The sequence below is a fragment of the Streptomyces sp. AHA2 genome, assembly GCF_036857595.1.
GTDB lineage: Bacteria > Actinomycetota > Actinomycetes > Streptomycetales > Streptomycetaceae > Streptomyces.
Genome location: NZ_JAUQWJ010000003.1, coordinates 112,335 through 339,633 on the forward strand (window position 1 = coordinate 112,335; position 227,299 = coordinate 339,633).

Annotated in this window: 204 protein-coding genes, 8 tRNA genes and 4 pseudogenes (2 of these 216 only partly in view); 110 read left to right on the forward strand and 106 right to left on the reverse strand. The window is 70.9% G+C overall.

The features are described from left to right. Positions 1 to 228: the 5' portion of an HGxxPAAW family protein gene (locus Q5694_RS07830; RefSeq protein ID WP_333931653.1), read on the reverse strand. It extends 183 nt beyond the left edge of the window; 228 of the gene's 411 nt are visible here — the first part of the coding sequence; it begins with the start codon at positions 226 to 228; its stop codon lies off the left edge, out of view. Between the two features lie 97 nt (positions 229 to 325). Here Q5694_RS07830 and Q5694_RS07835 point away from each other — a divergent pair, with 97 nt between their 5' ends. Further along, positions 326 to 802: a MarR family winged helix-turn-helix transcriptional regulator gene (locus Q5694_RS07835; protein ID WP_333931654.1), complete on the forward strand. Its 477-nt coding sequence runs from the start codon at positions 326 to 328 to the stop codon at positions 800 to 802. Between the two features lie 46 nt (positions 803 to 848). Here the strand turns inward: Q5694_RS07835 and Q5694_RS07840 are convergent, their stop codons facing one another. From Q5694_RS07840 to Q5694_RS07855, 4 genes are all read right to left on the reverse strand, one after another. Beyond that, positions 849 to 1,889 (reverse strand): hypothetical protein, encoded by a 1,041-nt coding sequence (locus tag Q5694_RS07840; protein ID WP_333931655.1) that lies wholly within the window; start codon positions 1,887 to 1,889, stop codon positions 849 to 851. Next, on the reverse strand, positions 1,886 to 2,227 hold the full coding sequence (locus Q5694_RS07845; protein ID WP_333931656.1) for a PadR family transcriptional regulator: 342 nt from the start codon (positions 2,225 to 2,227) through the stop codon (positions 1,886 to 1,888). Before Q5694_RS07845 ends, Q5694_RS07840 begins: the two co-directional genes overlap by 4 nt. A gap of 172 nt (positions 2,228 to 2,399) precedes the next feature. Further along, positions 2,400 to 2,472: transfer RNA gene (locus tag Q5694_RS07850), tRNA-Arg, on the reverse strand. Between the two features lie 185 nt (positions 2,473 to 2,657). Next, positions 2,658 to 2,748: transfer RNA gene (locus Q5694_RS07855), tRNA-Ser, on the reverse strand. A 208-nt stretch (positions 2,749 to 2,956) separates the two neighbouring features. On the opposite strand from Q5694_RS07855, the gene Q5694_RS07860 reads away from it, so the two are divergent. Together Q5694_RS07860 and Q5694_RS07865 are read left to right on the forward strand one after the other, a co-directional pair. Next, positions 2,957 to 3,478, forward strand: coding sequence for an SSI family serine proteinase inhibitor (locus Q5694_RS07860; RefSeq protein ID WP_333931657.1), 522 nt, complete (start codon positions 2,957 to 2,959; stop codon positions 3,476 to 3,478). A 360-nt stretch (positions 3,479 to 3,838) separates the two neighbouring features. Further along, entirely contained in the window at positions 3,839 to 8,785 is a 4,947-nt protein-coding gene (locus Q5694_RS07865) for a hybrid sensor histidine kinase/response regulator (RefSeq protein WP_333931658.1), read from the forward strand. Positions 8,786 to 8,927: 142 nt separating this feature from the next. On the opposite strand, the gene Q5694_RS07870 is transcribed toward Q5694_RS07865, so the two are convergent. Then, a complete protein-coding gene (locus Q5694_RS07870; RefSeq protein ID WP_333931659.1) occupies positions 8,928 to 9,506 on the reverse strand; it encodes a TetR family transcriptional regulator in 579 nt (192 codons plus the stop codon). A 131-nt stretch (positions 9,507 to 9,637) separates the two neighbouring features. On the opposite strand from Q5694_RS07870, the gene Q5694_RS07875 reads away from it, so the two are divergent. Then, positions 9,638 to 10,843, forward strand: coding sequence for an MFS transporter (locus Q5694_RS07875; RefSeq protein ID WP_333931660.1), 1,206 nt, complete (start codon positions 9,638 to 9,640; stop codon positions 10,841 to 10,843). 30 nt (positions 10,844 to 10,873) lie between these two features. Here the strand turns inward: Q5694_RS07875 and Q5694_RS07880 are convergent, their stop codons facing one another. The 3 genes from Q5694_RS07880 to Q5694_RS07890 all read right to left on the reverse strand — a co-directional run bounded on the left by Q5694_RS07880 (position 10,874) and on the right by Q5694_RS07890 (position 13,902). Further along, a complete protein-coding gene (locus tag Q5694_RS07880; RefSeq protein ID WP_333931661.1) occupies positions 10,874 to 12,550 on the reverse strand; it encodes a long-chain fatty acid--CoA ligase in 1,677 nt (558 codons plus the stop codon). Positions 12,551 to 12,745: 195 nt separating this feature from the next. Beyond that, positions 12,746 to 13,303, reverse strand: coding sequence for a SigE family RNA polymerase sigma factor (locus Q5694_RS07885; protein ID WP_333931662.1), 558 nt, complete (start codon positions 13,301 to 13,303; stop codon positions 12,746 to 12,748). 272 nt (positions 13,304 to 13,575) lie between these two features. After that, positions 13,576 to 13,902 carry a hypothetical protein gene (locus Q5694_RS07890; protein ID WP_333931663.1) on the reverse strand — a complete coding sequence of 109 codons (327 nt, stop codon included), beginning with the start codon at positions 13,900 to 13,902 and terminating at the stop codon, positions 13,576 to 13,578. A 369-nt stretch (positions 13,903 to 14,271) separates the two neighbouring features. Here Q5694_RS07890 and Q5694_RS07895 point away from each other — a divergent pair, with 369 nt between their 5' ends. The 4 genes from Q5694_RS07895 (at position 14,272) to Q5694_RS07910 (ending at position 16,865) form a co-directional block, all read left to right on the forward strand. Further along, positions 14,272 to 15,138 (forward strand): bifunctional DNA primase/polymerase, encoded by an 867-nt coding sequence (locus tag Q5694_RS07895; protein ID WP_333931664.1) that lies wholly within the window; start codon positions 14,272 to 14,274, stop codon positions 15,136 to 15,138. Between the two features lie 55 nt (positions 15,139 to 15,193). Beyond that, complete coding sequence (locus tag Q5694_RS07900) at positions 15,194 to 15,655, forward strand: hypothetical protein (RefSeq protein WP_333931665.1); 462 nt, start codon at positions 15,194 to 15,196, stop codon at positions 15,653 to 15,655. A gap of 9 nt (positions 15,656 to 15,664) precedes the next feature. After that, entirely contained in the window at positions 15,665 to 16,225 is a 561-nt protein-coding gene (locus Q5694_RS07905; RefSeq protein WP_333931666.1) for a DinB family protein, read from the forward strand. 67 nt (positions 16,226 to 16,292) lie between these two features. Further along, a complete protein-coding gene (locus Q5694_RS07910; RefSeq protein WP_333931667.1) occupies positions 16,293 to 16,865 on the forward strand; it encodes a GNAT family N-acetyltransferase in 573 nt (190 codons plus the stop codon). Between the two features lie 186 nt (positions 16,866 to 17,051). On the opposite strand, the gene Q5694_RS07915 is transcribed toward Q5694_RS07910, so the two are convergent. Beyond that, the gene (locus tag Q5694_RS07915) at positions 17,052 to 21,554 is read right to left on the reverse strand and encodes an nSTAND1 domain-containing NTPase (RefSeq protein WP_333931669.1); all 4,503 of its coding nucleotides are present in this window, start codon (positions 21,552 to 21,554) and stop codon (positions 17,052 to 17,054) included. A gap of 421 nt (positions 21,555 to 21,975) precedes the next feature. Here Q5694_RS07915 and Q5694_RS07920 point away from each other — a divergent pair, with 421 nt between their 5' ends. Both Q5694_RS07920 and Q5694_RS07925 read left to right on the forward strand, forming a co-directional pair. Further along, positions 21,976 to 22,197: a ferredoxin gene (locus Q5694_RS07920; protein WP_333931670.1), complete on the forward strand. Its 222-nt coding sequence runs from the start codon at positions 21,976 to 21,978 to the stop codon at positions 22,195 to 22,197. Further along, a complete protein-coding gene (locus tag Q5694_RS07925) occupies positions 22,194 to 22,955 on the forward strand; it encodes a PIG-L deacetylase family protein (RefSeq protein WP_333931671.1) in 762 nt (253 codons plus the stop codon). The genes Q5694_RS07920 and Q5694_RS07925 overlap by 4 nt, the downstream gene beginning before the upstream one ends. Positions 22,956 to 23,055: 100 nt before the next feature. Here Q5694_RS07925 and Q5694_RS07930 read toward each other — a convergent pair whose 3' ends face one another. The 3 genes from Q5694_RS07930 to Q5694_RS07940 all read right to left on the reverse strand — a co-directional run bounded on the left by Q5694_RS07930 (position 23,056) and on the right by Q5694_RS07940 (position 25,639). After that, the gene (locus Q5694_RS07930) at positions 23,056 to 23,796 is read right to left on the reverse strand and encodes a glycosyltransferase family 2 protein (protein ID WP_333931672.1); all 741 of its coding nucleotides are present in this window, start codon (positions 23,794 to 23,796) and stop codon (positions 23,056 to 23,058) included. 273 nt (positions 23,797 to 24,069) lie between these two features. Next, positions 24,070 to 24,156 (reverse strand) — tRNA-Ser (locus tag Q5694_RS07935). Positions 24,157 to 24,217: 61 nt separating this feature from the next. Continuing rightward, positions 24,218 to 25,639 (reverse strand): S1C family serine protease, encoded by a 1,422-nt coding sequence (locus Q5694_RS07940; RefSeq protein ID WP_333931673.1) that lies wholly within the window; start codon positions 25,637 to 25,639, stop codon positions 24,218 to 24,220. Between the two features lie 289 nt (positions 25,640 to 25,928). Between Q5694_RS07940 and Q5694_RS07945 the strand changes: the two genes are divergently transcribed. The 3 genes from Q5694_RS07945 (at position 25,929) to Q5694_RS07955 (ending at position 28,931) form a co-directional block, all read left to right on the forward strand. After that, on the forward strand, positions 25,929 to 26,756 hold the full coding sequence (locus tag Q5694_RS07945) for a glycerophosphodiester phosphodiesterase (RefSeq protein ID WP_333931674.1): 828 nt from the start codon (positions 25,929 to 25,931) through the stop codon (positions 26,754 to 26,756). Positions 26,757 to 26,908: 152 nt separating this feature from the next. After that, positions 26,909 to 27,547 carry an ATP-binding protein gene (locus Q5694_RS07950; RefSeq protein WP_333932304.1) on the forward strand — a complete coding sequence of 213 codons (639 nt, stop codon included), beginning with the start codon at positions 26,909 to 26,911 and terminating at the stop codon, positions 27,545 to 27,547. Positions 27,548 to 27,965: 418 nt separating this feature from the next. Next, positions 27,966 to 28,931 carry a DUF5926 family protein gene (locus tag Q5694_RS07955; protein WP_333931675.1) on the forward strand — a complete coding sequence of 322 codons (966 nt, stop codon included), beginning with the start codon at positions 27,966 to 27,968 and terminating at the stop codon, positions 28,929 to 28,931. Positions 28,932 to 29,165: 234 nt separating this feature from the next. Here the strand turns inward: Q5694_RS07955 and Q5694_RS07960 are convergent, their stop codons facing one another. Together Q5694_RS07960 and Q5694_RS07965 are read right to left on the reverse strand one after the other, a co-directional pair. Then, positions 29,166 to 29,756, reverse strand: coding sequence for a hypothetical protein (locus tag Q5694_RS07960; RefSeq protein ID WP_333931676.1), 591 nt, complete (start codon positions 29,754 to 29,756; stop codon positions 29,166 to 29,168). Between the two features lie 55 nt (positions 29,757 to 29,811). Further along, positions 29,812 to 30,477: a bifunctional DNA primase/polymerase gene (locus Q5694_RS07965; protein WP_333931677.1), complete on the reverse strand. Its 666-nt coding sequence runs from the start codon at positions 30,475 to 30,477 to the stop codon at positions 29,812 to 29,814. A gap of 501 nt (positions 30,478 to 30,978) precedes the next feature. Here Q5694_RS07965 and Q5694_RS07970 point away from each other — a divergent pair. The 3 genes from Q5694_RS07970 (at position 30,979) to Q5694_RS07980 (ending at position 37,189) form a co-directional block, all read left to right on the forward strand. Beyond that, positions 30,979 to 32,490, forward strand: coding sequence for a PP2C family protein-serine/threonine phosphatase (locus Q5694_RS07970; RefSeq protein WP_333931678.1), 1,512 nt, complete (start codon positions 30,979 to 30,981; stop codon positions 32,488 to 32,490). A gap of 82 nt (positions 32,491 to 32,572) precedes the next feature. Next, on the forward strand, positions 32,573 to 34,030 hold the full coding sequence (locus Q5694_RS07975) for an aminopeptidase P family protein (protein WP_333931679.1): 1,458 nt from the start codon (positions 32,573 to 32,575) through the stop codon (positions 34,028 to 34,030). Between the two features lie 165 nt (positions 34,031 to 34,195). Then, positions 34,196 to 37,189, forward strand: a complete 2,994-nt coding sequence (locus tag Q5694_RS07980; protein WP_333931681.1) for a glycine--tRNA ligase — start codon at positions 34,196 to 34,198, stop codon at positions 37,187 to 37,189. A 71-nt stretch (positions 37,190 to 37,260) separates the two neighbouring features. Here Q5694_RS07980 and Q5694_RS07985 read toward each other — a convergent pair whose 3' ends face one another. Continuing rightward, on the reverse strand, positions 37,261 to 37,725 hold the full coding sequence (locus Q5694_RS07985) for an ATP-binding protein (protein WP_333931682.1): 465 nt from the start codon (positions 37,723 to 37,725) through the stop codon (positions 37,261 to 37,263). A gap of 222 nt (positions 37,726 to 37,947) precedes the next feature. On the opposite strand from Q5694_RS07985, the gene Q5694_RS07990 reads away from it, so the two are divergent. The 9 genes from Q5694_RS07990 (at position 37,948) to Q5694_RS08030 (ending at position 47,890) form a co-directional block, all read left to right on the forward strand. Beyond that, positions 37,948 to 38,769: a hypothetical protein gene (locus Q5694_RS07990; protein ID WP_333931683.1), complete on the forward strand. Its 822-nt coding sequence runs from the start codon at positions 37,948 to 37,950 to the stop codon at positions 38,767 to 38,769. 146 nt (positions 38,770 to 38,915) lie between these two features. Continuing rightward, complete coding sequence (locus tag Q5694_RS07995) at positions 38,916 to 39,644, forward strand: YcnI family copper-binding membrane protein (RefSeq protein ID WP_333931684.1); 729 nt, start codon at positions 38,916 to 38,918, stop codon at positions 39,642 to 39,644. 95 nt (positions 39,645 to 39,739) lie between these two features. Continuing rightward, positions 39,740 to 40,393, forward strand: a complete 654-nt coding sequence (locus tag Q5694_RS08000) for an SCO family protein (RefSeq protein WP_333931685.1) — start codon at positions 39,740 to 39,742, stop codon at positions 40,391 to 40,393. After that, on the forward strand, positions 40,390 to 40,851 hold the full coding sequence (locus tag Q5694_RS08005; protein WP_333931686.1) for a copper chaperone PCu(A)C: 462 nt from the start codon (positions 40,390 to 40,392) through the stop codon (positions 40,849 to 40,851). Before Q5694_RS08000 ends, Q5694_RS08005 begins: the two co-directional genes overlap by 4 nt. 13 nt (positions 40,852 to 40,864) lie before the next feature. Continuing rightward, positions 40,865 to 43,003, forward strand: a complete 2,139-nt coding sequence (locus Q5694_RS08010; RefSeq protein WP_333931687.1) for a copper resistance CopC/CopD family protein — start codon at positions 40,865 to 40,867, stop codon at positions 43,001 to 43,003. Positions 43,004 to 43,009: 6 nt separating this feature from the next. Beyond that, complete coding sequence (efeB, locus tag Q5694_RS08015; protein ID WP_333931688.1) at positions 43,010 to 44,299, forward strand: iron uptake transporter deferrochelatase/peroxidase subunit; 1,290 nt, start codon at positions 43,010 to 43,012, stop codon at positions 44,297 to 44,299. 61 nt (positions 44,300 to 44,360) lie between these two features. Continuing rightward, positions 44,361 to 45,293: a prephenate dehydratase gene (gene pheA / locus Q5694_RS08020; protein ID WP_333931689.1), complete on the forward strand. Its 933-nt coding sequence runs from the start codon at positions 44,361 to 44,363 to the stop codon at positions 45,291 to 45,293. Positions 45,294 to 45,812: 519 nt separating this feature from the next. Further along, on the forward strand, positions 45,813 to 47,090 hold the full coding sequence (gene serS, locus Q5694_RS08025) for a serine--tRNA ligase (protein WP_333931690.1): 1,278 nt from the start codon (positions 45,813 to 45,815) through the stop codon (positions 47,088 to 47,090). After that, a complete protein-coding gene (locus tag Q5694_RS08030) occupies positions 47,087 to 47,890 on the forward strand; it encodes an HAD family hydrolase (protein ID WP_333931691.1) in 804 nt (267 codons plus the stop codon). The genes serS and Q5694_RS08030 overlap by 4 nt, the downstream gene beginning before the upstream one ends. A gap of 112 nt (positions 47,891 to 48,002) precedes the next feature. On the opposite strand, the gene Q5694_RS08035 is transcribed toward Q5694_RS08030, so the two are convergent. The 6 genes from Q5694_RS08035 to Q5694_RS08060 form a co-directional block, all read right to left on the reverse strand. Beyond that, a tRNA-Ser gene (locus Q5694_RS08035) sits at positions 48,003 to 48,089 on the reverse strand. 269 nt (positions 48,090 to 48,358) lie between these two features. Then, positions 48,359 to 48,589, reverse strand: coding sequence for an SGM_3592 family protein (locus Q5694_RS08040; RefSeq protein WP_333931692.1), 231 nt, complete (start codon positions 48,587 to 48,589; stop codon positions 48,359 to 48,361). Between the two features lie 100 nt (positions 48,590 to 48,689). Beyond that, on the reverse strand, positions 48,690 to 49,409 hold the full coding sequence (locus Q5694_RS08045; protein ID WP_333931693.1) for an ABC transporter permease: 720 nt from the start codon (positions 49,407 to 49,409) through the stop codon (positions 48,690 to 48,692). A 9-nt stretch (positions 49,410 to 49,418) separates the two neighbouring features. Then, entirely contained in the window at positions 49,419 to 50,330 is a 912-nt protein-coding gene (locus Q5694_RS08050; protein ID WP_333931695.1) for an ABC transporter ATP-binding protein, read from the reverse strand. Further along, on the reverse strand, positions 50,327 to 51,244 hold the full coding sequence (locus Q5694_RS08055) for an ABC transporter permease (RefSeq protein WP_333931696.1): 918 nt from the start codon (positions 51,242 to 51,244) through the stop codon (positions 50,327 to 50,329). Before Q5694_RS08055 ends, Q5694_RS08050 begins: the two co-directional genes overlap by 4 nt. Beyond that, positions 51,234 to 52,202 (reverse strand): ABC transporter ATP-binding protein, encoded by a 969-nt coding sequence (locus Q5694_RS08060; protein WP_333932306.1) that lies wholly within the window; start codon positions 52,200 to 52,202, stop codon positions 51,234 to 51,236. The genes Q5694_RS08055 and Q5694_RS08060 overlap by 11 nt, the downstream gene beginning before the upstream one ends. A gap of 168 nt (positions 52,203 to 52,370) precedes the next feature. On the opposite strand from Q5694_RS08060, the gene Q5694_RS08065 reads away from it, so the two are divergent. The 4 genes from Q5694_RS08065 (at position 52,371) to Q5694_RS08080 (ending at position 56,764) form a co-directional block, all read left to right on the forward strand. Beyond that, positions 52,371 to 54,128 carry an SDR family oxidoreductase gene (locus Q5694_RS08065; RefSeq protein WP_333931697.1) on the forward strand — a complete coding sequence of 586 codons (1,758 nt, stop codon included), beginning with the start codon at positions 52,371 to 52,373 and terminating at the stop codon, positions 54,126 to 54,128. 143 nt (positions 54,129 to 54,271) lie between these two features. Then, positions 54,272 to 54,820 carry an RNA 2'-phosphotransferase gene (locus Q5694_RS08070; protein ID WP_333931698.1) on the forward strand — a complete coding sequence of 183 codons (549 nt, stop codon included), beginning with the start codon at positions 54,272 to 54,274 and terminating at the stop codon, positions 54,818 to 54,820. Positions 54,821 to 54,902: 82 nt separating this feature from the next. After that, on the forward strand, positions 54,903 to 55,805 hold the full coding sequence (locus tag Q5694_RS08075) for an LLM class flavin-dependent oxidoreductase (protein WP_333931699.1): 903 nt from the start codon (positions 54,903 to 54,905) through the stop codon (positions 55,803 to 55,805). Positions 55,806 to 55,876: 71 nt separating this feature from the next. After that, positions 55,877 to 56,764 carry a Cof-type HAD-IIB family hydrolase gene (locus Q5694_RS08080; RefSeq protein ID WP_333931700.1) on the forward strand — a complete coding sequence of 296 codons (888 nt, stop codon included), beginning with the start codon at positions 55,877 to 55,879 and terminating at the stop codon, positions 56,762 to 56,764. Between the two features lie 43 nt (positions 56,765 to 56,807). On the opposite strand, the gene Q5694_RS08085 is transcribed toward Q5694_RS08080, so the two are convergent. The 4 genes from Q5694_RS08085 to Q5694_RS08100 all read right to left on the reverse strand — a co-directional run bounded on the left by Q5694_RS08085 (position 56,808) and on the right by Q5694_RS08100 (position 64,050). Then, positions 56,808 to 57,884 carry a M23 family metallopeptidase gene (locus tag Q5694_RS08085; protein ID WP_333931701.1) on the reverse strand — a complete coding sequence of 359 codons (1,077 nt, stop codon included), beginning with the start codon at positions 57,882 to 57,884 and terminating at the stop codon, positions 56,808 to 56,810. A 131-nt stretch (positions 57,885 to 58,015) separates the two neighbouring features. Next, positions 58,016 to 61,507, reverse strand: coding sequence for a thiol reductant ABC exporter subunit CydD (gene cydD, locus Q5694_RS08090; protein ID WP_333931702.1), 3,492 nt, complete (start codon positions 61,505 to 61,507; stop codon positions 58,016 to 58,018). 12 nt (positions 61,508 to 61,519) lie between these two features. Beyond that, the gene (gene cydB, locus Q5694_RS08095; RefSeq protein WP_333931703.1) at positions 61,520 to 62,524 is read right to left on the reverse strand and encodes a cytochrome d ubiquinol oxidase subunit II; all 1,005 of its coding nucleotides are present in this window, start codon (positions 62,522 to 62,524) and stop codon (positions 61,520 to 61,522) included. A gap of 20 nt (positions 62,525 to 62,544) precedes the next feature. After that, on the reverse strand, positions 62,545 to 64,050 hold the full coding sequence (locus tag Q5694_RS08100; RefSeq protein ID WP_333931704.1) for a cytochrome ubiquinol oxidase subunit I: 1,506 nt from the start codon (positions 64,048 to 64,050) through the stop codon (positions 62,545 to 62,547). A gap of 141 nt (positions 64,051 to 64,191) precedes the next feature. Between Q5694_RS08100 and Q5694_RS08105 the strand changes: the two genes are divergently transcribed. Then, positions 64,192 to 64,578, forward strand: a complete 387-nt coding sequence (locus tag Q5694_RS08105; RefSeq protein WP_333931705.1) for a cyclophilin-like fold protein — start codon at positions 64,192 to 64,194, stop codon at positions 64,576 to 64,578. 182 nt (positions 64,579 to 64,760) lie between these two features. Here Q5694_RS08105 and hisC read toward each other — a convergent pair whose 3' ends face one another. Continuing rightward, a complete protein-coding gene (hisC, locus tag Q5694_RS08110) occupies positions 64,761 to 65,840 on the reverse strand; it encodes a histidinol-phosphate transaminase (RefSeq protein ID WP_333931706.1) in 1,080 nt (359 codons plus the stop codon). 431 nt (positions 65,841 to 66,271) lie between these two features. On the opposite strand from hisC, the gene Q5694_RS08115 reads away from it, so the two are divergent. The 3 genes from Q5694_RS08115 to Q5694_RS08125 all read left to right on the forward strand — a co-directional run bounded on the left by Q5694_RS08115 (position 66,272) and on the right by Q5694_RS08125 (position 69,809). Then, positions 66,272 to 67,384: a LacI family DNA-binding transcriptional regulator gene (locus Q5694_RS08115; RefSeq protein WP_333931707.1), complete on the forward strand. Its 1,113-nt coding sequence runs from the start codon at positions 66,272 to 66,274 to the stop codon at positions 67,382 to 67,384. Positions 67,385 to 67,663: 279 nt separating this feature from the next. After that, entirely contained in the window at positions 67,664 to 68,755 is a 1,092-nt protein-coding gene (locus tag Q5694_RS08120) for a metallophosphoesterase family protein (RefSeq protein ID WP_333931708.1), read from the forward strand. A gap of 184 nt (positions 68,756 to 68,939) precedes the next feature. After that, positions 68,940 to 69,809 (forward strand): hypothetical protein, encoded by an 870-nt coding sequence (locus Q5694_RS08125; RefSeq protein WP_333931709.1) that lies wholly within the window; start codon positions 68,940 to 68,942, stop codon positions 69,807 to 69,809. 133 nt (positions 69,810 to 69,942) lie between these two features. Here Q5694_RS08125 and Q5694_RS34795 read toward each other — a convergent pair. Beyond that, positions 69,943 to 70,023, reverse strand: a pseudogene (locus Q5694_RS34795) (thiamine biosynthesis protein ThiC); the annotation flags it as partial. 582 nt (positions 70,024 to 70,605) lie between these two features. On the opposite strand from Q5694_RS34795, the gene Q5694_RS08130 reads away from it, so the two are divergent. Next, the gene (locus Q5694_RS08130; RefSeq protein ID WP_333931710.1) at positions 70,606 to 71,034 is read left to right on the forward strand and encodes a hypothetical protein; all 429 of its coding nucleotides are present in this window, start codon (positions 70,606 to 70,608) and stop codon (positions 71,032 to 71,034) included. After that, entirely contained in the window at positions 71,010 to 71,225 is a 216-nt protein-coding gene (locus tag Q5694_RS08135) for a hypothetical protein (protein WP_333931712.1), read from the forward strand. Before Q5694_RS08130 ends, Q5694_RS08135 begins: the two co-directional genes overlap by 25 nt. Before the next feature lie 3 nt (positions 71,226 to 71,228). Here Q5694_RS08135 and Q5694_RS08140 read toward each other — a convergent pair whose 3' ends face one another. From Q5694_RS08140 to thiC, 3 genes are all read right to left on the reverse strand, one after another. Next, complete coding sequence (locus Q5694_RS08140) at positions 71,229 to 71,552, reverse strand: hypothetical protein (RefSeq protein ID WP_333931714.1); 324 nt, start codon at positions 71,550 to 71,552, stop codon at positions 71,229 to 71,231. Then, positions 71,491 to 71,772 carry a phosphotransferase gene (locus Q5694_RS08145; RefSeq protein ID WP_333931716.1) on the reverse strand — a complete coding sequence of 94 codons (282 nt, stop codon included), beginning with the start codon at positions 71,770 to 71,772 and terminating at the stop codon, positions 71,491 to 71,493. Before Q5694_RS08145 ends, Q5694_RS08140 begins: the two co-directional genes overlap by 62 nt. 1,672 nt (positions 71,773 to 73,444) lie before the next feature. Beyond that, complete coding sequence (gene thiC / locus Q5694_RS08150) at positions 73,445 to 75,247, reverse strand: phosphomethylpyrimidine synthase ThiC (protein WP_333931717.1); 1,803 nt, start codon at positions 75,245 to 75,247, stop codon at positions 73,445 to 73,447. Between the two features lie 254 nt (positions 75,248 to 75,501). Here thiC and Q5694_RS08155 point away from each other — a divergent pair, with 254 nt between their 5' ends. Then, on the forward strand, positions 75,502 to 77,358 hold the full coding sequence (locus Q5694_RS08155; RefSeq protein ID WP_333931719.1) for a YibE/F family protein: 1,857 nt from the start codon (positions 75,502 to 75,504) through the stop codon (positions 77,356 to 77,358). A 165-nt stretch (positions 77,359 to 77,523) separates the two neighbouring features. On the opposite strand, the gene Q5694_RS08160 is transcribed toward Q5694_RS08155, so the two are convergent. The 4 genes from Q5694_RS08160 to Q5694_RS08175 form a co-directional block, all read right to left on the reverse strand. Next, positions 77,524 to 77,958 carry an SsgA family sporulation/cell division regulator gene (locus Q5694_RS08160; protein ID WP_031115219.1) on the reverse strand — a complete coding sequence of 145 codons (435 nt, stop codon included), beginning with the start codon at positions 77,956 to 77,958 and terminating at the stop codon, positions 77,524 to 77,526. 99 nt (positions 77,959 to 78,057) lie between these two features. Further along, on the reverse strand, positions 78,058 to 78,771 hold the full coding sequence (locus Q5694_RS08165) for an IclR family transcriptional regulator (protein WP_443040843.1): 714 nt from the start codon (positions 78,769 to 78,771) through the stop codon (positions 78,058 to 78,060). Positions 78,772 to 79,099: 328 nt separating this feature from the next. Further along, positions 79,100 to 79,312 (reverse strand): DUF5326 family protein, encoded by a 213-nt coding sequence (locus Q5694_RS08170; RefSeq protein WP_333931721.1) that lies wholly within the window; start codon positions 79,310 to 79,312, stop codon positions 79,100 to 79,102. Between the two features lie 163 nt (positions 79,313 to 79,475). Then, positions 79,476 to 79,793 (reverse strand): cupin domain-containing protein, encoded by a 318-nt coding sequence (locus tag Q5694_RS08175; protein WP_333931723.1) that lies wholly within the window; start codon positions 79,791 to 79,793, stop codon positions 79,476 to 79,478. Between the two features lie 60 nt (positions 79,794 to 79,853). Here Q5694_RS08175 and Q5694_RS08180 point away from each other — a divergent pair, with 60 nt between their 5' ends. The 6 genes and pseudogenes from Q5694_RS08180 to Q5694_RS08205 all read left to right on the forward strand — a co-directional run bounded on the left by Q5694_RS08180 (position 79,854) and on the right by Q5694_RS08205 (position 84,195). After that, complete coding sequence (locus Q5694_RS08180; protein ID WP_333931724.1) at positions 79,854 to 80,231, forward strand: phage holin family protein; 378 nt, start codon at positions 79,854 to 79,856, stop codon at positions 80,229 to 80,231. Between the two features lie 5 nt (positions 80,232 to 80,236). Next, entirely contained in the window at positions 80,237 to 80,728 is a 492-nt protein-coding gene (locus Q5694_RS08185; protein ID WP_333931726.1) for a low molecular weight protein-tyrosine-phosphatase, read from the forward strand. Further along, positions 80,725 to 81,873, forward strand: a complete 1,149-nt coding sequence (locus Q5694_RS08190) for a cystathionine gamma-lyase (RefSeq protein ID WP_333931728.1) — start codon at positions 80,725 to 80,727, stop codon at positions 81,871 to 81,873. The genes Q5694_RS08185 and Q5694_RS08190 overlap by 4 nt, the downstream gene beginning before the upstream one ends. 60 nt (positions 81,874 to 81,933) lie before the next feature. After that, positions 81,934 to 82,559: pseudogene (locus Q5694_RS08195) on the forward strand (substrate-binding domain-containing protein); the annotation flags it as partial. A gap of 88 nt (positions 82,560 to 82,647) precedes the next feature. Further along, positions 82,648 to 83,130 (forward strand): NUDIX hydrolase, encoded by a 483-nt coding sequence (locus Q5694_RS08200; protein ID WP_333931729.1) that lies wholly within the window; start codon positions 82,648 to 82,650, stop codon positions 83,128 to 83,130. Positions 83,131 to 83,328: 198 nt separating this feature from the next. Beyond that, complete coding sequence (locus Q5694_RS08205) at positions 83,329 to 84,195, forward strand: GNAT family N-acetyltransferase (RefSeq protein WP_333932308.1); 867 nt, start codon at positions 83,329 to 83,331, stop codon at positions 84,193 to 84,195. Between the two features lie 68 nt (positions 84,196 to 84,263). Here the strand turns inward: Q5694_RS08205 and Q5694_RS08210 are convergent, their stop codons facing one another. Further along, positions 84,264 to 84,686 carry a GlcG/HbpS family heme-binding protein gene (locus Q5694_RS08210; protein WP_333931730.1) on the reverse strand — a complete coding sequence of 141 codons (423 nt, stop codon included), beginning with the start codon at positions 84,684 to 84,686 and terminating at the stop codon, positions 84,264 to 84,266. A 67-nt stretch (positions 84,687 to 84,753) separates the two neighbouring features. Beyond that, complete coding sequence (locus Q5694_RS08215; RefSeq protein WP_333931732.1) at positions 84,754 to 85,962, reverse strand: MFS transporter; 1,209 nt, start codon at positions 85,960 to 85,962, stop codon at positions 84,754 to 84,756. Positions 85,963 to 86,103: 141 nt separating this feature from the next. Here Q5694_RS08215 and Q5694_RS08220 point away from each other — a divergent pair, with 141 nt between their 5' ends. Next, on the forward strand, positions 86,104 to 86,568 hold the full coding sequence (locus Q5694_RS08220; protein WP_333931733.1) for a MarR family winged helix-turn-helix transcriptional regulator: 465 nt from the start codon (positions 86,104 to 86,106) through the stop codon (positions 86,566 to 86,568). A 42-nt stretch (positions 86,569 to 86,610) separates the two neighbouring features. Next, positions 86,611 to 87,063, forward strand: a complete 453-nt coding sequence (locus Q5694_RS08225; RefSeq protein WP_333931734.1) for a GNAT family N-acetyltransferase — start codon at positions 86,611 to 86,613, stop codon at positions 87,061 to 87,063. A 60-nt stretch (positions 87,064 to 87,123) separates the two neighbouring features. Here Q5694_RS08225 and Q5694_RS08230 read toward each other — a convergent pair whose 3' ends face one another. Together Q5694_RS08230 and dnaB are read right to left on the reverse strand one after the other, a co-directional pair. Next, a complete protein-coding gene (locus Q5694_RS08230; protein WP_333931736.1) occupies positions 87,124 to 88,512 on the reverse strand; it encodes a serine hydrolase domain-containing protein in 1,389 nt (462 codons plus the stop codon). Between the two features lie 104 nt (positions 88,513 to 88,616). Then, on the reverse strand, positions 88,617 to 90,095 hold the full coding sequence (gene dnaB / locus Q5694_RS08235; RefSeq protein ID WP_333931737.1) for a replicative DNA helicase: 1,479 nt from the start codon (positions 90,093 to 90,095) through the stop codon (positions 88,617 to 88,619). A 460-nt stretch (positions 90,096 to 90,555) separates the two neighbouring features. On the opposite strand from dnaB, the gene Q5694_RS08240 reads away from it, so the two are divergent. Continuing rightward, positions 90,556 to 91,893 carry an MATE family efflux transporter gene (locus Q5694_RS08240; RefSeq protein ID WP_333931738.1) on the forward strand — a complete coding sequence of 446 codons (1,338 nt, stop codon included), beginning with the start codon at positions 90,556 to 90,558 and terminating at the stop codon, positions 91,891 to 91,893. Between the two features lie 153 nt (positions 91,894 to 92,046). Here the strand turns inward: Q5694_RS08240 and rplI are convergent, their stop codons facing one another. The 4 genes from rplI to rpsF form a co-directional block, all read right to left on the reverse strand. Next, positions 92,047 to 92,493 (reverse strand): 50S ribosomal protein L9, encoded by a 447-nt coding sequence (rplI, locus tag Q5694_RS08245; protein WP_030237457.1) that lies wholly within the window; start codon positions 92,491 to 92,493, stop codon positions 92,047 to 92,049. Positions 92,494 to 92,511: 18 nt separating this feature from the next. After that, positions 92,512 to 92,748 carry a 30S ribosomal protein S18 gene (rpsR, locus tag Q5694_RS08250; protein ID WP_003949403.1) on the reverse strand — a complete coding sequence of 79 codons (237 nt, stop codon included), beginning with the start codon at positions 92,746 to 92,748 and terminating at the stop codon, positions 92,512 to 92,514. Between the two features lie 45 nt (positions 92,749 to 92,793). Continuing rightward, positions 92,794 to 93,384: a single-stranded DNA-binding protein gene (locus tag Q5694_RS08255; RefSeq protein ID WP_333931783.1), complete on the reverse strand. Its 591-nt coding sequence runs from the start codon at positions 93,382 to 93,384 to the stop codon at positions 92,794 to 92,796. 71 nt (positions 93,385 to 93,455) lie between these two features. After that, entirely contained in the window at positions 93,456 to 93,746 is a 291-nt protein-coding gene (rpsF, locus tag Q5694_RS08260) for a 30S ribosomal protein S6 (protein WP_003991486.1), read from the reverse strand. 264 nt (positions 93,747 to 94,010) lie between these two features. On the opposite strand from rpsF, the gene Q5694_RS08265 reads away from it, so the two are divergent. The 3 genes from Q5694_RS08265 (at position 94,011) to Q5694_RS08275 (ending at position 96,746) form a co-directional block, all read left to right on the forward strand. Continuing rightward, positions 94,011 to 94,316, forward strand: coding sequence for a hypothetical protein (locus Q5694_RS08265; protein ID WP_333931784.1), 306 nt, complete (start codon positions 94,011 to 94,013; stop codon positions 94,314 to 94,316). 163 nt (positions 94,317 to 94,479) lie between these two features. Then, complete coding sequence (gene femX / locus Q5694_RS08270; RefSeq protein ID WP_333931786.1) at positions 94,480 to 95,601, forward strand: peptidoglycan bridge formation glycyltransferase FemX; 1,122 nt, start codon at positions 94,480 to 94,482, stop codon at positions 95,599 to 95,601. Positions 95,602 to 95,714: 113 nt separating this feature from the next. Then, positions 95,715 to 96,746 (forward strand): alanine racemase, encoded by a 1,032-nt coding sequence (locus tag Q5694_RS08275; RefSeq protein ID WP_333931787.1) that lies wholly within the window; start codon positions 95,715 to 95,717, stop codon positions 96,744 to 96,746. Positions 96,747 to 96,830: 84 nt separating this feature from the next. Here Q5694_RS08275 and Q5694_RS08280 read toward each other — a convergent pair whose 3' ends face one another. Together Q5694_RS08280 and Q5694_RS08285 are read right to left on the reverse strand one after the other, a co-directional pair. Next, positions 96,831 to 98,345 carry a glycosyltransferase family 87 protein gene (locus Q5694_RS08280; protein WP_333932309.1) on the reverse strand — a complete coding sequence of 505 codons (1,515 nt, stop codon included), beginning with the start codon at positions 98,343 to 98,345 and terminating at the stop codon, positions 96,831 to 96,833. 121 nt (positions 98,346 to 98,466) lie between these two features. Further along, the gene (locus tag Q5694_RS08285) at positions 98,467 to 100,746 is read right to left on the reverse strand and encodes a transglycosylase domain-containing protein (RefSeq protein WP_333931788.1); all 2,280 of its coding nucleotides are present in this window, start codon (positions 100,744 to 100,746) and stop codon (positions 98,467 to 98,469) included. A 763-nt stretch (positions 100,747 to 101,509) separates the two neighbouring features. On the opposite strand from Q5694_RS08285, the gene Q5694_RS08290 reads away from it, so the two are divergent. From Q5694_RS08290 to Q5694_RS08305, 4 genes are all read left to right on the forward strand, one after another. Continuing rightward, positions 101,510 to 102,193 (forward strand): PadR family transcriptional regulator, encoded by a 684-nt coding sequence (locus Q5694_RS08290; protein WP_333931789.1) that lies wholly within the window; start codon positions 101,510 to 101,512, stop codon positions 102,191 to 102,193. 45 nt (positions 102,194 to 102,238) lie between these two features. Beyond that, a complete protein-coding gene (locus Q5694_RS08295; protein WP_333931790.1) occupies positions 102,239 to 103,321 on the forward strand; it encodes an inositol-3-phosphate synthase in 1,083 nt (360 codons plus the stop codon). An 89-nt stretch (positions 103,322 to 103,410) separates the two neighbouring features. Next, on the forward strand, positions 103,411 to 104,673 hold the full coding sequence (locus tag Q5694_RS08300) for an MFS transporter (protein WP_333931791.1): 1,263 nt from the start codon (positions 103,411 to 103,413) through the stop codon (positions 104,671 to 104,673). Positions 104,674 to 104,796: 123 nt separating this feature from the next. Further along, positions 104,797 to 105,288: an LppU/SCO3897 family protein gene (locus Q5694_RS08305; protein WP_333931792.1), complete on the forward strand. Its 492-nt coding sequence runs from the start codon at positions 104,797 to 104,799 to the stop codon at positions 105,286 to 105,288. Positions 105,289 to 105,402: 114 nt separating this feature from the next. Here the strand turns inward: Q5694_RS08305 and Q5694_RS08310 are convergent, their stop codons facing one another. Then, positions 105,403 to 106,848 carry a CCA tRNA nucleotidyltransferase gene (locus Q5694_RS08310; protein WP_333931794.1) on the reverse strand — a complete coding sequence of 482 codons (1,446 nt, stop codon included), beginning with the start codon at positions 106,846 to 106,848 and terminating at the stop codon, positions 105,403 to 105,405. A gap of 256 nt (positions 106,849 to 107,104) precedes the next feature. Between Q5694_RS08310 and Q5694_RS08315 the strand changes: the two genes are divergently transcribed. The 7 genes from Q5694_RS08315 (at position 107,105) to trxA (ending at position 116,813) form a co-directional block, all read left to right on the forward strand. Continuing rightward, positions 107,105 to 109,483: a DUF6049 family protein gene (locus Q5694_RS08315; RefSeq protein WP_333931796.1), complete on the forward strand. Its 2,379-nt coding sequence runs from the start codon at positions 107,105 to 107,107 to the stop codon at positions 109,481 to 109,483. A 43-nt stretch (positions 109,484 to 109,526) separates the two neighbouring features. Beyond that, the gene (gene murJ / locus Q5694_RS08320) at positions 109,527 to 111,797 is read left to right on the forward strand and encodes a murein biosynthesis integral membrane protein MurJ (protein WP_333931797.1); all 2,271 of its coding nucleotides are present in this window, start codon (positions 109,527 to 109,529) and stop codon (positions 111,795 to 111,797) included. A gap of 141 nt (positions 111,798 to 111,938) precedes the next feature. After that, positions 111,939 to 113,630 carry a protein kinase family protein gene (locus tag Q5694_RS08325; RefSeq protein WP_333931799.1) on the forward strand — a complete coding sequence of 564 codons (1,692 nt, stop codon included), beginning with the start codon at positions 111,939 to 111,941 and terminating at the stop codon, positions 113,628 to 113,630. A gap of 27 nt (positions 113,631 to 113,657) precedes the next feature. Next, positions 113,658 to 114,383 carry an RNA polymerase sigma factor SigM gene (gene sigM, locus Q5694_RS08330; RefSeq protein WP_333931800.1) on the forward strand — a complete coding sequence of 242 codons (726 nt, stop codon included), beginning with the start codon at positions 113,658 to 113,660 and terminating at the stop codon, positions 114,381 to 114,383. Then, positions 114,380 to 115,297, forward strand: coding sequence for an anti-sigma factor family protein (locus Q5694_RS08335; RefSeq protein ID WP_333931801.1), 918 nt, complete (start codon positions 114,380 to 114,382; stop codon positions 115,295 to 115,297). Before sigM ends, Q5694_RS08335 begins: the two co-directional genes overlap by 4 nt. 169 nt (positions 115,298 to 115,466) lie before the next feature. Further along, the gene (trxB, locus tag Q5694_RS08340) at positions 115,467 to 116,435 is read left to right on the forward strand and encodes a thioredoxin-disulfide reductase (RefSeq protein WP_333931803.1); all 969 of its coding nucleotides are present in this window, start codon (positions 115,467 to 115,469) and stop codon (positions 116,433 to 116,435) included. 45 nt (positions 116,436 to 116,480) lie between these two features. Next, entirely contained in the window at positions 116,481 to 116,813 is a 333-nt protein-coding gene (gene trxA, locus Q5694_RS08345) for a thioredoxin (RefSeq protein ID WP_010032728.1), read from the forward strand. Between the two features lie 92 nt (positions 116,814 to 116,905). Here trxA and Q5694_RS08350 read toward each other — a convergent pair whose 3' ends face one another. The 9 genes from Q5694_RS08350 to rpmH form a co-directional block, all read right to left on the reverse strand. Beyond that, positions 116,906 to 117,523 (reverse strand): GNAT family N-acetyltransferase, encoded by a 618-nt coding sequence (locus Q5694_RS08350; protein WP_333931805.1) that lies wholly within the window; start codon positions 117,521 to 117,523, stop codon positions 116,906 to 116,908. 320 nt (positions 117,524 to 117,843) lie between these two features. After that, positions 117,844 to 118,941: a ParB/RepB/Spo0J family partition protein gene (locus tag Q5694_RS08355; RefSeq protein WP_333931806.1), complete on the reverse strand. Its 1,098-nt coding sequence runs from the start codon at positions 118,939 to 118,941 to the stop codon at positions 117,844 to 117,846. Then, the gene (locus Q5694_RS08360; RefSeq protein ID WP_333932310.1) at positions 118,938 to 120,014 is read right to left on the reverse strand and encodes a ParA family protein; all 1,077 of its coding nucleotides are present in this window, start codon (positions 120,012 to 120,014) and stop codon (positions 118,938 to 118,940) included. The genes Q5694_RS08355 and Q5694_RS08360 overlap by 4 nt, the downstream gene beginning before the upstream one ends. Before the next feature lie 327 nt (positions 120,015 to 120,341). Continuing rightward, the gene (gene rsmG / locus Q5694_RS08365; protein ID WP_333931807.1) at positions 120,342 to 121,058 is read right to left on the reverse strand and encodes a 16S rRNA (guanine(527)-N(7))-methyltransferase RsmG; all 717 of its coding nucleotides are present in this window, start codon (positions 121,056 to 121,058) and stop codon (positions 120,342 to 120,344) included. Positions 121,059 to 121,185: 127 nt separating this feature from the next. Next, entirely contained in the window at positions 121,186 to 121,698 is a 513-nt protein-coding gene (locus Q5694_RS08370) for a Jag family protein (protein WP_333931808.1), read from the reverse strand. Positions 121,699 to 121,713: 15 nt separating this feature from the next. Continuing rightward, complete coding sequence (yidC, locus tag Q5694_RS08375) at positions 121,714 to 122,994, reverse strand: membrane protein insertase YidC (RefSeq protein ID WP_333931809.1); 1,281 nt, start codon at positions 122,992 to 122,994, stop codon at positions 121,714 to 121,716. 3 nt (positions 122,995 to 122,997) lie between these two features. Further along, entirely contained in the window at positions 122,998 to 123,372 is a 375-nt protein-coding gene (gene yidD, locus Q5694_RS08380; protein WP_333931810.1) for a membrane protein insertion efficiency factor YidD, read from the reverse strand. After that, positions 123,369 to 123,740: a ribonuclease P protein component gene (gene rnpA, locus Q5694_RS08385; protein ID WP_333931811.1), complete on the reverse strand. Its 372-nt coding sequence runs from the start codon at positions 123,738 to 123,740 to the stop codon at positions 123,369 to 123,371. Before rnpA ends, yidD begins: the two co-directional genes overlap by 4 nt. Before the next feature lie 21 nt (positions 123,741 to 123,761). Beyond that, complete coding sequence (rpmH, locus tag Q5694_RS08390) at positions 123,762 to 123,899, reverse strand: 50S ribosomal protein L34 (RefSeq protein ID WP_003956500.1); 138 nt, start codon at positions 123,897 to 123,899, stop codon at positions 123,762 to 123,764. Positions 123,900 to 124,297: 398 nt separating this feature from the next. Here rpmH and dnaA point away from each other — a divergent pair, with 398 nt between their 5' ends. From dnaA to Q5694_RS08435, 9 genes are all read left to right on the forward strand, one after another. Then, the gene (gene dnaA / locus Q5694_RS08395; RefSeq protein ID WP_333931827.1) at positions 124,298 to 126,430 is read left to right on the forward strand and encodes a chromosomal replication initiator protein DnaA; all 2,133 of its coding nucleotides are present in this window, start codon (positions 124,298 to 124,300) and stop codon (positions 126,428 to 126,430) included. A gap of 1,002 nt (positions 126,431 to 127,432) precedes the next feature. Continuing rightward, positions 127,433 to 128,563, forward strand: coding sequence for a DNA polymerase III subunit beta (gene dnaN, locus Q5694_RS08400; RefSeq protein WP_333931829.1), 1,131 nt, complete (start codon positions 127,433 to 127,435; stop codon positions 128,561 to 128,563). Positions 128,564 to 128,737: 174 nt separating this feature from the next. Then, positions 128,738 to 129,613 (forward strand): phosphogluconate dehydrogenase (NAD(+)-dependent, decarboxylating), encoded by an 876-nt coding sequence (gene gnd, locus Q5694_RS08405; protein WP_333931830.1) that lies wholly within the window; start codon positions 128,738 to 128,740, stop codon positions 129,611 to 129,613. Positions 129,614 to 129,644: 31 nt separating this feature from the next. Beyond that, positions 129,645 to 130,766: a DNA replication/repair protein RecF gene (gene recF / locus Q5694_RS08410; RefSeq protein WP_333931832.1), complete on the forward strand. Its 1,122-nt coding sequence runs from the start codon at positions 129,645 to 129,647 to the stop codon at positions 130,764 to 130,766. Beyond that, entirely contained in the window at positions 130,763 to 131,308 is a 546-nt protein-coding gene (locus tag Q5694_RS08415) for a DUF721 domain-containing protein (protein ID WP_333931834.1), read from the forward strand. The genes recF and Q5694_RS08415 overlap by 4 nt, the downstream gene beginning before the upstream one ends. Positions 131,309 to 131,717: 409 nt before the next feature. Beyond that, positions 131,718 to 133,778, forward strand: coding sequence for a DNA topoisomerase (ATP-hydrolyzing) subunit B (gyrB, locus tag Q5694_RS08420; RefSeq protein WP_333932311.1), 2,061 nt, complete (start codon positions 131,718 to 131,720; stop codon positions 133,776 to 133,778). A 42-nt stretch (positions 133,779 to 133,820) separates the two neighbouring features. Continuing rightward, positions 133,821 to 136,415 carry a DNA gyrase subunit A gene (gene gyrA, locus Q5694_RS08425; RefSeq protein WP_333931835.1) on the forward strand — a complete coding sequence of 865 codons (2,595 nt, stop codon included), beginning with the start codon at positions 133,821 to 133,823 and terminating at the stop codon, positions 136,413 to 136,415. A gap of 19 nt (positions 136,416 to 136,434) precedes the next feature. After that, positions 136,435 to 137,205, forward strand: coding sequence for a DUF3566 domain-containing protein (locus Q5694_RS08430; protein ID WP_333931836.1), 771 nt, complete (start codon positions 136,435 to 136,437; stop codon positions 137,203 to 137,205). Between the two features lie 144 nt (positions 137,206 to 137,349). Continuing rightward, a tRNA-Ile gene (locus Q5694_RS08435) sits at positions 137,350 to 137,423 on the forward strand. 347 nt (positions 137,424 to 137,770) lie between these two features. On the opposite strand, the gene Q5694_RS08440 is transcribed toward Q5694_RS08435, so the two are convergent. Continuing rightward, positions 137,771 to 138,136: a DUF6344 domain-containing protein gene (locus Q5694_RS08440; protein WP_333931838.1), complete on the reverse strand. Its 366-nt coding sequence runs from the start codon at positions 138,134 to 138,136 to the stop codon at positions 137,771 to 137,773. 338 nt (positions 138,137 to 138,474) lie between these two features. Between Q5694_RS08440 and Q5694_RS08445 the strand changes: the two genes are divergently transcribed. Both Q5694_RS08445 and Q5694_RS08450 read left to right on the forward strand, forming a co-directional pair. Then, on the forward strand, positions 138,475 to 138,603 hold the full coding sequence (locus Q5694_RS08445; protein WP_003999697.1) for a DLW-39 family protein: 129 nt from the start codon (positions 138,475 to 138,477) through the stop codon (positions 138,601 to 138,603). A gap of 230 nt (positions 138,604 to 138,833) precedes the next feature. Further along, a complete protein-coding gene (locus tag Q5694_RS08450; RefSeq protein WP_333931857.1) occupies positions 138,834 to 140,102 on the forward strand; it encodes a hypothetical protein in 1,269 nt (422 codons plus the stop codon). 21 nt (positions 140,103 to 140,123) lie between these two features. On the opposite strand, the gene Q5694_RS08455 is transcribed toward Q5694_RS08450, so the two are convergent. Both Q5694_RS08455 and Q5694_RS08460 read right to left on the reverse strand, forming a co-directional pair. Beyond that, positions 140,124 to 141,983 carry a serine/threonine-protein kinase gene (locus Q5694_RS08455; protein ID WP_333931858.1) on the reverse strand — a complete coding sequence of 620 codons (1,860 nt, stop codon included), beginning with the start codon at positions 141,981 to 141,983 and terminating at the stop codon, positions 140,124 to 140,126. Positions 141,984 to 142,142: 159 nt separating this feature from the next. After that, entirely contained in the window at positions 142,143 to 142,691 is a 549-nt protein-coding gene (locus Q5694_RS08460; RefSeq protein WP_243380052.1) for a helix-turn-helix domain-containing protein, read from the reverse strand. Positions 142,692 to 142,871: 180 nt separating this feature from the next. Here Q5694_RS08460 and Q5694_RS08465 point away from each other — a divergent pair. Then, positions 142,872 to 142,944: transfer RNA gene (locus Q5694_RS08465), tRNA-Ala, on the forward strand. A 155-nt stretch (positions 142,945 to 143,099) separates the two neighbouring features. On the opposite strand, the gene Q5694_RS08470 is transcribed toward Q5694_RS08465, so the two are convergent. Then, positions 143,100 to 143,801, reverse strand: coding sequence for a DUF5324 family protein (locus Q5694_RS08470; RefSeq protein ID WP_333931859.1), 702 nt, complete (start codon positions 143,799 to 143,801; stop codon positions 143,100 to 143,102). A 339-nt stretch (positions 143,802 to 144,140) separates the two neighbouring features. Between Q5694_RS08470 and Q5694_RS08475 the strand changes: the two genes are divergently transcribed. Then, entirely contained in the window at positions 144,141 to 144,668 is a 528-nt protein-coding gene (locus tag Q5694_RS08475; protein WP_333931860.1) for a peptidylprolyl isomerase, read from the forward strand. A gap of 93 nt (positions 144,669 to 144,761) precedes the next feature. After that, on the forward strand, positions 144,762 to 145,652 hold the full coding sequence (locus Q5694_RS08480) for a rhomboid family intramembrane serine protease (RefSeq protein WP_333931861.1): 891 nt from the start codon (positions 144,762 to 144,764) through the stop codon (positions 145,650 to 145,652). 255 nt (positions 145,653 to 145,907) lie between these two features. Here the strand turns inward: Q5694_RS08480 and crgA are convergent, their stop codons facing one another. Next, positions 145,908 to 146,162 carry a cell division protein CrgA gene (gene crgA / locus Q5694_RS08485; RefSeq protein WP_333931863.1) on the reverse strand — a complete coding sequence of 85 codons (255 nt, stop codon included), beginning with the start codon at positions 146,160 to 146,162 and terminating at the stop codon, positions 145,908 to 145,910. A gap of 140 nt (positions 146,163 to 146,302) precedes the next feature. On the opposite strand from crgA, the gene Q5694_RS08490 reads away from it, so the two are divergent. From Q5694_RS08490 to Q5694_RS08515, 6 genes and pseudogenes are all read left to right on the forward strand, one after another. Further along, positions 146,303 to 147,085 (forward strand): DUF881 domain-containing protein, encoded by a 783-nt coding sequence (locus tag Q5694_RS08490; RefSeq protein WP_333931865.1) that lies wholly within the window; start codon positions 146,303 to 146,305, stop codon positions 147,083 to 147,085. A 69-nt stretch (positions 147,086 to 147,154) separates the two neighbouring features. Continuing rightward, positions 147,155 to 147,396, forward strand: a pseudogene (locus Q5694_RS08495) (class E sortase); the annotation flags it as partial. 17 nt (positions 147,397 to 147,413) lie between these two features. Continuing rightward, a complete protein-coding gene (locus tag Q5694_RS08500; RefSeq protein WP_333931867.1) occupies positions 147,414 to 147,611 on the forward strand; it encodes a hypothetical protein in 198 nt (65 codons plus the stop codon). Then, complete coding sequence (locus Q5694_RS08505; RefSeq protein ID WP_333931869.1) at positions 147,608 to 148,246, forward strand: aminodeoxychorismate/anthranilate synthase component II; 639 nt, start codon at positions 147,608 to 147,610, stop codon at positions 148,244 to 148,246. Before Q5694_RS08500 ends, Q5694_RS08505 begins: the two co-directional genes overlap by 4 nt. Then, positions 148,243 to 149,433, forward strand: a complete 1,191-nt coding sequence (locus Q5694_RS08510; RefSeq protein ID WP_333931871.1) for a class E sortase — start codon at positions 148,243 to 148,245, stop codon at positions 149,431 to 149,433. The genes Q5694_RS08505 and Q5694_RS08510 overlap by 4 nt, the downstream gene beginning before the upstream one ends. A gap of 13 nt (positions 149,434 to 149,446) precedes the next feature. Further along, positions 149,447 to 150,196 (forward strand): class E sortase, encoded by a 750-nt coding sequence (locus tag Q5694_RS08515; protein ID WP_333931873.1) that lies wholly within the window; start codon positions 149,447 to 149,449, stop codon positions 150,194 to 150,196. 155 nt (positions 150,197 to 150,351) lie between these two features. On the opposite strand, the gene pknB is transcribed toward Q5694_RS08515, so the two are convergent. From pknB to Q5694_RS08545, 6 genes are all read right to left on the reverse strand, one after another. Further along, positions 150,352 to 152,382, reverse strand: a complete 2,031-nt coding sequence (pknB, locus tag Q5694_RS08520; protein WP_333931875.1) for a Stk1 family PASTA domain-containing Ser/Thr kinase — start codon at positions 152,380 to 152,382, stop codon at positions 150,352 to 150,354. A 168-nt stretch (positions 152,383 to 152,550) separates the two neighbouring features. Next, the gene (locus Q5694_RS08525; protein ID WP_333931876.1) at positions 152,551 to 154,029 is read right to left on the reverse strand and encodes a peptidoglycan D,D-transpeptidase FtsI family protein; all 1,479 of its coding nucleotides are present in this window, start codon (positions 154,027 to 154,029) and stop codon (positions 152,551 to 152,553) included. Beyond that, positions 154,026 to 155,483 carry an FtsW/RodA/SpoVE family cell cycle protein gene (locus Q5694_RS08530; protein WP_333931877.1) on the reverse strand — a complete coding sequence of 486 codons (1,458 nt, stop codon included), beginning with the start codon at positions 155,481 to 155,483 and terminating at the stop codon, positions 154,026 to 154,028. Before Q5694_RS08530 ends, Q5694_RS08525 begins: the two co-directional genes overlap by 4 nt. Positions 155,484 to 155,510: 27 nt before the next feature. After that, positions 155,511 to 157,073, reverse strand: coding sequence for a Stp1/IreP family PP2C-type Ser/Thr phosphatase (locus tag Q5694_RS08535; RefSeq protein ID WP_333932313.1), 1,563 nt, complete (start codon positions 157,071 to 157,073; stop codon positions 155,511 to 155,513). Positions 157,074 to 157,213: 140 nt separating this feature from the next. Further along, positions 157,214 to 157,723, reverse strand: coding sequence for an FHA domain-containing protein FhaB/FipA (locus tag Q5694_RS08540; RefSeq protein ID WP_333931879.1), 510 nt, complete (start codon positions 157,721 to 157,723; stop codon positions 157,214 to 157,216). Between the two features lie 10 nt (positions 157,724 to 157,733). Further along, entirely contained in the window at positions 157,734 to 158,600 is an 867-nt protein-coding gene (locus Q5694_RS08545) for a DUF3662 and FHA domain-containing protein (protein WP_333931881.1), read from the reverse strand. A 471-nt stretch (positions 158,601 to 159,071) separates the two neighbouring features. On the opposite strand from Q5694_RS08545, the gene Q5694_RS08550 reads away from it, so the two are divergent. Next, positions 159,072 to 159,155, forward strand: a tRNA-Leu gene (locus tag Q5694_RS08550). Positions 159,156 to 159,283: 128 nt separating this feature from the next. Here the strand turns inward: Q5694_RS08550 and Q5694_RS08555 are convergent. The 3 genes from Q5694_RS08555 to Q5694_RS08565 form a co-directional block, all read right to left on the reverse strand. Further along, on the reverse strand, positions 159,284 to 159,817 hold the full coding sequence (locus tag Q5694_RS08555; RefSeq protein WP_333931883.1) for a winged helix-turn-helix transcriptional regulator: 534 nt from the start codon (positions 159,815 to 159,817) through the stop codon (positions 159,284 to 159,286). Between the two features lie 73 nt (positions 159,818 to 159,890). After that, entirely contained in the window at positions 159,891 to 162,068 is a 2,178-nt protein-coding gene (locus Q5694_RS08560; protein WP_333931885.1) for an ABC transporter permease, read from the reverse strand. Positions 162,069 to 162,123: 55 nt separating this feature from the next. Then, positions 162,124 to 162,849, reverse strand: coding sequence for an ABC transporter ATP-binding protein (locus Q5694_RS08565; protein WP_333931887.1), 726 nt, complete (start codon positions 162,847 to 162,849; stop codon positions 162,124 to 162,126). A gap of 156 nt (positions 162,850 to 163,005) precedes the next feature. Between Q5694_RS08565 and Q5694_RS08570 the strand changes: the two genes are divergently transcribed. From Q5694_RS08570 to Q5694_RS08580, 3 genes are all read left to right on the forward strand, one after another. Beyond that, positions 163,006 to 164,277, forward strand: coding sequence for a sensor histidine kinase (locus Q5694_RS08570; protein WP_333931889.1), 1,272 nt, complete (start codon positions 163,006 to 163,008; stop codon positions 164,275 to 164,277). Then, the gene (locus Q5694_RS08575; protein ID WP_333931891.1) at positions 164,246 to 164,926 is read left to right on the forward strand and encodes a response regulator transcription factor; all 681 of its coding nucleotides are present in this window, start codon (positions 164,246 to 164,248) and stop codon (positions 164,924 to 164,926) included. Before Q5694_RS08570 ends, Q5694_RS08575 begins: the two co-directional genes overlap by 32 nt. Before the next feature lie 150 nt (positions 164,927 to 165,076). Further along, positions 165,077 to 166,399, forward strand: coding sequence for a cytochrome P450 family protein (locus Q5694_RS08580; protein ID WP_333931893.1), 1,323 nt, complete (start codon positions 165,077 to 165,079; stop codon positions 166,397 to 166,399). Here the strand turns inward: Q5694_RS08580 and Q5694_RS08585 are convergent. After that, complete coding sequence (locus tag Q5694_RS08585; RefSeq protein ID WP_333931895.1) at positions 166,377 to 167,300, reverse strand: NAD-dependent epimerase/dehydratase family protein; 924 nt, start codon at positions 167,298 to 167,300, stop codon at positions 166,377 to 166,379. The two genes, Q5694_RS08580 and Q5694_RS08585, sit on opposite strands and share 23 nt — an antisense overlap. Continuing rightward, positions 167,297 to 168,241: a ScbA/BarX family gamma-butyrolactone biosynthesis protein gene (locus Q5694_RS08590; RefSeq protein WP_333931897.1), complete on the reverse strand. Its 945-nt coding sequence runs from the start codon at positions 168,239 to 168,241 to the stop codon at positions 167,297 to 167,299. Before Q5694_RS08590 ends, Q5694_RS08585 begins: the two co-directional genes overlap by 4 nt. A gap of 269 nt (positions 168,242 to 168,510) precedes the next feature. Between Q5694_RS08590 and Q5694_RS08595 the strand changes: the two genes are divergently transcribed. From Q5694_RS08595 to Q5694_RS08625, 7 genes are all read left to right on the forward strand, one after another. Then, positions 168,511 to 169,179, forward strand: a complete 669-nt coding sequence (locus Q5694_RS08595; RefSeq protein ID WP_333931899.1) for a ScbR family autoregulator-binding transcription factor — start codon at positions 168,511 to 168,513, stop codon at positions 169,177 to 169,179. A 133-nt stretch (positions 169,180 to 169,312) separates the two neighbouring features. After that, the gene (locus tag Q5694_RS08600) at positions 169,313 to 170,746 is read left to right on the forward strand and encodes a DUF2252 domain-containing protein (protein WP_333931901.1); all 1,434 of its coding nucleotides are present in this window, start codon (positions 169,313 to 169,315) and stop codon (positions 170,744 to 170,746) included. Between the two features lie 99 nt (positions 170,747 to 170,845). After that, positions 170,846 to 171,667 carry a hypothetical protein gene (locus tag Q5694_RS08605; RefSeq protein ID WP_333931903.1) on the forward strand — a complete coding sequence of 274 codons (822 nt, stop codon included), beginning with the start codon at positions 170,846 to 170,848 and terminating at the stop codon, positions 171,665 to 171,667. Between the two features lie 66 nt (positions 171,668 to 171,733). Further along, entirely contained in the window at positions 171,734 to 172,063 is a 330-nt protein-coding gene (locus tag Q5694_RS08610) for a rhodanese-like domain-containing protein (RefSeq protein WP_333932315.1), read from the forward strand. A 365-nt stretch (positions 172,064 to 172,428) separates the two neighbouring features. Next, complete coding sequence (locus Q5694_RS08615) at positions 172,429 to 173,208, forward strand: DUF5819 family protein (RefSeq protein ID WP_333931905.1); 780 nt, start codon at positions 172,429 to 172,431, stop codon at positions 173,206 to 173,208. Further along, positions 173,205 to 174,416 carry an HTTM domain-containing protein gene (locus Q5694_RS08620; protein ID WP_333931906.1) on the forward strand — a complete coding sequence of 404 codons (1,212 nt, stop codon included), beginning with the start codon at positions 173,205 to 173,207 and terminating at the stop codon, positions 174,414 to 174,416. Before Q5694_RS08615 ends, Q5694_RS08620 begins: the two co-directional genes overlap by 4 nt. Beyond that, positions 174,413 to 175,156 carry a TrmH family RNA methyltransferase gene (locus tag Q5694_RS08625; protein ID WP_333931908.1) on the forward strand — a complete coding sequence of 248 codons (744 nt, stop codon included), beginning with the start codon at positions 174,413 to 174,415 and terminating at the stop codon, positions 175,154 to 175,156. Before Q5694_RS08620 ends, Q5694_RS08625 begins: the two co-directional genes overlap by 4 nt. A gap of 68 nt (positions 175,157 to 175,224) precedes the next feature. On the opposite strand, the gene paaN is transcribed toward Q5694_RS08625, so the two are convergent. Then, positions 175,225 to 176,916 (reverse strand): phenylacetic acid degradation protein PaaN, encoded by a 1,692-nt coding sequence (paaN, locus tag Q5694_RS08630; RefSeq protein ID WP_333931909.1) that lies wholly within the window; start codon positions 176,914 to 176,916, stop codon positions 175,225 to 175,227. Positions 176,917 to 177,076: 160 nt separating this feature from the next. Between paaN and Q5694_RS08635 the strand changes: the two genes are divergently transcribed. Both Q5694_RS08635 and Q5694_RS08640 read left to right on the forward strand, forming a co-directional pair. Further along, complete coding sequence (locus tag Q5694_RS08635; protein WP_333931910.1) at positions 177,077 to 178,594, forward strand: 3-hydroxyacyl-CoA dehydrogenase; 1,518 nt, start codon at positions 177,077 to 177,079, stop codon at positions 178,592 to 178,594. Then, positions 178,591 to 179,181 (forward strand): TetR/AcrR family transcriptional regulator, encoded by a 591-nt coding sequence (locus Q5694_RS08640; protein WP_333931911.1) that lies wholly within the window; start codon positions 178,591 to 178,593, stop codon positions 179,179 to 179,181. Before Q5694_RS08635 ends, Q5694_RS08640 begins: the two co-directional genes overlap by 4 nt. 39 nt (positions 179,182 to 179,220) lie before the next feature. Here Q5694_RS08640 and Q5694_RS08645 read toward each other — a convergent pair whose 3' ends face one another. Further along, positions 179,221 to 179,703, reverse strand: a complete 483-nt coding sequence (locus Q5694_RS08645; protein ID WP_333932316.1) for an Lrp/AsnC family transcriptional regulator — start codon at positions 179,701 to 179,703, stop codon at positions 179,221 to 179,223. Positions 179,704 to 179,891: 188 nt separating this feature from the next. Between Q5694_RS08645 and pdhA (Q5694_RS08650) the strand changes: the two genes are divergently transcribed. From pdhA (Q5694_RS08650) to Q5694_RS08675, 6 genes are all read left to right on the forward strand, one after another. After that, the gene (pdhA, locus tag Q5694_RS08650; RefSeq protein ID WP_333931912.1) at positions 179,892 to 181,037 is read left to right on the forward strand and encodes a pyruvate dehydrogenase (acetyl-transferring) E1 component subunit alpha; all 1,146 of its coding nucleotides are present in this window, start codon (positions 179,892 to 179,894) and stop codon (positions 181,035 to 181,037) included. Continuing rightward, positions 181,034 to 182,038 carry an alpha-ketoacid dehydrogenase subunit beta gene (locus Q5694_RS08655; RefSeq protein ID WP_333931913.1) on the forward strand — a complete coding sequence of 335 codons (1,005 nt, stop codon included), beginning with the start codon at positions 181,034 to 181,036 and terminating at the stop codon, positions 182,036 to 182,038. The genes pdhA (Q5694_RS08650) and Q5694_RS08655 overlap by 4 nt, the downstream gene beginning before the upstream one ends. After that, the gene (locus tag Q5694_RS08660) at positions 182,038 to 183,540 is read left to right on the forward strand and encodes a dihydrolipoamide acetyltransferase family protein (RefSeq protein WP_333931914.1); all 1,503 of its coding nucleotides are present in this window, start codon (positions 182,038 to 182,040) and stop codon (positions 183,538 to 183,540) included. The genes Q5694_RS08655 and Q5694_RS08660 overlap by 1 nt, the downstream gene beginning before the upstream one ends. Positions 183,541 to 183,625: 85 nt before the next feature. Further along, the gene (locus Q5694_RS08665) at positions 183,626 to 184,663 is read left to right on the forward strand and encodes an NTP transferase domain-containing protein (RefSeq protein WP_443040830.1); all 1,038 of its coding nucleotides are present in this window, start codon (positions 183,626 to 183,628) and stop codon (positions 184,661 to 184,663) included. Further along, complete coding sequence (locus Q5694_RS08670) at positions 184,660 to 186,081, forward strand: molybdopterin molybdotransferase MoeA (protein ID WP_333931915.1); 1,422 nt, start codon at positions 184,660 to 184,662, stop codon at positions 186,079 to 186,081. The genes Q5694_RS08665 and Q5694_RS08670 overlap by 4 nt, the downstream gene beginning before the upstream one ends. Next, positions 186,078 to 187,187 carry a potassium channel family protein gene (locus Q5694_RS08675; protein ID WP_333931916.1) on the forward strand — a complete coding sequence of 370 codons (1,110 nt, stop codon included), beginning with the start codon at positions 186,078 to 186,080 and terminating at the stop codon, positions 187,185 to 187,187. Before Q5694_RS08670 ends, Q5694_RS08675 begins: the two co-directional genes overlap by 4 nt. Before the next feature lie 91 nt (positions 187,188 to 187,278). On the opposite strand, the gene Q5694_RS08680 is transcribed toward Q5694_RS08675, so the two are convergent. Next, complete coding sequence (locus tag Q5694_RS08680; RefSeq protein WP_333931917.1) at positions 187,279 to 188,127, reverse strand: ABC transporter permease; 849 nt, start codon at positions 188,125 to 188,127, stop codon at positions 187,279 to 187,281. Beyond that, entirely contained in the window at positions 188,124 to 189,140 is a 1,017-nt protein-coding gene (locus Q5694_RS08685; protein ID WP_333931920.1) for an ATP-binding cassette domain-containing protein, read from the reverse strand. The genes Q5694_RS08680 and Q5694_RS08685 overlap by 4 nt, the downstream gene beginning before the upstream one ends. 194 nt (positions 189,141 to 189,334) lie before the next feature. Here Q5694_RS08685 and Q5694_RS08690 point away from each other — a divergent pair, with 194 nt between their 5' ends. Beyond that, positions 189,335 to 190,315: an NAD(P)H-quinone oxidoreductase gene (locus tag Q5694_RS08690; protein WP_333931921.1), complete on the forward strand. Its 981-nt coding sequence runs from the start codon at positions 189,335 to 189,337 to the stop codon at positions 190,313 to 190,315. A 50-nt stretch (positions 190,316 to 190,365) separates the two neighbouring features. On the opposite strand, the gene Q5694_RS08695 is transcribed toward Q5694_RS08690, so the two are convergent. Further along, on the reverse strand, positions 190,366 to 190,839 hold the full coding sequence (locus Q5694_RS08695; protein ID WP_333931922.1) for a hypothetical protein: 474 nt from the start codon (positions 190,837 to 190,839) through the stop codon (positions 190,366 to 190,368). Positions 190,840 to 191,044: 205 nt separating this feature from the next. Here Q5694_RS08695 and Q5694_RS08700 point away from each other — a divergent pair, with 205 nt between their 5' ends. Next, positions 191,045 to 191,587, forward strand: coding sequence for a bacterial proteasome activator family protein (locus tag Q5694_RS08700; RefSeq protein WP_333931925.1), 543 nt, complete (start codon positions 191,045 to 191,047; stop codon positions 191,585 to 191,587). 70 nt (positions 191,588 to 191,657) lie between these two features. Here Q5694_RS08700 and Q5694_RS08705 read toward each other — a convergent pair whose 3' ends face one another. Next, positions 191,658 to 193,286, reverse strand: a complete 1,629-nt coding sequence (locus Q5694_RS08705; protein ID WP_333931926.1) for a protein kinase domain-containing protein — start codon at positions 193,284 to 193,286, stop codon at positions 191,658 to 191,660. A gap of 346 nt (positions 193,287 to 193,632) precedes the next feature. On the opposite strand from Q5694_RS08705, the gene Q5694_RS08710 reads away from it, so the two are divergent. The 4 genes from Q5694_RS08710 (at position 193,633) to Q5694_RS08725 (ending at position 199,299) form a co-directional block, all read left to right on the forward strand. Then, complete coding sequence (locus Q5694_RS08710) at positions 193,633 to 195,231, forward strand: protein kinase domain-containing protein (RefSeq protein ID WP_333931927.1); 1,599 nt, start codon at positions 193,633 to 193,635, stop codon at positions 195,229 to 195,231. Between the two features lie 448 nt (positions 195,232 to 195,679). Further along, positions 195,680 to 196,876, forward strand: a complete 1,197-nt coding sequence (gene pdhA, locus Q5694_RS08715; protein ID WP_333931928.1) for a pyruvate dehydrogenase (acetyl-transferring) E1 component subunit alpha — start codon at positions 195,680 to 195,682, stop codon at positions 196,874 to 196,876. Between the two features lies 1 nt (position 196,877). Beyond that, positions 196,878 to 197,855: an alpha-ketoacid dehydrogenase subunit beta gene (locus Q5694_RS08720; RefSeq protein ID WP_333931929.1), complete on the forward strand. Its 978-nt coding sequence runs from the start codon at positions 196,878 to 196,880 to the stop codon at positions 197,853 to 197,855. Between the two features lie 10 nt (positions 197,856 to 197,865). Beyond that, on the forward strand, positions 197,866 to 199,299 hold the full coding sequence (locus Q5694_RS08725) for a dihydrolipoamide acetyltransferase family protein (RefSeq protein WP_333931931.1): 1,434 nt from the start codon (positions 197,866 to 197,868) through the stop codon (positions 199,297 to 199,299). A gap of 69 nt (positions 199,300 to 199,368) precedes the next feature. Here the strand turns inward: Q5694_RS08725 and Q5694_RS08730 are convergent, their stop codons facing one another. Further along, on the reverse strand, positions 199,369 to 200,271 hold the full coding sequence (locus tag Q5694_RS08730) for a D-alanyl-D-alanine carboxypeptidase family protein (RefSeq protein ID WP_333931932.1): 903 nt from the start codon (positions 200,269 to 200,271) through the stop codon (positions 199,369 to 199,371). A 208-nt stretch (positions 200,272 to 200,479) separates the two neighbouring features. Here Q5694_RS08730 and Q5694_RS08735 point away from each other — a divergent pair, with 208 nt between their 5' ends. Together Q5694_RS08735 and Q5694_RS08740 are read left to right on the forward strand one after the other, a co-directional pair. Next, entirely contained in the window at positions 200,480 to 201,130 is a 651-nt protein-coding gene (locus Q5694_RS08735) for a GntR family transcriptional regulator (protein WP_333931933.1), read from the forward strand. Beyond that, a complete protein-coding gene (locus Q5694_RS08740; RefSeq protein ID WP_333931934.1) occupies positions 201,127 to 202,422 on the forward strand; it encodes an MFS transporter in 1,296 nt (431 codons plus the stop codon). The genes Q5694_RS08735 and Q5694_RS08740 overlap by 4 nt, the downstream gene beginning before the upstream one ends. Positions 202,423 to 202,645: 223 nt before the next feature. On the opposite strand, the gene Q5694_RS08745 is transcribed toward Q5694_RS08740, so the two are convergent. Beyond that, positions 202,646 to 203,470: a maleylpyruvate isomerase family mycothiol-dependent enzyme gene (locus tag Q5694_RS08745; protein WP_333931935.1), complete on the reverse strand. Its 825-nt coding sequence runs from the start codon at positions 203,468 to 203,470 to the stop codon at positions 202,646 to 202,648. Between the two features lie 181 nt (positions 203,471 to 203,651). On the opposite strand from Q5694_RS08745, the gene Q5694_RS08750 reads away from it, so the two are divergent. Next, entirely contained in the window at positions 203,652 to 204,449 is a 798-nt protein-coding gene (locus tag Q5694_RS08750; protein ID WP_333931936.1) for a carbon-nitrogen family hydrolase, read from the forward strand. Positions 204,450 to 204,482: 33 nt separating this feature from the next. Here the strand turns inward: Q5694_RS08750 and Q5694_RS08755 are convergent, their stop codons facing one another. After that, positions 204,483 to 204,974 carry an LURP-one-related/scramblase family protein gene (locus tag Q5694_RS08755; protein WP_333931937.1) on the reverse strand — a complete coding sequence of 164 codons (492 nt, stop codon included), beginning with the start codon at positions 204,972 to 204,974 and terminating at the stop codon, positions 204,483 to 204,485. Between the two features lie 319 nt (positions 204,975 to 205,293). On the opposite strand from Q5694_RS08755, the gene Q5694_RS34800 reads away from it, so the two are divergent. Then, positions 205,294 to 205,497: a hypothetical protein gene (locus Q5694_RS34800; RefSeq protein WP_443040831.1), complete on the forward strand. Its 204-nt coding sequence runs from the start codon at positions 205,294 to 205,296 to the stop codon at positions 205,495 to 205,497. Positions 205,498 to 205,506: 9 nt separating this feature from the next. Here Q5694_RS34800 and Q5694_RS08765 read toward each other — a convergent pair whose 3' ends face one another. From Q5694_RS08765 to Q5694_RS08775, 3 genes are all read right to left on the reverse strand, one after another. After that, positions 205,507 to 205,752, reverse strand: a complete 246-nt coding sequence (locus Q5694_RS08765; protein WP_333931938.1) for a DUF6458 family protein — start codon at positions 205,750 to 205,752, stop codon at positions 205,507 to 205,509. Between the two features lie 88 nt (positions 205,753 to 205,840). Further along, positions 205,841 to 207,178 (reverse strand): M18 family aminopeptidase, encoded by a 1,338-nt coding sequence (locus Q5694_RS08770; RefSeq protein WP_333931939.1) that lies wholly within the window; start codon positions 207,176 to 207,178, stop codon positions 205,841 to 205,843. Positions 207,179 to 207,256: 78 nt separating this feature from the next. Next, entirely contained in the window at positions 207,257 to 209,083 is a 1,827-nt protein-coding gene (locus Q5694_RS08775; protein ID WP_333931940.1) for an acyl-CoA dehydrogenase, read from the reverse strand. A 271-nt stretch (positions 209,084 to 209,354) separates the two neighbouring features. Between Q5694_RS08775 and Q5694_RS08780 the strand changes: the two genes are divergently transcribed. Both Q5694_RS08780 and Q5694_RS08785 read left to right on the forward strand, forming a co-directional pair. Next, entirely contained in the window at positions 209,355 to 209,819 is a 465-nt protein-coding gene (locus Q5694_RS08780) for an SseB family protein (RefSeq protein WP_030245078.1), read from the forward strand. Positions 209,820 to 210,039: 220 nt separating this feature from the next. Continuing rightward, positions 210,040 to 210,273: pseudogene (locus tag Q5694_RS08785) on the forward strand (pirin family protein); the annotation flags it as partial. Positions 210,274 to 210,871: 598 nt separating this feature from the next. Here Q5694_RS08785 and Q5694_RS08790 read toward each other — a convergent pair. The 23 genes from Q5694_RS08790 to Q5694_RS08895 all read right to left on the reverse strand — a co-directional run. Continuing rightward, positions 210,872 to 211,192, reverse strand: coding sequence for a hypothetical protein (locus Q5694_RS08790; RefSeq protein ID WP_333931942.1), 321 nt, complete (start codon positions 211,190 to 211,192; stop codon positions 210,872 to 210,874). Beyond that, positions 211,189 to 211,470 (reverse strand): hypothetical protein, encoded by a 282-nt coding sequence (locus tag Q5694_RS08795; RefSeq protein ID WP_333931943.1) that lies wholly within the window; start codon positions 211,468 to 211,470, stop codon positions 211,189 to 211,191. The genes Q5694_RS08790 and Q5694_RS08795 overlap by 4 nt, the downstream gene beginning before the upstream one ends. 24 nt (positions 211,471 to 211,494) lie before the next feature. Further along, entirely contained in the window at positions 211,495 to 211,965 is a 471-nt protein-coding gene (locus Q5694_RS34805; protein ID WP_443040832.1) for a winged helix-turn-helix domain-containing protein, read from the reverse strand. 202 nt (positions 211,966 to 212,167) lie between these two features. Then, the gene (locus Q5694_RS08805; RefSeq protein WP_333931945.1) at positions 212,168 to 212,872 is read right to left on the reverse strand and encodes a hypothetical protein; all 705 of its coding nucleotides are present in this window, start codon (positions 212,870 to 212,872) and stop codon (positions 212,168 to 212,170) included. A 63-nt stretch (positions 212,873 to 212,935) separates the two neighbouring features. Continuing rightward, positions 212,936 to 213,556 carry a hypothetical protein gene (locus tag Q5694_RS08810; RefSeq protein ID WP_333931946.1) on the reverse strand — a complete coding sequence of 207 codons (621 nt, stop codon included), beginning with the start codon at positions 213,554 to 213,556 and terminating at the stop codon, positions 212,936 to 212,938. An 887-nt stretch (positions 213,557 to 214,443) separates the two neighbouring features. Beyond that, positions 214,444 to 214,794 carry a hypothetical protein gene (locus Q5694_RS08815; RefSeq protein WP_333931949.1) on the reverse strand — a complete coding sequence of 117 codons (351 nt, stop codon included), beginning with the start codon at positions 214,792 to 214,794 and terminating at the stop codon, positions 214,444 to 214,446. Beyond that, positions 214,791 to 215,054, reverse strand: coding sequence for a hypothetical protein (locus Q5694_RS08820; RefSeq protein ID WP_333931950.1), 264 nt, complete (start codon positions 215,052 to 215,054; stop codon positions 214,791 to 214,793). Before Q5694_RS08820 ends, Q5694_RS08815 begins: the two co-directional genes overlap by 4 nt. Before the next feature lie 254 nt (positions 215,055 to 215,308). Beyond that, positions 215,309 to 215,716, reverse strand: a complete 408-nt coding sequence (locus Q5694_RS08825) for a hypothetical protein (RefSeq protein WP_333931951.1) — start codon at positions 215,714 to 215,716, stop codon at positions 215,309 to 215,311. Then, positions 215,713 to 216,120: a hypothetical protein gene (locus tag Q5694_RS08830; protein ID WP_333931952.1), complete on the reverse strand. Its 408-nt coding sequence runs from the start codon at positions 216,118 to 216,120 to the stop codon at positions 215,713 to 215,715. Before Q5694_RS08830 ends, Q5694_RS08825 begins: the two co-directional genes overlap by 4 nt. A gap of 33 nt (positions 216,121 to 216,153) precedes the next feature. Further along, a tRNA-OTHER gene (locus Q5694_RS08835) sits at positions 216,154 to 216,287 on the reverse strand. A gap of 80 nt (positions 216,288 to 216,367) precedes the next feature. Beyond that, positions 216,368 to 216,538, reverse strand: coding sequence for a hypothetical protein (locus Q5694_RS08840; protein ID WP_333931953.1), 171 nt, complete (start codon positions 216,536 to 216,538; stop codon positions 216,368 to 216,370). A 40-nt stretch (positions 216,539 to 216,578) separates the two neighbouring features. Next, the gene (locus Q5694_RS08845) at positions 216,579 to 217,763 is read right to left on the reverse strand and encodes a sigma-70 family RNA polymerase sigma factor (protein ID WP_333931954.1); all 1,185 of its coding nucleotides are present in this window, start codon (positions 217,761 to 217,763) and stop codon (positions 216,579 to 216,581) included. A gap of 450 nt (positions 217,764 to 218,213) precedes the next feature. After that, entirely contained in the window at positions 218,214 to 220,067 is a 1,854-nt protein-coding gene (locus Q5694_RS08850; protein WP_333931955.1) for a DNA polymerase, read from the reverse strand. Positions 220,068 to 220,254: 187 nt separating this feature from the next. Further along, positions 220,255 to 222,669, reverse strand: a complete 2,415-nt coding sequence (locus Q5694_RS08855) for a phage/plasmid primase, P4 family (RefSeq protein ID WP_333931956.1) — start codon at positions 222,667 to 222,669, stop codon at positions 220,255 to 220,257. Then, positions 222,648 to 223,091, reverse strand: a complete 444-nt coding sequence (locus Q5694_RS34810) for an HNH endonuclease (protein ID WP_443040833.1) — start codon at positions 223,089 to 223,091, stop codon at positions 222,648 to 222,650. Before Q5694_RS34810 ends, Q5694_RS08855 begins: the two co-directional genes overlap by 22 nt. A 251-nt stretch (positions 223,092 to 223,342) precedes the next feature. Next, positions 223,343 to 223,633 (reverse strand): hypothetical protein, encoded by a 291-nt coding sequence (locus Q5694_RS08860; protein ID WP_333931957.1) that lies wholly within the window; start codon positions 223,631 to 223,633, stop codon positions 223,343 to 223,345. A 179-nt stretch (positions 223,634 to 223,812) separates the two neighbouring features. Beyond that, positions 223,813 to 224,532, reverse strand: coding sequence for a recombination directionality factor (locus Q5694_RS08865; protein WP_333931958.1), 720 nt, complete (start codon positions 224,530 to 224,532; stop codon positions 223,813 to 223,815). 204 nt (positions 224,533 to 224,736) lie between these two features. Further along, complete coding sequence (locus tag Q5694_RS08870; protein WP_333931959.1) at positions 224,737 to 224,949, reverse strand: hypothetical protein; 213 nt, start codon at positions 224,947 to 224,949, stop codon at positions 224,737 to 224,739. Positions 224,950 to 225,060: 111 nt separating this feature from the next. Then, on the reverse strand, positions 225,061 to 225,219 hold the full coding sequence (locus Q5694_RS08875) for a hypothetical protein (RefSeq protein ID WP_333931960.1): 159 nt from the start codon (positions 225,217 to 225,219) through the stop codon (positions 225,061 to 225,063). Beyond that, positions 225,216 to 225,482, reverse strand: coding sequence for a hypothetical protein (locus Q5694_RS08880; RefSeq protein ID WP_333931961.1), 267 nt, complete (start codon positions 225,480 to 225,482; stop codon positions 225,216 to 225,218). The genes Q5694_RS08875 and Q5694_RS08880 overlap by 4 nt, the downstream gene beginning before the upstream one ends. Positions 225,483 to 225,532: 50 nt before the next feature. Then, positions 225,533 to 226,378, reverse strand: a complete 846-nt coding sequence (locus tag Q5694_RS08885; protein ID WP_333931962.1) for a hypothetical protein — start codon at positions 226,376 to 226,378, stop codon at positions 225,533 to 225,535. Between the two features lie 248 nt (positions 226,379 to 226,626). After that, complete coding sequence (locus Q5694_RS08890; RefSeq protein WP_333931963.1) at positions 226,627 to 226,881, reverse strand: hypothetical protein; 255 nt, start codon at positions 226,879 to 226,881, stop codon at positions 226,627 to 226,629. A 71-nt stretch (positions 226,882 to 226,952) separates the two neighbouring features. Then, positions 226,953 to 227,299, reverse strand: the 3' portion of a protein-coding gene (locus Q5694_RS08895) for a hypothetical protein (RefSeq protein WP_333931964.1). It continues 1,600 nt past the right edge of the window; only the last 347 of its 1,947 coding nucleotides appear in the window; its start codon lies off the right edge, out of view; its stop codon occupies positions 226,953 to 226,955.

A 227,299-nucleotide genomic window follows, 5' to 3' on the forward strand; every position in this document is an offset into this window, starting at 1 on the left:
CCACCCCCACTCCTCGCGGGGCCGCGCGCCCGGGCCCTTGCCCCAGCCGGCGAGGTGCAGGGCCCAGGTGACCAGGAGGCCGGCCACGCCGATGCCGAGCCCGGCGGCGATCAGCGGGCCCGAGACGGTGCAGACACCCACCCCGGCCACGGCGGCCCCGACGGTGGCGATTCCGCATCCGACCCATCCGGCGGCCGTGTGCCCGTGGTCATACTGATGTGCGCTCACGTGCATCCTCCGATCGAGGGCTCGGCCTGTCGGGCAGAACCCCTCACGAGCTAAGAGTTTAACAACCCAAACATCTCACGAACTAAGGGATCTGGGAATGCAAGCCAAGCCGCGTCCGGCCGCCACGCCGGAGCAGGCACTGTCGGCGATGGACCAGCTCATCGCGACGCACCTGGTCGGACAGCACGAGATCGCCCAGCAGGTGGGCCTGAGCGTGACCGACCTCACCTGCTTCGGCTATGTCATCGAGGCCGGTGAGAACCACCCCACGGCGGGAGACCTGGCAGCGCGCGTCCACGTCACCACCGGCGCGGTCACGGGCATCCTGAACCGGCTCGAACGCGCCGGCTACATCACCCGCCTCCCCGACCCGGCCGACCGCCGCCGGGTGCGCGTGGCCGCCCGGCCCGACGCGGTCGCCCGGGTGCGCGAGGTCTACGAGCCGTACTACGCCCGTCTCGGGGCGCTCTTCGCGGACTACACCCCGGACGAGATCGCCGTGCTCACGGACTGGTTCACCCGGGCCTCCTCCCTGGCCGCGAACTACCTGGAGGAGTACTGCCGCCCCGACTGACCGGGGCGCTGCCCTGCCCGGCGGGCCACCCGGTACGGTGCGCCGTTCATCGGGCCGGGGACCGGCCGCCGGAGGCGGACTGCCTGATCCACAGCCGGGCCGTGCGCCCGATCCAGTAGACCGCGGCGACCGCGTAGATCCACAGCCGCGGGGACGACAGGTCCGCGTCGCGCAGTTCGTCGGCGACGAGCGCGACCACGAGGACGGCCAGCGCGGTGGCGCCGTACAACTTGCGCCGCGCCAGCCGGCGCTCGCGCCGGGGGCCGTCGGCCAGGCGCAGCGCGTAGACCTCGGCGCTGCCGAAGGCCTCCTCCGCGCTGTCGCCGGAGGCGGCCAGATGCTGACGGGCCTCCTGCACGTGCGCCCGCGCCTCGGCGGCGGACAGGGCGTGCCGCCCGCGCAGCAGACCCTCGACACGGGACAGCCAGCGCTCGTCGCCACCCCGGAGCACCGGGGTGAACCAGCGGTCCACGGTGGCGTCGGGGAAGGCGACGGCCGCCGCGGTCAGCGCCGCACCCGCCACCGCGAGCGCGGGGACCGGGAAGGTGAACAGCGGCTCGCCGGGCAGGAACCCGGCGACGGCGCCTCCGCCGCCCACCGCCACGAGCGCCGCCGCCGCGAAGGCCCACGACCCGGCGATCCGCCCGGCGGCCCGGGCGGTGAAGGCGAGGGAGACCAGGACGGCGGTCAGGACGACGGCGGTGAACGCCGCGATCGAGGACCAGCCGACGTCCGCCCACAGGCCGTCGTCGATCCACCGCAGCACGCCGACGACGACTCCCGCCGCGCCGAGTGTCGCCAGCGAGGCGGTGAGGCGTCCCCCCGGAGTGAGACCGCGTGCGTCGACGCGGGCCCGGTCCTCCTCGCCGATCCGCTCCGCCGCCACGGCGCGCGCGTACGCCACCGGGTCGCCGAAGAGGTCCTGCGGCGTCCGGCCCGTCTCGGTCACGGCGTCGTGCGCCTCCGCCAGGACCTGCCGGATCAGGCCGGCGGGCGCCTGCTGGTCGAGCGTGAGGCGCAGTTCGACCACCGCCGCCCACGCCTCGTCCTCCTCGCGCGCCCAGCCGGGCTTCTGCGTCGTGGTCACAACGATCCCCCTTCACGGTCCCCGACGAGCGTCGCGACGGCACGGCCGAGGTCCTGCCACGCGGCGGTCTCGCGCCGCAGCCGTTCCCGTCCGGCCTCGGTGATGCGGTAGTACTTCCGGCCGGGCCCGCCTTCCCCGGCACCCCACTCGATCTCGACCGCGCCCTCTTCCTCCAGACGCGTCAGAGCGGGGTACAGGGTCGCGGCCTTCACGCCCTCCAGCCCCGCCTCGGCGAGGCGGCTCAGCAGCGCGTACCCGTAGTTCCTCTCCTCGGAGTCCAGCACCCCGAGCAGGCAGAGGGGCAACACCGCCCGCGTCCACGCCGTGTTCACCGCCACCGGTGCCCCTCCCGGGGTTCTGATCGACGAACTATTCGAATAATCAGAATAGTCGGCCATGGAGAGGTAATGCGCAAGGGCTGTCCATCGCGGCGCCACGGACGGCGAGTTGGCCCGGTCCGCACGGAGAAACGCCAGAGGCCCCGGATCTCTCCGGGGCCTCTGGTCTGTGTGCACTCGGCAGGATTCGAACCTGCAACCTTCTGATCCGTAGTCAGATGCTCTATCCGTTAAGCTACGAGTGCTTGTTCTGTTGTTTCGCCGCTCTCGGGCCTTTCGGCTCGCTCGCGGCGACAGGAAGAACATTACATGACTGCCGCCGCCATGTGAAATCCATTGGGCGCACCCCTTGTGACCTGCGAAAACAGCCCTGCACGGGGACAACGACAGCGAAGCCCCGGTCAGGTGACCGGGGCTTCGTGATCGGGTGCGGAGGCGGAGGGATTTGAACCCTCGATGGGCTTTAAGACCCAAACCGCATTAGCAGTGCGGCGCCATAGACCGGACTAGGCGACGCCTCCAGCGCATCCACCCGCGCGAGCGCGAGTCGGTGCGTGCCGATGATGACACAGTCGAGCGGGGTGTCACCAATCGACCCCCACGGTACTAGGCGGGAAGGGCGCAGGGCAAAGCCCTTGCCGGGCGCGCGCGGGTCGCCCGGAGGGGGCCGGGCGGGCGGGAGAGGCGGGGCGGGCGCAACGTCCCGGGCCGCGCGGCGTTAGGCAGGGCATGTTGCGTGCCACCCCCCTCCGGGCCACCGCCCGCCCCGTACTGCGGCGCCTCCTCCTCTGCGCCGCCGCCTCCGTCGCCGGCGTCGGTTCGCTGGCCGCCGCGTCCCCGGCCGCTTACGCCGACCCCGCCGGGACCGACCCGCTCCCCAGGAGGTGGGCCGAGGACCTCCGGGACCGCGATCACCTCACCGTCACCGTGCGGAACGCCGGGAAGGAAGTGGACGGAACCTTCGATCTCCACTGCGGACCCGACGGCGGCAGCCACCCCGACCCGCGCGGCGCCTGCGCGATGCTGGAGCGGGACACGCGGTGGGGCCGGGACGTCTTCGCGCCGGCCCCGCAGGGCGGCATGTGCACCATGCAGTACGGCGGGCCGGCCACCGCGCACGTCACCGGCACCTGGGCCGGACGCCCCGTCGACGCGACGTACGACCGCCTCGACGGCTGCGGGATCGCCCGCTGGGACCGGCTCGTGCCCCTGCTTCCCGGCATGGGGGAGAAGGCGGACGCCGCCCGCTGAGCCACGGCCCGGCCCGGCCGTGCCCCGTCCACCGGGAACCCGGCCGGGCCTGCCCCGCACCTCCACCCGACACCCCCGTTCGCGCCACACTCCGCCCACATCAGGCCAGCTCGGCCGAAACATACAGAAACGTCTTCGTCGTAAAGGTCCCGCGAAGGTCCTGCGACGTCGTCGCAGGAGGGCGGGCTTTCACGGCCGCCCGGCCGCCGGTCCGGGGTCACTTCCCCGTGCGACGTCCCTCTCATCCGGCGTCGCGAGCGCAACCCCAGCCCTTAGACTCCCTCGCGTGACACGCCGCGGGACGGTTGGCAAGATGGCCCGAGCGGTCGGCAAGGTGCGGTAACAGGGAGGAAGCGTCTCGTGAGCAGCAGGCCATCCCGAGGCGCTGCTCGCCTCGCAGCCATACTGGACGCCCTTCCCGACGCGTTGGTGCTGGTCAACGCCAACGGGACGGTGGTCAACGCCAACACCATCGCCCTGGAGGCCTTCGAGACCCCGGGCACCGCCCTGGTGGGGCGCGGGCTGCTGGACCTGCTGCCGCAGTTCGACTCCAAACTCATCCCGGGCTCCATGCGCAGGCCCGAGCACATCGACCCGCGGGCCCGCACCAAGCCGACCCGGATGGTCGCGCGCCGGACCGACGGGACGGAGTTCCCCGTCGAGGTCACCAGTGCGAATCTGGAGAACGGGCAGCAGGCGTACGACGGTTACGGCTACACCGGCGACGAGCTGCTGATGCTCGTCGTGCGGGACCTGTCCGGGACCGTCGACACCGAGGCCGAGCTGGCCCGGTCGCAGCGGCAGACCGAGATGATCCTGCGGGCCGCCGCCGAGGGCGTCGTCGGCACCGACACCGACGGACGCATCGTGCTCGTCAACCCGTCGGCCGCGCAGATACTGGGCTACCGGGCCAGCGACCTCGGCGGACGCGAGCTGCACACCCTCGTCCTGCACTCGCGGGCCGACGGCTCGCCCTTCCCCTACGAGGACTCGCCGCTCGCCGACACGCTGCGCTCCGGGCGCAAGCACCGGGTGCGCGGGCAGGTGCTGTACGCCAAGAACGGCGCCAAGGTGCCGGTCGACCTGACGACCGCGCCCGTGCGCGACGGCGACCAGCTCGTCGGCGCCGTCATGACCTTCACCGACCGGCGGCCCTACGACGCCGTCGTGGAGGAGAAGGAGGCGGCCGACAAGGCCCACGCCGAGGAGCTGGAGCGGCTCTCCGAGGAGCACGCCTCCGAGTTGACCGCCCTGCGCCAGCAGCACGTCACCGAGCTGGAGGAGCTGCGCGAGCGGCACGCCGAGGAACTCGCCGCCAACGAGGAGCGGTACGCGGCCCTCGGGGAGCGGGAGAAGGACCGGTTCGACGCGTTGTCCGCGCGGCACGAGCAACTGCTGACCCTGCTGGGCCGGTCCCTGCGCGGCCCCCTGGAGGAGCTGCGCCGCGAACTGGCCGCGCTCGCCGCCGACGACGCCGGGCAGCTGTGGCCCGAGGCCAACCAGGTGCTGCACCACCTGTCGGCCGGTTACTCGCGCATCACGACCCTGATCGACAACGTCCTCGGCTACCAGCGGCTCGACGCCGGCAGCGAACACATCGCCCGGACGAAGGTGATGCTCGACGCCGTCGTCGCCGCCGGCGTCGACGGGGCCGTCGAACTCATCGGGCCCGGGCGGGTGCAGTTCGCCGTGCACGCCCCGCCCATCGAGGCCGAGGTCGACCCCCGGCTGCTCGCCACCGCCCTCGCCCACCTCGTCGCCGACGTGGCCGGGGTCGACGCGACCGGCAACACGCCCGTGTCGGCGGGCGGTTACATGGACAACACCGTCGTCGTGGCGGCCGCGCAGCGCGGCGAGGTCGTGCGGATCGAGGTCCGCGGGCCGTACGCCGGCGGCGACAGCGTGCACGAGCCGATCGTGCGCGGGATCGTCCGGGCCCACGGCGGTGTCCTGCAGACGCACGAGGTGCCGGGGATGAGCGGCAGCGCGTACGTCCTGGAAGTCCCGCTCGGCGGCGGGGCCGGGGCCGTCACCGCGCAGCCGGCCGACGAGGCGCCCGCCGCGCCCGGGACCGCGCCCGGCGAACAGCCCTCCGGGGGACGCCGACGTGCCCGGCGGGGCACGACCGACGCCTTCCTCGACGTCGACGTACCGGCCGGTGAGGGCGAGGGCGAGGCGGGCTCCGGTGCCGAGGGCGGCGTGCCGACCGGGCGGCGCAGGAGGCGGGCCGCCGGGGAACCGGCCGCCCTGCCCGCGCAGCCCTCCGGTGAGGACGCCGCCTCCGGCGGTACCGGGCGGCGACGCGGCCGGGCCGCCGAGGACGCCGGTGCGGCGGCCGTCGGCAGTGCCGTGCAGGGCGTCGCCGAAGGGGCCGTCGTGATGGCCGGGGAGCACGCGGCGGGGGCCGCCGCCTCCAACACCGGGCTGGGCGGCACCGTTCCGCCGCAGGGTGTGCCCGGGCCGTCCGGGCGGCGGGCCCGGCGCGAGGCCGGTGAGCAGCACGCGCTGCCTCCGGCGCTTCCGGCGGCGCCGTCCGGGGCGGTGCAGGATCAGGAGCGGAGTCAGGACCAGGGCCGGGGCTCACCGGGGCAGGGGCGGGGTGAGCCGGAGGCTCCGCAGCCGACGGGGCGCCGGCGCAGGGCGCTGGCCGCCGCGAACGAGCGGGCCGCGGCCGCGCAGGAAGCCGCGGCGGCCGGACCGCGTCCGGTGTTCGCACTGCCGCCCGCCGAGGCCGACCAGACGGCTTCGGGCACGGGTGCGCAGGCGCAGGCCGGTGGCGGTGGGGCCTCGGCGGCGGGCCTCGTGGCCGGTCCCGGTTCCGTGGCCGGTCCCGGTTCCGTGGGTGCTCCCGGTTCCGCGGGTGGTGAAGGGGGCGTCGAGGAGGGGCGGCACGATGCCGTTCCGCACGACCAGTCCGCCGATCACACGCCTCCGCAGCCGCACCCGACCAGCCAGCCGACCGGGCGCCGACGGCGTGCCGTGGCCGCACCGCAGCCGGCCGGGGCGGAAGGAGCGCCCGGGGCGCAGACTCCTGGCGTGCCCGTACCGGTCACGGCAGCCCAGGGCGCCGCGCGGCAGGCCGCCGGACCCGAGGGTGCCGTGCAGCCGGGAGCCGTGCCGGGGCATCCCGGCCAGGTGGCTGCCGCGCCGGGGGGAGCCGCACCGGTGGCCGGCGGGCCTGCGGGCTCCGTGGCTCCGCACGCCGTGGCTCCGGATGCCGTCGCTCCAGGTGCCGCGCCTGCGGGTGCCGTGCCTGCGGGTTCCGTGCCTCTCCCTTCCGCTCCCGTGCCTCCGGGGGCCGTGCCGCCCGGTGCTGTGCCTTCGCACACAGGGCCGGGGCTTCCGCCGCAGGGCGTGCCCGGACAGGCCGGGGCCCCCGCCGCCCGGGTCGCGCCGGGCACGGGCGTGCCGCCGCAGGGCAACGGCATGCCGCAGGGCACCCCCGTTCCGCCCCAGGGCAACGGCCCCCGGCCACCGGCGACTGCCGTACCGCCGCAGGGCGTCGCCCAGCCGCGTCCGGACGCCGTGCCACCGCAGGGTGCACCCGTGCCTGCCCAGGGCCTTCCCGTGCAGGCCGGGCTCGGGCACAGTGTGCAGGCGGTGCTTCCGGGACAGGCGGTGCAGTTGCAGCCGCAGCCGCTGCCCCCGCACGCCGCCCCCGCGCCGGACCGGCACGCCTCGGCCTCTCAGCCGCTGCCCGCCGAAGCCGCCGCCGGGCAGAACCCCGGCGTCCCGGTCCAGGGGAGCCCCGCCCGGGCGACCGACCCTCAGGTGACGCCCGCTCAGGGCACCCCGGTGCAAGGGCCCTCCGCTCAGGGCACCCCCGTTCCGGGCCCGTCCGTCCCCGGCGGGTGGCCCGCCGGCGGCGGCACCTCGGGCGCCGGCGTCCCCGTGCCCGCGCACGGTGCCGGGCAGAACGTCCACCCCCAGGCCGCCCCGCCCGGGACGGCCCGGCGGAACAGCCCCGCCCCCGGCACGCCGCTGCCGCCGCAGCAGGCCGCTCCGCGGGCCGCGGCCCAGCCGCTGCCCGCCGAGGCCGCGGCACCCGTGGACCCCGACTCGACGCAGGGACGGGCGATCAGCGTCCGGACGCTGGGCCAGGGCGTGCCGTTCACCCGGCAGGCGGCCCAGGTCCAGCAGCCGCCGGCCGCCCACGGCACCACCACGCCTCCCCCGCACGCGCCGGGCGGCTCGGGCCGCCGCCGCAAGCTCGGTACGCCGCCCGACCCGGCCGCGCGCATGGAGCAGCAGGCCGGTGCGGACCAGGCGGCGCGGCCGGCGGACCGGACGGGCCGCCCGGAGCACGCCGCCGCCCGGCCGCATCCGGTGACCGAGCCGGCGCCCCCGGGCGGTACCCCCGCCGGGACGCCGGTCCCGCCGGGAGCACCGGCTCCCGCGCCCGCACCCGCGCAGCCCTCGCCGGCCGGGCAGACCCGGCTCGCGCCGATGACCGAGGGCGGCGGGCGCTCGTACGCCATAGGCGCGCCGGACGAGAACGCCGCCGAGGGGCCCGAGCCGCTGGACGGTCCCGGCGGGGCCGTCGAGGTCGCCGATCCGCCCCGGCCGCAGCCGATGGACGACGAACTGCCGCCCGAGCCGCTGGACAACCCGCGGCGGCTGCTGGTGTGGCCCGCGCCGGACGTCAGCACCCAGCAGGCGCTGAGCGACCGCGGCTACCGGCCGGTGATCGTGAACTCGCGCGAGGAGGTCGACGCGCAGATCGCGGCGTTCCCGGCCGCGCTGTTCGTCGACCCGCTGACCGGTCCGATCACGCGGACGGCGCTGCAGTCGCTGCGGCAGGCCGCGGTGGCGGCCGAGGTGCCCGTACTGGTCACCGCCGGGCTCGGGCAAGCCTCGCGGGACGCGGCGTACGGGGCCGACCCGGCCGTGCTGCTGAAGGCGCTGGCGCCGCGCGACAGCGAGCAGCACCCGCCGCGGGTGCTGCTGATCGAGGAGCACGCGGAGATCGCGCTGGCGCTGACGGCGACGCTGGAGCGGCGCGGGATGCAGGTCGCGCGGGCCGCGAGCGACGCGGACGCGGTGACGCTGGCGGGGCAGTTCCGGCCGAACCTCGTCGTGATGGACCTGCTGCAGGTGCACCGGCGGCAGGCCGGGATCGTGGACTGGCTGCGGGCGAACGGGCAGCTCAACCGCACTCCGCTCGTCGTCTACACCGCCGCCGTCGACCAGGCGGACCTGCCGCGGCTGGCGTCCGGGGAGACGGTGCTGTTCCTGGCGGAGCGCTCGACCAGCAACGAGGTGCAGTCCCGGATCGTCGAGCTGCTCAGCCGGATCGGCACCAACTAGCACCGGCCGGCGGCACGCCGGGCGGCGTTCCCTCGTGGAGCCGCTCACCCCCGTGCTTCGCGGCGATCCGGGAGCACGACACCGGCACCTCCGTGCCGACGGCGCCGCATCCCCACCGGAAGACGACGGGCCCGAGGACCGGCTAGCGGGCCGTCAGGCGGCGGGCCGCCTCCTTGACCGAGGCGCGCAGCCGGTCCCGGTCGGGGTCGCCGCCACCGACCAGGATGCGGCGCATCTGCGGGACGACGGCCGTCCAGTTGGCCAGGGCGGTGAGCAGGAACAGCAGGTCGGCGGCCGGGATCGCGTCGGTGACGGCACCCCGCTCCTGACCGTCGCGCAGGGCGGCCACCTTGCGGGCGTAGTGCTCCTGGCGGTCGGACTCGTGGGGCAGTTCGGCGCTGCCGTACTCCAGACCCTCCCGGAAGAGCAGGCGCAGCAGTTCGGGGTGGGCGGCGTGGTAGTCCATCAGCCGGTCGATCCAGCCCTCGATGTCGTCGGGGTCGACGGGGACGGCCTCGGCGAGGTGGAGCATCTTGCGTTCGAGGACGATCGCGAAGAGCTCGGCCTTGTTGCCGAAGTAGGCGTAGATGAGCTGCTTGTTGGCCTTCGCCTCGGCGGCGATGCGGTCGATGCGGGCACCGGCGATCCCGTGCCGGGCGAACTCGGCGACCGCCGCCTCGAAGATCCGGGCCTTGGTGGCCTCGGGGTCCCTTGCTGCCATGGGGAGAGGGTAGCGCGATCAGGTAACCAACTGTTTGGTTGACAGGGAATGAGGAGGCGCCCCAGACTGTTCCCCCCATCAGCCAACCAACCAGTTAGTTGTTAGAGCCGACTCCAAGGAGTCCTCCCCTCATGCCGTCAGCGACCACCATCACCTCCCCCCGGGCGGGCCGCACCGCGACACGGGCGCCGCGCACGCCCTCCCCCGGCCTCTTCCTCACCCTGCTCGCGGTGTGCAGCGCGGTCACCGCCGCCAACATCTACCTCGCCGCCCCGCTGCTGTCCCTGATGGCCCGCGACTTCGGCTCGACCCCCTCGGCCCTGGCCTGGATCGCCTCCGTCGCGCAGCTCGGCTACGCGGTCGGCCTGCTGTTCTTCGCCCCGCTCGGCGACAGCGTCAACCGCCGCCGGCTGGTCGCCGGGCTGACGCTGGTGACCGCACTGGCACTGGCGGCCAGTGCCCTCGCCCCGGGCGCCGGGATCCTCGCGGCCGCCGTGTTCGTCGCCTCGGCGGCGACCGTCGTCCCGCAGCTGCTCGTGCCGCTGGTCGCCGAACGGGCCCCGGCCGAGCGGCGCGCCCGGCACGTCGCCGCCGTGATCGCGGGCCTGTTCACCGGCATCGTCGGCGCCCGGGTGCTGGGCGGGCTGGCCGGGCAGGCCTTCGGCTGGCGCTGGGTGTTCGCGGGTGCCGCCGTGCTCACGCTGGTCCTGGGGCTGGCGACCGCGTTCGTGCTGCCGTCGCGGCGCAGCAGGCGGGGCTCGCTGTTCTCCGGGCTCGCCGCCCTGCCGTCGGTGCTGCGGAGCTCGCCGGACCTGTGGCGGGCGTGTGTGCGCCAGGCCGGGATGTTCGGTGCCTGGAGCGCGCTGTGGACGTCGCTCGCGGTGCTGCTGACCGGGCCCGAGTACGGGCTGTCCACCGCGACCGCCGGGCTGTTCGGGCTGTTCGGGCTGACCGCGAGCGCGGTGGCGCCGCTGGCCGGCGGGCTGGTGGACCGGTTCGGCGCTGCCCGGGTGGTGCGCTCCGCGTATCTGGTGGCGGCCGTGTCCGTGCCGCTGTTCTGGCTGGGCGGGCAGGCACTGGGCGCCCTGTTCGCCGCGGCGGTCGCGATCCACGCCGCGCTGGTGGCCTCGCACGTCGCCAACCAGACGCTGGCCCTGACCGCCACCTCCACCCCGGCCACCGCCAACACGGCCTACGTGGTCGCCGGCTTCGCGGGCGGCGCCGCCGCCTCGGCCCTCGCGGGGGCCGCCTACGGCCACTTCGGCTGGGACGGGGTGTGCGCGGTGGCGGGGCTGTGGCTGCTGCTGGGCTGGGGGGTGACCGCCGTACGACGGTGAGACGTCGCCGTACGGCGGTCCGCGGGCGCGTCAGAGGCGGGTGACGTCCAGCTCGCCCTGCGCGTACCGCTTGCGCAGCACCTTCTTGTCGAACTTGCCGACGCTCGTCTTCGGGACCGCCTCGATGATCGTCCAGCGCTCCGGGAGCTGCCACTTGGCGATCTTGCCCTCGTCGGCGAGGAAGCCGCGCAGGGCCTCGAAGCCGACGGAGGCGCCCTCCTTGAGGACCACCGTGGCCAGGGGGCGCTCGCCCCACTTGTCGTCGGGCACGGCGACGACGGCGGCCTCGGCGACGTCCGGGTGGGACATCAGCGCGTTCTCCAGCTCCACCGAGGAGATCCACTCGCCGCCGGACTTGATGACGTCCTTGGCGCGGTCGGTGAGCGTGAGGTAGCCGTCGGGCGAGATGGTGCCGACGTCGCCCGTCTTGAGCCAGCCGTCCTCGCTGAACTTGTCGGCGGGGCGCAGGGGTTCGGCGTCGGGGCCGTTGTAGTAGGCGCCCGCGATCCAGGCGCCGCGCACCTCGAGTTCACCGGCCGACTCCCCGTCCCACGGGAGGCGTTCGCCGCCGGGGCCGGTCAGCCGGGCCTCGACACCGGCCGGGAAGCGGCCCTGGGTGAGGCGGTAGGCGAACTCCTCGTCCGTGCCGACCGCGGAGGCGGGCGGACGGGCGACCGTGCCCAGCGGGGACGTCTCCGTCATGCCCCAGGCGTGGCAGACCCGCATGCCCAGCTTGTCGAAGGCCTCCATCAGCGACGGCGGACACGCCGAGCCGCCGATGGTGACCTGGGTGAGGGAGGAGACGTCCCGGGGGTGGGCGGTCAGCTCGGCGAGCAGGCCCTGCCAGATGGTCGGGACGGCGGCGGCGTGGGTCGGCTTCTCGCGCTCGATCATCGCGGCGAGCGGGGCCGGCTGGAGGAAGCGGTCCGGCATCAACATGTTCACGCCGGTCATGAACGTGGCGTGCGGCAGGCCCCAGGCGTTCACGTGGAACTGGGGAACCACGACCAGGGAGGTGTCCTGGTCGGTCAGGCCCATCGACTGGGCCATGTTGACCTGCATGGAGTGCAGGTAGATGGAGCGGTGGCTGTAGACCACGCCCTTGGGGTCGCCGGTGGTGCCGGAGGTGTAGCACATGGCGGCGGCCTGGCGTTCGTCCAGCTCGGGCCAGTCGTAGGAGACCGGCTTGCCGGCGATGAGGTCCTCGTACTCGTGGACCCGCACGGTGGCCTCGGCGAGCGGGGAGCGGTCGCCGGGGCCGGTGACGACGACGTGCTCGACGGTCTTCAGGTGCGGCAGCAGCGGGGCGAGCAGGGGGAGCAGCGAGCCGTTGGCGATGATCACGCGGTCGGCGGCGTGGTGGACGATCCAGGCCAGCTGCTCGGGCGGGAGGCGGAGGTTCAGGGTGTGCAGGACCGCGCCCATGGAGGGGATCGCGAAGTAGGCCTCGACGTGCTCCGCGTTGTTCCAGGCGAGGGTCGCCACGCGCTCGTCGCCGGTGACGCCCAGGTCCTCGCGCAGGGCGTGGGCGAGCTGGGCCGCGCGGGCGCCGATCTCCGCGAAGGAGCGGCGGTGCGGTTCGCCCTCACCGGTCCAGGTGGTCACCTGTGACGTCCCGTGGATCGTCGACCCGTGGGTCAGGATCCTCGAGATCAGCAGCGGTACGTCCTGCATGGTGCTCAGCACGGCGTCCTCCCGGGGCGGCATTGCCTGCGCGGTGGTAAGGGATGCGCTGATTCTGCGCACATACCGCGCGGTATGTCACTAGGACCGGGCGATCGATCACATCACGCCGTACGGCGGATTCGGCTCACAGTCGCGTACGGCGGGCCGTGCGGGGTGCTGCGGGCGGCCGGTGCGCAGTGCTGCGGGCGGCCGGTGCGGTCCGCGGCGGGCCGGTCTCTAGTGGCGGACGAGCCCGAGTTCGGTGTCCTCGCGGAGCTTGCCCAGCGCGCGGGAGACGGCCGACTTGACCGTGCCCACCGAGACACCGAGGACCTCGGCCGTCTGCACCTCGCTGAGGTCCTCGTAGTACCGCAGGACGACCATGGCGCGCTGCCGGGCGGGCAGGCGCATGATCGCCCGCCACATCGCGTCGCGCAGGGCCTGCTGCTCGGCCGGGTCGCCGCCGGGGCGCGGTTCCGGCTCGGGCAGCTCGTCGCAGGCGAACTCGTCGACCTTGCGTTTGCGCCACTGCGAGGTCCGCGTGTTCAGCAGGGCCCGGCGCACGTAACCGTCGAGGGCGCGGTGGTCCTCGATCCGCTCCCAGGCGACGTACGTCTTGGTGAGCGCGGTCTGCAGCAGGTCCTCCGCGTCGCTCGGGTTGCCGGTGAGCGAGCGGGCGGTCCGCAGCAGCACCGGCCGGCGGGCCCTGACGTACGACGAGAACGACGGGTAGGGAAGGGTCTGCGCCGCTGGCGCGGCCGCCTTCGAAGCGGTGGTGCAGACGAGTGTGGTCATGGCTCCACGCTAGGAGCGGGGCGTGCCCGGCGGATCGGCCGCAGGTCCCGAAGCGGGGTCCCCCTCAGGTTGTAGGGGCGGGGGTGGCTGCACCTCCTGTAGGTGGAGCGCCGGCCGGAGAGTACTGCGGGTTCGCCCCTGGGGGGACGGACGCCCCTGCACCGCGGGAACGCCTGGGCGGCGGTACCGAAGTACCGCCGCCCAGGCGTTCGTCACCCCACGAAGGACCCCCCGCCCCCCGGGCCGCTGCCGCCGCACCGGCCCCGCTCAGCTCACCACCACAGCGGGGTGAAGCTGATGGCCGTGTTGGCGTTGCCCTGGTTGACGGCCGTGAACGCCGAGCCGTTGACCTGGGCGGTGTTGCTCTGGTTCGAGGCGCCGTCGCCGACGGCCTGCTGCTGTGTGGTGGCCGCGTTGCCGAAGTTGTCGCCGCCGACGCCGCTGCCGAGGATGCCCTGCTCGGCCTCGCTGACGGCCGCGATCGATCCGCCGTCCGCGAAGGCGCCGTTGTCCGCCGTCGCGACACCGGCGAAGAGGGCGGCCGCGAGCGGAAGGGCGGAGACGGCTGCGATGACGCGGGCGGTGCGGATGCTTGCCATGGTGCTGTCCCTCCAGGACTTCGGAAAACCGTGGTCGTGCCGGCTCAGGCCGGCGGTGCGTGAACTGCTGGTGTCACCGGGGAAGTCGGCCGGCCGCCCCGGTGCGGTGCTCGACGTCGCGAGTCCAGAGTTGCCCGCCGGATCCCCGGCGAACCACCCCGGAACCCCCTGTTCGCACGCAAGCGTGAGAACAAGTCGATAAACCCCTTTGCGTCACTTCCGCCCCGAACAAGGGCGAAAAGGAGCGCCGGACCCTGGGCGCCGCAAGAGGTGAAGCGTTCCGGCACATTTCCCCCGGCGTCGCCCGCCCCCGGCGCGTCCTCCTCGCTCCCCCTTTCCTTTTTCGAACGTACGTACGAAACTAGAGCCATGGCCACCACCGACCGGCAGGCCACGACGCTGGCCCTCGCCCACGCCCTGTCAGCCGCCGAGCGCGGGCTGGCCGTCATCCCCCTGTCGCGCACCAAGCTGCCCGCGCTGCGTTCCCCCCACCGCGACGACCCCCTCCCCTCCCCCTGCCACGGCGAGTGCGGCCGCCTCGGACACGGGGTTCACGACGCCTCCAGCGACCCGGCCCGCATCCGCGAACTGTTCGCCGCCGCCCCCTGGGCGACCGGCTACGGCATCGCCTGCGGACTGCCCCCGCACCACCTCGTCGGCGTCGACCTGGACGTGAAGACCGGCGCCGACTCCTCGGCCGCCCTGCGCGAGCTGGCCTTACGGCACCTGTTCACCATCCCGCCCACCGTGGTCGTCGTGACCCCGTCGGGCGGGCGGCACCTGTGGCTGAGCGGCCCGCCGGACGTGGTCGTCCCCAACTCGGCGGGCCGCCTCGCGCCGGGCATCGACATCCGCGGCGCGGGCGGCTACCTCGTCGGCCCCGGCTCGCGCACCGCGCACGGGGTCTACTCCGCCGCCCCGGGCACCGCCCACCTGCCGCCCGCGCCCGTCCCGCGTTCCCTGCTGCGGCTGCTGCTGCCGCCGCCGCGCGCCCACGACCGCCTGCCGGGCCCGTCCGGCGGTCACGGCCAGGGCCTGGTCCAGTTCGTCCTCGCCGCGCACGAGGGCCAGCGCAACACCCGGCTGTTCTGGGCCGCCTGCCGGGCCTACGAGGACGGCATCGGCCCCGCGCTCGTGGAACTGCTGGTCGAGGCCGCCGTCGAGACCGGCCTGTCCGAGCGGGAGGCCCGGGCGACCCTCGCGTCGGCGGCGCGGCTCACGGGGCACCGGCCGTGACCACCGCCCCGCCCGTGCCGAGCGCAGCCCCGACCAGGAACAGCGAAAGACCCCCATGCCACAGCACGTCAAAGCGCCGGCCCTGGCGCTCGCCCGCCTCGTCCTGGCCTCCGGCCGCCCGGTCGACCTCGCCGAGCTGCGGTTCACCTCGACGTACGGCGATCTGGAGGGCTACCCCTGCAGGCCGGTGAACGACCTGCGGATCGAGGGCCTGCTGCGGGCCGCCCGGCGGGCCCGGCCCGGCACGCCCGTCCACCTGGTCGCGCCGCCGCGCGAGTACCCCGACCAGTACGCGGGCGGCCTCGGGCCGGTCGAGGTGCTCCCCCCGGTGGCCTGCCTCGGCACGTTCCACTCCACGGCCCTCGACCCGGCGCACGACCCCGTCGCCTACCGCTCCCGCCTCACCGTCCTGTGGTTCCAGACCGCCCCGCGCCTGCCCTCGGACTGCCGGGCGGAGCCGGGACTGCGGGACCTGGACTGGTCCCGGCTGGCCCGGGACGCCCGGACGTCCGCGTAGGGTCGGGCGATGAGCGACGTGAGGGCGTCCCGCACGCAACTGCTGCGCCGGCAGTTCGAGGTGACCTGGTCCCTGTTCGAGTACCACCTGGAGCGGCTGGAGCCACAGGACTTCCTGTGGGAGCCCGCCGCCCACTGCTGGACCGTGCGCAGGTCCGCCGACGGCACCTGGACGCCGGACTGGGCGGACACGGAACCCGACCCCGTGCCCGTGCCGACCATCGCCTGGGTGAGCTGGCACATCGGCTGGTGGTGGAGCGTGGCCGTCGAGCACGCGAGCGGGCGCACTCCCCCCGGGCGGGCGGACGTCGTCTGGCCCGGTGAGGGGCTGCCCACGATCGAGTGGCTGCGGGGGCTGCGCACGCGGTGGCTGGATGTCCTGGACACCCTCACCGACGCCCGCCTGGACGCCACGGCCCCCTTCCCCTGGCCGTCCGACCCGCGGTACACCGTCGCCGACATGGCGGCCTGGGTGAACACCGAACTGACCAAGAACGTCAGCGAGATCGGGCAGCTGCGCCTGCTGCGGGCCGCGTCCGCCGGGACACCGGGAGCACGGCCGCCCGCCTGAACCGCCCGCGCCGGTCCGGCCGCCGTCGCCCCGGGCGCCGTGCCACGGGACGTGACATCGTGGGGGCATGACCATCGTCGTGCGGCCGGCGTCGGAGTTCGAGGACGTCCGCGCCGTCCTGGGCCCGAAGTCACCCACCGCGAACGTCTGCTGGTGCCTGAGCTACCGCATCCCGTCCCGGCTCAACAACGAACTGCGCGGCCCGGCGCGGGGCGAGTACGTCGCCGGACTGTGCCGCGCCGACATCGCCCCGGGCGTGCTCGCCTACGACGGCGACGAACCGGTCGGCTGGGCCGCGATCGCCCCCCGCACGCAGACCACGTTCGCCCGCAACCGCAAGATCCCGCACGTCGACGACCTGCCCGTGTGGTCCCTGTGGTGCGTCCGGGTCCGCCCCGGCCACCGCAAGCAGGGCGTCTCGCACGCCCTGATCGCCGGCGCCGTCGACTTCGCCCGGTCCCACGGGGCCCCGGCCGTCGAGGCGTACCCCCTCGACAACGGCGACGCCAGGGTCGACCTGACCATGGCCTACGCCGGTCTGCGGAAGAACTTCGAGCGGGCGGGCTTCACCCTCGCGGCCCCGACGACCTCGGTCCTGGCCGGTCATCCGCGGGTGCTGATGCGCCTCGACCTGCGCTGACGGCGCTCCGGGGCCCGCGCACGGAAAGACCCGACCGCTGGCGACGGGGGATGCACCAGCGGTCGGGCCATGGCCAAGGGTAACAAGCGCTTGCGCACCGCGAGCCGACTCCCGGCGACTGAACGCCGGTTGTGACTGGTATCACTCAACTCCCTTGCATCACACGGTTGTTGGCGTCTGTGCCGTTCAGCCGCCGCAGGGCGGGTCGTAGGAGAGCCGGGGCAGGTACTCGTGCCAGGTGTCCGGGGTCAGCACGCCCCGGGTCATGGCGCACACGCGCCGCGCGGCCCGCTCGACGTCCAGATCCCACAGGCGGATGGAGTCCGCCCCGCTCGACACCGCCAGCATGCCGCTGCCCGGGTTGAACGCCAGGTAGTTGCCGGCCTTCGCGCTGGTCATGGACTGGCCGATGGCGTCGGCTGCGGCGGGGTCGGAGACGTTCCACAGCCGGACGGTGCTGTCGTTGCCGCCGCTCGCCAGGGTGCGGCCGTCCCGGCTGAAGGTCAGCGCCACGACCGCCTCCGAGTGACCGGTCAGACGCGTCCGCTGCACGGCCCGGGCCGGGTCGGACACGTCCCAGAGCCGGACGGAGGTGTCGTCGCCCGCGCTGGCCAGCGTCCGGCCGTCCCGGCTGTACGCGAGGACGTTGACCGCTCCGAGATGACCGCGGAGCGGGGCGCCGGCCGGCAGGATCCGGCCCGGGTCCGCCGCGTTCCACAGCCGGATCGTGCCGTCCGCGCTGCCACTGGCCAGCGTCCGGCCGTCCGGACTGAAGACCAGGTGGTTGACGTAGCCCTTGTGCCCGGTCAGCGGCGCGCCGAGCGGCCGCGGGCGGGAGCGGTCGGAGATGTCCCACAGCCGGATCGTGCGGTCGTCGTCGGCGGTGGCCAGGGTGCGGCCGTCCGGGCTGAAGGCGAGCGGATCGGCGTACCGGATCCGCAGCGGGACGGGCGGTCCGTGGGCGACGGGGTGCGCCGGATCGCCGACGTTCCACAGCTGCACGGCCCGGTCGCCGGTCACCACCGCCAGGGTGCGGCCGTCCGGAGAGAACTCCAGTGAGCGCACGTCCCCCTCCCCGGGCCGGAACGGCTCGCCCAGCCGCACCGGCCTGCCCGGCGACCGCACGTCCCACAACCGCAGCCGCCCGTCGCGCCCCGCCGTGGCCAGCACCTGCCCGTCCGGGCGGAACGTCCCGGTCCGGCCGGTCATGTCCGAGCGCGGCAGCGCCCACAGCCGCACCTTGTTGTCACCCGCGCCGGTGGCCAGGGTGCGCCCGTCGGGACTGAAGCCCAGCGCGAACATCTCCCCGCTGCTGCCCGCCAGCGGCCCGCCCACCTGCGCGGGGTGGGCCGGATCGGCCACCTTCCACAGGCTCGCCGTGGTGTCCGAGCTGGCGGCGGCGAGCATGCCCCCGTCGGGACTGAACGCCACCGACCAGACCGGCCCGGTGTGGCCGATCAACGGTGTTCCGACGGCCTCGGGGCGACCGGATCCGGCCATGTTCCACAACCGGATCGTGCCGTCCTCGCCCCCGCTGGCGAGCGTCCGGCCGTCCGGGCTGTACGCCACCGAGTGCACAGTGGAGGTGTGGCCGGTCAGCGGCCTGCCGGCCGGCTCGGGACGCCCCGGTTCGGACGTGTCCCACAGCCGGATCGTGCCGTCGTCGCCGCCCGCCGCCAGGGTCCGCCCGTCCGGGCTGAACGTCACCGAGCGCACGGCGGCCGTGTGCCCGGTCAGCGGTGTCCCCAGGGGTCGCGGCCGGCGCGGATCGGTCATGTCCCACAGCCGCACCGTCCGGTCGTGGCTCGCGGAGGCGAGCGTGCGGCCGTCCGGACTGAACGCGATCAGGTAGATGGTGCCGCCGTGGCCGGTCAGCGGTCGGCCGAGCGACTTCGGGCGGCCGGGGCCGGTCACGTCCCACAGCCGGATCGTGCCGTCGTCGGAGGCGCTGGCCAGGGTCCGGCCGTCCGGGCTGAAGATCGCGCTGCTCACCCAGCTCGTGTGACCGGTGAGGGGCGCGCCCAGCGCCTCGGGCCGCTGCGGGTCGGCGACGTCCCACAGCCGCACGGTCCGGTCGTAGCTGGCGGTGGCCAGGGTCTGGCCGTCGGGACTGAAGGTCGTGAGGTAGACGGCGCCGGTGTGGCCGGACAGGGGAGTGGCCAGCGGGGCGTTCACGACGGAGATCAGCCGGCTGCTCGCGCCCTCGTCGTCGGGGCGCAGCCGGTGGGCGACCAGGTCGAGCTGCGCCGACAGCGACGGGTCGGTGTCCCGGACGCGGTCGGCCTGCGCGAGCACCTGCTCGAACACCGCCTCGTCCCGCTGCTTCCAGGCGATCACGGCCGCCCCGACCGCCAGCAGGGCCAGTGCCATCAGCGACGCCACCGCGGCCCTGCTGATCCAGATCACGCGGCGGCGCAGCCGCACCGAGGCGGCCAGGAACTCCACCGCGCTGCGGGTCAGGAAGGTGTCCCCGGCCGACTCGGCCCAGGTGTGGGCCTGCTCGAGCCGGGAGCCCCGGTACAGCAGCGACGCGTCGCGGTGCGACTCCTCCCAGGCCCGGCCGTCCTCCTCCAATCGCTGGCGCAGCAGGTTGCCCTGCCGGTCCTCGTCGATCCAGTCGCGCAGCCGCGGCCAGGCGTGCAGCAGCGCCTCGTGCGTGATCTCCACCGTCTCCGCGTCGAGCGTCACCAGCCGCGCGCGGACCAGCGCCTCCAGGGACTCCTCGGTCTTGTCCGGGTCGGCCGACTCCTCCGCCAGCTGGCGCCGGGTGCCGCGCCGCCGCGTGGCCTGGGTGTCCTCGCCCAGCCGGACCAGCCGGAGCAGGAGCAGCCGGGCCGCCGTGCGCGCGGCCGGGTCGAGGCGGGACCAGGCCCGTTCGGCCGTCGCCGCGACGGCGCCCTGGATGCCGCCGGCCGCGCGGTAACCGGCCAGGGTCAGCCGGCCCGCCTTGCGGCGCTGCCAGGTGGCCAGCAGGGCGTGCGACAGCAGCGGCAGCGCGCCCGCGTCGTGCGCCCCGCGCGGGCCGTCCGCGCCGACCTCCCGGACGATCAGCTCCGCGAGGCCGGGTTCCAGTTCCAGTCCGACCGCCTTGGCCGGGCCGGTCACCGCCTCGCGCAGCTCCGCTGCGGTCAGCGGCCCGAGCACCATGTGCCGGTGCTGGAGGGCGTCGGCCAGCTCGGGGTACCTCAGGCACTGCTCGTAGAAGTCCGCGCGGATGCCCAGGACGACGATCGCCGGGGCCGGTTCGCCCGGGGCGGCGGGAGAGCAGGCGGCATGCAGGGTCTCGACGAAGGTCCGGCGCTCGGTCTCGTCGGTGCAGAGCGTGAACGTTTCCTCGAACTGGTCCACGATGACGACGGGTCGGGCACCGGAGGGATCCTCACGCCGCGCCCAGGCGGTCACGGCGGCGCGGACGGCGGCGGAGAAGGAGGGAGTACCGGGCTCCGGGGCGGGGGCCGGGGCCGTGGGGCCGGGCGCCGGGGCGTCCGGTGGTGGTGGGGGTGGGGGTGGGGGTGGGGGTGGGGGTGGGGCCGACGCGGGGCTGGTGGGCCGGGAGGGCCGGGACCAGGGCCGGGGTGTGCCGGGCGGATCGGGCGAGCCGGTCGGCTCGGGATGCCCGGTCGGACCGGCCGGGCCGCTCGGACCGCTGTCGACGCTCGGACCGCTGTCGACGCTCGGACCGCTGAAACCGGTCGGGCCGCTCGAACCACCGGGGCCGTTCGGCTCGGTCGGCCCGCCCGCGCCGGTCGTGTCGATCCGGTCGTCGTGCGGGCCGGTCCGGTCGGTCTCACGCGCGGGACCGGGGAGGGCGTCCCCGTCGGGACCGCTGGCGCGGGCGTTCGCGTCCGGCGTGCCGGGAACGGTGTGCGCCTCGGCCGTGTCACCGCCCGGGGCGGTCCCCTCCGGGGAGGTCCCCGGCGGTCCCCCTGGATCCCGCACAGCCGGGAGTACCGAGGCCAGTTCGGGAACGCACCGGCTGAGTTCCGCCAGCGGGTCACTGCCCGGCAGGAGTTGGACGACCAGCCGCCCCCGCCCGGCCCGGCCGTCGGCGTCCACGTCGGCGACGGTGTCACCGTCGGCCAGCGCCCCCTGCCTGAGGGCCGGCACGAGACCCGCGTTGAGCAGCGAGGACTTGCCCGCTCCCGAGGCACCGACCAGCATCACCAGACCACCGGCCGGCGGCACGGCCGCGAGCTGCTCGACGAGCGCGTCCGTGCTCCGCTCCCGGCCGAAGAACCAGCGGGCGTCCTCCAGCCGGTAGGAGGCCAGTCCTCGGTACGGGCACACCCCGCCGGGCGCGGGCGCGGGGTCGGCCGGGACCTGCTCCTCGGCCGGGGACGCCGCCGGACGTTCGCCGGCCGGCCCGGCCACCGCGCTCTCCCACAGCCGCTGCCACTGCCCGACGTCGTACAGACCGGGGGACACCGGGGTCGGCCGGGCCCGGCGCGCCTCGGGGATCAGCACCTGCAGCACGGCCGCGAGGGCGGCGAACTGAGCCGGTACGTTCCGGGCCCGCCGCCAGTCGCTGATGCGCTGGGCGGACACCCGCACGGGGCGTCCTCGTTCGTCGACCCGCTGCAACCGCACGACCGCTTCGGACACCCGTTTGAGCGGGGGATTGCCGGCTTCCTTGTACAGCAGGGCGAGGCGTTCCGCGAAGGCGGTGCGCGCCCCCGAGTCGGAACCCAAGGTCTCCCCTCCTCACATCCGATCGCCTGTACGTCCGGTCCGGAAAACTCACTCTATATAGCTGACCTGCGGTAACGCCGTCCGTCGAGCCCCGGAACCTCCTCCTCCGTGGCCTGAAATGGCAGGATCCGGACGCAGCAGCGCACCCATCCGGACAGCTTCCGTCCAGGTCGACGACGGCAGGCTCCACCGTTCGGTACCGGTCCCCACGAGGGGAGGGACCGGTACCGGACGACGTGGTGAGCCTCCCCGGCCCGGTGCACTCCCCAACCCCCGGGCACCCGGCGTCCTCCCGCCCCACCCGCCCGTCCAGGCACGAGGCCGGAACGGCCGGCGAGGCCGGTTCAGCCGGTGGTGCGCTGGGCAGGGAACCCCTGAAACGCACGGCAGGCGACTGCGTCCGGAGGGGGACGAGGGGTTCATGAAGGTCTCGGTCGACCGCGATCTCTGCTACGGCTCCGCCGAGTGTGCCTACCGGGCCCCGGACGTCTTCGAGTTCGTGGACGGCTACGGCGTCGTCCGCCCCGGGGGCGCGGAGTCGGGCGACGACCCGCGGGTGCAGGAAGCGGCGGAGAAGTGCCCGAGTCAGGCGATCCTCCTCACCGGGACACCGGCACGGCCGGGCGGACCGGGCGCCGGATGACGGCACCGGGCCTGCTCGCGGTCTTCGCCCACCCCGACGACGAGTCCCTGTTCGCCGGAGGCGTCCTCGCCCGGCACGCGTCAGCGGGCGGCCGTACAACGGTGGTCACGGCGACCTGGGCGCCGGACAGCACGCGTGCGGCGGAACTGGCCGACGCGCTGCGGGTCCTGGGCGCCGGCGAGCCCCGGATGCTCGGCTGGGCCGACTCACGCGTCCCGCACTCGGCCCCCGGCAGACCACGTCTGTGCGACGCCCCACTGGAGGAGGCGGTGGGCGCCCTGGTGGCGCAGATCCGCGCCGTCCGCCCGGAGATCGTGGTCACCCATGACGCCTACGGCGGCCTCACCGGCCACGAGGACCACGTCCACACGCACCGGATCACCCTGCTCGCCGTCCACGCCGCCGGACTCGAGCGCCTCCACCCCGACGCCGGCGCCCCCTGGCAGCCGAGCGTCCTGTACCTGGCCACGCATCCCCACTCGGCGGTCAGGGCCTGGGGCGAGCACCTGGCCCCGGTGGGCAGGAACCCGCGCACGGTCCCGGACGACCACGTCACCGCCACGGTCGACGTCACGCCCTGGCTGGACCGGAAGGTGGCGGCGGTACTGGCCCACCGCACGGAGGTCCAACGGGGAGCGGCCCCGGCCCTGATCGCCGGCCTCGCCGAGCCCGAGCGCGAACGGCTGCTGGGCACGGAGTACTACAGCCGCCATGCCCTGCTCCCCACGCCGCCACCGCGGGCGGACCACTTGACGTAACGGGACCCGGGGAACGTCTGGAGCGGGAAGGCCGGTGACACGACCGCCCGTCAGCGGCATCAGCGGCATCACCCGGCGGACGACGCACGGCACCGGCGGCTCACTGCTCGGCCGAAGCGCTCCACCGCAGCCGGGACAAGGCGCGCGCCCGTGCCTCCACCACGGCCATCCGGGCCTCCCGCTCACCCCGCTCCACATGGGCCGGCTGCCCCGTCACCTGTCCCTCCCACTTGCGGTACAGCAGCCCGGTCTCCGCCGAGAACCAGCCCCGGCTCACCGCGTCGAGCGCGAGCAGCAACCCGGTGTCCTCGGAGGCGGGCAGGGCCATCCAGCCGCCGAGCGCGAGCAGCAACTCCCGCCGTACGCACAGCGAGGCCGGGTGCACCGGGGCGAGGAAGTCGTTGGCCTTCCACTGCTCCAGCACGGTCCCGCGCTCGATCGGCCCCTCGCCGGGATCGCCGGGGAAGCCGACGGTCGTTCCGTCGGGCAGCAGGTCGAGCACCCGGGAGGTCACCCAGCCGATGCGCGGATCGCCCTCCAGCACGGCGAGGTCCCGCGCGAGCACGCCGGGCGCCAACTGGTCGTCGGCGTCCAGGACCTTCACGTACGCCCCGTCCGCACGGGCCAGCGCGATGGTCCGGGCCACACCGGGCCCGCCGGCCCGTCCCTGCCGGAACGTCACGCGCGGATCGCTCGGCACGTACGGCCGCACGTCCCCGCTCTCCCCGTCCTCCTGGACGACCCACTGCCACCGCCAGCCCTGCGGCAGCCGCTGCTCGCACAGGGAGGCGTAGGCCTGCGGCAGGAAACGGGCGTGGGGCCCGTGCACAGCGGTGACCACGACGACACACCGACCGCCGACGACGACCACCCCTCGACCTCGCCCCGCCGGCGCCCGGGAACCACGACGCCGGCCCACCACCTTGAAAGCCTACGGCCTCCCGATCACCGCCACCGGGGACCCCCGCCGGCAGCACCCCTGTCAACAGGACGGCTGCACGCGCCCCTTGGGCCTCCGCGGCACAGCCGCCGGACGACTTCCCGCACCCACGGCGGAAGGGGTGCCACTCCGGAGAGCTGCACCCCTTCCGACCTGCTAGGTCTGCGACCTCTGCGGAGGTGGTGGGATTTGAACCCACGGTGACATCGCTGCCACGACGGTTTTCAAGACCGTTCCCTTCGGCCGCTCGGGCACACCTCCCCGCGCCGGCCGTGATCGGCGGCGCGGGGACAAGGGTAACGGGTCGGTGCGGGCAGGTGGGTCAGTCGCCGACGCGGGAACCCAGCGTCACGTCGACCGTGCGCTCCTTGCCGTCACGCTCGTACGTGATGGTGACCTTGTCACCGGGCTTGTGCGTCCAGATCTCGCCGATCAGGGTGGGTCCGGAGTCGATCACGCGGTCGTCCAGCTTGGTGATGACGTCACCCGGCTTGAGCCCCGCCTTGGCGGCCGGACCGCCCGGCTCGACCGGTGCCGAGCTGCCCGCGCCCTCGTCCGTGATCTGCGCGCCCCCGGCGCTGTCGTCCAGGGAGACGGACGCGCCGATCTTCGCGTACACCGGCTTGCCGTTCTTGATCAGCTCCTGGGCCACGTACTTGGCCTGGTTGATCGGGATGGCGAAGCCCAGGCCGATCGAACCGGACTGGCCCGTGCCGAAGCCGCCGTTGCCGGTGGACTGGATCGCCGAGTTGATGCCGATGACGTTGCCCCGCCCGTCCAGCAGCGGCCCGCCGGAGTTGCCCGGGTTGATCGAGGCGTCGGTCTGCAGGGCGCTCATGTAGGAGGCCTGGCTGCCGCTGCCGTCGCTGGAGGCCACCGGGCGGTTCTTGGCGCTGATGATGCCCGTCGTCACCGTGTCCGACAGGCCGAAGGGCGCGCCGATCGCGATGGTCGCGTCGCCGACGGCCACCTTGTCCGAGTCGCCGAGGGTGAGCGGCTTCAGGTCGGAGGGCGCGTTCTTGAGCTTGATGACCGCCACGTCGTAGCCCTGGGCGTTGCCGATCACCTCGGCGTCGTACTTCTTGCCGTCCGGGAACGTCGCGCTGAGCTTGCCGCCGTCCACCGCGTCGGCCACCACGTGGTTGTTGGTGACGATGTGGCCCTGCTTGTCGAAGACGAAGCCGGTGCCCGTGCCGCCCTCGCCGCTGGTGCCCTCGGCCTGGATCGTGACCGTGCTGGGCAGCGCCCTGGCGGCCACGCCCGCGACGGTGCCCGGGTCGCGCTTGACGTCCCCGCCGTTGGTGGAGGCGGAGACCGTCGTCGAACCGGTGTTCTCGTCGTTGTCCTTGGCCAGGGTGTAGCCGAGGCCGCCGCCGACGCCGCCGGCGACCAGCGCGGCCACCAGGATCCCGGCGATCAGACCACCGCGCCCGCGACCGGACTTCGGCGCCGGCTGCTGGTACGACGATCCCCAGCCGCCCGATCCGGAACCGGAACCGCCGTCGCCGTACGGGCCGGCCGGCGGCGGGGGCGGCGGCCAGGACGGGTCCGGGGCGGAGGAGGAGACCCCGGGGCCGCCGGGCTGACCGGCGGCGCCCTGCCCGTACGGTCCCTGCGGAGCCTGGCCCTGCGGCCCCTGACCAGCTTGTCCCTGCGGCGCCGGAGCAGCAGCAGGAGCGTCCACCGGCACGGGGGGTGCGGACGGGGCGGGGGGTACCGCGTTGCCCTCGTTCTCGGTGCTCACAGCTTCTCTCCTCGATCCACGGCTGTTTCCTGGGTCGCACGCGGGTGTGCTGCGTGCACGCCGGCGCGACCGGCCCGGCGCGCCTGCGGCGTGCTTGTCCCTTTGTATGCCGTCAGCTTTTCCCACGGGCCGTCAGAGCACCATAAGCGGCGGCTGTGCGTCCGGGGTCGTTCTTTATATAGGTCATCACCGGCGAAAAGGATGCAATCCCAGTGCCGCCGTCCGGAGCGCACCTGCGCGGACTCCGTCCGACCGGACGCGTACCCGCCCACGGTGGCACCATGACGCGGTGACCCACGCACGACAGCACGTGATTCAAGTCGTCGCCCACCGCGGAGCCTCCGAGGACGCCCCGGAACACACCCTGGCCGCGTACACGAAGGCCATCGAGGACGGTGCGGACGCCCTCGAATGCGATGTGCGCCTCACCGCCGACGGCCACCTGGTGTGCGTGCACGACCGCCGCGTCAACCGTACGTCCAACGGCCGCGGTGCCGTCTCCGCCCTGGAGCTCGCCGATCTCGCCGCCCTCGACTTCGGCTCCTGGAAGACGCGCGACGCCTGGAAGGGACGCGACGAGGAGCCGGACTGGGAGCACCGCCCGGAAGACCGCGAGGCGACCTCCGTACTGACCCTGGAACGACTGCTGGAACTCGTCGCCGACGCCGGGCGCCGGGTGGAGCTGGCCATCGAGACCAAGCACCCCACCCGCTGGGCCGGACAGGTCGAGGAGCGGCTGCTGGCCCTGCTGAAGCGGTTCGGCCTCGACTCCCCGGCCACCGCCGACGAGTCACAGGTGCGGGTCATGAGCTTCTCGGCGCGTTCCCTGCACCGCGTGCGTGCCGCCGCGCCGGTCCTGCCGACGGTCTACCTGACCCAGTTCGTCTCACCGCGGCTGCGCGACGGCCGGCTGCCCCCGGGTGTGCGGATCGCCGGCCCCTCGCTGCGGATCGTGCGCAGCCACCCCGCGCACATCGAGCGCCTCAAGCGGGCCGGTCACCAGGTGCACGTGTGGACGGTGAACGAACCGGAGGACGTGGACCTGTGCGCCGGCCTGGGCGTCGACGCGATCATCACCAACCGCCCGCGCGCGGTGCTCGACCGGCTCGGCCGCTGACACTCGGCCCCAGAAGTCCCACGAGCCTCGTGCACACCTCTTGACCCGGCGCCCTCGGCACAGGATCCTCACAACTCGGCCACACCGATGATTTCCAGCCATACGGTCACGGGGGAGTGCACCGGCGCGTTCGCCGTGTGCCGGCCGTCGAAGTGCGTCACCGGAGGTGGATTGGCCGGTTTCCGGTACAGGCCAATGGGGCATCCACACCGTGGCGTGGGGCTGAGGAGGTCTCGGGGGTGGCGTTGGTGGTGGCACAGGAGGTGCCCACGTCGTCGAGCATGGCCGTTCCCCATGGCCCTGCGGGCGTGGGGGAGGCGAGGCACCGGATGCGCGCGCAGCTGCGCAGCGGTGGAGTGGCGGAAGCGGTCATCGACGACGCAGTGCTGATCCTTTCCGAGCTGTTGAGCAACGCGTGCAAGCACGGCAGGCCCCTGGGCGACGCGCTGACCGGTGACGGCGACGTCCGCGCCGCGTGGCGGGTGGACCCGGCCGGCCGGCTCGTCGTGGAGGTCACGGACGGCGGCGGCCCGACCCGCCCCGCCCCCGCGACCCCGTCGGTCACGGCGCACGGCGGCCGCGGGCTGAACATCATCACGGCCCTCGCCGACGACTGGGGCGTGCGCGACGACGTCTGCGGTGAGGTCACCGTGTGGGTCGTCGTCCACGAGGACGTGCGCGACCCGGACGCCGGCCACCGCCGCGACGACTTCGCGACGCGCGTGACGGCCCCGCCGGTCTCCCGGACGGCCGCACGGGACTTCGCGGACGCCCTCGACGAACTGGGCTGAGGACCCGCCGCCGATCGGCGCGGACGTCTCCCGCCGACCGTGGTGGAGCCCCTCCGCCGACCGGAGCGAAGACCCTCCGGGTCGGAGCGAAAGCCCTCCCCGGCCGGGACGAAGGCCCTCTTCCGGCCTGAGCGAAAGCCCTCCCCGAGCCGGGACGAGAACCCTCCTCCGACCGGCACGAGAACCCTCCTGCGAAGGGGGTGAAGGCGCCTCGGCCGCCCGGTGCGGTCAACCTCCGCCGCCCGGGCCGAAGGCGCCTCGCCGTTCCCGGCCGAAGGAGCGCGCGTCGCCGCGGACCGGCGCGTGCGGGGGAGCGCATCGCGACGGGGGCGGTGTTGTCCACAGGAACCCGTCGCCCCGGGCACGAACGGCTAGGCTCGCGACCGTACGAGACGAGCCGTAACCGGGAGACCCATCGATGGCCAAGAAGCGACCCCAGACGAAGGCCAAGCGCCCGCAGATCACGGACGGCGAGGTCCCGGTCGTCGGCGCCCGCGAGCCCTGCCCCTGCGGCAGCGGGCGGCGGTACAAGGCCTGTCACGGCCGGGCCGCCTCGCACGCCGCGACCGAGCTGGTCCACCGTCCCTTCGAGGGCCTGCCTGGCGAGTGCGACTGGGTCGCCCTGCGCGAGCTGGTCCCGGCGGCCACGGTGGCGCTGACCCTCAAGGACGGACTGCCCGAGGGCGTCCCGTCGGTCACGCTGGCCACCGTGCTGCCGATGGCCTGGCCCGCCCTGCGCCGCGACGACGGTTCGGTCCTGCTCGGCCTGCAGAACGACACCTCCTCGGGCGACATCAGCCGCGACCTCGCCGGCACCCTGCAGCGCGCGCTGGAGGCCGCGCCGGGCACGCCCGTCCAGGGCCGCCGCGCCCCGGCCGACAGCCCGCGGCTGCAGGACCTGCTCGACCCGGACGGCGCCTTCGAGCCAGAAGTGCACAGCGGTTTCGAGTTCTGGGTGCCGGACGCGGAGAACGCCACGCCGGAGGTGGCCGCCTCCCTGGAGCGGGCCAACGCCGCGGCGATCCCGACCGTCAAGCTCCAGGGCGTGGACGCCGCCTACTGGTGCGAGACGCCCGAGAAGAACCACCTGCGGTGGGTCATGCCGCATCCCGAGGAGCAGCTTCTGGACGCCCTCGCGCGGCTGCACGCGGCGGGCCGCTCCAGCCTCGGCGAAGGCACCCGCCTGGTCGGCTCCTTCCGCGCCCACGGGCTCACGGTGCCGGTGTGGGACCTGCCGAGCGGCGTCGGCGCCGAGGACGTGGAGAAGCCCGCGGCGGAGTTCGCCGAGCGCCTGGCCAACGCCCTGGCGATGGACACACCGCTCACACCGGAGGAGCGCCGCGCGCGGGGCGGCCTGACCAACCGGCAGGTCACGCTCAGCTGACCGGCACCGTGCGCCCCCCGGCCGGCCGGGTCACCGGCAGGCCGGACCGGCGCGCCCGGGAGGGTTCACAACTCCCGTCGCGGACAAGCCAGTCGGTGACCGGAAAGGCGAGTTCGAATTTGCGAACCGCCGATCTCTTGTTACCGTTCCTGTAGCCCGGTTGCTGGTGCATCCCCCGTCGCCAGCAACCGGGTCTTTTCATGTGCACGCACCCTCACCGTCCGCAGCCGTTCGTCAACCGGCCGTCCAAGCGGGCGAGTTGCTCCCCGAGCGCAGCAGCAGTGGCCCCTGTCCGCCCCGCCTGGCGAATTCGGTGACGGCGGTGTACGCCGCCAGGTCCCCGCGCGCGGGTTCCCCGGGAGTCTCGCAGGTCCCCGGTTCGTCGCCGGCAGCCACCGCGCAGGTGATGCGCACGGTCCGGTCCCCCGGTCCCATCAGACTCAGCACGGCGTCCAGCGCCGCCCCCGTCGCGTTGCGGTAGTAGGTGCGCGCCCAGGTGTCCGCGCCCCGGGCGACCACGCAGGTCTGCGCCTCGATGCCGTCGGGGGAGGCGAGTTCGGGTCCGCAGCGCACGGCGGACGTCTCGTCCCGGCCGGGCGCGGCCGTCCGGGTCGGCCCGCCCCCGGCGCCCGGGTCCGGCCTGCGGGCACCGGCCGCGGCGGAGGAATCGGTACCGGCGGGGCGCGCCGGGGGCCCGGACCGTACGGCCCCCGAGGCCGCCACGGCCAGGGGCAGCGCGACCGCGCACGCCACGAACGTGCCCGCGAGGGCGATCAGTCTGACCTTCCGGGGATCCCGGGCGAGGCCCCGGGCATGACGCCGCATGGCCCCGGCATACAACGCACCGGGGCGCGAGCGGCACTCGGCGCGCCCTGCGGGCCTAGAACTCGGGCGCGCTCACACCCGTACGAGTGAGGACGTCCACCACGGCGTCCACCACGGCCTCGACGTCCGGCACCCACGGGGAGGCGGAGCCGGGCAGCGGCGCGCGCTCCCAGCGGATCTCGCCCTGGCCCGTCTCCGACGGCGGCAGCGCGAGGTAACCGCCCTCGCCGTGGAAGCGGAGCGAGCCCGGCACGAAGTCCTTGGCGTAGAGCAGTTCGCCGAGCTGCTCCAGGGAGTAGGGCTTCACGAGGATCGCCCAGCGGGAGGGGGAGGCGACGACCGGGCCGAGCCGCATGCCCGTCCGGTCCAGGGCCCGCAGGGCGCGGGCGGCCGGGACGGCCGGCAGGGAGACCGCGCAGGGCGCCTTGCCCCCGGTGGCCAGGACGATCGGCGCCGTCGGCCGGTTGCCCCACCACCAGCGGACCATGCGCGCGTCGGTGGTGGCCGCGAGCAGGCCGGGGTCGAAGGGGTGCGCGCCGGGCACCGTGCACTCCGGGTCGGGGCAGGCGCAGCGGTCCGGCCGCTGCGGATCCGCCGTCACACCCGGGAGTACGGGCCACTGCCATTCCGTCGCGTAGGTCAGGGCCGCGCCGATGAGCTCAGGCCTCCCGTCACCGCGCTGGAACAAGAGCCTGCGTCGCCTTCCGGGGATCTCGCGCATGAGCGCTCGTCCTTTCCGTTGCACGCCTGGCAACACCGTGGTCCACATCACAACATGTGTCGATCGCTTCACTGTGCGTACCTGTTGGCGCATCACACCCCTGCCGCGAGCAGGGGGAACCCCTATGGGTCGAGCGTGGGCTGCCTCCGCGGCCGTCCCGCCCATACTGCGTCCATCGAAAGCACGGGCGTGGCGTAGGGGTGGCGAAGTATGGCGTTTGCCGTCGCGCGTATTTCTCTCCGCCTCCGCCACGGGAGGATGGGGCACGGTCGTCGATGGATAGGACGCCCGGTTCCGTCACCAGGTTCCGGGTGATTCCCGACCACCCCTGGCCTTCTCCGAGTACGTACCCATCACGACCGCTGTGACGCTCCGTCGAGCAAGGCCAGTCGACCGCAATAACCCGTCCACTGCGGCAGTTTTAAGCCAAGTTTGCATTTACGCAAGAGGAAGCGAGGACTTCTCTTAAGCCTCACTGACACCAGGAATCCCGGCAGGACAATGCTGGACATCTCCTTACGAGTCCGTGTACATGTGGAGACACTGCTGGCGGCGCAGAATGACATGGGGGTTTGCGATGCTTTTGAGCAGTACGCGCCGGTCCAAAGGCCGGACGTCATGAACGCCCCGCACCCTCCGAAAGTGGCTGGAATCGATTCAACGGTTCCGGCCCCCGCACACACTGTCGCGCCCGCCGCGAGTACCTCCCCGGCCGCCCCCGCAAACCCACCGGCCCCGCCCGGCGCGGTACTTCAGGACCGTCTCGCCGGCTGGGTCTCCGACCTCACCACCCTCCACGAGCTCACCGAACGGCTGGCCCGCACCGCCCGCCTCGACGACGCCCTGCACGAACTACTGCGCGCCGGAGCCGCCCTGGTCGGCGCCAGACGCGGCCTCGTCGTCCTGGAACCCGGCGACGGACTCGGCCCGGACAGCACCATCGGCCTGGGCCTGGGCCGCGCCGACCTCGGTCACATCGAGACCGTGCCGCGCAGCGCCCTGTCCTACGGCCGGATCCTCGACGGACTGCCCGGCGGTGAGGGCGGCATCGCCGACCCCGACCTGTTCGCCGAGGAAGGGCTCGACCCCCGCCACCGCGAGGTCGCGGCCCGCCTCGGCTACGCCGCCAGCTACGCCCTGCCTCTGTCCACCGAGTCCGCCGGGCGCCTCGGCGCCGCCGTCTGGCTCTACGACGAGCCCGCCGAACCGGGCGAGCGGCGGCGCCACCTCGCCGGCCTGTACGCGCGCTACGCCGCCGAGCACCTCACCCGCCTCCTCGAACTGGAGCGCACGCGCGCGTCCATGGCCACCATGTCCGACGAGCTGCTGCCCGCCCGGCTGCCCCGGGTGGCCGGTGTGCAGCTCGCCGCCCGGCACCGCACGGGCCCGCGCGGCGGTGGCGACTGGTACGACGCGCTGCCCCTGCCCGACGCCGCCCTCGGCCTCGCCGTGGGCTCCGTCACCGGCTCCGGGCCCAGTGCGGTCGCGGCCATGGGACGGTTGCGGGCGTCCCTGCGCGCTTACGCCGTGATGGAGGGGGAGGACCCGGTCGCGGTGCTGTCCGACCTGGAGTTGCTGCTGCGCCTGACCGAGCCGGCCCGCTCCGCCACCGCCCTGTTCGGCTACTGCGAACCGGCCGCCCGCAAGATCACGCTGGCCGGTGCCGGGCACAGCCCGCCGCTGCTGATCGGTCCGCGCCGCACCGAGTTCGTCGAGACGTCGGTCTCCGCACCGCTGGGCATGCTCGCCTGCTGGGAGGCGCCGAGCGTCGAGATCCTCGCCGAGCCGGGCGAGACCGTGCTGCTCTACACCGACGGACTGCTGCACCGCACCGGCGAGGCCACCGACCGTGCTTTCGCGCGGCTGCACGCGGCGGCGGCCGGAGTGCCCCGGGCGTTGCGCGGTGACCCCGGGGCGGTCGCCGACCACGTCCTGCGCGGCGTCCTGCCGGACGGGCTCGACGCGCAGGAGGGCGCCGAGGACGTCGTGCTGCTGGCCGCGTACTTCGAGTAACGCTCCTCGTCACCGGCCCCGGGCCCCCTTCCGCACCGCCGTACAGTGGAGGAGGTCCAGTGCCGTACCGAGGAGGATGACCGTGGCCGAGGAGCTCACACCGGAGACCCCGGAAGAGAGCGAAGAGCCGATCAAGCAGCGGAAGAACGGGCTGTACCCGGGCGTGTCCGACGAGCTGGCCGAGAACATGAAGAGCGGCTGGGCCGACACCGAGCTGCGCGACCTCGAGCCCATCCCCCAGGCCGCCCGGACCGCCGCCCGCCGGGCCGCGCTGTCCGCGCGCTTCCCGGGCGAGCGTCTGGTGATCCCCGCCGGCAACCTCAAGACCCGCTCGAACGACACGGAGTACGCCTTCCGCGCCTCCGTCGAGTACGCCTACCTCACCGGCAACCAGACCGAGGACGGCGTCCTGGTCCTGGAGCCCGAGGGCGACGGCCACAAGGCGACGATCTACCTCCTGCCGCGCTCGAACCGCGAGAACGGCGAGTTCTGGCTGGACGGCCAGGGCGAGCTGTGGGTCGGCCGCCGCCACTCCCTCACCGAGGCAGAGAAGCTGTACGGCATCCCGGCCTCCGACGTGCGCGAGCTGCCCGCCGCGCTGCGCGAGGCCACCGGCCCGGTCCGGGTCGTGCGCGGGCACGACGCCGGCATCGAGGCCGCGCTGACCGACAAGGTCACCGCCGAGCGGGACGAGGAACTGCGGGTCTTCCTGTCCGAGGCGCGGCTGGTCAAGGACGAGTTCGAGGTCGGCGAGCTGCAGAAGGCGGTCGACTCGACCGTGCGCGGCTTCGAGGACGTCGTGAAGGTCCTCGACAAGGCCCGGGCGACCTCCGAGCGCTACATCGAGGGCACCTTCTTCCTCCGCGCGCGCGTGGAGGGCAACGACGTCGGCTACGGCACCATCGCCGCGGCCGGACCGCACGCCTGCACGCTGCACTGGGTGCGCAACGACGGTCCCGTGCGCGCGGGCGACCTGCTGCTGCTCGACGCGGGCGTCGAGACGCACACGTACTACACGGCCGACGTGACGCGCACGCTGCCGATCGACGGCCGCTTCACCGAGATCCAGCGCAAGATCTACGACGCCGTGTACGAGGCCCAGGAGGCCGGTATCGCGGCCGTCAAGCCGGGCGCCAAGTACCGGGACTTCCACGACGCCGCGCAGCGGGTGCTGGCCGAGAAGCTCGTCGAGTGGGGTCTGGTCGAGGGACCGGTGGAGCGGGTGCTGGAGCTCGGGCTCCAGCGGCGCTGGACGCTGCACGGCACCGGGCACATGCTCGGCATGGACGTGCACGACTGCGCGGCGGCCCGGGTCGAGACGTACGTCGACGGCACGCTGGAGCCGGGGATGTGCCTCACCGTCGAGCCCGGCCTGTACTTCCAGGCCGACGACCTGACCGTGCCGGAGGAGTACCGCGGCATCGGCGTCCGGATCGAGGACGACATCCTCGTGACCGAGGACGGCAACCGGAACCTCAGTGCCGCGCTGCCCCGGCGCTCCGACGAGGTCGAGGCGTGGATGGCCGCCGTCCAGGGCTGACGACGACACCCCGGGGTGCGGGGGAGCCGGCCGCGCGGCTCCCCCGCACCCCGCCGTGCCTTCGCGCCCGTTCTGCCTGGTCGAGAAAGAGCAGGTCAGCGCAGGTTGACGTGTGAGATCATGGCCGACCTTGCCGGGCCGACTCGGGGAACGGGCGCGATCACCATGAAGAACGTTCAGACGGCACTGACCATGCAGGACGCCATCCTCACCCTGCAGAAGTACTGGAGCGACAACGGCTGCATGATCACGCAGCCGCTGAACACCGAGGTCGGAGCCGGTACGGCCAACCCCTCCACCGCCCTGCGCGTGCTCGGCCCCGAGCCGTGGAGCGTGGCCTACGTCGAGCCCAGCGTGCGGCCGGACGACTCGCGCTACGGCGAGAACCCCAACCGGCTGCAGACGCACACCCAGTTCCAGGTGATCCTCAAGCCCGACCCGGGCAACCCGCAGGAGCTGTACCTCGGCAGCCTGCGCGCCCTCGGTGTCGACCTCAACGCCCACGACGTGCGGTTCGTCGAGGACAACTGGGCCTCACCCGCGCTCGGCGCCTGGGGACTGGGCTGGGAGGTCTGGCTCGACGGCATGGAGATCACCCAGTTCACCTACTTCCAGCAGGTCGGCGGAGTCGCCCTGGACCCGGTGTCGGTGGAGATCACCTACGGCCTCGAACGCATCCTGATGAACCTCCAGGGCGTGGCGCACTTCAAGGACATCGCGTACGCGCCGGGCATCACCTACGGCGAGGTGTTCGGGCAGAACGAGTACGAGATGAGCCGCTACTACCTCGACGACGCGGACATCGACACCAACCACCGGCTGTTCGAGTCCTACGCCGCCGAGGCCCGGCGCCTGCTCGACCTGGAACTGCCGGTCCCGGCCTATCTGTACGTCCTCAAGTGCAGCCACACCTTCAACGTGCTCGACGCGCGCGGCGCCATCAGCACCACCGAGCGGGCCAAGGCGTTCTCGCTGATGCGCGGCCTGACCCACGAGACCGCGAAGCTGTGGGAGCAGCGCCGGGCGGCGCTGGAGCACCCGCTGGGCGTGGCGGCCGTGCCGCCCCCGGCCGAGCGGGCGCCACTGCCCAAGGTGCCCGGCGTCGAGACCCTGCTGTTCGAGATCGGCGTGGAGGAACTGCCGTACGCGGACGTGCCGGCCACCACCGAGGCGGTGCGTGAGTCGGTCGCCGCGAAGCTGGCCGAGACGCGGCTGGGGCACGGGGCGATCACCGTGATGGCGACGCCCCGCCGCATCGTGATCACGGTCGACGGTGTGCAGCCCCGCGAGCGCGACACCATGCGCACCGTACGCGGGCCCAAGGTCGCCGCCGCCTACAAGGACGGCTCACCCACCCCCGCGCTGCTCGGCTTCGCCCGCAGCCAGGGCGCCGAACCCTCCGACGTGCGCACGGTCGAGGTCAACGGCACCGAGTACGTGGCGGTCACCCGGCACGAGGAGGGCCGCCCGGCCGTCGAGGTGCTCAGCGACCTGCTGGCCGAGGTGGTGTCCGGACTGCGGGCCGGGCGGAACATGCGCTGGAGCGACCCGGGCCTGTCGTTCTCCCGCCCGGTGCGCTGGCTGCTGGCGCTGCTGGGCCGCACTCCCCTGCCCGTGGTGGTCTCCTCGCTGTCCGCGGGCGACACCACCCGGGTGCAGCGTCAGGCCCCCTACCCGGAGGTCCGGGTGACCTCCGCCGAGGGCTACCCGCACTTCCTGCACATGCACGGCATCCTGCTCGACCGGGACGCCCGGCGCGGTGCCGTCGTACGCGGTGCCGTGGAGGCGGCCGCCGAGGTGGGCGGGCGGATCGACGTGGAGGGCCAGTCCGGGCTGATCGACGAGATCACGGACATCCTGGAGTTCCCCTACGCCGTGCGCGGGTCGTTCGACGAGCGCTACCTCGAACTGCCGGCGAGCGTCCTGACCACGGTGATGCGCAAGCACCAGCGCTACCTGCCCGTGCTGGACGGCGACCGCCTGATGCCGCACTTCGTCACCTTCGCCAACGCCCTGTGCGACGACGACGTGGTGCGGGCGGGGAACGAGGCGGTGTTGCGGGCCCGCTACGAGGACGCCGCGTTCTTCTGGCGGGCGGACCTGAAGGTGGCGCCCGAGGAGTTCCGGCGGCGCCTGGACAAGCTGACCTTCGAGGACCGGCTCGGCACGGTCGCCGACCGCGCCGACCGGCTCGCCAAACTCGCCCTGGACCTGGCCGGACGCGCCGGGCTCCCGGAGGAGACGGTCGCGGTGGTCCGGCGGGCCGGTGCGCTGGCCAAGTTCGACCTGGCCTCGCAGATGGTGATCGAGTTCTCCGGGCTGGCCGGGGTGATGGCCGAGGAGTACGCCCGCCACGCCGGGGAGTCCGCCGAGGTCGCCCGGGCCCTCGCCGAGATGGAGCTCCCGCGCTCGGCGGGCGGGGAGTTGCCCGCCTCGGACGCGGGTGCCGTGCTGTCGCTGGCCGACCGGTTCGACCTGGTGACGGGCATGTTCATCATCGGCGCGGCACCGACCGGGAGTTCCGACCCGTACGGGGTGCGCCGGGCTGCGATCGGGCTGCTCAACGTGTTGCGCAGTCTGCCTCCCGTGGCCGCCGTCCGGGTGCGCGAGGGGCTGCGTGCGGCGGCCGTGCGTTACGCCGCGCAGGGCGTGGAGGTGCCCGCCGAGCGGGTCGCCGAGGCCGCCGAGCTGATCACTCGGCGCTATGAGCAGCAGCTCACCGACGCCGGGCACGAGCACCGGCTGGTCCAGGCCGTGCTGGTGTGGGCCGACCGGCCCGCCCATGGGGACCGCACGCTGGCGACGCTGGAGCGCCATGTCGGCAGCGAGGCGTTCGAGGCGCTGGTGGCCGCGTTCCAGCGGGTCGTGCGGATCCTTCCCGAGAACGGTGTCGAGGCAGCCGACCTCTCCCTGCTGACCGCCCCCGCCGAGCTGCACCTCGCCGAGAGCGCCCGGGCCGTACGGGAGGCCCTGCAGGGCCGCGAGGACGACCTCGGTGCGCTGATCGAGGTCTCCGCCCCGCTGGTCGAGGCGATCAGCACCTTCTTCGACGAGGTGCTGGTGATGGATCCGGATCCGGCGGTCCGGGCGGCGCGGCTCGCATTGCTCACGGAGGTGGCGGGGCTGGCGCGGACGACCTTGGACTGGGGAGCCCTGTAGAGCGCCCGGAGGCCGGAAGGGGACGGTGTTTCACGTGAAACACCGTCCCGCTGCTCGGTCGGGCGCGCCGGTCAGACCGCCATCAGCGGTGCGTTCTCGCGCCACTTCAGGACCTTGTCGAAGCTCACCACGGCTCCGCCCCGGCCCGGTTTGTTGCCGATGTGGACGTGGTCGGCGAGCTCCTCGATCAGGTACAGGCCCCGGCCGTGTTCCGCGTCGGAGCGGGCCGGCCTGATCTGGGGGCGGGGCCGCTCGGCGGAGGCTCCCGGAAAGCCCGGGCCCGCGTCCGCGACCTCGATCCGGCAGGTTTCGCCGTCGAGGTAGGCGGTGACGCGGTAGGCCTCGGACCCCGGACCGCACCCCTGTTCACCGCCGTGCTCGACGGCGTTGGCGCAGGCTTCGGTGAGAGCCACGGAGAGGTCGTAGGAGATGTCGGGGTCCACGCCGGCGGTTTCCATCGTGCCGATCAGCAGGCGCCGGGCGAGGGGCACGCTTGCGGCGTCGCGCCGCAGATGGAGTGACCACCAGATGCTCATGCTCCAGCCTCCTGGCTGTGCCTCGACATACCGTTACGTATTGCCCTCAGTCCCCGGGTGTAAGCGTGAAGTTGTTGTGAGGCCGCCCATATGGCGGATGTGGGCTGGTCCTGATCGGTGTATGTGGGGGCGGGCGGGGCCAGAGGGTGACGTTCCGGTCGTACGGCATCTTGTGGACCTGCCGTACGGGGCGCAGGGGGCCAGTGCGATGATGAGCCCGCCATGACTGCCCCCCACGCACGCGTGAAGCGCTCCGGAGATCCGCTCCGGATCCTGCGGGCCGCGGTGTTCGCCGCGGTCTGTGTCGTGCTGGCCGGGGCAGGTCACACGCTCGCCTCCTGCGACGGCGTTCCGCTGTGGACGCTGGGCGCCGGCTTCCTCGGAGTGGCCCTGGTGGCGGTCCCGCTCGCCGGACGGGTGCGCTCGCTGGCCGGGGTGGCGGCCCTGCTCGCGGCCGGGCAGACGGTGCTGCACACCCTGTTCGGTCTCGGCCAGCACGGTACGGCGGCCGTCACCGCCTCCGCCCCGGCGGGTGGGAGCGATGTCGCGCTCGTCCAGCAGGCGGCACGTCTCGTCTGCGGCACGACGGCCGCGGCGATCAGTCCCGCCCAGGCGCAGAAGATCCTCACCGACGCCCGGATCGACCCGGCCGCGGGTGCGCACACGCACCTGACCGCAGAGGTCACGTCCGGGGCGCCGGCCTCACTGTGGCCGTCCCTGCCGATGCTGCTCGGCCATGTCCTCGCGGCTCTCGCGGCCGGCTGGCTGCTGCGCCGCGGTGACCTGGCGCTGCTGCGGCTGACCGAACTGTCGGCGCAGGGCGTCGCCGAAGGGGCGCTGATGCGCTCGCTGCGGGGTGCGCTCGCACTGGTGCGCGCTCTGCGTGCGGGGCTTCCGGGCGCGCCCGAGGCCGGCCCCCGTCCGGTGCACGCCGATCGGCCCGTCGTGCCGATGCCGTGCGCCCTCGTTCTTCAGCACTCGGTGATCCGGCGCGGTCCGCCGGCCGCTGCGGCTTCCGTGTCCGCACTCGCCCTGGCCGCCTGACGACGCGACCACCCCTCCACCGCTCCGCTCCCGTGCACCCCTGTACACCGGACGGCTCGGAGAGGCTGCCGCCGTCGTGCGGCACGCGCGTGCGCGTATCCCTCTTCCACAGTCGTACCGACTCACACAGCGGAGTGCTTCCTTCCATGAAGGTTTCCCGTATCGCCGCGGCCGGTGCCGCCGCCGGTGTCGCCGTCCTCGCCCTGTCCGCCCCGGCCTTCGCGCACGTCACCGTGCAGCCCGAGGGCACGGCCGCCAAGGGCGGTTACGCGGTCGTGGACTTCAAGGTCCCCAACGAGCGCGACGACGCCTCGACCACCAAGCTCGAGGTGAACTTCCCGACCGACCACCCGCTGGCCTCCGTCATGCCTCAGCCGGTCCCGGGCTGGAAGGTCCAGGTCACGAAGTCCAAGCTCGACAAGCCGCTGGACGAGAAGATCTCCGAGGCCGTCTCCAAGGTCACCTGGACCGCCGAGGGCAAGGGCATCGAGCCCGGCTACTTCCAGAAGTTCCCCGTCTCCCTGGGCCAGCTGCCCGAGGACACCGACACGCTCGCCTTCAAGGCCCTGCAGACGTACTCCAACAAGGAGGTCGTCCGCTGGATCGAGGTGCCGCAGGAGGGCAAGGAGGAGCCCGACAACCCCGCTCCGGTGCTGGAGCTGTCCGCCGCCGAGGACGGGCACCACGGCTCGTCGGCCGGGTCGGACTCCGACGAGGGGAAGGCCGAGAAGACCTCCGCGCACGCCGCCGCCGACTCCGGTTCCTCGGACGGCACCGACACCACCGCCCGCGTCCTGGGCATCGTGGGCATCGTGGTCGGCGCCGCCGGCGTCGCCTACGGCGTGCTCGCCGGGCGCCGGCGCACCACCGCCTGAGGCTGCTTCCGTACGGCGCGCACCGGGGCGCGGCCCCCGCACCTGCGGGGGCACCCCGGTGCGTGCCGGGACACCGACATCTGGGACATTCTTCTATGCGCACCACATCTTTCGCCGCGGCCGCCCTGCTCGCCGCCGCTTCCCTGACCCTGACCGCCTGCGGCAGCGGCGACGACAACGACAAGCCCGTGTCCGTGGTCTCCGAGGAGGCCGGCAGCAAGAAGGCCGCCACCGTCCTCGACAAGCCCTTCGAGAAGCCGGACCTGGTCCTGACCGACACGCAGGGCAAGAAGTACGACCTCCGCAAGGAGACCGCGGGCAAGCCCACGCTGATCTACTTCGGCTACACCCACTGCCCCGACGTGTGCCCGCTGACGATGAACAACATCGCCGTCGCCAAGAAGCAGCTGCCCGAGGCCGAACAGGACGAGCTGCGCGTGGTGTTCGTCACCACCGACCCGAAGCGCGACACCCCGGCCGAACTCGGCACCTGGCTGAAGGGCATCGACCCCTCCTTCGTCGGCCTCACCGGTGACTTCGCCACCATCCAGGCCGGCGCCCGCACCCTCGGCATCAGCATCGAGCCGACGCGCAAGGACAAGAACGGCAAGCTCGTCTCGGAACACGGCACCCAGGTCATCGCGTTCTCACCGAAGACCGACGGCGGTTACGTGCTCTACGGCGAGGACGCCACCGTCGACGACTACACCAAGGACCTCCCCGCGATCGCCGAGGGGGAGAACCCGTGAGGCGTACCGGTCCGGCGGCCCTCGTCATAGCCGGGGCGCTCGCCCTGGCAGGCTGCGGCGGCTCCGGCGGCGAGTCCGGCTCCGGCCGCGCGGAACTGTCCGTCGGCTCGGCCTACATCCCGCAGCCGATGTCCGGCGACATGGCGGCCGGCTTCCTCACCGTCACCAACAAGGGCGGCGCCGACGACGAACTGACCGAGGTCACCAGCGACATCGGCCGGGTCACCGTGCACGAGACCGTCGACGGGGCGATGCAGGAGGTCGAGAGCCTGAAGATCCCCGCGGGCGGCCGGCTGGAGCTGCGCAGCGGAGGCGACCACCTGATGTTCGAGCAGTTGAAGCGCAGGCCGAAGGAAGGTCAGACGGTCTCCGTCGAACTGCACTTCGCCCACTCCGCGCCCGTCACGGTGCGGATGCCGGTGAAACCCGCGACCTACACCCCGAAGACCGGACACTGAGGGAGGGAACCCTGTGACGCAGACCATCGCCCCCCGCCGCGTCCGGATCCTGGTGCTGCTGCTCCTGGCCGCCGTCTGCGCCCTGTTCGCCGGGGCCGGACCGGCCTCCGCGCACGCCGCGGTGACCGGCAGCGATCCCGGACAGGGGGCGGTGGTCGACCAGGCCCCCGCCCGCATCTCGCTCACCTTCTCCGAGCAGGTGGCGGTGTCCGCCGACTCGCTGCGCGTCCTCGACCCCCAGGGCGAGCGCGTCGACACCGGTGAGCCGTCCCACGTCGGCGGCACGACGTACGCCGTGCGGCTGCACTCGGGGCTGCCCGACGGCACCTACACCGTCGCGTACCAGGTCGTGTCGGCCGACAGCCATCCCGTCGCGGGCGCCTACACGTTCTCCATCGGCGCCCCCTCCAAGACGTCCGTGTCGGTCTCCGGGCAGACCACCGACGACGGGGTGGTGGGCTGGCTCTACGGTTTCGGCCGGTACGTGTCCTACGCCGGGTTCCTCGTGATGGCCGGCGGTGCCGCCTTCGTGCTGGCCTGCTGGTCCCGCGGCTCGGGGGTGCGGCCGGTGCAGCGCTACGTCGTCTCCGGGTGGGTCGCCCTCACCGCGTCGACCCTGGCCCTGCTGCTCCTGCGCGGGTCCTTCACGGGGTCCGGCAAGGTCGCCGACGTCTTCGACCTGTCCCTGCTCGGGCAGGTGCTCCAGACCAAGACGGGAGCGGCCCTGGTCTCCCGGCTGCTGCTGCTCGCCGCGGCGGCGCTGTTCATCGCCGTGCTCTTCGGGGCCTACGACAAGCGGGACGACCCGCAGGAGCGGCGGGACCTCACCTTCGGGCTCTCGATCGGCGGTGCCGTGGTGGCGGCCGGGCTGGCGGCGAGCTGGGCGATGTCCGAGCACGCCTCGGTGGGGCTCCAGGCGGGACTCGCCATGCCGGTCGACGTGCTGCACCTGCTGGCCGCCGCCGCCTGGCTCGGTGGCCTGGGCGCGCTGCTGGTCGCCCTGTACCGGGCTCCCGCCGGCACACCCCTCGACGCCCCGGCCGTCCACCGGTTCTCCCGTCTGGCGTTCGGCAGTGTGGTCGCCCTGATCGCGACCGGCACGTACCAGTCGTGGCGCCAGCTCGGCTCCTGGACGGCCTTCACCGAGACCCGTTACGGCCAGCTCCTGCTGGCCAAGATCGCGCTCGTCGTCGTGCTCGTCGGCATCGCGTGGATCTCCCGGCGGTGGACGGGCCGGCTGGCCCAGGCGGCACCGTCCGTCGCCGAGGAGCCGCAGACGGCGCGGATCGGCGCGGGTACGAACGCCCCGGCGGCCGCGGGCGGCCCGACCGGCAAGGGCCGGAAGCCTGCCGCCCGGGACACCTCGGCCAACGAGGACGCCTCGGCCACCGGGGACGCCTCGGCCACCCGAGACACCTCGGCCACCCGAGACACCTCGGCCACCCGAGACACCTCGGCCACCCGAGACACCTCGGCCACCCGGGACACCTCGGCCACCGGGGACACCTCGGACTCCGTCAACGCCGCCGGCTCCGAGGAGGCAGCCGGCTCCGAGCCCGCCGACGCCGAGCGGGCCGCCCAGCTCGCCCGGCAGCGGGCCGCCCGGGACGCCGCCCGGCAGAAGAGGATCCGGGACGCCGATCCGAACCGCTTCGGCCTGCGCCGTTCCGTGCTGGCCGAGGCCGGAGTCGCCGTCGTCCTGCTCGCCGTGACCACCGTGCTGACGCAGACCGAGCCGGGACGCACGGAGGAGGAGGCCAAGGCGGCCGCACGGTCCTCCGCGGCCGCCTCCGCCGAGGCGGGGACGTCCGGTGCGCTCACCCTCAACATGCCGTTCGACACCGGCGGCGAGGACGGCAAGGGCGTCGTCACGATCGACCTCGACCCCGCCCGCGTGGGCGACAACGAGATGCACGTCTACGTCGAGCGGCCCAACGGCCGGGCGTTCGACATCCCCGAGGTGAAGGTCGACTTCACTCTCGAGGCCAAGGACATCGGGCCGCTGCCCGTCGTCCCGGACCACATCGCAACCGGACACTGGTCGGCGAACGGAGTGCAGATCCCCATGGCCGGCGACTGGCAGGTCGACGTGACCGTGCGGACCTCCGACATCGACGAGGTGACCGTCACCAAGAACGCGCAGATCGGCTGAACCACCATGGCTGACCAGTCCATTCCGCAGGCCCGCACCCCCGGTACCGCGCCGGGGGAGAGCGCGGCGACCCCGGCCGGGGACGGCATCTCCCGGCGGCGTCTGCTCGGCACCGCCGGTGCCACCGGGCTCGTGCTCGGCACCGCGGGCGCAGCAGTGGGCCACGCCGCCGCCCCTTCCGAGGCGGCCGCTCCCCTCACCTCGCTCGGTACCGGCCGGGCGATGTTTCACGGGAAACATCAGCCCGGCATCACCGACGGGTTGCAGGCCCGCGGCCATCTCGTCGCCTTCGACCTGGCCGCGGGCGCGGGCCGCAAGGAGGCCGCCGCCCTGCTGCGCCGCTGGTCGGAGACGGCCCGGCGGTTGATGGCGGGCGAGCCGAGCGCACAGGACGACACCGATGTGGCCCGCGACGCGGGACCGTCCTCGCTGACGATCACCTTCGGCTTCGGTCACAGCTTCTTCGCCCGGACCGGCCTGGAGAAGCAGCGGCCCGTCGCCCTGGACCCGCTGCCCGAGTTCTCCTCCGACCGCCTCGACAAGAACCGCAGCAACGGCGACCTGTGGGTGCAGATCGGCGCGAACGACGCACTGGTCGCCTTCCACGCCCTGCGCGCGATCCAGAAGGACGCGGGCCGGGCCGCCAGGGTGCGCTGGCAGATGAACGGCTTCAACCGCACGCCCGGCGCCACCGCCCATCCCATGACGGCCCGCAACCTGATGGGCCAGATCGACGGCACGCGGAACCCGAAACCGGACGAGCCCGACTTCGACCGGCGGATCTTCGTCCCCGAAAAGGGTGAACCCGCCTGGATGGCGAACGGCTCCTACGCCGTCGTCCGCCGCATCCGGATGCTCCTCGACGATTGGGAGAAGCTCTCGGTCAAGGCTCAGGAGGACGTCATCGGCCGCCGCAAGTCCGACGGGGCGGCGCTGTCCGGGGGAACCGAGACGACCGCGATGGACCTGGAGAAGACGGACGCCCAGGGCAATCTCGTCGTGCCGATCAACGCCCACGCCCGGATCACCCGGCCCGACCAGAACGGCGGTGCCGCCATGCTGCGCCGCCCCTTCTCCTTCCACGACGGCATCGACCCCGACGGGACGCCCGACGCGGGTCTGCTCTTCATCTGCTGGCAGGCCGATCCCCTGCGCGGCTTCGTGCCGGTGCAGCGCAAGCTCGACCGGGGCGACGCCCTGTCGCAGTTCATCCGGCACGAGTCGAGCGGGCTGTTCGCGGTGCCGGGCGGGGCCGCGGAGGGCGAGTACGTGGGGCAGCGGCTCCTGGAGGGGTGAGAGCCGGACGGCGTGCGCGTTCGGGGAGATGGCGCTTCCACGGGCCCATTAGGGTGAGGTCATGCCAGCGAGCTATGCGTATCTCGGCCCCGAGGGCACCTTCACCGAAGTCGCCCTGCGCACGCTTCCCGAGGCCGCCACCCGGGAGCTCATTCCGTACGTGTCCGTCCAGTCCGCGCTCGACGCGGTGCGCGCCGGTGAGGCCGAGGCGGCGTTCGTGCCGATCGAGAACTCGGTCGAGGGCGGCATCACCACCACCCTCGACGAGCTGGTCGCCGGCGCCCCGCTGATGATCTACCGAGAGGTGCTGCTGTCCATCACCTTCGCGCTGCTGGTCCGCCCCGGCACGAAGCTGTCGGACATCAAGACCGTCTCCGCGCACCCGGCCGCCCAGCCCCAGGTGCGCAACTGGCTGCGCAAGCACCTGCCGGACGCCCACTGGGAGTCGGCCGCCTCGAACGCCGACGCCGCCCGGCTGGTCCAGGAGGGCCAGTACGACGCCGCCTTCGCCGGTGAGTTCGCGGCCGCCCGCTACGGGCTGGAGGCCCTGGAGACCGGCATCCACGACGCCGAGAACGCCCAGACGCGATTCGTGCTGGTCGGACGCCCGGCCCGGCCCGCGGCGCCGACCGGCGCGGACAAGACCTCCGTGGTGCTGTGGCAGCGCGACGACCACCCCGGCGGTCTGCGCGACCTGCTGGGCGAGTTCGCCACCCGGGGCATCAACCTGATGCTGCTCCAGTCCCGGCCCACCGGGGCGGGCATCGGCAACTACTGCTTCTGCATCGACGCCGAGGGCCACATCTCCGACCGCCGGGTCGCCGAGGCGCTGATGGGCCTGAAGCGCATCTGCCTCCAGGTGCGCTACCTCGGCTCCTACCCGCGCGCGGACGTGCGGCCGGAAGAGCTGCAACCACCGCGGCCGGGCACCTCGGACGACGAGTTCGTGGCGGCTGCCGACTGGGTCGCGCGCTGCCAGGACGGCCGCTTCTAGGCCCGGTCGTACCTGCTGATAGTCACTGTCCACAGAAGTTATCCACAGGTCCGCTTCTCGACCTGAGGACAAGTCGACAACGAAGCGTGCGACAGTCGACAAATCGCCCTTCGGGCCCCCATGCGGTCATCGCCGGGCAGGTCACCCTTCGTCCACCGTTTCCTCATGCGTCACCCTTCCAGGCGACCCCTTTGCACTCGAAAGTGAGGGTGGGGCGGGTTTGTCCTGGGTATTTCCCAGAGCGACCCAGGCTTGCGGAGTGATCCATTCCGAAGTCCACAGATCTTCCCCACAGCCTGTGGATAACTTTTCGGACCATGGGGGTCGCTGTGGACAACCGGCGCTCAAGTCCCGGTCACCGCAGGGGATTCGAGTCAATGCGGCACTCGCGGGATGCCTCGTTCCGGGGAGCGATGCCGTCCATATTGACACGATGCGCAATTCGACCATAACGCCCCGTAAAGGGCACGCGGAATAGTGAGTCGTAGGCGGTCACCCCACACCGGTAGCCTTGGGCGCGTGATTGACCTTCGCCTGCTCCGTGAGGACCCCGACCGTGTGCGCGCGTCGCAGCGCGCCCGTGGAGAGGACGTCGCGCTCGTCGACTCCCTCCTGTCCGCCGACGAGCGGCGCAGGTCGTCCGGCGTCCGCTTCGACGAGCTGCGCGCCGAGCAGAAGGCGCTCGGCAAGCTCATCGGCAAGGCGAGCGGGGACGAGAAGGCCGAGCTGCTGAAGAAGGCCGGTCAGCTGGCCGCCGACGTCAAGGCCGCCGACGCGGACCGTGACGCGGCTGCCGCCGAGACCCAGGACCTGCTCCTGCGCCTCGGCAACCTCGTCCACCCGGACGTGCCGGTGGGCGGCGAGGAGGACTTCGTCACGCTGGAGACGCACGGCACGATCCGCGACTTCGCCGCCGAGGGCTTCGAGCCCAGGGACCACCTGCAGCTCGGGCAGATCCTCGGCGCGATCGACGTCGAGCGCGGCGCCAAGGTCTCCGGCTCGCGCTTCTACTTCCTGACGGGCGTGGGCGCCCTGCTGGAGCTCGCCCTGGTGAACGCGGCGATGGCCCAGGCCACCGCGGCCGGTTTCACGCCGATGCTGACCCCGGCCCTGGTGCGGCCCCAGTCCATGGCGGGCACGGGCTTCCTCGGCCAGGCGGCCCAGGACGTGTACCACCTCGCCGACGACGACCTCTACCTGGTCGGCACGTCCGAGGTGCCGCTCGCGGCGTACCACATGGACGAGATCCTCGACGCGGACCGCCTCCCGCTGCGCTACGCGGGCTTCTCGCCCTGCTTCCGCCGCGAGGCCGGCTCGCACGGCAAGGACACCCGGGGCATCTTCCGCGTGCACCAGTTCGACAAGGTCGAGATGTTCTCCTACGTCTCCCCCGAGGACTCCCAGGCCGAGCACCAGCGCCTGCTGGAGTGGGAGAAGCAGTGGCTGACCTCGCTGGAGCTGCCGTACCGCGTGATCGACGTGGCGAGCGCCGACCTCGGCGCCTCGGCCTCCCGCAAGTACGACTGCGAGGCGTGGATCCCGACGCAGGGCAAGTACCGCGAGCTGACCTCGACCTCCGACTGCACGGAGTTCCAGTCCCGCCGGTTGTCGATCCGTGTCCGTGACGGCAAGCAGGTCAAGCCGCTGGCCACGCTCAACGGCACGCTCTGCGCCGTCCCGCGCACGATCGTGGCGATCCTGGAGAACCACCAGCAGGCCGACGGTTCGGTGCGCGTGCCGGAAGTGCTGCGCCCGTACCTCGGCGGCCGGGAGGTCCTGGAGCCGGTGGCGACGTGACCACCGCCCTTCCGTACAAGCTGGTCGCGACCGACCTCGACGGGACGCTGCTGCGCTCCGACGACTCGGTCTCCCGGCGCACCCGTGACGCGCTCGCCGCCGCCACCGCGGCGGGCGCCGCGCACATCGTCGTCACCGGCCGCGCGGTCCCCTGGACCCGGCACATCCTCGACGACCTGGGCTACCGGGGACTGGCCGTCTGCGGCCAGGGCGCGCAGGTCTACGACGCCGGCGCGCACCGCCTGCTGACGTCCGTGACGCTGGACCGGCAGCTCGCCGGAGTGGCGCTGGCGAAGATCGAGGCGGAGGTCGGCCCGCTGTACATCGCGGCGAGCCGCGACGGCCTGGACGGCGAGGTGCTGGTCGGCCCGGGTTACGCCGTGCAGGGCACGCTCCCCGCCACGCCCTTCACGGACGCCTCCGACCTGTGGAGCGCGCCCCTGAACAAGCTGTACATCCAGCACCCGACGCTCTCGGACGACGAGCTGTGCGAGGTCGCCTCGCGTACGGCCGGCGGTTTCGTCACCGTCGTCATGGCGGGCGAGGGGATCGTCGAACTGCTTCCGCTCGGGCTGTCCAAGGCGACCGGGCTGTCGCTGGCGGCCCGCCGGCTCGGAGTGAAGGCGGCCGACACGATCGCCTTCGGCGACATGCCCAACGACATACCGATGTTCGGGTGGTCCGCCTACGGCGTCGCGATGGCGGATGCCCACGAGGACCTCAAGGCGGTCGCCGACGAGGTGACGTCCTCCAACGACGAGGACGGCATCGCGGTGGTGCTGGAGCGGTTGCTGGGCTGAGCGCCGGGCTGCGCGCCCGGCGTCCGGCCGCTCGGTTGCCCGGGGCGTGGTTCCCGGGTGCAGTCGAGGTGCTCTGTGCGCTCTGTGCGCTCTGTGCGCTCTGTGCGTTCGGCGGAGGATGCACGGATCGAACGTGCGCGGGCCTTCCAGCCCGACCATGGCTCAGCAAGCCAGTGCCTTACCACTCGGCCAATCCTCCGGGTGGGCGGCCCACGCGAGGTGCGGATCGCGTGCTCGAAGCGGCCGCCCCGGGCAGCCTGCCGTGCGGTGCGGGCTCCACGGAGGGGTGGTGACTACTCCGGAACCGGCCGCCGGCTGCCCTGAAGGGAGCTGGACGTACTGCCGTGCATGGGCATCGCCCCGCTCCTCTCCCGGAACGTGACGCCGGGCACCTCGCCCGGCGGGGACACGACTACTGTGCCCGCCGGGCGAATCGGGCGCCACTGAATAAACCGCCGGCCGGCCGGCTCAGCGCCGGCGCCATCTGCGCCGGCGGATCTTGCTGAAGAACCAGCCCGCGGGCGGCTCGTCGGAACGCCAGGGCTGGGGCTCCGGTTCCTCGCGGCGCCATCGCGCGGCGAGCATCCGGGCCCGGGCCGACGGCTCGGAGGCCCCGGCGGAGCGGATGAAGTCCTCGTCCAGCACGACGTCGTCGAAGTCGACGTCGTGCTGGTCCTTTTCGTCCTTCTCGCGTGCCATCCCCGCCCTCCCGGCCGTCCGACTCCCGTCGTGCTTCCCCCGCGTCGCGTCCGTCAGTGTGCCTCGACGGGGGGGGAGGCCCCGTCGAGGCACGGGCACGTCACTCCTCGCCGGCGAGGGTGAGGGAGCGCAGCTTCTGGCCCGCGTACCAGGTGGCCAGCACGGTGACGGCCACGAGCAGCACCGTCGCCGTGGTCAGGCCGACGTCGGAGGAGACCAGGTCCCCGCCGGACACCTTCTGGGCGACGGCCAGCGACCACTGCTGGACGCTGAGCGTGCGCGCCCCCGGCACCAGGGAGCCGAACAGGGCCTCCCAGACCAGGGCGTAGACCAGGCCGAACACCACCGCGTGGCGGGAGACGGTGCCCAGCAGCAGGAACAGGGCCGCGTAAGCGATGGACGCCACCAAGGCCGCCACCGTGTAGGCGACCGCGACCTGCTGGCCGTTGCCGTTCAGGATGAAACCGGCGACGAGCGTCGGCACCGCGGAGAACACCATGGTCACCGCGACGGCCACGATCAGCTTGGTGAAGATGATCGTCGGCCGTTTGATCGGCTTGGACAGCAGGTACACCACCGAGCCGTCGTCGATCTCCGGGCCGATCGCTCCGGTGCCCGCGATGACGCCGATGATCGGCACCATCGTCGCCAGCGCGAGCCCGCCCAGCAGGTCCGCCGCGGTCTGGTCGTCGGCTCCGGCCAGACCGCGCACCGCCACGGCGATCACGATCAGCAGCAGTGGCAGGGCGCCCAGGATGAGGGCCCGGCGCCGGCCGAGCAGGGCCCGGTAGGTGAGCCGGGCGACTGTGGGGTCGTACATCAGGGCCTCCTACGCCGCGACCAGGTACGAGAAGACGGACTCGAGGGACTCGTCGGACGGCGAGACCGTGAGCAGCCGGATGCCGTGGTCCCTGGCGACCTTGGGCAGCAGCGCGGTGAAGCGGCCGAAGTCGACGGCCTGGATGCGCAGGGCGCCCTCGGCGTGGTCGACCTCGATGCCGGACGTCGACGGGTCGGCGATGAGCGCGGCCGCGAGGGCCCGGTCGTCGCTGGAACGCACCAGGTAGCGGTGCGGCCGGTCGGTCATCAGGCGGCGGATCTTGCGGAAGTCACCGCTGGCGGCGTGCCGGCCGGCGACGACGACCTCGATGTGCCAGGCGAGCTGCTCGACCTCTTCGAGGATGTGGGACGAGAACAGCACGGTGCGGCCCTCGTCGCCCATCCGCCGCAGCAGGTCCATCAGCTGCATGCGCTGGCGCGGGTCCATGCCGTTGAAGGGCTCGTCCAGCAACAGCAGCGAGGGGTCGTGGACGAGGGCGCTCGCCATCTTCACGCGCTGGCGCATGCCCTTGGAGTACGTCTGGATCTTGCGGTCCTGCGCGTACTCCATCTCCACGGTGGCCAGGGCCTTCTGGGCCGCCTTGGCGCCGAGTCCGTGCAGCTCGGCGTTGGCGAGGACGAACTCCTTGCCGGTGAGGAAGTCGTACATCGCCTCGCGCTCGGGGACGACGCCGACGTGCTTGTAGATCTCCTCGTTGCGCCAGACGGGCTTCCCGTCGAGCGTGACCGTGCCGGTGGAGGGGGCGAGGAAGCCGCCCATCATGTTGATGAGGGTGGACTTCCCGGCGCCGTTGGGGCCGAGCAGGCCCGTGACGCCGGGGCCGATGGTCATGGTGATGTCGTTGACGGCGACCACGTTGCCGAACCAGCGGGAGACGTGGTCGATGCTGAGCGTGGTCACAGTCCCACCTTCTTGTAGCGGCGCATCAGGAGGGCGTGGCTCGCCGCGATCAGGCCCAGGACGGCGAGCAGGAAGACGGCACCCTCGCCGGTGCTCGGGCCCACCCCGCCGGGGAAGGCGGAGGTCGCGCCGAGGAACGCGGACTGCACACCGTCGATCAGAGTGATCGGCGAGAAGAGCCCGATCCAGGGCACGGCGTCGCTGCTGCCCTGCGCGTCGGCGATGGCCTGGAGGGTGGAGACGGCGCCGTAGGTGATGGTCAGCACGGCGATCACGGCCGCGATGCCGAAGCCGCGGCGCGGGGTGAACGACGCGATGACCAGCCCGATCCCGGCGAAGAGCAGTGAGAGCAGCGCCACGGACACCAGTCCCTGTCCGAATCCCTTGGTCTGGTCGGCGAAGTCGAGCTTGGCCAGCAGCGCGCCCACGTACAGCACGAGCAGCGGGGCGGCCGTCAGGATGAACAGCGCCGAAGCCAGGGCCGCGAACTTGGCGCGGACGTAGTCCGCGGTCTCGATGGGCCGCGAGAAGTACAGCGGTACGGTCCGGAAGCGCAGGTCGCGCGAGACCGACTGGGGCGCCTGCGAGGCGACGTACAGGCTGATGACCGCCTGCATGACGATCGCGTAGCGCGTGTAGTCCAGGGGCAGTTCCTTGGCCTTGGTGGCGACCGCGACGGCGACCATGATGGCCGCGGGCACGCACATCACCACGAACAGCAGCATCGGGAGCACCTTGGACTTCACCGAGCGGCCGAGCCCGTAGGAGCCGCGCAGCGACTGCGAGTACAGCGAGCGGCGGGCGTAGGCGCGGCCCAGGCGCGGTCCGTCGTAGCTGCGGTAGCCGATGTTGTGGATGCGGGTCTGGTCACCCGGTACCGGGGCGGGTGCCCCCGGGGAGTGCTCAACCGCCATGGCCGACCGCCTCCTTCCGCTGCTCGTTCCGGTCGCCGGCCGTGAAGACCTCGGAGATGTGGTGCCGGCGCTGCTCCATGCGCACCAGGCCCAGCCCGAGATCGGCGATCACGTCCCTGACCAGGTCGTACGTGTCCTCGCCCTGCGCGGTGAGCAACAGGATGTGGCCGGCGCCCGGCAGGCCGCTGCCGTCCTCGACGCTCACCCCGCGCGCGTGCAGCGCCTCACGGACCGCGCGGGTGCCGTCCGGGTGCTCGTCGGTGTCGGTGACCTCGATGGCCAGGGTGGTCGTGGTCTGGGTGAAGTCGGTGGTGGAGCTGGAGCGCAGGAGCTTGCCGCCGTCCACCACGACGACGTGGTCGCAGGTGCGCTCCAGTTCGCCCAGCAGGTGCGAGGTGACCAGGACCGAGATGCCGAAGTCGGTGTGGATCCGGCGGATCAGGCCCAGCATCTCGTCGCGGCCGACCGGGTCGAGGCCGTTGGTCGGCTCGTCCAGGAACACCAGCTGCGGGTCGTGCACCAGGGCCTGGGCGAGCTTCACGCGCTGCTTCATGCCGGTGGAGTAGCCGCCGATGGGGCGGTAGCGCTCCTCGTACAGGCCGACGTGGCGCAGGGTGTCGGCGGTGCGCTCGCGCGCGGCCGTGGGCGGCAGGCCGGACATGCGCGCCATGTGGACGACGAACTCGGTGGCCGAGACGTCCGGCGGCAGGCAGTCGTGCTCGGGCATGTACCCGACGCGTTCGCGGATGGCGGCGCCCTGGGTGGCGACGTCGAGGCCGAGCACTTCGGCGCGGCCCTCCGTGGCGGGGGACAGACCCAGCAGGATCTTGATCAGTGTGGACTTGCCGGCTCCGTTGGCTCCGACGAGTCCGGTCACACCGGGCCCGACGTCCACGGAGAGCCGGTCAAGCGCGGTCACCCGGGGGAACCGCTTGCTCAGGCTTTCGGTCGCGATCACAGTCACGGTTCGACCGTAGGGGGCGCACGCGTGGTGGTCGTCACTCCGCAGATCTGTCTTGGGGTCAGCCTGGAGTATTAGGCGCCCTTAGGGGACCTGCTTCTTCCGGGGTAGCACGGCCCGGGACGTCCTGTTGACGAACCCTCTAACGAATGCCAGATTCGCCGGATGACGTTGCTCAGGGGCGCGCGCGAGCGCACGGTACGGACCGGCGGAGTCGAGCTGTGCGTGGCCGAGCTGGGGGACCCGGGGCGGCCCACGGTCGTCCTGGTGCACGGCTACCCCGACACCAAGGAGGTGTGGTCGGAGGTCGCCGCCCGGCTCGCCGGGGACTTCCACGTGGTGGCGTACGACGTCCGCGGCCACGGCCGGTCGACGGCGCCGCGGCCGTTGCGCGGAGGGTTCACGCTGGAGAAGCTGACGGACGACTTCCTCGCCGTCGCGGACGCGGTGAGCCCGAACCGGCCGGTGCATCTGGTCGGGCACGACTGGGGGTCGGTGCAGGCCTGGGAGTTCACCACCGTGCGGCGTACGGAGGGGCGCGTCGCCTCGTTCACGTCGATCTCCGGTCCCTCCCTCGATCACTTCGGCCACTGGATCGACCGGCGCCTGAAGCGGCCCACCCCGCGCCGGATCGGCCAGCTGCTCGGGCAGGGCGCCCGGTCCTGGTACGTCTACCTGCTGCAGACGCCCCTGCTGCCGGAACTGGCCTGGCGCGGTCCGCTCGGCAAGCGCTGGCCGAAGGTCCTGGAGCGGGTCGAGAAGGTGCCCGCGGGCGACTACCCGCTCCCCTCCCTGCCCTCGGACGCGGCCCACGGCGCCTGGCTGTACCGGGACAACGTGCGGTCCCGGCTGCGGGTTCCCCGCGCCGACGCCCACGCCCACGCGCCGGTCCAGCTGGTCACACCGCTGGAGGACCGATTCCTCTCCGAGCGGCTCAACGACGAGCTGGAGCAGTGGGCTCCGCGGCTGACACGCAGGACCGTGCAGGCGGGGCACTGGATCCCGCGGACCCGTCCGGACCGGCTCGCCTCGTGGATCGGGGAATTCGTGACCTCCGTCGAGGCCGGGCGCTCCCCGGTGCCGGCGAACGGGGAGCACGCCGAGCGCTTCGCCGGGCAGCTCGTACTGGTCACCGGTGCGGGCAGCGGCATCGGGCGGGCGACGGCGCTCGCGTTCGCCGCTGCGGGAGCACGGGTGGTGGCGGTCGACCGGAACGCGGAGGCGGCCGCCCGCACGGCCGAGTCGGCCCGCCTGGCGGGCGCGGCCGGGGCCTGGGCGGAGACGGCCGACGTCTCCGACGAGCAGGCCGTGGAGAAGCTCGCCGAGAAGATCGACGCCGACCACGGTGTGGTCGACGTGCTGGTGAACAACGCCGGGATCGGACTGTCCGGTTCCTTCTTCGACACCACGCCGGAGGACTGGAAGAAGGTCCTCGACGTCAATCTGTGGGGTGTCATCCACGGCTGCCGGGTCTTCGGGCGGCGGATGGCCGAGCGCGGGCAGGGCGGTCACATCGTGAACGTGGCGTCGGCCGCGGCCTACCAGCCCTCCCGCGCGCTTGCGGCGTACAGCACCTCGAAGGCGGCCGTGCTGATGCTCAGCGAGTGCCTGCGGGCGGAACTCGCCGGGCGGGGGATCGGCGTGACGGCGGTCTGCCCCGGTTTCGTGAACACGGCCATCACGTCCACGGCGCACTTCGCCGGGGTCGACGCCCAGGAGGAGAAGCGGCTCCAGCGGCGCGCCGCCCGCCTGTACGGGCTGCGCAACTACCCGCCCGAGAAGGTCGCCCGCGCGATCCTGCGGGCGGTGGCCCGCGACGCGGCGGTGGTGCCGGTGACACCGGAGGCGCGGGGTGCCCGGCTGCTCTCCCGGCTCGCCCCGGGGCTGCTGCGCGGGATCGCCAGGATCAAGCCGCCCGTGTGAGAGGACGCCAACGTCCGCCCGACCGGAGCCAGTTGTCCACAGTGGAGCCCATCTTTCCTGTGGATAACACCACTTGCTTGTGGATCAAACCCGATGCGTGAAACTCGATCGCGTGATTCACGTCTCTCCAGCACTCTGGTGGGATGGACGAAAGACGCACCGTGAAGGTGTCGAAGTATCTCTCCAAGCACCTGCGCCACCAGCCCGAGCGCATCGGTCTCACGCTCGACGAGGCCGGCTGGGTGGAGATCGACACCCTGATCGCCGCGGCCGCCGCCCACGGCTTCCGGTTCACCCGGGACGAGCTGGACCAGGTCGTGGCCACCAACGACAAGCGGCGCTTCGCCGTGGAGGGCAGCCGGATCCGCGCCAACCAGGGCCACAGCGTCGAGGTCGACCTCGGACTGGCGTCGGCGACCCCGCCCACCCACCTCTACCACGGCACCGTCGCCCGCAACCTGGAGGCGATCCGGGCCGAGGGGCTCAGGCCGATGAACCGGCACGCCGTCCACCTCTCGTCCGACCGTGGAACGGCCACCCGTGTGGGCGCCCGACGCGGGCGGCCGGTCGTGCTGGGCGTGGACGCGGCCGCCATGCACCGCGACGGGCATGTCTTCCATGTGAGTGACAACGGCGTCTGGCTGACCGAGGCCGTGCCGCCGGGGTATCTGCGGTTCCCCGGGCCCCATTGACCCACTGCACGCGGCCGCCACGCACGGTGTCTGTTTCACGTGAAACACGGCCGCCCCGCCGGTCTCCTTTAGGCTCGGAGGCATGAGTCTGCGCCTGAGCACCGTGATCCTCCCGTACCGCCGCTGGCACGAGGGCGGCCGTACGGCCTGGACGCGGGCGGAGCAGCTCGGTTTCCACACCGCGTACACCTACGACCACCTGTCCTGGCGCACCTTCCGGGACGGGCCGTGGTTCGGCGCCCTGCCGACCCTCACCGCCGCTGCGGCCGTCACCGACCGGATGCGGTTGGGCACCCTGGTGACCTCCCCGAACTTCCGCCACCCGGTCACCCTCGCCAAGGAGCTGATCTCCCTCGACGACATCTCCGGAGGGCGGATCACGCTGGGCATCGGGGCGGGCGGTTCCGGCTTCGACGCCACGGCGCTCGGCCAGGAGCCCTGGTCCCCGCGCGAGCGCGCCGACCGCTTCGCCGAGTTCGTCCCCCTGCTCGACCGGCTCCTCCGCGAGGACGCCGTGTCGTACGAGGGCGACTTCTACTCGGCCCACGAGGCGCGGAACATCCCCGGCTGTGTGCAGCGGCCCCGGCTGCCGTTCGCGGTGGCCGCGACCGGACCGCGCGGGCTGCGGCTCGCCGCCCGGCACGGGCAGGCCTGGGTCACCACGGGCGACCCCAAGCTGTTCGAGAACGGCACTCCCGAGCAGTCGCTTCAGGCCATTGGCGGTCAGGTGGAGAAGCTGACCGACATCTGCGCCGAGACCGGCCGGGACATGAGCGGCCTCGACAAGGTCCTGCTCACCGGCTTCACCCCGGACCGCCAGGGCCCGCTCCAGTCCCTGGGCGCCTTCGTCGAGTTCGCCGGACGGCACGCGGAGCTGGGGTTCACGGAGCTCGTGATCCACTGGCCGATCCCCGACTCGCAGTTCGCGGCGGAGGAGAAGGTCTTCGAGCAGATCGCGATGGAGGCACCGGCGCAGTTGCGCTGATCCCCGGAAGAACTCCTGGTGGAGGCGGTATCCACTCACCTGTGCACCGGCCCGCCCGTCCGTGCAGGCATATGCGGGACAATGGCCGGGTGACTTCAGCGACCCGACAGCCCGAGACCGCGGCCGAGACCGTCCCGCCGCGACTGATCGCCACCGACCTGGACGGCACCCTGCTGCGCGACGACAAGTCGGTCTCCCCGCGTACGGTCGCGGCCCTGGCCGCGGCTGAGGAGGCGGGCATCGAGGTCTTCTTCGTCACCGGGCGCCCGGCCCGCTGGATGGACGTCGTCAGCGAGCACGTGCACGGCCACGGCCTGGCGATCTGCGGGAACGGCGCCGCCGTCGTCGACCTGCACGGCGGCCCCGGCGCCCACCGGTTCGTGAAGGTCCGCGAGCTGGCCCGGGAGAACGCCCTGGACGCCGTCCGGCTGCTGCGGGAGGCCGCACCCGGCACGGTGTACGCGGTGGAGCAGACCTACGGCTTCTACCAGGAGCCGGCGTACCCGAAGCTGCACATGGAGATACCGGACAGTCTCGCCCCGGCCGAGGAGCTGCTGTCGGCCGATCACCGGGCCGCCGCCGAGCCCGTGCTGAAGATCCTCGCCTACCACCCCGAGATCGACCCCGACGCCTTCCTGACCCTGGCCCGCCTCGCCATCGGCGACCGTGCCAACGTCACCCGCTCCAGCCCCAGCGCCCTGCTGGAGATCAGCGGCCCCGAGGTGTCCAAGGCCAGCACGCTCGCCTTGTGCTGCGCCGAGCGCGGCATCTCCCACGAGGAGGTCGTCGCCTTCGGCGACATGCCGAACGACGTGGAGATGCTGACCTGGGCCGGCCGGTCGTACGCGATGGGCAACGCCCACCCGGATGTGATCGCCGCCGCCTCCGGCCGCACGGTCGCGAACAACGAGGACGGCGTGGCGGTCGTGATCGAACGGCTGCTGACCGAGCGGCGTTGAGCGGCGACCCGAGCAGGGTGGCGCGGTGAACGGCCGCTTGCCGTCACAGTGACACGCCACGGGCGTCCAGCCAGGAGACCGGGTTCACCGCCGACCCCGTCTCGGGTGTGACCCGGGCCTCGAAGTGCAGGTGCGGTCCCGTGGAGTTGCCGGTGGTGCCCGACTGGCCGATCCACTGACCGGGTTCGACGAGTTCACCCTGATCGACGGCGACGGACGAGAGGTGGGCGTACTGCGTGTAGTAGCCGCCCGCGTGCTTCAGCACGACCTGGATGCCGAAGGCCCCACCGCAGGACACGCTCACCACCCGGCCCGCGCCCACGGCCCGCACGGGCGTCCCGATCGGCACGGCGAAATCCTGCCCCGTGTGCCGGTTCGACCAGCGCGCACCACCACTGCCGTAGGACGCGGACAGCTCGTACGTCTCGACGGGGGCGACCCAGGCGCTGGTGAAGCCCGTCGCCGGCTGGTCGAGCCGGACCGCTCCCGGGCAGGACCCCGCGGCGACGGCGGCGTCCGCCCGGCCCTGGAGCTGCTCGCGGGCCGATGCGAGCTTCTCCTCGATACCCGCCTTCAGAGCGGCGAGTTGGGCGTTGCGCTTCTCCAGTCGCTCCCACAGCGCCGCCGCCCTGGCCTCGTCCGCGGCGAGACGTGCCTCGGCGCGGCTGCTCCTGCCGATGGCGTTGTTCAGCGCCAGGTCCGCCTGGGCGAAGGCGTGCTGACCGCGCATCAGCGCGTCGGGGCTGTCGGCGAGGATCATCTGCGCGGCCACGGGCAGTCCCCCGCTGCCCCGGTACTGCGCCCGGGCGATCCGGCCCAGGTCCTCGTGCAGCGCCGCGATGTGCTGCCGCTGCGCGTCCAGCAACTCCTCCGCCCGTCGCGCCCTGGCCCGCTGCTCCTCGGCCTCCGCGCGGCCCGCCTCGTACTGCCGGGTCGCGGCCGCGGCCTCCTCGTACAGCCGGACCACCTCGGCGCTGAGCCCGCCCGGGGCCGCTTCCGCACCGCCGGTGCCGGTGCCGCCCCCGTACTCCCCGTCGGCCGAGCCGGGGCGGGCCGCGAGGACGGCCAGCCCGCACAGCAGCAGCGGAACGAGCAGGCGGTGCCGACGATATGAGCGCATGTCAGCGATCCTGACCGTTCCCGGCCGCCCGGTCCTGTTCTCGTCGTACGCCCGGGGGACCGGCTGCCCCGAACGGCCGAGAACGGACCGGTCGGGGACCGACCGGCCGGGGCGACTCGGCGGCGCGAGGGTCAGCCCACGTCCGCGAGCGACTCCGCCGCAGCCTCCCGCTCCGCCATGCGTCGCAGCGGGCCGTCCACCGCTGCCAGTTCGTCGTACGGGCCGCGCTGCACGACGTGCCCGGCGTCGAGCACGATCACCTCGTCCACGGCGTCCAGTCCGGCCAGCCGGTGCGTGATGAGCAACGTCGTACGGCCCTCGGTGGCCGCCAGGAGATCGGCCGTGAGGGCGTCGGCGGTCGGCAGGTCGAGGTGCTCGGCGGGCTCGTCCAGCACCAGGACGGGGAAGTCGGCGAGCAGGGCCCGCGCCAGCGCCAGCCGCTGCCGTTGCCCGCCCGACAGCCGCGCCCCGTGCTCACCGACCAGCGTGTCGAGTCCGTCGGGCAGGGTGCCGGCCCAGTCCAGCAGCCTGACCCGCGCCAGCACCGCCCGCAGATCGTCCTCGCCGGCGTCCTTCCTGGCGAGCAGCAGGTTCTCGCGCAACGAGCTGTCGAAGAGGTGTGCGTCCTGCGCGCACAGGCCGACCATCGTCCGCACGTCGTCCCCGGCCAGGCCGTACGCGTCGACACCCGCCAGCGTGTACGCACCGGCCCGCGCGTCGAGGAACCGCAGCAGCACCTGCGCCAGGGTGGTCTTGCCGGAGCCCGAGGGTCCGACCACGGCGATCCGGCGGCCCTCCTCGAGAGTCAGGTCCAGTCCGGCCACGGCGTCCCGGTCCTGGCCCGCGTGCCGCGCCACCAGTCCCCTGACGACGACCGGGAAGGGTGAGGCGGGCGCCTGCCGGGGCCGCTCCGGTTCCCGTACGGGGTCCGGCGCGTCCAGCACCTCGTGGACCCGCTCGGCGCTGCGGTGGACCCGTTGCCGGTACTGCACGGCGAGCGGCAGCCCGAGCACGGCCTCGAAGGCGGCGAGTGGGGTGAGGACGACGACGGCGAGGGCCACGCCGTCCAGCCGTCCGGCCGCGACCGCCTGCACACCGGCCAGGGCGGCCGCCGTGACGGTCAGCCCCGACGCCAACGCGGTGAGCCCGTCCCCGAGGGCGGTGGCGGTGGCGGCGCGCGAGGCGAGCCGCGTGAGCGTCCTGTCGGCCTCGCGCGCCTGGCCCATCCGCGTGGGGAGGGCGCCTGCGACGGTCAGTTCCGCGGTACCGGTGAGCAGGTCGGTCACCCGCGTGGCGAGCACCCCGCGGGCGGGGGCCAGCCGGTGCTCGGCCCGCCGGGCGACCGCCCCGGTGACCAGGGGCACACCGACACCAGCGGCGAGCAGCCCGGCCGCGAGCACCGCCCCGGCCTCGGGCAGCAGCCACGCCGTGAAACCCACCGAGACGGCCGACACGACGAGCGCCGACCCGGCCGGCAGCAGCCAGCGCAGCCAGTAGTCCTGCAGCGCGTCCACGTCGGCGACCAGCCGGGAGAGCAGGTCGCCCCGGTGGGTGCGGCGCAGCCCGGCCGGTGCGAGCCGCTCCAGCCTCCGGAACACCGCGACCCTGGTGTCCGCGAGCATCCGCAGCACGGCGTCGTGCGACACCAGCCGCTCGGCGTACCGGAACACGGCCCGCCCGATGCCGAACGCGCGCGTCGCCGTCACGGCCATCATCAGATACAGCACGGGTGGCTGCTGCGAGGCCCGCGAGATGAGCCATCCCGACGTGGCCATGAGCCCGACCGCGCTGCCCAGCGCGAGCGAACCGAGCAGCAGCGCGAGTCCCAGCCGGCCGCGCCGGGGCCCGGACATGGCACGGACCCGGCCGAGGACCCCGCCCGACGCGGACCGGCCGCGGGTGTCCGCGGGAACCGGCGGCCGCGCGGTGCCGGCCGGGCGCGTCCCGCCGTCCTGAGCGACGGGGCGGACCGTGGGCACGGCCGTGGTCTCGGGCTCCCCCAGGCGCACCACCCGGTCCGCCACCTCCAGCAGCGCGGGCCGGTGCGCCACGAGCAGCACCGTCCGGCCGACCGCCAGCCGCCGCACCGCCGCCACGACCTCGGCCTCGGTCGCCCCGTCCAGAGCCGCGGTCGGCTCGTCGAGCAGCAGCACGGGCCGGTCCGCGAGGAACGCCCGGGCCAGCGCCAGCCGCTGCCGCTGTCCGGCGGACAGGCCGGCCCCGCCCTCGCCGAGCACCGTGCCGGCCCCCTCGGGCAGCGTGTCCACGAACTCCAGCGCCCCGGCGTCCCGCAACGCCCGACGTACGGCGTCGTCGTCCGCGTCGGGCCGCGCCAGCCGCACGTTCTCGGCGATCGTCCCGGCGTACAGGTGCGGCCGCTGCGGGACCCAGGCAACCTGGGACCGCCATTGCTCCAGGTCGGCCTCCTCCAGGCCGGTCCCGCCGACCACGACCCGCCCCCCGGCGGGCCGGACGAACCCCAAAAGCACGTCCAGCAGGGTCGACTTGCCCGCACCGCTGGGGCCGACCAGCGCGACCGTCTCCCCGGGCTCGACGGTGAAGGAGACTCGCGAGACGGCGTCCGCGGAGCGGCCCGGGTACCGGACGGTCACCTCCTCGAAGGACAGCGCGCCGCCCTCCGGCACGGCCGCGGAACCCGCCACCGGCGAAGGGGTCTCCAGGACCTCGAAGATCTCCTCCGCAGCCGCCAGCCCTTCCGCCGCCGCGTGGTACTGCGCGCCGACCTGCCGCAACGGGAGATACGCCTCGGGCGCCAGGATCAGGATGACCAGGCCGATGGAGAGGTCCATCTCTCCGTGCACGAGCCGCATGCCGATCGTCACGGCGACCAGCGCCACCGAGATCGTCGCGAGGAGTTCGAGCGCGAAGGAGGAGATGAAGGCGATCCGCAGCGTCCGCATGGTCGCCCGCCGGTACTCGCCGGTGATCCGGCGGATCGACTCCGCCTGGGCCTTGGCGCGGCCGAAGACCTTCAACGTGGGCAGTCCGGCGACCACGTCCAGGAAGTGCCCGGACAGCCGCGACAGCAGCCGCCATTGACGGTCCATCCGGGACTGGGTGGCCCAGCCGATCAGCATCATGAAGACCGGGATGAGCGGCAGCGTGCCGACGATGATCGCCGCGGAGACCCAGTCCTCGGTGACGATCCGCGCCAGCACCGCCACCGGCACGACCACCGCGAGGCCCAGTTGCGGCAGGTACCGCGAGAAGTAGTCGTCCAGTGCGTCGACACCCCGGGTGGCCAGGGCGACCAGCGAACCGGTCCGCTGCCCACCCAGCCACCCCGGTCCCAGGGAGGTCGACCGCTCCAGCAACCGCCCCCGCAGCTCCGACTTCACCGCCGCACTCGCCCGGTGGGCGGCGAGTTCCGTCAGCCAGCCGACCAGCGCCCGCCCGGCGGCCACGGCGACCAGCAGCACCAGGGGAGTGGTGAGGTCGGACACCGTCTCCCGGTGCTGGAAGGCGCCGACCACCACTTCGGCGATGAGCATGGCCTGTGCGATGACCAGCCCCGCCCCCAGCGCGCCGAGGGCGATGACGGCCACCAGGAACACCCGGGTGGCACGGGCGTACCGCAGCAGACGCGGATCGATCGGTTTCACGTGAAACACACCTCAGTGCACGGGATCGGCGATGTGCTGGGTGCCGATCCGCTTGCGGAAGACCCAGTACGTCCAGCTCTGGTAGAGCAGGACCACCGGCGTGGCGACCCCGGCGCACCAGGTCATGATCTTCAGCGTGTAGGGGCTGGACGAGGCGTTGGTGACCGTCAGGCTCCAGTCCGGGTTCAGGGTCGAGGGCATGACGTTCGGGAACAGCGTCAGGAACAGCATCGCCACCGTGGCGACGATGGTCATGCCCGACAGGGCGAATGCCCAGCCCTCACGCCCGGCACGCGCGGCACCCAGCGCCGCGACCAGTGCTGCCACGGCCACGGCCAGCGCGACCAGCGACGCCCCGTCACCACGGTCGGCCTGCGTCCACAGCAGGAAGGCCAGTGCCAGCACGGCGGTGGCCGCACCGACCCGCAGCGCCAGCGTCCGCGCCCGCTCGCGGATCTCCCCGACGGTCTTGAGGCCGACGAACACCGTCCCGTGGAAGGTGAACAGCGCCAGGGTGACCAGACCGCCCAGCAGGGCGTACGGGTTGAGCAGGTCCAGGACCCCGCCGGTGTAGTTGAAGTCCCGGTCGATCTTCACGCCCCGCACGATGTTGCCGAAGGCCACCCCCCACAGGAAGGCCGGGACGAGCGAGGTCCAGAAGATCGCCGTCTCCCAGTTGCGCTGCCAGTTCTCCTCGGGACGCTTCACCCGGTACTCGAAGGCCACGCCCCGGACGATCAGGCAGACCAGGATCAGCAGCAGGGGCAGGTAGAACCCGGAGAAGAGCGTGGCGTACCACTCGGGGAAGGCGGCGAAGGTCGCGCCGCCCGCGGTGAGCAGCCACACCTCGTTGCCGTCCCAGACGGGCCCGATGGTGTTGATCAGCACTCGCTTCTCGGGCCGGTTGCGGGCCAGCAGCCGGGTGAGCACGCCGACCCCGAAGTCGAAGCCCTCCAGGAAGAAGTAGCCGGTCCACAGGACGGCGATCAGGACGAACCAGACGTCGTGCAGTTCCATGACTGTGCAGCTCCCTCGGCCTAGTACGAGAAGGCCATCGGCTTGTCGGCGTCACGGAGGTCGCCGCCGATCTTCGTGGGCGGGTTGAGGTCGGCCTCGGTCAGTTCGGGCGGCCCGGCCTTGACGTACTTCACGAGCAGCTTGACCTCGATCACGGCGAGGACGGCGTACAGCGTCGTGAAGACGATCATCGAGGTGAGGACCTCGGCCTGGGAGACGCCGGGGGAGACCGCGTCACGCGTCTGGAACAGGCCGTAGACGACCCACGGCTGGCGGCCCATCTCGGTGAAGATCCAGCCCCAGGAGTTGGCGATCAGCGGGAAGGCCATCGTCCAGACCGCCGCCAGCCAGTACAGGCGGGTGAGACGCGGCTGCAGCGGCTTGCGGAACAGCACCAGGTGCGGCACCTCGTCGTCACCGGTGCGCCAGGCGGCCGGCAGCAGGAACTTCTTGCGGGTGAGCCACAGTCCCAGCAGGCCGAGGGAGAACGACGCCATGCCGAAGCCGATCATCCAGCGGAAGCCCCAGTAGGCGACGGGGACGATGGGCTTGTAGTCACCGGGGCCGAACTTCTCCTGAAGCGCCTTGTTGGTGTCGTTGATGCCCGGCACGTACGACTCGAAGTCGCTGTGGGCCAGGAAGGAGAGCAAGCCGGGGATCTCCAGGGCGACCTTGTTGTGGCCCTCGTCCACGTCCCCGTACGCGAACACCGAGAAGGGCGCCGGCCTCTCGCCGTCCCACAGCGCCTCGGCGGCGGCCATCTTCATCGGCTGCTGTTCGTACATGACCTTGCCCAGGGTGTCCCCGCTGACCGCGGTGAGCAGGCCGCCGACCGCGACGGTGACGAGCCCGAGCCGGAGCGAGGTCCGCATGACCGGGATGTGCTTCTTGCGCAGCAGGTGGAAGGCGGCGATGCCCACCATGAAGGCGCCACCGGTCAGGAAGGCCGCCGCGAAGCTGTGGAAGACCTGATTCAGGGCGGTGTTCTGGGTCAGCACCAGCCAGAAGTCGGTGAGTTCGGCCCGGCCCTTGGTCTCGTTGATGCGGTAGCCGACCGGGTGCTGCATCCAGGAGTTGGCGGCCAGGATGAAGTACGCCGACAGCAGCGTGCCGATCGAGACCATCCATATGCAAGCCAGATGGATCTTCTTCGGCAGCTTGTCCCAGCCGAAGATCCACAGGCCGATGAAGGTCGACTCGAAGAAGAACGCGATGAGGGCCTCGAAGGCCAGTGGAGCACCGAAGACGTCACCGACGAAGCGCGAGTAGTCGGACCAGTTCATGCCGAACTGGAACTCCTGCACGATGCCCGTCACCACGCCCATCGCGATGTTGATCAGGAAGAGCTTCCCCCAGAACTTGGTCGCCCGGAGGTACTTCTCCTTCTCCGTCCGCACCCAGGCGGTCTGCAGGCCGGCCGTCAGCGCGGCCAGTGAGATCGTCAGGGGAACGAACAGAAAGTGGTAGACGGTGGTGATCCCGAACTGCCATCGCGCCAGGGTCTCCGGCGCCAGAGCCAGATCCACGTCGCCGCTCCTTACCTACGCTTGTGAAAGCGTTCACATTCACAAGCCATTATGCAGCACGCACTTTCGAGGATTGGAGGGGGTCCTGTGTGACGCTCGTCAACCCTTGGCCGGGGCTTCAACATAATGTTGAATCGCCGCATGCAGATACAGACGCCGACCCGGATCTCCTGGCCCTCCGGGCACCTCACCGCAACCCTCGACGACACCCCGACCGCGCAGGCCCTCGGCAAGGCACTGCCTCTCGTCTCCACCGCCCGGACCTGGGGCGAGGAGGTGTACTTCGACACGGGGGTGTCGGTTTCACGTGAAACAGGCGCCCGCGAGGTGGTCGACCCGGGCACGGTCGCCTTCTGGACGGACGGCGACGCACTGGCACTCCCCTACGGGCCCACGCCGATCTCCCAGGGCGACGAATGCCGCCTTGCCGGCCCGTGCAACGTCCTCGGCCGTGTCGACGGCGATCCCCGGCTGCTCGCCACCGTGCGCGACGGCGACCCGATACGCGTGGAACCGGCCGACGACTGACGCCGACCGGCTCCCACCGGTGTCCTGCCCGGACGGGCGGAACCTCACAGGTCTCAGAGCTTCTCAGCTCGGCTCTCCGATCCTGCAGAGGCCTTCAAAGCCCTCGGAGACCCTCGGAGTCCGACATGCTCTCGAAGGCAGTCCGGACCGCTCCCGAGCCCCGGCTCCCGAAGCCCCGGCTTTCAGAGCTCCTTGCGAAACCCTTCCGCCACCTTCAGGAAGATGTCGTTCGCCTCGGCCTCGCCGACCGTCACCCGCACACCCTCGCCCGGGAACGGCCGGACCACCACGCCCGCCTGCTCACAGGCCTCCGCGAAGCCGACCGTGCGCTCCCCCAGCCGCAGCCACACGAAGTTGGCCTGGGTCTCCGGCACCGTCCAGCCCTGGGCTCGCAGCCCGTCGACCACGCGCGTGCGCTCGCACACCAGTGAGCCGACCCGGCCGAACAGTTCGTCCTCGGCCCGCAGCGAGGCGATCGCCGCCTCCTGCGCGAGCTGGCTGACTCCGAACGGCACCGCCGTCTTGCGCAGGGCCGCGGCCACCGGCTCGTGGGCGACGGCGAACCCCACCCGCAGGCCGGCCAGACCGTACGCCTTGGAGAAGGTCCGCAGGACACAGACGTTGGGCCGGTCCCGGTACAGCTCGATGCCGTCCGGCACCTCGGGGTCGCGGATGAACTCGCGGTAGGCCTCGTCGAGCACCACCAGCACGTCGCCGGGGACCCGGTCGAGGAAGCGCTCCAGCTCCGCTCGCCGCACGACCGTGCCCGTCGGGTTGTTGGGGTTGCAGACGAAGATCAGCCGGGTCCGGTCCGTGATGGCGTCCGCCATCGCGTCGAGGTCATGCACATCGCCGGAGGTCAGCGGCACCTGCACCGAGGTCGCGCCGCTGATCTGCGTGATGATCGGGTACGCCTCGAAGGAGCGCCAGGCGTAGATCACCTCGTCGCCCGGGCCGGAGGTGGCCTGGATCAGCTGCTGCGCGACGCCGACCGACCCGGTGCCGGTGGCCAGGTGGGACAGGGGCACGCCGAACCGCTCGGACAGCTCGCTCATCAGTGCCGTGCAAGCCATGTCCGGGTAGCGGTTGAAGTTGCAGGCCGCCGCCGTCACGGACTCCAGCACGCCCGGCAGCGGCGGGTAGGGGTTCTCGTTGGAGGACAGCTTGTAGGCCACCGGTCCGCCGGCCGCCGCGGGCTTGCCCGGCTTGTAGGTGGGGATCCCCTCCAGCTCGGCGCGCAGCTTGGGGCTCGTCTCGCTCACCGCAGTCCTCCTCGTGAAGACCGGCGGCCCATGACCGCCGCCGACATCCAATACTCCTCACCTTATGAGGATTCGGCGTCGCTGCGTATAGCCACGGCGAAGCGACCGCCGCCGGCACCCCGCGTCCCACCGGCAACAAGGGCATCGATGCATGAAGGCGTACGAATCCGGGGGCGCGCCGCACATATATCTATGCGCCGGTGGTGCACGCCCTGGCGCGCGTCACCCGTGCAGGTGAGTTGAGACCTCTTCGCAACATCCACCACGGGGCAGGTACGCACGCGCCACCACGTCACGTACTGCCATGAGAGCGCTCAACACCCTTTACTTCGTAGGCAATTGACCCTTAACGATCATGCAGAAACGTGTCTGTCAACGCGTGCATATGCGTCCGCCCTACCCCACCACATGAGCCCTACTATCGGCTCGCCATGACAGCAGCAGGGAAGCACCAGGTGAGCCGCGCGGAAACCTCACGGCGAGGCAGCCGGCCGGGTCGGGCGGGTATCAGAGACGTGGCCGCCGCCGCCGGAGTCTCCATCACGACCGTCTCCGACGCCCTCAACGGAAAGGGCCGGCTCCCGGACGCCACCCGGCGCCATGTCCGCGAGGTCGCCGACCGGCTGGGCTACCGGCCCTCGGCCGCCGCCCGGACCCTCCGCACCGGCAAGTCGGGGCTCATCGGCCTGACCGTGACCACGTACGGGGATGAACCTTTCACCTTCACCGAGTTCGCGTACTTCGCCGAGATGGCCCGGGCCGCCACCTCCGCGGCACTGGCCCGCGGTTACGCCCTCGTCATCCTGCCCGCGACCTCCCGGCACGACGTGTGGTCGAACGTCGCCCTGGACGGCACGGTCGTCATCGACCCCTCCGACCAGGACCCGGTCGTCAGCGAGCTCGTCCGGCAGGGCCTGCCCGTCGTGTCCGACGGCCGTCCGGCCGGAGCGCTGCCCGTCACGGCCTGGGTCGACAACGACCACGAGGCCGCCGTGCTCGGCATCCTCGACCACCTGGCCGACGCCGGCGCCCGCCGCATCGGCCTGCTGACCGGCACGAGCACGGACACGTACACCCACCTGTCGACCAGCGCGTATCTGCGCTGGTGCGAGCGCGTCGGCCAGGACCCGGTCTACGAGGCCTACCCGGCGCACGATCCGTGTGCCGGCGCCGTCGCCGCCGACCGGCTGCTCGCCCGGCCCGACCGGCCCGACGCGGTCTACGGACTGTTCGACCCCAACGGCACCGACCTGCTCGCCGCCGCCCGGCGCTACGGCCTGCGCGTCCCCGAAGACCTGCTGCTCGTCTGCTGCAGCGAGTCCACCGTCTACGCGAACACCGAACCACCGATCACCACGCTCTCCCTGAAGCCGCGGCGCATCGGTACGGCGGTCGTGCAGTTGCTGATCGACGCCATCGAGGGCGTCGAGTCGGAGCACCCGGTGGAGCAGGTGATACCGACGGAGCTGATCGTGCGCACGTCGTCCCAGCGGCGGCCGCCACGCACGACGGTCAGCCCGCCGCGGTCACCCGAGGAGACGTGAGCTCCCGCTCCCGGGTGACGGAGGGTCGGCCTCCTGAGGAGAAACGGGGCCGGTCCCCCGGAGAGAAGGGATCGTTCTCGCGAAGAGAACAAGCGCGAGGACGGTCGCACGGTGGTCGAAGCCCGGCGCAATCGGGGCGAAAGCCGCGGCGAACCGGAGTCTTGCTCTGATTCACCACCCCTGGGTCATCACACGGCGCGATCCGCATTCCTATGATGGGCCCACGACACCGGCGGACCGCTACGACCAGGCAGTCCGATGCGGTGCAGATGCGGCGCGATGGTGGAGGGGTCGATGACTCAGGGGGCCGGTCAGGGACCCGAGGTGGAGCGGACGGCGACGTTGCGCGACTTCCGGGTGCCCGCGTACGTCCACGAGACCGGTCCGTACGTCCACGGCGTCCACCCCGGCGAGGTCGCCCCGCCGCCCGCGGAGACCTATCCCGAGGGCTACACGCCGACCCAGCGCGACCTTCCCGTCGTGAACCGGGGCGACACTGTCCAGGTGACCGTCGAACCCGAAACCGCCGCCGCCCCGCAGTCCACCACCGGGCAGGGCCCGCTGTACGTCGTGGGCGACGTCCACGGCTACCTCGACCAGCTGGTGGCCGCCCTCCAGGAGAAGGGCCTGCTCGACGCCGCCGGCAACTGGTGCGCGGGCACCGCCCGGCTGTGGTTCCTGGGCGACTTCACCGACCGCGGCCCGGACGGCATCGGCGTGATCGACCTGGTCATGCGGCTGTCCGCCGAGGCCGCCGCGGCCGGCGGGTACTGCAAGGCGCTGATGGGCAACCACGAACTGCTGCTGCTCGGCGCGAAGCGGTTCGGCGACACCCCCGTCAACTCCGGCGCGGGCACCGCCACCTTCCAGGCGGCCTGGCTGCTCAACGGCGGCCAGAAGACCGACATGGACCGCCTCCAGGATCACCACCTGCAGTGGATGGCCCGCCTGGACGCCGTCGAGGAGGTGGACGGACACCTGCTCGTGCACTCCGACACCACCGCCTACCTCGACTACGGCCGTTCCATCGAAGAGGTCAACGACACCGTCCGCGAGACGCTCACGCGCAACGACGCGGACGAGGTCTGGGATCTGTTCCGCAAGTTCACCAAGCGGTTCTCGTTCCGCGACGAGGGCGGCGCCGACGCCGTGCGCTCCCTGCTCGACACGTACGGCGGCACCCGCATCGTCCACGGCCACAGCCCGATCCCGTACCTGCTGGGCGAGGCGGGCTCCGAGGAGGACGACGAGGCCACCGACCCCGTCGTCGAGGGTCCGCACGTCTACGCCGACGGGCTGGCCATCGCGATGGACGGCGGCGTGACGATGGCCGGGAAACTGCTGGTCCAGCAACTGCCCCTGGCCACCTGAGCCTTGACCGGTGCGGCAACGGCCGCTCCGGGGCCCTTGCCGCCGAGGGGCCAATTTCGGTAAACCCCCTGTCACCGCACACCGTCACCGCTCTACCATCGGCTTATCCGTAGCAGGCTCCCCTCCGTTTCTGCCCGACGGCTCGTCAGCATGCCGAGCCCCAAGCCCTACGGAGCATCGGGGGATGCACATGAACAGCGTTCCGCAGCACCTGCTGAGCGAGGACCGCCAGGAATACGAGCGGATCCTCGATGAGGCGCTGCGCTCCGCCCCACACCGTCCGGAACTGTCCGCTGTCGGACAGCGGCTCAACTCCGAGCAGCTGCGCACCATGGCGCTGAACGCCACCGCGCTCATCACGGCCGCCGCGTCGGCCGAGTACCAGCACTACGTCAAGGTCCGTGACGAACTCCGCCAGCCCGCGCCGTCCGCCTCCTCGTCCGTGCGCGGCACCGGGTCGACCGAACCGGCCGGCGGAGGGGCGGGACTCGCGGCCTCCGTGGGCGAGGTCGCCGCGGAGACCGCCGGCGCGGGCGCCGTCGCCGTCGTCGCCGTCCTCGCCCCCGTCCTGGCCGGCACCGCCGCCGCGATCTTCCTGCTCGTCGGCTACGTCCTGCAGATGCTCGATCCCGAGCAGGGGTTCGCCCGGACCATGCTCACCACCGGGTGGGTCTTCGGCGCCGTGACCGCGGTCGCCATCCTGGTCGCCGCGGTGGGCCTGCTGCTCACCGCCCTGCGCAACAAGCCGACCGCCGAGACGGGCCCGTACGGCGAGTTGCGCAGAGAGGTCGACCGGGCCAGGGAGGAGTGGCGCGAAGCCCTGATGGAGCGGGGCATCCTGCCGTTCCTGCGGGAGGCGCTCGCCGACCCCGGATCGGCCGCCGCGCTGCACCACCCCTCACCCTCGGCGCCGGTCAGCCGCATGCCGCATCTCGGGTACGACCGCCCGGGCTTCTCCAGCCCGGGCGACGGCAGCCGCGGCTCACGGCCGAGCTTCAGCAGCCCGGACTACACCAGCCCGGACTTCGGAGGCCCGGAGCACCAGCCGGACTAGCGCCGGGCGCCCGCCCCCCGGCGAGCGCCCGGCGATCCGCGCTCCCCCGGGCGACGAGGCCACGGGGGAAGCGTGAACCGGGCACCCGCCCGGGCGAACACGACCGCCCGGGCCTCGGCGATCCCAGCGCGGGTCAGTCCGCGATCGGCAGGTACACCCTGTTCCCGCTCGCCGCGAACTCCTTCGACTTCTGGGCCATGCCCTCCTCGATCTCGCTCAGCGGCACTCATGGCCGACGTGCTGAGCGTCAAATTCGGCCGCCGCATCACTCCCGGCGATCTCGGCTTCTTCGATCACACGCGGCCGGCCACTCCGGAACCGCTCGGCTATCCCAGTACCGTCCCCGACGTGCTGTCGATGCTGGATGGACTCGCCCAGGAACGGGCCGACACCGTCGTATCCGAGCAACTGATTGTCTCGGACTCAGATCTCAGCCCCGCCGTCCTGTCGTGGATGATCGCGCGCCCGGACGGCATCCAGTCCGACAGGCCCGCTCAGCAGCGGGTCGGCATGCGCGACGTCCGGGCAATCAGGGACGCCGCCGCGACCTTCATGCAACTCGACTTCAAGTACGGCGGAGGCCACGGCCACAAGGCACTACGTCACTACTTCCGCCATGAGGTCCTGCCCCTGCTCAGCGCCAGCTACAGCGAGAAGGTAGGCACGGCGTTGTTCGGCGCCGCCGCCGAGGTCTCCCAGTTGCTCGCTTGGACCGCATACGACTCCGGTAACCACCGGGCTCGCTCACCGCTATCTCACGTCGACACTGCGACTGTCCCAGGTCATCGACGACCGCATGTTCGGGGCCCGCATCCTCGGCAACCTCAACCACCAGGCGAACTATCTCGGCCACCACACCCAGGCCATCCAGCTAGCCCGCGCCGCAGTCGAGGGCGCCAAGGGCCGGGCAACCCCACGTGCCATGGCGAACTACTGGGCTATGGAGGCCCGGGCGCTCTCCAACGCGGGGGATCGAACCGGGGCGTCAGTCGCCATGACCCAATCTCAGCGCCACTTCGAGCGCGCTGACAGTGCCGATGACCCGCCGTGGTTGAGCTACTTCGACGACGCGGAACTCTTGGGCGAGTTCTGCCACTGCTTCCGCGATCTAAGGATGCACCGTGAGGCGGTCGAGCACGCACAGCGCGCTATGGACAGCACCGATCCGCAGTACGCCCGCACCCTCGGTTTCTGTCGCAGGTGCTCGCACAAAGCCAGCTACTGAGCGGAGAGCTGGAGGCCGCCACCACAGCCAGTCTTGCCGTGGACGGCGGCGACTCCCTCCAGTCCTCCCCCTTCCAGCGCTACGTGACCGACTTTCAGGCGGAGGTCAGTGCGTACGCGGCCAACCCGGCCGTCGTGGCCTTCAATGAGCAGGTGAACGAAGCGCTCGCCCGTCTGGACGAGGACGAGTAACAGCTAGCAAGGACGCCAGTCGCGCGGCGCATCATCGTTCCGCAAGCCAGCGATGCGCTGGCGGTACTCGGCTGCCGTCTCCTCGTCCTCCCGCACGTTCTGCATCAGCCACGTGGTCATGCCGAACTCTTGGAGCCGCCGGAGCGTGTCGTAGCCGTGCCAGTCGTGCAGGTCTCGCCCGTACGCCTGCACGAAGTCGGCGTACTGCTCGTCGGTCTGCCACCGCAGGCTGTGGTGCTCCGTGGCCGTAACCATTAGGTCCCACTCAGGATGATCGAAGCAGAATGCCTCGAAGTCGATCAGGATGACTTCTTCCTGGTCGTTCACCTCCGTGGTCGTTCACCATGAGGTTCTGGACGTGAGCATCGCCGTGCACCGGCCCCTTGGGTGTCTCGAACCGCAAGCCCTCGAACTGGTCACGCAGCTCACTCCACCGCTTACGGAGGAAGACCCTGTCATCTTCCGGGATCGCTGCCTGGCTGATCCGCAGTTCCTGCTTATCGAAGGGGTTGAACGAAGGCAGCTCCAGGCCAGCGGGCAACGTCATGGAGTGCAGGTCCGGGCGGTTGCCTCGACGATGAGCCACCAGAACGTCACCGGGTGGCCACGATCAGGAACGGCTGCTCAAGCCGTCGACCAGGCGCGCGGCAGGGAACCCTTCCTCAGCCAACCACTGTGAGACGGCCACCTCGACACGAGCCTTGGGCAGCCACGGCTCTCCTCGCGCCACCCGTACGATGACTGGCTCAGCGTCCAGGCGGAAGAGCGCGTTCTCTCCCAGACGGATCAGCTCTGACCCACTGTCGTCCAATCCAGCCGCCCGGCATGCCGCGCTCATCACCTGCGCGGCCCTCGTCGATGTGAACCCCTCTTGCGATCGAGCAGGGTCAAGCGCCATGCCCGTCCCAGCTCCCCTAGTCGCGCGCGATCAACCGGCGCACGCATACGGGTGACCAACCCGACGTGTGCCGGACACGACCATGACCGTACCCAAGGCGCACTTGCTCGTGCGATAGGCGATGGCATGCAGCGTCCTAGATCGACGGCTCCCGCCGCCTGTGCACGCGCTGGGAAACACAAGATGACATGTGGACGCCTTTCTCCAACTGGTCTCCTACATATCATCGCCGCAAGAAACCAGGACAGGGATCCGTGGCGACACTTCTCGTCACTGCAATACATTTGCGCCATTGGCTCAATTCCATCGCACACACAGAGACCCTCAAATTATCCTCAACTTCTGGATCTCCATTGACACACTCTTCAATTCACTCCTAGGTTGATCACGTCAACCCAACGTAGAGGAACAGAATTCCGGAAGGGCGGGGATTTGAGTGCGTACGACAACGAGGATTATCCTTGCAGGATCCGCAATGTTCGGCCTCATGCTCTCGGTGCCCGCAACGGCCTCAGCAGCGGCACAGGCGCATCCAGAGGGGTGCTCGTACGAGGTCGTTGACTCAAAGATGACTGTGGCGCGGTGCAGCAAGTCGAATGGTGGCCATTACCGTGCCTCAGCAATGTGCAAGGACACAGATACCGGCAAAATCAAGTTCTTCGAGGGTGACTGGCGCAATAATGGCTCGCACTCCAGGGCCTATTGCCAGGGTTCGACTAGAACTGTGTCCGCCGGCGTCACAACTCGTCACAACTAGAGGGCACCCTGAATGGATGTCAGCACCCCGTATGACGCACCCCGCAATTACACTTCAGTGAAGGGATCTACAACAATGAGGAAGTGGTCGTTCATCGCCGCGGGTGGCGTAGCAGCTGCCTTCGCACTCGCCTTCCCTGGGGCAGCCTCCGCAGCGCCCACGGGGGCGGAGGCACATCCGTCGGGCTGCACCTATCAGAGCAACTTCGAAAACGGTGCGATGGCCAAGTGCACCAAGAGCAACGGCGGCCATTACAAGGCTGCCGTCGACTGCACTCGCTGGGACGGTGGCGGCGTTGTCACCTTCGAGGCTCCTCGCTGGCGTACCAGTGGCTGGTCGCAGGTCTTCTGCCCGGCACAGACGACGTTCCGCTCTGCGGGAATCACCACCAAGTCCACCTAAAAGCGGCTCCTAGGGGCACGTAGGTCGACTTCTCTGCGGATGCCTTCCTGAGCCTGCGCCGAAGTGCCGGGGCAGGGCTGGAAGCTGATCAACAGAGCACATGGAAGACCAAAGTAGAGTGTGGGGTGCGGGGCAGGTCCTTGGATCTGCCCCGCTGCCCTGTCAGTCCGCGATCGGCAGGTACACCCGGTTCCCTGCCTCGGCGAACTCCTTCGACTTCTGGAGCATCCCCTCGGCGATCTCCTCGGACGAGGCTCCCTCAGCCACCGCACCACCGAACCGCTCCGTGATGCTTTGGCTAATCTTCATGCTGCAGAACTTCGGACCGCACATAGAGCAGAAGTGGGCCGTCTTGGCCGGTTCCGCGGGGAGCGTCTCGTCGTGGAACTCCCGCGCCGTGTCCGGATCGAGGGCCAGGTTGAACTGGTCCTCCCAGCGGAACTCGAAGCGGGCGTCGGACAGGGCGTCGTCCCACTCCTGCGCACCCGGGTGACCCTTGGCGAGGTCGGCCGCGTGCGCGGCGATCTTGTACGTGATGACGCCGGTCTTCACGTCGTCGCGGTTCGGCAGGCCCAGGTGCTCCTTGGGCGTGACGTAACACAGCATCGCCGTGCCCCACCAGGCGATCATCGCGGCACCGATGCCGGAGGTGATGTGGTCGTACGCGGGCGCGACGTCGGTGGTCAGCGGGCCGAGCGTATAGAACGGGGCTTCATCGCAGATCTCCTGCTGGAGGTCGATGTTCTCCTTGATCTTGTGCATCGGGACGTGGCCCGGGCCCTCGATCATGGTCTGTACGTGGAAACGCTTCGCGATCCGGTTGAGTTCCCCGAGCGTCCTCAACTCCGCGAACTGCGCCTCGTCATTGGCGTCCGCGATGGAACCGGGCCGCAGGCCGTCGCCGAGGGAGTACGTGACGTCGTACGCGGCGAGGATCTCGCACAGCTCCTCGAAGTTCTCGTACAGGAACGACTCCTTGTGGTGCGCGAGGCACCAGGCGGCCATGATCGAGCCGCCGCGGGAGACGATGCCGGTCTTCCGGTTCGCGGTGAGCGGCACATAGGCGAGGCGCACGCCCGCGTGCACGGTCATGTAATCCACGCCCTGTTCGGCCTGCTCTATGACCGTGTCCTTGTAAATCTCCCAGGTCAGTTCCTCGGCCCGGCCGTCGACCTTCTCCAGGGCCTGGTAGAGAGGCACCGTGCCGATGGGGACGGGGGAGTTGCGCAGCACCCACTCGCGCGTGGTGTGGATGTTGCGGCCGGTGGACAGATCCATGACCGTGTCGGCGCCCCAGCGGGTCGCCCAGGTCATCTTCTCGACCTCCTCCTCGATGGAGGACGTCACGGCGGAGTTGCCGATGTTGGCGTTGACCTTCACCAGGAACCTCTTGCCGATGATCATCGGCTCGATCTCCGGGTGGTTGACGTTGGCCGGCAGAACCGCACGGCCCGCCGCGATCTCGTCCCGCACGACCTCGGGAGCGACGTTCTCCCGGAGGGCCACGTACTCCATCTCCGGTGTGATCTCGCCTCGCTGCGCGTACGCGAGCTGCGTGACCGCCTTGCCGTCCCGGCTGCGGCGCGGCTGGCGCGGGCGTCCGGGGAAGACGGCGTCGAGGTTGCGGAGGCCGCCGCGCGGCGAGGTGTGCTTGATGCCGTCGTCCTCGGGACGGACGGGGCGGCCCGCGTACTCCTCGGTGTCGCCGCGGGCGACGATCCAGTTCTCGCGCAGCGGCGCCAGGCCCCTGCGGACGTCGGTGTCGACGAGCGGGTCGGTGTACGGACCGGACGTGTCGTACAGCGTGACCGAACGCCCGTTGGTGAGGTGCACCTGACGGACCGGCACGCGCAGGTCGGGGCGACTGCCCTCGATGTACGCCTTGTGCCAGCCGATGGACTTCCCGGCCTCCGCGGACTGTGCGTCCTGAACGGAGGCAGGCGTGCGTGCGTCCTTGTTGGTCATGAGACCTACTCCCTACGCCGGCATTACCCGGTAACAGGTTCGGCGGTCGACGCAGCGGCTTCCGTCCTCCGACGTTCCGTGGGAAACATCACTCGACTTCGGTGATGTTTCATGTGAAACATCGCTGGGACGGAGGTCAGCGCCCTCTCAGCCCGGTGCTCCGAGCTCCCGCGTGTACAAAAGGTGACTCCACGCTAGCGGCAATTCTGGCGCGGTGACCAGAGGGCCCCCCTCGTTCTTGCGATGATCGGTCGGTGACCACCACGCATCGCTCCCCTCACCCACCGCCCGAGCCGCCTCGCGGCCCCGGCAAAAGCGCCGGAAACAACAACGGCAACGGCCGGGGCCGGGGAGACGACCACGACTTCGCCGCAGGCGCCGGCCACGGGCCGGACGTGGGGCAGGGGCGCGGTTCCGCCCCGGCTCAGCGGCCGGGGTCCGCGGCGGGTGAGTGGCAGGGGCACGGTCCGTCCGGTGCCTTCGGGCACGGGCCGGGCGATGAGCGGCGGCCAGGGGTCGTACCCGGCAGCGGACAGGGCCCGGGCTCCCGTCACGGCTACGGGGACGGTCCCGGAAGCGGCCAGGGCCAGGGCGGCCACGACCACGGCGGAGGCCACGGCAGCGGCCACCCCGGTGGACACGGCCACGGCGGCGGGCACGGCAGCGGCGATGGGCGCCACGGCGGCGGGCACGGCGGTGGCGATGGGCGCCACGGCGGCGGGCACGGCGGTGGCGATGGGCACGGCAGCGGACGTGGCCACGGGGGCGGTGACAGCGGTCACGGCGGTCACGGCTCCGGTTCCGTTCCGGGCGGCGGACACGGGCACTCACACGGCCACGGACCGGCCGCACCCGTCTCGCAGCATCTGCGCAAGGTCATCGCCGCGGTCCTGATCCCGTTCGCGGCGGCCGTACTGGTCGGCCTGGCCGTGCTCTGGCCGGGTGGTGCGCCGCCGCACGAGCGCACGGGCGTCGGGTTCGACCGGCAGACCCAGCAGGCCACGGTCACCAAGGTCGTGGAGGTGAGCTGCAAGGAGGCCGGGGCGCAGGGAGTCCCGCCGACCGGCGACACCTCCACCGCCGAGGGTTCCTCCGCGGTGCAGCAGGAGAAGGGCACCTGCAAGCGGGCGACGATCCGGGTCGACACCGGCCAGGACAAGGGCCGCACGTTCACGGAGATCGTCCAGCCCGACCAGTCACGCCAGTTGAGTGAGGGCCAGGGGGTGGTGGTCGCCTACGAGCCGTCCGCGCCGAAGGACCTGCAGTACTCGGTCACGGACGTCGACCGCCGGCTGCCCCTGAGCCTGCTCGCCGGCATCTTCGCGGTCGCCGTGGTGATCGTCGGGCGGCTGCGGGGTCTCATGGCCCTCATCTCGCTGGCCATCAGCTTCATGGTGCTGAACTTCTTCATCCTGCCCGCGATCCTGCAGGGTTCGAACCCGCTGCTGGTGGCGGTGGTGGGCGCGAGCGCGATCATGCTCATCGCCCTGTACCTGTGCCACGGCCTGTCCGCGCGGACCTCCGTGGCCGTGCTGGGGACCCTCATCTCGCTGCTGCTGATCGGCGTCCTGGGCTCGGTGTTCATCGACTGGGCCGCCCTGACCGGCAACACCGACGACAACACCGGCCTCATCCACGGCCTCTACCCGACGATCGACATGAGCGGTCTGCTGCTCGCCGGCGTCATCATCGGTTCGCTCGGCGTGCTGGACGACGTGACGGTCACCCAGACCTCCGCGGTCTGGGAGTTGCACGAGGCCAACCCGACGATGGGCTGGCGCGGGCTGTACCGCGCCGGCATCCGGATCGGCCGTGACCACATCGCGTCGGTGGTCAACACCCTCGTCCTCGCCTATGCGGGTGCCGCGCTGCCGCTGCTGCTGCTGTTCTCCATCGCGCAGAGCAGTGTGGGGACGGTCGCGAACAGCGAGCTGGTCGCCGAGGAGATCGTGCGCACGCTGGTCGGCTCGATCGGTCTGGTCGCCTCGGTGCCGGTCACCACGGCTCTGGCGGCGCTGGTCGTCTCGGCCGACCGCCCGGGATCGAAACCCGCGGCGGAGGCCGCGGCGGCACCGGCGCGCGGGGGCAGGGGCCGACGCCGCAAGCGCTGACGCGCCCCCTGCCGGGATGCCGAGTGCGCCCTCCTTGCGGGGGCCTCACCGGCGGCGGCACCCCTTCGCCCCCTCCCGTGACCACGGACACCTCGAAAAAGCGTTCCCGTACTGCCCGGCGAACCCCGGTGAAGCGTTACTCCACCGTTCCGCGCGGACGGTCGGTCAACCGGCGCCCTGTTCGGCGAGGATGCGGTCCAGCGCCTCGTCGAGATGGGCGTCGAAGTCCGCGAGCGAGCCCTCCTGCCCCAACGGCACCAGCTTGTCGGTGCGGTCGAGGAAGGCCACCAGCGGGGCCGTCGAGGAGCGGAACAGCGCCTGGTCGCTGCCCACCTGAAGACGGATCAGCACCTCGCCCAGCGCGTCGGGTTCGACGGGTGTGACCCGCACGTCGCCCTCCCCGCAGGGCCGGCCGACCCCGTCGATCAGCAGCTCCCGCCCGAAAGCCCAGGTGACCGGGGCATCGCCCGGCAAATGGAACGTCAGCCGGACGGCATAGGGATCACTGGTCTCATAGCGCAATTCCACCGGAATGCGGAACGAGAGCTCCTCGGACACGAGAAAGCTCATCATGACCTCTGCCTGTACGGACTCGCGCATCGATAACCCCGTCATTCGCCGTCGACTGGCCGGGTACGAACCTCTGACACTGGGAGGAATCTTGCTGAACGTACACAGCAGATCACAAGGAGTGAGTTTTCACATACTGATAGAGAGCGCCAGCGAGCCGAGCATCCGGCCGATCTCGGTCTGCAGTTGCCGGGCCGCGGGCAGCAGGCGGTGCTCCTGGTGGGCCGGCAGCGAGATGGCGACGGTCGCGGCCGTATCGCCCAGGGTGAGGGGGATCGCCGCGCACACCGCGCCGAGGGCGTACTCCTGGCGTTCGGTCACCGGTTCCATCCGCCGGATCCGCTCCAGCCGCCTCAGCAGGCTGTGGCTGTCGCGCACCGTGTACGGCGTGAGCGCCTGCACGGGATAGCGGTCGAGGTGGTCACGGCGGGCCTCCTCGTCGAGCTGGGACAGCAGGCACTGCCCGATGGCGTGCGCGTGGCCCGTCTCGCGGAAGCCGGCCCACTCCTCCACCGCCGGGGTGCCGGGGGAGTCCGAGACGCACATGACCTCGATCTCGCCCTCGCGGTAGACCGCGTAGTACACGGGCACGCCGAGGGTGTCCCGCCAGTGCGCGAGCGCGTCCACCACCGTGCTGCGACGTTTCTGCCGCGCCCCGCTGCTGCTCAGCCGCTCGGCTGCCTCACCGAGGAAGAACAGTCCTTTGTCCCGGTGCAGGTATCCCTCGTGCACCAGGGTCCGCAGCAGGTGGTACGTCGTGGGCAGGGCGAGCCCGGTCTCGCGGGCCAGCTGCTTGGCCGGGGCGCCGTACTCGTGCCGTGCGACGGTCTCCAGCAGGCGCATCGCGCGCTGCACGGACCCGATGAGCGTCCCCGGCGTGGCGGCGGGCGGCAGCGGCGGGACGGACGCCGCCGAGCGTGGTTGCGCGGGGACCGCGTGCAGGTGGACGGTTGCGGTGTCGGCGGGGACCAAGGGTCACTCCCGGAGCGCGAGGGGGAGACCGTGCGGGATACACGGGTGGGGGCCGCTCGCGGGGTTGTCCCCGCGTCGAGTTCCGGACTCTATTCGCCCGTCACCGCGCGCAGACTGCCCAGCCGGGAAACTTCCCCCGCCCGAGGGAACCGGTGGTTCCAGCCGTTTCCTCCTACCCCCCACGGGTGTCCCACCGGTCTCACCAGTCGCTGCGTGAGGACGAACTCGAGGTGAACTTCCGTACGACGTAGATCAGTCCGCCGACCAGGGCGACGAAGACCAGCAGCTTGAAGAGCAGTCCGATGACGAAGCCGACCACGCTGGCGATCAGTCCGCCGAACACGACCAGGGCGATGACCGGCACCGCGACCCACTTCACCCACCACGGCAGTCCCGCGAAGATCTCTCGCATCGCCCTCGTCCTTGCCTCTCCGCCCGTTCGAGTGCCGGGTCCTGTCGGTTGTGCGGATCTTTGCTGTCCTGCACTCGATGCTAGGTCCGCCAGGGGCCCGGCGGGGGCCTGGCACCCCTCGTCTGCCCCTGACCGAACCCCTAGGGAACCCCGAGGCGCCGTGTCAGCTCTCGGGCGGGGAGAAGACCACCAGAACCCTCAGGTCCTCGGTGATGTGGTGGAACTTGTGGGCCACGCCCGCCGGTACGTAGACGACGCTGCCGCGCGCCACCTGGGTCGTCTCCAGGCCGACGGTGATCGAGGCGCGGCCGCTCACGATGAAGTAGACCTCGTCCTGGTTGTGCGGTTTCTGCGGGTCCTGCTCCCCCGCGTCGAGTGCGTACAGGCCGACCGACATGTTCTGTTCCCGAAGGAACTGCAGGTAGGCGCCCTCGTTGGCGGCCCGCTCCGCCTCCAGTTCGTCCAGCCGGAATGCCTTCATCGCCTTGTCCGCCCCTGCCTCTTGTGCCCATGTCCGATCACGTCTGCCACGATCAGACACATGAAGAATTTCCTAGTCAAGACGATCGCCAACGCGGGCGCCCTGGCCGTCGCGGTGTGGCTGCTCGACAAGATCACCCTGACCGGTGACAGCACGGCCAAGGAGATCGGCACGCTGATCGTCGTGGCGCTGCTCTTCGGCCTGGTGAACTTCCTGGTCAAGCCGGTCGTGAAGCTGTTGAGCCTACCCCTGCTGATCCTGACGCTGGGCCTGTTCACGCTGGTCGTCAACGCGCTGATGCTGCTGCTGACCTCGTGGCTGGCCGGCGTGTTGGACCTCAGCTTCCACGTGGAGGGCTTCTGGACCGCCGTCCTGGGCGGCCTGATCATCTCGGTCGTCTCCTGGGCGCTGAACGTCGTCCTGCCGGACGGGGACTGAGCGGCATGACGTACCGCGTCTGCTTCGTCTGCACGGGCAACATCTGCCGCTCCCCGATGGCCGAGATCGTCTTCCGCGCGCGGGTGGCGGACGCCGGGCTGGACGGCGAGGTGGTGGTCGACAGCGCCGGCACGGGCGGCTGGCACGAGGGCGAGGCCGCCGACCCGCGCACCGCGGTCGTCCTGGCGGAGAACGGTTACGCCACCGGCCACACGGCCCGGCAGTTCCGGCCGTCGTGGTTCTCCCGCCTCGACCTGGTGATCGCGCTGGACTCCGGCCACCTGGCGGCGCTGCGCCGCCTGGCACCGACGGAACAGGACGCGCGGAAGGTGCGGCTGCTGCGCTCGTACGACCCCGCCGCCGGCGACGACCTCGACGTTCCCGATCCTTACTACGGGGGTGCGGACGGCTTCGAGGAGTGCCTTGAGATGGTGGAGGCGGCGAGCGACGGTCTGCTCGCCGCAGTGCGCGAGGACATGGAGGGAAGAGCGGCATGAACGAATCCGCTGCGGGTCACACGGGTGCCGGGGACGGCACGCGTGCGGTACGGGCCGGGCTGCCCGAGCCGGTGAAGCACGAGCCCACCCTGCCCGGCCCCGTCTTCGCCGCCCACTTCCACCTGCCGGGCGACCCCACCGGCCCCTACACCTACGGCCGCGACGAGAACCCGACCTGGACGCTGCTGGAGCGCGCCATCGGTGAGCTGGAGGCGCCCGGGGCCGCCGGTGCCGAGACACTCGTCTTCGCCTCGGGTATGGCCGCGATCTCGGCTGTGCTCTTCTCCCAGCTGCGCACCGGCGACGTGTGCGTCCTGCCCGACGACGGATACCAGGCCCTGCCCCTGGTGCGCGCCCAGCTGGAGGCGTACGGCATCGAGGTGCGTACCGCCCCGACCGGCGGTGACGCCCAGCTCGGCGTGCTCGACGGCGCAAAGCTGCTGTGGATCGAGACTCCTTCGAACCCCGGGCTCGACGTGTGTGACGTCAGGCGGCTCGCCGAGGCGGCACACGCGCGTGGTGCGCTCGTGGCCGTCGACAACACCCTGGCGACCCCGCTCGGCCAGCGCCCGCTGGAGCTGGGCGCCGACTTCGCGGTGGCCAGCGGCACCAAGCAGCTCACCGGACACGGTGACGTCCTGCTGGGGTACGTCGTCGGCCGCGACCCCGAGGCCATGTCCGCGGTACGCCGGTGGCGCAAGATCGTCGGTGCGATCCCCGGCCCGATGGAGGCCTGGCTCGCTCATCGGTCGATCTCGACCCTGCAGATGCGTGTCGACCGGCAGTGCGCGACGGCCCTGACGGTCGCGGAAGCGCTCCGTGACCGCCCCGAGGTGACCGGGCTGCGCTACCCCGGCCTGCCCGACGACCCCTCGCACAGGATCGCCGCGCAGCAGATGCGGCGCTTCGGCTCCGTGGTGTCCTTCACCCTGCCCTCGCGCGAGCGGGCCGACCGCTTTCTCGAGGCACTGCGGATCGTGGACGACGCGACGAGCTTCGGCGGGGTGCGCTCCTCGGCGGAGCGGCGCGGGCGCTGGGGCGGGGACGCGGTGCCGGAAGGCTTCATCCGTCTGTCGGTGGGTGCCGAGGACCCGGAGGATCTGGTGGCGGACCTGTTGCGCGCTCTGGACGTGTCGGCGTCCTGAGGCCACCCCGGACGGTCCGAGCCTCCTCCCTCGTGGCTCGGTTGCGCGCCTCGCAGATTTCTCGCGGGCCCTCCGGAGTTCACCGGCGCGGATGCTGCCCGCCCTCACGGAACTGACCGGGGACGACGACGGACGCAGCTTTGCCCCGCGCGTCTCCTTCGGGAACACCGAAGAGGTCCTGAAAGGGCTGCCGCCGGGCATCACGATCTGGCCGTCGGCACCGCCCCGACCCCGTAACGTCCTGCTCACGGGCACTGCTCTGCGCGACGAGAGCATGTCCTGGTCGCCGCCCCCGCTGGGCGGGCCGGCTGGGTACCGGATGGCCGGGCGCCAAACCGGAGCAGGCACTGAAGCGGGTGCCCGTGCTGGACGTGCACGGGTCCCTGCCCCTTGTCTCGCGCTACCGGGTGTCCGTCTTCGACGCGCGCCCGGCGGCCCCGGGCACGGTGATCGTGCCCGGCCTGCGCTCGGTGCTGGCGTGCACCGTGGCAGGCGCGGGGCTGGCGGTGCTGCCCCGGTACCTGAGCACGAGCGCCTTGGAACGCGGAGAGGTGGTGGCCCTGCATGAGCCCGCCATACCTCCACTGCGGACGTACTTCCTGGTGGTGCGCACCGGAACCCTGGCGATGCCGCATGTGGCGCGGGCGCACGAAGGGTTGCAGAAGGAGGCGGACGACTGGTGCTGAGGCGCGCGGGACACCGCCTCACTCTGGAAGCCCACGTGGTCGCATCACACGATGTTTCACGTGGAACCAGCCGGGCCACATTTTCCCCATGACCGTCCGACCCGTGGTCAAGCGCACCGCCCGCGCCGTTCTGCTGGACGGTGACGACCTCATTCTGATCAAGCGCACCAAGCCGGGTGTGGATCCGTACTGGGTCACGCCCGGCGGCGGGGTCGAACCCGACGATCCGACCGTCGTCGACGCACTGCACCGAGAGGTGTACGAGGAGCTCGGCGCAAAGATCACCGACGTGGTGCCCTGCTTCGTCGACACCGTTGAGCACATCGGTGACGATGGCGGCGCCACAGGGGTGAAGGTGCAGCACTTCTTCGTCTGCCACCTTGAGTCCATGGACGCCTCGCTCCGCCACGGGCCCGAGGTGGACGATCCCATCGGTGAGTACGAAATCGTGCGCGTGCCCTTCACCCGCGTCGGCATCGCCTCGGTCCACCTTGTGCCGCTCTCACTGCGGCATTACCTGGACGGAAACATCGAGGGCGTGCGCGCCATGCACGCGCCCGACCTGGGCTGAACCGGTGGTCAGTACCCGGCCATGGCCGGATCTTCGACATTCGACAGGGGCGCGTTGCGGCGATGCTCACCGGTGTTTCACGTGAAACAACCGGCATCTGACCGTGGGCTGTGCGAGCGGCTACAACTGGCCAAAAGCTCGTACCTCTCCACCGAAACAGGTGGACGCAAGGGGTCTGTGTCGGACAGCCTGACCTGCGTGCCGACTCCTTCCCTTGCCACTCTGCCTGTTCGCCGTCTGACGCTCCGCGATCTCAACGCCTGCGCCGACTTGTCCGAAGACCGGGGGTGGCCACGGGAGGAGCACAAGTGGCAGTTCCTTCTCACAGCCGGTAAGGCCTACGGTATCGACGACCCCGACGGCGGTCTGGTCAGCGCCTGCGTCGTCACCGAGTACGGACCGCACGACCGGCCCTCCCTTGCCGCCATCGGCATGGTTCTCGTGGCCGGACGGCACGCTCGTCAGGGTGTGGGCCGCCGGCTGATGCAGCATGTCGTGTCCGCGCTGGGCACCACGCCCCTCACCCTGCACGCCACTCCGTACGGCCGCCCGCTCTACGAGGAACTCGGCTTCAAGGTCACCGGACGGGCCGAGATGGTGAGCGGGCACTTCGTGCCCGGCGGACCCGATCCCGAGGTCGCCACTCGTGCGGCCACCGCCGAGGACCTGACGGCGATTCTCCGGCTCGACGAGCAGGTCTTCGGGGCGGACCGTACGCATATCATCACGCGGCTGCCCGCCTTCGCCGACCAGTTGCGCGTCGCCGAAGAGGGCGGCCGGATCATCGGTTACGCGGCCGCTTGGCCGAACATGGCCACCCAGGTCGTCGGCCCTCTCATCGCCCGGGACACCTCGGTGGCCCAGGCCCTCATCGCCTCCCTCGCAGCCCACACCGATCGCCCTCTGCGCACCGACATCGACGTGCGACACGAAGACCTCCTGGCCTGGGTGAAGGAGCGCGGCTTGGACTCCGTCGCCTTCAACTCGGTCATGACCTACGGGATCACGGAGCTGCCCGGGGACTGGAGTCGGCGGTTCGCCCCGGTCACGGTAGCGGCGGGCTGACGTTCCGGCACGACGAACGCCGGCTCCCCCACGATGAGGGAGCCGGCGTTCTCGCTGCGGGAGCGGAATCAGACAAGGGACTCCAGGGCCGCCGTGGCGAAGGCGTGGTCCTGCTCCGGTGCGCCGCCACCCACGCCGATCGCACCGATCAGGCGGCCGTCGCGGTGCACGGGCACGCCTCCCGCGATGAACAGCAGCGGCCGGTCGAGCGCCGTCGGCAGCGTGTGGAAGAGGCCGCCGGGCTGTACGGCGTCCACGAGGTCGGCGGTGGGCGCGTTGAGCTGGAGGGCCGTGTAGGCCTTGCGGGTGCTGGTCTCGCCGGAGATCAGCACGGCCCGGTCGTCACGCCGGAAGGCGAGCAGGTGCCCGCCCGCGTCGAGGACGGTGACGCTGACGGTGACGCCTGCGGCCTCCGCGGCACGGGCGGCAGCGGTGACGAGGGTGTCGGCGTCCTGCGTGGTCAGCGGGGTGACAGAGGTGGTGGTGCTCATGAGGGGTTCTCCTGATTGTTCATCGATGGGCGGGGAGGGGACGAGTCGGGCCCGGGTGACCGGGTGTTCACTGGTGGACGGTGACCCGCTGCCCGGCCGGGGCGGAGCCGGTGACGACCGCGGAGGACGTGGTGCCGCGGCGCTCCAGGGCTGCCGAGAGGACGGCGAGGACCAGGGCAGCCGCGGCGAGGACGGCGCCGACCCAGTTGGGAGCGGTGTAGCCGAGACCCGCGGCGATCACGATGCCGCCGAGCCAGGCGGACAGGGCGTTGCCGAGGTTGAAGGCGCCGATGTTCACCGCTGAGGCCAGCGTCGGGGCTCCGTGCGCCTGGTCGAGGACCCGCTTCTGCAGCGGCGGCACGGTGGCGAAGCCCAAGGCTCCGATCAGCGCGATGGTGACGGCGGAAAGCACCTTGTCGTGGGCGGTGAGCGTGAACAGCGCCAGGACGACGGCCAGAGCGCCCAGGGACACGTACAGCATGGGCATCAGGGCGCGGTCCGCGAACTTGCCGCCGACGAGGTTGCCACCGACCATGCCGAGGCCGAAGAGGACGAGCAGCCAGGTGACGGAGCCGTCGGCGAAGCCGGCGACGTGGGTCATCATCGGTGCGATGTAGGTGATGGCCGCGAAGACGCCGCCGAAGCCGAGGACGGTCATGGCCATCGCGAGCAGCACCTGCACGTTCTTGAAGGCGGCCAGTTCGTGCCGCAGGCGCACGCCCTCGGGCTTGGGCATGTCGGGGACCAGCCGGGCGATGCCGGCCAGGCCGACGACGCCGAGAGCGGCGACGATGCCGAAGGTGACCCGCCAGCCGATGGACTGTCCGACCAGCGTGCCCAACGGGACGCCGACCACGTTGGCGACGGTCAGGCCGGTGAACATCATCGCGATGGCCCCGGCCTTCTTGTCGGGGGCGACGAGATCGGCCGCGACGACCGAGCCGATGCCGAAGAAGGCCCCGTGTGCGAGCGAGGCGACGATACGGCCGATCAGCATGACGGAGAAGGCCGGGGCGAAGGCCGAGAGCAGGTTGCCGGCGATGAACAGGCCCATCAGCAGCATCAGCATCCGCTTGCGGGAGATCTTGGTCCCGAGCACGGTCATCAGCGGGGCGCCGAACATCACACCGAGGGCGTATCCGGTCACCAGGTAGCCGGCGGTGGGGATGGAGACCCCGTAGTCGGCAGCGACCTCGGGCAGCAAGCCCATGATCACGAACTCCGTCGTTCCGATCCCGAAGGCCCCGATCGCGAGGGCCAGAAGCGCGAGAGGCATGGAGGGGTTACCTTCCCAGAAGATTGCAGGAGCGCTTTGCGTGCGTCCACAATAGTTGCACACGCGGGCTATACGCAACCGCCGTCTATTGCGGCGTTGCCCTATCCTGGAAGACAGCTGCTCGGGACGGAGGAAACGCCAATGACAGCGACGGACCCCGCGCTCACCGCCCTCGCCCAGGGCTGGTGCGCCCTCTCCCTGCTCCACGGGAGGATCGAGGCCCACATCGAGCGCGCCCTGCAGGCCCAGCACGACCTGAGTGCGCGCGAATACTCCCTGCTGGACGTGCTCAGCCGACAGCACGACGGCGAGGGAGGCCATCTGCAGATGAAGCAGGTCGCCGATGCGGTCGTCCTCAGCCAGAGCGCCACCACTCGCCTGGTCACCCGGCTCGAGGACCGCGGACTCCTGGAGCGTTACCTCTGCCCCACCGATCGCCGGGGCATCTACACCAACGTCACCGAGGCGGGCCTGGCACTGCTGAAGGCAGCACGACCCACCAATGACGCCGCTCTGCGCGAGGCGCTCGACGAGGCGGCGAAGAACCCCGAGCTGGCTCCCCTGGTCCGGGTCGTCGAGACGCTGAAGGCCCCGGTACCGGCCTGAAAACAGGGACCGGACAGCCGGACTCCTGCGTAGGGTGCCGCTATGGGAGATCTTGAGATACGTCCTGCAGTCGCCGACGACGTCCCGGCGATCGTCGCGATGCTCGCGGACGACCCCCTGGGCGCCCGCCGCGAATCGCCGGACGACCTGGCGCCGTACCTGACGGCACTGGAGCGCCTCCGTGCCGATCCGCATCAACACGTGGTCGTGGCGGTCCGGGAGAACAGGGTCGTCGGCACGCTCCAGCTGACGATCGTTCCCGGACTGTCGCGGCGCGGAGCAACCAGGTCGATCATCGAAGGAGTGCGCATCCACGCCGACGAGCGCGGCAGCGGCCTCGGTACACAGCTCATCGAATGGGCGATCGACGCCTCCCGCGAGCAGGGCTGCCAGTTGGTCCAACTGACCTCCGACAAGACCCGTCTCGACGCCCACCGCTTCTACGAGCGGCTCGGCTTCGAGGCCTCTCACACGGGCTTCAAGCTCCCGCTCTGACCGAACAGGCTGAGGGGGCCGCGTTTCACGTGAAACGCGGCCCCCTCAGCCTGATGCCCTCTACTCGATCCCGCGCCATCCTTCGGGGTCGACCCCGCCCGGCACCTCGGCCCCCTCCTCATAGGGCTGGCGCGTGAACACGAACGACCCGAGGTCCACATGGTCGACGCGCCCGTCGTCCTTTCGGACGACCTTCAGCAGTTCGCCGGCGTAGTAGCCCTCCAGACCGGTCCACGAGCCGTCGCCGTTCGGCCGGAAGCGCGAACGGCGGCCGTTGCCGGACAACGGCTCCAGCGAGGCCAGCCCGTCGGACGTGAAGCGCAGGGCGAAGGCGTACGTCCCCCAGTACCACTGACCTGCCAGCTCGAGCACCACCGATGGATCGGCCTGGCGCAGCGGCGTCCACGGGGCCGGGATGCGCGGCTCGGCATCGGCCACGATGCGGACCAGATCGGCGGCGACCGTGGACACCAGAGGGCCGGAGGTGCAGTTGGCCAGGACGACCGCCGCGGCATCGTCCTCCACGCTGATGGTCACGGTGGCCAGGAAACCCGGCAGGGAGCCGGTGTGTCCGACGAGAAGCCGCCCGTGACGTCGCTGGACCTGCATGCCGAGGCCGTAGGCGTCACCGGACATCACGTCCGCCGCCTCCGCGGGAGCTGCAGGCGTCCGCATCTCCCGCAGGGTCTCGGTGCTCAGTACTCGCTCGTCGCCCCGCACCAGGAAGGAGGCGAACCGGGCCAGGTCCCCCGTCGTCGACCAGAGCTGCCCTGCGGGTGCCATCCGCCCGAGGTCCTCCACCGGCTCGGGCAGTAGTACGTCCGCCCAGGGGTGGACGGCCCATCCGCTCGCGTGGGGAGCCTCCGGCCGCACGCCGGTTCGGTTCAATCCCAGCGGTTCGAGCACTTCGCGCCGTAGTGCCTGCTCCCAGGACGTTCCCCGCACCTCTTCCACGAGCGCGCCCAGGAGCGTGTAACCGGGGTTGGAGTAGTGGTGCCGTCGGCCGACGGGATGCAGCAGGGGCTGCTCGCCGAGGACGTCGGAGAGCTCGGGCCGCAGGGACCCCGGTGTGCGTTCCCACCACGGCGCGGGGGACTCGGCCGCCAGCCCGCCGGTGTGCGCCAGCAGTTGGGCGATCGTCGCCTCTCCGGCTCCGGTGCCCGGCAGGTACTTCTCCAGGGGATCATCGAGCCCGAACAGCCCTTCGTCCCGCAGGCGCATCACGAGAACGGCGGTGAAGGTCTTGGTGATCGAGCCGACGCGGTACTGCGTGTTCGCGTCGGGTGCGCGCCCCTCACCCGAGGTCCGGCTCCCGTGCCACACCGCCCGCCCGTCGCGCACGACGGCCGCGACCAGCGAGGGCGCCCGCCCCTCGGCCTGGGCCACGGCGATCCGGTGCAGCAACGCACGCCGCGTCGCGGGCAGCAGCTCTCCCTGAGGTGTCGTCATGCCACCAGTCCACCCGCCCCCGACCCATGAGTCGACTTCATTTCACCACCGGCGCAGCGGTTCTCTCGATGGGTTCGGCGGAGCAAGCGGGGCGCTTCGGACGATCAGGTCTGTGCCATGTCCACAAAGCGGGAGTAGTGGCCCTGGAAGGCGACCGTGATCGTCGCCGTCGGGCCGTTTCGGTGCTTGGCCACGATCAGGTCGGCCTCACCGGCACGCGGGGACTCCTTCTCGTAGGCGTCCTCGCGGTGCAACAGGATGACCATGTCGGCGTCCTGCTCGATGGAGCCGGACTCACGCAGGTCGGAGACCATCGGTTTCTTGTCCGTGCGCTGCTCGGGACCACGGTTCAGCTGGGACAGCGCGATGACCGGGATCTCCAGCTCCTTGGCGAGCAGCTTGAGGTTACGGGACATGTCCGAGACCTCCTGCTGGCGGCTCTCGGCCCGCTTGGAGCCGCCGGACTGCATCAGCTGGAGGTAGTCGATGACGACCAGCCGCAGGTCGTTGCGCTGCTTGAGGCGCCGGCACTTGGCGCGGATCTCCATCATCGACAGGTTCGGGGAGTCGTCGATGTAGAGCGGCGCGGCCGAGACGTCCGGCATCCGCCGGGCCAGGCGCGTCCAGTCCTCGTCCGTCATCGTGCCGGACCGCATGTGGTGCAGGGCCACCCGGGCCTCCGCGGACAGCAGGCGCATCGCGATCTCGTTGCGCCCCATCTCGAGGGAGAAGATCACGCTCGGCAGGTTGTTCTTGATCGAGGCCGCCCGGGCGAAGTCGAGTGCGAGGGTCGACTTACCCATGGCGGGACGCGCGGCGATGACGATCATCTGACCGGGATGCAGGCCGTTGGTGAGCGAGTCGAAGTCGGTGAAGCCGGTGGGGACACCGGTCATCTCGCCGCTGCGTGAGCCGATCGCCTCGATCTCGTCGAGCGCGCCCTCCATGATGTCGCCGAGCGGGAGGTAGTCCTCGCTGGTGCGCTGCTCGGTGACCGCGTAGACCTCGGCCTGGGCGCGGTTGACGATCTCGTCGACGTCGTCGTCCGCCGCGTATCCCATCTGCGTGATGCGGGTGCCCGCCTCGACGAGACGGCGCAGCACCGCTCGCTCGTGGACGATCTCCGCGTAGTAGGCCGCGTTCGCCGCCGTGGGGACCGTCTGGACGAGGGTGTGCAGGTAGGATGCCCCGCCGACCTTGTTGATCTCGCCGCGCTTGGTGAGCTCGGCGGCGATCGTGATGGGGTCGGCCGGTTCGCCCTTGGCGTAGACGTCGAGGACGGCCTGGTAGATCGTCTCGTGGGCCGGCTTGTAGAAGTCGTGTCCCTTGAGGATCTCCACGACGTCGGCGATGGCGTCCTTGGAGAGCAGCATGCCGCCGAGGACGGACTGCTCCGCCTCGATGTCCTGGGGCGGGACCCGCTCGAACGACGGGGCCGAGCTGCCGTCCCACCCGCTGTCCCTGCCGCGCTCGTGCTGCTCGTCGCGGCCCCGGGCTCCGTCACCACGTCGGCGGGAGGCGGGCAGACGATCACTGGGGCCGCTGTCGGCCCACGGGTCGTCCAAGGGCTCGGAAATGCTCACCGAGCCACCTCCTCCCGTCCGCCGCAGCAGACCTCGCCGTGCCCCATCTTTCTACGGCACGGCACTGACAAATGAGAGGCCCAACTCCGGTTGACGAAGGCCGGTTTTGTGGCGTTTTGAAATCCGGCGGACGGAGCGGGCGCCGGACCACCGTAGGCCCGTCGGCACCGTCAGCCAATCTGGTTATCCACAGGCCATGTGGACGACGGCCCAGATGCTGTGGAGAACTCTGCGAAACCTGTGCACGACCCGGTGGACAGCCCTGTGAACAAGCTCTGCCCCACCCCACCCGCACCTCCTTGACCTGCACCTTTGCCGTCCACCGGTTGTGCAGAAGAAAAAGTTTCCCCAGCGGAGCAAGATCGCTTGGAATGAGGCACAGCAGTCCGCACGCCGGGACTAATAGTAAGGGTCCCGGAGCCTTTGCATCTCTTACCTGTGGACGATTAGATTGGTGCACATGACACAGGCCCCCGTGCGCCCCCGAAGCGGCCGGAGACAGCACGACCGAGAGATCGTCGCGCTGGCTGTGCCGGCGTTCGGTGCACTCGTCGCCGAGCCCCTTTTCCTCATGGCCGACACCGCCATCGTGGGCCATCTGGGCACTGCGCAACTCGCCGGACTCGGCGTCGCCTCGGCCCTGCTGATGACCGCGGTCAGCGTCTTCGTCTTCCTCGCTTACGCAACCACGGCTGCGGTGGCCCGACGCGTGGGCGCCGGCGACCTCCAAGCCGCCATCCGGCAGGGCATGGACGGCATCTGGCTGGCCCTGCTCCTCGGCGCGGCCGTCATCGCCGCTGCTCTGCCCACCGCACCCCACCTTGTGGACCTCTTCGGCGCGTCCGACGCGGCCGCTCCGTACGCGACGACCTATCTGCGCATCTCCGTCCTCGGTATCCCCGCCATGCTCGTCGTCCTGGCCGCGACCGGAGTCCTGCGCGGTTTGCAGGACACCAAGACACCTCTCTACGTCGCCGTCGCCGGATTCGTCGCCAATGGAGCCCTCAATGTTGGTCTCGTCTACGGCGCCGACCTGGGCATCGCCGGTTCCGCGTGGGGAACGGTCATCGCCCAGTGCGGCATGGCCGGGGTCTACCTCGTGGTCGTACTCCGGGGAGCACGCAGACACGGCGCCTCACTTCGCCCGGACGCGGCCGGTATCAGGGCGTCGGCCCAAGCCGGCGTTCCCCTGCTGGTGCGCACCCTCTCCCTGCGAGCGATCCTGATGATCGCCACGGCGGTCGCCGCGCGGCTCGGAGACGCCGACATCGCCGCCCACCAGATCATCCTCTCCCTGTGGAGTCTGCTGGCCTTCGCCTTGGACGCCATCGCCATCGCGGGGCAGGCCATCATCGGACGCTACCTGGGAGCCGGTGACGCTCAGGGCGCCCGCGATGTGTGCCGCCGCATGGTGGAGTGGGGCATCGCCGTCGGAGTCGTCCTCGGGGTGCTGGTGGTCGTCGCCCGGCCGGCCTTCCTTCCTCTGTTCACCAGTGATCCGGCGGTCAAGGACGTAGCACTGCCCGCCCTGATCATCGTCGGTCTCTCGCAGCCGATCTCGGGGATCGTCTTCGTCCTGGACGGGGTCCTCATGGGCGCCGGTGACGGCCCGTACCTGGCGTGGGCCATGCTCATCACGCTGGCGATCTTCACACCGGCCGCCCTGCTCGTGCCGGTGCTCGGCGGCGGGCTCACCGCCCTCTGGGCCACGATGACGCTGATGATGACCGTCCGGATGCTGACCTTGTGGCTGCGGAGCCGCTCGGGCCGCTGGATCGTGACCGGCGCGACGCGCTGACGCTCTCGCAGGCGCAGAAGGCGTTTCACGTGAAACGTGAACCGGTCCGCCGAGGGCACGTTTCACGTGAAACGAACCCTCAGCACGCACGACGAGGGGGCCGCACCCAGAAGGATGCGACCCCCTCGCTCACTTCGTCAGTGAGGGCGACACTCAGGCCGCGACGACCTCGATGCTGACCTTGGCGTCAACCTCGGGGTGCAGACGCACGGACGTCTCGTGGGCGCCCAGCGTCTTGATCGGCGAGCCGAGCTCGATGCGACGCTTGTCGACCTCGGGGCCACCGGAAGCCTTGATCGCCGAAGCGATGTCGGCCGGGGTGACGGAGCCGAAGAGACGACCGGCGTCGCCGGAGCGGACGGCCAGGCGGACCTTGACACCCTCGAGCTGGGCCTTCACAGCGTTGGCCTGCTCGATGGTCTGGATCTCGTGGATCTTGCGAGCACGACGGATCTGCTCGACGTCCTTCTCGCCACCCTTGGTCCAGCGGATCGCGAACTTCCGCGGGATCAGGTAGTTGCGAGCGTAACCGTCCTTGACGTCGACGACATCGCCGGCGGCACCGAGGCCGGAGACCTCGTGGGTGAGGATGATCTTCATGTGTCGGTCACCCTTCCCTTATCGCGCGGTGGACGTGTAGGGCAGCAGCGCCATCTCACGGCTGTTCTTCACGGCCGTGGCGACGTCACGCTGGTGCTGCGTGCAGTTGCCGGTCACGCGGCGGGCACGGATCTTGCCGCGGTCGGAAATGAACTTCCGCAGCATGTTCGTGTCCTTGTAGTCCACGTACGTGACCTTGTCCTTGCAGAAAGCGCAGACCTTCTTCTTCGGCTTGCGCACAGGCGGCTTCGCCATGGTGATTCTCCTGTGTGATCAAGAAGTGTGGGTACGAACCGACCCTTAGAAGGGGGGCTCGTCCGAGTAGCCGCCGCCACCGCCGCCGCCGGAGTTGCCACCCCAGCCGCCGCCACCGCCCTGGTTGCCACCGGCGGGAGCGCCGGTGGCCCACGGGTCGTCGGCGGGAGCGCCGCCGCCCTGCTGACCGCCGCCGGGGCCGCCGCCCCAGCCGCCGCCACCCTGGCCGCCGCCACCGCCGTAGCCACCCTGACCACCCTGGCCACTGCGGCCGCTGGTCTTGGTGACCTTGGCCGTGGCGTTGCGCAGGCTGGCGCCGACTTCCTCGACGTCCAGCTCGTAGACCGTGCGCTTGACGCCCTCACGGTCCTCGTAGGACCGCTGCTTCAGCCGGCCCTGCACGATGACGCGCATGCCTCGCTGGAGCGACTCCGCGACGTTCTCCGCCGCCTGACGCCAGACAGAGCAGGTCAGGAACAGGCTCTCGCCGTCCTTCCACTCGTTCGTCTGGCGGTCGAAGGTGCGGGGAGTGGACGCGACACGGAACTTCGCGACGGCCGCACCGGAGGGGGTGAAGCGCAGCTCGGGGTCGTCGACAAGATTGCCGACCACCGTGATGACGGTCTCGCCTGCCATGGGGGAACCTCTCGGCGGGTTTGCTCTGGCTGCTTGCTACTCGAATCCCGGGATCAGCTGAGCGGGGGAGCTCAGTGGGTCTCGGGACGGAGGACCTTGGTCCGGAGGACCGACTCGTTCAGGTTCATCTGGCGGTCGAGCTCCTTGACGACCGCAGGCTCGGCCTGCAGGTCGATGACCGAGTAGATGCCCTCGGGCTTCTTCTTGATCTCGTACGCGAGACGACGACGACCCCAGGTGTCGACCTTCTCGACCTTTCCGCCGCCGTCACGGACGACAGAGAGGAAGTTCTCGATCAGCGGGGAGACAGCGCGCTCCTCGACGTCGGGGTCGAGGATGACCATCACCTCGTAGTGACGCATGTGGAACCCACCTCCTTTGGACTCAGCGGCCACGGTCGTTCCGTGGCAGGAGGGTTGTGATGCGTAGGCAACGGTATCGGCCACCACTGACAATCAGGGGTTCTGTGGAGAAGCCCTCGCCATGGCATGGGCAGACACCGGTGCGGACGGTACAGACTACCCGCCCGGTGGCTTCCGGTTGAAATCCGGCCGCCAGGGCGGCCAATCTGTACGCATCGGGTGTGTATGGCGCTACGATGCGCCGACTTTCGCAGGAGGTGCCCTATGGCACAGGCATTGCGACCCAACACCGGCGGCGGCCTCTTGGCCACGGACGGAAAGCCCCACCCCCTCCAGGACGCCCTCCTCGCGGTGACCCTGGTGCTGGGCCTCACCGCGTTCCTCACGGCGATCGTCGAGGACGACCTGCACGTTCTCAGCTCCTGGGCCGGCCTTCTGGGCATCCTCACGGGTGCGTACGGCCAGTGGATCTCGGAGACGACCCGGGAACGCTTCGGCCTGATCCTGGGTCTCGGCGCATCCGGTGTCGGGTTCTTCCTCGGCATGGCGCACGGCGGCCTCATCGGCTGACGCCGGACACCCCCTTCCGCACACCGGATCCCGCCCCGGCCGGCCTCACGCCGGGGCGGAGATTCGTACGCCCAGACGACGCGCTCCCACGGCGCAGTAGGCTTCGCGCGAGAGCCGGAGCCCCTGAACCCATGGGGACACACCAGCCCGAGGAGCGCCCCGAATGAGCCTGACCCTGAGGACCATCAGTCGAGAGCAGCATCTGGCGTACATCCAGAGCCTGCCGTCGGCGAGCCACATGCAGGTCCCGGCCTGGGCTGACGTCAAGGCCGAGTGGCGCTCGGAGAATCTCGGCTGGTTCGACGACCGCACCGGTGAGCTGGTCGGTGTGGGCCTGGTCCTCTACCGCCAGCTGCCGAAGATCAAGCGCTACCTCGCCTACCTGCCCGAGGGCCCGGTCATCAACTGGTTCGCGCCGAACCTGCAGGAATGGATCGAGCCGATGCTGGCGCACCTGAAGCAGCAGGGCGCCTTCTCGGTGAAGATGGGTCCGCCGGTGATCATCCGGCGCTGGGAGGCCGCGTCCATCAAGCAGGGCATCCAGAACCCCGACGTCAAGCGCCTGCGTGACATCGAGGCCGACCACATCGAGCCGCGCGCCTTCGAGGTGGCCGACAAGCTGCGCCGCATGGGCTGGCAGCAGGGCGAGGACGGCGGCGCCGGCTTCGGCGACGTCCAGCCGCGTTACGTCTACCAGGTGCCGCTGGCGAACCGGTCCCTGGAAGAGGTCCACAAGAACTTCAACCAGTTGTGGCGCCGCAACATCAAGAAGGCCGAGAAGGCCGGCGTCGAGGTCGTCCAGGGTGGCTACCAGGACCTCGAGGAATGGCAGCGCCTGTATGAGATCACGGCCGTGCGGGACCACTTCCGGCCGCGCCCGCTGTCGTACTTCCAGCGCATGTGGACGGCCCTCAACACCGAGGACCCCAATCGCATGCGGCTGTACTTCGCCCGGCACAACGGCGTGAACCTGTCGGCGGCGACCATGCTCATCGTCGGCGGCCACGTCTGGTACTCCTACGGCGCCTCCGACAACATCGGCCGCGAGGTCCGGCCCTCGAACGCCATGCAGTGGCGGATGCTGCGCGACGCCTACGCGCTCGGCGCCACCGTCTACGACCTGCGCGGCATCTCCGACTCCCTGGACGAGACCGACCACCTCTTCGGCCTGATCCAGTTCAAGGTGGGCACGGGCGGCCAGGCCGCCGAGTACCTCGGCGAATGGGACTTCCCGCTGAACAAGCTGCTGCACAAGGCGCTCGACATGTATATGTCCCGCCGGTGACCCCGTTCGGTGCTTCCCTACCCCTGACACACGGCGACCGCCGTCCCACGGCACCGCTGATCCACCGCAATCGCTGATTCACGGCAACCACGAGAAAGGTTCCAGGTCCGGCCATGGCGCTCACGCTCTACGTCGACACCGCGCGCTGGCGGGCGCACCACAAGCACGTGCAGGAGCAGTTCCCCGGCCTCGTGCCGGTCTGCAAGGGCAACGGCTACGGCTTCGGGCACGAGCGGCTGGCGGAGGAGGCCACCCGCCTCGGTTCGGACGTGCTGGCCGTCGGCACGACCTACGAGGCCGCACGGATCAAGGACTGGTTCGGCGGCGACCTGCTGGTGCTGACGCCGTACCGGCGCGGTGAGGAGCCGGTGCCGCTGCCGGACCGGGTGATCCGCTCCGTCTCCTCGATAGACGGTGTGTACGGCCTCGTCGGCGCCCGCGTGGTGATCGAGGTGATGTCCTCGATGAAGCGGCACGGCATCAGCGAACAGGACCTCGCCCAGCTGCACGCCGCCATCGAGAACGTCCGCCTGGAGGGCTTCGCCATCCATCTGCCGCTGGACCGCACGGACGGCTCGGACGCCGTCGAGGAGGTCATCGGCTGGATGGACCGGCTGCGGGCCGCACGGCTGCCGCTGCACACCATGTTCGTCAGCCACCTCAAGGCCGAGGACCTCGCCCGGCTGCAGCAGCAGTTCCCGCAGACCCGTTTCCGGGCCCGCATCGGCACGCGGCTGTGGCTGGGGGACCACGACGCCACCGAGTACCGCGGCGCGGTCCTGGACGTCACGCGCGTCGCCAAGGGCGACCGCTTCGGCTACCGGCAGCAGAAGGCGGCCTCCGACGGCTTCTTGGTGGTCGTGGCGGGCGGAACGTCGCACGGAGTGGGTCTGGAGGCCCCGAAGGCCCTGCACGGCGTCATGCCGCGCGCCAAGGGAGTGGCCCGGGCCGGCCTGGCGACGGTGAACCGGAACCTCTCCCCGTTCGTGTGGGGCGGCAAGCAGCGGTGGTTCGCCGAACCGCCGCACATGCAGGTGTCGATCCTCTTCGTGCCGGCGGACGCGCCGGAGCCGAAGGTCGGCGAGGAGCTGGTGGCCCACCTGCGGCACACCACCACCCAGTTCGACCGGCTCGTGGACCGCTGACCGATCCAGTGGCGACGAGAGAGGCCGGACACGACTCCCGTGTCCGGCCTCTCTGCTTGTCGCGCCACCTCTGAGGGTGTTCGCTCAGAGCGAACCACCCGTGGCTCCCTGTCGTCCCCAGTCGACCGCGGGGCCGTCGAACCGGGCCGCCGCCTCCTGCCGCTCGGGTTTGGCTACACGGCCCAGGACGAAGACGTCCTTCGCCCCGTCCAGCACCCCGCCCGAAGGATCGTCGTCCCCGGACCTGCGCACCGGGTCCCGGTCCGGCCGCAGGATGTCGCGCACGACCATGACGCACAGGTAGAGCGTCCCGAGCAGATGCAGACCGATGGCCCAGTGGTAGCCGTCGGTGGGCAGACCCTTGTGGGCGTCTCCACTGGTCGTGTACGCGAGGTACAGCCAGATTCCCAGGAAGTACGCCACCTCGCAGGCCTGCCAGATCAGGAAGTCCCGCCACTTGGGCCGGGCGAGAGCGGCCAGCGGCACCAGCCACAGGACGTACTGCGGCGAATAGACCTTGTTGGTGAGGATGAACGCCGCGACGATGAGGAACGCGAGCTGGGCGAAGCGCGGGCGGCGCCGAGCCGTCAGGGCCAGCACGGCAACGGCCGCACAGCACACCAGCATCAGCAGTGTGGCGAGCGTGTTCACGGTGTCGATGCCGAGCGGGTCGTCCGAGTTCTGAGCCATGATCAGCCAGAAGGAACCGAAGTCGACGCCCCGCTCCTGGCTGAAGGTGTAAAACTTCGACCAGCCCTCGAACGCGAACAGCATCACCGGGCCGTTCACCACGACCCAGGCGACGATCGCTCCGCCCAAAGCCGCCCCGAACTCCCGCCATCGGCCCGCGCGCCAGCACAGCACCAGCAACGGCCCGAGAAGCAGGAACGGATAGAGCTTGGCAGCCGTTGCCAGCCCCAGCAGAACGCCGAAGGCGAGGGCCCGGCCACGGGACCACATCAGCATCGCCGCAGCCGTCAGAGCGACCGCCAGCAGGTCCCAGTTGATGGTCGCCGTGAGTGCGAAGGCGGGCGCCAGAGCGACCAGCAGACCGTCCCAGGGGCGCCGGGCGTGGGTCCGGGTCACGCAGACGGCGATGACCGCCGCGCAGACCATCAGCATCCCGGCGTTGACCATCCAGTACCACTGCTCCTGGTCCTGGATCGTGCCGCTGCCGGGCGTGAGCCAGGAAGCGACCTCCATGAAGACACCGGTCAGCACCGGGTACTCCAGGTACTGCATGTCGCCGGGGAGCCGGTCGAAGTACGGCACGAGACCGTCGGCGAAGCCGCGCCCCTGATAGAGGTGCGGGATGTCCGAATAGCAGGCGTGGGTGTACTGGGAACTGGCGCCGTAGAACCAGGCACCGTTGTAACAGGGCGCCTTCTGGACCATGCCGAGGGCGAACATGCCGATCGCCATCAGCGCGATCACTCGCACCGGCGTCCACCACGACGTTCCGAGCAGGGCACGCCGCCCGAGCGGACCGCCGATCAGCTCACTGCCGGCCGCGGCGACTGCGTCCTCCTTGGTCGGCAGCACCGGCTCCGGCTTGTGGACGCCTGCTCGCGTCGATTCTGCACTGGGCATGCCGCACATCCTGCCGTACGAGTCCGGCCATACGCTGAGGGCCGCCGCACCCGGTGGGTGCGGCGGCCCTCGTTTCACGTGAAACACCTTCGCGTTTCACGTGAAACACCCAAGCCGGGCGGTTGGCCGGCTAACCGTTGGGGCCTCCGAAGATGCCTCCGTTGTCGCTTCCTCTGTTGGTGCCACCGTCGTCGGCCGTTTCGCTGGGCCCTGTCGGCGGAGCGGTGATGCCTCCGTCCGTGCCGCCGTTGTTCTGTCCGCCGTTGTCCTGGCCCCCGTCCTCCTCGCAACCGAAGAAGCCGCAGGTGTCGCTCGGCGAGGGCGACGGAGACGTCGGCGTCGTCTCGCTGGGCGTGGCGCTCGGCGTCTCGGACGGCGTCTCGCTGGGCTGCTCACTGGGAGTCGGCTTGGGCGTGGGGGCGCCGAGGGCGTCCTGGATGGTGCCGATCTTCTCTGCCGGCGGGAAGCCCAGATCGGGCTCGCCATCGAGTGCGGCCTTCATGTACTCGGTCCACACCTGCGTCGGCACGTCACCACCGTGGATGGACTGCTCACCGGCGGTGCCGTTCATCGACAGCAGCCTGGCGCTCTTGGGGTCCTCCCGGAACATGGCAACGGAGGTCGACAGCTGCTTGGTGTAGCCGACGAACCACGCCGACTTGTTCTCGTCGGTCGTACCCGTCTTACCGGCCGCCTTACGGCCCAGGGCCAGCGCCTTCTTACCCGTACCGTTCTGGATCACGTTCTCCAGCACGTCCGTGATGTTGTTCGCCACGTTCTCCGGCATCGCCCGGGTGACCCTCGGCTTCTGGAAGCCCTTGATCTCCTGGCCGTTCCACTTGACGCTCGTCACCGAGTAGGGGGCAGCCTGCTTGCCGGCGGCGGCGAATGTCGCATAGGCGTCTGCCATACGGATCGCGCTGGGCGTGGACGTACCGAGAGCGAACGAGGGGTTGAGCTCCTGCACCATGCTCTGATCCAGGATTCCGGACCGCTCGGCGACATCACGTACCCGCGCCATGCCCACATCGACACCGAGCTGCACGAACGGAGTGTTGACGGACTGCTCCATCGCCTTGCGCAAGGTGATGTAACCCCACGGGTGGTCGCTCTCGTTCTGCTGCCGGAAGACCGAGTTGTCCTTGCGCAGGTAGTACGTGCCGTCCGGCTTCCGGACCTTCAGGTCGTCATTGCCGTTGTACTTGCTCAGCGGCGAGAGCGGGCCGTCGCTGCGGTACGTGCCGTCCTGCATCGCGGCGGCCAGCACGAAAGGCTTCCACGTCGAACCGACGGGCACGCCCGAGGTGTCGGCGTTGTTGTTGAAGTGGCCTTTCTCGTAGCCCGCACCGCCGTAGAGCGCGACGATCGCCCCGTCATTCGGCTTCACCGAAGCCGCCCCGAACTGGACGTGCCTGTCCAGCTCACGCTTCTTCGGGTCGAGCTTCTCCTTCTCGACCTTCTTCACGGCTTTGGCCATCGCCTCGACCTTCTCCTTCTCGAAGGTCGTCTTGATCTGGTAGCCGCCCTGGTCGAACTGCTTCTCCGAGATGTTGGAGTGGTTCAGGACGTACTTCTTCGCCGTGTCCACCAGGTAGCCGATCTGGCCCGTCATGCCCTTGGTCGCCTTGCGACCCTGGGGTTCGGGGTACTTGCTGATCGCCTGCTGGTACTGCTCGTCCGTCAGCTTGTCGTCGTTGTGCATCTGCTCGAGGATCCAGCCCCAGCGGTCCTCCGACCGCTTGCGGTTGGCTTCCTTGGTGGCAGCCGGATCGATGCCGTCATTGCCTGCGGGGTCGTAGTACGTCGGCCCCTTGAGCAGCGCGGCGAGGAACGCGCACTCACTCGGCGTGAGCCGGTCCGCGTCCTTGCCGTAGTACGTCTGCGCGGCCGCCTGGATGCCGTAGGCGCCACGGCCGTAGTACGAGGTGTTCAGGTAGCCCTGGAGGATCTCGTCCTTCGAGAGCTTGGTGCCCACCTTGACGGAGATGAACATCTCCTTGAACTTGCGGGAGAGCGTCTGCTCCTGGCTCAGGTAGGTGTTCTTGACGAACTGCTGGGTGATCGTCGAACCACCCTGCGTGTCACCGCCGCGGGCCATGTTCGCCAGGGCTCGGGCGATACCCATGGGGTCGACGCCCGAGTCGTCGTAGAAGGTCTTGTTCTCAGCCGAGATCACCGCATCCCGCATGGCCATCGGGATGCGCTCGATCGTGACGTTCTGCCGGTTGGTGCCACTGCCGGCCGCGACCATCCGACTGCCGTCGGCCCAGTAGTAGACGTTGTTCTGCGACAGGGCCGCCGCGTTCTCCTCGTTGGGAACGCTAACCATGGCGTACCCGATGCCCGCCACGGCCACCAGGCTGCCCAGGAAGCCGATGCAGAGGCCGGAGACGAGCTTCCAGGAGGGCATCCACCGCTGCCAGCCGTATTTCCCGGCACGCGGGTAGTCGATCAGCCGCTTCCTGTCGGGAACGGCTGCGGCGCGGCCCCCGCCCGGGGCGGCACGCCGGCCGCCACGGGTCGGTTCCGCACCTCGGCGACGGCTGCCGCCGGTGCTTCTCTGCGCAGCACGCCGGGCCTCTGCACGGCCGCCGTACTGACGCTCCTCACCCCCCGAGCCGGGAGAACCCGACCCGTAGGAGTCGGACGGAGACCCGGTTGCGCCTCGCGGTGCCGCGCGGCGGCCGGAGGACGAGCCGGACTGGCCGCGTCGGGCCGCGGCACGTCCGCCTCCCTGCGGCTGCGGCGGTTTGCGACGGTGCTCGCTCATCGAACGACTACTCCTCGGGCAGGCGCACCCCTGCGCGCCTGGAAACGGCGGCTTGTTTCCGGTCCCCCCGAAGTACGGATGCGGTGGGCTCGGCATTCATCGGTCCCGCGTGCACCCGTACTACACCGAAGACCACGACGCCCGCAGGCGTCACTCGGTTCCCGGTGATGTGCATGGCGCACAGACTACGCACCGCCAAAACCTGCCAGGACCCCAAGTTCACCTCAAATCAGGCAAGTAGCGTCCGACGAATCGGTGATGTGATCCCGTTCACCACACCCCCTCTTGTCGCATCCAAAAGGCCGTTCTATCGTGCTGATGTATCGAGTCGATACATCAGCACGACACATCGGCCCGAGACATCGGACCGATACATGCGCACCGCGGCAGAGGGGAGGCGACGATGAGCCGGCGTTCCGGGATCCTCGAGTTCGCCGTACTCGGCCTGCTCCGCGAGTCTCCGATGCACGGCTACGAGCTGCGCAAGCGCCTCAACACGTCACTGGGGGTGTTCCGGGCGTTCAGCTACGGGACGCTCTACCCCTGCCTCAAGACGCTGGTCGCCAACGGCTGGTTGATCGAGGAGCCGGGCAGCACCGCCGAGGACGCCCTCTCCGCCCCCCTCGCAGGGCGGCGGGCCAAGATCGTCTACCGGCTGACAGCGGAGGGCAAGGAGCACTTCGAGCAGCTGCTCTCGCAGACGGGGCCCGACGCGTACGAGGACGAGACCTTCGCGGCCCGTTTCGCCTTCTTCGGGCAGACGTCACGCGACGTACGCATGCGCGTGCTGGAGGGACGCCGCAGCCGGCTGGAGGAGCGCCTCGAAAAGATGAGCGCCTCCCTGGCCCGGACCCGGGAGCGTCTCGACGACTACACGCTCGAGCTCCAGCGCCACGGGATGGAGTCCGTGGAGCGCGAGGTGCGCTGGCTGAACGAGCTCATCGAGAGCGAGCGGGCGGGACGGGACCTGAAGGGTTCCGCCACCGGGGAGCCCGCTTCGCGCGACACCACATCTGGAGCGTCGGGCGGCCTGCCCCGGACGGGGGACGACCCCCGTCCGGATACGCCCGGCGACACCGCCACGTGAGAGCCCGCTGACGGGCCTCACTCGTACACACAGGGAGCAACCGGAATGGGTTCGGTCCGCGTAGCCATCGTCGGTGTGGGCAACTGCGCCGCATCGCTGGTGCAGGGAGTCGAGTACTACAAGGACGCCGATCCGGCGTCCAAGGTGCCGGGCCTGATGCACGTCCAGTTCGGCGACTACCACGTCCGCGACGTCGAGTTCGTCGCCGCGTTCGACGTGGACGCCAAGAAGGTCGGTCTCGACCTGGCGGACGCCATCGGCGCCTCCGAGAACAACACCATCAAGATCTGCGACGTGCCCCACTCCGGTGTGACGGTCCAGCGCGGTCACACCCTCGACGGTCTCGGCAAGTACTACCGCGAGACCATCGAGGAGTCCGCCGAGGAGCCGGTCGACGTCGTCCAGGTCCTCAAGGACAAGCAGGTCGACGTCCTCGTCTGCTACCTGCCCGTGGGCTCCGAGGACGCGGCGAAGTTCTACGCCCAGTGCGCCATCGACGCCAAGGTCGCCTTCGTCAACGCCCTTCCGGTCTTCATCGCCGGCACCAAGGAGTGGGCCGACAAGTTCACCGAGGCGGGCGTCCCGATCGTCGGTGACGACATCAAGTCGCAGGTCGGCGCGACCATCACGCACCGTGTCATGGCGAAGCTGTTCGAGGACCGGGGCGTCGTCCTGGACCGCACGATGCAGCTGAACGTCGGCGGCAACATGGACTTCAAGAACATGCTCGAGCGCGACCGCCTCGAGTCGAAGAAGATCTCCAAGACGCAGGCCGTCACCTCCCAGATCCGCGACCGCGAGCTGGGCGAGGGCAACGTCCACATCGGGCCGTCCGACTACGTCGCCTGGCTGGACGACCGCAAGTGGGCCTACGTCCGCCTCGAGGGCCGTGCCTTCGGTGACGTCCCGCTGAACCTGGAGTACAAGCTCGAGGTGTGGGACTCCCCGAACTCGGCCGGCGTCATCATCGACGCCCTGCGCGCCGCGAAGATCGCCAAGGACCGCGGCATCGGCGGTCCGATCCTGTCGGCGTCGAGCTACTTCATGAAGTCCCCGCCCGTGCAGTACTTCGACGACGAGGCCCGTGAGAACGTCGAGAAGTTCATCAACGGCGAGGTCGAGCGCTGAGGCGCCACAACTGATCGCTCCTGCCAGGGCTGTGAGGGTCCCCGGGTCGCATGACCCGGGGACCCTCCCCGTATGTGAGGCTGGGGCCCATGGCCGTCGTCCGTGACCTGCGCGTCCTCTTGCGCTTCCAGGGGTTCAGGCGCCTGCTCGCCGTGCGCCTGCTGTCCCAGGGGGCCGACGGCGTCTACCAGGTGGCGCTCGCCGCCTATGTCGTCTTCTCCCCCGAGAAGCAGACCTCGGCGGCCGCGATCGCCACCGCCATGGCGGTGCTGCTGCTCCCGTACTCGCTCGTCGGGCCCTTCGCCGGTGTTCTGCTGGACCGGTGGAGGCGCCGCCAGGTCCTCTTCTTCGGCAGCCTGTTGCGAGCCCTGCTGGCCATGGCGACGGCCCTGCTCGTGCTCAGTCCGGCCCCCGACTGGCTCTTCTACGTCTCGGCCCTGTGCGTCACGGCCGTCAACCGCTTCGTCCTGTCCGGCCTGTCGGCCGCCCTGCCGCGCGTGGTCGACGCCGAACGGCTCGTCATCGCCAACTCCCTGTCTCCGACGGCCGGGACGCTCGCCGCGACCGCGGGCGGCGGGATCGCCTTCGTCGTCCGTCTCGTGACGGTGGACTCGGACGCGGTGGTGGTGCTCGTGGCGGCGGGACTGTATCTGTGCGCCGCCGTCGCGTCGTTGAGCATGGCGCGCGAACTCCTCGGGCCGGATCGGAACGGGCAGACGCAGCGGCTCCGGACGGCCCTCACCGGCACCGCCCGGGAACTGGTGGCCGGCGTGCGCCATCTGGCCGCCCCGGGCCGCCGGGAGGCCGCGTGGGCGCTGGCGGCGATGTCGCTCATGCGGTTCTGCTACGGCGCCCTGCTGGTGATGCTGCTGATGCTCTGCCGGTACGCCCTCACCTCGACGCCCGACGACGGACTGGCCCTGCTGGGGCTGGCGTTGGGTGTCTCCGGCGCCGGGTTCTTCGCAGCAGCCGTGATCACGCCCTGGACCGCGGGACGGCTCGGACCGGGCCGCTGGATCGTGGTGTGTGCGGGGGCGGCGGCACTGCTGGAGCCCGCACTGGGGCTGCCGTTCGCCACCGTTCCGCTCCTGGCGGCCGCCTTCGTCCTGGGGCTGACGACACAGGGCGCGAAGATCGCCACCGACACCATCGTTCAGTCGTCCGTCGACGACGGCTTCCGTGGCCGGATCTTCTCCGTTTACGACGTGCTGTTCAACGTCTTCTTCGTCGGGGCAGCCGCTGTGGCCGCCCTGATGCTGCCGCCGGACGGCCACTCCGTGCCTCTGGTGATCACGATCGCCGTTACCTACGCGGCAGTAGCTGCCGCTATGGCCCGCTCTGTCCGCCGATAAGTGTCACATCAGTGCCACAGAGCCATTGTCGGCTACTGCACTGTCAGTGCGGGCCGATAACTTACGTGCGTCTTATCTCGCGACATGTTCGCGTCACTCATCGTGTTCTAGGGGGACCCCCGTATGTCCACTCCGCCGCCCCAGGGCAACCCGTTCGCTCAGGGCCAGCCGCAGGCTCCGTATCCGCCGCAGGGCGGCGTCCCTCAGCAGCCCGGTCAGCCAGGCTTCCCGCCCCCGGGCGGCGCACCGCTTCCGCCGCAGCCGACCGGTCGCAAGCTCAGCTTCAAGACCATCAAGACCATCGTCATCGTCCTCATCGTGGCCGGTGTGGCCATCGGCGGCTACATAGCCAGCCGGGACGACGCCAACACGGCCGCCGTCGGCGACTGCATGCACCGCGGCAGCACCAACGACAACGACCCGGACCTCGAGGTCGTCGACTGCAAGGACTCGGCTGCCCAGTACGAGGTGCTGGCCAAGATCGAGGGCAAGTTCCTCACGGACACGCTGGCTTCCAGCAAGTGCGAGTCCGAGGCCAAGGACTTCCAGTACGTCTACACCCAGAGCGGTGACGGCAAGGACTTCCTGCTCTGCCTCAAGGACCACAAGAAGTAGGACTGACATACGGAGGGGCGGTGTTTCACGTGAAACACCGCCCCTTCCGCTCGTAGCGACACCGTCTGATCGGGGGCCATGTTTCACGTGAAACATGGCCCTCGTTTCACGGGCTCAGTCCTGCTGTGCCGCCCACCACTCCTTGAGCGCGCTCACCGCAGCGTCATTGTCCATCGGCCCGTTCTCCAACCTGAGCTCCAGCATGTGCTGGTAGGCACGACCGATGACCGGCCCCGGACCGACGCCGAGAATCTCCATGATCTGGTTGCCGTCGAGATCCGGGCGGATGGAGTCCAGCTCCTCCTGTTCCTGCAGCTTGGCGATCCGCTCCTCCAGGCCGTCGTAGGCACGGGAGAGAGCCGCCGCCTTGCGCTTGTTGCGTGTGGTGCAGTCCGATCGGGTCAGCTTGTGCAGGCGGTCGAGAAGCGGACCGGCGTCCCGCACGTAACGACGGACCGCCGAGTCCGTCCACTCACCCGTGCCGTAGCCGTGGAAGCGCAGGTGCAGTTCGACCAGCCGCGAGACGTCCCGCACCAGCTCGTTGGAGTACTTCAGGGCCGTCATGCGCTTCTTGGTCATCTTCGCGCCGACCACCTCGTGGTGGTGGAACGAGACCCGGCCGTCCTTCTCGAAGCGGCGTGTGCGCGGCTTGCCGATGTCGTGGAGCAGGGCGGCCAGGCGCAGGGTCAGGTCGGGGCCGTCACTCTCCAGGGCCATCGCCTGCTCGAGCACGATCAGTGTGTGGTCGTAGACATCCTTGTGGCGGTGGTGCTCGTCACGCTCCAGGCGCAGGGCCGGCAGCTCCGGGAGCACGCGATCGGCGAGGCCGGTGTCCACCAGCAGCGTGAGTCCCTTGCGCGGGTGGGCCGAGAGGATCAGCTTGTTCAGCTCGTCCCGCACGCGCTCGGCCGAGACGATGTCGATGCGCCCAGCCATCTCCGTCATGGCCGTGACGACCTCGGGAGCGACCTCGAAGTCGAGCTGGGCCGCGAACCGCGCGGCCCGCATCATGCGCAGCGGGTCGTCCGAGAAGGAGTCCTCCGGGGTGCCGGGGGTGCGCAGCACACGCGCCGCCAGGTCTTCCAGCCCGCCGTGCGGATCGATGAACTCCTTCTCCGGCAGCGCGACAGCCATCGCGTTGACGGTGAAATCGCGGCGTACGAGGTCTTCCTCGATGGAGTCGCCGTAGGAGACCTCGGGCTTGCGCGAGGTCCGGTCGTAGGCCTCGGACCGGTAGGTCGTCACCTCGATCTGGAAGCCGCCCTTCTGCGCGCCGACCGTGCCGAAGGCGATTCCGACCTCCCAGACGGCGTCCGCCCAGGGGCGCACGATCCTGAGCACGTCCTGCGGTCGGGCATCGGTCGTGAAGTCCAGATCGTTGCCGAGCCGGCCCAACAGCGCGTCCCTTACCGAGCCGCCGACCAGGGCGAGCGAGAACCCTGCCTCCTGGAAACGGCGGGCGAGGTCATCGGCGACAGGAGCGACCCGCAGCAGTTCACTCACGGCGCGCTGCTGCACCTGGCTCAGGGCACTGGACGTGTCTTCATTGGCGTTCGGCACAACAAAAGAGGGTACGTGGCCCGGTGCCGTCGGCTCCCCCTGTTATCCATGCGAACACGTCCCGCCATACCAGGACAAGGTAGGGCCTGCGTCGGTAAGGGGTCGCTCGTTCCCCGTAGAGGCCCATACCGGGCAGGCGGACTCCGGTAGCCGATCTTGTGGTGCGGACCGCGGCACGTCACCTCAGCGCGCATCGTTACCATGCGTGGACGCACATTCCGACGACCACTGACGACGACGAGGGACGGACGAGCGCGTGGCCGAGGCGGCAGACTTCCAGGGGACCAGTGCCTCACCTGCCCGCCGGTGGCTGCGGCGCACCGGGGCATTGCTCGCGGGTGCGCCCCTGCTGGCCGGCCTGCTCCAGCTGCCCACCGCGAGCGCGGCGGACGCGGCCGGGCAGGATTCCGCCCGGGCCGCCGCCGGCTCGGGCTCAGTGGCCGTCGCCGTCGACTCGCTCACTCCCAGCGCCCCCACCGAGGGCGACACGGTGACCGTGTCGGGCACGGTGACCAACAAGGGCAAGCAGACCGTCACCGACGCCCACGTCGATCTCCAGGTCGGGCCGCCGCTCGACACCCGCTCGTCCATCGACGCCCTCGCCAGGAAGAGCGACGATGTCCAGGGGCCCGCGGGTGAGACGGTCGGCGGCAAATACACGGAGAAGTTCCCCGCGCTCACGCCGGGAGTCTCCGAGCCGTTCAGCATCTCGGTCCCGGTCGACGAACTGGACCTGGGCGGGGACGGCGTCTACCAGCTCGCCGTCGCGCTGTCCGGGGAGACCGCCGCGCAACCCTGGGACCAGGTCCTCGGCGTCCAGCGGACGTTCCTGCCGTGGCAGCCGGAGGAAGCCGGGACCAAGACGAGGACCACGTTCCTGTGGCCTCTCATCTCCAGCTCCCACATGGTCGCCGAGACGGGGTCGAACGAGCAGCAGACTCCGGTCTTCCGGGATGACGAGCTGGCCGAGGAGATCGCCCCGGGCGGTCGTCTCGACCAGATGGTGTCGCTGGGCAAGGGCCTCGACGTCACCTGGGTGATCGACCCGGACCTGCTGGCCTCCGTCGACGCGATGACCAAGAGCTACGAAGTCCGCGGCGTGGACGGCAGCACCATCGACGGCGCCCACCAGGCGGATGCCAAACGCTGGCTCGCCGAACTGCAGGAGGCGGTCGCAGGCGAGGAGGTCGTCGCCCTGCCGCACGGCGACCCCGACCTTGCGTCCATCGCCCACCACGGCACGAGCGTCACCGGCACCCTGAACCACCTGAAGGAAGCCACCGACGTCATCGACCCCACGATCCAGACGATCCTCCACGTGAAACCGTCCAAGGACTTCGCCTGGCCCGTGGACGGAGCCGTCGACCCGTCGATCGTGAAGGTCGCGACCTCCGCGGGTGCCGACAAGGTGATCGCCCGCAGCGACAGCCTGCAGGACAACCTCTCCTACACCCCGTCCGCCGCCCGCCCCATCGGCGCGGGCACCACGGCGGTCGTGGCCGACGCCCGGATGTCCTCGGCGTTCCAGGGCGACCTGACGCGCGCCTCGGCGTCCACGCTCGCGGTGCAGCGGTTCCTGGCCCAGAGCCTGGCCTTCGGCCTGCAGACGGGCAAGCAGCGCAGTGTCGTCGTCGCCCCGCAGCGCATGCCGTCCGTCAGCCAGGCCCAGGCCATGGCCGAGGCCCTGAGCACCTTGCAGGGCGGGAACTGGTCCGAGTCCCAAGACCTCACGGCCGCCGCCAGGACCAAGCCCGATCCTGCGGCCAACACCAGGGTGCCGTCGGCGTCGGCGTACCCCTCCTCGCTGCGCAAGCAGGAGCTGCCGCAGGCCGCCTTCGAGCAGATCGCCGAGACCCAGGGCAAGCTCGACAAGTTCAAGGTGATCCTCACCCGCCAGTCCCGCGTGGTGACCCCGTTCGGGCGCGCCATGGAGCGCGAGATGTCCACGACGTGGCGGGGTCGGGGCGTCGCGGCGGTGGGGTACCGGGACGGCATCGAGGGTTACCTCGACGGGCTCATCGACGGGGTCAAGCTGATCCAGAAGTCGGAGACCAAGCTCTCCGGCCGCAGCGCCACCATCCCGGTGACCGTCCAGAACAACCTGGTCCAAGGTGTCGAGCATCTGAGACTGCGGCTCACGTCGAAGAACCCGACACGACTCGAGATCGGCGGCGACGCCTACGAGGAGCAGCCGGTCAGCGTCAACGGCGGCCATGCCCAGTCGGTGAAGTTCACCACGTCGGCCAACGCCAACGGCCGGGCCGAAGTCGTCGCCCAGCTGTACACGCAGGACGGTCAGAAGTACGGCGCACCGGTCACCTTCGACGTGCGCGTCACCGAGGTCACGCCCACGGTCATGCTGGTCATCGGCGGTGGCGTCCTGCTCCTGGTCCTGGCCGGCTTCCGGATGTACACCCAGCGCAAGCGCGCCGCCGCCCGTGAGGCGGCCGAGGACGAGGCCGCCGAGGCCGACGGCCCGGTGGACGCCCCGCGGAACCCGCCTGCCCCCGGCGACCGTCAGCAAGAGGAGTCCGGCGCACGGGCGGGCACCCCCGAGCAGCCGAGTGACCCGGCCCCGGACACCGCAGCGGAAAGCGCCGACCCGTCCGGCACGGGTGAGAGAGTGGACCGTTGACATGTCGTGGCCGGTGGGCCCGGGACGATGAGGTGGGGTAACCATGAACGCGCCGTACGACGGTGACCGCGGCCGTGCCGCGGGCAGCCCGGGCCATCCCGAGGCGGGAGGGCCCGAGGGCGCGCCGGACGAGCACGGCCAGGTGCCGCCCCACCCGGCGGACGCCTACCTCCAGGACGCCTACGCCCAGGACCCCTACCGGGCGCAGAACCCCACCGCCCAGGATCCCGTCGCCCAAGCTCAGTACGACCACGCCGGGCACCAGCCGCCCGCCCCGGGCACCCACCAGGCGCAGCAGCAGCTGTACGCGCAGCCGCCGCAGTCGCCCTACGCGCCCGACCCGCGGGTCTGGGCGCAGACGCCCGCACCGGAGCCGGACGGCCCGACGCGGCACCTGCCCTACGGCGACGACCCCCGCACCACCCAGTTCGTGGGCGTGGACGACCTCGTCTCCCAGTCCGGGGAGCCGCGCCAGGAGCCGGACGCCTTCGCGCATCTCTTCCGCGACCAGCAGCAGGCAAGCGGACACCCCTCGTACGAGTCGCCCTCGTTCCCCGGTCCGTCGCCGGCCCCGGGCCATGCCCCGCAGGGCTCGTACGCGGCGTACGGGCAGACGGCACCGGCCCCGCTGGTGGAGGAGGCCCCTGAGCCGGAGCCCGCGCCGGCCCCCGCTGCCAAGAAGGGCGGGCGTGCCGCGGGTCTGCTGAAGTCCAGCGCCGTGATGGCGGCGGGCACGATGGTCTCCCGCCTGACCGGCTTCGTCCGCTCCGCACTGATCGTGTCGGCTCTGGGAGTCGGCCTCCTCGGCGACACCTTCCAGGTCGCGTACCAGCTGCCGACGATGATCTACATCCTCACCGTCGGCGGCGGTCTCAACTCCGTGTTCGTGCCGCAGCTGGTGCGCGCCATGAAGGACGACGAGGACGGCGGCGAGGCGTACGCGAACCGTCTGCTGACCCTGGTCATCGTGACGCTCGGCGGGCTCACCGTGCTCTCGGTCATCGGGGCGCCGCTGCTGATCCGTGTGCTGTCCAACGGAGTCGCCAGTGATCCGGCGGCCAACCGGGTCGCCATCACCTTCGCCCAGTTCTTCCTGCCCACGATCTTCTTCATGGGCGTCCATGTGGTGATGGGCCAGATTCTCAACGCGCGCGGCAAGTTCGGCGCGATGATGTGGACCCCGGTCCTGAACAACATCGTCATCATCGTGACGCTGGGCATGTTCATCTACGTCTACGGCACGGCTGCCGAGTCCGGGATGGAGGCCGGGACGATCCCGCCGGAGGGCCAGCGCCTGCTCGGCGTCGGCGTCCTGCTCGGGCTTGTGGTCCAGGCGCTGGCGATGATCCCCTACCTGCGGGAGACCGGCTTCCGGCTGCGGCTGCGCTTCGACTGGCGGGGTCAGGGCCTGGGCAAGGCCGTCACGCTGGCCAAGTGGACGGTCCTGTTCGTCCTCGCCAATCAGGCGGGCGCCATGATCGTCATCCAGCTGTCCACCGCGGCCGGCAAGGCCGCCCCCGTCGACGGCACCGGTTTCGCCGCCTACGCCAACGCCCAGCTGATCTGGGGCCTGCCCCAGGCCATCATCACCGTTTCCCTCATGGCCGCGCTGCTGCCGCGCCTGTCGCGCTCGGCGGCCGAGGGCGACGGCGGTGCCGTCCGCGACGACATCTCGCAGGGCCTGCGCACCACCGCCGTCGCGATCGTGCCGATCGCCTTCGGGTTCCTCTCCCTCGGCATCCCCATGTGCACGCTGATGTTCGGTTCCTCCGGCACCAGCGAGGCGACGAACATGGGCTACATGCTGATGGCGTTCGGCCTCGGCCTGATCCCGTACTCGGTGCAGTACGTCGTCCTGCGTGCCTTCTACGCCTACGAGGACACGCGCACCCCCTTCTACAACACGGTCATCGTGGCCGCGGTCAACGCGGGCGCCTCGGCGGTCTGTTACTTCGTCATCCCGTCCCGCTGGGCCGTCGTCGGCATGGCCGCCTCGTACGGGCTGGCCTACGCGATCGGTGTCGGTGTCGCCTGGCGCCGGCTGCGCAAGCGGCTGGGCGGGGACCTGGACGGCGCCCGGGTGCTGCGGACTTACGCCCGCCTGTGCATCGCGTCCGTTCCCGCCGCCCTGCTCAGCGGCGCGGTCTGCTACGGCATCGGCCGCACGCTCGGCCAGGGCGTCGCCGGTTCGCTCCTCGCGGTGTTCGCGGGCGGTGCCGTGCTGCTCGCCGTCTTCTTCGTCGCCGCCCGCCGTATGCGCATCGAGGAGCTCAACTCCCTGGTGGGCATGGTCCGCGGGCGCCTGGGACGCTGAGGCGGGGGGACAGGCGCACAACCATCGTCAGCCACCGCGTGTCGTGCATAGCGGCGGACTGTGGGCACAATTGGTTTCGGCGTCGGACGGCACGCAACGGATGCCGGCCGGCGCGCAATGGATGGGGAGGCAGGGACGACGGTGGCAGAACGGAGTACGGCTGCCGTCGACGTGGCAGACAACAGCGACGAGACGTCGCTGACCGCACAGGCGGACCAGTCCACGGCCGACGGGGTGGCCAAGAACCGGGAGCGGGACACGGACAGCGACGAGGTACAGGAGAGCCCCCGGGCCGACGGTTCCGGAAAGACCTCGCCGCCCGAACTGCACAGCGGTCACAAACTCGCCAGACGCTATCGCCTGGAGGAGTGCGTCACCCGTCTCGACGGCTTCAGCAGCTGGCGTGCCGTCGACGAGAAGCTCCGACGTGCCGTCGGGGTGCACATCCTGCCCGCGGACCACACGCGTGCCCGCACCGTCCTGGCCGCTGCCCGCTCCTCCGCCCTCCTGGGCGATCCCCGCTTCGTCCAGGTCCTGGACGCGGTGGAGGAGAACGACGTCGTCTACGTCGTCCACGAGTGGCTCCCCGACGCCACGGAACTGACCACGCTCCTCGCCTCCGGACCCCTGGAGCCGTACGACGCCTACCAGCTGGTGAGCCAGGTCGCCTCCGCCATGGCAGCCGCGCACCGTGAGGGTCTGGCCCATCTGCGGCTGAATCCCAACGCCGTACTGCGCACCTCGACCGGTCAGTGGCGCATCCGCGGTCTCGCCGTGAACGCCGCCCTGCGTGGCATCGCCTCCGACACCCCGCAGCGCACGGACACGGAGGCCATCGGAGCCCTCCTGTACGCGGCGCTCACCCAGCGCTGGCCCTACGAGAGCGACGCCTACGGGTTGTCCGGTCTGCCGAAGGACGTCGGCCTCATCGCACCGGACCAGGTGCGTGCCGGTGTCCACCGCGGGCTGTCCGAACTCTCCATGCGCGCACTGGCCAACGACGGTGCCACCGCTTCCCGGCACGAATCGCCCTGCACCACGCCCGAGGAGCTGGTGAAGGCGATCGGCGACATGCCGCGCATCCGTCCTCCGGAGCCGGCGTTCACCGCTCCGCCCGAGTACCAGCGCACCACCTACCAGCAGGGCAGCTACGGACGGCAGGGCGCGCATGCGGGGGTCACCCAGCCGGGGACCACTCCGCCGCCCCCGCTGCAGAGCCGCACGGGCAAGGCCCTGAAGTGGGCCGTGTCCGCGCTGCTGATCGCCGCCCTGGGCCTCGGCAGCTGGCAGCTGGCGGACGCCCTCATGGACCACGGCGGCAAGGACGACGATCCGGGGCAGACCCAGACGAACGACGGGAACGACAAGAGCCCGAGGAAGCCGATCAGCAAGCCCCTCGCGATCGAAGGCGTCAAGGACTTCGACCCGTTCGGCAGTGACGGATCCGAGAACCCGGACGAGACAAGCCGCGTCTACGACGGCGCTCCCGGCACCTACTGGGAGACCAGCTTCTACACCAGCGCCGACTTCGGCCGGCTGAAGTCCGGAGTGGGCGTCATCCTCGACCTCGGCACGGTGCAGGAGGTCGGGCGGGTGACGGTCTCGTTCCAGGGCGCCACCTCCGTGGAACTGCGCGCCGCCGGTGACGCCACCATCCAGCCCCAGTCCCTCGATGCCTACGCCGAGGTCGCTCAGGGGTCCGGTACGACGGTGACGCTCAAGCCCGGCGAGGCGGTCAAGAGCCGGTATCTCCTGGTGTGGTTGACCAAGCTGCCGCTGACCGCCGAAGGCAACTACCGCGGACGCGTGGTGGACATCAAGGTGACCAGCTGACGGCATCTGCCTCGAGGAAGGGGGCCGATGGCAGACGGCACCGGGTACGACGGCGTGAGCGACCGGGATCTCCTCGGCCAGCACGTCCAAGGCGACCCTGACGCCTTCGGTGAGATCGTGCGGCGCCACCGCGACCGGCTCTGGGCCGTCGCCCTGCGGACGCTGGGGGATCGCGAGGAGGCCGCTGACGCGGTGCAGGACGCCCTCATCTCCGCCTACCGAGCCGCCCACACCTTCCGGGGCCAGTCGGCCGTCACGACATGGCTGCACCGCATCACGGTCAACGCCTGCCTGGACCGTGCCCGCAAGGTGGCCTCCCGCAAGACCTCCCCCGTCGACGACATCGAGCGGCTGGAGCAGCTGCTGGAGCCGCACGAGTCGGCTTCGGCGCCGGCCGAGCGCAACGATCTCCACCGGCAGCTCATCCAGGCCCTCGGCACCCTGCCGGCCGATCAGCGCGCCGCGCTCGTCCTGGTCGACATGCAGGGCTACCCCGTCGCCGAAGCGGCCCGGATCCTCGACGTGCCGACCGGCACGGTGAAGAGCCGTTGCGCCCGTGGCCGAGCCAGACTCCAGCCGCTGCTGACCCACCTCCGGCCGGACGGCGACGGCCGAGGCCAGAATCCAGACGAGAAGCGGAACCGGACGCAGGAGCCGACCGTCCCACCCGCAGCGGGACCGGACGGAGCGGACCCGCCGGAGACAGGACCGAGTGACCCAGCTGCAGTGAAGGGCGGAGGTGGACGAGCGTGACGTCGACGAAAGGCATGGCCGGGCACCCGGACGTCACGGAGATCTCCGACCTCGCCGAGGGCCTGCTGCCTCCATCGCGCGGCTCCGCCGTGCGCCGTCATCTCGACGGGTGCGAAGTGTGCGCGGACGTCTATGCCTCCTTGGAGGAGATCCGCGGGCTGCTCGGCACGCTGCCGGGTCCACCGCGCATGCCCACCGATGTCGCGAACCGCATCGACGCCGCTCTGGCCGCCGAGGCACTGCTGAACACCAAGGAGCCACCATCCGCGGAGCAACCGATCGATGGTTCCGGTGGCTCGTCCGCTGACGCCGAGACGCATGTTTCACGTGAAACACCGACGTCCGCCGGTCGCCCGACAGGTCGCCCTCGCACTGCCACCACCGGCCCGGGCCGGAAGGGCCGAACCCGCTCCGGACGCCGCAGGGTCGCTGTCCTGGGCGCCGTCTTCACGGTTGCCGCGCTTGGTATCGGTTCGGCCCTGTGGGCGTCACTCGGTGAGGACCAGCCGACCCGTGACGCGGCGGGGGAACGGGCAACCACCCCTGCGGACACCTTCTCCGACGGAACGCTGAAGAAGCAGGTCGCCGGTCTCCTGGCCGAAGAGAAGACCGAGGGCGGAGGCGGGTCCCGTACCCCGCTGGGCGCCGCGACCGCACCCGACGGCAACCACCCCAAGGTCTTCAAGGAGCCCGTCGTCCCGGGCTGCGTTCGCGACGGCATCGGCCGGGAGGATGACGCCCTGGCTGTCGAGGACGGCAGGTACCAGGGGAAGAAGGCCTTGCTCGTCTTGCTTCCGGCCGCTTCGGACCCGACTCGGGTCACCGCGTACATCGTCGATGCCACGTGTGTGGATCACCGAGCGTCCGATGCCCGCGGCACGATCCTTCTGGAGCGTACGTACCCGTCCGTGTGACGCGGCGCTTCGTCTTCGCCCTGCGTGGTAACCGGCACGGTGGGGGGCGTCTCCGTGTGCCCGGGCACAGCGGGAATGCCAGCCCCTTAGGATCCGTTGGGTGGGGTGAGAGCTGCGAGACAAGCTCCCACCGGTCGACCGACGCAGTCCAGAGACGAGGAATCTAGCCGTGAGCGACGTCCGTAACGTGATCATCATCGGCTCCGGGCCCGCCGGCTACACGGCGGCGCTCTACACCGCGCGCGCGTCGCTGAAGCCGCTGGTCTTCGAGGGCGCCGTCACCGCCGGTGGCGCGCTCATGAACACCACCGACGTCGAGAACTTCCCGGGCTTCCAGGACGGCATCATGGGCCCCGAGCTCATGGACAACATGCGCGCCCAGGCGGAGCGCTTCGGCGCCGAGCTCGTCCCGGACGACGTCGTGGCCGTGGACCTCACCGGCGAGATCAAGACCGTCACGGACACGGCCGGCACCGTCCACCGGGCCAAGGCCGTCATCGTGGCCACCGGGTCTCAGCACCGCAAGCTCGGCCTGCCGAACGAGGACGCTCTCTCCGGGCGTGGCGTGTCCTGGTGCGCCACCTGTGACGGGTTCTTCTTCAAGGACCAGGACATCGCCGTGATCGGCGGTGGTGACACCGCGATGGAGGAGGCGACCTTCCTCTCGCGATTCGCCAAGTCCGTGACCGTCGTCCACCGCCGCGACACCCTGCGTGCCTCCAAGGCCATGCAGGAGCGCGCCTTCGCCGACCCGAAGATCTCGTTCGTCTGGGACAGCGAGGTCGCCGAGATCCAGGGCGACCCGAAGCTGTCCGGGCTGAAGCTGCGCAACCTCAAGACGGGCGAGCTGTCGGACCTGGCGGTGACGGGACTGTTCATCGCGATCGGTCACGACCCGCGTACCGAGCTCTTCAAGGGCCAGCTCGACCTGGACGAGGAGGGCTACCTGAAGGTGAACGCCCCGTCGACCCGGACGAACGTGACCGGTGTCTTCGGCGCCGGCGACGTAGTGGACCACACCTACCGGCAGGCGATCACCGCGGCCGGCACCGGTTGCTCCGCCGCTCTCGACGCCGAGCGCTACCTCGCCGCCCTGGCGGACGAGGAGCAGCCCGAGCCCGAGAAGACCTCCGTCTGACTCTCTCCCGACCCGCCCCACGCACCAACAGTTAAGGAGCCCGCTGTGGCCGGCACCCTGAAGAACGTGACCGACGACTCCTTCGAGCAGGACGTCCTCAAGAGCGACAAGCCTGTGCTGGTGGACTTCTGGGCCGCCTGGTGCGGTCCGTGCCGCCAGATCGCGCCGTCCCTCGAGGCGATCGCCTCCGAGTACGGCGACAAGATCGAGGTCGTCAAGCTGAACATCGACGAGAACCCGGGCACGGCCGCCAAGTACGGCGTCATGTCCATCCCGACCCTGAACGTCTACCAGGGTGGCGAGGTCGCCAAGACCATCGTGGGTGCCAAGCCGAAGGCCGCGATCGTGCGTGACCTGGAGGAGTTCATCGCCGAGTAAGGCGATCGTGCCGCCTGACCGGCGGCGCATGTTTCACGTGAAACACGCATGGGCCAGCCCGAGAGGGCTGGCCCATGCGTGTATCCGAGGAGCTACAACGGCCTCAACGCCGGTTCCTTCTGGACAGCGCCCAGCAGCCGGTCGAGAGCCATCTCGACGTCCTCCTTCCACGAGAGCGTCGAGCGCAGTTCCAGCCGTAGCCGGGGATACGTGGGGTGCTGTCGCACGGTCTTGAAGCCGACCGCCAGGAGATGTTCGGCGGGTAGCAGACAGGCCGGTTCCTTCCAGCGGGCGTCCCCGAACGCCTCGATCGCCTTGAACCCACGGCGGAGAAGATCCTTGGCGACCGTCTGGACCATGACTCGACCCAGACCTTGCCCCTGGTATTCCGGCAGGATGAATGCAGTCATCAACTGCACGGCGTCCGGTGAGACAGGGCTCGTCGGGAACGCGGTGGAGCGGGGAACATACGCAGGCGGGGCGTAGAGCACGAAGCCCACCGGGACGTCGTCCACATAGACGACGCGACCGCATGATCCCCAGTCCAGCAGGACCGCCGAGATCCAGGCCTCTTTCTCCAGTGCCGCTGTGCCCCCTTTTATCGCGGCCTCACCACTGACCGGGTCGAGCTCCCAGAAGACACACGAGCGGCAGCGCTGGGGGAGATCCTGAAGGTTGTCCAGCGTGAGCGGTGCGAGCCGGCGCCCCATGAAGGCTGATCCTCACTTCCTTCGCCCGCCGCGTCGCGGGCTGCTGTCAGAGCGCTCCGTTCCCTGAGAAGGCTGCCGATGAACCCACCGACCGCCCCCAGCCCCAAACCGGCGCTCACCAGTCCGGTGCGGCTCATCGTTCGCATGGGCCCCTGCCTCCCTTTCAGAGGTGCTGCAGAATGGTCGCGCCGTACTCGATCGCATCGTATCCACGATGCCATTCCGTCGATACCGCCAAAAAGGAAAGAGCGGGCCACTTTCCGGCACACACCGGACACGGCCCGCTCTGTCACCTGCGCGGCAGGGATTCCCTGTGTGCGTCAGGACTCGCTGTCCTCGGGGTCGCCCTCCAGGAGGCTCCTCTGCAGGACCGGCCCCTCACCGGGCGCGAGTGAGCCGAGGATCCGCTCGAGGTCCTCCATCGAGGCGAACTCCACGGTGATCTTGCCCTTCTTCTGCCCCAGGTCGACCTTGACCCGCGTCTCGAAGCGGTCCGAGAGCCGCGTGGCGAGGTCGGAGAGCGCGGGAGAGACCCGTGCACCGGCTCGCGGCCCCTTGGGCTTCTGAGCCTTCTGCGGACGCGACCCCATCAGGGTCACGATCTCCTCCACCGCACGCACCGAGAGCCCTTCGGCCACGATGCGGTGGGCGAGCCGGTCCTGCTCCTCGGAGTCCTCCACCGAAAGCAGCGCCCGGGCGTGTCCGGCCGAGAGGACACCGGCCGCGACCCGGCGCTGCACGGCCGGCGACAGCTTCAGCAGCCGCAGGGTGTTGGAGACCTGTGGCCTGGAACGACCGATGCGGTCCGCCAGCTGGTCGTGCGTGCAGTTGAAGTCCCTCAGCAACTGGTCGTAGGCGGCAGCCTCTTCCAGCGGGTTGAGCTGAGCTCGGTGCAGGTTCTCCAGGAGCGCGTCCAGGAGGAGCTTCTCGTCGTCCGTGGCCCGCACGATGGCCGGGATCGCCTCCAGTCCCGCCTCACGGCAGGCACGCCAGCGACGCTCACCCATGATGAGCTCGTAACGCGCGGGACCGACCTGTCGCACGACGACCGGCTGGAGGAGCCCGACCTCCTTGATGGAGGTGATGAGCTCCGACAGCGCATCCTCGTCGAACACCTCACGGGGCTGCCGGGGGTTCGGCGTGATGGCGTCGAGAGGAATCTCCGCGAAGTGCGCCCCGATGGGTGCCGCGTGGGCAGGAGAACTCGGCTGCTTCGGCTCCTCTGTTTCACGTGAAACAGTCGGCAGTGTCGCCACCTTGGCTGCGGCTACGCCGCGCTCGTTCGGCAACGTGGGCACTGCCGCCGGGGACGCGGAAGCAGCACTCCCCACCGCGGCCTGGGCCACCGACTTCTCCGTCGGGGCGGCAGGGATCAGTGCGCCGAGACCACGGCCCAGCCCCCTCCGTCGCTCGCTCACTGGATGCCCTCCACCATGCTCGGGTCGTTCTGCTGTGCACCGATGTGGGCGTGGGTCGCGTCATAGCTGATGCCGACACCCTTCAGTGCGATCTCGCGTGCTGCCTCCAAATAGGAGAGAGCACCGCTCGATCCAGGATCGTAAGTCAGTACGGTCTGGCCATAACTCGGCGCCTCGGAGATACGGACGGACCGGGGGATGCTCGTCCGCAGCACTTCGTCACCGAAATGGGTGCGGACCTCTTCCGCGACCTGGGACGCGAGTCGCGTCCGGCCGTCGTACATGGTGAGGAGAATGGTCGACACGTGCAGGGCGGGGTTGAGATGCCCGCGCACGAGATCGACATTGCGCAGGAGCTGCCCCAGCCCTTCCAGCGCGTAGTACTCGCACTGGATGGGAATGAGCACCTCCTGCCCCGCCACCAACGCGTTGACCGTCAGCAGGCCCAGAGAGGGCGGGCAGTCGATGAGGATGTAGTCCAGCGGCTGCTCGTACGCCTGGATGGCACGCTGCAGCCGGCTCTCGCGTGCCACCAGGGACACCAGCTCGATCTCCGCACCGGCGAGATCGATCGTGGCGGGTGCGCAGAAGAGTCCTTCGACGTCGGGAACCGGCTGGACCACCTCGGAAAGGGGCCTGCTGTCCACCAACACGTCATAGATGGACGGGACTTCGGCATGGTGGTCGATACCCAGGGCAGTGGACGCGTTGCCCTGAGGGTCGAGGTCGACCACGAGAACACGGCCACCGTGCAGAGCCAGGGATGCGGCAAGGTTGACGGTCGTCGTCGTCTTGCCCACGCCGCCCTTCTGGTTGGCGACCACGATGATCCGGGTCTGCTCGGGCCTCGGCAGGCCCTCACCGGCGCGGCCCAAAGCCTCCACCGCCAGTTGGGCAGTGCGACCGATGGGAGTGTCGTCCATCGGAGGCGGTGTTTCACGTGAAACATCCGCCCCCATCGATTCGGTACGGGGGCCGGGGACCGGATCGGTCATCGGTCCCGCGATGTTGGCGTCGGACCGCAAGGATTCACTCTCCTCGACTTCAGGCTCGCAATGAACAGAGCCTCCCATGTCTTCGGGGTCATGAACCAGTGAGGCCTGGCGTTCTGTGGAGAAATCCACCTCTGTGGACATCTCAGGTCCCTCATCGAGTGAACCGAGGGGCTTGCGGTCGCGGGGTTCGGCCGCAGCGCGGCCACGACTGATGATGCCGTGCAGGAGTGAGCGACGTTTCACGTGAAACACGATGCACAGCAGCCGAAGCCGTTCTGCCGCGACACTCCGGCATGCGTAGGTTTGGCAGCTTGTGTGGAGTACGTCCCGCCGTCAGGACGGCTCAGTACCGCCAGTGACCGACATCACTGCGTTCGCCCGCCGAACCAGGCCGTCGACATCGGCTCAGCGCCTGCGGCGCGTGCGTCCGGTGCGAGCCGCCTTGGCCCGCTTGGCAGCGAATCGGACTCCGCCGGGGCTCTCCCCGACCTCGACTCGTACGACGGTGGACGCAGGATCGACCACCCCCTCACCTACGTGCAGGATCGACGTCCCCACCGCACCCAGCTTGCTCAGAGCCGTCGAGGCGCTCTTCAGCTCCTCCTCGGCCGTGTCACCCTTCAGGGCCAGCATCTCCCCGTAAGGCCGCAGAAGCGGGATGCCCCAGGTGGCGAGACGATCGAGCGGAGCGACAGCCCGGGCAGTCACCACATGGACAGGCTGGATCTTCCCCATGACCTCCTCCGCCCGCCCCCGCACGACGGTCACGTGGTCGAGGCCGAGCAGCTCCACCACCTCGGTGAGGAAGTTCGTCCGCCGCAGCAGAGGCTCCAACAGCGTGATCTTCAGGTCGTCCCTCACCAACGCCAGTGGAATACCCGGCAGGCCGGCACCCGAGCCCACGTCGCACACCGTCACGCCCTCAGGCACGACCTCCGAGAGCACCGCGCAGTTCAGCAGATGCCGCTCCCACAGGCGGGGGACCTCACGTGGGCCGATGAGACCGCGCTGCACGCCCGCCTCGGCGAGCAGCTCGGCGTACCGCACCGCATCCGCGAAGCGATCGCCGAACACCTCACGTGCCTGCTCGGGCGCGGGGGGAAGCTCCGCTGCCTCCGTCACGGGGGGACCGTCCTTCCGTACCGCGTCAGCGCACCCGGCGCCGACACCCAAACCACCAGAACTATCAGGCTGACAAAGTTCGGCCCCGTCTGCGCAACAGACGGGGCCGGTGAACAGAAGAGGCCGATCAGGCGGGCAGTACGACGACGAACCGCTGCGGCTCCTCGCCCTCGGACTCGCTGCGCAGCCCCGCGGCCTTGACCGCGTCGTGGACGACCTTGCGCTCGAAGGGCGTCATCGGCTTCAGCTTCACGGCCTCACCGCTGCTCTTCGCCTCGGCGGCGGCCTCGGCACCGAGCTCGGACAGCTCGGAACGCTTCTGGGCCCGGTATCCCGCGATGTCGAGCATCAGCCGGCTGCGGTCACCGGTCTCCCGGTGCACGGCCAGACGGGTGAGCTCCTGGAGAGCTTCCAGCACCTCGCCGTCACGGCCGACCAGCTTCTGCAGGTCGCGGCTGCCCGTGTCGCTGATGATCGACACGGAGGCGCGGTCGGCCTCGACGTCCATGTCGATGTCGCCGTCGAGGTCGGCGATGTCGAGCAGACCCTCCAGGTAGTCCGCAGCGATCTCGCCCTCCTGCTCCAGGCGGGTCAGGGTGTCTGCACCCTCGGCAGCGGCGGAGGTGGTGCCTTCCGTCACGGGATGGACTCCTTCTTACTTCTTGGACGGGGACTTGGGCCGCTGCGGGCCCTTGCGCTGGCCGGACTGGGCCTTGCTGCGGGTGCCGCCGGCCGGCTTGGGGGCACCCTTCTTGGCAGCGCCGGCGGGCTTGGCGTCCTCCGGGGCCTCGGACTTGGTCAGCGACGTCTTCGGCTCCTGGTCACCGGCCGTCTTCGCGCCGGTGACCGTGCCGGACTGGCGCTGCGACTTGCTCTGGCGCTTGGGCTGCTGCCGCTTCGGCGTACCGGCAGGCGTACCGTCCTCGGCCACGGCGACAGCGGCGGCGTCGCTCTTGACCACGGTGCCGTCGGGCTGGGCGGCGAGTCCGGCCTTGCTCAGGCCGTTGATGAACTTGCGCTCGAACTCGTTGCGGTCGCGGCCCTTGGCGACGATCGCCTTCACGATGGCGCGGTCGCGGCGGCGGCTGACCTTGTTGCGCTGCGTGACGTGCTTGTGCAGGCGGTCCAGGTACGAGGCCTGGGCCTTGGAACCCGGGGTCGGGTTGTTGTGGATCACGTACATCTGCTGGCCCATGGTCCACACGTTGGTGGTCAGCCAGTAGACGAGGACACCGACGGGGAAGTTGATGCCGAAGACGGCGAACATGATGGGGAAGACGTACATCAGCATCTTCTGCTGCTGCATGAACGGCGTCTTCACCGTGGTGTCGACGTTCTTCGTCATCAGCTGGCGCTGGGTGAAGAACTGCGAGGCCGACATCAGGACGATCATGATCGCGGTGACGACCCGGACGTCCGTGATGGACGAGCCGAGGGCCTCGACCTTCGAGGAGCCGTCGGTGAACTTGGCCGCGAGCGGCGCACCGAAGATGTGGGCCTTCTGGGCGCTCTCCAGCAGGCGGGTGTTGATCACGCCGATGGTGTCGTTCGACGCGATGCTGTTGAGCACGTGGTACAGGGCGAAGAAGAACGGGGACTGCGCCAGGATGGGAAGGCACGAGGAGAGCGGGTTGGTGCCCGTCTCCTTGTACAGCTTCATCATCTCTTCGGACTGACGCTGCTTGTCGTTCTTGTAGCGCTCCTGGATCTTCTTCATCTCGGGCTGGAGCGTCTGCATCGCCCGGGTCGCCTTGATCTGCTTCACGAAGAGCGGGATCAGGCAGATACGGATCAGGATCACCAGGGACACGATCGACAGGCCCCAGGCCCAGCCGGTGTCAGGGCCGAAAAGGGCGCCGTACACCGAGTGGAACTGGACGATGACCCAGGAGACGGGTGTGGTGATGAAGCTGAAGAGGCTGGCAATCGTGTCCACTAATCATGCTCCTTGGGCATGGGACGGTGTCTCTGCGGCCGGGCTCGAAGGACTCGACGAACTCGTGGGAGAAGTCTGTCCCTCGGTGGCCGGGTCGGCGGCGGAGGGCCCGCCCTTGCGTGCGCGCCACGCGTTACGCAGCATTTCGTGCCACCGCGGACGCTTGCGCGGGGGGACATGGTCCACACCGCCCAGCGACCACGGATTGCACCGCAGGATGCGCCAGGCCGTGAGCGCCGTGCCCTTGACGGCACCGTGCCGGTCGATGGCCGTGTAGCCGTAGTGGGAGCACGACGGGTAGTACTTGCAGACCGGCCCGAGCAGCGGACTGATCGTCCACTGGTACAGCTTGATCAGAGCCAGCAGCGGGTACTTCATCGCGCGCCCCCTCCCAGCAGCCGCTGGAGAGCGGCGTCCAGGTCTCGGGCCAGCTGTGCATGGTCGGCGTCGCCCGCTCCGGGCAGCGCTCGTACGACTACCAGGCTACCGGGGGGCAGCTGGGCGACTCGCTCGCGCATCAGGTGGCGAAGCCTGCGCTTGACCTTGTTGCGGACGACCGCGCCGCCCACCGCCTTGCTCACGACGAAACCCGCACGCGTCGGGGGAGCGCTCTCCCCAGGCGCATGCGGGTCCGTGGCACCGCTTCGAAGGTGGACGACGAGGTGCGGGCGTCCTGCCCTACGGCCTCGCCGTACCGCGGTCGCGAAGTCCTCGCGCCGCCTCAGCCGGTTCTCGGTGGGCAGCACGACGTCATGACCTGATCGGGATCAGGCGGACAGGCGGGCGCGACCCTTGCTACGGCGGGACGCGAGGATCGCGCGGCCGGCACGGGTGCGCATACGCAGCCGGAAGCCGTGGGTCTTCGCGCGACGACGGTTGTTCGGCTGGAAGGTGCGCTTGCTCACTCGGGGGCTCCAGAAAGATTCGGTAGTTGCGGGGTGCCGTCCTGGCTGTCACCGTGCGCCCACGAGTAGCTCGCAGTTACGCCCGAGTGCACCGCTGACCGATCACCCAAGTGACCTGTGCCCATCGGAGGCAGGCGGCAGCAGCCATCGACAACTCGACCTGGTTACGGTACGCGCGGCTACGCCATCCGGTCAAACCGGGAGCCGCCGGGAGACACTTGTCCACAGCCTGGGGACAACAACTTGAACCGTACCGGCCGCCCTGACTACCGTGGCGGACTCCGATTCGTTCCCTTGTCCCTGCCCCGGTGGGTTTGCCCCCGTGGCACCCACCCGGATGACAATCCCGACCCGTCCCAGAACCACACGTTCGTGGGACCTGCGAGAGAGCGTGCCCTGTGGCTGACGTACCTGCCGATCTTGCCGCAGTGTGGCCACGCGTATTGGAGCAGCTCCTCGGGGAGGGCCGCGGCCAGGGCGTCGAAGCCAAGGACGAGCACTGGATCCGCCGCTGCCAGCCGCTCGCGCTGGTCGCGGACACGGCCCTGCTCGCCGTACCGAACGAGTTCGCGAAAGGCGTGCTCGAGGGCCGGCTGGCGCCGGTCGTCAGCGAGACGCTGAGCCGCGAGTGCGGCCGGCCGATCCGCATCGCGATCACCGTGGACGACTCCGCGGGCGAACCCCCGGCGCCCCCGTCGCGCCCCCAGCCGCGCTACGAGGAGCCCGAGCTCCCGTCCGCGCGCCAGGACAGCGACCGCTACGACCGCCAGGACGCCGCCGACCGGTACGACCGCCCGGACCGGGACGCCTACGACCGCCAGGGCCGGGACGGCTACGACTCCCGGTCCGACAGTGACCGCTACGACCCCCGCCAGGAGCGCCAGGAGCGCCAGGAGCGCCAGGAGCGCGACGGGTACGAGGGATACGGCCGCCACCGCGCCGAGCCGCTGCCCGGCACCGCCTCCGACCAGCTCCCGCCTACGCGCGGAGATCAGATCCCGAAGGCCCGCCCCGCGTACCCCTCCGAGTACCAGCGCCCCGAGCCGGGTTCCTGGCCGCGGCCGTCGCAGGACGACTACGGCTGGCAGCAGCAGCGACTGGGCTTCCCCGAGCGTGATCCCTACGCGTCACCGGGCCAGGACGGCTACGGCGCGCAGGACCCCTACGGTTCCGGAGCCGGCACCCAGGACGCCTACGGCTCGCAGGACGCATACGGGCCGAAGGACTCCTACGGATCTCCCTCCCAGGACTACCGGCCGCAGTCCGTCGAGCGCCCGCCGTACGAACAGCCGCGCTCGGACTACGACGCGTCCCCAACCCCGCACCCGCCGCGCCCGGAGTACGACCAGCGCGACGCGGTCCGCCGGGAGCTGCCCGAGCCGCCGGCCGGCTCCGGGCACGTGCACCGGGGCGGGCCCGTCGGCCCGAACCTGCCCACGACCGGTGCGCCCGGCCCGCTGGCCGCCCAGCCCGCACCGGCGACCGGCCCGGGCGAGCCCACCGCGCGGCTGAACCCGAAGTACCTCTTCGACACCTTCGTCATCGGTGCCTCGAACCGTTTCGCGCACGCGGCGGCGGTCGCCGTCGCCGAGGCGCCGGCCAAGGCGTACAACCCCCTGTTCATCTACGGGGAGTCCGGGCTCGGCAAGACGCACCTGCTGCACGCGATCGGGCACTACGCCCGCAGCCTCTACCCGGGCACGCGGGTGCGGTACGTGAGCTCCGAGGAGTTCACCAACGAGTTCATCAACTCCATCCGCGACGGCAAGGGCGACAGCTTCCGCAAGCGGTACCGGGAGATGGACATCCTGCTCGTCGACGACATCCAGTTCCTGGCGGACAAGGAGTCGACGCAGGAGGAGTTCTTCCACACGTTCAACACCCTGCACAACGCGAACAAGCAGATCGTGCTGTCCTCGGACCGCCCGCCGAAGCAGCTGGTCACGCTGGAGGACCGGCTGCGGAACCGCTTCGAGTGGGGACTGATCACCGACGTCCAGCCGCCCGAGCTGGAGACGCGGATCGCGATCCTGCGCAAGAAGGCGGTGCAGGAGCAGCTGAACGCGCCGCCGGAGGTGCTGGAGTTCATCGCGTCCCGGATCTCGCGGAACATCCGTGAGCTGGAGGGCGCGCTGATCCGCGTCACGGCGTTCGCCTCCCTCAACCGGCAGCCGGTGGACCTGGGCCTCACGGAGATCGTCCTCAAGGACCTGATCCCCGGCGGTGACGACTCGGCCCCCGAGATCACGTCCACCGCGATCATGGGTGCGACAGCGGACTACTTCGGGCTGACCGTCGAGGACCTGTGCGGCACCTCCCGCGGCCGTGCGCTCGTCACGGCCCGGCAGATCGCGATGTACCTCTGCCGTGAGCTGACGGACCTGTCGCTGCCGAAGATCGGCGCGCTGTTCGGCGGCCGCGACCACACGACGGTCATGCATGCAGACCGCAAGATCCGCAATCTGATGGCCGAACGCCGCTCCATCTACAACCAGGTCACCGAGCTGACCAACCGCATCAAGAACGGCTGACGAGGCGCCAACCGCCTGAGAGCGACCACACACCGCTGAGGGCGAACCACACACCGCTGAGGGCGTCCCCGGGGCTTCCCGGGGACGCCCTTCTCCGTGCCCGCCCGTGGAGCGGCCGGGAGACGGATCCCCGGCGAGCGGAGAACACGCGGCCGAGCACGCCTCCGGGGATCTCGACGACGATCACCGGCCGGGTCCACGGCTACCCGATCGCAACCCTCTGTTCGAATAGCTACCGGGTTACGGCTTCCCTCCACAGATTCGCTGACTTTCTGCCGTCCACATCCTGGGGACCGGGGAGTTGTCCAGAGCGTGTCCACAGCGCCCCCCGCGGACGGACCATCAGGGCAGCTCAGCTGCTTGTGGATTCGTGGACGAACGATCTCCACAGACTGTGGACGAAGGATTGATCCACAGGCTGTGCATCGAGTTGTCCACCGCCGACCCACAGGCTGAGGGCGGTTGTCCCCAGTGTGGGGCCCCTTCTCCACATGGCTGTCCACTGTTCGGCAACGCGGCGCGCCTCCTCACCGGGTCGAGTGAAAGGCGTCACACGAAGGTGCCGGGTTGCACTGTGGGAAAGGTGGGTAAACCTGGGGACGGCACTGGGGAGAACTCGCCCTTCCCTGTGCACGGGGTGTGCAGAACTTTCCGTTCTCCACAGATACCCAGGGTTGTCCACCGCCCCCACCCACAGGCCCCGTGGACAAAATCTCGGCTCTGAGCAGGGCAAACGTGGTTATCCACGGTATCCACAGGCCCTACTACTACTCCCGACTAGAGAGAGCTGGGAATTCGTTTCGAAGCGGGTCCTGTGCACAACTCGCTCTCCGGTGCCCGACCGCCCCTCGTCACGACTTGACCCCGAGAGGCACCTACTGCCAGTGGGGTGCGTCAGACTGGTCCCCGGTGTCCTCCCCCTCACGGGGACCGTCGACACCGAGACAGACGACGAGGGCCAGGCAGAGCGAGAAGCGCCGGCAACAGCAGGAGGCGGCAACAGTGAAGATCCGGGTGGAACGCGACGTACTCGCGGAGGCAGTGGCCTGGGCGGCACGCAGCCTCCCGGCCCGTCCGCCGGCGCCTGTCCTCGCCGGCCTGCTGCTGAAGGCCGAGGAGGGCCAGCTGAGCCTGTCCGGCTTCGACTACGAGGTCTCCGCCCGGGTGGGCGTCGAGGCCGAGGTCGAGGAGGAGGGCACGGTCCTGGTCTCCGGCCGCCTGCTCGCGGACATCTGCCGCGCGCTGCCCAACCGCCCGGTGGAGATCTCCACAGACGGTGTACGGGCGACGGTGGTCTGCGGCTCCTCGCGGTTCACCCTCCACACCCTGCCTGTGGAGGAGTACCCGGCCCTGCCGCAGATGCCGAACGCGACGGGCACGGTCCCCGGTGAGGTCTTCGCCTCCGCGGCCGCCCAGGTCGCCATCGCGGCCGGCCGTGACGACACGCTGCCCGTCCTCACCGGCGTCCGCATCGAGATCGAGGGCGACACGGTCACCCTGGCGTCCACCGACCGCTACCGCTTCGCGGTCCGCGAGTTCCTGTGGAAGCCGGAGAACCCGGACGCCTCCGCGGTCGCCCTGGTGCCCGCCAAGACGCTCCTGGACACCGCCAAGGCCCTCACCAGCGGCGACCAGGTGACCCTGGCGCTGTCCGGCTCGGGGTCCGGCGAGGGCCTGATCGGCTTCGAGGGCGCCGGCCGCCGCACGACGACCCGTCTGCTGGAGGGCGACCTCCCGAAGTACCGCACGCTGTTCCCGACGGAGTTCAACAGCATCGCCGTGATCGAGACCGCCCCCTTCGTGGAGGCCGTCAAGCGCGTCGCCCTGGTCGCCGAGCGGAACACCCCGGTGCGGCTGAGCTTCGAACAGGGCGTGCTCATCCTGGAGGCCGGCTCCAGCGACGACGCACAGGCTGTGGAAAGGGTCGACGCCCAGCTCGAGGGCGACGACATCTCGATCGCCTTCAACCCGACGTTCCTGCTGGACGGCCTGAGCGCGATCGACTCCCCGGTGGCCCAGCTGTCGTTCACGACGTCCACCAAGCCCGCCCTGCTCAGCGGCAGGCCCGCACTGGACGCCGAGGCGGACGAGGCCTACAAGTACCTGATCATGCCGGTGCGGCTGAGCGGCTGAGGCGGCCGGATCCGGCGGTCGCTGTCCACAGGCTGAGGACAAACCCGCAGGTGGGGCGTACGACTGAGCGCGTACGCCCACAGATGTGCGTGAGCGTCCGGGTCTAGGCTCGGACGCGGGTACTTCAGTGCCGCAACGCCAGTCGGACACCTGCGAACCAAAGGAAAACAACTGATGGAGCTCGGTCTCGTCGGCCTCGGCAAGATGGGCGGCAACATGCGCGAGCGGATCCGCCGCGCCGGCCACACCGTCTACGGATACGACCGCAACGCGGACCTCGCCGATGTCCACAGCCTGCGCGAGCTTGTGGGCAAGCTCAGCGGCCCGCGCGTGGTGTGGGTGATGGTCCCGGCCGGCGAGGCCACGCAGTCGACCATCGACGAGCTCGGCGAGCTGCTGGAGCCCGGCGACGTCGTCGTGGACGGCGGCAACTCCCGCTGGACGGACGACGAGAAGCACGCCGAGCAGCTGGCGGCCAAGGGCATAGGCTTCGTCGACTGCGGCGTCTCCGGCGGCGTCTGGGGCCTGGAGAACGGCTACGCGCTGATGTACGGCGGCGACGCCGAGCACGTCGCCAAGGTGCAGCCGGTCTTCGACGCCCTCAAGCCGGAGGGCGACTTCGGCTCCGTGCACGCCGGCAAGGTCGGCGCGGGCCACTTCGCGAAGATGGTCCACAACGGCATCGAGTACGCGATGATGCAGGCCTACGCCGAGGGCTGGGAGCTGCTGGAGAAGGTCGACTCCGTGACCGACGTCCGGGAGGTCTTCCGCTCCTGGCAGGAGGGCACGGTCATCCGCTCCTGGCTGCTCGACCTCGCGGTGAACGCGCTCGACGAGGACGAGCACCTGGACGGGCTCCGGGGTTATGCACAGGACTCCGGCGAGGGACGCTGGACTGTGGAAGCCGCGATCGACAACGCGGTCCCGCTGCCGGCGATCACCGCGTCGCTGTTCGCGCGGTTCGCCTCCCGCCAGGAGGACTCGCCCCAGATGAAGATGATCGCGGCGCTGCGGAACCAGTTCGGCGGCCACGCGGTCGAGAAGAAGTAACCGAGCACCGAGGGAGGTCGGCGGAACGACCATGCACGTCACGCATCTGTCGCTGGCCGACTTCCGCTCCTATCCCCGGGTCGAGGTCCCGCTCGACCCGGGGGTGACGGCCTTCGTCGGGCCGAACGGGCAGGGCAAGACCAACCTCGTCGAGGCCGTCGGCTATCTCGCCACCCTCGGCAGCCACCGGGTCTCCTCCGACGCCCCCCTGGTCCGCATGGGCGCCGAGCGCGCGATCGTCCGGGCCCAGGTCAGGCAGGGCGAGCGGCAGCAGCTCGTCGAGCTGGAGCTCAACCCGGGGCGCGCCAACCGCGCCCGTATCAACAGGTCCTCGCAGGTCAGGCCGCGTGACGTGCTGGGCATCGTCCGGACCGTGCTGTTCGCGCCGGAGGATCTCGCCCTGGTCAAGGGCGATCCCGGGGAGCGGCGGCGCTTCCTGGACGAGCTGATCACCGCCCGCTCGCCGCGCATGGCCGGGGTCCGTTCCGACTACGACCGGGTGCTCAAGCAGCGCAACACCCTGCTGAAGTCGGCCGCCCTGGCCCGCCGGCACGGTGGCCGCTCCATGGACATGTCCACCCTGGACGTGTGGGACCAGCACCTGGCGCGCGCCGGCGCCGAGGTGCTCGCGCAGCGCCTGGACCTGATCGCCACGCTCCAGCCGCTGGCCGACAAGGCGTACGAGCAGCTCGCCCCCGGCGGCGGGCCGATCGCGCTGGAGTACAAGCCGTCGGCGCCGGGTGAGGCGCACACCCGCGAGGACCTGTTCGAGCAGCTGATCGCGGCGCTCGGCGAGGCCCGCAAGCAGGAGATCGAACGGGGCGTCACCCTGGTCGGTCCGCACCGCGACGACCTCCAGCTCAAGCTGGGCCAGCTGCCCGCCAAGGGCTACGCCTCCCACGGCGAGTCCTGGTCGTACGCGCTCGCGCTGCGTCTGGCCTCCTACGACCTGCTGCGGGCCGAGGGCAACGAGCCGGTGCTGGTGCTGGACGACGTCTTCGCCGAGCTGGACACCCGCCGGCGTGAGCGCCTCGCCGAACTGGTCGCGCCCGGCGAGCAGGTGCTGGTCACGGCCGCGGTCGACGACGACGTGCCGCACGTGCTGTCCGGAGCGCGGTTCGCCGTGTCCGAGGGGACGGTGGAGCGCGTATGACGGAGAACGCACCCCAGGTCCCGAAGCCGTCCGGGCAGCCCGAGCCCTCCGGTGTCGACCTCGCGCGCGTGGCGCTGCGCGCGGCCAAGGACGCCGCCCGCGCGCGCGGGGACGCGGCGCAGCAGAAGAAGCAGGCGCGTCGCGGTGGCGGGCTGCGCTCCGGGGCGCGCGCCGACGGCCGCGACCCCATGGCGCTCGGTGCCGCGATCAACCGGCTGATCACCGAGCGGGGCTGGGAGGCCCCGGCCGCGGTGGGCGGGGTGATGGGCCGCTGGCCGCAGATCGTCGGCGAGGACGTGGCCAAGCACTGTGTGCCCGAGAAGTACGACGAGGACGAGCGCGTCCTGGTCGTGCGCTGTGACTCCACTGCCTGGGCGACGAACCTCAGGCTGCTCGCGCCGACCCTGGTCGCCCGTCTCAACGAGGACCTGGGGCACGGCAGGGTGCGGCACATCAAGGTGCTCGCCCCGAGCGCTCCCACGCGCCGTTACGGCCCTCTGCGCGCCCCCGGAAGCACGGGTCCCGGAGATACCTACAGGTGACTTACGTCACGTCACACCGGCCCGGAACGACGGGTGCGGTCCCTGCGGCATGGCGCCGCACAAGGTTGCGAATCGGGAACTGACTCCTAAGTAGCAACGGGTTGACGGCTGAAAGCGCTGAGTGGCGCTGTGAGCCTCTTGGAGCCCCCATCCGTATATCGGGAGTCGGACGAGACCCGTCGAGGGCGGCACATGCGGACTCAGGTACCCGCAAACCCCCATCAGTGTCAGTGCTACCGGTAGAATGGAGAGCAATCCCGCCCCCAGCGTGGGGACCGTCCGGGAAAAGCTGAGCAACGCTGATTTCAAGGCTTACCAACGCAACATGCCGCAGCCGCTCCGGCAGCCCTCCCCCGCGGAGGGGGCACCCCCAGGAGCCCGGCTCGTGCTGTGCCAGAAAGGGCGCTTCGTGGCCGATTCCGGCAACCCCAACGAGAACATCCCGTCCACCGACGCAGGCGTGACCGGCGAGGCGATCACCTCCAACGGCGAGGTCACCGCCTCGTACGACGCCAGTGCCATCACCGTCCTCGAGGGTCTGGACGCGGTCCGCAAGCGACCCGGCATGTACATCGGCTCGACCGGTGAGCGCGGCCTGCACCACCTGGTGCAGGAAGTCGTCGACAACTCCGTCGACGAGGCCCTGGCCGGTTACGCGGACACGATCGACGTCACGATCCTCGCCGACGGCGGCGTCCGGGTCGTCGACAACGGCCGTGGCATCCCGGTGGGCATCGTCCCCTCCGAGGGCAAGCCCGCCGTCGAGGTCGTGCTGACCGTGCTGCACGCGGGCGGCAAGTTCGGCGGCGGCGGTTACGCGGTCTCCGGCGGTCTGCACGGCGTGGGCGTCTCCGTCGTCAACGCCCTGTCCACGAAGGTCGCCGTGGAGGTCCGCACCGACGGCTACCGCTGGACGCAGGACTACAAGCTGGGTGTCCCCACGGCCCCCCTGGCCCGGCACGAGGCCACCGAGGAGACCGGCACGTCGGTCACCTTCTGGGCCGACGGCGACATCTTCGAGACCACCGACTACTCCTTCGAGACGCTCTCCCGGCGCTTCCAAGAGATGGCCTTCCTCAACAAGGGCCTGCGCATCAACCTCACCGACGAGCGCGAGTCGGCGAAGGCCACCGCCGGCGCGGACGAGGCGGGCGAGGACGAGAAGCACGAGGTCAAGAGCGTCTCGTACCACTACGAGGGCGGCATCGTCGACTTCGTGAAGTACCTCAACTCCCGCAAGGGAGAGCTGGTGCACCCCACCGTGATCGACCTCGAGGCCGAGGACAAGGACAAGAACCTGTCCCTCGAGATCGCGATGCAGTGGAACGGCGGCTACACCGAGGGCGTGTACTCGTTCGCCAACATCATCCACACGCACGAGGGCGGCACGCACGAGGAGGGCTTCCGCGCGGCGCTCACCTCGCTGATCAACAAGTACGCGCGCGACAAGAAGCTGCTGCGCGAGAAGGACGACAACCTCACGGGTGACGACATCCGCGAGGGTCTGACCGCGATCATCTCGGTCAAGCTGAGCGAGCCTCAGTTCGAGGGCCAGACGAAGACGAAGCTGGGCAACACCGAGGTGAAGACCTTCGTGCAGAAGGTCGTCTACGAGCACCTCACCGACTGGCTCGACCGCAATCCGAACGAGGCCGCGGACATCATCCGCAAGGGCATCGCGGCGGCCACCGCGCGCGTGGCGGCGCGCAAGGCCCGCGACCTGACGCGCCGCAAGGGCCTGCTGGAGTCGGCGTCCCTGCCGGGCAAGCTCTCCGACTGCCAGTCGAACGACCCCGAGAAGTGCGAGATCTTCATCGTCGAGGGTGACTCCGCCGGCGGCTCGGCCAAGTCCGGCCGCAACCCGCAGTACCAGGCGATCCTCCCGATCCGCGGCAAGATCCTCAACGTCGAGAAGGCGCGCATCGACCGCATCCTGCAGAACCAGGAGATCCAGGCGATGATCTCCGCGTTCGGCACGGGCGTGCACGAGGACTTCGACATCGAGAAGCTCCGCTATCACAAGATCATCCTGATGGCGGACGCCGACGTCGACGGCCAGCACATCAACACGCTGCTGCTGACCTTCCTGTTCCGCTTCATGCGGCCCCTGGTCGAGGCCGGGCACGTGTACCTCTCGCGTCCCCCGCTGTACAAGATCAAGTGGGGCAAGGACGACTTCGAGTACGCGTACTCCGACCGCGAGCGCGACGCCCTGATCGAGATGGGCCGCAACGCCGGCAAGCGCATCCGCGAGGACTCCGTCCAGCGGTTCAAGGGTCTCGGCGAGATGAACGCCGAGGAGCTGCGCATCACGACCATGGACCAGGAGCACCGCGTCCTCGGCCAGGTCACCCTCGACGACGCCGCCCAGGCCGACGACCTGTTCTCGGTCCTCATGGGCGAGGACGTCGAGGCCCGCCGCGCGTTCATCCAGCGCAACGCCAAGGACGTCCGCTTCCTCGACATCTGAGTCGGTCTCAGCTGACCGCACCAGGAAGGACCTTCACCAGCAATGACCGACGAGAACACTCCCGTGACGGCGCCCGAGGGTGACGCCCCGGCCATGCGCGTCGAGCCCGTCGGGCTCGAGACGGAGATGCAGCGCTCGTACCTCGACTACGCGATGTCCGTCATCGTCTCGCGTGCGCTGCCCGACGTCCGCGACGGCCTCAAGCCCGTCCACCGCCGCGTGCTGTACGCCATGTACGACGGCGGCTACCGCCCCGAGCGCGGCTTCTACAAGTGCGCACGCGTCGTGGGCGACGTCATGGGCAACTACCACCCGCACGGCGACTCCTCCATCTACGACGCGCTCGTGCGCCTGGCCCAGCCCTGGTCGATGCGCATGCCGCTCGTCGACTCCAACGGCAACTTCGGTTCCCCGGGCAACGACCCGGCCGCGGCCATGCGGTACACCGAGTGCAAGATGGCGCCGCTGTCGATGGAGATGGTCCGCGACATCGACGAGGAGACCGTCGACTTCACGGACAACTACGACGGCCGCTCCCAGGAGCCGACCGTCCTGCCGGCCCGCTTCCCGAACCTGCTCATCAACGGTTCGGCCGGTATCGCGGTCGGCATGGCGACCAACATCCCGCCGCACAACCTGCGCGAGGTCGCGGCCGGCGCGCAGTGGTACCTGGAGAACCCCGAGGCCTCCCACGAGGAGCTGCTGGACGCGCTCATCGAGCGCATCAAGGGCCCGGACTTCCCGACCGGCGCGCTCGTCGTCGGCCGCCGGGGCATCGAGGAGGCGTACCGCACCGGCCGCGGCTCCATCACGATGCGCGCGGTCGTCGAGGTCGAGGAGATCCAGAACCGCCAGTGCCTGGTGGTCACCGAGCTGCCCTACCAGGTCAACCCGGACAACCTCGCGCAGAAGATCGCCGACCTGGTGAAGGACGGCAAGATCGGCGGCATCGCGGACGTCCGCGACGAGACGTCCTCGCGCACGGGCCAGCGCCTGGTCATCGTGCTGAAGCGGGACGCGGTCGCCAAGGTCGTGCTGAACAACCTCTACAAGCACACCGACCTGCAGACCAACTTCGGCGCCAACATGCTGGCGCTGGTCGACGGCGTGCCGCGCACGCTCTCCCTCGACGCGTTCATCCGCCACTGGGTGACGCACCAGATCGAGGTCATCGTCCGCCGTACGCGCTTCCGGCTGCGCAAGGCCGAGGAGCGGGCGCACATCCTGCGCGGTCTGCTGAAGGCCCTGGACGCCATCGACGAGGTCATCGCGCTGATCCGGCGCAGCGACACGGTCGAGATCGCCCGCGGCGGCCTGATGAGCCTGCTGGAGATCGACGAGATCCAGGCCAACGCCATCCTCGAGATGCAGCTGCGCCGGCTGGCCGCCCTGGAGCGCCAGAAGATCGTCCAGGAGCACGACGAGCTCCAGGCGAAGATCAACGAGTACAACGAGATCCTGGCCTCCCCGGTCCGCCAGCGCGGCATCGTCAGCGCGGAGCTGGCCGCGATCGTCGAGAAGTACGGCGACGACCGCAAGACCACGCTGATCCCGTACGAGGGCGACATGTCCATCGAGGACCTGATCGCCGAGGAGGACATCGTCGTCACGGTCACCCGGGGCGGCTACATCAAGCGCACCAAGACCGACGACTACCGCGCCCAGAAGCGCGGCGGCAAGGGCGTACGCGGCGCGAAGCTCAAGGAAGACGACATCGTCGACCACTTCTTCGTGTCCACCACGCACCACTGGCTGCTGTTCTTCACGAACAAGGGCCGCGTCTACCGCGTCAAGGGCTACGAGCTGCCCGACGCGGGCCGGGACGCGCGCGGTCAGCACGTGGCGAACCTGCTCGCCTTCCAGCCGGACGAGGCGATCGCCGAGATCCTCGCGATCCGCGACTACGAGGCGGTCCCCTATCTCGTCCTGGCCACCAAGGCCGGTCTGGTGAAGAAGACGCCTCTGAAGGATTACGATTCGCCGCGTTCCGGCGGTGTCATCGCGATCAACCTCCGCTCGATGGAGGACGGTTCCGACGACGAACTGATCGGTGCCGAGCTGGTCTCGTCCGACGACGATCTGCTCCTGATCAGCAAGAAGGCGCAGTCGATCAGGTTCACCGCGTCGGACGAAACCCTGCGTCCCATGGGCCGTGCCACCTCGGGTGTCAAGGGCATGAGCTTCCGCGAAGGGGACGAGCTCCTCTCGATGAATGTTGTTCGACCCGGTACGTTCGTGTTCACTGCCACAGACGGTGGGTACGCGAAGCGGACCGCCGTCGACGAGTACCGCGTCCAGGGTCGCGGCGGCCTCGGCATCAAGGCTGCCAAGATCGTGGAGGACCGCGGCTCCCTCGTCGGCGCGCTGGTGGTCGAGGAGACCGACGAGATCCTCGCCATCACACTGTCCGGCGGTGTGATTCGTACGCGAGTCAACGAGATCAGGGAAACCGGCCGTGACACCATGGGCGTCCAACTGATCAATCTGGGCAAGCGCGATGCCGTCGTGGGCATCGCTCGCAACGCCGAGGCGGGGCGCGAGGCGGAAGAGGTCGACGGCGACGTGGTCGTCGACGAAACCGCCGAGGGGGCCGCTGCCACCGGCACGGACGAGGGTGAGGCGCCCTCGGCCGAGTAGGCACGAGGAGTGAGTCAGCGTGAGCGGAGCCACGGGCGCCGGACCGAGCGGTACCTCGACGGGTACGGACACGGGCGACGGCGGCCGTGGCTCCGCCGCGCGGGCGACGGACCCGCAGACGACCAACCTGAAGCCGATCAAGTCCACGGACACGGACACGCCCGCGCGCGGCGCCCGTGACGCCAAGGGAGCGGCGGGGACGGACGCCCGCGGTGCGCAGACGCGGCAGAAGGGCGGCGCGGACGCGGCCGTCCAGGAACCGGGTGCCGCTTCGCCGCTGCCGGGCGAACGGCAGGCCCAGCAGCAGACAGGGCCGTACCACCCGCCGCAGGCCTACCCGGCGCAGCAGGGCGCCGCGGCCGGCGCCGCCGCGGCCGTACGGCGGCCGCGCACCGGGGCCGGGACGCGGACCGTGCCGCGGGTGCGCAAGGCGCGGCTGCGGGTGGCGAAGGCCGACCCGTGGTCGGTGATGAAGGTGAGCTTCCTGCTCTCCATCGCCCTCGGCATCTGCACGATCGTCGCGGCCGCGGTGCTGTGGATGGTCATGGACGCGATGGGCGTCTTCTCGACGGTCGGCGGCACGATCTCGGAGGCCACCGGCTCGAACGAGTCGAACGGCTTCGACCTGCAGGCCTTCCTGTCGCTGCCCAACGTGCTGATGTTCACCTCGATCATCGCGGTCATCGACGTCGTCCTCGCCACGGCCCTCGCGACGCTGGGCGCGTTCATCTACAACCTCTCCGCCGGCTTCGTCGGCGGCGTGGAGCTGACCCTCGCCGAGGACGAGTGAGGACCCCTCCTCCGCACGTCTGACGTCCTGCGGAGGGGCCTCGCGGGTGTCCGGTACGGGTGTCCCGGCAACCGATTTTGGGACTGCCCGTGTCGTGCGCTAATCTTCAGGAGTCAGCGCGCGGGACACACCGCAGAGCGCGGCGGGGCTATAGCTCAGTTGGTTAGAGCGCATCCCTGATAAGGATGAGGCCACAGGTTCAAATCCTGTTAGCCCCACATCTGAGAAGACCTCCAGTCGGTAGCGGCTGGGGGTCTTCGCCGTTCACGGCTGACATCAACCGGATCACGGCGGAGGCCGACCGGCTGCTCGACCTCCACGCGCGGATTCTGGCCGGCCCGCCGCCGGTGACGCCCCGCGCGCCGCGGCCGGTGCCGCCCTCGACGACAACGGCCGCAAGCGCCGCCTCCCTTGCCGGAGGCCGGACGGTACGTGCCCGGCCGGTCGCCGGTCCGAAGGCACGTCAGGCACGTCCCCCGCGATCGCCGGGGGACATGCGTGAGCCCGGCGGCTCTGTCGAGCTGCCGGGCTCTGTACGCAGGATCGCCGGGGTGGGATCAGGGGATCAGCGCTGGAGCGGTGTGAGGCGGTCGCTCTCGGCGTCGCTGTCCTCGTCGGCGCAGTCGGTGGTGGCGGGGACCGCCTGGTCCGCGACCGGGCGGTGGCGGCAGCGGGGCGCCTTCCCGTGGGCCTCGGCGCGGATGCGCTGCTTCATCGTGGGGGGCAGGGCCCTGGCTTGGGTCCAGGGGAGCGTGGCCGGTGCCGTCCGCTGCTGCGGGATGCTGCCGCCGGTGCTCGTGCTGTTGCGCTCCCGCTCGGCCTGCGGTACCGCCGCGGCCGCGGCGGTGGTGACGAGTCCGAGCGCCGTGCACAGCGCGAGGAAGGCGGTGACGATGGCGGTCCACAGCTTCATGACCTTGTTCCGGGCCATGGCCCCTCACTTTCGGGTCGGGCGATTTGCGTACTTTCCTCATGATGTGTATGTGGGCCGGGATGTGGTGGATCTCCGACCGTGGCGCCGCGATGTTCAGATGAACACCACTCGGATGGCCCCATGAGGGTCGAAAAGGTGAGGAGAGCGTCGAAGAACGGACAGAAGTAACCGTCCGTCGGGGTGTGATCACCCTCCGATCGGATCGGCTGCCTCCGCTCCTACCCGGCTGTACGGGAGGCGAGTTGAGGGCCCACTCAGGTCACCGATCGGTATCGGTCGGTGTGTATAGTCGGGCGCCAGAGGTCCCCTACGTCAAGGAAAGACGAGGTCGCGCGGTGAAGAAGCTTCTCCTGGTCGCACTGGCCGCCATCGGCGGGCTCCTCGTGTACCGCCAGATCCAGGCGGATCGCGCCGAGCAGGATCTGTGGACGGAGGCGACCGACTCCGTGCCCACGGGTTCGTGAGTCACGACCACCCATAACGAGCACACCCCGGCCGCCTCGCGGTCGGGGTTTTGTGTGCCGAGGGGCGTCCGCGGAGCCCGTCGGCGGGGCAGGATGGGCCACGGCTTCACGGTGCGTGGTCCGGCGACGGTGAGGGGTGGCGCGTGAGAGGACGGTGCCGTACGGCCCGGGGGCGGGGTACGAGGGCGTGGCACGGCCGCCCCGCGCGGGTGGTGCGCCGGGGAGCCGCGGTGGTGGCGCTGGTGCTGTCGGCCGCTGTCGCACCGGGACGGGCGGTGGCCCTGCCGGCGGCGCCCGGGACGGCCGCGGCGCCGAGCCCCTACGGGTTCGCCGAGGACGCCACCGGCATCGAGGGGGCCCGCAGCACCGCCGACGCCGACCCCCTGACGCCCGGCCGGCCCTACCGGAGCTCGCTGCCGAGCAGCGACAGGATCAGCTACCGCCTCGACCTCGACGCCACCACGAACGCGTACGTCTCGGTCACCGCCGTTCCTCCCCCGGGCGCTTCCGTCTCCGTCATCGACGGCCTCAAGGTGGCCGTCCAGGACGCGGAGGGCAACTCCTGCTCCGTCGACACCACGACGTTCGGCGCCGCCCGCAGCCCGCACCCGATAGCGGCCTGGGGCATGCGCGAGATCTCCCCCGGCAAGCCCCTGTGCCGCAAGGCCGGGGCGTACTACGTGTCCGTCGAGCGGGCCGACCCCGAGGGCGAGGGTTCCTCGCCGGACACCTGGGAGCTGGAGATCCTCGCGGTGACGGAGCCGCGGACGGCGAAGGCCGGTGCCACCGGTGCCCCCCAGGTGTGGGACTCCGCAACCCCGCAGCCACTGCGGGGGGACGCCGAGCAGCGTGCGGGTGGTACCGGGTTCGCCGGGGCGACTCCCCTGGAAGAAGGGGTCTGGCGGGGCGACCTGCGTCCCGGGCAGACGGTCTTCTACGCGGTGCCGGTCGACTGGGGTCAGCAGCTCTCCGTCACCGCCGACCTCGGCAGCTCGGAGTCCGGGGGCACGGGCTACGCCTCGGACGCCCTGGAGGTGACCCTCTACAACCCCGCGCGCGGCCGTGTCGCCCGCATCGGCGTCGGCTACGACGGTGGCCAGAAGTCCGGCAGCCTGCCGCCGCTGCCGCCCGTGGACCACGCCAACCGCAACTCTCCCGTCGCCCAGACCGGCGCCGTGCGCTTCGCGGGCTCCTACTACCTGGTCGCCCATCTGTCGGAGAGCGTCGCCGACGGTTTCGGGGACGGGCCGTTCGCGGCGACCCTGCGGGTCCGGGTGAGCGGGACGGCCCAGGCCGGACCCGACTACGCGGGGGAGTCCGACCCCGGGGGCGTCTTCGACGTCTCGGAGGAGGACAGGGAGGCGGCGGCCGCCGGAGAGCCGGGGGGTGACGACACCGCGCTGCGCGTGGTCGCGGTGAGCGGCATCGGCACCGGGAGCGCGCTGCTGGTGGGGCTCGGTGTCTGGACCCTGCTGGCCCGTCGGCGGACCACTGCGTAGGGGCGCCGCCCGGGAGCCCCGTCAGATCCTGGTCAGGGCCCAGAAGCCGACGGCGTAGCAGGCGAGCGCGAGGAGCAGCAGGGGGACGACCGCCTTGGCCGGCGGGCCGGGGCGGACCGGGCGCCGCGCGCGGTGCCGTGCCGGCTGCTGGCCGGGGGGTGGCGCGGTCCGCGGGCTCTGCGCTGTGTACGAGGCCGTGACCGGGTCGGCGCGGTAGTGCTGCGCGGGTGGCAACGGCTGGGCCGTGTACATCGACGGGAGCGGTTGCGCCGGTGGCAGCGGGTGCGTGGGGTCGTGCGGGGAGACCGGGTTCTGCGGGGGGAGGGCCCCGGCGTGCTGTTCCGGGGTGGGGGAGGAGGTGCCGGTGGCCTGCGGGGGCGGCAGGTGGAAGCTGCCGGTGTCCGACATGGAGGGCCCCGGGGCCGGGCCGGCCGCCTCACCCGTGCGGTGGCCCGGGTCGGAGGACACAGGCTGCTGTGCCGCCGACGTGTGCCAGGAGGTGCCCGAGAGGTCCGGCGGGGCGGTGGGAATGACGGGATTCACGGGGGTGCTGGGGGTGAGGGGGCGGGCGCTGGGCTGCGAGGGCTCGTACGGCTCGGGCGGTCCGTCGGCAAGCGCAGGGTCGGCCGGCCGGGGTGTGCTGTGGCCTGTCGCGGGGTCGGCCGGTAGGTGGTGTGCGCTGTGGCCTGGTGCGGGGTCGGGCGATGACGGGCGGTGGCTGTGGCCTGTGGCGGGGTCGGCCGACAGGCGTGAGCTGTGGTCCGCTGCGGGATCGGACGAGGGGTGGGGGCTGTGGCTCGTTGCGGGGGCGGCCTGGGGCTGGGGCTTCTTCTCTCCCGATGTCGTCGAATCGGTCGCCCGTCCCGAAGGGACGCTGTCCGTCATTCCTGCGCCGGGGCCGGGCGCCTCGCCGCCCGGTCCGGCTCCCCGGCCGGCTTCCTCGCCGTCCGTCTCCGGTCGGCCGGACGGCACCCCCACGGGTCCGAGCCCCTTAGCCCGCCGCAGCGGGCCCTCCGCGGCGAAGCCCTGGGGGAGCGGGCCGAGTTGGTCGAAGATCTCGATCAGCTCGTCGTCCGGGCCCGGCTCGGGGAGCAGCTCCGCCGCGGCCACGAGGGCCTTGCGCGCACCCGTGGCCGTGCGGAACCGCGCCTCGGGGTCCGGCTGGAGCAGGGTGGCCACGACCTGCCAGAGCGGCTCGGGGATGCCCTTGGGCGCACCTGGCGTGCCGTGCTCGGCGAAGTACTGGATCAGCGCCTTGCTGTCCGGCTTGGCGCCCTCCAGCAGGTACAGGGCGACCAGCCCCACGGCGAACAGGTCGGCCGGGAAGTCCGGCTCGGCTCCCATCAGCTGCTCCGGCGCCAGGTAACCCGGCGTGCCCACCACGAGGTTGGTCTCCGTCAGGCGGGGCTCGCCCAACCGCATGGCGATGCCGAAGTCGGACAGGCGCAGACGCGGCCGGCCCGTGCCGGTGGCCTCCAGCAGCACGTTGGCGGGCTTGACGTCACGGTGCACGACACCCTCCGCGTGCACGGCGGCCAGCCCCGCGAGCAGCTGGTCGAGCAGGGTGCAGACGAACGACGGCGGTAGCGGGCCGTAGTCCCCGACGAGGTGGACGAGGGAGCCGCCCGCGACCAGGTCCATGGTGAACAGGACCTTGTCGTCGTCGGCCGCCCAGCTGGTGGGGGCGAGGACATGGGGGTGGTCGATCCGCAGGGCCTGTTCGCGGACGAACCGGAGCAGGGAGTGGGCGTCGCTCTGCAGCAGGACCTTGGCGGCCACGTAACGGCGGCGGCGGTGGTCCCAGGCGCGCCAGACGGCGCCGACCCCTCCGCGTCCGATCGGGTCGACCAGTTCGTACCGGCCGGCGAAGACCTCACCCATGGCTGTACGTCGCTCCTCCCCCAGTGGCTACCCCCGTTGCCTCCCCCGCGGCGGGCCCTGCGACTCCCCCGGGCTTGCTGAGAAGCGGTCCCCGTGGCGCATCCCCCGTCACTTCACTCACAGCCCGCGGCCGAACCCCCTTCGGCGGCGGGCGTGGGTTCAGTTCTGGTGGGACTGGTAGTGCGCGACGGCGTCCGAGGTGCGGCCGGCACCGTAGACCCGGAGGAACTCTGCCAGCTCCGGATGGGTGGGGGCGAGGGTCTCGGCGGCGTCGATGATGTCGCCGGCGGCCGCGACGGAGCGCAGCAGCGACTGGATCTCACGGACGACGCGTTTGACGGTGGGCGCTCCCGAACTGCTCGTCGTCTGCGTGGTGTTGCTGAGCACGGAGCCCCCCTGCGACTTCTTGATCTCCTCCATGCGCTCGGTGGCCTCGGCGGCGCTGACGCTGCCGTCCGCGACCTGCCCCGCCAGGTCCTGCAGCAGCTGCACCCGCTGCACCACGGCCGGATTGCCGATCTTCGCCCGCTGACCGCTCATCAACTGGGACAGCATCGGCGCGGACAGTCCCAGCACCCCCGCCAGACGAGCCTGGTTGAGCCCGAGATCGTCGATGAGCCTGCGGAAGAGCGCCCCCAGCGGCTCCCCGTACCAGTTCCGCTGCAGTTCCCGCGCTCTTGCGGTGGCTTCCTGCTGTGCGGCGTCCATTGCGTCTCCCCATCGCTTCCCCAAGTACGGCGGTTCGCGGTAGCGAACCACGCCGAGCATCTTACGGAGAGTGGTCGTCGACGGGGACCCCCAATCTTTTTGCGGAACCACGGGGGTGACCCGGTACTCTGGTCTCCGACGCCCGCCGGGACGCGGTTTCCCCGTCGGACGTCTCCTTCCGGGGCCTTAGCTCAGTTGGTAGAGCGCTGTCTTTGCATGGCAGATGTCAGGGGTTCGACTCCCCTAGGCTCCACACCGGAAAGGTCCCCCGAGCTGCGGAAACGCAGGTTCGGGGGGCCTTTTTCCTGGCCGCCGCACGCCATGCGGACGGGTGTTTCACGTGAAACAGCGCGGCGGGCCCGGAGACCACAAGTCTCCGGGCCCGCCGCGCTGTTGGCTCCGGGGCCGTCAGGAACGGTCGTCGCGCTGGGCGGCCTCTTCCTCGGCCTGCTTGGCCTCGACCTCCGGGTCCAGGACCGACTCGCCCGTACCGTCCACGGAGGACAGACGTCCCGCTTCGGGGACCTCCGTCGCCGCGGGCGGCTCGACCAGCCAGTCCGGGTTGGCCTGCTTGTCCCACCACTTCCACGCGGCGAAGGCACCGCCCGCGACGGCACCCAGAATCACCAGCGTCTTCATGGCCTTGCCGGCCCTGGCCCGCCGCTGCTGCTTGCGGACGAGCTTCTGGATCTCCTTCGACGAGACCTGCCCACGCAGCGCGGCCATGACAGCCGCACTCCGCGCCGCGGCCTCGGTCGTGACGGGCCCGGCCGCGGCCATGGCCTGCTCGATCCTCGGCCGGGAGTACTCCGCCGCCTGACGGGCGGCCTTGCGTGTGCGGACTGCAGCCTCATGGGCGGCCTGGTCGACCTTCGGCGGCACGTGCGTGCGGGCCTGCTCCAGATACGGCTGTACGTGCGTGCCGTACTGAACGCGAGCCTGCCCTGCGGCCTGCGTCACCTTGGGCGCTAGCCGTACGCGTGCCTCGTGTGCGTAGTGCGCGGCCCTGTCCTTGGCCGTGTCGGCGTAGGGCGCCACCACTTCCGCGGCGTGCAGCACGCTCTCCTTCGCCGAACCGGTCGCGGCGCGCACGCTGTCGATGCGGGTCACGGGTTCCTCCTCCTCGGTGGCGTACGGTATTTCGACTTTCCACCCTTTTACGGATCATGCCTCTCGGTGCACGACCAGGCATGCGCGGACGGGCATCCGGGTCACGGAAACCGGCAACCAAGCGCCGATCACGTGCAATAGCGGATGAATAAGGGGCAACAGGAGCTTGTCGTCGACAATGCCACGGATCGTCGCCGTCCGCCCCCGACCCGGAAGGACTCGACCGGATTTCTGCGGCCGCCCGCCGAGGGTTTCCCCCCGCTGCACCGAGGCCGGGCGACGTGGAGGCCCGTCCATGCGAGGATCAGGGAGTCACAGAAAGACAACGGAAGGCAGATCGTGGCTGAGCAGCTCTACGCCACCCTGAAGACCAACCACGGCGACATCGAGGTCCGGCTGCTGCCGAACCACGCCCCCAAGACGGTCAAGAACTTCGTCGAGCTCGCCCAGGGCGAGCGGGAGTGGACGAACCCGGAGACGGGTCAGAAGACCACGGACAAGCTCTACGACGGCACGGTCTTCCACCGGGTGATCAGCGGTTTCATGATCCAGGGCGGTGACCCGCTGGGCAACGGCACCGGCGGTCCCGGCTACCAGTTCGAGGACGAGTTCCACCCGGACCTGCGCTTCGACAAGCCCTACCTGCTGGCGATGGCCAACGCCGGTCCGGGCACCAACGGCTCGCAGTTCTTCATCACCGTCTCCCCGACGGCGTGGCTGAACCGCAAGCACACCATCTTCGGCGAGGTCACGGACGCGGCCAGCCAGAAGGTCGTGGACACCATCGCCACGATCCAGACGAACCCGCGCACCGACCGCCCGCTGAACGACGTGGTCATCGAGTCGGTCGTCATCGAGACCCGCTGAGCCGGGTACCGAGGCCCCCACGGGGAACCAATCGCCCTGCTCGTCCGTAAGGATGGGCAGGGCGGGCCTTTTCACCACGACCGAGGGGATCCCATGGACGACCAGGCTGCGGGCAGCCCGCAGGACGCCCACAGCGTCCCCCTGTGCTACCGCCACCCGGACCGCGAGACCGGCATCCGCTGCACCCGCTGCGAGCGCCCGATCTGCCCCGAGTGCATGGTCAACGCCTCGGTCGGTTTCCAGTGCCCCGAATGCGTGCGCACCGGCTCCGGCACCGGGCACGCGCCCTCGGCCGCCCTGCCCCGGACGATCGCCGGCGGTGCCCTCACGGCCGACCCCCGGCTGATCACCAAGATCCTCATCGGGATCAATGTGGCCGTCTTCATCGCCGTCCAGGTCCGCGAATCACTGCTGAGCGACCTCGTCCTGCTCGGCGCCTGGCCCCCCGCCCCCTTCACGCCCACGGAGGGCGTCGCGGGGGGCGAGTGGTACCGCATGGTGACCTCGATGTTCACCCACCAGGAGATCTGGCACATCGCGTTCAACATGCTCAGCCTGTGGTGGCTCGGCGGCCCGCTCGAAGCGGCTCTCGGCCGGGCGCGCTACCTCGCCCTCTACTTCGTCTCGGGACTCGCGGGCAGTGCCCTGGCCTATCTGCTGGCCGCGCCCAACACGGCGACGCTCGGCGCCTCCGGCGCGATCTTCGGGCTGTTCGGTGCCACGGCCGTGCTGATGCGCCGGCTGAACTACGACATGCGGCCCATCGTCGCGCTGCTGGCGATCAACCTGATCTTCACGTTCAGCCCGGGCTTCAACATCTCCTGGCAGGCCCACATCGGAGGCCTCGTCGCCGGTGTCGTCGTGGGATACGGCATGGTCCACGCCCCGCGCGAGCACCGCGCCCTCGTGCAGTACGGCACCTGCGCCCTGATGCTCGGCGTCGTCGTCCTGCTGACCGTGCTCAGGACCGCACAGCTCGCCTGAGCAGGCGTTGTCCACAGCGGGTGGCGGATCCTGTGCACACGGTGCGGGAACATACGTGCCCCCTGTCACCTCTCTGCGTCGCCGCAGGTCAGACAGGGGGCGAACGTACTTTCGAGTCGTGGTACTTCCGTCATACCGGCGTCAACACTCAGCAAGTTATCCACAGATCGTCGTTTCTTTTCCACCTGTGGAAAACCGCTGTGGATAACTCGGTGAACAGCCCTGGGCAGAGCTGAGTTCACCGGCCGGTGACCGCTACTTCCACTGCGTCGAGACACCGAATCCGGCGGCGATGAAACCGAAGCCCACCACGATGTTCCAGTTGCCCAGGGAGTCGATGGGCAGCGTGCCGTCGGTGACGTAGAAGACCACGATCCAGGCCAGGCCGATGAGGAACATGGCCAGCATGACGGGCGCGACCCAGGCACGGTTGGTCAGCTTGATCGCGGTCGTCTGCTTCGCAGGCGGCGGCGTGTAGTCGGCCTTCTTGCGGATACGTGACTTCGGCACGAGGGTCTCTCCTGTCGATGCGCTGCGTGGCCGCGCAGGTAACTGGGTCGGTCTCGGGGCAGCGGGAGGGGACTCCGACGGCTCCCCCGGGGCGTCCGTTAGCGTAGTGCTTCCGCCGCGCCGAAGGAGATAAGGGTACGTTGAGCAATTCTGCCGACTCCCCCGGGACGGGATCCACCCCCGAGCGCGAACGTCGTTTCCGGCCGGTGCGGATCCTCACGGCGGCCGTCTTCGCTCTCGCCGGACTCATCTTCTTCACCAGCTTCAACACCGCCAAGGGCACCAACATCCGCACGGACACCTCGCTGCTGAAGCTGTCCGACCTCATCCACGAACGCAGCCGGGCGAACGGCGAGCTCGACGAGAGCAACGGAACCCTGCGCAAGGACATAGAGGCCCTCGCCGAACGGGACGACGGCAGCACGCGCGCGGAGGACGCCAGGCTCGCGGCCCTGGAGAAGCGGGCGGGGACGCAGGAGCTCAAGGGCCAAGGGCTCACGGTCACGCTCGACGACGCCCCGCCGGACGCCACCGCCAAGCTGCCCGGCTACCCCGAGCCGCAGCCCGACTACCTGGTCATCCACCAGCAGGACCTCCAGGCCGTGGTGAACGCGTTGTGGCAGGGCGGAGCCAAGGGCATCAAGGTCATGGACCAGCGGCTGATCTCCACCAGCGCCGTCCGCTGCGTCGGCAACACCCTGATCCTCCAGGGCCGCGTCTACTCACCGCCGTACAAGATCACGGCGGTCGGTGACACCGAGCGCCTGAAGAAGGCGCTGGCCCGGGCGCCCGCCATCCAGAACTACATGGTCTACGTCAACGTCTACGGACTCGGCTGGAAGGTCGAGGAGAACGGCCCGGTGACGCTGCCCGGCTACTCGGGCACCGTGGACCTGCACTACGCGAAGCCTGTGGAGCAGTAAGCGAGGCGCCACCGCGACCCTGGAGAAGGGCCCGGCCACCCCGCCGGGACCACCCGGCTCGGGCAGCCGCTGACCGACGGCACGAGCCGGTGCACGGATCGGATCGGCGAAGGCCCGTACGAAACAGTGCCCTCCGGCATCGAGGTGATCGACGCTGTCCCCCGTACATCCGGGTACACGCGTCCGGGCCGGTACCTCACGCCGACCACCCGCGAACCGGAGTGGGGCACGGCCACCGGCTGATCACCCGGGCGCACCCGGACTCCACCCGCCCTGTGGAGGCCGGGAAACCAGAGGCGCCGCGCCGTTAGTCTGGTTGCTGTACGGCGTGGGTCTGGTGCCGTGGTACGACGGAAGGGACGGCATGTACGGCTGGATCTGGCGGCATCTGCCGGGGAACGCGTGGGTGAAGGCGTTGATCTCACTCGTCCTGGTCGTGGCCGTGGTCTACGTCCTCTTCCAGTACGTCTTCCCGTGGGCGGAGCCGCTGCTTCCCTTCAACGATGTGACGGTGGACAACCAGTGAGCGCGCGCATTCTGGTCGTGGACAACTACGACAGCTTCGTCTTCAACCTGGTCCAGTACCTGTACCAACTGGGTGCCGAGTGCGAGGTCCTGCGCAACGACGAGGTCTCCACGGCACACGCCCAGGACGGCTTCGACGGTGTGCTGCTCTCCCCCGGGCCCGGCACCCCGGATCAGGCCGGCGTCTGCGTCGACATGGTCCGGCACTGTGCCGCGACGGGCGTCCCGGTCTTCGGCGTGTGCCTCGGCATGCAGTCGATGCAGGTGGCCTACGGCGGCGTGGTCGACCGGGCGCCCGAGTTGCTGCACGGCAAGACCTCCCTGGTCGAGCACGCCGGCGACGGGGTCTTCGCCGGCCTGCCCACGCCCTTCACGGCGACGCGCTACCACTCGCTGGCCGCCGAGCCGGCCACGGTGCCGGCCGAGCTGGAGGTCACCGCCCGGACGCAGGACGGCATCGTCATGGGGCTGCGGCACCGTGAACTGCCGGTCGAGGGCGTGCAGTTCCATCCTGAGTCGGTGCTGACCGAGCACGGGCACCGGATGCTGGCCAACTGGCTGGCGGAGTGCGGGGACGAGGACGCGGTGGCGAGGTCGGCCGGGCTCGCCCCGGTGGTGGGCAGGGCCTCGGCGTGACCGCCCTGCGCCCCGAGCGCGAGTCCGACACCTCGTACGGGCAGCAGTCGTACGGGGCGCCGGGCGCGTTCGAGGAGCGGCCGGGGCGGGGGGCGTACGCGAGTGGTCCGCAGGCGGGGCCGCAGCCGTACCCGCCGGGGCCGGGACGCGGGCCGTTCCCGCCCGGGGCGCGGCAGCCGGGTCCGGCGTCGTACGAACAACCGGTGCCGCAGGAGTACCAGCCGCAGCCCGTGATCGACGAGGAGACCGTGGCGCTGCGGATGCCGGATCCGCCGCCCGCGGAGGACTTCACAGCGGGCTCTGAGGGCACCGGCGAGGCCCGGGGGACCGGATCCGCCTCCGGCGGCCGCGCGGCCCGCAGGAAGGCCGCCAAGCGCCGCCACGGACGCCACGGTGACGCCGCCGGAAGTCCGTCGGGCCGGAGGGCGGCACGGGGGAGCGGGCAGGCGGCCCGGGACGAGGCGCGGGCGCCGCTGTCCCGCGTGGAGGCGCGGCGGCAGGCGCGGGCGCGCAAGCCGGGTGCCGCGGTCGTGGCCAGCCGGGCCATCGGCGAGGTGTTCATCACCACCGGCGTGCTGATGCTGCTGTTCGTCACCTACCAGCTGTGGTGGACGAACGTCCGGGCGCACGCACAGGCCGGCAAGGAGGCCAGCAGCCTCCAGAACGACTGGGCGAGCGGCAAGCGCAATCCGGGCACCTTCGAGCCGGGGCAGGGGTTCGCCCTGCTGCACATCCCCAAGCTGGACGTGGTCGTGCCGATCGCCGAGGGCACCAGCAGCAAGGGCGTCCTGGACCGGGGCATGGTCGGCCACTACGCGGAGGGTGCGCTCAAGACCGCGATGCCCGGCGACAGGACCGGGAACTTCGGGCTCGCGGGCCACCGCAACACGCACGGCGAGCCGTTCCGCTACATCAACAAGCTCTCTCCGGGCGATCCGATCGTCGTGGAGACGCAGGACGACTACTACGTCTACAAGATGGCCTCGATCCTGCCGGTGACCTCGCCCAGCAACACGAGCGTCCTGAACCCGATCCCCGAGGGGTCCGGCTTCACCGAACCCGGCCGCTACATCACGCTGACCACGTGCACCCCGGAGTTCACCAGCAAGTACCGGATGATCGTCTGGGGCAAGATGGTCGAGGAACGGCCGCGCAGCAAGGGCAAGCCGGATGCGCTCGTCAGTTAAGGGCAGATGACCAGTGGCAGCGACCACCGACACGAGTTCAGAAGAGCACACCGGCAGGGGGGCCCGGCCGCCCGCGGCGCGACGCCGTCCCGGTCCGATCGGGACGGTGGTCAGCCTCTTCGGCGAACTCCTCATCACCGCGGGCCTGCTTCTCGGCCTGTTCGTCGTCTACTCGCTGTGGTGGACCAACGTGGTCGCCGACCGCGCGGCCGGCAAGCAGGCCGACCAGGTCCGGGACGACTGGGCCCAGGGCCGGGGCGGCCCCGGCGTGCTCGACACGAAGAACGGCATCGGTTTCCTGCACGTGCCGACGATGACCAAGGGCGAGGTGCTGGTGGAGAAGGGCACCTCGAACAAGATCCTCAACGACGGTGTCGCCGGCTACTACACGGACCCCGTCAAGGCGACGCTGCCGATGTCCGGCAAGAACGGCAACTTCTCGCTGGCCGCCCACCGCGACGGCCACGGCGCCAGGTTCCACGACATCGACAAGATCGAGAAGGGCGACCCCATCGTCTTCGAGACGAAGGACAAGTGGTACGTCTACAAGGTCTACGGCATCCTCCCCGAGACCTCGAAGTACAACGTCCAGGTCCTCTCGCCCGTCCCCAAGGAGTCCGGCAGGAAGAAGCCGGGCCGCTACATCACGCTGACGACCTGCACGCCGGTGTACACGAGCACCTACCGGTACGTCGTGTGGGGCGAGCTGGAGCGGGTCGAGAAGGTCGACCAGGAGCGCACCCCGCCGAAGGAACTGCGGTGAGCTGAGGGCCCAGCGCTCCGGCGGAGGTGCAGAGCCCCGGCGGAGGGAGCCCCGGCGGAGGTGCAGAGCCCCGGCGGAGAAGCACCGCGACAGCGAAGCGCCCCGGCACTCGAGGAGTGCCGGGGCGCTCGCCGTTCACCCGCGAGGTGAGGCGGTCAGTCGTCCTCGTTGCGGCCGGTGATGCCGCCGAAGATGCCGCCTCCGCCGTTGTCGCCGCCGCCGTTGTTGTTGCCACCGCCGCCGCCGCCGGCCGTCGTCAGCGTGATCGTCTGGCCGCCCGGGTTGTCGACCTCGGTGCCGGGCTGCGGGTCCTGCTGGGTGACGATGGCGTTGTCGTCCTGAGGCCCGGACACCTGGATGTTGGTGAAGCCCTGCTGCTGCAGGATCTGCTTGGCCTGGCCCAGGGGCCGCAGCCGCGCCTCGGGCACCTTCACTTTCTGCTGCTGCTGCTTGGCCTTGCCGACCACCATCTGCACGGACGAGTTCTTGTCGACCTGCTGGTTGGCCTGCGGGGTGGTGGAGATGACCTTGCCGACCTGGTTGGGGTCGTCGGTCTCCTGCTCGGTGCAGTTGCCGACCAGGTCGTTGGCCTGCATCTGGGCCTTCGCCGCGTCACAGCTCTGGCCGACCACGTCCGGGACGGTGGACTTCTTCTCCGCCTTGGCGATGGTGAGGGTGATCGTCGAACCCTTCTCCACCTCTTCGCCGGTCGTCGGGTTCTGCTCCAGCACGGTGCCCGGGTCCTCGGGGGACGTCCGGGTCTCCGTCTTGACGTCGAACTGGTACTTGTCGCCCTCCAGCTTGTCCTTGGCCTCGTCGATGCTCAGGCCGGTGACGCTGGGGACGCTCACCTTCGGGGCGCCGGTCGAGACGACGACCTCGATGGTGGTGTTCTTCTTGACCTCGGCCGGCGGCTCCGGGGTCTGTGAGCAGATCTTGCCCTTGCTCTCGTTCTCGCACGGCTTGTTGGTCGTGGTCAGTTCGAGCTCGCTGTTGCCGGCCAGTCTCCTGGCGTCCTCCAGCGTCTGTCCGACCAGGTTGGGGACGGGGACCGTGTCGTTGGACACGCCGTCACCGCCGAACGCCCAGCGCCCGATGAGGATCGCGCCGACCAGGACGAGGATGCCGGCCACGACGAGCAGGATCGTCGAGGTGTTGGACTTGCGCTGCTGGCCGCGGCGCCGGTCGGGTCGGTCGTCGTAGCCGTAGCCGCCGTCGTCCGGGTTCATCGGGGGCAGCATCGAGGTGGCGCCCGCGCCCGAGTCCGAGCGCAGGGCCGTCGTCGGCTGGTCGTCGGGGTAGCCGCCGTAGCCGACCGAGCCCATGGCCGCGGCCGCGGCGACGGGCTGGCCGTCCAGGCAGGCCTCGATGTCGGCGCGCATCTCGTCGGCCGACTGGTAGCGGTAGTCGGGGTCCTTCGTCAGGGCCTTCAGCACGATCGCGTCCATCTCGGGCGTGATCTCGGGGTCGAAGACCGACGGGGCCTGGGGCTCCTCCCGCACGTGCTGGTACGCGACGGCGACCGGGGAGTCGCCGACGAAGGGCGGGCGGACGGTGAGCAGCTCGTACAGCAGGCAGCCCGTGGAGTACAGGTCCGAGCGGGCGTCCACCTGCTCGCCCTTGGCCTGCTCCGGGGAGAGGTACTGGGCGGTGCCGATGACGGCGGCGGTCTGCGTCATCGTCATGCCGGAGTCGCCCATGGCGCGGGCGATGCCGAAGTCCATCACCTTGACCTGGCCGTTGCGCGTCAGCATGACGTTCGCGGGCTTGATGTCGCGGTGCACGATGCCGCTGCGGTGGGCGTACTCCAGGCCCTGGAGGATGCCGATCGTCATCTCCATGGCGCGCTCCGGCAGCAGCTTGCGGCCGGAGTGCAGCAGCTCACGGAGGGTCGAGCCGTCCACGTACTCCATGACGATGTACGGGATCGACACGTTGTCGATGTAGTCCTCGCCCGTGTCGTAGACCGCGACGATCGCGGGATGGTTGAGCGAGGCGGCCGACTGGGCCTCCCGGCGGAACCGGGCCTGGAAGGAAGGGTCACGCGCGAGGTCCGCGCGCAGCGTCTTCACCGCCACGGTGCGGCCGAGGCGGGTGTCATGCGCGAGGTAGACCTCGGCCATGCCACCACGCCCGAGCACCTGGCCCAGTTCGTACCGGCCGCCGAGGCGACGCGGCTCTTCCATAGCTACCTACCAGCCCTCTCCGTCGGTCCCGACCGGAAGCGTGTGCGGTCGGAGGCTGCCGTCCGGGCCTACCGTACCCGGCTCGTTTTGTGTGACCTGGCCAAGCCCGTCAGCCGATACCGGACCGGTACCGCAACGTGCACCGATGTGAAGCAGACGTGAGCGGGGTCACTTCTTGCCGTCGATGACCGCCTCCATCACGCTCCTCGCGATGGGTGCCGCGAGGCCGCCGCCGGAGATGTCGTCGCGCACCGCGTTGTCGTCCTCGACCACGACCGCCACCGCGACCGGCGCGTTGCCGTCGGCGTCCTTGGCGTAGGAGATGAACCACGCGTAGGGGTTCTCGCTGTTGTCGACACCGTGCTGGGCGGTACCCGTCTTGCCGCCCACCTTGACGCCCTGGATCCGGGCGTTGGAGCCGGTGCCCTTCTCGACGACCGTCTCCATCATCGACTGCAGGATCTGCGCGTTCTCCGGCGACAGCGGCTGGCTCAGCTCCTCCGGGTCGGTCTTCTCGATCGGGTCGAGGCCGGGCGACTGGAGCTCGTCGACCATGTACGGCTTCATCAGCTTGCCGTCGTTGGCGACGGCCGAGGCGACCATGGCCATCTGCAGCGGGGTCGCGGCGGTGTTGAACTGGCCGATGGAGGACAGCGCCGTCTGCGAGGGGTTCATGTCGTCGGAGAACACCGAGGCGTTGGCCCGGACCGGCGTGAACTGCTCCTCGCCGAAGCCGAACTCCTCGGCCTCCTTCAGCATCTTCTCGTTGCCGAGGTCGGCGCCGATCTTGCCGAAGACGGTGTTGCAGGAGTACTGCAGGGCCACGCGCAGCGTCGCGTTCTTGCAGGGGATGTTGCCCTCGTTGGGGAGCTTGGTGGTGGTGCCCGTCATGACCCAGGGGTCCGGCGAGTCCGTCTTCTCGTCGGCGCTCGTGTAGAGCCCGTCTTCCAGGGCCGCGGCCGCGGTGACCACCTTGAAGGTCGAGCCGGGCGGGTAGGTCTCGCGCAGCGCCCGGTTGAGCATCGGGTCGTTCGGGTTGTTCTTCTTCTGCAGCTTCTGCCAGGCCTCGGTGTCCGTCGTCGTGGAGTTGCCGGCGAAGGACGACGGGTCGTACGACGGGTAGGACGCCAGGGCCAGGATCTTGCCCGTGGACGGCTCCAGGGCGACGACGGCGCCCTTGCCGCCCTGCTTCTTCAGCCCGTTGTAGGCGGCCTTCTGCGCGGCGGTGTTCAGCGTCGTGACGACGTTGCCGCCCTGCTGCTTCTCACCGGTGAGCATGTCCAGCGTGTTGCGGAAGAACAGCCGGTCGTCGTTGCCGGTGAGGATGCCGTCCTCGAGGGACTCCAGCTGGGTCGCGCCGAAGGCCTGGGAGGCGTAGCCGGTGACCGGCGCCCACATCGGGCCGTTCTTGTAGGTCCGCTTGAACTTGAAGTCGCTGCCCGACGCCTCCACGGAGCCGGTGACCGGCTTGCCGTCGACGATGATGTCGCCGCGCGGCGAGGCGTAGCGCTCGATGGTCACGCGGCGGTTGTTCTTGTCGGACCTGAGCTCGTCGGCCTGGACGTACTGGATCCAGTTGTCGCGGATCAGCAGGGCCAGGACCAGCAGGCCGCAGAAGATCGCGATCCGGCGCAGGGGCTTGTTCATGACGGGCGGACCACCTGGGTCATCTCGGCGTCGGGGTTGGCGGCGGGGGCGGGGGCCGGGCGGCGGGCGGTGTCGCTGATGCGCAACAGGATCCCGATCAGGGCCCAGTTGGCGATCACGGAGGAGCCGCCGTACGCCACGAAGGGCAGCGTCATACCGGTCAGCGGGATGAGGCCCATGACACCGCCGGCCACGACGAAGACCTGCAGGGCGAAGGCTCCGGACAGGCCGATCGCGAGCAGCTTGCCGAAGGGGTCGCGGGCCGCGAGGGCGGTGCGCACGCCCCGCTCCACGATCAGGCCGTACAGCAGCAGGATCGCCATGACGCCGGCGAGGCCCAGCTCCTCGCCGAAGGTGGCGAGGATGAAGTCGGAGTTGGCGGCGAAGCCGATGAGGTCCGAGTGGCCCTGGCCCAGGCCCGTGCCCAGGGTGCCGCCGGAACCGAAGGCCCACAGGGCCTGCATGGCCTGCTCGGAGTGGACGATGCCGTCCTGGACGCCGGCCCGGGAGAGCTCGAACTCGCGCATCGGGTCGAGCCAGGCCTGCACACGCGTCTGGATGTGCGGCTCGAAGCTCGCCACGCTGACCGCGCCGACCGCCGACATCAGCAGACCGAAGACGATCCAGCTGGTCCGCTCGGTGGCGACGTACAGCATGATCACGAACATGCCGAAGAACAGCAGCGAGGTGCCGAGGTCGGTCTCGAAGACCAGGATGAGGATCGAGAGCACCCACACGACGAGGATCGGGCCGAGGTCCCGGCCGCGCGGCAGGTACAGCCCCATGAAGCGGCGGCTGGCCAGCGCCAGGGCGTCTCTCTTGACCATGAGATAGCCGGCGAAGAAGACCGCGAGGACGATCTTCGCGAACTCACCGGGCTGCAGCGTGCCGAGGCCGGGGATCTTGATCCAGATCTTGGCGCCGTAGATGTTCGCGCCGAGTCCCGGCACCAGCGGCAGGATCAGCAGGACCAGCGCACCGGCCATGGAGATGTACGTGTAGCGCTGCAGGACGCGGTGGTCCTTGAGGAAGATCAGCACCGCCACCAGCAGGGCCACGCCCATCGCGGAGTACAGCAGCTGACGGGGTGCCGCCTCGACGAACGTGCTGGACGCCTGGAGCTTCTTGGACTGGTCCAGCCGCCAGATGACCACGAGTCCGATGCCGTTGAGCAGTGTCGCCAGCGGCAGCATCAACGGGTCCGCGTACGGCGCGAACTTCCGTACGACGATGTGGCCGACGCCCGCGAGCAGGCCGAGTCCGAGACCGTAGCTCAGCAGGCCGGGCGGCACCGAGCCGTTGATGGCCAACCCGACGTTGGCGTAGGCGAACACCGGGATGACGACGGCGAACGCCAGCAGGGCCAGCTCGGTGTTGCGGCGGCTCGGGGCGCCGATCGCGCCGATCGTGGACGTGTGGTGCGTCGGCGAGTGCGATGCATTCGTGCTGCTCATCGTGTGACGGGGCCTCTCACGGCTTGCCTACTGCTTACCGCACAGCGAGACGACCTTCTGCTCTTCCTCCGAGAGGCTGGGGCCGGGGCTGGGAGTGGGTGCGGTCGTGGTCGGGGGCGTGGACTTCGAGGGCGCCGACGGCGAACCCGACGGGTTCGACGGGTTCGGCGTCGGTGTGGCTGTGGCCTTGGACGCGAAGGAGGCGGGAGTGGTTCCCGTGGTGCCCCCGGCCTCGCCCTCACCGGTCTTGGCGTTCTTCTGGCTCTCGGCTTCGCGCCGCTGCGCCTGCTTCTTGCACGCGGAGGCCTGCACCGACAGTTCCTGGATCTTCGCCCGGGCCTTCTTCAGGTCGCCCTCGGCGATGGTCGCCTTGACCAGCTTCTGCTGGTAGGGCGGCAGGTACTTGAGTTCGATCTCGGGGTGGTCCTTCTCGACCTTCGACAGCGACACCCAGGCCAGATCCTGGCTGATGCCCCGGTACAGCGCGACGTGCTCGTCCTCGGCACCGACGTAGTACTGCGTCTGCGTCCAGCGCCAGCCGCCGTACAGGCCGCCGCCGACGACGGCGAGGGCCAGGGCGATGTAGAAGGACCTCTTGAGCCAGTGGCCCTTCTTGCGGGGCTTGTCGAAGTCGCCGTCGCCGTAGTCGAATCCGGCGGCGGGGATGTAACCGGTGGTGTCGCCCGAGCCGGGCGGGCCGAACTCGCCGCCTCCGCCGCCGTGTCCGCGGCCCTGGCGGCCGAGGCCGGAGGCGCGGCCGGCGGGGGTCTGCATGATGCCGTTGTCGTGCAGCTGGTGCTGGTTCTCCGCGACGGCGCCGACCACCACCGGGGTGTCGGAGAGCTGCCCGGCGAGGGTGTCACCGGTGTCCAGGTCCAGGACGTCGGCGACGATGACCGTGATGTTGTCCGGGCCGCCGCCGCGCAGCGCCAGCTCGATCAGGTTCTGGACGGTCTCCTGGGGGCCCTGGTAGCTGGCGAGGGTGTCCTCCAGCGTCTGGTGGGACACCACGCCCGACAGGCCGTCGGAGCAGATCAGGTAGCGGTCGCCGGCGCGCACCTCGCGGATGGACAGATCCGGCTCCACGTGGTCACCGGAGCCGAGCGCGCGCATCAGCAGCGAGCGCTGCGGGTGCGTGGTGGCCTCCTCCTCGGTGATGCGGCCCTCGTCGACCAGGCGCTGCACCCAGGTGTGGTCCTGGGTGATCTGCGTCAGCACGCCGTCGCGCAGCAGGTACGCGCGCGAGTCGCCGACGTGGACCAGGCCGAGGCGCTGGCCCGTCCACAGCAGGGCGGTCAGGGTCGTGCCCATGCCCTCCAGCTGCGGATCGTCCTCGACCATGGAGCGCAGCTGGTCGTTGGCGCGCTGCACCGCCGTGCCGAGCGAGGTGAGCACGTCGGAGCCGGGGACGTCGTCGTCGAGGGCGACGATGGTGGAGATGGCCTCGGACGAGGCGACCTCACCGGCGGCGGCGCCGCCCATGCCGTCGGCGATGGCGAGCAGGCGCGGGCCGGCGTACCCGGAGTCCTCGTTGCCCTCCCGGATCATGCCCTTGTGCGATCCGGCGGCGAAGCGCAGTGACAGACTCATGCGCACCTCGCCCGTCGGCTCCGGGTACAGCCGGTCGTGTCGAGCCACACTGCCCACCCTCCGGTCGGGAGCGCGCCGGGGGCCGGGGTGGGGCCCGCCGCTGCGTGCTCGCTCCGCTCGCGCCTATCCATGATGTAGCACTACTTCCGCAGCTCGATGACGGTCTTGCCGATGCGGATCGGCGCGCCCGGCGCGATCGGTGTGGGAGTCGTCAGCCGCGTCCGGTCCAGGTACGTGCCGTTGGTGGAGCCGAGGTCCTCGACGATCCACTGGCCGTCGCGGTCCGGGTAGATCCTGGCATGGCGGCTGGAGGCGTAGTCGTCGTCCAGCACGATCGTCGAGTCGTGCGCCCGGCCCAGGGTGATGGTCTGCCCCTGGAGGGCGACCGTGGTGCCGGTGAGGGTGCCCTCGGTCACGACGAGTTTGGTGGGGGCGTTGCGGCCGCGCCGGCCGCCCGCGGACTGCTGGCGCTGCGGCGGCGGCGCCTGCCGGGCGGCCTGCTGCTGCCGGCCGGCCTCGCGGCGCGATCCGCGCTGTGTGACCCGCGTACCGAACAGGTCGCTCCGGATGACCTGCACGGCCACGATCACGAACAGCCACAGTACGGCCAGGAACCCCAGCCGCATGACCGTGAGGGTCAGCTCTGACATTGCCCCCGCTTCACCCTTCGGCTTGCCTATAGATAACGGTGGTGCTGCCCACGACGATCCGCGAGCCGTCGCGGAGCGTAGCGCGGGTGGTGTGCTGCCCGTCCACCACGATGCCGTTGGTGGATCCGAGATCCTGGATCGTCGAGGGCGTTCCGGTCCGGATCTCGCAGTGCCGGCGGGAGACGCCGGGGTCGTCGATCCGCACGTCGGCGTCGGTGCTGCGGCCCAGCACGAGCGTCGGGCGGGAGATCTGATGGCGGGTGCCGTTGATCTCGATCCAGTGGCGGGTGCGTCCGCCGGCGGCCGGCGCGGCAGGGGGCCGCTGGCCGCCCGCGGGCTGCGGATAGCCGTACCCGCCGGGGCGGCCGCCGGGGGGCGGCGCGGCCGGCATGGGCGGTGCGCCGGTGGGCGAGGCGGCCGGCGGGTAGCCGTAGCCGCCCGGGCGCGCGCCCTGCGGGCCGGCGGGCGCGCCGCCGGCTCCCGGTCCGCCCTGCTGGCTGCTGGAGGAGGCGAGCGTACGGCTGCGCACCCGGTACAGGCCGGTGTCGAGGTCGTCCGCCTTCTCCAGGTGCACCTTGATGGGGCCCATGAAGGTGTAGCGCTGCTGCTTGGCGTAGTCGCGCACCATGCCGGCGAGCTCGTCGCCGAGCTGCCCGGAGTAGGGGCTGAGCCGCTCGAAGTCCGGCGTGCTCAGCTCCACGATGAAGTCGTTGGGGACGACCGTCCGGTCGCGGTTCCAGATGGTGGCGTTGTTGTCGCACTCGCGCTGCAGCGCGCCCGCGATCTCCACGGGCTGGACCTCGGACTTGAACACCTTGGCGAAGGTGCCGTTGACCAGACCTTCGAGACGCTGCTCGAACTTCTTCAGGACTCCCATGGGGCACCTCCTCCGTCGCTGCCGTCCTGTGTACCGCCCTGCGGGCCACTTGCCTGGTACTGCTTACTGATCGTATCCACGCGCCGGTCGATCGGCTGGTTCCCCCTGTCGGCCCCGCCGACAGGTGTCGACGCATGACGAAGTTCCCTGTGGAGCTCCTCTTCGAACTCCCGCCGGAGTACTGGTGCGCGCAACCGCCCGGGGTACTCCTGCCATGGATCGTAGAGGCGGCGGGGAACCAGTGTCCCGCACCCGGCTGTGGACTCGGACCCTCTCCCGGGGAGACCCGGGGTACCGGTACGAGGTTGATACGTGAACAGGTACGCGCTGATACGTGGCAGGGACATCGATGCCGCGCACGGCCCCCGCCTGCGACGGAAAGGGATGTGAAGCCACCCCGTCCAGCGTGCTAATGTTCTCGGTGTCGGAAGGCGCCGGCCCGCAAGGGACGGAGCCCAGGACACACCCAATGCGCGGGTGGCGGAATAGGCAGACGCGCTGGATTCAGGTTCCAGTGCCCGCAAGGGCGTGGGGGTTCAACTCCCCCCTCGCGCACCGTCGGAACGGGCGGCATCGATCAGATGCCGCCCGTTCGTCGTTTCTCCGGGATGTGACGGTCCTCTCGTCCTGACGGTTCTCCCGCGGGAGCGGAACCTCCGTCCGTCCGCCGTGTGAGGAAGCTCTCAGGACCGCTCGGAGCGGCCCTGGCCGAGGGTGCGGCCCGGGGCGAAGCGGTCCCGGACGGCCGGGTCGTCCAGGAGGCGCGCCGGGTAGCCCGGGCCGGTGCGGGCGCTGAGGTCCCGGTGGTCCAAGGGGTCTCCGCAGGAGGAGCAGACGACCTGCGCCTCGGTGTCGTGGCCGCAGGTCGTGTGGTGCAGGACCACCGGGACGCCCTCGTCGCCGGCCAGCCAGCGGTCGCCCCAGGCACTGAGCGCGGCCAGCACGCCGAAGAAGTCGCGGCCCTTGTCGGTCAGCAGGTACTCGTGACGGACCGGGTCGCTCCGGTAGGCCCGGCGGTGCAGCAGTCCCTCCGCCTCCAGGCGCCGCAGCCGGTCGGTGAGGGTGTTGCGGGCGATGCCGAGAGTGCCGATGAAGCCGTCGAAGCGGGACTCGCCGTAGAAGACCTCGCGCAGGACCAGCAGCGTCCAGGCGTCGCCCAGGAGGTCGGCGGTGCGGGCGATGGAGCAGGGCCAGCCGTCGAACGAGGTCCGTCTCATGCGTCCCACTGTAGGAGGCCGGGCCCTGGTCGGTCTCATGATGAGATCCGGGGGGCGGTGAGGGGACGGGGCCTCACTCCCGGAGGCCCGCCAGGTCCGCCGGGCGGCGGCGCAGGGCGAGAGCCGTGGGGATCAGCGCCGAGGTCACGGCCAGGACGGCGCACGCGGTCGCCGTCGTGCCCAGCGCCTGCCAGGGCAGGGTGACGACGGGCGGGGCGGACAGCAGTGCGAGGGCGCTCCACAGGCCGGCCAGGTGGACGGTGGTGACCAGCAGGCCGAGGAGGGCGCCCGCGGCCACGACCGTGAGGGACTCGGCGCCGATCACCTTCAGCACCTGCCGGCGGGTGGCCCCGGCCAGCCGCAGCACCGTCAGGTCGCGGAGCCGGCCGGACGCCGCCATGGCCGTGGTGTTCGCCACGGAGATGCCCGTGTACAGCAGGGCGAGGCCGAGGACCATCAGGAGGCCGAGCCGGGTGGTGCGGTCGGTGCCCGGCCGGGTCTCGCGCAGCCATGCCTCCCGGGTGAGGACCCGGTCGGTGCCGGCGGCCCGGTGCAGGGCGACGGACACGGCCGCGGCGTCCGCGCCCCGGGCCAGGGCCACGTCGACCCGGTCGACCGTGGCGCCGGGGGCGTTGCGCGGGGTGACGTGGGCGCCGTTGCCGCCGGTGCCGGTGGGCATGACCGCGGCGATCCGCAGGGTCCGCCGGGTGCCGTCGCCGAGCCAGACCGTGACGCGGTCGCCGACCCGGTGCCGCTGCCATTCCTCGTTGACGATGATCGAATCGTCGTCGAGGGCGCTCACCGTGCCGGCGGTCAGCGGCAGGCGCGAGGTCGCGGCCAGGGTGCCCGCGGGTGCGGCCCGGGCCTCCGAGCGGATCAGGGCCACGCCGTCCTCCAGGACGTGCACGGCCGTCGAGGACGAGGGCGAGACCACGGTGCCCGGCACCTGCCGCAGCCTGCGCAGGGTCGCCTCGTCGAAGCCCGCCCGGCCCTCGGGCAGCACGACGAACGCGGCGGTGGTCCGCTCGCGTGCCTCGTCCGCCCCGGCCCGGTCGAGGGTCGAGGTGGTGCCGAGCAGGCACCCGGCGAGGGCGACCGTGACCAGGACCGGGGCGGCCGGCGCGGCACTGCGGTGCAGCCCGGTGGCCGTGCTCTCGCGCACCAGCAGGGCGCTGACACCCGGCAGCGCGGTGAACAGCCGGGTCAGGGGCCGCAGGAGGAGCGGGGAGAGCAGGGCGGCCGCGGAGATCAGCAGCATCGGACGGCTGACGTAGGTCTTGCGGTGGAGGAGGTCGCCCGGATCGGTGCCCAGCGCGAGGAACAGGGCCACCGCGGCGGTGAGGAGGAGGGCCGTGCCGCACAGCAGCCGGCCCCGGGTGAGGCCGCCGTCGTCGGCCGACGCCTCGCGCAGGGCCTCGGCGGGCGCGATGCGGCCGGCCCGCCAGGAGGCCGCGCCCGCCCCGGCCAGGGCCACGAACAGGCCGGCCCAGAAGGCCGCGTGGTACGGCCAGGTGTGGGCGCCGAGGGTGAACCAGGCGGGGGCCAGATCCTCCTCGACGGCCCGGGCGACGAGGTGCGGTGCCGCGCAGGCGCCCAGGACGCAGCCGGTGGCCGAGGCCAGGACGCCGACCACCAGGGCTTCGGCCAGGACCACGCGGCGGATCTGGCCCGGGGTGGCGCCGGCGGTGCGCAGCAGGGCGAACTCCCGGCGCCGTTGCGTGACCGCGAACGCGAACGTGGACGCCACGACGAAGACCGACACGAACGCGGTCACGCCTCCGGCGGTGCCGAACAGGGCGTTCAGGGCGGCGAGCGCCTCCCGGTCGCGGTCGTGTGCGGGGTCGCCGAGCCGGCGGGCGTCCCCGGTGAGGACCCGGGCCGTGCCGCCCACGGTCCTCCGCACGGACGCGGGGTCGGCGTCGGTCTCCAGCCGGAGGACGCGGGAGGGACCGGACCGCCCGTCGACCCGCACCGGGCCCAGCCTCCGCAGCTCCGCCACGGTCGCGGGCGGGATCGGGCGGGGGTGGGCGAGCCGGGCCGTGCGGACGCCGGCCGGGGTCGGTACGCGCAGGGTGTCCCGGGCCTGGACGACGACGGAGGCGGCCGGTGCGCGGCCGGGGTCGGCGGAGAGGGAGGAGGCCAGGGCCAGGCCCGTCACGGTGAGCAGGGCCACGCCCAGCGCGAGCGCGACGAAGCTGCCGGTGAAGACGGACCGATGGGCGCGCAGTGTGCGCAGGGCGGTGCTCAGCACGGCGGGGCCTCCGGGTGGGTGGTGCGGGGGGTGAGGGGAGTGCGCAGGACGGTGCTCAGCACGGCGGGGGCTCCGGGTGGGTGGTGCGGGTGGCGATGGTGGCGGCGTCGGCGCCGGTCAGCTCCTCGCTCACCCGGCCGTCGACGAGCACGACGACGCGGTCGGCGTGCGCGGCGGCGACCGGGTCGTGGGTGACCATCACGACCGTCATGCGCTCGCGGTCGGCCAGGGCGCGCAGCAGAGCGAGCACCTCATGGCCGGTGCGCGTGTCCAGGGCACCGGTGGGCTCGTCGGCGAACAGCACGTCGGGCCGGGTCGTCAACGCCCGGGCCAGCGCGACCCGTTGCTGCTGGCCCCCGGAGAGCCGGGCCGGCCGGTGCCCGGCCCGGTCGGCGAGTCCGACCTGCCGCAGGGCCTCGCGCACCCGGTCCCTCGCGACCCGGCGGCCGGCCAGGCGCAGCGGAAGGGCCACGTTCTGCTCCGCGGTGAGGGAGGGAAGCAGGTTGAACGCCTGGAAGACGAACCCCACGCGTTCGCGGCGCAGCAGGGTCAGCCGGCGTTCGCTCAGGCCGGTCAGCTCGGTGCCGCCGACGGTGACCGAGCCGGACGTGGGCCGGTCCAGGCCGGCGGCGCACTGCAGCAGTGTGGACTTGCCGGAGCCCGAGGGCCCCATGACGGCGGTGAAGGACCCGGCCGGGAACGCGAGCGAGACCCCGCCGAGCGCGGTCACCGGCCCGTACCTCCTGGTGACGGAGTCGAGCCGGACGGCGTCGTGTGTCACGGGAACCCCCTGGTGTCGGTGTCGTTCCCACGAAACCGGGCCGGAGGTGCCCGGCGCAGTGCGGCGGGACCTAGACCCGGGGTAGGGCCAGACCTACCCCCGGCGCTCGGCCCAGGGCCATGGCCGCTGCCGCGACCGGCTCCTACGGTGATCCCCATGCGCCCTCGCAACGTCTGGCAGGCCCTGTCCCGCCCCGGCTACCTGCTCTCGGCGTGGCCGTGGCGGTCGGCCGCGTACCTGCTGACGGGCGCGGTCCTCGGGGCGGTGGTGCTCGTGGGCCTGGTGACGTCGCTGGTGGCCGGCGGGGTGCTCGCGGTCGTGCTGGTCGGGCTGCCCCTGCTGCTCGGCGCGGCCCTGGCCGGTGTGCCGGTGGCGGCCCTGGAGCGGTACCGGCTGCGGCTGGCCGACGCGGAGCCCGCGCGGGACCCGCACGAGCCGCCCGGCGGGCCCGGGCCGCGGGCCTGGCTGTCGGCCCGGCTGCGCGAGCGGGCCACCTGGCGCGAGCTGGGCCACGCCCTGCTGTTCGCGGGGGTGTTGTGGCCGGTCGACGCGCTGGCCCTCGTCGTCTTCCTGCTGCTGCCGCTGTCCGTGGCCGCGACCCCGCTGCTCCTGGCCGTGGCGGGTGAGACGAAGGTGCTGAAGGTGTGGCTCGTCACGGACTGGACGGCCGGTGCCGGCTGGGCCGCGGCGGGCCTGTTCCTGTTCGCGGCGGGGGCCTATCCGCTGGGCGCGGCGGCCGGGGCGCGGGCCGGGCTGGCCCGGCTGCTGGTGGCCCCGCGGGAGGCCGGCCTCGGGGCCAGGGTCGTCGAACTGACGCGGTCCCGGGTGCGGTTGGTGGACGCCTTCGAGGCGGAGCGGCGGCGCATCGAACGCGATCTGCACGACGGGGCGCAGCAGCGGCTGGTCGCCCTGACGATGACGCTCGGCCTGGCCCGGCTCGACGCCCCGCCGGGCCCGCTCGCCGATCAGCTCGCCCGGGCGCACCAGGAGGCCGGGACGGCCCTGGCCGAACTGCGTGAGCTGATCCGGGGCATCCACCCCAAGGTCCTCGCCGACTTCGGCCTGGAGGCGGCCGTCGCCGACGCGGCCGACCGCTCGGCCGTGCCGGTGGATGTTGATCTGGAGCTGCCCGGCCGGTTCCCCCAGGCGGTCGAGGCCGCCGCGTACTTCGTGGTGTGCGAGGCGCTCACCAACGTCGGCAGGCACAGCGGGGCGAGCCGGGCGGAGGTGAGCGGCGGCTACCGCGACGGACGGCTGACGCTGCGCGTACGCGACGACGGATGCGGCGGGGCGCGGGCCCGGGACGGCGGCGGGCTGACCGGGCTCGCCGACCGGGTGTCGGTGCTCGATGGCACACTCTCCCTGTCCAGCCCGCCCGGCGGGCCGACCCTGCTGCATGTGGAGATCCCCGGTGAGCCTGCGAGTTGAGCGGCCCCTGCGGGTCGTCCTGGCCGAGGACGGCGTGCTGCTGCGCGACGGACTCGTCGGGCTGCTCGAACGCTGCGGGCACCGGGTCGCCGCGGCCGTGGGGGACGCGGAGGCGCTCGTCGCCGCCGTCGCGGAGCACGAGCCCGACGTGGTCGTCACGGACGTGCGGATGCCGCCCGGCTTCCAGGACGAGGGCCTGCACGCCGCCGTGCGGCTGCGCCGGGAGCGGCCCGGGCTGCCCCTGCTCGTGCTCAGCCAGTACGTGCAGCGCCGCTACGCCGCCGAGCTGCTGGACACCGGCGACGGCACGGGCGTCGGGTACCTGCTCAAGGACCGGGTCGGCCAGGTCGGCGAGTTCGTCGAGGCGCTCGGCAAGGTGGCCGACGGCGGCACGGTCGTCGACCCGGAGGTCGTACGGCAGTTGCTGCGGCGCCGCCGCGACCCGCTGGAGCGGCTCACCCCGCGCGAGCGTGAGGTGCTGGCACTGGTCGCCGAGGGCCACTCCAACAGCGCCGTGGCGCGCCGGCTGGTCGTCTCCGAGGCGGCGGTGGGCAAGCACATCTCCGGCATCCTCACCAAGCTGGACCTGCCGCCGGCGGACGACACCCATCGCCGGGTGCTGGCGGTCCTGGCGTATCTGCGGGCGTAGAGGGCCCGCGGGGAGCGGGCCGCGTTCCCGGCAGCGGCCCGCCCGTGGCTGACGACGGGTGAAGTATTGGCCAAAACAAGCCGGACGCCCCGTGCGCCGGGTGCCCCATCGCACCATGGTGGCCCAGCCTCCGGACCGAGGAGCCACGTCATGGCACAGCAGGGCTGCCCCTTCCTCACGATCGATCCGTCCGGCCGTGACCTCTACGGCGAGATCGCCCGGATACGCGCCCGCGGCCCGGCCGTCGAGGTCGAACTCCCGGGCGGGGTACGGGCCTGGTGGGTCAACGGGCTGGAGCTGAACAAACGGCTCCTGGCCGGGCCCGAGACCAGCAAGGACGCCTACCGGCACTGGCCGGCCTGGATCAACGGGGACGTCTCCCGCACTTGGCCGCTGGCCATCTGGGTCTCGGTGCGCAACATGGTCACCGCCTACGGGGAGGACCACAGCCGGCTGCGCAGGCCGATGGCCGCCGCCTTCACCCGGCGCCGCGTCGACGCGCTCCTGCCCCGGGTGCGGGGGATCGTCGACCGGGCCCTGGACCGCCTGGCGGCCCGCCCCCCGGGCGAAGTCGTCGACCTGCGGGCCGAGTTCGCCGCCCCCGTGCCGCACGAGGTGGTGTGCGAACTGTTCGGCGTACCGCGCGGCGAGGACGGCCCGCGGGCGGCGTTGTACCGCATCATCGACCGCTTCTTCGACACGGCGATCTCCCTGGAGGACGCCCGGGCCAACGCCGTCGACCTCTACGGCACGCTGACCGCGTTCCTGAGCCACAAGCGCGAGCACCCGGCCGACGACCTGACGACGGCCCTCATCGCCGCACGTGACCGGGACGAGCTCAGCGAGCAGGAGCTGAGCGACAACCTGATCCTGCTGCTCACGGCCGGTTTCGAGACCACCGTCAACCTGATCGACAACACCGTGCACAGCCTGCTCGCCCACCCCGGTCAGCTGGCCCTGGTCCGCTCCGGCCGCGCGAGCTGGGAGGACGCCCTGGAGGAGTCGCTGCGCCTGGAGGCTCCGGGCGCGATGTCGGGGCTGCGCTACGCCGTGGAGGACATCGAGATCGAGCCGGGACTGACCATCCCGCAGGGCGATCCCCTCGTGGTCTCCTTCGCCGGTGCCGGACGCGACCCCGAGCGGCACGGGCCGGACGCCGACCGGTACGACCTCACCCGCCCGACCAGCCGCGACCACGTGTCCTTCGGTCACGGGGTGCACCACTGCCTGGGCCGGCCCCTGGCCATGGCCGAGGCAACGGTGGCGCTGTCCTCCCTGTTCGAGCGCTTCCCGCGGCTGGCCCTGGCCGATCCCGCGCGCCCGCCCCGGCGGCTGCGGTCGATCATCTCCACGGGCCACGAGAGCCTGCCGGTGCTGCTGCACGGCGCGGGGCCGGGAACCGTGCCGGGGCACCGGGGGCAGCCGGGGCAGCCGGAGCGGTCCGAGCCGGTCAAGGAGCCGTCCGGTCCCTGAGGTAGGAGCGGTACCAGGGCGCCGCGCGGGCGAACCCGGCCGCGAACCCCTCGCCCGGCGGGCAGTCCAGGTCCTTCCAGAAGGTGTCGTCCGTGAACCAGTGGTCGACCGTGAGCATCTCCAGGTGGTGCAGGGCCCGCGGCGAGCCCGCGGCCCGCTCCAGGGCGGTGGGCACGTCCATCCGGGCGTCGCCGCAGGGCCTGGCGACCTCGGCGCACACGGCCCCGAGCAGGTCCGTGACGGGCACCGGCTCCGGGTGGTTCACGTGGTGCACACCGGCGGTGTACCGGGGGGACAGGGCCGCGGCGACCACCGCGCGGGCCAGGGTGCCGACGTCGATCATCGACTGCAGCGCGTCGCAGCCGGTGAGGGTGGCCGACAGTTCGTCCATCAGCCACACCAGCCCGGGGATCACCCAGCGGTCGCCCTCGCCGTACACCAGGTGCGGACGCAGCACCAGGCCGCCCGCGTCCCGCACGTGCCGTTCGGCGGCGGCCCGGGTGCGGCTGGTGGGCGAGACCGGGGCGATCGGCGCCTGAGCGGGGCCCACCCGGCGGAAGGGACCCCGGCCGTGGACGGCGGCCGTGCTCACGTACACGATCCGGCGCACGCCGGCGTGCACGGCCTCCTCGACGAGGGCGCGGGTCCCGTGGTCGTTGACGGCCGCGGCGGTGCCCGCCGCGCCACCGACTCTGGAGGCGCAGTGGACCAGGACGTCGGTGCCGGCGCAGGCACCGCGCAGGGAGGGCGGGACGGCCAGATCGCCGTGGACGTACTCGGGGCCGGGCGGGGCCTGCCGGGACAGCAGCCGGACGCGCACGTCCGGCCGGCGCCGTGCCTCGGCGGCCACCCGGCTGCCGACGAATCCGCTCGCCCCGGTGACCAGAAGGTGGGTCGTCACCCCGGGGACCGTACCGGCGCCGCTCGCGCGGACTCCAGGACGGCCGTGAACACCGTCTCGCCGTCCTGACGTCCGGTGACCCGCACCGTCACCTCCCGCGGGTCCGCGTCGAGCACCACGGTCTCGAGCAGGCAGGGGTCGCCCAGTTCGGCGTAGCGGGCGAAGCCGACCGACATGGAGCGGGGCAGGAAGGGGCGCAGGCCGGACGCGGCGGCGGCCGCCTGGCGGGCCGCCTCGAACAGGGCCATGCCGGGGACGTGGTCGTTGGGCCGGGGGAAGAGGTGCGGGTGGCCGGTGTCGACCCGCAGCCGCCAGACGCCGGTCCGGCCGGCGGGGGCCAGCAGGACGTCCGCGGCGCGGGACCGGCCCACGGCCTCCGGGGCGAGGCCCGGCGGCGGGGGTACGGCGGCGTCCCAGGCGTCCAGCCGCCCCGCGCGCAAGCGGCGGTAGGCGAGCGGCGAGGTGCAGCCGGTGCTGCCGGTGCCGCGGGCGACGAAGCGCCCCGCGCGGCGGAACTCCATCGTGGTGCGCATGCTCGCCAGACCGCGACCGCGGCGGCGTATCTCCGAGCACTCGACGTCGATCTCCACCGGTTCGTCCGCCTCCGACAGCGCAAGCGCGGCGGGGTCCGTGCCGACCGCCAGGTCCCACATGACGAAGCGGGTGTCGAGCGGGGCGCCGAACTCGGCGTGCGCCAGCACCATCGACGCCTGGCGCAACGTTTCTCCCACGATCATCGGGTCCTGGTGCCGCTCGTCGACGGGCCCGAAGAAGGGGTGGGCCGCGGGCCAGTACGCGGTGAAGCGGAACCGGGTGTCCGAGATTCGGTGCCACCGGGTGGGGAAGACGTCCGTGTCGGAGGTGCGGTGTGCGAGTTCGCGGGTGACGGGGGTCTGCGGGGGGCGGGGGCCGCGGTGCGGCGGCGGGTGTCCGACGGTCACGAGGGCCCTGTCCGCGGGGTGGCGCCGGGGCCCCGTCCGGCCCTGCGTCAGCGCGCTCGAAGGGCCTGTCTCCGGCATGGGAACCCCCCGGGATCGGCTGCCTGGCTGCGGTCGGCGTCCGACTAAGGTACGGACGCGCCGGTCTTTTTCAAAGGCGCGCCGGTCCTTTTCGACGGGTGGAGCACACCGCCCGGACAGGGTCTCCCGCCGCCGACGCAGGGCGACGTCATGCGATGTCACAAGGACAGACGGAGATCAGGAGGCACCCGATGACGCGGCAGGAGCGCGCGATCCGTACGCGGCGGACCATCCTGGAGGCGGCGGCGGCCGTCTTCGACGAACGCGGCTACACGTCGGCGACGATCGGGGAGATCCTGGACCGGGCGGGCGTCACCAAGGGTGCGCTGTACTTCCACTTCGGCTCCAAGGAGGAGCTGGCGGCGGGGGTGTTCGCGGAGCAGCTCTCGCTGACCCTGCCGCCGCAGGCCAGCAAGCTGCAGGAACTCGTCGACTCCGGGCTGGTGCTGGCCCGCCGGCTGAAGTCCGAGCCCCTGGTGCGGGCCAGCGTCGGACTCGCCCTCGACCAGGGGGCCGTCGACCTGGACCGCTCGCCGGCCTTCCAGATGTGGATCGACCAGAACGCGCAGACGCTGGAGGAGGCGAAGGAGCGGGGCGAGCTGCTGCCGCACGTCGACGTGGCGGCCACGGCGGAGCTGCTGGTCGGCAGTTTCTCGGGGGTGCAGCTGCTGTCCCAGCTGCGCTGCCAGCGGCAGGACCTGGAGCAGCGGGTGGTGGTGCTCTTCGAGCACTTCCTGCCGAGCATCACCGTCCCCGCGGTGCTGGCCCGGCTCGAGGTCTCGGTGGACCGGGGGGAGCGGCTGCTGGCTGGGGGCGGCGACACCCGGCCGGCGGGGGCTCCGGCCGCCTCCGGGAGCTGAGGGGCCCCGGTTCGGCTCCCCCGGGGTGTTGTCCACAGGCGCGGAGTCGTCCACAGGGTCTGACGCGGTCCGGGCGCCGGTTGTACGGTCGGCAGGAGGTGATGTTCGTGCGGGTACGGGGGAGGCGGTCGCCATGACCGGGACAGACAGCGGATCGACGGCCGGGGACGGGCCCGGGGCGGTGCGCCGGCTGCCACGGGTGCGCGGGTTCGCCCAGTGGCCGGCCGAAGGGGCGCCGAAGCGCGAGGGCAAGGGCCTGCGCCGGCGGACCCCGCGCCGGGCGCACGCCGCGCTGGACCTGGACACCTCCCGCCCCGACGCGCTGGGCGCGGTCGAGGAGTCGGGCCGAGGCCGGCTGCCCGCGCTCGCCCCGATCCGGGTCGGCCGCATGGCAGCCTCGCCCTTCTCCTTCCTGCGCGGCTCGGCCGGCCTGATGGCGTACGACCTGGCGCGCACACCGATGACCGGCATCCTGGCGCAGATATGCGGGGACGCCCACGCGGCCAACTTCGGCCTGTACGGCGACGCGCGAGGCGGACTCGTCATCGATCTGAACGACTTCGACGAGACGGTGCACGGCCCCTGGGAGTGGGACCTCAAGCGCCTGACGACCTCGCTGGTGCTCGCGGGCCGCGAGGCGGGCGCGGACGAGGACCAGTGCCGCAAGGCGGCGCACGACACGGCCGGGGCCTACCGCCGCACCATGCGGCTGCTGGCCCGACTGCCCGTGCTGGACGCGTGGAACGCCATCGCGGACGAGCAGCTCGTCTCCCACGCCGACGCCCACGACCTGCTCGGCACGCTGGAGCGGATCTCGGACAAGGCCCGCCACAACACCAGCGGCCGTTTCGCGGCCAAGTCCACCGAGGCCACCGAGGACGGCGGGCGCCGCTTCGTCGACGCCCCTCCGGTGCTGCGGCGCGTGCCGGACGAGGAGGCCGCGGCGGTGGCGCTCTCCCTGGAGGGCTACGTCGGCACCCTGCCGGAGGACCGCCTGCCGCTCCTCGCCCGGTACGCCGTGCAGGACGTGGCGTTCCGGGTCGTCGGCACCGGCAGCGTCGGCACCCGGTCCTACGTCGTGCTGCTCCTGGACCACCGCGGTGAGCCGCTGGTGCTGCAGGTGAAGGAGGCGCGGGCGTCGGCCCTGGTGCCGCATCTGCTGACCGCCGGCATCGAGGCGCCGGAGGCCGGGCACGAGGGCCGCCGGGTGGTGCTGGGGCAGAAGCGGATGCAGGTCGTCAGCGACAACCTGCTGGGCTGGACGACGGTCGACGGACGGGCCTACCAGGTCCGCCAGTTCCGCAACCGCAAGGGCAGCGTCGATCCGGCCGCCCTGGCCACCGGCCAGCTCGACGACTACGGCCGGATGACCGGCGCGCTCCTGGCCCGGGCCCACGCCCACAGCGCGGACCCGCGGATCGTCGCCGGTTACTGCGGGAAGAGCGAGGAGCTGGACGAGGCGATGGCGGACTTCGCCGTCGCGTACGCCGACCGCACGGAGGCGGACCACGCGGAACTGGTGGCGGGCATCCGGGCGGGGAAGCTCGCGGCGGAGACGGGGGTGTAGGCCCGGAGCCGGGAGCCGTCGTCCCGGGACGACGGGGCCGGGCGCCGGAATCGTCGCGCGGGGCGCGGGCGGGGGTGGGGCGTGGCCTACGCTGGTCGGGTGACGACCCCGGAAGCTGAGCAGGATGGCGGCGACGCCGCCCGGCCCGAGGCGCGGCTGGAGCGGGCCGTACGGGCCGCCGAGCAGGCGCTGATCGAGTACGAGATCGCCGTCGAGACCTTCCGCGTCGAGGTCGAGAACTTCTCCCGGCTGCACGAGCAGAAGCTCGGGCCGCTGTACGCCCGCCTGGAGGAGCTGGACGCCAGGATCCTGGAGGCCAGGGCCGTCCGCACCGGCGACCCGGACGACCGGCGCCGGGCGGAGGAGGCCCGGGCCCGCCTCGCCCCGATTCCTGGCGTCGAGGAGCTGCTGCACGGCTGGATGGACGACAGCGGCCTGTTCCCGGAGGCCGCTGCCATGCTCACGGACCAGCCGGTCCGGCCCCCGCAGCGGGTCCGTCCCAGCGAGGAGGCCCGCAAGCTCTACCGCGACCTCGCCCGCAAGGCCCACCCCGACCTCGCGCAGGAGGAGAAGGAGCGTGCGCGGCGGGAGGAGTTCATCACGCGGGTCAACGCCGCCTACGCCCGCGGTGACGAGACCGAGCTGCGGGAACTCGCCGCGGAGTGGGCGAAGGGACCCGAGCTGAAGCGGGGCCCGAGCCGGGCCGAGGAGCTGTACGCGCGCCTCGAGTGGCTCGCCCAGCGCAAGGAACTGCTGGCCCTGCTCGCCAAGGAGCTGGAGGACAGTGCGATCGGGCACATGCTCCAGCTGGCCCCGGACGACCCGGACCGGCTGCTGGACGAGATCGGGCAGCAGTTGCTCACCCAGGTCGGCGAGCGGGAGACCGAGCTGGCCGCGCTGCTCGGCGAGGGCACGGGCTGAGTCCCGGCGCGGGCCGTGGCGGCGGGCGGTTCCGGTAGCGTCGGACGCATGAACTTCGGAGCTGGTGTGCCCACGGTCGCGGTCGCGGACCTCAAGGACGGCGACTTCCTGCTGGACGTCCGGGAGGACGACGAGTGGAAGGCCGGTCACGCCGAAGGCGCGCTGCACATCCCCATCAGTGACTTCGTCGCCCGGTACGGGGAGCTGACCGAGGCGGCCCCGCAGGACGGCCGGGTCCACGTGATCTGCCGGTCCGGGGGGCGTTCCGCCCAGGTCACGATGTACCTGGCCCAGCAGGGCATCGACGCCGTGAACGTCGAGGGCGGCATGCAGGTGTGGGAGGCGGCGGGCCGCCCGGTGGTGACGGACGACGGGCAGCAGGGGTTCGTCCTCTAGGCCTGCGCGAGGACGGGTGCCGCGGTGGTACCGCCCGGGCCGGCCACCCGCCGGGCCGGGCTGTCCGCATCCGAGGCGGTGGCTCCCGCGATGCGGGGTGCCCGCTCCCGCGATGCGAGGCGGTGGCTTCCGCAGCCGGGTGGCACCGGATGGCCCGTTCGCGCCCCGGGCCGGCCGGGACCGCCGTACGGTCGAGCCCCGGGCGGTGTGGCGACGGCCACGGCCGCGGACCCGTGACGGGGGATGTGCCCGGGCGGTCCGCCTGAGTACCGTGCCGTGCCGGAGCCGCGCTGCGGTGCGCGGCGGCACGACGCCCTCGCGACCGGGCGGGCGCAACGACGGACCGTGATCGGGAACGGGGCGGAATGGACGCGTACGACGAGGGCTCGACGACCCGGCGCGCGCCGGGCGAGCCCGGGCCCGGGAGGCCGGACGGGGGCCCGCCCCCCGGTCCACCACCCGTGCACGACGTCCCCGCCGAACCCCGTACCGGGATCGACTCTCTCTCCCTCGGCTCCCGGATCGCCGTCGCGGTGGCGCTGGCGGTCGTCGCGGTCGGGGTCTGCGCGCACATCGGAATGACGTTCCTGCACGTCGCTCCGGCCAACACGCTCACCCGGCAGCACGGCGAGGCCGTGAACGACTGGATCTACCCGGAGTTCGAGCAGAACTGGAAGCTGTTCGCGCCGAACCCGCTCCAGCAGAACATCTCGGTCCAGGTCAGGGCCCAGGTCAGCGGGCGCGACGGCACCGCGCTGACCACCGGCTGGTACGACCTGTCCGCCGAGGACGGCCGGGCCATCGACGGCAATCCGCTGCCCAGCCACACCCAGCAGAACGAACTGCGCCGCGCCTGGGACTTCTACGTGGCCACGCACGACAGCGAGAACCGGCCGGTGGGACTGCGGGGGAACCTCTCGGAGTCGTACCTGCGGCGGATCGCGGTGCTGCGCCTGGACCGGGCCGACGCGGTGCGCGCGACGACCGGCGGTGAGGGTGCCGTCGAACGCGTCCAGTTCCGCTCCCGCACGAGCAATGTGCCTCCGCCCGAGTGGAGCCGGGAGAAGGTCGCCACGACGCCGTCCTACCGTGAGCTGCCCTGGTGGAAGGTGCCGCGGGACGAGGCCGAGGGAGGCGTGGGATGAACCGCTGGTCCCTGGCCCTCTCGCGCGGTGTCGCCCGGGTCACGGAGGCCGCCCTCGGCCCGTACCAGACCGCGATCGTGCGCATCGGCCTCGGCGCGACCTGGCTGCTGTTCCTGCTCCGCGAGATCCCCCACCGCGGGGAGCTGTACGGCCCCGACGGCCCCTGGAGCCGGGACCTCGCCGAGCAGCTGATCGGTTCCAACGGGTCCTTCACCGCCCTCATGTGGTTCGACGGCCGGGTCTGGTTCGAGGCCGTCTACGCGCTGGCGGTCCTGGCCGCGGCCCTGCTGCTGCTGGGCTGGCGCACCCGCACCATGTCCGTGCTGTTCATGGTGGGGGTGCTGTCGCTGCAGAACCGCAGCGTCTTCATGGGCGACGGCGGCGACAACGTGCTGCACCTGATGTCGATCTACCTGGTGTTCACGCGCTGCGGGCGGGTGTGGTCGCTGGACGCCCGGCGCTCCGCACGGGACGACGCCGCCCGCGCCCGGGGCGAGCGGGTCACCGACCGGACGGGCCCGGCCCTGTGGGCGGTGCTCGGGGCCGTGCTGACCGCGGTGACCCTGTCCGGGCGGATGGAGGGCGACTGGCTGATCCCGGCCCTGCTGTGGACGGTGTGGGCGGGGCAGGCCCTGTGGTGGGTGGTGGGGCGGCCCGCCCGGAGCGATGAGCCGCGGATCCTGCTGGACGTCGTCGCCGACGTCGTGCACAACGGCGCCCTGTTCGTGATCATGGCGGAGACGTGCCTGATCTACGCGACGGCCGGCTGGTACAAGATCCAGGGCTCGCGCTGGCAGGACGGCACCGCGGTCTACTATCCGCTCCACCTGGAGTACTTCTCGCCCTGGCCCGCCCTCGCCGACCTGCTGTCGGCCAGCGGCACGATGGTCATGCTGGTGACGTACGGGACGGTCCTGGTGCAGGTGGCCTTCCCGTTCACCCTGCTCGACCGGCGCGTGAAGAACGTCCTGCTCGCCGTCATGATCACCGAGCACGCGGCGATCGCCGTCGTGCTGGGGCTGCCGTTCTTCTCGCTGGCGATGATCGCGGCGGACGCGGTGTTCCTGCCGACGGGCTTCCTGAAGCGCCTGGGAGGAGCGACGGCCCGGGCGCGGGACCGGCTGCCGCGGCGCGGCCGGCGGGCACCGGTGCCCGAACAGCGCACCCCTCGGGACACCGATGCCGCGCACGTAGGCTTCCGGGCATGACCGACCCCGTCACCCTCTGGCACCGAATCGCCGGCGAGACCGTCCTGCTCGACGGCTTCCACGCCCTCAAGCACGCGCTGCGGTTCGGCGCCGAGGTGCCGGTGGCGGTCGCCGCCGACCGGGCGGCCACGCTCGCCCTGGCCGGCGAACTGGCCCCGGACGTGCGGCAGGCGCTGGACGGCCTGCTGACCCAGGTGCCACAGGAGACGTACGCCTCGCTCGTGCCGCGCCCGCACCCGACGGCCGTGGCCGCCCTGGCCGTCCGCCCCTCGCGCGCCGCGCACCTGGAGAAGCTCGCGCGCACTCCGCGCACGGCCCCGGTCGTGGTCCTGGACAACCCGCGCAACCTGGGCAACGCGGGGGCGGTGATCCGCCTGGCGGCCGGTTTCGGGGCGACCGGTGTGGTGACGACCGGGTCGGTCGACCCCTGGCACCCGACCGTCGTGCGCGGCGGCGCGGGCCTGCACTTCGCGACGGCGGTGGAGCGCCTGACGGTCGCCGAACTGCCGCCGGGGCCCCTGTTCGCCCTCGACCCCGAGGGCGACGACCTGCGGGGCGTGAAACTCCCGGACGACGCCGTCCTCGCCTTCGGCTCGGAACGCACGGGTCTGTCACCCGAACTGCGCGCCCGGGCCGGCCACCTGCTGTCCCTGCCCATGCGGCCGCAGGTCAGCAGCTACAACCTGGCGACGAGCGTGGCCATGACCCTGTACCACTGGAGCCTGGAAGCGCCCCGTTAGGGGGCACGGGCAACTGCGCGAGGAACCACGGACGGCCCTCGGCCGCACAGCGACCCGCACCCCTCCCCTCAGGCCTCCCTGCGCACCTCGACCACGCGGAACCGGTTGGCGACGAACGCGCCGTCGCACAGGGCCGCGCTGGCCGCGGGGTTGCCGCCGGAGCCGTGGAAGTCGGAGAAGGCGGCCGTCTGGTTCACGTACACCCCGCCCGTCAGGTTCAGCGACAGCTGCGCCGCCTCCTCCAGGCACACCTCCTGCGCGGCCTGCTCGACCTCGGGGTCGGTGGTGTAGGCGCCCACCGTCATCGCGCCCTTCTCACGGACGGTCCGGGCCAGCAGGTCCACCGCGTCCGTGACCGAGTCGACGGCGACGGCGAAGGACACCGGCCCGAAGCACTCGCTCATGTACGCGGCCTCCGCGTCCGGCTTGGCCCCGTCCAGCTTCACGATCACCGGCGAGCGCACCACCGCCCCCGGGAAGTCCGGGTTGGTGATCTCGCGGGACGCCAGGGCGACCTCGCCCAGGCCGGCGGCCGCCTCCAGCCGGGCCTTCACATCGGGGTTGACGATGGCGCCGAGCAGGGCGTTGGCCCGGGCGTCGTCCCCGAGCAGTCCGTCCACGGCCCGGGCCAGGTCCGCGACGACCTCGTCGTAGGACTTGGGGCCCTGGTCGGTGGAGATGCCCTCGCGCGGGATCAGCAGGTTCTGCGGGGTCGTGCACATCTGGCCGCTGTACAGGGACAGCGAGAACGCCAGGTTGGACAGCATGCCCTTGTAGTCGGACGTGGAGTGGACGACGACCGTGTTGACGCCGGCCTTCTCCGTGTAGACCTGCGCCTGTCGGGCGTTGGCCTCCAGCCAGTCGCCGAACTCGGTCGAGCCGGTGTAGTCGATGATCCGGATCTCGGGGCGCAGGGCGAGCGTCTTGGCGATGCCCTCGCCGGGCCGCTCGGCGGCCAGCGCGACCAGGTTCGGATCGAAACCGGCCTCCGTGAGCACCTCGCGGGCGACCTGCACGGTGAGCGCGAGCGGCAGCACCGCGCGCGGGTGGGGCTTGACCAGGACCGCGTTGCCGGTGGCGAGGGAGGCGAACAGGCCCGGGTAGCCGTTCCACGTCGGGAACGTGTTGCAGCCGATCATGAGGGCGATGCCGCGCGGGACCGGCGTGAACTGCTTGGTGAGGGCCAGCGGGTCGCGCTTGCCCTGCGGCTTGGTCCACTCGGCGTGGTCGGGCGTGCGCACCTGCTCCACGTACGCGTACGCCACCGCTTCCAGGCCGCGGTCCTGGGCGTGGGGGCCGCCCGCCTGGAACGCCATCATGAAGGCCTGGCCGGAGGTGTGCATGACCGCGTGCGCGAACTCGTGCGTCCGGTCGCTGACGCGCTTGAGGATCTCCAGGCAGACCACCGCGCGCTGCTCGGCGCCCGCGTCCCGCCAGGCCCGCTGCCCGGCCTTCATGGCGGGCAGCAGCACGTCCAGGTCCGCGTGCGGGTACGTCACGCCCAGGTCGATGCCGTACGGGGACGTCTCGCCGCCCACCCAGTCGTCCGTCCCGGGCTGGCCGAAATCGAGGCGGCCGCCGAGCAGGGCGTCGAAGGCGGCCTTGCCCGCCGCCGCGTCCAGGCTGCCGTTCTCCCCGTAGGCCTTGGGGTGCTCGGGGTGGGGGGACCAGTAGGCGCGCGTGCGGATCGCTTCCAGCGCCTGGTCGAGGGTGGACCGGTGCCGGGCGATCAGCTCGTGCGCCGAGAGTGCGGCGGTCATGGATGACCAACTCCTCGTCTCAAGAACTCCTCGTCGAGTTCATGACCTGGGCAGAAACCTGGGCAGGAACACTCGGACAGAGCTAGAGTAACCGAACGATCGGTCGGTTCAAGGGGGTCCGCCGCATCTGTGGAAAACCCCGTGCGGGAGGATCGCGCACATGACAGCACTCGACCTCAGCAGCCCCGTGGCGGTCGTCGGCACCGGCACCATGGGCCAGGGGATCGCCCAGGTCGCGCTGGTGGCGGGCCATCCGGTGCGGCTGTACGACGCCCTGCCGGGCCGGGCGCGCCAGGCGGCCGACACCATCGGCGCCCGGCTGGACCGGCTCGTCGAGAAGGAACGGCTCTCGGCGTCCGACCGGGACGCCGCCCGGGCCCGCCTGCTGCCCGCCGAGACCCTCGCCGAGCTGGCCGGCTGCGCCCTGGTCGTCGAGGCGGTCGTGGAACGCCTGGACGTCAAGCAGGCGCTCTTCCGCGAGCTGGAGGACGTCGTCGACGACGACTGCCTGCTGGCCACCAACACCTCGTCCCTGTCCGTCACCGCCATCGGCGGCGCCCTGCGCGTACCCGGCCGGTTCGTGGGACTGCACTTCTTCAACCCCGCGCCGCTGCTGCCGCTGGTGGAGGTCGTCTCCGGCTTCGCCACCGACGTCACCTCGGCCACGCGCGCGTACGAGACCGCGCGGGCCTGGGGCAAGACACCGGTGGCCTGCGCGGACACGCCCGGCTTCATCGTCAACCGCATCGCCCGGCCCTTCTACGCCGAGGCCTTCGCCGTGTACGAGGCGCAGGGCGCCGACCCCGCGACCATCGACGCCGTGCTGCGCGAGTCGGGCGGCTTCCGGATGGGCGCCTTCGAACTGACCGACCTGATCGGCCAGGACGTCAACGAGTCGGTCACGCGCTCGGTGTGGGAGTCCTTCTTCCAGGACGTGCGCTTCACCCCGTCCCTCGCCCAGCGGCGCCTGGTCGAGTCCGGCCGGCTGGGCCGCAAGACCGGCCACGGCTGGTACGACCACCGGGACGGGGCCGAGCGCCCCGAGCCGGACACGGCGGAGCACCGGCAGCCGCCCGCGTACGTCGTCGCCGAGGGGGACCTGGGGCCGGCCGGCGACCTGCTCGCGATGATCCGCGAGGCGGGTGTCGAGGTCCGCGACGAGGACGAGGACAACGGCACCCGGCTGGTGCTGCCGAGCGGCGGACAGTTGGTCCTCGCCGACGGGCAGAGCTCGGTGGAGTTCCGCGACGTCGTCTACTTCGACCTCGCCCTGGACTACCGCAAGGCCACCCGGATCGCCCTGTCCGCCTCCCAGGACACCTCGCCGCGGACCCTCGCCGAGGCCACCGGCCTGTTCCAGGCGCTCGGCAAGAAGGTCAGCGTCATCGGGGACGTGCCCGGCATGATCGTCGCCCGCACGGTGGCGCGGATCATCGACCTCGCGCACGACGCCGTCGCCAAGGGCGTCGCCACCGAGGAGGACGTCGACACCGCGATGCGCCTCGGTGTGAACTACCCTCTGGGTCCCTTCGAGTGGAGCCGCCGGCTCGGCCGCTTCTGGGCCTACGCGCTCCTGGACGACCTGCACCTGCGCGACCCCTCGGGGCGCTACGCGCCGTCCCTGGCGCTGTACCGCCACGCCCACGCCTCCGACAAGCGGGAGGGCCCTGCCTCATGACCACGGCCAGGCGCGACACGTACACGCCGGACACCCTGCTGTCCGTCGCCGTCCGGGTGTTCAACGAGCGCGGCTACGACGGCACCTCGATGGAGCACCTGTCCAAGGCGGCCGGCATCTCCAAGTCGTCGATCTACCACCACGTCACCGGCAAGGAGGAGCTGCTGCGCCGGGCCGTCAGCCGCGCCCTCGACGGCCTGTTCGGCATCCTCGACGAGGAGCACGCGCGCGTGGGCAGCGCCGTCGAGCGGCTGGAGTACGTCGTGCGGCGCATGGTCGAGGTGCTCATGGCCGAACTGCCCTACGTGACGCTGCTGCTGCGCGTGCGCGGCAACACCGACACCGAACGGTGGGCCCTGGAGCGGCGCCGCGACTTCGACCACCGGGTCGCCGACCTGCTCAAGGCGGCCGCGGCGGACGGTGACGTGCGCGAGGACGTGGAGGTCCGGCTGGTGACCCGGCTGGTCTTCGGGATGATCAACTCCATAGTGGAGTGGTACCGGCCGGACGGCCGCGGCATGGGCGAGCGCGAGGTGGCCGACGCGGTGGTGCAGCTGGCCTTCGGGGGCCTGCGCAGGAAGGGCTGACGACCCGGGGCCCGGCAGGACCGCCGCGCACCCGGGACGCTAGCCCTGCGGCTCCAGGTCCTCCTCCTCGAAGACCAGCAGCGTGCGCGAGCTCAGCACTTCCGGGATCGCCTGGAGCCGGGTCAGCACCAGCTCGCGCAGCGCGCGGTTGTCCGACACGTGCACCAGCAGCAGCACGTCGAAGTCCCCGCCCACCAGGGCGATGTGCGAGGCGCCTGGCAACTGCCGGAGCTGCTCGCGGACCGTGCGCCAGGAGTTCTGCACGATCTTCAGGGTGACGTACGCGGAGGTCCCCTGACCTGCCCGTTCGTGGTTGACCCGGGCGCCGAAGCCGCGGATCACCCCGTCCTCGACGAGCCGGTTGATGCGGGCGTAGGCGTTGGCCCGTGAGACGTGGACGCGCTCGGCGACCGACCGTATCGAGGCGCGGCCGTCCGCCTGGAGCATGCGCAGGATGTCCTGGTCGATGGCGTCCAGCGGCCGGGGCGGCGGCGTCCCGCCGTCGTCGCGGCCGTCGGCCATTTGTTCAGATGCCACCTGCGTCCGCCTCCCGGTGATGGACGTACTGCGTTCATCACAGGCTGTGGAGAACCGTTTGTCCACAGCCTGAGGCCAGCCGTAGCCAAAATGTGCCGACGACCGAACAATCGGTAGGTGAGGCGCGTCACAGGCGACGTGCCTCCGAGTCGCTCCCACGAGGAGGTGCCGTCATGACGGTCATGGAGCAGCGGGGCGCGTACCGGCCGACCCCGCCGCCCGCCTGGCAGCCCCGCACGGATCCCGCGCCGCTGCTGCCGGACGCGGAGCCCTACCGCGTCCTCGGCACCGAGGCGGCCGCGAAGGCCGATCCGGAGCTGCTGCGCAGGCTCTACGCGGAGCTGGTGAAGGGCCGCCGCTACAACGCGCAGGCCACCGCCCTCACCAAGCAGGGCCGTCTCGCGGTCTACCCCTCGACGACCGGCCAGGAGGCCTGCGAGGTCGCCGCCGCACTGGTCCTGCGGGAGCAGGACTGGCTCTTCCCGAGCTACCGCGACACGCTCGCCGTGGTCGCACGGGGCGTGGCGCCGGCCGAGGCGCTCACGCTGCTGCGCGGCGACTGGCACACCGGCTACGACCCCTACGAGCACCGGGTCGCGCCCCTGTCGACCCCGCTGGCCACGCAGCTGCCGCACGCCGTGGGCCTCGCGCACGCCGCCCGCCTCAAGGGTGACGACGTGGTCGCGCTGGCCATGGTCGGCGACGGCGGCACCAGCGAGGGCGACTTCCACGAGGCGCTGAACTTCGCCGCCGTCTGGCAGGCCCCGGTCGTCTTCCTCGTGCAGAACAACGGCTTCGCGATCTCCGTCCCGCTCGCCAAGCAGACCGCGGCCCCCTCCCTGGCCCACAAGGCCGTCGGCTACGGCATGCCCGGACGCCTGGTCGACGGCAACGACGCCGCCGCCGTGCACGAGGTGCTCTCCGACGCGGTGCGCCACGCCCGCTCCGGCGGCGGTCCCACCCTCGTGGAGGCGATCACCTACCGCATGGACGCGCACACCAACGCCGACGACGCGACCCGCTACCGGGGCGACGCCGAGGTCGAGGCCTGGCGCGAGCACGACCCGATCCGGCTGCTGGAGCGCGAGCTGACCGAGCGCGGCCTGCTCGACGAGGCCGGCATCGAGGCCGCCCGCCAGGACGCCGAGACCATGGCGGCCGCCCTGCGCGAGCAGATGAACCAGGACCCGGTCCTCGACCCGATGGACCTGTTCGCCCACGTCTACGCCGAGCCCACGCCCCAACTGCTGGAGCAGCGCGAGCAACTGCGGGCCGAGCTGGAGGCCGAGGCGGAGCCGGAGGAGGGCACGCACCGATGACCACCGTCGCCGTCAAGCCGGCCACCATGGCGCAGGCCCTCACGCGCGCGCTGCGCGACGCCATGGCCGCCGACCCCGCCGTGCACGTCATGGGTGAGGACGTCGGCACCCTCGGCGGTGTCTTCCGGGTCACCGACGGACTCGCCGAGGAGTTCGGCGAGGACCGCTGCACCGACACCCCGCTCGCCGAGGCGGGCATCCTCGGCACGGCCGTCGGCATGGCCATGTACGGCCTCAGGCCGGTCGTGGAGATGCAGTTCGACGCGTTCGCCTACCCGGCGTTCGAGCAGCTCGTCTCGCACGTGGCCAAGATGCGCAACCGCACCCGCGGCAAGATGCCCCTGCCGATCACCATCCGCGTCCCCTACGGCGGCGGGATCGGCGGCGTCGAGCACCACAGCGACTCCTCCGAGGCGTACTACATGGCGACCCCGGGGCTGCACGTCGTCACGCCCGCGACCGTCGCCGACGCCTACGGGCTGCTGCGCGCGTCCATCGCCTCCGACGACCCGGTCGTCTTCCTCGAACCCAAGCGGCTCTACTGGTCGAAGGACTCCTGGAACCCCGAGGAGCCCGCACCGGTCGAGCCCATCGGCCGGGCGGTCGTGCGGCGCCCCGGCCGCAGCGCCACGCTCGTCACGTACGGGCCGTCCGTGCCCGTGTGCCTGGAGGCCGCCGAGGCGGCCCGGGCCGAGGGCTGGGACCTCGAGGTCGTCGACCTGCGGTCCCTGGTGCCCTTCGACGACGAGACGGTGTGCGCCTCGGTGCGGCGCACGGGCCGCGCGGTCGTCGTCCACGAGTCGGGCTCCTACGGCGGCCCGGGCGGCGAGATCGCGTCCCGGGTCACCGAGCGCTGCTTCCACCACCTTGAGGCGCCGGTGCTGCGGGTGGCCGGGTTCGACCTGCCGTACCCGCCGCCGATGCTGGAGCGTCACCACCTGCCCGGCGTGGACCGGATCCTGGACGCCGTGGCGCGTCTGCAGTGGGAGGCCGAGAGCTGATGGCACAGGTGCTGGAGTTCAAGCTGCCCGACCTCGGCGAGGGGCTGACCGAGGCGGAGATCGTGCGCTGGCTGGTCGAGGTCGGTGACGTCGTCGCGATCGACCAGCCCGTCGTGGAGGTCGAGACGGCCAAGGCGATGGTCGAGGTGCCGTGCCCCTACGGCGGTGTGGTCACGGCCCGCTTCGGCGAGGAGGGCACGGAACTGCCCGTCGGCGCACCGCTGATCACGGTGGCGGTGGGGGAGCGCCCGGCGCCCGGTGACGGCGGGGACGCGGCCGTGTCCGGTGAGGCCCCCGCGGCCGCCGGTGCCGAGGGCTCGGGCAACGTCCTGGTGGGGTACGGCACCTCCGAGGCGCCGGCGCGGCGGCGCAGGGTGCGCCAGACCCGGCCGGTGCAGGGCACCGCGTCGGGGCGCACCGGTGCTGCCGTGGACGGACGGAGTGCCGCGGCTGCCGTCACCGGCCGGAGCGCAGGCCCCGGTGTGAACGGTCATGACGCCGCCCCCACGGCCCCCCGGGCCGAGGACGGGCCGGTCCCCGTGATCTCGCCCCTGGTGCGCCGCCTGGCCCGGCAGAACGGTCTGGACCTGCGGGAGCTGACCGGCTCAGGGCCCGACGGGCTGATCCTTCGGGCGGACGTCGAGTACGCCCTGCGCGCGGCCGGGCAGGGCACCACGGCCGCGCCGGCGGTGCGGCCCCACCAGGACGCCGGCCGGGCCCCGGCCGTCACGGCCGCACCGCGGGGTGCGGGCACGACCGCCTCCGCGCCTCGGTCCTCCACGACGACCCGGTCCTCCGCGACCACCGCGCCCGGCGAGATCCGTACGCCCCTCAAGGGTGTTCGCGGTGCCGTCGCCGACAAGCTCGCGCGCAGCCGGGGCGAAATCCCGGACGCGACCTGCTGGGTGGACGCCGACGCCACGGAGCTGATGCGGGCCCGGGCGGCCATGAACGCGGCCGGCGGGCCGAAGATCTCCCTCCTCGCCCTGCTGGCCCGGATCTGCACGGCGGCGCTCGCGCGCTTCCCCGAGCTGAACTCCACGGTCGACACGGAAGCCAGGGAGATCGTCCGGTTCGACCACGTGCACCTGGGCTTCGCGGCGCAGACCGACCGGGGGCTCGTCGTCCCGGTCGTCCGGGACGCGCACGCGCGCGACGCCGAGTCGCTGACCGCGGAGTTCGCCCGGCTGACCGAGGCGGGCCGGGCGGGGACGCTGACGCCCGCCGACCTCACCGGCGGCACCTTCACGCTGAACAACTACGGCGTCTTCGGCGTCGACGGCTCCACCCCGATCATCAACCATCCCGAGGCCGCCATGCTGGGCGTCGGCCGCATCGTCCCCAAGCCGTGGGTGCACGAGGGTGAGCTGGCGGTGCGTCAGGTGGTCCAGCTGTCCCTCACGTTCGACCACCGGGTGTGCGACGGCGGCGTGGCGGGCGGCTTCCTGAGGTACGTGGCGGACTGCGTGGAACAGCCGGCGGTGCTGCTGCGGACGCTCTGATCCCGTCCGCTCTGTGAGCCGGTGTCCGTGACCGTGTCGCTTCCCCCGCGTTCCGTGTGATCGCGGGGGCACGCATACTCGGTGCGTGACCGCCAACGAGCCCACCGGCCCGCCCCGCGCCGGCACCGGTCGAGCGCCGGGCGCCGGCACCGGTCCGGCACCGCGCGCCGGGAACGGCCGCACGCACGATCCGGGCCCCGCCGCGCACGACGCCGTCGTGCTCGCCGGCGGTGCCGCACGGCGCCTGGGCGGCGCGGACAAACCCGGGGTGCGGGTGGGCGGCCGGGCGCTGCTCGACCGTGTCCTCACCGCCTGCCGGGACGCCGCCGCGACCGTCGTCGTGGCGGCGCCGCGGCCCACCGCACGGCCCGTCACCTGGGCCCTGGAGGACCCGCCCGGCGGCGGCCCGGTCGCCGCCCTCGACGCCGGGCTCCGCCGCACCGCCGCCGGGGACGTCGTGGTGCTCTCCGCCGATCTGCCGTTCCTGGGCGAGCACACCGTCGGCCGGCTGCTGAGCACGCTGCGGGCGCGCGCCACGGACGGTGTGCTGCTGACCGACCCCGACGGCCGAGACCAGCCGCTCGTGGCCGCCTACCGCGCGCCACGGCTGCGTGAGGCCCTCGCGGTCCTGCGGGAACGGCACGGCACCCTCGCCGGCCTCCCCCTGCGGCGCCTCGTCGCCGAGCTGAACCTCACCCGGATCCCGGACCCCGTCGCGTCGTTCGACTGCGACACCTGGGACGACATCGCCACCGCCAGGGCACGCATCAGGGAGCATGGGCACGTGTTGGATGACTGGATTTCCGCCGTCAAGGACGAACTGGGGCTCGACCTCGACGTCGACACCCGCGGACTGCTCGACCTCGCCCGCGACGCCGCCCACGGGGTGGCGAGGCCGGCGGCGCCGCTGACCACGTTTCTCGTCGGCTATGCCGCCGCGCAGGCCGGGGGCGGCCCCGAGGCGGTCGCCGAGGCCGCCCGCAGGGCCGCGGCCCTCGCGGAACGCTGGGCGCGGGAGAGCACCGCAGCCCCCACGCAGGGCGCGGGCGACGCAGCCCCCGCGCAGCCCCAGGGCGACGTCGCCCCCGACGCCACCCCCGACACCCGTCCGGACGCCGGATGACCCCGCCCGGCACCCGCGCCGGCGAGGACGCCGAGGACCTCGACGTCGAGGAGGTGCTCGCCCTGGTGCGCCACAGCAACGACAGCACCCTCGGCGGCCGCGACCACGGCTCCGGCGCGCAGCACCGCGCCACCGGGAAGCACGGGTCCGCGGGGTCCGCCGCACAGGGCGACGCCCGTGGCCCCGCGTCCGGGCCCGAGCCCGGTCACCGGGCCACGCCCTGGGCCGAGGCCCGTTCCCGTGCCGAGCGCAGCGCACGGGACACCGTCCGGGACGCCCGCCGCGAGCCTGTCCGCGTGCCCCTGGACGGCGCCCTGGGCCTGGCCCTGGCCGCCCCGCTCGACGCCCTCACCGACCTGCCCTCCTTCGACACGTCCGCGATGGACGGCTGGGCGGTCGCCGGACCCGCCCCCTGGGCCGTCCGGGACGAGGGCGTCCTCGCCGGGCACGCCGCGCCCGCCCGCCTCACCGACGGCGAGGCCGTCCCGATCGCCACCGGTGCCCGCATCCCGGCGGACACCACGGCCGTCCTGCGCAGCGAGCACGGCCGCACCGACGACAAGGGCCGGCTGCACGCCACCCGGGACGTCGTCCCCGGCCAGGACATCCGCCCGCGCGGCCAGGAGTGCCGCGCCGGTGACCGGCTGCTGCCCGTCGGCACCCTCGTCACCCCGGCCGTCCTCGGGCTGGCCGCCGCGGCCGGGTACGACTCGGTCACCGCCGTGGCCCGCCCCCGGGTGGACGTCCTGGTCCTCGGCGACGAACTGCTCACCGAAGGTCTGCCCCACGACGGCCTGATCCGGGACGCCCTCGGTCCCATGCTGCCGCCGTGGCTGCGGGCACTCGGCGCCGAGGTCACCGCCGTCCGGCGGGTCCGGGACGACGCCGGAGCCCTGCACGAGGCGATCACCACCTCGGAGGCCGACGTCGTCGTCACCACCGGTGGCACGGCCGCGGGCCCGGTCGATCACGTCCACCCCACCTTGGACCGCATCGGCGCCGACCTCCTCGTGGACGGCGTCCGGGTCCGGCCCGGGCACCCCATGCTGCTGGCCCGCACCGGCGAGACCCAGCACCTGGTCGGTCTGCCGGGCAACCCGCTCGCTGCCGTCTCCGGGCTGCTGACGCTCGCCGAGCCGCTGCTGCGGATCCTCTCCGCCCGCCCCGCCCCCGAGCCGTACACGCTGCCGCTGGGGGACGCCGTGCAGGGGCACCCGTACGACACCCGGCTCGTCCCCGTGGTGCTGCGCGGTGACCGGGCGGTGCCGCTGCACTACAACGGGCCCGCCATGCTGCGCGGGATCGCGGCGGCCGACGCGCTGGCCGTCGTGCCCCCGGGCGGCGCCCGTCCGGGACAGGAGGCGGAGCTGCTCGACATGCCCTGGGCGTCCGCAGGAATCGGGGTGTGTTTCACGTGAAACTTCCGGGCCAGGACGCCATCGCCCGCCAGGCCGACGAGCACCTGGTGACCCATCGGGTGAAACTCCCGCGGCAGGTCGTGGAACACCCGATCCGCCAGGTCGCCAAGCGGCTCTCCATGGCACTGGTGGTCCTCGTCGTGACCGCGCTGATCGTCTACGCCGACCGGGACGGCTACAACGACAACGCGGGCGGCGGTCTCACCCTTCTCGACGCCTTCTACTACGCGACCGTCACCCTCTCCACCACCGGGTACGGTGACATCACCCCGGCCAGCGAGAGCGCCCGGCTCACGAACATCCTCGTCATCACGCCCCTGCGCGTGCTGTTCCTGATCATCCTGGTCGGTACGACCCTCGAAGCCCTCACCGAACGCACCCGGGAGGAGTGGCGACTGACCCGCTGGAGGTCCACCTTGCGCGATCACACCGTCGTCATCGGCTTCGGCACGAAGGGCCGCTCGGCGATCCGGACCGTCTGCGCGACGGGTCTGAAGAAGGAACAGGTGGTCGTGGTCGACCCCAGCTCCAAGGTGATCGACGCGGCGACCGCCGAGGGCTACGCCGGCATCGTCGGCGACGCGACCCGCAGCGAGGTCCTCAAGCGGGCCGAGGTCCACAAGGCGCGCCAGATCATCATCGCGACCCAGCGCGACGACACGGCGGTCCTGGTGACCCTGACGGCCCGGCAGCTCAACCGCGGGGCGAACATCGTCGCCGCGGTCCGCGAGGAGGAGAACGCCCCGCTGCTCAAGCAGTCCGGCGCCGACGCGGTCATCACCAGCGCGAGCGCCGCCGGCCGGCTGCTCGGCCTGTCGGTGCTCAGCCCGTCGGCCGGCATGGTGATGGAGGACCTCATCCAGCAGGGCAGCGGCCTCGACATCGTGGAACGTCCGGTCGTGAAGGCCGAGGTGGGCAAGACGCCGCGGGAGATCGACGACCTGGTGGTCAGCGTGATACGCGGTCACCGGGTGCTCGGCTACGACGACCCGGCCGTCGGCCGGCTGGAGCTGACCGACCGGCTCATCACCATCGTGCGCAAGACCCCGGCCACGCAGGTGGCGCCGGACATCCGCCCGATGCCCCCGATGCCGCGCAACAAGTAGGCACGCGCACGGGCGCACGCGCAACCGAGGGCAGCAGGAGGCCGGCCGTCCCGCACGCAGCGTGCGGGACGGCCGGCCGGTGTCTCCGGGGCTACTTGCGGTTGTACAGCCGCATCGTGACCGGTCCGAAGACCGCGACGAACAGCCCCGCCCAGCCGAGCGACCAGGCCACCTCGTCGGCCGGCCAGTCACCGGCCATCAGCCCGCGCACCGCCGACGCCAGATGCGTGATGGGGCTGTTGTTGACGAAGGCCTGCAGCCAGCCCGGCATGGTCCGGGGGTCGACGAAGACGTTCGACAGGAACGTCAGCGGGAAGATCACCATCATGCTGACGCCCATTACCGACTTCTCGGTGCGCAGCATCAGCCCGAACATCGTCCAGATCCACGAGAACGCGAACGAGAACAGCACCAGCAGGGCGATCCCGGCGAGCACGCCCGCCGGCCCGCCGTCCGGCCGGTAGCCGAGGATCATGCCGACCGTGAGCATCACGACCGAGGCGATCGTGTACCGCAGGGCGTCACCGAGCAGATAGCCGACCATGGTCGCGGGCCGCCAGATCGGCAGGCTGCGGAACCGGTCGAAGACGCCCTTCTCGATGTCGGTGTTGACCGAGACGCCCGTGTACATCGTGATCATCACGACGGACATCACGAGGATGCCCGGCAGCAGGAACTGGATGTACTCCTTCGGCGAGCCGGCCAGTGCCCCGCCGAACAGGTACGTGTACATCAGCACCATCATGATCGGGAACGCCGTGACGTCGAAGAGCTGCTCCGGCACGTGCTTGATCTTGAGGATGGCCCGCCAGCCGAAGGTCATCGAGGCCGACCACGCGCTGGGGCGCGGCGGACGTTCCTTGGAGATGAGCAGCGCGGCGAGGGACTCGGCGCTGACCGGGGCGAGTTCCTTGCTCTCGGTGGTCGTCGCGGTGCTCATGCCGCCACCTCGTCCTTCGGGTCGTCGGAGCGGTCGGAGGAGTCGTGCGTGTCGTGCCCGGTGAGGGCGAGGAACACCTCGTCCAGGCTGGGCTGGCCCAGCGAGAAGTTGTCGACGGTGATCCCGGCACGGGCCAGCTCGCCCAGGGCCCGGGAGGCCTGCTCGGCGGCGGAGTCGTCGCCGGCCGCCGCGAGCCGGGCGGTCAGGGCCACCGGGTCGGGCTCCGGCTGGACCTGCGCGCCGAGGGTGCGGCGCAACAGGTCGCCCGCGAGATCCCGTTGATCCGGATCCCGCAGCCGCAGATGGACCGATCCGGCGCCGACGGACGACTTCAGCTCGCCCTTGGTGCCCTCGGCGATCACCCGCCCGCGGTCGATGACGGCGATCCGGGACGCCAACTGGTCGGCCTCGTCCAGGTACTGCGTGGTCAGCAGCACGGTGGTGCCCTGGGCGACCACCGCCCGCACGATGTCCCACACCTGGTTGCGGCTGCGCGGGTCCAGACCGGTCGTGGGCTCGTCCAGGAACAGCAGGTCGGGGGTGTTGAGGATGGATGCGGCGATGTCGATACGGCGCCGCATGCCGCCGGAGTAGTGCTTGACCTGCTTGGCGGCGGCCTCCGTCAGCCCGAAGGCCTCCAGGAGCTGCGCCGCGCGGTCCCGGGCGGCCCGCTTGTGGTGGCCGAGGAGCCGCCCCAGCAGGACCAGGTTCTCCGTGCCGGTGAGGTCCTCGTCGACGGAGGCGTACTGGCCGGTGAGGCTGACCCGGCCGCGCACCTCGTCGGCCTCGCGGACGATGTCGTGACCGAAGACATGGGCCTGACCGCCGTCCGGACGCAGCAGGGTGGCGAGCATCTTCACGGTGGTGGTCTTGCCGGCGCCGTTCGGGCCGAGGACGCCGTAGACCGTGCCGGCGGGCACGGACAGGTCCACCCCGTCGACGGCCCGGGTCTCGCCGAACGTCTTCACCAGGCCCGCGGTCTCGATCGCCAGGCCGGACGTCTGCGTGCTCATGCTTCGGGTCCTTCCGCGTACGTGGGCTACGCATGGGGAGACCTTCACCGTCGCGCAAACTCATCGGTGGCGCACATGGATTTCCGCCGGCACCCGCCCGAGGACCGGGCGGGGAGGGCGTTGCGGGACCTGGAGGACCACCGCCCGGGGACGGATCGGACTCGGCCCGGGGGCCGGCGGGTACGGTCCCCTTCATGCATGCGATCACGATTCCCGAACCTGGTGGGCCCGAGGCGCTGGTCTGGGACGAGGTCCCGGACCCCGTGCCCGGCGAGGGCGAGGTCCTGGTCGAGGTGACGGCCGGTGCCGTCAACCGGGCCGACATCCTGCAGCGGCAGGGCTTCTACGACCCGCCGCCCGGCGCGGTCCCCTACCCGGGCCTGGAGTGCTCGGGCCGGGTCGCCGCGATCGGCCCGGGCGTCTCCGGCTGGAACGTCGGCGACGAGGTGTGCGCGCTGCTCTCCGGCGGCGGTTACGCCGAGAAGGTGGCCGTCCCGGCCGGGCAGCTGCTGCCGGTGCCCGAGGGGGTGGACCTGAAGCAGGCGGCGGCGCTGCCCGAGGTGGTGTGCACCGTCTGGTCGAACGTCTTCATGGTCGCCCACCTGCGCCCCGGCGAGACGCTGCTCGTGCACGGCGGCTCCAGCGGCATCGGCACCATGGCCGTCCAGCTGGGCAAGGCCGTCGGCGCGCGGGTGGCGGTCACGGCCGGCACGCGGGAGAAGCTGGAGCGGTGCGCCGAGCTGGGCGCCGACATCCTGGTCAACTACCGCGAGCAGGACTTCGTCGAGGAGGTCAGGAAGGCCACCGACGGGGCCGGGGCCGACGTCATCCTGGACAACATGGGCGCGAAGTACCTGGACCGCAACGTCCGGGCCCTCGCGGTCAACGGCCGGCTCGCGATCATCGGCATGCAGGGCGGGGCGAAGGGCGAGCTGAACATCGGCGCGCTGCTCGCCAAGCGCGCCGCCGTCAGCGCGACGTCCCTGCGCGCCCGGCCGGCGGAGGAGAAGGCGGCCATCGTCGCGGCGGTGCGCGAACACGTCTGGCCCCTGTTCGCCGGCGGGCGCGTGCGCCCGGTCGTCGACCGGGAGATCCCGATGCCGGACGCGGCGACGGCCCACCGGGTGGTGGAGGAGAGCGGCCACATCGGCAAGGTGCTGCTGATCGCGCCGTAGCGCGGGGCGCTCGTGGACCGGAGGACGCTGCGGCAAGGGAGAAGCCATTTCTACCCCCGCCGCAGCCGCAGCCCCACGAACGCCAGGCCCAGGCCCAGGCCGATCAGCACCAGACCGCTGCCCAGCGGGAGGACGCGCAGGACCGGGGTGGCGGGGCTCTCGGCCGTGGCGGCCCGGCGCACGGGCTCGTCCTCGTCCGTCGGCTCGGGCGGCTCGGGCGGCTCGGGGACGGGCTCGGGGGGCACCTCGGGCGGGGCGGAGGCGTCGGTGACGCCCGGCTCCTCCGAGGCGGCCTCGGGGCGCCCCGGGCGCTCCCGCCCCTGCCCGGCCCGGCTTCCCGCCCACGAGGGCTCGCCCGGGCCGGACGGGACCGGCGAGAGGGTGGGGGCTGCCACGGCATCCTCGTCGTCATGGGCGAGGACGGCGGCGTGGGACGGGGCGGCCCCGTACGGTGCGACGACCGCGCCCGCCCCCAGGGCGAGTGCCAGTGCCGCCGCCCGCAGGGCGCGTTGCCATGGAGTCACGTGGGTGACCCCCTCCCGCCGGGCCCCGGTGGGGCGGAACGGCATGTCGGGTCGTGTCCGGGCCATCAGCCTCACACCGCTGCCGAGGACCGGCACTCCGGGTACGGCCGACGGGCGGAACCGGGCGGGCTTCCCGCCGGACGGTGGATCAGACGCCCGCGGGGGCACCACGAAGGGAGGGGCAGGCGTGCGAGAGAATGGCGGCATGGAGATGCCGAGGAACGAAAGGTCGCCGGAGAACCCGCAGATCCTGGTCGTGGGCCAGGACGGCATGGCGCTCAGCGGCGGCGGCGGAGACGAGGACTCCCGCGAGACCCCGGTCACGGAGCAGGTCGAGCAGCCGGCGAAGGTCATGCGCATCGGCAGCATGATCAAGCAGCTGCTCGAGGAAGTGCGCGTGGCTCCTCTCGACGAGGCCAGCCGGGTCCGGCTCAAGGAGATCCACGCCAGCTCGGTGAAGGAGCTGGAGGACGGCCTGGCGCCCGAGCTGGTGGAGGAGCTGGAGCGGCTGTCCCTGCCGTTCACGGACGAGGCCACGCCCAGCGACGCGGAGCTGCGCATCGCGCAGGCCCAGTTGGTGGGCTGGCTGGAGGGGCTGTTCCACGGGATCCAGACGACGCTGTTCGCCCAGCAGATGGCGGCCCGCGCCCAGCTGGAGCAGATGCGCCGCGCCCTCCCGCCGGGCGTCGGTCACGAAGGGCTCGACGAGCAGCAGCCCGGCGGCCGTTCCGGCGGCCCGTACCTGTAGCCGGCGGCAGACCCCGTACACGACAAGGGCCCGGCGGCCGCGGCCGCCGGGCCCTTCTATCGGCCCGCCGTCAGGACGGGGGGTTGCCCGTGGAGACGTTCAGCACGATCGTCGGCATGTCCTTGGGATCGACGTCGGTGCCCTTGGACGGGAACTGGTTCATGACCGTGCCCTCGCCGTAGGTGTTCTCGTCGACCTTCTCGGTGCTGACCTGCCAGCCGGCCGCCTGGGCGCATGCCTTCACGGACTGGATGTCCTTGAACTTGAAGCTCGGGATCTCGATCTTCTCGGGGTCGTTGTACGACTCCTGCGGCTCCGTGCACTCCTCGGTGTCGATGGTCCTCGACCGGTCCGGGCCGCGGTAGCCGGGCTTCTTCTCCGCGGAGGCCGAGGTGCTCGGGCTGCCGCCGCCGCCCTTGTCGTCCTCGCCGCCGCCGTTCATCAGCAGTGCCGTGACCAGTCCGCCGACGGCGAGCAGGGCCACGACGACCGAGCCGACGATCACCGGCTTGTTGCTCCTGCCGCCGCCCTGCGCGACGGCCGCCGTCTGCGGGCTGAGGTTGTAGGGCGGCGGGGTCGACGGGCCGGGCTGCGGGGAGTAGGCGGCCGGAGTGGGCGCCTGGTAGCCGCCCTGCTGCGGGTAGCCGTACGCCGGGGCCGGGGTGCCGTACGGGTTCGGGGGCGGGGTCGGCTGGTACGGCGTCTGCACCTGGCCCGAGGGGGCCGGGCTCGCCTGGTCGACCGGCGGGAACACCGCCGAGCCGACGCCCGAGCCGCTCGGCGCCTGCGTGCCCGGCACGATGCTCGGCGGCGCGGCCTGGAAGGAGGCCGCCACCCGCAGGCACTCGTCGCGCATGGCCTCGGCGCTGGGGAAGCGCTCGTTCGGGTTCTTCTTCAGCGCCCGGGCGATCAGCGCGTCCACCGCCGGGGGCAGCGAGCGGTTGATGGAGGAGGCGACCGGCGGCTCCTCCTGCACGTGCGCGTAGGCGATGGCCAGCGGCGAGTCCGCCTCGAACGGCAGCCGCCCGGTGACGAGCTGGAACAGCATGATGCCGACCGAGTACAGGTCGGAGCGGGCGTCCACGCCGCGGCCCAGGGCCTGCTCGGGCGAGAGGTACTGCGGGGTGCCGACGACCATGCCGGTCTGCGTCATGGACGTCACACCGGACTGCATGGCTCGGGCGATGCCGAAGTCCATGACCTTGACCACGCCGCGCTTGGTCATCATCACGTTGCCCGGCTTGATGTCCCGGTGGACCAGGCCCATCTCGTGGCTGATCTCCAGCGCGGCCAGCACGTCACCGGTGATCTTCAGCGCCTTGTCGGCGGGCATCGCGCCCTGCCGGCGGACGTCCTCGTCGAGCACGGAGCCGAGCGGGCGGCCCTCGACGTACTCCATGACGATGTACGGCGTCGTCATGGAGTCGAGGGTGTCCTCGCCGGTGTCGAAGACCGAGACGATGTTCGTGTGCGTGAGCTTGGCCACGGACTGGGCCTCGCGGCGGAACCGCTCGCGGAACGCCTGCTCCCGGCCGAGGTCGGTGTGCAGTGTCTTGATCGCTACCTGCCGGTCGAGCACGCTGTCGTAGGCGAGGTGCACCGAGGCCATGCCGCCCTGGCCGAGCAGGTCGCGCAGCTGATAGCGGCCACCGGCGAGCGCCCGCCCCGTGTACTGGCCCTGTGCGCCGTCCTGGCTCATGTTCCCTGTCCCCCGTAGCCCCCGCAGGCGCCGCCGACCTGTCGCTGGTCCGTCGTGATCCACACCGTCATTCCCGGCCAAGTCTGCCCCAGGGCAGTGACACGTCAAGCTCGGTGCCCGTTCCGTGACCGTACGCGCAAGAAGCGTCGCGGAAGCGTTACAGGGGGCGTACGGCCCTCCACGGAATTTGCACGACGGTACGGAGTGAAGGTTTCATGGCCGGTCCGTCCCGTGCCGGTTCCCGGCACCCGTCTCGCACCTCAGGCTTGCGCGGAGGCTGTAGCGTGGCCGACGGAGACCGTAACAACACCGCGCGCACCGCGGGCAGAAACGACGGCGAGGACTGATGGCACAGCAGCAGCGCGCTCAGGGCCCGTCCGACCCCGAGGCGACTGGCGGCGGCATGTCGGACGCGCCGGACAACTGGGGTAACGGCGGGCTCGTCGGGGACGGCCGGTACCGGCTGACCCACAGGCTCGGCCGGGGCGGCATGGCCGAGGTGTTCGCGGCCGAGGACGTCCGGCTCGGGCGCACGGTCGCCGTCAAGCTGCTCCGCTCCGACCTCGCCGAGGACCCGGTGTCCAAGGCCCGCTTCACGCGTGAGGCGCAGTCGGTCGCCGGCCTCAACCACCACGCGATCGTCGCCGTGTACGACTCCGGCGAGGACGTCGTCGGCGGCCAGTCCGTGCCGTACATCGTGATGGAGCTGGTCGAGGGCCGCACCATCCGCGACCTGCTGCTCAACGCCGAGGCGCCCGGCCCGGAGCAGGCGCTGATCATCGTCTCCGGGGTGCTGGAGGCCCTCGCCTACTCGCACCAGCACGGCATCGTGCACCGCGACATCAAGCCCGCCAACGTCATCATCACCCACAACGGCGCCGTGAAGGTGATGGACTTCGGCATCGCCCGCGCCCTGCACGGCGCGTCCACGACGATGACGCAGACCGGCATGGTCATGGGCACCCCGCAGTACCTGTCCCCCGAGCAGGCGCTCGGCAAGGCCGTCGACCACCGCTCCGACCTGTACGCGACCGGCTGCCTGCTGTACGAACTCCTCGCGCTGCGCCCGCCGTTCACCGGCGAGACCCCGCTGTCGGTGGTCTACCAGCACGTCCAGGACATCCCGACCCCGCCCTCCGAGGCCTCCGACGCCTGCCCGCCGGAGCTGGACGGCCTGGTCATGCGCTCGCTGGCCAAGGAGCCCGACGACCGCTTCCAGACAGCCGAGGAGATGCGCGGCCTGGTTCAGTACGCGCTGCAGATGCTGTACGACCAGGGCGGCCACACCGGCACCTGGAACACCGGCCCCGTCGTCCTGCACGAGGGCCGCAACACCCCTTCGGGCGGCTTCGCGCAGACGGCCGTCATGGGCCACCCGGGAGACGCCTCGGGCACCACCCAGATCCCCTCGCCGATCCTGCCGGCCGGTTACGGCGGCGGGGACGACGGCGGCTTCGAGGGCCACGGGAACAAGGGCAGCGGCCGCGGAAAGCTGTGGATCCTCGCCGTCCTCGCGGTCATCGCCGTCGCCGCGGGCGTCGCCCTGGCGCTGCAGAACACCGGCGGCGGCAAGGACGAGCCGGGCAAGAAGCAGTCGCCGACCTCCTCGCAGACCACCGAGGACAAGAAGCCCAGCGAGAAGCCCAGCGAGAAGCCGAGCGAGAAGCCGACCGGCAGCACCACGGACGGCGGTACCGGCACGGGCAACGGCAACGGCGACTGGACCCCGTCCTACACGCCCTCCTACACGCCGTCCCAGAGCGCACCGCAGTCGCCCACGGGCCAGCCGTCGAACCCGCCGACCACCACGCAGCCGACCGGCGAGCCCACGGGCGGCGAGGAGCCCACCGACCCGGAGACGCCGCCGGACGACACGGGCGGCACCGACGCGGGCGGCACCACCGCCGGCGCCGCGGGCGGCCCCGGCGGCGAGACCGGCGGCTGACCCGTCCGGCAGACGGCGGCTGGTCCGGCCGCCGGAGAAGACACGATCCACGCGCGCGTGGGACCCCGCAACGGGCCCCACGCGCGCGTGCCGTTTCACCGCGCCCGGAAGTTGGCTCTTCCCGTGACCTGGGTCACCGGGTTAACGTGCGGTAGCTCCGGCCTCCTGCAAGGCTGTGACCAGGGCCCCTTCCACCCCTTCCCGATTTACTTGGATATCCAAGCAAAATCGCAGGTCAGGAGGGGTTTCACAGAAATGTGGCGCACTGGGTAACGTGCTTTCAGCAGGGCGCTCGCCGGGGCACCTGTCACGCCTGTCCCCGGCTGAGCGGCACCCACCCCGTGCCCGTGGTCGAGAACAGGTGAGCCGCTCCCCCAGGCTCCAAGCGAGCAGGGGGACCCCCAGGCCCACCGGCAACCCCGGGAGCCGGACCGACGGAGGAGCACACGTGACCGTGGAGAGCACTGCCGCGCGCACACCGCGACGCAGCGCCGGAAGCAAGGCCGGCACCACCGGCGCCAAGCGCACCACCACCGCCAAGAAGGACGCGGCCGCCACGGGCGGCGAACCGCAGCTCGTGCAGCTGCTGACGCCCGAGGGCAAACGGGTCAAGAACGCGGAGTTCGACAAGTACGTCGCCGGTGTCACCGCCGAGGAGCTGCGCGGCCTCTACCGCGACATGGTGCTCACCCGCCGCTTCGACGCCGAGGCCACCGCCCTGCAGCGCCAGGGCGAGCTGGGCCTGTGGGCCTCGCTGCTCGGCCAGGAGGCCGCCCAGATCGGCTCCGGCCGGGCCCTGCGCGACGACGACTACGTCTTCCCCACCTACCGCGAGCACGGCGTCGCCTGGTGCCGCGGCGTGGACCCGACCAACCTGCTCGGCATGTTCCGTGGCGTGAACAACGGCGGCTGGGACCCGAACGGCAACAACTTCCACCTCTACACGATCGTCATCGGCTCCCAGACGCTGCACGCCACCGGCTACGCGATGGGCGTCGCCAAGGACGGCGCGGACAGCGCGGTGATCGCCTACTTCGGCGACGGCGCCTCCAGCCAGGGCGACGTGGCCGAGTCGTTCACCTTCTCCGCGGTCTACAACGCCCCGGTCGTGTTCTTCTGCCAGAACAACCAGTGGGCCATCTCCGAGCCGACGGAGAAGCAGTCCCGCGTGCCGATCTACCAGCGCGCCCAGGGCTTCGGCTTCCCCGGGGTCCGGGTCGACGGCAACGACGTGCTCGGCTGCCTCGCGGTCACCCGCTGGGCGCTGGAGCGGGCGCGCAGCGGCGAGGGCCCGACCCTCGTCGAGGCGTTCACGTACCGCATGGGCGCCCACACCACCTCCGACGACCCCACCCGCTACCGGGGCGACGAGGAGCGGCAGGCGTGGGAGGCCAAGGACCCGATCCTGCGCCTGCGCCGCTACCTGGAGGCCTCGAACCACGCGGACGAGGGCTTCTTCGCGGAACTGGAGACCGAGTCCGAGGCGTTGGGCAGGCGGGTGCGCGAGGCGGTCCGCGCCATGCCGGACCCGGACCACTTCGCGATCTTCGAGAACGTCTACGCGGACGGGCACGCGCTGGTCGACGAGGAGCGCGCCCAGTTCGCCGCATACCAGGCGTCCTTCGCCGACCAGGGGGGTAACTGAGATGGCCGAGAAGATGGCACTGGCCAAGGCGATCAACGAGTCGCTGCGCCGCGCCCTGGAGTCCGACCCCAAGGTCCTGATCATGGGTGAGGACGTCGGAAAGCTCGGCGGCGTGTTCCGGGTGACGGACGGCCTGCAGAAGGACTTCGGCGAGAGCCGCGTCATCGACACCCCGCTCGCCGAGTCGGGCATCGTGGGCACCGCGGTCGGCCTGGCCCTGCGCGGCTACCGCCCGGTGGTCGAGATCCAGTTCGACGGCTTCGTCTTCCCGGCGTACGACCAGATCGTCACGCAGCTCGCGAAGATGCACGCCCGCTCGCTGGGCAAGGTCAAGATGCCCGTCGTCGTGCGCATCCCCTACGGCGGAGGCATCGGCGCGGTCGAGCACCACTCGGAGTCCCCCGAGTCGCTGTTCGCGCACGTGGCGGGCCTGAAGGTGGTCAGCCCGTCGAACGCCTCGGACGCGTACTGGATGATGCAGCAGGCCATCCAGAGCGACGACCCGGTGATCTTCTTCGAGCCCAAGCGCCGCTACTGGGACAAGGGCGAGGTCAACACGGAGGCCATCCCGGGCCCGCTGCACAAGGCCCAGGTGGTCCGCGAGGGCACCGACCTGACCCTGGCCGCCTACGGCCCGATGGTGAAGCTCTGCCAGGAGGCCGCCGACGCGGCGGCCGAGGAGGGCCGGAACCTGGAGGTCCTCGACCTGCGCTCGATCTCCCCGGTCGACTTCGACTCGATCCAGGCGTCGGTGGAGAGGACCCGCCGGCTGGTCGTGGTCCACGAGGCGCCGGTGTTCTTCGGCTCGGGCGCGGAGATCGCCGCCCGGATCACGGAGCGCTGCTTCTACCACCTGGAGGCCCCGGTGCTCCGGGTCGGCGGCTACCACGCCCCGTACCCGCCGGCCCGCCTGGAGGAGGAGTACCTGCCGAACCTGGACCGGGTGCTGGATGCCGTCGACCGCTCGCTGGCGTACTGAGGAGAGGGCCGTGACGACGATGACGGAAGCGTCCGTGCGCGAGTTCAAGATGCCCGACGTGGGCGAGGGGCTCACGGAGGCGGAGATCCTCAAGTGGTACGTCCAGCCCGGTGACACGGTCACCGACGGGCAGGTCGTGTGCGAGGTCGAGACGGCGAAGGCGGCCGTCGAGCTGCCCATCCCCTACGACGGCGTGGTCCGGGAGCTGCGCTTCCCGGAGGGCACCACGGTCGACGTGGGCACGGCGATCATCGCCGTGGACGTGAGCGGCGGTGCCGCGTCCGCGCCCGCCTCCGGCGAGCCCGCGGCCGCCCAGCCCGCCGCCCGGCCCGCCGAGGAGCCCAAAGCCGAGGGCTCGGGCCGCCAGCCGGTCCTGGTCGGCTACGGGGTGGCGACCTCCTCCACCCGCCGCCGGCCCCGCAAGGCCCAGGAGGCCCCAAGCCGGCCGGCCTCCACGGCGGTCCAGTCCGAGCTGAACGGCCACGCCCCGGCGCCCGTCCCGGCTCCGGCGCCCGTCCCGGTGGGCGGGGACCGGCCGCTGGCCAAGCCTCCGGTGCGCAAGCTCGCCAAGGACCTGGGCATCGACCTGACGACGGTCACGCCGACGGGCCCGGACGGCATCATCACGCGGGAGGACGTGCACGCGGCGGTGGCCGCCCCCACCGCCGAGGCTCCCGCGCCGGCCGCCCCGGCGCCCGCCCCGGCCGCGGCAGCGGCAGCCGCCCCGGCCTCGTACGACACCGCGCGCGAGACCCGCGTCCCGGTCAAGGGCGTGCGCAAGGCCACGGCGGCGGCGATGGTCGGCTCGGCGTTCACCGCGCCGCACGTCACGGAGTTCGTCACGGTCGACGTGACGCGCACGATGAAGCTGGTCGAGGAGCTGAAGCAGGACAAGGAGTTCACGGGCCTGCGCGTGAACCCGCTGCTGCTGATCGCCAAGGCGCTGCTGGTCGCGATCAGGCGCAACCCGGAGATCAACGCGTCCTGGGACGAGGCCGCTCAGGAGATCGTGGTCAAGCACTACGTGAACCTGGGCATCGCGGCCGCGACCCCGCGCGGATTGATCGTGCCGAACATCAAGGACGCCCACGCCAAGACGCTGCCGCAGCTGGCCGAGTCGCTGGGCGAGCTGGTGGCGACGGCGCGGGAGGGCAGGACGTCCCCGTCGGCCATGCAGGGCGGCACGGTGACGATCACCAACGTCGGCGTCTTCGGCGTCGACACGGGCACGCCGATCCTGAATCCGGGCGAGTCCGCGATCCTCGCGGTCGGCGCGATCAAGCCGCAGCCCTGGGTGCACAAGGGCAAGGTGAAACCCCGTCAGGTGACCACCCTGGCGCTGTCGTTCGACCACCGCCTGGTCGACGGCGAACTGGGCTCGAAGGTCCTGGCCGACGTGGCCGCGGTCCTGGAGCAGCCCAAGCGCCTGATCACCTGGGCCTGACACACGAAGAGGGGGCTCGCCACCGGCTGTGGCGAGCCCCCTTCCCGTTGCCCTGTCCGCGGGCGCGTCCTACTTGGTGAAGCCGTAGTTCAGCAGCTTCGTCGCGTCGGACTTGCGCGTGGTGGCGTTGGTCGAGGAGAGGACCGTGCCGATGACCGTCTTGCCGCTCCGCGTCGCCGCGAAGACCAGGCAGTACCCGGCCTCCGGGCCGGAGCCGGTCTTCACACCGATCGCGCCGCTGTAACTGGCGAGCAGCGGGTTGGTGTTCTCCCACGGCGCCATGGTCCGCGTGCCGCCGGACTTGGTGGTCGTCTTCGCCGTGTACTTCTTCGTCTTGACGACCGTGCGGAACGTGGAGTTCTTCATCGCGGCGCTGGCGAGCTTGGTCAGGTCGCGCGGCGTGGAGTAGTTGCTGCCCTTGCCGATGCCGTCGAACGAGTCGAAGTGGGTGTTCGTCAGACCCAGACTCTTGGCGGTGGTGTTCATCTTGCCGATGAACGACTGCACGCGCTTGGCCCGCGTCGAGCCGGTCCCGTACTTGTCGGCCAGCGCGTACGCGGCGTCGCAGCCGGACGGCAGCATCAGCCCGTACAGCAGCTGGCGGACGGTGACCTTGTCGCCGACGATCAGCTTGGCGTTGGACGCCCAGTTGTTCTCGACGATGTAGTCGCTGTACGCCTTCTGGACCGTGACCTTGCTGTCCAGGTTGAGGTTCGACTGCTTCAGCACCACCAGGGCCGTCATGATCTTGGTGGTCGATCCGGTCGAGCGGCGGGTGTCGGCCGCCTTGGTGTAGAGCGACTTGCCGGTCGCGTTGTTCATCACGTAGCCGCCCTTGGCGGCGATGGAGGGCGCCGAGGAGGCGGCCTGCGCCGGCGCGACGGTGAGAGCACCGGTCGCGAGCATGGCGCCGGTGGTCACGGTGACGGCCGCGGCTCTGCGCAGACGAGTGCCCTTAATGCCGGTTATCAAGTCAAGTACCCCGATTATGTCGAATGCCCCATCGGTGCGGCCGAGTTGAGGACGAGGGGAAAGGGGCCGCACGTGTCTGACTCGTAACTAGCACACGAGGTTGTGCTGTTGCCGGGAGGGGTCCCCGCTTTGCCACGGATGTGTGACATTCGGGTCCGGATACTGGACGGATGCATCCACGCACACCTGATGTATCTATCCTGTTGATATGACTGTGGCCGTGAAGCAACCCCCCGCCGCCGACCGTGTCTACACGCACGTCAAACAGGGCGTCCTCGAGCGCCGCTACGAAGGCGGGACCCTGCTCACCGAGGGCGAGCTCGCCGAGGCCGTCGGGGTCTCGCGCACACCGGTGCGCGAGGCGCTGCTCCGGCTGGAGGTCGAGGGGCTGATCCGGCTCTACCCGAAGAAGGGCGCCCTGGTCCTGCCCGTTTCCGCGCAGGAGATCGCCGACGTCGTGGAGACCCGGCTGCTCGTCGAGGAACACGCGGCGCGCAAGGCCGTCCCCGCGCCCCACGGTCTCATCGAGCGCCTGGAGGAGCTGCTGGCGCGGCAGAAGAAGCAGGCCGCCGCCGGTGACCTCGCCGGCGCCGCCGTCACCGACCGCTGCTTCCACGCCGAGATCGTCCGCAGCGGCGGCAACGAGATCCTCTCCCGCCTGTACGACCAGCTGCGCGACCGCCAGCTGCGCATGGGCGTCGCCGTCATGCACTCCCACCCCGACCGCATCGCCAAGACCCTCGCCGAGCACGAGGAGATCCTCGACGCGCTGCGCGCCGGGGACGCCGAGGCGGCCGTCGGCGTCGTCCACCGGCACGTCGGCTGGTTCTCCCACCTGGCCCGCGGGGAGGTCCGATGAGTTCGGCCGCGCTGCCGGAGGATCCCCCGGGCGGCCGCCGGGCCCTGGCCGTCTGGGGCATCGGCGTCTCGGTCTACTTCGTCGCGGTCATCTTCCGCACGTCCCTGGGCGTCGCCGGCCTCGACGCCGCCGACCGCTTCCACGTCAACGCCTCGGCGCTGTCCACCTTCTCCATCCTCCAGCTTCTGGTCTACGCCGGCATGCAGATACCCGTCGGCCTGCTCGTGGACCGGCTCGGCACCAAGAAGGTGCTGGCGCTGGGCGCGGTGCTGTTCACGGCCGGACAGCTCGGCTTCGCGTTCTCCCCCTCCTACGGCATGGCCCTGGCCTCCCGCGCCCTGCTCGGCTGCGGCGACGCGCTGACGTTCATCAGCGTGCTGCGCCTGGGCAGCCGCTGGTTCCCCGCCCGGCGCGGACCCCTCGTCGCCCAGTTCGCGGGACTGATCGGCATGGCCGGCAACCTCGTCTCCACCCTCGTGCTGGCCCGGCTGCTGCACGGCGTGGGCTGGACGGCCGCCTTCGCGGGCAGCGCCGCCGCCGGTGCCGTGGTCTTCGTCCTGGTGGTGCTGTTCCTGAAGGACCACCCCGAGGGCCACGCCTGCGAACCCGTCCCGCACCAGGGCGCCGCCTACGTGCGGCGGCAGATCGCCGCGGCCTGGCGTGAGCCGGGGACCCGGCTGGGCCTGTGGGTGCACTTCACCACGCAGTTCCCCGCGATGGTCTTCCTGCTGCTGTGGGGCCTGCCGTTCCTGGTCGAGGCCCAGGGCCTGACCCGGGCCACCGCCGGTGAGCTGCTGACCCTGGTCGTGCTGTCCAACATGGTCGTCGGCCTCGTCTACGGCCAGATCGTCGCCCGGCACCACGAGGCGCGGCTGCCGCTCGCGCTCGGCACGGTCGCGGCCACGGCCGTGCTGTGGGCCGCGACCCTCGCCCACCCGGGCGCGCACGCCCCCATGTGGCTGCTGATCGTGCTGTGCACGGTCCTGGGCGCCTGCGGGCCGGCCTCCATGATCGGCTTCGACTTCGCCCGACCGGCCAATCCGCCCGAGCGGCAGGGCACCGCCTCCGGCATCACCAACATGGGCGGCTTCGTGGCCTCCATGACCACGCTGTTCGCGATCGGTGCGCTGCTGGACGCCACCGGTGACGACTACCGCGTCGCCTTCTCCGTGGTGTTCGTGCTGCAGGCGGCCGGTGTCACGCAGATCCTCCGGCTGCGCGGGCGGGCGGCCCGCCGGGAGCGCGAGCGGCTGGTGGCCAGCCGGGTGGAGACGGTGCACGTACCGGTGTAGGCCGGCCGGCGCGTACCGGTGTGCGCGGGAGCTGCCCGGGGGGTCGGTTGCACTGCCAGCGTGGCATCCGCCCGGGACGGCCGAGGGGTTGTGTGCGCGGGAGCCGTCCGGGAAGCCGCGTGAATCCCAACGCCGCATCCGCCCGGGAGCGACGCGTGGGTCCGTGTGCGCGGCAGGCGCCCGGGCGGTGGCGGGTGGATGTCCGTGTGCGCGGCCGCCCGGGTTACGGCGTCACCGTGAAGTGCCGCAGGATCGCCGCCGTCAGGTCCGGGTCGCCCTCGGTCTTGACCCGGTCGGTCACCGCCTCCGGCGACACGCGCCCGCACGCCAGGCGGACGTACGTCTCCCAGTCGAGGGTGAGGGTCGCCGCGGGCCCGAGGGCCGGGGCCGTCTCCAGGGTGCCGCGGCCCTGGATGTCGACCCGGATCGTGCGCAGGAACTCCACCGGCCCGTGGACGTCGATCACGACCGCCGAACTGCGCGGCGCCTGCGCGTCCTCCGCGACCACACGCGGCAGTTCGGCGAGCAGCACGTCCCGGGCCACGTGCGCGCCCGGGGAGTCCAGGTTGCCCGGGCGGCCCAGAGCCGTGCGCAGGTCCTGCTCGTGCACCCACACCGCGAACGCGTGCCGCCGCATCGACTCCTCCAGCGTCAGCTCGCTGCCCAGCGGCCCGCGCACCTTGGTGCCCGGGTCGCGCGACTCGTTGCGCAGCTGCCGGTTGCGGCGGATGATCACGTACTCCAGCTCGGAGGTCATCTCCGGGGCCGTGTGGTGACGGCGGACGTCGACCTGCATCTCCATGTACCGCTGGTGGTCGTTGGTGACGTGGAACAGGTCGCGCGGCAGCGAGTGGATCGGGCGCGGGTCGCCGAGCATCTCGCAGTCCAGGCCGATGACGTGGGACACCACGTCCCGCACCGACCACCCCGGGCACGGCGTCCGCCGGTTCCATTCGGCCTCCACGAGCGGCTGGACCAGCTCGGATATCGCTTCGACGGAGTGGGTCCAGGCGTCGGCGTAGGGCTGGAGGGTGGGATGCAGACTCACGGAACGGGACCCCTCGGCGGTCGGTGCACGGGCAGGTGGTGGCGGCGTTGCCAGTGGGAGGTGGCGGCTGTCGGTGGGTGTCTTGCGAGCTAAGTTACGCTGCTGTGGGGCACCCCGGCAGTGCTTTCGTGTGACGATCGTAGGCCCGTGTGGACGGCTCGAATGCCAGGACGGTGGTAGTGTGCGCGCCTCTGTGATCCAGATCGCCGTGGACGAGGGCGAATCGGTCGAATCGCGCCGCCGGCGGGCCGCCGGGATGATCCGCGAACAGGCCGGGAGCGACCTGGTCGTCCTCCCCGAGCTGTGGACCACCGGAGCCTTCGCCTACGACGCGTTCGCCACCGAGGCCGAACCGCTCGAAGGCCCCACCCACGAGGCCATGGCCAAGGCCGCGAGCGACGCGGGCGTCTGGCTGCACGCCGGGTCGATCCCCGAGCGCGACCCCGAGGGCCCCCTCTACAACACCTCCCTCGTCTTCTCGCCCTCCGGCGACCTGGCCGCCGCCTACCGCAAGATCCACCGCTTCGGCTTCGACAAGGGTGAGGCCGTCCTGATGGGCGCGGGATCGGAACTGGTGACGGTTCGTCTGCCGGCCACCACCCTCGGCCTGTCCACCTGTTACGACCTGCGCTTCCCCGAGCTCTTCCGCGGCCTCGTCGACGCCGGGGCCGAGACGCTCGTGGTGGCGGCGGGCTGGCCGGAGCGCCGCCGCTCCCACTGGACCCTGCTCGCGCGGGCGCGGGCGGTGGAGAACCAGTCGTTCGTCGTCGCGTGCGCAACGGCCGGGACCCACGCCGGAGTTACCCAGGCCGGGCACTCGACCGTCGTCGACCCGTGGGGCGAGGTGCTGGCCGAGGCCGGCGCCGGCGAGGAGGTCCTCACGGTGGAGTTCGACCCGGGGAAGGTCGCCGCGACGCGGGAGCAGTTCCCCGCGCTGAAGGACCGGATGCTGGGGCTCCGGCCGCCGCGCAGGCCCTGAGGACGCCCGTCGGCTCAGGTACGCCCCGGCGGCTCAGTCCTCGCGCTCCTTCTCCGCCAGGTGGATCACGCACACCGCCACCGCGATGAGCAGCGCCGGGTCCGCGTCCTCCCGGACGACGTCCACGCCGTAGGTGTCGCGCAGGGTCAGCCACCGGCGGGAGATCACCGCCAGCAGCTCCCCGTCGTACTCGACGGCGAACTCCCGGTCGAGGATCTTGCCGCTGACGTCCAGCTCGTTGCCGTCGGCCAGGGACACGCGGTAGTGGTTGCGCAGCAGGGACAGCCGCTTGCGGCGGATCGTCGCCAGCGGCTCCCCGGCCCGCTGGAGCACCATCGTGTCGCGCAGGGCGAGCATCTTCTGGTGGATGTCGACCAGGACGTTGCCCCGGGGGTCCTTCAGCTCCCAGGTGTCCCGCAGCCGCAGGGCCTTGCCGTCGACGAGGAACACCTTCGAGCCGTGCTCGTCCTCGATCCAGTAGTCGTCACCGAAGCCGAGGAGCCGGTCGTACACGAGGAATCTCATGAGACGAGGGCTTCCCCGTCACCGCCCGCGAAACGCCGCCGCTAGGCCGACGGGCTGAGCCGGGACGGGAACGCGTCAGCCGCCGACCCGGTGCTCCACGCGGTGGCGGCCGTGGCCCTCCGGGTGCGACCGGGCACGGCCACGGCCTCGTCCACCGGAGCGTGCGGGGCGGTCGGATGGGTGGGCCGGCGCAGCGACGTCGACTCCGCCCGGCACCGGCTGACCCGGCTGCGGTTGCCTCAGGAGGCGTGAAGGCGCCCGGCGTGGCCCTCGGCGCCCCCGCCGGAACGGCTGCGCGGCGGTGAGGACGCGGGGACGGATGCCCCGCTCCCGCGCACTCGGCCCCGCCGTGAGGGAGGGCGTGCTGCACGTCTGCGCCGGGGCCGCCTCCTGCGACGAGGACCCGGGCGGCGCGCATCCGGCCTGCCACGTGCACCGGCAGGACCGGGACGTGCCCGCCCGCCTCAACGACTCGGGAACGGACCGGTCGCGCCCGGTGCCGGCCGGGACGGACACCGCCTGAGCGACGGTGTCACACCCCGTAGCCGCCGTGGTAGCCGTCGCGGCGGGCCGCCGGGTCGTCCACGACCGGCGTCGTGGGGGGCATGACCACGCGCCTGCGCCGGTAAATGCTGCTGAAGACCGTGACGCCAATCAGTCCGACGATCATGAAGATGATGCCGACCAGGTCGAGGTTGACCCCCTGCATGTCCCAGTCGGTCGCGAACGTGAGGATGGCTCCCACGGCGATGAGGATGATGCATCCGCCGAGGCCCATGAGTGTCGCCTCCCTGTACGGTCCGGACGTTCCGGTACCGGAACACCGGGTACCCCGGAGGCGAACACCCATGCGGTGAGGGGCCGTTCTACCTTTCCAGAAACGCCGTCAGGGCGTTGGCCAGGAGGAACGGGTCGTCGGCGCCGCAGAGTTCGCGGGCGCTGTGCATCGACAGGATGGCCACGCCGATGTCGACGGTCCGGATGCCGTGCCGGGCGGCGGTGATCGGGCCGATCGTGGTGCCGCAGGGCATGGCGTTGTTGGAGACGAACGACTGGAACGGCACGTCGGCCGCCTCGCAGGCCGCGGTGAACTCGGCGCGGCCCGAACCGTCGGTGGCGTAGCGGTTGTTGACGTTGACCTTGAGGATGGGGCCGCCGTTGACGCGCGGGTGGTGCGTCGGGTCGTGCCGCTCGGCGTAGTTGGGGTGGACGGCGTGGCCGGTGTCGGAGGACAGGCAGACGGTGCCGGCGAAGGCGCGGGCCCGGTCCTCGTAGGTGCCGCCGCGGGCGAAGACCGAGCGCTCCAGCACGTTGCCGAGGAGGGGGCCGTCGGCGCCGGTGTCGGACTGGGAGCCGTTCTCCTCGTGGTCGAAGGCGGCGAGGACGGGGATGCAGGCGGGCGCGCTCGTGCCGGCGGCGACGGCGGCGAGGGCGGCGGTGCCGGCGTGCACGGACAGCAGGTTGTCCATGCGGGGCCCGGCGACGAGTTCGCGGTCGCGGCCGAGGTAGGCGGGCGGTTCGACGGAGTGGGTCATGAGGTCCCAGCCGGTGACCTCGCCGGCGGGGATGCCGGCGCTCTCCTCCAGGAAGGCGATGAGGTCGCCGTCGCGCACGTCGCGGCCCAGGCCCCAGATGGGCTGCATGTGCCGCTGCTTGTCGAGCTTGAGGCCGTCGGCGGTGACCGAGCGGTCCAGGTGGATGGCGAGCTGCGGGACGCGCAGCAGCGGCCGGTCGACGTCGACCAGGCGGGTGGAGCCGTCGCGCAGGGTCAGCCGGCCGGCGAGCCCGAGGTCGCGGTCCAGCCAGGAGTTGAGCAGCGGGCCGCCGTAGATCTCCACGGCCACCTGGCGCCAGCCGTGCGCCCCGCTGTCGGGCAGGGGCTTGACGCGCAGGTTGGGGGAGTCGGTGTGGGCGCCGACGATCCGGAACGGCGTGTGCGGTGCGGCGCCCTCCGGTACGTACCAGGCGACGATCGCGCCGCCGCGCAGCACGTACTTGCCGCCGCTCGTCCCGTCCCAGGCGTCCGTCTCGGCGACCTGCCGGAACCCGGCCTTCTCCAGCCGCTCGGCGGCGTTGGCCACGGCGTGGTACGGCGAGGGGCTCGCCGCGAGGAAGGCCATGAGGTCGTCGGTGTGGCCGCGGTCGAACGAGCGGGTCGCGCGCGGGGCGCTCGCGGGGGAGGACGGGCGGGCAGGTTGGGTCATGGCTTCACCTTAACGACGGGCGAGGGCCTGTTCCCCACGGTGGGGAACAGGCCCTCGCTCACAGGACGGGAGTGAGGACTAGAACGCGGCCTCGTCCAGCTCCATCAGGTCCAGCTCGACGCCCTCGGCGACCTTGCGGGCCAGGGTGACGCCCGGCAGGACGCTGGCGGCGAAGAACTTCGCGGCGGCGATCTTGCCGGTGTAGAAGGCCTTGTCCTTGGCGGTGGCGGTCTCCAGCTTCTCGGCGGCGATCGCGGCGCCCTTGAGCAGCAGGTAGCCCACGACGACGTCACCGGAGGCCATCAGCAGGCGGGTGGTGTTGAGCCCGACCTTGTAGATGTTCTTGACGTCCTGCTCGGTGGCGGCGAGGTCGGTGAGCATGAGGCCGACGATGGCCTCCAGCTCGACGGCGGCCTTGGCCAGGTGCTCGCGGGCGCCGGCCAGCTCCTCGCCGCCCGTGCCGAGGGCGAGGAACTTCTTGATGTCCTCGGCGAGGGAGTTCAGCGCGGCGCCCTGGTTGCGGACGATCTTCCGGAAGAAGAAGTCCTGGCCCTGGATGGCCGTGGTGCCCTCGTAGAGGGTGTCGATCTTGGAGTCCCGGATGTACTGCTCGATCGGGTACTCCTGCAGGAAGCCGGAGCCGCCGAAGGTCTGCAGGGACTGGGCGAGCTGCTCGTAGCCCTTCTCGGAGCCGTAGCCCTTGACGATGGGCAGGAGCAGGTCGTTCAGCGCGTGCTCGGCGGAGGCGTCCTCGCCGGCGGCCTCCTTGATCTGGATGGCGTCCTGGATCGAGGCGGTGTACATCACCAGGGCGCGCATGCCCTCGGCGTACGCCTTCTGCGTCATGAGCGAGCGGCGGACGTCCGGGTGGTGGGTGATGGTGACCTTGGGCGCGGTCTTGTCCATGAAGTTGGCCAGGTCCGGGCCCTGGACGCGCTCCTTGGCGTACTCGAGCGCGTTGAGGTAGCCCGTCGACAGCGTGGAGATCGCCTTCGTGCCGACCATCATGCGGGCGAACTCGATGATGCGGAACATCTGGCGGATGCCGTCGTGCTTGTCGCCGATCAGCCAGCCCTTGGCGGGGTGCTTGTCGCCGAAGGTCATCTCGCACGTGTTGGACGCCTTCAGGCCCATCTTGTGCTCGACGTTGGTGGCGTAGACGCCGTTGCGCTCGCCCAACTCGCCCGTCTCGAAGTCGAAGAGGTACTTCGGGACGAGGAACAGGGACAGGCCCTTGGTGCCGGGGCCGGCGCCCTCGGGGCGGGCCAGCACGTAGTGGAGGATGTTCTCCGACATGTCGTGCTCGCCGGAGGTGATGAAGCGCTTCACGCCCTCGATGTGCCAGGAGCCGTCCTCCTGCTGCACGGCCTTGGTGCGGCCGGCGCCCACGTCGGAGCCCGCGTCGGGCTCGGTGAGCACCATCGTGGAGCCCCACTGCTTCTCGGTGGCGATCTTGGCTATGTGCTTCTGGACCTCGTTGCCCTCCTCGAAGAGGATGCCGGCGAAGGCAGGGCCCGAGGAGTACATCCACACGGCCGGGTTGGCGCCCAGGATCAGCTCGGCGTAGGCCCAGATCAGGGAGCGGGGCGCGGTGGTGCCGCCGATCTCCTCGGGCAGGCCCAGGCGCCAGTACTCGGAGTCCATGAAGGCCTGGTAGCTCTTCTTGAAGGAGGCGGGGACCGGCGCGGTGCTGGTCTGCGGGTCGAAGACCGGCGGGTTGCGGTCGGCGTCGGCGAAGGACTCGGCCAGCTCGTTCTCGGAGAGGCGGGTCAGCTCCTCCAGGATGCTCTTGGCGGTCTCGACGTCCATCTCCTCGAACGGGCCGGTGCCGTACACCTTGTCGCGCCCGAGTACTTCGAAGAGGTTGAACTCGATGTCGCGGAGATTCGACTTGTAGTGCCCCATGGCGACGGCTCCCGGCTCCGTAGAGAGATCGGCGAGGCACTGGATCCTCGCGCTAGTTCACGTACCAACAAGTAGCTACGATGATGCTACCCGCCAGTAATAAGGCGCAACCCCACCCGGCCATCTGTGACAGGTCCCACCGGGTCGGTCAAGGGTCCCGCGGCCGGTGATCCACCGGAGCGGCCCGCGGGAGGGGCGGCCCGGCCACCGCGGGCTCCCGGGCCCGCCGTACCGCCACCTCCGCCCCGCCGCGCTCGGTACGCTTGCGCCCATGTACGGCTACGACCAGACAGCGGGCCCGCAAGCGCAGTACGCCCCTCCGCAGCAGCCGATGTCCGGCGGGTACGGGCAGCAGCCGCCGTTGTACCCCGAGCCGTCCCCGCCCTCGCTCACGGACGCGGTGCGCGCGTTCACCACCGGGCAGATGGCCGCCGAGGACTTCCAGCAGGTCTTCGCCACGTCGAAGGTGTACTGCCCGCGCGGCGACAACCCCGGTTTCCTCGCCCTGCACAACACCCAGCAGCCGGTGATCCCGATGTTCAGCACCCTCAAGGAGCTGCGCCGGTACGCGGGCAAGGAGTCCAAGTACTTCGTGATCACCGGCGCGGAGGTGCTGGACCTGCTGCCCACCGGCTACGGGTTCGTCCTGGACATGGAGGGCGAGCACCGGATGGTGTTCGACGCGAAGGCGGTGGAGCAGATGGTGGAGTTCGCGATGCGGCGGATGTACGGCTAGACGCCGTTGCCGCGCAGGCGGCGGCTGACCGCCGTCCCGGCGGACGGCCGGGCGTCCCGAGGCCGTCACCCCGTGAGGGGTGGCGGCCTTTCGCCGTGCCGGTCCCCCGTGGTTCGCTGCGCCGTCCCCCGGGGCGGGAATGCCCTCCGGGGTTCCGTGGTTGGGGGTGGCAGAAAGTTCAACGCTCAACTAAACTGGGCGTACACGAGGAGGAACCGACATGCCTGCTGTGACCGTCGAGAACCCGTTGACGCTGCCCCGGGTGACCGCACCCGCCGACGCCGTGGCACGTCCCGTGCTCGCCGTCACGACCGCTCCGAGCGGTTTCGAGGGCGAGGGCTTCCCGGTGCGCCGGGCGTTCGCGGGGATCAACTACCGCTACCTGGACCCGTTCATCATGATGGACCAGATGGGCGAGGTGGAGTACGCGCCGGGCGAGCCCAAAGGTTACCCCAGTTGGGGGAGTAGTGGGCAAGACCGGTGCTGACCTGCGACGATGCCCGGCATGATTGAGCTTGAGTACAAGATCACGGACGCAGAGGGGCGCCGCACAGTCACGTGTGCCGACACGGCCGCTTCCGTCGTCCTGGGCGTGATCGGGGAGCTGTGCGCCGGGTACCCCATCGACGCCATTGCCGAAGTCATGACCCGTGTAGGCGCCCCGCTGTGGCGAGAGATCACTACGCACGGTAGGCAGGCACTCAGCGAAGGCCGGGCATGGGAGTACCGGTCGGCGCGCACATTCGTATGCATGAAACCGGCCACGGCTGGGAAGGCGCCCCGCCATGTATGACGCGGTAGAACTTGCGCGCGGCCTTTCGCTGAGGGCAGCCGTCGACATGTGGCACGAACAGGCAGCGAAGCTGCGAGCAATGGGGGAGGCCGAATACGGGCGTTGCGTCGGCATCCGGCACGCCGGGAACGGCGCGTACGTCGTCTTCGTCGGCATGCAGGACGGCGCTCCCGTAAACGAGTGGCCGGTCATGAGAGACGAGAAAAAGCCCCGGCGTACCCCTCGAAAGAGGTAGCCGGGGCTTTCGTGTGTCAGCGCCCTAGTACGGCCCGTACATGGGCGTTGTGTGCCCTTCCCAGGGCGATCGTGTCGGCGGGCGGAAGCCGCGCCAATCCTCTGGCACGTCCGCCTTCCGGCCGCTGTGCTCCCACTCCTTCCACGTCTCGGCGCACTGATACAGCCAGTCGTACGCCGCTGACCGTGAGCGCCACTCCAGCGGCTTCAGCTTGCCGTTGACCGGCAGCGCGCAGAAGTCGCCTAACACTTCGTCGAAGATAGCGAAGGGCGGATTCTGGCGGCGCGTCCACGTCCCGTCCGACATGCGCTTAAGCGCGCGCTGCATCACCCGATAGCGCTTCATACGCGCTCCTGCTTGGGGTTGTACGGCTCGTGCTCGCCATGCATTAGCGGCACGTTGCCCCACATTCGGTAGCAGCGCACGAGCCACGCATTAGCACCGGCCTTCGTGCGCCACTCCAGCGGATAGCGCTCGTCGCCGTCGGGCAAGGTGCAGTACCCCTGAAGTTCCTGATCCAGAATGACCCACGGCCGGTCCCCACGGGGCGGCGGGGCTTCGCCATTCCTGGTTACCTCTTGCCGCCAGTCCGGCGGCTTCTGAGTGATCCGGTATCGACGCATGGGGGCAACCGTAGCGGGCTTCACTCAGTTGGGGGAGAGAGTGACGAAAATTCCCCCCTGACGGGCTTCCCACGTGCGCCCGTGCTCGACTGCATACCGGCCGTCGGTCACCAGTTGCATGCGCAGTGGGGCGACCGTGTTGAGCAGGATGTTGGCGAGTGTCTCGGTGCTCTCTTCGGCGTACGCCTGCCGGACAGCAGCGGCAAGGGCTTCAGCGGCCGTGTCGACAGTCGGAACGTCGGCGCTGTCTCCGCCGTGATCTTCAATGACCCAGGTAATACGCATGCCTGAAGGTACCCGGTAGTGACTCCGCTGGTGCACTTCAAGCTTGCCTTCCATGACTAGCTTCGCGAGCACTTGTCGGAGCGCCGTCCGCCCGATGCTCAGCTCTTCGCACATGGCGCGTTCGGAAGGGAGCTTGTCGCCCGGCCTGTACCTTCCGGTGAGCACCCATCCGCAGATGGTCACATACGCCGCTTCGGTCTTCGGTCCCATGTCGGCCAGCGTATGACGAAGCCCCGTTCCGAACGGACAACGGAACGGGGCTACGCCTGCCCTGGGGCGCCTATGGTGGTTCTGGCACACGCCCCGGGGCTCCTCCAGACTCCTTCGACAGAAGGTGCCCGACCAGGGAAGCACGAAAGCCCCGTGCCTACCGCCGGAGTGGCAGTAAGCACGGGGCTTGTGGTATGGGCGCTCAGACCTTCAGTTCGGCATCGAGCTGGGCGAACTTCTTCCGCACGGTGGCCGGGTGACGTCCGGCGGCAGCGGCGACTTCGACAGGGTTCAGCTTGTGCCGCCAACCCTGCTCAATGATCTTGTTGGCTTCGGCGTTCGTCAGGCGCGTCTTCGGCTCTTCGTCGGCAGGCTCAGGCTCCGGCTCAGGAAGTGCTTCCTGAACGACCTGGGGCGCGCTGAAGGTCTCAGGAACGGGCGGCACGACCCAGCGGGCGGCAACCGGCTCAGCGGGCTTCTGAGGGGCGCTCAGCGCCTTCGCCTCAGCGTCGGCAAGTGCGGCCATGTAGACCGGGCCGACTTCGGCCAGAAGCATCACTAGCGCGGGTGCAATCAGGTGGACGGCGACGCCGACCCAGTCGCTTGCGCTGACGCTCAGCCACACGTTCAGGAAGACGGAGCTGAGCCCCGTAACCCAGCGGAAGGCGACCGGCCACGCCCCCAGCTTCGTCACGCCGTACTTCGCCAGAGTTGACTCAGCGCTGAGCGCCATGATGAACGCCGCATCAACGATCAAGCCCAGTACCCATCCGGACCACTGCCATTCGCTGTGGGCGCTGACGAACGGGGTCGTGGTCATGAGGCTGTAGAACACGAGCCCCGTAATCAGAAACCAGCGTCCGCCGGTCAGCACCCTGCGGGTTGTCTTGATGGCTTTCGTATCCAACTTCCGTACTCCTTCGCCCAGTTGTGTTCTCTGGGCGTGGGTAAGGGAGTCGGTGACTTGCCGTCAGTCGGTCACGGGGTGCCAGGTGTCGACCTTGCTCGGCTCAGCCGCGCAGTCTCCCAGCGGGACGCCCAGTGCCTCAGCCATCTCGGCATCACACACGACGCCCGGGTCGGCGTAACCGGGGTCGCCGTCAACGACCAGGGTCACGTCGTCAGCGGGCAGACCTTCGCCATGGCCGGGGAACGGCAGGAAGACTTCCGGCACGCTGATCGGGAAGCCCGGCATGATCGTCTTGCCTATGTCGTCCAGCACCTTGCCGTCGTCCTGGGCGTCGGTGAACGGGCCTTCGCTGCCGGGTGACTGTTCGGCGGGCTTCGCCGTCTCCGGCGCCGTCGTCCTGGTGCTCGTCGTCGGCGCGTCGGCGGGCGGCTTGCTGGCCTTCTGAGGGGCCGTCGGCAGGCTTCCCGGCTCCGTGCCCGCTGCTTCCCGCTGCGCGTCTTCCTGCGCCGTCTGAGTGGGCGCCTGACCGGCAACGGGCGGTGCGGTGACAGTCTTCGTCGGCTGGGGGACCGGCGATGCGTCTGCGGGCGTGTTCGGGTTCGTGAAGACGAGTGCTCCGATGCCGAACGCCACAGCGGCAGATGCCACGGACGACATGGGAAGGATGATCTTGTTACGCATTGCTTGTCCCCGATGTGATGGTTGCCGTTTCAACGGCATGTGTCCCGATGATCGCATGTGCACAGCGTGCACACAGCATTTAGTTCGTAACGGTCACGCTACGGACACGCGCGACTCCGGATGGACGTAGTCACACGCCGTCCACGTGGCCGGAAAAGGGACCAGCTCCGCCGTTTCGCGCGATCGGATCCACTCGACGGCCGCAACCAGGATTCCGGAGTCCTTCCGGCGCCCCAGGATGCGGAACCCGTCGTACCGAGGGACGGCCGGAGCCGACAGAATCCGCGCCACGAGCCGCCCGTGTGCCCGCAGGACTGCGCGCAACTCGCCACAGGAGTTGATCAGTTCGTCCGTCATGGCGTCCCCGAGCACGTCACACGCCGTCCAGTGTCGTTCTGGCCCGGTAGGCACGTTGACGGACAGTGAGAGTGTGAACGGGACGGTGTGCGGCATGACTTGCCCCCCAGGGTTGCGCGGAATCGCTTGCTCCATGATGCGTTTTCGGCCAGTCACTTTCCGTCATACGTGCGGATGATGTTCATCACCCTCCACAGGTCGTACAACCTTCACCCACACGAAACAGTCGGTGAGGTCTGTTTCTGGTCGAACGGATGTACGAAGTTACAGCGCGCCATGGTCATATGCCAGCGAGTAAGGAGTGAATTTTCTGACGGCCCGTCAGCAAACACGAAAGCGCCCCAACCTACTCACGTGAGTAAGCTGGGGCGCTTCGTTGTTGTCAGCGCTCGTTGCCGGGCCACCCGTAATAGCAGCCCTGAAGTTGAAGGATCAGGCTCTTCAGGTCGTCGCGCGACCCTAGAACGATCTCGTTCCCGTACGACGATCCCCCAGCGACATGCGCCGAGTGAACTCGCACGCGAAGGGCGCTATCCCGCCACCGGTCCCGGACAAGCTCCGCGCCGATCTCGTCCACGGGTGAGCCGACCGACTTTACCGGAATCTCGGGCAGCAAGGCTCTTCCCCTTCTCCAGAAGTGTGCGGATCGTGTCGGCGTCGGCAGCGCCCACGTGCTCAGCGAGCGGCTCGCCGTACGGGTCCGCGTCGTCGAAGATGCGGATGGTAGGCACCGTATGGACGCCGTCGGCGCGCGAATCGGACTCGGTAACGTTGACGAACTCCGGCTCAACGTCAGCGGCCCAGCATTCGTCGCGGAACGGACGCCACACGAGCGAGCCGGAGCTATGGCCGGGAAGACCGACCAGTACGGCGTAGATCACTTCTCGCTCTTCTCCCAACAGGTCGTGTGCACGCGCGGAAGGCTAGGCTGAGCCTGGCCGGTCTTCGGCGGCTTGTTGAAGTTGGGCTTCGGGGCCGAGGGAGCGACGCGCGGAGCGGGTGCCGGTCGGGGCGCAGGAGCCGAAGCGGCAACCGTGCTGTAGGTCGTGCACTCCGTGTTGTCATCGGTCAGCGAGCATCCGGCCAGCGCACCCAGGGCGGCGACGGCAGCGGCGGCAGTAACGGCAAGGGGCTTCTTCATGCGCTTCTCTCCTTCACGATCCAGTCGGCCAGCACGCAATCCGCGTACGCCGTAATGTCTTCCGTGCCGTCCTCGTACGGCTCAGCGAGCACAACGTGAACGTTGACAGGGGCGCCGAACATGTCTCTCCTCGCTGGGCACCCAACCTACTCACGTGAGTAGGCTGAGCGCCCCAGGTTGCTAGTCGTCTCCGGCGATCCACTGGGCAAGCTGAAGCACGTCGTACGACTTCCGGGGCGGCTTCGGCTCGTCGCTCACGAGAACTCACGCCCGTCGCCGGACGACATGCGGCGCTCGTACGCGACGCCCCGAAAGCTCACGCGGTCACGGTTCAGCGCTGCCCGTATGTCGGCCTGCCGCTTCGCTTCCTGCGCACTCCAGTCGTTCAGACTCGTCGCCGTCGTCGGCCTGATCTTGTCGGCTTCTTCGACGAGCCACGCGGCAAGCTGTCGAGCCTGCGCCGGAGTCATCACAGCACGGTCAGCGGGAACGGCGAGGCTGATCTTCCCCGGCTCGTTCGACTTGACGAACCCGACCACGCGCCCCTTCTCGCACGTCATCGCGGCCTTCGTTTCGGTGGTGACCTGAAGCATTTTGCTTCTCTCCTTTGCGATATCGGCTATCAGATGAATGCGCGCCTCTTGCCACGGCGTCAGCCTCATGCGAAAAGCGTCAACTGTTCGGCCGAAAGGTCAAGGGGTGACCGGTGAATCTCGCGCGCGAATTCCTCGTGAAAGACCACTTGTCCGTACTGGCCGACACGGGCGCGATCGTCGGGAACCTCGTACTCGAAAAGCCGGAATCCGGCTTCGTCCAGCCTCCCCAGCCATCCGGCGAACCATCGGAAAAGCGCCGCCTTCGAGTTGAAGCCGCAACGCTCCCAGTCCCGGACCGTTTGAAGTTCCGCGTCGGCGTACGGGGACGGGTGCTCATCATCGGCGTGGGAAAGCCCCATGCCCCAGATGAGATCCAGCGACTCTTTCGGAACCACCGAGCTGCACGCGTACGGCCCGGCGGGAAACCCTGCGCACTCCGCCGACTCGTGGGCGACTCGCCATACCTTCACGCCGTCTCTCCTTCGCCGTGATGTGTGCTTGCGTGCGCGGGGAAGGAATCGAACCTTCCTAGGCGGGGTGCCCCCCTATTAGCCACCATGGTTAAGGGGAGTCGAACCCCACAACGGCTCCAGCCGAATACCGGAATCGAACCGGCTTACCTTCTGCCAATCCGCGCCAAGCGCCCCGGAAGGGAGTCGAACCCTTCGCGCCGTACCGGTTACGCCCGGGGCTTGAGGGGGCCGAAGCCCCCGGGTGTTACGCCGCCTTACAGGCGAGCTTCTTCAGCAGCGGGACCGACTCCGCGAAGGTGCGCGGAACGGTGCTGATCACGTCGCCGTCGGCGTTCTTCGTGGTGAACTCCAGAACGTTGCCGACGCGCGACACCGTCACCGTGTGGTCGGAAAGCTGGAAGGTCTGAGACTGCATGGCGTTTCTCCTGTCTTCTGAGTGCCAGTAAGGGAGTCGGTTACTTGCGCCCGGCGGGCTTCAGGTTGGCCGCAGCGGCGGCTTCGAGAACGGCCGCGTAGCTGGTGGCACCGGTCAGCGCAACGGCCGCCACGTAGCGCTTCGCAAACGCCTTCCGGCCCTTCGAGCGGTGCGCCTTCACGTTGGCGTACGTCATCCCCAGGGCTTCGCACAGCCCGTCCATGTCGCACCCGTCGCCCCAGCCGAAGTCAGTGGCGCCGCCGATGCCGAAGGAGTGCCGGAGAACGTCCCGCTGTGCCTGCCCCATCGACTTCAGGGTGTCGTGCACACGGGTGTGCTTCTCGGCGGATTCGGCCATGCGCTCATCACGGACGTCCCGAAGGTCGTCGGCCAGCGCGCCTTCGGTGGCAGTGGACACGGCGGATCGGAGCACGGCCATGGCGTCCAGCACGTACCGGCGCTCAGTCGGGTCGCTGGGGACGCGCACGACGTCCTCAAGGGCTTCGACGGCGGGAAGGGTCGGGTAGCCCCAGACGCACGCGCTCAGCGTCTCCGAGAGGGCGGCAGCGGCCTTCTCGTCCTTCGGCACGGTCACGTAGCGCATGAGCACGTGAACGGCTTCGGAGGCGGCGCCCACACCGACCTTCGGGCGAATCTCGCCGTCCGGCTCTTCGTCGCTCGCGGGGATGAAGTCGGCAAGGGTGCTGTTCTGATAGACGCTGGACGAATTCGACCCGCCCATGGGCTTGTCGATGGACACGGTGCCTTGCCACGCAAGCCGGGCGGCTTCGGCACGGTCAGCGCTGAGGCGGCGTCCCTTCGGCGGCAAGGTCTGTGCGAGCTTCGCCGCTTCGTACACGTCGCCGTCGGCGGCTTCCACCATGGCTGCGAAGGTCTTCATGGCGTTCTCGTCGGCACCCGCCACCACGTTGCGCGCATCGCGCACGGCATCCTTCAGCCGGTTGTCAACGGTCGTGTACGTGAGCCGCAGGAAGGCTTCGGCCGTGTCGTCCGTGAAGCGGCTGAGAAGCTCCCAGACGGCGATCCGGCCCACCTGCGTGAACTCTTCGCGGTAGTCCGCGAGACGGGCACCACCGTGGGGGGCCATGCGGCGCGCTGCCTGATCGGCCAGCACGGCAACCCGCGAATCGGTGGCTTCGATGACTGCCGCCGTGGCAGCAAGGTCGTTGTTCTGGGCAGCGCGAATGACGTCGATGGTCAGCACTGGGTTACTCCCCTAGGTCGGTGTCGAATCCGGGTAAGGGAGTCGGTGACCTAGGGGGCGACGGCGGGCGTCACAACCAGCTCACGGCAAGGTTCCGCACGCGCTGAGGGCATGCGGAGGTAACCAATCGGTCACCGACTCTTGCCGACGGGGGTTGATCAGTTCCGGTCCGTCGTGCACCACGAACATAACCCGGTGCCTACTCACGTGAGTAGGCACTTTCTCTGCCGTGGCACTAGGGAAGACTGCTGATGGCGTCGGACAGTTGTTGAGGATTCGAAGGCGTAACCGCGTCTCATCCTTGGGTATGACTGGTCTGGCATATGCACGAAGGCCCGTTACCTTCGTTTAATAGGCAACGGGCCTTCGGTCATCCGTTCGGATGATGGCCAACCTACTCACGTGAGTAGGCAGGATCGTTACTCGGGCGTGATCTGACGGCCGAACAGGTCAGACGTCGGCGCCGTACAGCGACCCCCAGGACCGGCCGCCCAGCTCCGCCTCAGCGACGACAGGGACACCGAACAGATCCATGGTCATGCAGCGCTCAAACTCACGCGCAATGTCCTTCGCGTCCGACTTCGGGGCGCTGAACACGATCTCGTCGTGAATCGGAAGCTTCATGTACTCCAGAAGTCCGGCTTCGCGCATGTTGAGCATGGCTTGCCCCAGGACGTCACGCGCCGCCGACTGACACTGATAGTTCACGACGGCGTACGTGCGGTTACGGTCCAGCGGAAGGCGACGGCCGGTCACGGAGACAGTGACGAGCCCCGTAGCCCGCGCTTCCCGCTGCCACTTCGACGACGCGCGCTTGATCTCCGGAAACACGCGGTCGTACTCCGCGACGGCGCGGGCAATCTCCGACTCGGGGGCGCCGGTTTGCCTCGAAATCGTGGTGATACCTCCGCCGTATACCTTTCCGAACCCGGCGCCCTTGAACACCTTCCTGTCGCGTTTCGTGGCGCCTTCGCCCTTGATGAGCTTGGCCGTATACATGTGAATGTCGAAGTCGGATCCGCCGGACACGAAACCTTGCTTCATGCGCTTCACATTGGCCAGCGCCGCGAGCACGCGCATTTCGATGGCTTGGAAGTCGACGCTTCCTATGACGTGGTCCGGCTGGTCGCCCAGGATTGCGCGGCGAATCATCCAGTCGGATGACGGCAGCGTTTGTGCTGCGAAGTCGCCCGTGATGGACATGCGCCCCGTGCGGGCCTGAAGCGTGTTGATGGTCGGGTGAATGCGCCCCAGCGGGTCCACGTTCGCCGCGAACTTGTCGGCGTACGCCGTGACCCACTTACCGGCCCGCTTAGCCCGCAGGACGGCTTCGGCCAACGGGTTCGGCTCACGCGCCCCGATGCGCTGCCAGTCCCGATCAAGGTCCGCCAAGGGCAGCAACACGGCCTTGTCGACCTTCAGCGCCCCGCCGTCGGTGTGCTCCGTCAACGTCTCGCCCATGGCCAACAGAGCTTCCGCGACCTGCGCCCCGGAGTTGACGGAGTCGACGCCCCAGCCTGCCGCTACTTCAAGATGCTTCGCTTCTTCTTCGCGCAGCATCCGGCGGAGCGTGTCGACGTACTCAAGGTCAAGCACGAGCCCTGCGCGCTGCATATGCGCGCACATGTACGCAATCTCGTGTTCGTACTGGAGAAGCGTCGGGCGGACACTCAGACGCTCGTGCTCGGCGTCAAGCCGTGGGTTCAGGCGTGCCGTGTAGATCACGTCAAGCCCGGCGTACAGGTTGTACGTCGGGTGCTCCAGCGGGATACCCGCCCAACCGGTCTTCTTCGTGAGCCCCAGGGACCGGAACACGGCCGTAAGGTCGCCCTGAGTGTCCGGCGCCCCAGGGTCGACGTAGAACGCGCTGAGCGGCTTCAGGCCGGTACCAATGCCGCCTTCCTGCGGCTGACGCGGGTCCAGCAGCGTGGCCTTGATCTTCGTATCCGTCGTGCGCGGCGCAAGCGACTCCATGGACACGTTCGTATGTGCGTCCAGGACGAGCCAATCGAACGGCGCGTTGTGAATCAGGAAGCGCGGGCAGTGCTTCAGCACCCATTCCGCTGCCTCAATGAACCGGCCGCGAAGTTCCCAGTGGATTACCCACGCTTCGTGCGCAGTGCCGAATTGCACGGTGCGGAGCCGGTATCCGTCGGCGTAGATATCAAGGCCGGTCGTCTCCGTGTCCAGGGCAAGTTCCGGTTTCGAGCGCGCCCAGTGCATGAATTGTCGAAGGTCAGTGTCAGTCTCCGGGATTCGGATCGTGACGACGTCCCCGGCAACGTCATGGCGATACGTGATCATGCCTCAACTCCCTTCACTCACTGGCCTAGAAGGGAGTCGGTGACGTCACTCTCCGCGCATACCGCGGTAGTAGCTATGTCCGTTTCTGTCCGGGTTCAGCCCATGCCGGCATGGGGCAAGATCGTCACTATACGTAAACGCGAAAGGGCCCCAACCTACTCACGTGAGTAAGCTGGGGCCCCGTGGGCTAGTCCTTCGCGAAGATGCCCGAAGCAGGCGCAGCGGCAGGCGCATCGGCAAGGCGCACGCCGACCAACGCGATACCCGTGCGCGTCTTCTTCTTCGTCACGTTGCGCTCTTCCATGGCCTGATAGAACGCCTTACGCGACCAAACCTCCGTGCTCTTCAGCCCCTCCGCCTCGCACCAGTCGCGATACTCGTTGTACGCGTCGGCACCCGGAAGGACATGAGTGTCGTCCGCCGCTTCGAGAATGCCCGGGTAGAAACCGGCCAGCGCGTCAGACGTGGCCCGGTATTCGCGGGTCGCGCTGGAAATCGACTCCGGGTCGCGAAGCCCCTTTGCGTACCATTCCACGGCTCCGCGTACGGCCCACGCCACAATGCCCGCAGCTTCAGCCCGAAGCTTCTGGTCCAACGTGTAGTCCCGTTCATCCGGCGCGAAATACCGAGTGAACGGAATCAACTTGACGCGGCGCCACAGTCCTTCATCCTGCGACTTGAAACGCGGCTTGTGATTCGTAGCGAGCAGGATCAAGAACGTGGGGGAGAAGGTGAAGAATTCCTGCCGCAGGAAACGCGCAGTGACCTTATCCTTGCCCGTTACGCGCTTCAGGACGGCTTCCGACATGGGCTTGCCCGACTCGCCCTCAGACGCCATGACGAGACGGGCACCGCGCAGGGCTGCAAGGTCGTTCGGAATCCCGCCCCCATTGCCCTTGTCTTCGAACGTGGCGAACGGCGTCGTCTTCGTGATCCGGCCGAACACGTCAGTCAGCGTCTCCGTGAACACGCTCTTCCCGTTGGCGCCCTTCCCCCACAACACGCCGAAACACTGCTCTGACGTATTCCCGGTGATTCCGTAACCCACGAGCCGCCGGACGTAGTCCACGAGATCCGGGTTGCCGGGGAAGATCTCCGTAAGGAACTGTTCCCATCGCGGAGCCTGCGCCGTCGGGTCGTACTCCAGCGGCAGCGACACCGTGAGCATGTCGCCCTTGTCGTGCGCCCGGAGCTTGCCGGTACGAAGGTCGACGACCCCATTCGAGAAGCTCAACAGGTGCGGCTTCGCGTCGAACTCCTCAGCGTCCACATACACGCTGGGAACGCTGCGAAGCTCAGTCATGAGCGCGTCGATGCGCGTCGTCATCGTGAAGCCGCGCGACTCCGGCAGGCACCCAGCGAGCACGAGCGCCGCACCCATGGCGTGGATTTCCTGCCGCACGCGCGTGGCCGACTTGACCCACGTCACGCCGTCCCACACGAAGTAGCCCAGTCCCGGCGCGTACTTGATCCGGCCGTCCGTCCACGCCACAAGCGCGTGAGCGTTCATCGCGTCCGACTCGCCGTACGTCGACACAAGGTCGCCCAGGATGCGGGCAGCGTCGGCGCCCTGGTCGCTGGACACGGCAACGGCGCCCGTTCGCTGAGCCACTTCAGCCCGACGGTGCTGCGCCTCCATGGTCGCGCGGTCGCGTACTGGACGCGCACGCTTCACAGCGTCATGAAGGACACGCGGGAACTCCGCCGGATCGCCGTCGTTACGCCAGTCAGTCAAGTCCCAACCGGCGCGCGGGATCTCCAGCGCGTACACGTCGATACCATGCGCCGCGAGTCCTTCCGACAGTCGGAGAGTGAACGCGGCTCCGGCCGTGTCGTTGTCCCCAGCTACGATCACTTGAGAGCCGCGCAGCCCCTCCGCCAACTCAGCGATCAGTTCAGGGGAGTTGACGAGCGAAGCACCCCGCACGGCGACCGCGTCGTACCCGACGGCAACGGCTGTGAGCGCGTCTCCCGGCCCCTCAGTGACCAGGGTGACCCCGTACCCGGCTTCGCCCCTGAAGACGCCGTACGGTGCCCAACGCTGGCCGTCGGGGTTGCTCAGGCTCAGCCAACGCCCCGGGCACCTCCCGCTTAGGTCCCGCCCCTGCGCACCACGGATCACGCCGTCAAAGCCCCGCAGCGGAACCACGAGACGCGGGTACCGAGCGAAGGCGCCCGAAACGAACATCGGCCACGTGTCGCACACGTCGGTAGACCAGTAGCGGAGCCCCAGCCGCGCAGCCTCAGCAGCGTCGATACCGAACCGGTCGGCAGCGTACGAGCCGTCGCCCAGTGGCAGAGACTCCAGCCACGTGCGCAGCGCCGCCACGTTCGCCGTACCGACCATCTTCGGCTTCTCCTTCGGGACAGTCAGACCTTCGCCGGTCGCGTTGAACAGGTCGCCCCACGTGAGCCGCGCAGCCTCAACGACCTTCTCCGTCTTGCACGACGCCCGGCACGTCAGCCGGACCTTGTTGTCATCCCCCCGCCAGATACGCAGCGACGGACGGGAGTCGGCGTGAGCCGGACACACGGCCAGATAACCGCCGTCCGGCTCTTCGCTGACCTGCTTGAAGCGGCTCAGGATCTCTCGGAACTCCATGGAACGTCCCCTCTCTTCGGCTTCGTTGGCCTAGAAGGGAGTCGGTTACCTGCCGTCGGTCCGAACGTCTCCGCCCACTCAGCGAGCGTCTTCGCGCCCTTGCTCAGGTTGCACCTCGCGCATGCCGGAAGCATGTTGTGCGCAGCATCGGCGCCACCCTTGCTCAGCGGGTGCACGTGGTCAAGATGCGTGGCCTTCGCGTCGCAGTAGGCGCAGCGGTAGCCCCAGCGGCGCATGATCTCCGTGCGGCTGTACTCCTCATGCTGGACGCCGTACGCCGTGGCCCGCCGCTTCTGACTCAGCGTGTGTCGCTTGTCCTTCGGGAGCTTGCGGTAATAGTCCTTGATGTACGCCTTACGCCTCTTGTTCCGGCAAGGCTGGCAAGGGCACTTCGGCGGGTGCGCGCTCACGGCGTCCACCACACAACGGAAGCGCCACGGGTGACGGCCGTTATCAGCGCGTCGGCGTAGCGTGCCCAGTCGGGCCGGTCGGTCACGCCCGGCTTAAGGCAGATCATGTCCCCAGCCTTGCCGCCCCGCACGTCCCCCAGGGCAGGCGCGGAGTCCGGCCCAATGACCAGCGATACTCGCATTTCTTACCTACTCACGTGAGTAGGCTGAAACGACGACGAGCCCCGGCACGAAGCGCATTGCTCCGCCCGGGGCTCCGTCGTTCAGCCGTTCCTTTGGCCGGTCACGTTGCTGCGCAGAAGCCGCACGTGATCCGTCCCTATCCACTCCTCGCGCAACGACTTGCGCTCGTCCAGTCCACTGCGGGATTCCACGCCGGTCGGCTGCACCTTCAGGAACGGAATTCGCTTGCCGTACGCGTAGCGAATCTCGATCTCCCGGATAATTGCGTCCGATGCGCGCGTTCCGTTCCCGCAGCGGGTTGCGTAGTTGATCAGGTCACCGACATACAGGGCTTCCCCTGCATAGTCGGTGACCGTTCCGCGTTGTGCCATCTATCGGTACTCCGGGTCGAAGTCGTCGGCCGACGGCGTACCGAAGCGAACAGCGCGCACGTGAAGGACGGCACGGCGGGCTTCCGGCGGGTACTCCCACAGCGGCGCCCGTACGGCTTCGTCGCTCGCGTGTTGCATCACGCGCGCCCATGCTTCAGGCGACGCGCGTTCCACCCGGCTCACTCGGCAATGGCGTCGTTGTACGCCTTCACGATCTTGATGACCGGCTTCGTGTACGACACGAGCTTGTTCCGCATCGGGCCCTTCGTCGGCGTGTACTCGACGTACTCCAGCTCCAAGTTCGCGAGCGCCGTCGTGCCGACACGGTCCAGCGCGTCCATGGCCTCATGGAGCACGGCCGCGAGCGTCCACGAGCCAGTGACGAACTTGAACTTGCCAAGCTCCGGGTCATCCGCGAGCCGGAACGTCACGGTGATGGACGGGTTCGGCCCCTGATAGTCCTTCGCAGCCTGCTTGCGCTCAGCGAACAGGGTCGGGCACCCGCAGGGCTCACCGGCCTTGTCTTCGGGCGACAGGAAGGAGACGCCGTCACAGTGGTGGATCAGCTTGCCGTTGACCCACTGCTTCATGTCGGCATGGATGCCGTCCGGTTCGATGATGACCGGCACCTTCGTGGCGGACGAGAAGACGTCGATGAAGTTCTCCGACTGAGACTCCTCGTTTTCGACCGGAGTGCCGCCGAAGAGCTGAGCCACGGCGTCCGCCACAACCTTTTCGCCGGTGCTGAAACGCCACTCAGACAGCGCCACGGGACGGGCCTTCTTGCCGGTCTCGTCCATGTAGCCGGAGTGCAGTCGGCCAACGGTGTCGTCGCTGTACGTCTCGCGCTGCTTCGGCTTGTTCTCGGGGTCGGTCGCCCAGAGGTTGAAACCAGCCATACTAGGGATCTCCCTTGATAGGCGGGCGGGAAGGGTCGGCGTTAGCTCATATCGCTGCGCTTCCGGCTTCCCGCCCGTCCGTGTTTCTCTGTCACTTGTGGTGAAGGGAGTCGGTGACTTGCTACAACGGGCAACACAAAAAGCCCCCCAGCGCCCTTGTGAGGCACTGAGGGGCTCCGTGTGGTGAGTTGGGCCGGTAGGTCGCTAGTTGCGCGTGGCAGGCGACGCCAGAAGGCCCAGCAGACCCACTAGGCCGACCGCGTAAGCGGCGTCGACGAAGCCGACGGCAGGCACGGCAGCGTTGTGGTGATGCCACATGGCCGTGTACGCCATGATGGCCAGCGCGCCCACGGCGACGCCGATGATGCTCAGCACGAGCCACACGGCGAACACCTTCAGGAAGTCGGAAGCCTTCAAGGGGAACTCTCCTTTGTTCGGTGCCTTCGGGAGTGGGTAAGGGAGTCGGTTACCCGCCGCAACTACCGCAGAGGCCGGAGCGCTGGGGGTTGCACAGACAGTTGGGGCCGCTCATTCGTCGTCCGTTCCGTCGGCCATCAAAAACCGGGCAAGCCGTTCGACGGCGGCAATCTTCTCCGGGAAGCGCACGCCGTCCTGATAGCCGCGCGAATTCGTCGCAAGCTTGTCGACGTGCTCAGTCGCCGTTTTCAGCGCCTCTTCGCGAGTCACTCGCTGTCTCCCGTCAGTTCCAGCGCCGCCCGGTATCTGGCACGCGCAATCTCGCTGGCACGATGCTGCTCCCGAACCCGGCGCTTCCCCTCGCTGATTGCGTCGGCAGCCGTCCGGTATTCCGCCGGGTAAACGAAGGTCTCTTCCAGTACGCGACTACCGAACCGGCGCCGCTTACGAAGCTGAACTTCCAGCGCGAGACCGAATGACGCCGACTGCACGCGGATGAACGTGCCCTCGAAAATGTCCCGTTGTCCATGCACGAAAAGAACTCCCTTCCTGATCTTCTGAAGACCAGGAAGGGAGTCGGTTACTAGCGCGCGCGGCGCTGCGTGCCGGTCACGATCTTCCCGGCCTTCTTCGCCAGGGGCTTGCCGATCACCTTCCGGCTCAGATCACGGTCCCACTCGAACGTGCCCCGCAGGCGCAGGAACTCCGCGAACACGGCGTCACCCGTCTCGACCGGCTTGAAAGCCCACGTCTCATCCGTGATGTGCAGCACCGCCGCGCCGTCGAACTCCGGCATGGGTTCCGTCTCGCCCGTCTCGCCGTCGATGACGAAGTCCGCACGCTGATACGCCGCGAGCTGAAGCGCAACGTCCGGGTACGTGGCCTTCGACGTCTTCCAGTCGGCCATGATCAGATGCGGCTTCCCCGACCGGTCCGGCGTGATGTTCCCCGCAGCGTCCAGCCACACGCGGAGCCACACATCGAACGACCCGGCGTACCCGTACGTGTCCGACCATGCCACATCTTCAGCGCGCACGAACTCCGGGTTGACGGCCTTCAGGAACTCGCGGAAGTGATCAACGTAGGGCTGAAGGTCGCTACGGACCCGGCCCACGTACTCGCCCCTCATGATGCGCTCGAACAGGTCGTGTGCTTCGGACCCGACGTCAGCGCGCACCTTCGTGTACCGGCGGGCGGCGCCGCTGAGGTACTGAATCGCGCCTTCGCGGTCGCGCGCTGCCATGTCGGCAACGAAGTCGATGCTGTCCACGGCGAGGGTTGCGGCCATCTTGGCATTCCACGGCCCAAGGAAGTTCTGCTTGGGCAGCATGCCGATTACGGACGTCACGCCCGGGTGAATGATCTCCCTGTCTTCGGGATGGACGTAGAAGCGGCTTCCGCCACGGTAGATAGTGCGAACCTTCGGCAAGGTCGCCCCCTTCAAGCGTAGGTGTCTTCTACGTGGTTTGAAGGGAGTCGGGGACCCGGGTGACGCTGTGATGATGGGACGCGAACTCTGGATTGCCTATAGAGAAGTCTTATGTGATTCCAGAAAACAAGTCACAGCGTCACAGCATCACACCCCGCTGCTCAGCGCTGTACGCCGCTGTGAGGGCGTGACGAAGCCCCGCCGGTACGTGGTGACCCGACGGGGCTGAGAGGGGCTGTGGTGGGCGCTCAGCGTTCGCGCTGCCCCTTCTCGCGCTCCAGCCGGGCTTTCACGCTTTCGCCCAGCCGGTCGAACGCTGCGACGACGGCCGGGTCCTGGTCGACCGGCAACCCCAGGGCCGTCCGGCACGGTGCGCACGTGGGCTCAGCCTTACCGACGGGGAAGGACGGCGCGGCTCCGCACTCCGCTACGTAGTGGTTCGGGTCCGACTTCAGTGCGTGAGTCTCTTCGTCGTCGTGGGACTCGACTGTCAGGTACAGCATGCGGTTACCCCCTTCTACGGAAGGCGCCCCCAGGTCGATTCCCAGGGGCGCCACCTACTGTGTCCGGTTGATTACTCTTCGTCGCTGGTGACCAGGGCGGACAGGTCAAGTTCGAACGCGTCGGCGGCAGCGCGAATGATCGCGTAAACCTCCGCCTTCGCCTTCCGCTTCTCGTTCGCGCCCTTGACCTTCGCGAAGCGCTTCCCGGCCTTCTCCACCTGAGCCTTCAGCGCGTCGAGCGCTTCCTTCGTCTTCTCGGCGTCGGTCTTCTCCGGCTTCGGCGCAAGCTTCTCGGACAGGTAGTCGGCGGGAATCTCCCCCTTCAGCTCTTCGATCTTTGCGTTGACTTCCTGAAGCTCAGCCTCAGCGCCGGGTTCCGTGGACTCAACCAGCGCTTCCTTCTTCTTCTCGGCGGCCT

What these genes read in the sequence shown, in the direction of transcription:
- Q5694_RS08040 (WP_333931692.1), bottom strand. Translation starts at nt 48,589, where the DNA reads ATGGCACGCGAGAAGGACGAAAAGGACCAGCACGACGTCGACTTCGAC.
- Q5694_RS08290 (WP_333931789.1), top strand. Translation starts at nt 101,510, where the DNA reads ATGAGCCGGCGTTCCGGGATCCTCGAGTTCGCCGTACTCGGCCTGCTC.
- Q5694_RS07890 (WP_333931663.1), bottom strand. Translation starts at nt 13,902, where the DNA reads ATGGCAAGCATCCGCACCGCCCGCGTCATCGCAGCCGTCTCCGCCCTT.
- Q5694_RS08615 (WP_333931905.1), top strand. Translation starts at nt 172,429, where the DNA reads ATGGACGCGTACGACGAGGGCTCGACGACCCGGCGCGCGCCGGGCGAG.
- Q5694_RS07900 (WP_333931665.1), top strand. Translation starts at nt 15,194, where the DNA reads ATGCCACAGCACGTCAAAGCGCCGGCCCTGGCGCTCGCCCGCCTCGTC.
- thiC (WP_333931717.1), bottom strand. Translation starts at nt 75,247, where the DNA reads ATGACCAACAAGGACGCACGCACGCCTGCCTCCGTTCAGGACGCACAG.
- Q5694_RS08350 (WP_333931805.1), bottom strand. Translation starts at nt 117,523, where the DNA reads ATGGGGCGCCGGCTCGCACCGCTCACGCTGGACAACCTTCAGGATCTC.
- Q5694_RS08720 (WP_333931929.1), top strand. Translation starts at nt 196,878, where the DNA reads ATGGCCGAGAAGATGGCACTGGCCAAGGCGATCAACGAGTCGCTGCGC.
- Q5694_RS08795 (WP_333931943.1), bottom strand. Translation starts at nt 211,470, where the DNA reads ATGCGTCGATACCGGATCACTCAGAAGCCGCCGGACTGGCGGCAAGAG.
- Q5694_RS07990 (WP_333931683.1), top strand. Translation starts at nt 37,948, where the DNA reads ATGACTGCCCCCCACGCACGCGTGAAGCGCTCCGGAGATCCGCTCCGG.
- Q5694_RS08640 (WP_333931911.1), top strand. Translation starts at nt 178,591, where the DNA reads ATGACCACGGCCAGGCGCGACACGTACACGCCGGACACCCTGCTGTCC.
- Q5694_RS08065 (WP_333931697.1), top strand. Translation starts at nt 52,371, where the DNA reads ATGACGTTGCTCAGGGGCGCGCGCGAGCGCACGGTACGGACCGGCGGA.
- Q5694_RS08705 (WP_333931926.1), bottom strand. Translation starts at nt 193,286, where the DNA reads ATGAGCCAGGACGGCGCACAGGGCCAGTACACGGGGCGGGCGCTCGCC.
- pdhA (WP_333931912.1), top strand. Translation starts at nt 179,892, where the DNA reads ATGACGGTCATGGAGCAGCGGGGCGCGTACCGGCCGACCCCGCCGCCC.
- Q5694_RS08455 (WP_333931858.1), bottom strand. Translation starts at nt 141,983, where the DNA reads ATGGGTGAGGTCTTCGCCGGCCGGTACGAACTGGTCGACCCGATCGGA.
- Q5694_RS08130 (WP_333931710.1), top strand. Translation starts at nt 70,606, where the DNA reads ATGTTCGGGGCCCGCATCCTCGGCAACCTCAACCACCAGGCGAACTAT.
- Q5694_RS07870 (WP_333931659.1), bottom strand. Translation starts at nt 9,506, where the DNA reads ATGGCAGCAAGGGACCCCGAGGCCACCAAGGCCCGGATCTTCGAGGCG.
- Q5694_RS07905 (WP_333931666.1), top strand. Translation starts at nt 15,665, where the DNA reads ATGAGCGACGTGAGGGCGTCCCGCACGCAACTGCTGCGCCGGCAGTTC.
- Q5694_RS08225 (WP_333931734.1), top strand. Translation starts at nt 86,611, where the DNA reads ATGGGAGATCTTGAGATACGTCCTGCAGTCGCCGACGACGTCCCGGCG.
- recF (WP_333931832.1), top strand. Translation starts at nt 129,645, where the DNA reads ATGCACGTCACGCATCTGTCGCTGGCCGACTTCCGCTCCTATCCCCGG.
- Q5694_RS08085 (WP_333931701.1), bottom strand. Translation starts at nt 57,884, where the DNA reads ATGCGCTCATATCGTCGGCACCGCCTGCTCGTTCCGCTGCTGCTGTGC.
- Q5694_RS08295 (WP_333931790.1), top strand. Translation starts at nt 102,239, where the DNA reads ATGGGTTCGGTCCGCGTAGCCATCGTCGGTGTGGGCAACTGCGCCGCA.
- Q5694_RS08890 (WP_333931963.1), bottom strand. Translation starts at nt 226,881, where the DNA reads ATGCTGTACCTGACAGTCGAGTCCCACGACGACGAAGAGACTCACGCA.
- Q5694_RS08255 (WP_333931783.1), bottom strand. Translation starts at nt 93,384, where the DNA reads ATGGCAGGCGAGACCGTCATCACGGTGGTCGGCAATCTTGTCGACGAC.
- Q5694_RS08820 (WP_333931950.1), bottom strand. Translation starts at nt 215,054, where the DNA reads ATGAAGAAGCCCCTTGCCGTTACTGCCGCCGCTGCCGTCGCCGCCCTG.
- Q5694_RS08415 (WP_333931834.1), top strand. Translation starts at nt 130,763, where the DNA reads ATGACGGAGAACGCACCCCAGGTCCCGAAGCCGTCCGGGCAGCCCGAG.
- Q5694_RS08580 (WP_333931893.1), top strand. Translation starts at nt 165,077, where the DNA reads ATGGCACAGCAGGGCTGCCCCTTCCTCACGATCGATCCGTCCGGCCGT.
- rplI (WP_030237457.1), bottom strand. Translation starts at nt 92,493, where the DNA reads ATGAAGATCATCCTCACCCACGAGGTCTCCGGCCTCGGTGCCGCCGGC.
- Q5694_RS08690 (WP_333931921.1), top strand. Translation starts at nt 189,335, where the DNA reads ATGCATGCGATCACGATTCCCGAACCTGGTGGGCCCGAGGCGCTGGTC.
- Q5694_RS08265 (WP_333931784.1), top strand. Translation starts at nt 94,011, where the DNA reads ATGGCACAGGCATTGCGACCCAACACCGGCGGCGGCCTCTTGGCCACG.
- Q5694_RS08190 (WP_333931728.1), top strand. Translation starts at nt 80,725, where the DNA reads ATGAACGAATCCGCTGCGGGTCACACGGGTGCCGGGGACGGCACGCGT.
- Q5694_RS08790 (WP_333931942.1), bottom strand. Translation starts at nt 211,192, where the DNA reads ATGAAGCGCTATCGGGTGATGCAGCGCGCGCTTAAGCGCATGTCGGAC.
- Q5694_RS08780 (WP_030245078.1), top strand. Translation starts at nt 209,355, where the DNA reads ATGTACGGCTACGACCAGACAGCGGGCCCGCAAGCGCAGTACGCCCCT.
- Q5694_RS08230 (WP_333931736.1), bottom strand. Translation starts at nt 88,512, where the DNA reads ATGACGACACCTCAGGGAGAGCTGCTGCCCGCGACGCGGCGTGCGTTG.
- Q5694_RS08740 (WP_333931934.1), top strand. Translation starts at nt 201,127, where the DNA reads ATGAGTTCGGCCGCGCTGCCGGAGGATCCCCCGGGCGGCCGCCGGGCC.
- Q5694_RS07965 (WP_333931677.1), bottom strand. Translation starts at nt 30,477, where the DNA reads ATGCGCGAGATCCCCGGAAGGCGACGCAGGCTCTTGTTCCAGCGCGGT.
- Q5694_RS08855 (WP_333931956.1), bottom strand. Translation starts at nt 222,669, where the DNA reads ATGGAGTTCCGAGAGATCCTGAGCCGCTTCAAGCAGGTCAGCGAAGAG.
- Q5694_RS07925 (WP_333931671.1), top strand. Translation starts at nt 22,194, where the DNA reads ATGACGGCACCGGGCCTGCTCGCGGTCTTCGCCCACCCCGACGACGAG.
- sigM (WP_333931800.1), top strand. Translation starts at nt 113,658, where the DNA reads ATGGCAGACGGCACCGGGTACGACGGCGTGAGCGACCGGGATCTCCTC.
- Q5694_RS08755 (WP_333931937.1), bottom strand. Translation starts at nt 204,974, where the DNA reads ATGAGATTCCTCGTGTACGACCGGCTCCTCGGCTTCGGTGACGACTAC.
- Q5694_RS08075 (WP_333931699.1), top strand. Translation starts at nt 54,903, where the DNA reads ATGAGTCTGCGCCTGAGCACCGTGATCCTCCCGTACCGCCGCTGGCAC.
- pknB (WP_333931875.1), bottom strand. Translation starts at nt 152,382, where the DNA reads ATGGAAGAGCCGCGTCGCCTCGGCGGCCGGTACGAACTGGGCCAGGTG.
- Q5694_RS07995 (WP_333931684.1), top strand. Translation starts at nt 38,916, where the DNA reads ATGAAGGTTTCCCGTATCGCCGCGGCCGGTGCCGCCGCCGGTGTCGCC.
- Q5694_RS08840 (WP_333931953.1), bottom strand. Translation starts at nt 216,538, where the DNA reads ATGCAGTCTCAGACCTTCCAGCTTTCCGACCACACGGTGACGGTGTCG.
- Q5694_RS08275 (WP_333931787.1), top strand. Translation starts at nt 95,715, where the DNA reads ATGGCGCTCACGCTCTACGTCGACACCGCGCGCTGGCGGGCGCACCAC.
- Q5694_RS07955 (WP_333931675.1), top strand. Translation starts at nt 27,966, where the DNA reads ATGGCCAAGAAGCGACCCCAGACGAAGGCCAAGCGCCCGCAGATCACG.
- Q5694_RS08765 (WP_333931938.1), bottom strand. Translation starts at nt 205,752, where the DNA reads ATGGGCCTCGGCGGATGCATCATCCTCATCGCCGTGGGAGCCATCCTC.
- Q5694_RS08685 (WP_333931920.1), bottom strand. Translation starts at nt 189,140, where the DNA reads ATGAGCACGCAGACGTCCGGCCTGGCGATCGAGACCGCGGGCCTGGTG.
- Q5694_RS08525 (WP_333931876.1), bottom strand. Translation starts at nt 154,029, where the DNA reads ATGAACAAGCCCCTGCGCCGGATCGCGATCTTCTGCGGCCTGCTGGTC.
- Q5694_RS08460 (WP_243380052.1), bottom strand. Translation starts at nt 142,691, where the DNA reads ATGGACGCCGCACAGCAGGAAGCCACCGCAAGAGCGCGGGAACTGCAG.
- Q5694_RS34800 (WP_443040831.1), top strand. Translation starts at nt 205,294, where the DNA reads ATGCCCCGCTCCCGCGCACTCGGCCCCGCCGTGAGGGAGGGCGTGCTG.
- Q5694_RS07875 (WP_333931660.1), top strand. Translation starts at nt 9,638, where the DNA reads ATGCCGTCAGCGACCACCATCACCTCCCCCCGGGCGGGCCGCACCGCG.
- Q5694_RS07860 (WP_333931657.1), top strand. Translation starts at nt 2,957, where the DNA reads ATGTTGCGTGCCACCCCCCTCCGGGCCACCGCCCGCCCCGTACTGCGG.
- Q5694_RS07985 (WP_333931682.1), bottom strand. Translation starts at nt 37,725, where the DNA reads ATGAGCATCTGGTGGTCACTCCATCTGCGGCGCGACGCCGCAAGCGTG.
- Q5694_RS08655 (WP_333931913.1), top strand. Translation starts at nt 181,034, where the DNA reads ATGACCACCGTCGCCGTCAAGCCGGCCACCATGGCGCAGGCCCTCACG.
- Q5694_RS08600 (WP_333931901.1), top strand. Translation starts at nt 169,313, where the DNA reads ATGACCGGGACAGACAGCGGATCGACGGCCGGGGACGGGCCCGGGGCG.
- Q5694_RS08575 (WP_333931891.1), top strand. Translation starts at nt 164,246, where the DNA reads ATGTGGAGATCCCCGGTGAGCCTGCGAGTTGAGCGGCCCCTGCGGGTC.
- Q5694_RS08070 (WP_333931698.1), top strand. Translation starts at nt 54,272, where the DNA reads ATGGACGAAAGACGCACCGTGAAGGTGTCGAAGTATCTCTCCAAGCAC.
- Q5694_RS08280 (WP_333932309.1), bottom strand. Translation starts at nt 98,345, where the DNA reads ATGTGCGGCATGCCCAGTGCAGAATCGACGCGAGCAGGCGTCCACAAG.
- Q5694_RS08700 (WP_333931925.1), top strand. Translation starts at nt 191,045, where the DNA reads ATGGAGATGCCGAGGAACGAAAGGTCGCCGGAGAACCCGCAGATCCTG.
- Q5694_RS07980 (WP_333931681.1), top strand. Translation starts at nt 34,196, where the DNA reads ATGAAGAACGTTCAGACGGCACTGACCATGCAGGACGCCATCCTCACC.
- Q5694_RS08860 (WP_333931957.1), bottom strand. Translation starts at nt 223,633, where the DNA reads ATGGCACAACGCGGAACGGTCACCGACTATGCAGGGGAAGCCCTGTAT.
- Q5694_RS08305 (WP_333931792.1), top strand. Translation starts at nt 104,797, where the DNA reads ATGTCCACTCCGCCGCCCCAGGGCAACCCGTTCGCTCAGGGCCAGCCG.
- Q5694_RS08625 (WP_333931908.1), top strand. Translation starts at nt 174,413, where the DNA reads ATGACCGACCCCGTCACCCTCTGGCACCGAATCGCCGGCGAGACCGTC.
- Q5694_RS08215 (WP_333931732.1), bottom strand. Translation starts at nt 85,962, where the DNA reads ATGCCTCTCGCGCTTCTGGCCCTCGCGATCGGGGCCTTCGGGATCGGA.
- Q5694_RS08530 (WP_333931877.1), bottom strand. Translation starts at nt 155,483, where the DNA reads ATGAGCAGCACGAATGCATCGCACTCGCCGACGCACCACACGTCCACG.
- rpsR (WP_003949403.1), bottom strand. Translation starts at nt 92,748, where the DNA reads ATGGCGAAGCCGCCTGTGCGCAAGCCGAAGAAGAAGGTCTGCGCTTTC.
- Q5694_RS08180 (WP_333931724.1), top strand. Translation starts at nt 79,854, where the DNA reads ATGAAGAATTTCCTAGTCAAGACGATCGCCAACGCGGGCGCCCTGGCC.
- Q5694_RS08170 (WP_333931721.1), bottom strand. Translation starts at nt 79,312, where the DNA reads ATGCGAGAGATCTTCGCGGGACTGCCGTGGTGGGTGAAGTGGGTCGCG.
- Q5694_RS08660 (WP_333931914.1), top strand. Translation starts at nt 182,038, where the DNA reads ATGGCACAGGTGCTGGAGTTCAAGCTGCCCGACCTCGGCGAGGGGCTG.
- Q5694_RS08145 (WP_333931716.1), bottom strand. Translation starts at nt 71,772, where the DNA reads ATGACGTTGCCCGCTGGCCTGGAGCTGCCTTCGTTCAACCCCTTCGAT.
- cydB (WP_333931703.1), bottom strand. Translation starts at nt 62,524, where the DNA reads ATGGAACTGCACGACGTCTGGTTCGTCCTGATCGCCGTCCTGTGGACC.
- Q5694_RS07920 (WP_333931670.1), top strand. Translation starts at nt 21,976, where the DNA reads ATGAAGGTCTCGGTCGACCGCGATCTCTGCTACGGCTCCGCCGAGTGT.
- Q5694_RS08120 (WP_333931708.1), top strand. Translation starts at nt 67,664, where the DNA reads ATGGTGGAGGGGTCGATGACTCAGGGGGCCGGTCAGGGACCCGAGGTG.
- Q5694_RS08620 (WP_333931906.1), top strand. Translation starts at nt 173,205, where the DNA reads ATGAACCGCTGGTCCCTGGCCCTCTCGCGCGGTGTCGCCCGGGTCACG.
- Q5694_RS07885 (WP_333931662.1), bottom strand. Translation starts at nt 13,303, where the DNA reads ATGACCACACTCGTCTGCACCACCGCTTCGAAGGCGGCCGCGCCAGCG.
- Q5694_RS08285 (WP_333931788.1), bottom strand. Translation starts at nt 100,746, where the DNA reads ATGCCCTCCTGGAAGCTCGTCTCCGGCCTCTGCATCGGCTTCCTGGGC.
- Q5694_RS08540 (WP_333931879.1), bottom strand. Translation starts at nt 157,723, where the DNA reads ATGTCAGAGCTGACCCTCACGGTCATGCGGCTGGGGTTCCTGGCCGTA.
- Q5694_RS08775 (WP_333931940.1), bottom strand. Translation starts at nt 209,083, where the DNA reads ATGGGGCACTACAAGTCGAATCTCCGCGACATCGAGTTCAACCTCTTC.
- Q5694_RS08645 (WP_333932316.1), bottom strand. Translation starts at nt 179,703, where the DNA reads ATGGCCGACGGCCGCGACGACGGCGGGACGCCGCCGCCCCGGCCGCTG.
- Q5694_RS08710 (WP_333931927.1), top strand. Translation starts at nt 193,633, where the DNA reads ATGGCACAGCAGCAGCGCGCTCAGGGCCCGTCCGACCCCGAGGCGACT.
- Q5694_RS08735 (WP_333931933.1), top strand. Translation starts at nt 200,480, where the DNA reads ATGACTGTGGCCGTGAAGCAACCCCCCGCCGCCGACCGTGTCTACACG.
- Q5694_RS08300 (WP_333931791.1), top strand. Translation starts at nt 103,411, where the DNA reads ATGGCCGTCGTCCGTGACCTGCGCGTCCTCTTGCGCTTCCAGGGGTTC.
- Q5694_RS08595 (WP_333931899.1), top strand. Translation starts at nt 168,511, where the DNA reads ATGACGCGGCAGGAGCGCGCGATCCGTACGCGGCGGACCATCCTGGAG.
- Q5694_RS08850 (WP_333931955.1), bottom strand. Translation starts at nt 220,067, where the DNA reads ATGATCACGTATCGCCATGACGTTGCCGGGGACGTCGTCACGATCCGA.
- Q5694_RS08480 (WP_333931861.1), top strand. Translation starts at nt 144,762, where the DNA reads ATGGACGACCAGGCTGCGGGCAGCCCGCAGGACGCCCACAGCGTCCCC.
- murJ (WP_333931797.1), top strand. Translation starts at nt 109,527, where the DNA reads ATGAACGCGCCGTACGACGGTGACCGCGGCCGTGCCGCGGGCAGCCCG.
- Q5694_RS08670 (WP_333931915.1), top strand. Translation starts at nt 184,660, where the DNA reads ATGACCCCGCCCGGCACCCGCGCCGGCGAGGACGCCGAGGACCTCGAC.
- Q5694_RS08200 (WP_333931729.1), top strand. Translation starts at nt 82,648, where the DNA reads ATGACCGTCCGACCCGTGGTCAAGCGCACCGCCCGCGCCGTTCTGCTG.
- Q5694_RS08570 (WP_333931889.1), top strand. Translation starts at nt 163,006, where the DNA reads ATGCGCCCTCGCAACGTCTGGCAGGCCCTGTCCCGCCCCGGCTACCTG.
- Q5694_RS07835 (WP_333931654.1), top strand. Translation starts at nt 326, where the DNA reads ATGCAAGCCAAGCCGCGTCCGGCCGCCACGCCGGAGCAGGCACTGTCG.
- Q5694_RS08440 (WP_333931838.1), bottom strand. Translation starts at nt 138,136, where the DNA reads ATGGCCCGGAACAAGGTCATGAAGCTGTGGACCGCCATCGTCACCGCC.
- Q5694_RS08635 (WP_333931910.1), top strand. Translation starts at nt 177,077, where the DNA reads ATGACAGCACTCGACCTCAGCAGCCCCGTGGCGGTCGTCGGCACCGGC.
- Q5694_RS08220 (WP_333931733.1), top strand. Translation starts at nt 86,104, where the DNA reads ATGACAGCGACGGACCCCGCGCTCACCGCCCTCGCCCAGGGCTGGTGC.
- Q5694_RS08000 (WP_333931685.1), top strand. Translation starts at nt 39,740, where the DNA reads ATGCGCACCACATCTTTCGCCGCGGCCGCCCTGCTCGCCGCCGCTTCC.
- gyrA (WP_333931835.1), top strand. Translation starts at nt 133,821, where the DNA reads ATGACCGACGAGAACACTCCCGTGACGGCGCCCGAGGGTGACGCCCCG.
- efeB (WP_333931688.1), top strand. Translation starts at nt 43,010, where the DNA reads ATGGCTGACCAGTCCATTCCGCAGGCCCGCACCCCCGGTACCGCGCCG.
- Q5694_RS08770 (WP_333931939.1), bottom strand. Translation starts at nt 207,178, where the DNA reads ATGACCCAACCTGCCCGCCCGTCCTCCCCCGCGAGCGCCCCGCGCGCG.
- Q5694_RS08825 (WP_333931951.1), bottom strand. Translation starts at nt 215,716, where the DNA reads ATGAGGCTGACGCCGTGGCAAGAGGCGCGCATTCATCTGATAGCCGAT.
- Q5694_RS08185 (WP_333931726.1), top strand. Translation starts at nt 80,237, where the DNA reads ATGACGTACCGCGTCTGCTTCGTCTGCACGGGCAACATCTGCCGCTCC.
- yidD (WP_333931810.1), bottom strand. Translation starts at nt 123,372, where the DNA reads ATGAAGTACCCGCTGCTGGCTCTGATCAAGCTGTACCAGTGGACGATC.
- pheA (WP_333931689.1), top strand. Translation starts at nt 44,361, where the DNA reads ATGCCAGCGAGCTATGCGTATCTCGGCCCCGAGGGCACCTTCACCGAA.
- Q5694_RS08160 (WP_031115219.1), bottom strand. Translation starts at nt 77,958, where the DNA reads ATGCGCGAGTCCGTACAGGCAGAGGTCATGATGAGCTTTCTCGTGTCC.
- Q5694_RS08810 (WP_333931946.1), bottom strand. Translation starts at nt 213,556, where the DNA reads ATGCGTAACAAGATCATCCTTCCCATGTCGTCCGTGGCATCTGCCGCT.
- paaN (WP_333931909.1), bottom strand. Translation starts at nt 176,916, where the DNA reads ATGACCGCCGCACTCTCGGCGCACGAGCTGATCGCCCGGCACCGGTCC.
- Q5694_RS08165 (WP_443040843.1), bottom strand. Translation starts at nt 78,771, where the DNA reads ATGCGCCTGCTGGAGACCGTCGCACGGCACGAGTACGGCGCCCCGGCC.
- Q5694_RS08680 (WP_333931917.1), bottom strand. Translation starts at nt 188,127, where the DNA reads ATGAGCACCGCGACGACCACCGAGAGCAAGGAACTCGCCCCGGTCAGC.
- Q5694_RS07880 (WP_333931661.1), bottom strand. Translation starts at nt 12,550, where the DNA reads ATGCCGCCCCGGGAGGACGCCGTGCTGAGCACCATGCAGGACGTACCG.
- Q5694_RS34805 (WP_443040832.1), bottom strand. Translation starts at nt 211,965, where the DNA reads ATGGGACCGAAGACCGAAGCGGCGTATGTGACCATCTGCGGATGGGTG.
- Q5694_RS08360 (WP_333932310.1), bottom strand. Translation starts at nt 120,014, where the DNA reads ATGGGAGGCTCTGTTCATTGCGAGCCTGAAGTCGAGGAGAGTGAATCC.
- Q5694_RS08240 (WP_333931738.1), top strand. Translation starts at nt 90,556, where the DNA reads ATGACACAGGCCCCCGTGCGCCCCCGAAGCGGCCGGAGACAGCACGAC.
- Q5694_RS07895 (WP_333931664.1), top strand. Translation starts at nt 14,272, where the DNA reads ATGGCCACCACCGACCGGCAGGCCACGACGCTGGCCCTCGCCCACGCC.
- Q5694_RS07970 (WP_333931678.1), top strand. Translation starts at nt 30,979, where the DNA reads ATGCTGGACATCTCCTTACGAGTCCGTGTACATGTGGAGACACTGCTG.
- rpsF (WP_003991486.1), bottom strand. Translation starts at nt 93,746, where the DNA reads ATGCGTCACTACGAGGTGATGGTCATCCTCGACCCCGACGTCGAGGAG.
- Q5694_RS07960 (WP_333931676.1), bottom strand. Translation starts at nt 29,756, where the DNA reads ATGCGGCGTCATGCCCGGGGCCTCGCCCGGGATCCCCGGAAGGTCAGA.
- Q5694_RS08125 (WP_333931709.1), top strand. Translation starts at nt 68,940, where the DNA reads ATGCACATGAACAGCGTTCCGCAGCACCTGCTGAGCGAGGACCGCCAG.
- Q5694_RS08055 (WP_333931696.1), bottom strand. Translation starts at nt 51,244, where the DNA reads ATGGCGGTTGAGCACTCCCCGGGGGCACCCGCCCCGGTACCGGGTGAC.
- gnd (WP_333931830.1), top strand. Translation starts at nt 128,738, where the DNA reads ATGGAGCTCGGTCTCGTCGGCCTCGGCAAGATGGGCGGCAACATGCGC.
- Q5694_RS08115 (WP_333931707.1), top strand. Translation starts at nt 66,272, where the DNA reads ATGACAGCAGCAGGGAAGCACCAGGTGAGCCGCGCGGAAACCTCACGG.
- Q5694_RS08545 (WP_333931881.1), bottom strand. Translation starts at nt 158,600, where the DNA reads ATGGGAGTCCTGAAGAAGTTCGAGCAGCGTCTCGAAGGTCTGGTCAAC.
- Q5694_RS07910 (WP_333931667.1), top strand. Translation starts at nt 16,293, where the DNA reads ATGACCATCGTCGTGCGGCCGGCGTCGGAGTTCGAGGACGTCCGCGCC.
- Q5694_RS08535 (WP_333932313.1), bottom strand. Translation starts at nt 157,073, where the DNA reads ATGAGTCTGTCACTGCGCTTCGCCGCCGGATCGCACAAGGGCATGATC.
- Q5694_RS08175 (WP_333931723.1), bottom strand. Translation starts at nt 79,793, where the DNA reads ATGAAGGCATTCCGGCTGGACGAACTGGAGGCGGAGCGGGCCGCCAAC.
- femX (WP_333931786.1), top strand. Translation starts at nt 94,480, where the DNA reads ATGAGCCTGACCCTGAGGACCATCAGTCGAGAGCAGCATCTGGCGTAC.
- Q5694_RS08865 (WP_333931958.1), bottom strand. Translation starts at nt 224,532, where the DNA reads ATGGCTGGTTTCAACCTCTGGGCGACCGACCCCGAGAACAAGCCGAAG.
- Q5694_RS08080 (WP_333931700.1), top strand. Translation starts at nt 55,877, where the DNA reads ATGCGGGACAATGGCCGGGTGACTTCAGCGACCCGACAGCCCGAGACC.
- Q5694_RS08210 (WP_333931730.1), bottom strand. Translation starts at nt 84,686, where the DNA reads ATGAGCACCACCACCTCTGTCACCCCGCTGACCACGCAGGACGCCGAC.
- Q5694_RS08555 (WP_333931883.1), bottom strand. Translation starts at nt 159,817, where the DNA reads ATGAGACGGACCTCGTTCGACGGCTGGCCCTGCTCCATCGCCCGCACC.
- Q5694_RS08105 (WP_333931705.1), top strand. Translation starts at nt 64,192, where the DNA reads ATGCAGATACAGACGCCGACCCGGATCTCCTGGCCCTCCGGGCACCTC.
- Q5694_RS08045 (WP_333931693.1), bottom strand. Translation starts at nt 49,409, where the DNA reads ATGTACGACCCCACAGTCGCCCGGCTCACCTACCGGGCCCTGCTCGGC.